General features: G+C 65.8%; 196 protein-coding genes, 1 tRNA gene and 10 pseudogenes (2 of these 207 only partly in view). 98 read left to right on the top strand and 109 right to left on the bottom strand.

Annotated elements, in window-relative coordinates:
• From QO058_RS02405 to QO058_RS31335, 10 genes and pseudogenes are all read left to right on the top strand, one after another.
• Positions 1-110: pseudogene (locus tag QO058_RS02405) on the top strand (methylmalonyl-CoA mutase family protein); its annotated part reaches 556 nt to the left of the window's first position; the annotation flags it as partial.
• 516 nt (positions 111-626) lie between these two features.
• Entirely contained in the window at positions 627-1,187 is a 561-nt protein-coding gene (locus QO058_RS02400; RefSeq protein ID WP_284170145.1) for a LacI family DNA-binding transcriptional regulator, read from the top strand.
• On the top strand, positions 1,184-1,705 hold the full coding sequence (locus tag QO058_RS02395; protein WP_284173076.1) for a LacI family DNA-binding transcriptional regulator: 522 nt from the start codon (positions 1,184-1,186) through the stop codon (positions 1,703-1,705). The genes QO058_RS02400 and QO058_RS02395 overlap by 4 nt, the downstream gene beginning before the upstream one ends.
• A gap of 51 nt (positions 1,706-1,756) precedes the next feature.
• Positions 1,757-3,040 (top strand): ABC transporter substrate-binding protein, encoded by a 1,284-nt coding sequence (locus tag QO058_RS02390; RefSeq protein ID WP_284170144.1) that lies wholly within the window; start codon positions 1,757-1,759, stop codon positions 3,038-3,040.
• A 13-nt stretch (positions 3,041-3,053) separates the two neighbouring features.
• Positions 3,054-3,998 carry a carbohydrate ABC transporter permease gene (locus QO058_RS02385; RefSeq protein ID WP_284170143.1) on the top strand — a complete coding sequence of 315 codons (945 nt, stop codon included), beginning with the start codon at positions 3,054-3,056 and terminating at the stop codon, positions 3,996-3,998.
• Between the two features lie 10 nt (positions 3,999-4,008).
• Positions 4,009-4,854 (top strand): carbohydrate ABC transporter permease, encoded by an 846-nt coding sequence (locus QO058_RS02380; RefSeq protein ID WP_284170142.1) that lies wholly within the window; start codon positions 4,009-4,011, stop codon positions 4,852-4,854.
• 57 nt (positions 4,855-4,911) lie between these two features.
• Positions 4,912-6,045, top strand: coding sequence for an alpha-galactosidase (gene melA, locus QO058_RS02375; RefSeq protein WP_284170141.1), 1,134 nt, complete (start codon positions 4,912-4,914; stop codon positions 6,043-6,045).
• A gap of 2 nt (positions 6,046-6,047) precedes the next feature.
• A complete protein-coding gene (locus tag QO058_RS02370; protein WP_284170140.1) occupies positions 6,048-6,209 on the top strand; it encodes a hypothetical protein in 162 nt (53 codons plus the stop codon).
• A 32-nt stretch (positions 6,210-6,241) separates the two neighbouring features.
• Positions 6,242-6,513, top strand: a pseudogene (locus tag QO058_RS02365) (Gfo/Idh/MocA family oxidoreductase); the annotation flags it as partial.
• Between the two features lie 18 nt (positions 6,514-6,531).
• A pseudogene (locus tag QO058_RS31335) lies at positions 6,532-6,824 on the top strand (MucR family transcriptional regulator); the annotation flags it as partial.
• Here the strand turns inward: QO058_RS31335 and QO058_RS02355 are convergent.
• Both QO058_RS02355 and QO058_RS02350 read right to left on the bottom strand, forming a co-directional pair.
• Positions 6,751-7,002, bottom strand: a complete 252-nt coding sequence (locus tag QO058_RS02355; protein WP_284170139.1) for a hypothetical protein — start codon at positions 7,000-7,002, stop codon at positions 6,751-6,753. The pseudogene QO058_RS31335 and the gene QO058_RS02355 overlap by 74 nt on opposite strands.
• Before the next feature lie 265 nt (positions 7,003-7,267).
• Positions 7,268-7,906, bottom strand: a complete 639-nt coding sequence (locus QO058_RS02350) for a TetR/AcrR family transcriptional regulator (protein WP_284173075.1) — start codon at positions 7,904-7,906, stop codon at positions 7,268-7,270.
• 96 nt (positions 7,907-8,002) lie between these two features.
• Here QO058_RS02350 and QO058_RS02345 point away from each other — a divergent pair, with 96 nt between their 5' ends.
• Positions 8,003-8,659, top strand: coding sequence for an O-methyltransferase (locus QO058_RS02345; protein WP_284170138.1), 657 nt, complete (start codon positions 8,003-8,005; stop codon positions 8,657-8,659).
• Positions 8,660-8,758: 99 nt separating this feature from the next.
• Here the strand turns inward: QO058_RS02345 and QO058_RS02340 are convergent, their stop codons facing one another.
• The 22 genes and pseudogenes from QO058_RS02340 to QO058_RS02235 form a co-directional block, all read right to left on the bottom strand.
• Positions 8,759-10,375 (bottom strand): isochorismatase family protein, encoded by a 1,617-nt coding sequence (locus QO058_RS02340; RefSeq protein ID WP_284170137.1) that lies wholly within the window; start codon positions 10,373-10,375, stop codon positions 8,759-8,761.
• Positions 10,376-10,389: 14 nt separating this feature from the next.
• Positions 10,390-11,238, bottom strand: a complete 849-nt coding sequence (locus QO058_RS02335; protein ID WP_284170136.1) for an MBL fold metallo-hydrolase — start codon at positions 11,236-11,238, stop codon at positions 10,390-10,392.
• A gap of 17 nt (positions 11,239-11,255) precedes the next feature.
• Complete coding sequence (locus QO058_RS02330) at positions 11,256-12,137, bottom strand: amidohydrolase family protein (RefSeq protein WP_284170135.1); 882 nt, start codon at positions 12,135-12,137, stop codon at positions 11,256-11,258.
• Positions 12,134-13,249, bottom strand: coding sequence for a vWA domain-containing protein (locus QO058_RS02325; RefSeq protein WP_284170134.1), 1,116 nt, complete (start codon positions 13,247-13,249; stop codon positions 12,134-12,136). Before QO058_RS02325 ends, QO058_RS02330 begins: the two co-directional genes overlap by 4 nt.
• A 309-nt stretch (positions 13,250-13,558) precedes the next feature.
• Positions 13,559-14,443: an AAA family ATPase gene (locus tag QO058_RS02320; RefSeq protein WP_284170133.1), complete on the bottom strand. Its 885-nt coding sequence runs from the start codon at positions 14,441-14,443 to the stop codon at positions 13,559-13,561.
• Between the two features lie 4 nt (positions 14,444-14,447).
• Complete coding sequence (locus tag QO058_RS02315) at positions 14,448-15,491, bottom strand: xanthine dehydrogenase family protein molybdopterin-binding subunit (protein ID WP_284170132.1); 1,044 nt, start codon at positions 15,489-15,491, stop codon at positions 14,448-14,450.
• 1 nt (position 15,492) lies between these two features.
• Positions 15,493-17,256: a xanthine dehydrogenase family protein molybdopterin-binding subunit gene (locus QO058_RS02310; protein WP_284170131.1), complete on the bottom strand. Its 1,764-nt coding sequence runs from the start codon at positions 17,254-17,256 to the stop codon at positions 15,493-15,495.
• A gap of 14 nt (positions 17,257-17,270) precedes the next feature.
• Positions 17,271-17,753 carry a (2Fe-2S)-binding protein gene (locus QO058_RS02305; RefSeq protein ID WP_284170130.1) on the bottom strand — a complete coding sequence of 161 codons (483 nt, stop codon included), beginning with the start codon at positions 17,751-17,753 and terminating at the stop codon, positions 17,271-17,273.
• Positions 17,754-17,764: 11 nt separating this feature from the next.
• A complete protein-coding gene (locus QO058_RS02300) occupies positions 17,765-18,586 on the bottom strand; it encodes an FAD binding domain-containing protein (protein WP_284170129.1) in 822 nt (273 codons plus the stop codon).
• A gap of 1 nt (position 18,587) precedes the next feature.
• The gene (locus tag QO058_RS02295) at positions 18,588-19,040 is read right to left on the bottom strand and encodes an SRPBCC family protein (RefSeq protein WP_284170128.1); all 453 of its coding nucleotides are present in this window, start codon (positions 19,038-19,040) and stop codon (positions 18,588-18,590) included.
• A 2-nt stretch (positions 19,041-19,042) separates the two neighbouring features.
• Complete coding sequence (locus tag QO058_RS02290) at positions 19,043-19,480, bottom strand: SRPBCC family protein (RefSeq protein ID WP_284170127.1); 438 nt, start codon at positions 19,478-19,480, stop codon at positions 19,043-19,045.
• Positions 19,481-19,491: 11 nt separating this feature from the next.
• A pseudogene (locus tag QO058_RS02285) lies at positions 19,492-22,247 on the bottom strand (flotillin family protein).
• A gap of 175 nt (positions 22,248-22,422) precedes the next feature.
• The gene (locus tag QO058_RS02280; RefSeq protein WP_284170126.1) at positions 22,423-23,304 is read right to left on the bottom strand and encodes a phosphoenolpyruvate hydrolase family protein; all 882 of its coding nucleotides are present in this window, start codon (positions 23,302-23,304) and stop codon (positions 22,423-22,425) included.
• Positions 23,301-25,544, bottom strand: coding sequence for an ABC transporter permease (locus QO058_RS02275; protein ID WP_284170125.1), 2,244 nt, complete (start codon positions 25,542-25,544; stop codon positions 23,301-23,303). The genes QO058_RS02280 and QO058_RS02275 overlap by 4 nt, the downstream gene beginning before the upstream one ends.
• A complete protein-coding gene (locus QO058_RS02270) occupies positions 25,537-26,325 on the bottom strand; it encodes an ABC transporter ATP-binding protein (protein WP_284170124.1) in 789 nt (262 codons plus the stop codon). The genes QO058_RS02275 and QO058_RS02270 overlap by 8 nt, the downstream gene beginning before the upstream one ends.
• The gene (locus QO058_RS02265) at positions 26,322-27,410 is read right to left on the bottom strand and encodes a branched-chain amino acid ABC transporter permease (RefSeq protein WP_284170123.1); all 1,089 of its coding nucleotides are present in this window, start codon (positions 27,408-27,410) and stop codon (positions 26,322-26,324) included. Before QO058_RS02265 ends, QO058_RS02270 begins: the two co-directional genes overlap by 4 nt.
• A 2-nt stretch (positions 27,411-27,412) precedes the next feature.
• Complete coding sequence (locus QO058_RS02260; RefSeq protein WP_284170122.1) at positions 27,413-28,426, bottom strand: branched-chain amino acid ABC transporter permease; 1,014 nt, start codon at positions 28,424-28,426, stop codon at positions 27,413-27,415.
• Positions 28,419-29,273 (bottom strand): AraC family transcriptional regulator, encoded by an 855-nt coding sequence (locus QO058_RS02255; RefSeq protein WP_284170121.1) that lies wholly within the window; start codon positions 29,271-29,273, stop codon positions 28,419-28,421. Before QO058_RS02255 ends, QO058_RS02260 begins: the two co-directional genes overlap by 8 nt.
• 170 nt (positions 29,274-29,443) lie before the next feature.
• A complete protein-coding gene (locus tag QO058_RS02250; protein WP_284170120.1) occupies positions 29,444-30,694 on the bottom strand; it encodes an ABC transporter substrate-binding protein in 1,251 nt (416 codons plus the stop codon).
• A gap of 235 nt (positions 30,695-30,929) precedes the next feature.
• Positions 30,930-32,102, bottom strand: a complete 1,173-nt coding sequence (locus QO058_RS02245) for an MFS transporter (RefSeq protein WP_284170119.1) — start codon at positions 32,100-32,102, stop codon at positions 30,930-30,932.
• A gap of 284 nt (positions 32,103-32,386) precedes the next feature.
• Entirely contained in the window at positions 32,387-33,064 is a 678-nt protein-coding gene (locus tag QO058_RS02240) for a TenA family protein (protein WP_284170118.1), read from the bottom strand.
• Positions 33,065-33,154: 90 nt separating this feature from the next.
• On the bottom strand, positions 33,155-34,075 hold the full coding sequence (locus tag QO058_RS02235) for a MerR family transcriptional regulator (RefSeq protein WP_284170117.1): 921 nt from the start codon (positions 34,073-34,075) through the stop codon (positions 33,155-33,157).
• Between the two features lie 306 nt (positions 34,076-34,381).
• Here QO058_RS02235 and QO058_RS02230 point away from each other — a divergent pair, with 306 nt between their 5' ends.
• The 5 genes from QO058_RS02230 (at position 34,382) to QO058_RS02210 (ending at position 40,748) form a co-directional block, all read left to right on the top strand.
• Positions 34,382-35,473 carry a GGDEF domain-containing protein gene (locus QO058_RS02230; protein ID WP_284170116.1) on the top strand — a complete coding sequence of 364 codons (1,092 nt, stop codon included), beginning with the start codon at positions 34,382-34,384 and terminating at the stop codon, positions 35,471-35,473.
• Between the two features lie 58 nt (positions 35,474-35,531).
• Positions 35,532-36,500 carry a Gfo/Idh/MocA family protein gene (locus tag QO058_RS02225; RefSeq protein WP_284170115.1) on the top strand — a complete coding sequence of 323 codons (969 nt, stop codon included), beginning with the start codon at positions 35,532-35,534 and terminating at the stop codon, positions 36,498-36,500.
• Positions 36,501-36,620: 120 nt separating this feature from the next.
• A complete protein-coding gene (locus tag QO058_RS02220; RefSeq protein WP_284170114.1) occupies positions 36,621-37,187 on the top strand; it encodes an ImmA/IrrE family metallo-endopeptidase in 567 nt (188 codons plus the stop codon).
• A 64-nt stretch (positions 37,188-37,251) separates the two neighbouring features.
• Complete coding sequence (locus QO058_RS02215) at positions 37,252-38,442, top strand: pyridoxal phosphate-dependent aminotransferase (protein WP_284170113.1); 1,191 nt, start codon at positions 37,252-37,254, stop codon at positions 38,440-38,442.
• A 113-nt stretch (positions 38,443-38,555) separates the two neighbouring features.
• On the top strand, positions 38,556-40,748 hold the full coding sequence (locus tag QO058_RS02210) for a mechanosensitive ion channel family protein (protein WP_284170112.1): 2,193 nt from the start codon (positions 38,556-38,558) through the stop codon (positions 40,746-40,748).
• 21 nt (positions 40,749-40,769) lie between these two features.
• On the opposite strand, the gene QO058_RS02205 is transcribed toward QO058_RS02210, so the two are convergent.
• Positions 40,770-41,144: a hypothetical protein gene (locus QO058_RS02205; protein WP_284170111.1), complete on the bottom strand. Its 375-nt coding sequence runs from the start codon at positions 41,142-41,144 to the stop codon at positions 40,770-40,772.
• A 54-nt stretch (positions 41,145-41,198) separates the two neighbouring features.
• Positions 41,199-43,937, bottom strand: a complete 2,739-nt coding sequence (locus tag QO058_RS02200) for an Rne/Rng family ribonuclease (protein ID WP_284170110.1) — start codon at positions 43,935-43,937, stop codon at positions 41,199-41,201.
• A gap of 674 nt (positions 43,938-44,611) precedes the next feature.
• Here QO058_RS02200 and QO058_RS02195 point away from each other — a divergent pair.
• The 5 genes from QO058_RS02195 to QO058_RS02175 all read left to right on the top strand — a co-directional run bounded on the left by QO058_RS02195 (position 44,612) and on the right by QO058_RS02175 (position 51,038).
• The gene (locus QO058_RS02195; RefSeq protein WP_284170109.1) at positions 44,612-45,844 is read left to right on the top strand and encodes an N-acetylmuramoyl-L-alanine amidase; all 1,233 of its coding nucleotides are present in this window, start codon (positions 44,612-44,614) and stop codon (positions 45,842-45,844) included.
• A 154-nt stretch (positions 45,845-45,998) separates the two neighbouring features.
• Positions 45,999-48,446, top strand: a complete 2,448-nt coding sequence (locus QO058_RS02190; RefSeq protein WP_129155339.1) for a penicillin-binding protein 1A — start codon at positions 45,999-46,001, stop codon at positions 48,444-48,446.
• A gap of 41 nt (positions 48,447-48,487) precedes the next feature.
• Positions 48,488-48,709, top strand: coding sequence for a hypothetical protein (locus QO058_RS02185; RefSeq protein ID WP_284170108.1), 222 nt, complete (start codon positions 48,488-48,490; stop codon positions 48,707-48,709).
• A 94-nt stretch (positions 48,710-48,803) separates the two neighbouring features.
• A protein-coding gene (gene prfB / locus QO058_RS02180) for a peptide chain release factor 2 (RefSeq protein ID WP_284170107.1) occupies positions 48,804-49,932 on the top strand; the annotation gives its coding sequence in 2 pieces (ribosomal slippage) (positions 48,804-48,872 and positions 48,874-49,932; 1,128 coding nt in all).
• Positions 49,929-51,038 carry an SGNH/GDSL hydrolase family protein gene (locus tag QO058_RS02175; RefSeq protein ID WP_284170106.1) on the top strand — a complete coding sequence of 370 codons (1,110 nt, stop codon included), beginning with the start codon at positions 49,929-49,931 and terminating at the stop codon, positions 51,036-51,038. Before prfB ends, QO058_RS02175 begins: the two co-directional genes overlap by 4 nt.
• Before the next feature lie 92 nt (positions 51,039-51,130).
• Here QO058_RS02175 and QO058_RS02170 read toward each other — a convergent pair whose 3' ends face one another.
• Together QO058_RS02170 and QO058_RS02165 are read right to left on the bottom strand one after the other, a co-directional pair.
• Positions 51,131-52,408 carry a M23 family metallopeptidase gene (locus QO058_RS02170; protein ID WP_284170105.1) on the bottom strand — a complete coding sequence of 426 codons (1,278 nt, stop codon included), beginning with the start codon at positions 52,406-52,408 and terminating at the stop codon, positions 51,131-51,133.
• Between the two features lie 149 nt (positions 52,409-52,557).
• Positions 52,558-53,022 carry a peroxiredoxin gene (locus QO058_RS02165; protein ID WP_284170104.1) on the bottom strand — a complete coding sequence of 155 codons (465 nt, stop codon included), beginning with the start codon at positions 53,020-53,022 and terminating at the stop codon, positions 52,558-52,560.
• 302 nt (positions 53,023-53,324) lie between these two features.
• Here QO058_RS02165 and QO058_RS02160 point away from each other — a divergent pair, with 302 nt between their 5' ends.
• Together QO058_RS02160 and QO058_RS02155 are read left to right on the top strand one after the other, a co-directional pair.
• Positions 53,325-55,355: an AsmA family protein gene (locus tag QO058_RS02160; RefSeq protein ID WP_284170103.1), complete on the top strand. Its 2,031-nt coding sequence runs from the start codon at positions 53,325-53,327 to the stop codon at positions 55,353-55,355.
• A complete protein-coding gene (locus tag QO058_RS02155; RefSeq protein ID WP_284170102.1) occupies positions 55,252-56,838 on the top strand; it encodes a hypothetical protein in 1,587 nt (528 codons plus the stop codon). Before QO058_RS02160 ends, QO058_RS02155 begins: the two co-directional genes overlap by 104 nt.
• Positions 56,839-56,908: 70 nt before the next feature.
• On the opposite strand, the gene tyrS is transcribed toward QO058_RS02155, so the two are convergent.
• Together tyrS and QO058_RS02145 are read right to left on the bottom strand one after the other, a co-directional pair.
• Positions 56,909-58,159 (bottom strand): tyrosine--tRNA ligase, encoded by a 1,251-nt coding sequence (gene tyrS / locus QO058_RS02150; protein WP_284170101.1) that lies wholly within the window; start codon positions 58,157-58,159, stop codon positions 56,909-56,911.
• A 94-nt stretch (positions 58,160-58,253) separates the two neighbouring features.
• Positions 58,254-58,481 (bottom strand): YjiS-like domain-containing protein, encoded by a 228-nt coding sequence (locus QO058_RS02145; protein WP_284170100.1) that lies wholly within the window; start codon positions 58,479-58,481, stop codon positions 58,254-58,256.
• 119 nt (positions 58,482-58,600) lie between these two features.
• Between QO058_RS02145 and gcvA the strand changes: the two genes are divergently transcribed.
• Positions 58,601-59,551 (top strand): transcriptional regulator GcvA, encoded by a 951-nt coding sequence (gene gcvA, locus QO058_RS02140; protein WP_284170099.1) that lies wholly within the window; start codon positions 58,601-58,603, stop codon positions 59,549-59,551.
• Positions 59,552-59,561: 10 nt separating this feature from the next.
• Here gcvA and QO058_RS02135 read toward each other — a convergent pair whose 3' ends face one another.
• Positions 59,562-60,233, bottom strand: a complete 672-nt coding sequence (locus QO058_RS02135) for an alpha/beta hydrolase (protein WP_284170098.1) — start codon at positions 60,231-60,233, stop codon at positions 59,562-59,564.
• 289 nt (positions 60,234-60,522) lie between these two features.
• Here QO058_RS02135 and QO058_RS02130 point away from each other — a divergent pair, with 289 nt between their 5' ends.
• The 7 genes from QO058_RS02130 to QO058_RS02100 all read left to right on the top strand — a co-directional run bounded on the left by QO058_RS02130 (position 60,523) and on the right by QO058_RS02100 (position 67,342).
• Positions 60,523-61,728, top strand: coding sequence for a cysteine desulfurase family protein (locus tag QO058_RS02130; RefSeq protein WP_284170097.1), 1,206 nt, complete (start codon positions 60,523-60,525; stop codon positions 61,726-61,728).
• A 60-nt stretch (positions 61,729-61,788) separates the two neighbouring features.
• The gene (gene sufB, locus QO058_RS02125) at positions 61,789-63,261 is read left to right on the top strand and encodes a Fe-S cluster assembly protein SufB (protein WP_284170096.1); all 1,473 of its coding nucleotides are present in this window, start codon (positions 61,789-61,791) and stop codon (positions 63,259-63,261) included.
• Positions 63,262-63,374: 113 nt separating this feature from the next.
• Positions 63,375-64,127 carry a Fe-S cluster assembly ATPase SufC gene (gene sufC / locus QO058_RS02120; RefSeq protein WP_126111140.1) on the top strand — a complete coding sequence of 251 codons (753 nt, stop codon included), beginning with the start codon at positions 63,375-63,377 and terminating at the stop codon, positions 64,125-64,127.
• Complete coding sequence (locus QO058_RS02115; RefSeq protein ID WP_284170095.1) at positions 64,127-65,476, top strand: SufB/SufD family protein; 1,350 nt, start codon at positions 64,127-64,129, stop codon at positions 65,474-65,476. The genes sufC and QO058_RS02115 overlap by 1 nt, the downstream gene beginning before the upstream one ends.
• A gap of 57 nt (positions 65,477-65,533) precedes the next feature.
• On the top strand, positions 65,534-65,686 hold the full coding sequence (locus QO058_RS02110; RefSeq protein WP_284173074.1) for a tautomerase family protein: 153 nt from the start codon (positions 65,534-65,536) through the stop codon (positions 65,684-65,686).
• A gap of 1 nt (position 65,687) precedes the next feature.
• Positions 65,688-66,926 carry a cysteine desulfurase gene (locus QO058_RS02105; protein ID WP_284170094.1) on the top strand — a complete coding sequence of 413 codons (1,239 nt, stop codon included), beginning with the start codon at positions 65,688-65,690 and terminating at the stop codon, positions 66,924-66,926.
• Between the two features lie 77 nt (positions 66,927-67,003).
• Entirely contained in the window at positions 67,004-67,342 is a 339-nt protein-coding gene (locus tag QO058_RS02100) for an SUF system Fe-S cluster assembly protein (RefSeq protein ID WP_284173073.1), read from the top strand.
• Between the two features lie 78 nt (positions 67,343-67,420).
• On the opposite strand, the gene QO058_RS02095 is transcribed toward QO058_RS02100, so the two are convergent.
• A complete protein-coding gene (locus tag QO058_RS02095) occupies positions 67,421-69,526 on the bottom strand; it encodes a caspase family protein (RefSeq protein ID WP_284170093.1) in 2,106 nt (701 codons plus the stop codon).
• Between the two features lie 428 nt (positions 69,527-69,954).
• Here QO058_RS02095 and QO058_RS02090 point away from each other — a divergent pair, with 428 nt between their 5' ends.
• The 4 genes from QO058_RS02090 (at position 69,955) to QO058_RS02075 (ending at position 75,181) form a co-directional block, all read left to right on the top strand.
• A complete protein-coding gene (locus QO058_RS02090; RefSeq protein ID WP_284170092.1) occupies positions 69,955-71,466 on the top strand; it encodes a caspase family protein in 1,512 nt (503 codons plus the stop codon).
• 123 nt (positions 71,467-71,589) lie between these two features.
• The gene (locus tag QO058_RS02085; protein WP_284170091.1) at positions 71,590-73,140 is read left to right on the top strand and encodes a methyltransferase domain-containing protein; all 1,551 of its coding nucleotides are present in this window, start codon (positions 71,590-71,592) and stop codon (positions 73,138-73,140) included.
• 58 nt (positions 73,141-73,198) lie between these two features.
• On the top strand, positions 73,199-74,788 hold the full coding sequence (locus QO058_RS31330) for a transglycosylase SLT domain-containing protein (RefSeq protein ID WP_432212001.1): 1,590 nt from the start codon (positions 73,199-73,201) through the stop codon (positions 74,786-74,788).
• 114 nt (positions 74,789-74,902) lie between these two features.
• Positions 74,903-75,181 carry a hypothetical protein gene (locus QO058_RS02075; RefSeq protein WP_284170090.1) on the top strand — a complete coding sequence of 93 codons (279 nt, stop codon included), beginning with the start codon at positions 74,903-74,905 and terminating at the stop codon, positions 75,179-75,181.
• A gap of 107 nt (positions 75,182-75,288) precedes the next feature.
• Here QO058_RS02075 and QO058_RS02070 read toward each other — a convergent pair whose 3' ends face one another.
• The 6 genes from QO058_RS02070 to tssK are packed head-to-tail and all read right to left on the bottom strand — an operon-like array spanning position 75,289 to position 85,284.
• Complete coding sequence (locus QO058_RS02070) at positions 75,289-77,232, bottom strand: serine/threonine-protein kinase (protein WP_284170089.1); 1,944 nt, start codon at positions 77,230-77,232, stop codon at positions 75,289-75,291.
• Positions 77,229-78,026, bottom strand: a complete 798-nt coding sequence (locus QO058_RS02065; RefSeq protein WP_284170088.1) for a PP2C family protein-serine/threonine phosphatase — start codon at positions 78,024-78,026, stop codon at positions 77,229-77,231. Before QO058_RS02065 ends, QO058_RS02070 begins: the two co-directional genes overlap by 4 nt.
• A complete protein-coding gene (tagF, locus tag QO058_RS02060; RefSeq protein WP_284170087.1) occupies positions 78,023-78,715 on the bottom strand; it encodes a type VI secretion system-associated protein TagF in 693 nt (230 codons plus the stop codon). The genes QO058_RS02065 and tagF overlap by 4 nt, the downstream gene beginning before the upstream one ends.
• Before the next feature lie 14 nt (positions 78,716-78,729).
• Positions 78,730-82,392: a type VI secretion system membrane subunit TssM gene (tssM, locus tag QO058_RS02055; protein WP_284170086.1), complete on the bottom strand. Its 3,663-nt coding sequence runs from the start codon at positions 82,390-82,392 to the stop codon at positions 78,730-78,732.
• Positions 82,393-82,423: 31 nt separating this feature from the next.
• Positions 82,424-83,950: a type IVB secretion system protein IcmH/DotU gene (icmH, locus tag QO058_RS02050; RefSeq protein WP_284170085.1), complete on the bottom strand. Its 1,527-nt coding sequence runs from the start codon at positions 83,948-83,950 to the stop codon at positions 82,424-82,426.
• Positions 83,947-85,284: a type VI secretion system baseplate subunit TssK gene (tssK, locus tag QO058_RS02045; RefSeq protein ID WP_284170084.1), complete on the bottom strand. Its 1,338-nt coding sequence runs from the start codon at positions 85,282-85,284 to the stop codon at positions 83,947-83,949. The genes icmH and tssK overlap by 4 nt, the downstream gene beginning before the upstream one ends.
• Before the next feature lie 190 nt (positions 85,285-85,474).
• Here tssK and QO058_RS02040 point away from each other — a divergent pair, with 190 nt between their 5' ends.
• From QO058_RS02040 to QO058_RS02030, 3 genes are all read left to right on the top strand, one after another.
• Positions 85,475-85,975, top strand: coding sequence for a PAAR domain-containing protein (locus tag QO058_RS02040; RefSeq protein ID WP_284170083.1), 501 nt, complete (start codon positions 85,475-85,477; stop codon positions 85,973-85,975).
• Between the two features lies 1 nt (position 85,976).
• Positions 85,977-86,759: a hypothetical protein gene (locus QO058_RS02035; RefSeq protein WP_284170082.1), complete on the top strand. Its 783-nt coding sequence runs from the start codon at positions 85,977-85,979 to the stop codon at positions 86,757-86,759.
• A gap of 93 nt (positions 86,760-86,852) precedes the next feature.
• On the top strand, positions 86,853-88,484 hold the full coding sequence (locus tag QO058_RS02030; RefSeq protein ID WP_284170081.1) for a PAS-domain containing protein: 1,632 nt from the start codon (positions 86,853-86,855) through the stop codon (positions 88,482-88,484).
• Between the two features lie 11 nt (positions 88,485-88,495).
• Here the strand turns inward: QO058_RS02030 and QO058_RS02025 are convergent, their stop codons facing one another.
• The gene (locus QO058_RS02025) at positions 88,496-89,401 is read right to left on the bottom strand and encodes a DMT family transporter (protein WP_284170080.1); all 906 of its coding nucleotides are present in this window, start codon (positions 89,399-89,401) and stop codon (positions 88,496-88,498) included.
• Positions 89,402-89,872: 471 nt separating this feature from the next.
• Here QO058_RS02025 and dnaE point away from each other — a divergent pair, with 471 nt between their 5' ends.
• The 3 genes from dnaE (at position 89,873) to pncA (ending at position 95,007) form a co-directional block, all read left to right on the top strand.
• Positions 89,873-93,340: a DNA polymerase III subunit alpha gene (gene dnaE / locus QO058_RS02020; protein WP_284170079.1), complete on the top strand. Its 3,468-nt coding sequence runs from the start codon at positions 89,873-89,875 to the stop codon at positions 93,338-93,340.
• A gap of 76 nt (positions 93,341-93,416) precedes the next feature.
• Positions 93,417-94,139, top strand: a complete 723-nt coding sequence (locus tag QO058_RS02015) for an FkbM family methyltransferase (protein WP_284170078.1) — start codon at positions 93,417-93,419, stop codon at positions 94,137-94,139.
• A gap of 142 nt (positions 94,140-94,281) precedes the next feature.
• On the top strand, positions 94,282-95,007 hold the full coding sequence (pncA, locus tag QO058_RS02010) for a bifunctional nicotinamidase/pyrazinamidase (RefSeq protein ID WP_284170077.1): 726 nt from the start codon (positions 94,282-94,284) through the stop codon (positions 95,005-95,007).
• 15 nt (positions 95,008-95,022) lie between these two features.
• Here pncA and QO058_RS02005 read toward each other — a convergent pair whose 3' ends face one another.
• Positions 95,023-96,189, bottom strand: a complete 1,167-nt coding sequence (locus tag QO058_RS02005; protein WP_284170076.1) for a GGDEF domain-containing protein — start codon at positions 96,187-96,189, stop codon at positions 95,023-95,025.
• Between the two features lie 57 nt (positions 96,190-96,246).
• Complete coding sequence (locus QO058_RS02000; protein ID WP_284170075.1) at positions 96,247-97,167, bottom strand: LysR substrate-binding domain-containing protein; 921 nt, start codon at positions 97,165-97,167, stop codon at positions 96,247-96,249.
• 136 nt (positions 97,168-97,303) lie between these two features.
• Between QO058_RS02000 and QO058_RS01995 the strand changes: the two genes are divergently transcribed.
• Positions 97,304-98,311: an ornithine cyclodeaminase family protein gene (locus QO058_RS01995; protein ID WP_284170074.1), complete on the top strand. Its 1,008-nt coding sequence runs from the start codon at positions 97,304-97,306 to the stop codon at positions 98,309-98,311.
• A 127-nt stretch (positions 98,312-98,438) separates the two neighbouring features.
• Positions 98,439-99,524 (top strand): branched-chain amino acid ABC transporter substrate-binding protein, encoded by a 1,086-nt coding sequence (locus QO058_RS01990; protein ID WP_284170073.1) that lies wholly within the window; start codon positions 98,439-98,441, stop codon positions 99,522-99,524.
• Between the two features lie 22 nt (positions 99,525-99,546).
• Here QO058_RS01990 and QO058_RS01985 read toward each other — a convergent pair whose 3' ends face one another.
• Positions 99,547-99,933 (bottom strand): RidA family protein, encoded by a 387-nt coding sequence (locus tag QO058_RS01985; protein WP_284170072.1) that lies wholly within the window; start codon positions 99,931-99,933, stop codon positions 99,547-99,549.
• 311 nt (positions 99,934-100,244) lie between these two features.
• Here QO058_RS01985 and QO058_RS01980 point away from each other — a divergent pair, with 311 nt between their 5' ends.
• From QO058_RS01980 to pyrH, 5 genes are all read left to right on the top strand, one after another.
• Positions 100,245-100,637 (top strand): pore-forming ESAT-6 family protein, encoded by a 393-nt coding sequence (locus QO058_RS01980; RefSeq protein WP_284170071.1) that lies wholly within the window; start codon positions 100,245-100,247, stop codon positions 100,635-100,637.
• 109 nt (positions 100,638-100,746) lie between these two features.
• Complete coding sequence (locus QO058_RS01975) at positions 100,747-101,058, top strand: antibiotic biosynthesis monooxygenase family protein (RefSeq protein WP_284170070.1); 312 nt, start codon at positions 100,747-100,749, stop codon at positions 101,056-101,058.
• A gap of 160 nt (positions 101,059-101,218) precedes the next feature.
• A complete protein-coding gene (locus QO058_RS01970) occupies positions 101,219-102,229 on the top strand; it encodes a 30S ribosomal protein S2 (RefSeq protein WP_284170069.1) in 1,011 nt (336 codons plus the stop codon).
• Between the two features lie 296 nt (positions 102,230-102,525).
• Positions 102,526-103,449 (top strand): translation elongation factor Ts, encoded by a 924-nt coding sequence (gene tsf / locus QO058_RS01965; RefSeq protein ID WP_284170068.1) that lies wholly within the window; start codon positions 102,526-102,528, stop codon positions 103,447-103,449.
• A gap of 108 nt (positions 103,450-103,557) precedes the next feature.
• Positions 103,558-104,265, top strand: a complete 708-nt coding sequence (gene pyrH, locus QO058_RS01960; RefSeq protein WP_129155375.1) for a UMP kinase — start codon at positions 103,558-103,560, stop codon at positions 104,263-104,265.
• 112 nt (positions 104,266-104,377) lie between these two features.
• Here pyrH and QO058_RS01955 read toward each other — a convergent pair whose 3' ends face one another.
• Positions 104,378-104,791: a VOC family protein gene (locus QO058_RS01955; protein WP_284170067.1), complete on the bottom strand. Its 414-nt coding sequence runs from the start codon at positions 104,789-104,791 to the stop codon at positions 104,378-104,380.
• A 245-nt stretch (positions 104,792-105,036) separates the two neighbouring features.
• Here QO058_RS01955 and frr point away from each other — a divergent pair, with 245 nt between their 5' ends.
• The 12 genes and pseudogenes from frr to QO058_RS01895 all read left to right on the top strand — a co-directional run bounded on the left by frr (position 105,037) and on the right by QO058_RS01895 (position 116,989).
• A complete protein-coding gene (gene frr / locus QO058_RS01950; protein WP_284170066.1) occupies positions 105,037-105,600 on the top strand; it encodes a ribosome recycling factor in 564 nt (187 codons plus the stop codon).
• 65 nt (positions 105,601-105,665) lie between these two features.
• Complete coding sequence (locus tag QO058_RS01945; protein ID WP_284170065.1) at positions 105,666-106,424, top strand: isoprenyl transferase; 759 nt, start codon at positions 105,666-105,668, stop codon at positions 106,422-106,424.
• Complete coding sequence (locus QO058_RS01940; protein ID WP_284170064.1) at positions 106,421-107,239, top strand: phosphatidate cytidylyltransferase; 819 nt, start codon at positions 106,421-106,423, stop codon at positions 107,237-107,239. Before QO058_RS01945 ends, QO058_RS01940 begins: the two co-directional genes overlap by 4 nt.
• 7 nt (positions 107,240-107,246) lie before the next feature.
• The gene (dxr, locus tag QO058_RS01935) at positions 107,247-108,425 is read left to right on the top strand and encodes a 1-deoxy-D-xylulose-5-phosphate reductoisomerase (protein WP_284170063.1); all 1,179 of its coding nucleotides are present in this window, start codon (positions 107,247-107,249) and stop codon (positions 108,423-108,425) included.
• A gap of 22 nt (positions 108,426-108,447) precedes the next feature.
• Positions 108,448-109,596: pseudogene (gene rseP / locus QO058_RS01930) on the top strand (RIP metalloprotease RseP).
• Between the two features lie 307 nt (positions 109,597-109,903).
• Entirely contained in the window at positions 109,904-112,441 is a 2,538-nt protein-coding gene (bamA, locus tag QO058_RS01925; protein WP_432212000.1) for an outer membrane protein assembly factor BamA, read from the top strand.
• Positions 112,442-112,477: 36 nt separating this feature from the next.
• On the top strand, positions 112,478-113,542 hold the full coding sequence (lpxD, locus tag QO058_RS01920) for a UDP-3-O-(3-hydroxymyristoyl)glucosamine N-acyltransferase (RefSeq protein ID WP_284170061.1): 1,065 nt from the start codon (positions 112,478-112,480) through the stop codon (positions 113,540-113,542).
• Positions 113,543-113,629: 87 nt separating this feature from the next.
• Complete coding sequence (gene fabZ / locus QO058_RS01915) at positions 113,630-114,088, top strand: 3-hydroxyacyl-ACP dehydratase FabZ (protein WP_284170060.1); 459 nt, start codon at positions 113,630-113,632, stop codon at positions 114,086-114,088.
• Between the two features lie 52 nt (positions 114,089-114,140).
• A complete protein-coding gene (lpxA, locus tag QO058_RS01910) occupies positions 114,141-114,950 on the top strand; it encodes an acyl-ACP--UDP-N-acetylglucosamine O-acyltransferase (protein WP_284170059.1) in 810 nt (269 codons plus the stop codon).
• Positions 114,947-115,816, top strand: a complete 870-nt coding sequence (locus QO058_RS01905; protein WP_284170058.1) for an LpxI family protein — start codon at positions 114,947-114,949, stop codon at positions 115,814-115,816. Before lpxA ends, QO058_RS01905 begins: the two co-directional genes overlap by 4 nt.
• Positions 115,813-116,574, top strand: coding sequence for a lipid-A-disaccharide synthase (locus QO058_RS01900; RefSeq protein WP_284170057.1), 762 nt, complete (start codon positions 115,813-115,815; stop codon positions 116,572-116,574). The genes QO058_RS01905 and QO058_RS01900 overlap by 4 nt, the downstream gene beginning before the upstream one ends.
• Positions 116,516-116,989: a glycosyltransferase family protein gene (locus tag QO058_RS01895; protein ID WP_284170056.1), complete on the top strand. Its 474-nt coding sequence runs from the start codon at positions 116,516-116,518 to the stop codon at positions 116,987-116,989. The genes QO058_RS01900 and QO058_RS01895 overlap by 59 nt, the downstream gene beginning before the upstream one ends.
• Before the next feature lie 8 nt (positions 116,990-116,997).
• Here the strand turns inward: QO058_RS01895 and QO058_RS01890 are convergent, their stop codons facing one another.
• The 3 genes and pseudogenes from QO058_RS01890 to gltX all read right to left on the bottom strand — a co-directional run bounded on the left by QO058_RS01890 (position 116,998) and on the right by gltX (position 121,111).
• The gene (locus tag QO058_RS01890; protein WP_284170055.1) at positions 116,998-117,993 is read right to left on the bottom strand and encodes a Bug family tripartite tricarboxylate transporter substrate binding protein; all 996 of its coding nucleotides are present in this window, start codon (positions 117,991-117,993) and stop codon (positions 116,998-117,000) included.
• Between the two features lie 142 nt (positions 117,994-118,135).
• A complete protein-coding gene (gene gltA, locus QO058_RS01885; RefSeq protein WP_284170054.1) occupies positions 118,136-119,425 on the bottom strand; it encodes a citrate synthase in 1,290 nt (429 codons plus the stop codon).
• Positions 119,426-119,693: 268 nt separating this feature from the next.
• A pseudogene (gene gltX / locus QO058_RS01880) lies at positions 119,694-121,111 on the bottom strand (glutamate--tRNA ligase).
• A 585-nt stretch (positions 121,112-121,696) separates the two neighbouring features.
• On the opposite strand from gltX, the gene QO058_RS01875 reads away from it, so the two are divergent.
• A complete protein-coding gene (locus QO058_RS01875) occupies positions 121,697-123,241 on the top strand; it encodes a ComEC/Rec2 family competence protein (RefSeq protein WP_284170053.1) in 1,545 nt (514 codons plus the stop codon).
• Between the two features lie 300 nt (positions 123,242-123,541).
• Here QO058_RS01875 and lexA read toward each other — a convergent pair whose 3' ends face one another.
• The 13 genes and pseudogenes from lexA to QO058_RS01810 all read right to left on the bottom strand — a co-directional run bounded on the left by lexA (position 123,542) and on the right by QO058_RS01810 (position 135,017).
• Positions 123,542-124,273 carry a transcriptional repressor LexA gene (gene lexA / locus QO058_RS01870; protein ID WP_284170052.1) on the bottom strand — a complete coding sequence of 244 codons (732 nt, stop codon included), beginning with the start codon at positions 124,271-124,273 and terminating at the stop codon, positions 123,542-123,544.
• 103 nt (positions 124,274-124,376) lie between these two features.
• A complete protein-coding gene (locus QO058_RS01865) occupies positions 124,377-125,588 on the bottom strand; it encodes a molybdopterin molybdotransferase MoeA (RefSeq protein ID WP_284170051.1) in 1,212 nt (403 codons plus the stop codon).
• On the bottom strand, positions 125,585-126,073 hold the full coding sequence (gene moaC / locus QO058_RS01860) for a cyclic pyranopterin monophosphate synthase MoaC (RefSeq protein WP_284170050.1): 489 nt from the start codon (positions 126,071-126,073) through the stop codon (positions 125,585-125,587). Before moaC ends, QO058_RS01865 begins: the two co-directional genes overlap by 4 nt.
• Positions 126,070-126,882 (bottom strand): indole-3-glycerol phosphate synthase TrpC, encoded by an 813-nt coding sequence (trpC, locus tag QO058_RS01855; protein ID WP_284170049.1) that lies wholly within the window; start codon positions 126,880-126,882, stop codon positions 126,070-126,072. The genes moaC and trpC overlap by 4 nt, the downstream gene beginning before the upstream one ends.
• A 9-nt stretch (positions 126,883-126,891) precedes the next feature.
• Positions 126,892-127,906, bottom strand: a pseudogene (gene trpD / locus QO058_RS01850) (anthranilate phosphoribosyltransferase).
• A gap of 14 nt (positions 127,907-127,920) precedes the next feature.
• Positions 127,921-128,538, bottom strand: a complete 618-nt coding sequence (locus tag QO058_RS01845; RefSeq protein WP_284170048.1) for an anthranilate synthase component II — start codon at positions 128,536-128,538, stop codon at positions 127,921-127,923.
• Between the two features lie 133 nt (positions 128,539-128,671).
• On the bottom strand, positions 128,672-129,208 hold the full coding sequence (locus QO058_RS01840; RefSeq protein ID WP_284170047.1) for a DUF1579 domain-containing protein: 537 nt from the start codon (positions 129,206-129,208) through the stop codon (positions 128,672-128,674).
• Between the two features lie 53 nt (positions 129,209-129,261).
• Positions 129,262-129,813, bottom strand: coding sequence for an SRPBCC family protein (locus QO058_RS01835; protein ID WP_284170046.1), 552 nt, complete (start codon positions 129,811-129,813; stop codon positions 129,262-129,264).
• A gap of 122 nt (positions 129,814-129,935) precedes the next feature.
• The gene (locus QO058_RS01830; RefSeq protein WP_284170045.1) at positions 129,936-130,712 is read right to left on the bottom strand and encodes a DUF899 domain-containing protein; all 777 of its coding nucleotides are present in this window, start codon (positions 130,710-130,712) and stop codon (positions 129,936-129,938) included.
• Positions 130,713-130,914: 202 nt separating this feature from the next.
• The gene (locus QO058_RS01825; protein WP_284170044.1) at positions 130,915-132,177 is read right to left on the bottom strand and encodes an RNA polymerase sigma factor; all 1,263 of its coding nucleotides are present in this window, start codon (positions 132,175-132,177) and stop codon (positions 130,915-130,917) included.
• A 2-nt stretch (positions 132,178-132,179) separates the two neighbouring features.
• Positions 132,180-132,545, bottom strand: a complete 366-nt coding sequence (locus tag QO058_RS01820) for a YciI family protein (protein WP_284170043.1) — start codon at positions 132,543-132,545, stop codon at positions 132,180-132,182.
• Between the two features lie 212 nt (positions 132,546-132,757).
• Entirely contained in the window at positions 132,758-133,792 is a 1,035-nt protein-coding gene (locus QO058_RS01815; RefSeq protein ID WP_284170042.1) for an aldo/keto reductase, read from the bottom strand.
• 37 nt (positions 133,793-133,829) lie between these two features.
• On the bottom strand, positions 133,830-135,017 hold the full coding sequence (locus QO058_RS01810; RefSeq protein ID WP_284170041.1) for an MFS transporter: 1,188 nt from the start codon (positions 135,015-135,017) through the stop codon (positions 133,830-133,832).
• A 107-nt stretch (positions 135,018-135,124) separates the two neighbouring features.
• Here QO058_RS01810 and QO058_RS01805 point away from each other — a divergent pair, with 107 nt between their 5' ends.
• Complete coding sequence (locus tag QO058_RS01805; protein WP_284170040.1) at positions 135,125-136,039, top strand: LysR family transcriptional regulator; 915 nt, start codon at positions 135,125-135,127, stop codon at positions 136,037-136,039.
• Between the two features lie 13 nt (positions 136,040-136,052).
• Here the strand turns inward: QO058_RS01805 and QO058_RS01800 are convergent, their stop codons facing one another.
• The 6 genes from QO058_RS01800 to QO058_RS01775 form a co-directional block, all read right to left on the bottom strand.
• Entirely contained in the window at positions 136,053-136,847 is a 795-nt protein-coding gene (locus QO058_RS01800) for an ABC transporter ATP-binding protein (protein WP_284170039.1), read from the bottom strand.
• Positions 136,844-137,767, bottom strand: coding sequence for an ABC transporter permease (locus tag QO058_RS01795; RefSeq protein ID WP_284170038.1), 924 nt, complete (start codon positions 137,765-137,767; stop codon positions 136,844-136,846). Before QO058_RS01795 ends, QO058_RS01800 begins: the two co-directional genes overlap by 4 nt.
• Before the next feature lie 74 nt (positions 137,768-137,841).
• Positions 137,842-138,816, bottom strand: a complete 975-nt coding sequence (locus QO058_RS01790; RefSeq protein WP_284170037.1) for an ABC transporter substrate-binding protein — start codon at positions 138,814-138,816, stop codon at positions 137,842-137,844.
• Positions 138,817-139,032: 216 nt separating this feature from the next.
• Complete coding sequence (trpE, locus tag QO058_RS01785) at positions 139,033-140,547, bottom strand: anthranilate synthase component I (RefSeq protein WP_284170036.1); 1,515 nt, start codon at positions 140,545-140,547, stop codon at positions 139,033-139,035.
• A gap of 10 nt (positions 140,548-140,557) precedes the next feature.
• Positions 140,558-140,683 carry a hypothetical protein gene (locus QO058_RS01780; protein WP_284170035.1) on the bottom strand — a complete coding sequence of 42 codons (126 nt, stop codon included), beginning with the start codon at positions 140,681-140,683 and terminating at the stop codon, positions 140,558-140,560.
• Positions 140,671-142,464 (bottom strand): SurA N-terminal domain-containing protein, encoded by a 1,794-nt coding sequence (locus QO058_RS01775; protein ID WP_284170034.1) that lies wholly within the window; start codon positions 142,462-142,464, stop codon positions 140,671-140,673. The genes QO058_RS01780 and QO058_RS01775 overlap by 13 nt, the downstream gene beginning before the upstream one ends.
• A 148-nt stretch (positions 142,465-142,612) precedes the next feature.
• Between QO058_RS01775 and tpiA the strand changes: the two genes are divergently transcribed.
• The 3 genes from tpiA to QO058_RS01760 all read left to right on the top strand — a co-directional run bounded on the left by tpiA (position 142,613) and on the right by QO058_RS01760 (position 145,646).
• Entirely contained in the window at positions 142,613-143,374 is a 762-nt protein-coding gene (tpiA, locus tag QO058_RS01770) for a triose-phosphate isomerase (protein ID WP_284170033.1), read from the top strand.
• Positions 143,375-143,492: 118 nt separating this feature from the next.
• Positions 143,493-143,897 carry a preprotein translocase subunit SecG gene (gene secG, locus QO058_RS01765; protein WP_284170032.1) on the top strand — a complete coding sequence of 135 codons (405 nt, stop codon included), beginning with the start codon at positions 143,493-143,495 and terminating at the stop codon, positions 143,895-143,897.
• Positions 143,898-144,017: 120 nt separating this feature from the next.
• Positions 144,018-145,646: a CTP synthase gene (locus tag QO058_RS01760; RefSeq protein ID WP_284170031.1), complete on the top strand. Its 1,629-nt coding sequence runs from the start codon at positions 144,018-144,020 to the stop codon at positions 145,644-145,646.
• Positions 145,647-145,656: 10 nt separating this feature from the next.
• Here the strand turns inward: QO058_RS01760 and QO058_RS01755 are convergent, their stop codons facing one another.
• Positions 145,657-146,037, bottom strand: a complete 381-nt coding sequence (locus QO058_RS01755; RefSeq protein WP_284170030.1) for a GFA family protein — start codon at positions 146,035-146,037, stop codon at positions 145,657-145,659.
• 121 nt (positions 146,038-146,158) lie between these two features.
• On the opposite strand from QO058_RS01755, the gene QO058_RS01750 reads away from it, so the two are divergent.
• From QO058_RS01750 to QO058_RS01735, 4 genes and pseudogenes are all read left to right on the top strand, one after another.
• Complete coding sequence (locus tag QO058_RS01750) at positions 146,159-146,560, top strand: DUF350 domain-containing protein (RefSeq protein WP_284170029.1); 402 nt, start codon at positions 146,159-146,161, stop codon at positions 146,558-146,560.
• A 10-nt stretch (positions 146,561-146,570) separates the two neighbouring features.
• Complete coding sequence (locus QO058_RS01745; RefSeq protein ID WP_284170028.1) at positions 146,571-147,203, top strand: DUF1190 domain-containing protein; 633 nt, start codon at positions 146,571-146,573, stop codon at positions 147,201-147,203.
• Between the two features lie 3 nt (positions 147,204-147,206).
• A pseudogene (locus tag QO058_RS31325) lies at positions 147,207-148,374 on the top strand (glutathionylspermidine synthase family protein).
• A gap of 23 nt (positions 148,375-148,397) precedes the next feature.
• Complete coding sequence (locus QO058_RS01735) at positions 148,398-149,273, top strand: VOC family protein (RefSeq protein WP_284170027.1); 876 nt, start codon at positions 148,398-148,400, stop codon at positions 149,271-149,273.
• Positions 149,274-149,326: 53 nt separating this feature from the next.
• Here QO058_RS01735 and QO058_RS01730 read toward each other — a convergent pair whose 3' ends face one another.
• From QO058_RS01730 to QO058_RS01720, 3 genes are read right to left on the bottom strand one after another with little or no spacing between them, the layout of a single operon-like run.
• Positions 149,327-149,689: a hypothetical protein gene (locus tag QO058_RS01730; protein ID WP_284170026.1), complete on the bottom strand. Its 363-nt coding sequence runs from the start codon at positions 149,687-149,689 to the stop codon at positions 149,327-149,329.
• Positions 149,661-151,817, bottom strand: coding sequence for a glucans biosynthesis glucosyltransferase MdoH (gene mdoH / locus QO058_RS01725; protein ID WP_284170025.1), 2,157 nt, complete (start codon positions 151,815-151,817; stop codon positions 149,661-149,663). The genes QO058_RS01730 and mdoH overlap by 29 nt, the downstream gene beginning before the upstream one ends.
• A 38-nt stretch (positions 151,818-151,855) precedes the next feature.
• Positions 151,856-153,418 (bottom strand): OpgD/OpgG family glucan biosynthesis protein, encoded by a 1,563-nt coding sequence (locus tag QO058_RS01720; protein WP_284170024.1) that lies wholly within the window; start codon positions 153,416-153,418, stop codon positions 151,856-151,858.
• 314 nt (positions 153,419-153,732) lie between these two features.
• Between QO058_RS01720 and glmU the strand changes: the two genes are divergently transcribed.
• Positions 153,733-155,133 carry a bifunctional UDP-N-acetylglucosamine diphosphorylase/glucosamine-1-phosphate N-acetyltransferase GlmU gene (gene glmU / locus QO058_RS01715; protein WP_284173072.1) on the top strand — a complete coding sequence of 467 codons (1,401 nt, stop codon included), beginning with the start codon at positions 153,733-153,735 and terminating at the stop codon, positions 155,131-155,133.
• A 64-nt stretch (positions 155,134-155,197) separates the two neighbouring features.
• Positions 155,198-157,024, top strand: a complete 1,827-nt coding sequence (gene glmS, locus QO058_RS01710) for a glutamine--fructose-6-phosphate transaminase (isomerizing) (RefSeq protein ID WP_284170023.1) — start codon at positions 155,198-155,200, stop codon at positions 157,022-157,024.
• On the opposite strand, the gene QO058_RS01705 is transcribed toward glmS, so the two are convergent.
• Positions 157,011-157,421, bottom strand: coding sequence for a YbaN family protein (locus tag QO058_RS01705; RefSeq protein WP_284170022.1), 411 nt, complete (start codon positions 157,419-157,421; stop codon positions 157,011-157,013). The genes glmS and QO058_RS01705 overlap by 14 nt on opposite strands.
• Before the next feature lie 114 nt (positions 157,422-157,535).
• Between QO058_RS01705 and QO058_RS01700 the strand changes: the two genes are divergently transcribed.
• A complete protein-coding gene (locus QO058_RS01700; RefSeq protein ID WP_284170021.1) occupies positions 157,536-158,240 on the top strand; it encodes a DUF502 domain-containing protein in 705 nt (234 codons plus the stop codon).
• A gap of 1 nt (position 158,241) precedes the next feature.
• On the opposite strand, the gene QO058_RS01695 is transcribed toward QO058_RS01700, so the two are convergent.
• On the bottom strand, positions 158,242-159,075 hold the full coding sequence (locus tag QO058_RS01695; RefSeq protein WP_284170020.1) for an AraC family transcriptional regulator: 834 nt from the start codon (positions 159,073-159,075) through the stop codon (positions 158,242-158,244).
• A 70-nt stretch (positions 159,076-159,145) separates the two neighbouring features.
• Positions 159,146-160,039, bottom strand: coding sequence for a LysR family transcriptional regulator (locus QO058_RS01690; protein WP_284170019.1), 894 nt, complete (start codon positions 160,037-160,039; stop codon positions 159,146-159,148).
• A 137-nt stretch (positions 160,040-160,176) separates the two neighbouring features.
• Between QO058_RS01690 and QO058_RS01685 the strand changes: the two genes are divergently transcribed.
• The gene (locus tag QO058_RS01685; protein WP_284170018.1) at positions 160,177-160,578 is read left to right on the top strand and encodes a RidA family protein; all 402 of its coding nucleotides are present in this window, start codon (positions 160,177-160,179) and stop codon (positions 160,576-160,578) included.
• A gap of 32 nt (positions 160,579-160,610) precedes the next feature.
• On the opposite strand, the gene recG is transcribed toward QO058_RS01685, so the two are convergent.
• Positions 160,611-162,713 (bottom strand): ATP-dependent DNA helicase RecG, encoded by a 2,103-nt coding sequence (recG, locus tag QO058_RS01680; RefSeq protein ID WP_432212089.1) that lies wholly within the window; start codon positions 162,711-162,713, stop codon positions 160,611-160,613.
• Positions 162,714-162,864: 151 nt separating this feature from the next.
• On the opposite strand from recG, the gene QO058_RS01675 reads away from it, so the two are divergent.
• Positions 162,865-163,161, top strand: a complete 297-nt coding sequence (locus QO058_RS01675) for an FAD assembly factor SdhE (protein ID WP_284170016.1) — start codon at positions 162,865-162,867, stop codon at positions 163,159-163,161.
• A 107-nt stretch (positions 163,162-163,268) separates the two neighbouring features.
• Entirely contained in the window at positions 163,269-166,817 is a 3,549-nt protein-coding gene (mfd, locus tag QO058_RS01670; protein WP_284170015.1) for a transcription-repair coupling factor, read from the top strand.
• A gap of 116 nt (positions 166,818-166,933) precedes the next feature.
• Here mfd and QO058_RS01665 read toward each other — a convergent pair whose 3' ends face one another.
• On the bottom strand, positions 166,934-167,962 hold the full coding sequence (locus tag QO058_RS01665; RefSeq protein WP_284170014.1) for an AMP-binding protein: 1,029 nt from the start codon (positions 167,960-167,962) through the stop codon (positions 166,934-166,936).
• Between the two features lie 14 nt (positions 167,963-167,976).
• Positions 167,977-169,827, bottom strand: a complete 1,851-nt coding sequence (locus QO058_RS01660; protein ID WP_284170013.1) for an extracellular solute-binding protein — start codon at positions 169,825-169,827, stop codon at positions 167,977-167,979.
• 240 nt (positions 169,828-170,067) lie between these two features.
• Between QO058_RS01660 and QO058_RS01655 the strand changes: the two genes are divergently transcribed.
• Positions 170,068-170,913 (top strand): invasion associated locus B family protein, encoded by an 846-nt coding sequence (locus QO058_RS01655; RefSeq protein WP_284170012.1) that lies wholly within the window; start codon positions 170,068-170,070, stop codon positions 170,911-170,913.
• 60 nt (positions 170,914-170,973) lie between these two features.
• Here the strand turns inward: QO058_RS01655 and mazG are convergent, their stop codons facing one another.
• A complete protein-coding gene (gene mazG / locus QO058_RS01650; RefSeq protein WP_284170011.1) occupies positions 170,974-171,810 on the bottom strand; it encodes a nucleoside triphosphate pyrophosphohydrolase in 837 nt (278 codons plus the stop codon).
• 37 nt (positions 171,811-171,847) lie between these two features.
• On the opposite strand from mazG, the gene arfB reads away from it, so the two are divergent.
• Both arfB and QO058_RS01640 read left to right on the top strand, forming a co-directional pair.
• The gene (gene arfB / locus QO058_RS01645; RefSeq protein WP_284170010.1) at positions 171,848-172,267 is read left to right on the top strand and encodes an alternative ribosome rescue aminoacyl-tRNA hydrolase ArfB; all 420 of its coding nucleotides are present in this window, start codon (positions 171,848-171,850) and stop codon (positions 172,265-172,267) included.
• 1 nt (position 172,268) lies between these two features.
• Positions 172,269-172,820 carry a regulatory protein RecX gene (locus tag QO058_RS01640; RefSeq protein WP_284170009.1) on the top strand — a complete coding sequence of 184 codons (552 nt, stop codon included), beginning with the start codon at positions 172,269-172,271 and terminating at the stop codon, positions 172,818-172,820.
• A gap of 12 nt (positions 172,821-172,832) precedes the next feature.
• On the opposite strand, the gene QO058_RS01635 is transcribed toward QO058_RS01640, so the two are convergent.
• From QO058_RS01635 to QO058_RS01600, 8 genes are all read right to left on the bottom strand, one after another.
• Positions 172,833-173,813, bottom strand: a complete 981-nt coding sequence (locus QO058_RS01635; protein WP_284170008.1) for a Bug family tripartite tricarboxylate transporter substrate binding protein — start codon at positions 173,811-173,813, stop codon at positions 172,833-172,835.
• Between the two features lie 316 nt (positions 173,814-174,129).
• Positions 174,130-174,927 (bottom strand): MBL fold metallo-hydrolase, encoded by a 798-nt coding sequence (locus QO058_RS01630; protein WP_284170007.1) that lies wholly within the window; start codon positions 174,925-174,927, stop codon positions 174,130-174,132.
• A 15-nt stretch (positions 174,928-174,942) separates the two neighbouring features.
• Positions 174,943-175,743 (bottom strand): TatD family hydrolase, encoded by an 801-nt coding sequence (locus QO058_RS01625; protein ID WP_284170006.1) that lies wholly within the window; start codon positions 175,741-175,743, stop codon positions 174,943-174,945.
• On the bottom strand, positions 175,743-177,302 hold the full coding sequence (gene metG, locus QO058_RS01620; protein WP_284170005.1) for a methionine--tRNA ligase: 1,560 nt from the start codon (positions 177,300-177,302) through the stop codon (positions 175,743-175,745). The genes QO058_RS01625 and metG overlap by 1 nt, the downstream gene beginning before the upstream one ends.
• 24 nt (positions 177,303-177,326) lie before the next feature.
• Positions 177,327-178,397, bottom strand: coding sequence for a DNA polymerase III subunit delta' (locus QO058_RS01615; protein ID WP_284170004.1), 1,071 nt, complete (start codon positions 178,395-178,397; stop codon positions 177,327-177,329).
• Positions 178,394-179,080: a dTMP kinase gene (tmk, locus tag QO058_RS01610; protein WP_284170003.1), complete on the bottom strand. Its 687-nt coding sequence runs from the start codon at positions 179,078-179,080 to the stop codon at positions 178,394-178,396. Before tmk ends, QO058_RS01615 begins: the two co-directional genes overlap by 4 nt.
• A gap of 2 nt (positions 179,081-179,082) precedes the next feature.
• On the bottom strand, positions 179,083-180,273 hold the full coding sequence (locus QO058_RS01605; RefSeq protein WP_284170002.1) for a D-alanyl-D-alanine carboxypeptidase family protein: 1,191 nt from the start codon (positions 180,271-180,273) through the stop codon (positions 179,083-179,085).
• 70 nt (positions 180,274-180,343) lie between these two features.
• Entirely contained in the window at positions 180,344-181,600 is a 1,257-nt protein-coding gene (locus tag QO058_RS01600; RefSeq protein WP_284170001.1) for a septal ring lytic transglycosylase RlpA family protein, read from the bottom strand.
• A 313-nt stretch (positions 181,601-181,913) separates the two neighbouring features.
• Between QO058_RS01600 and QO058_RS01595 the strand changes: the two genes are divergently transcribed.
• Both QO058_RS01595 and QO058_RS01590 read left to right on the top strand, forming a co-directional pair.
• Positions 181,914-182,003, top strand: a tRNA-Ser gene (locus QO058_RS01595).
• Positions 182,004-182,141: 138 nt separating this feature from the next.
• Positions 182,142-182,819, top strand: a complete 678-nt coding sequence (locus QO058_RS01590) for a hypothetical protein (RefSeq protein WP_284170000.1) — start codon at positions 182,142-182,144, stop codon at positions 182,817-182,819.
• A gap of 44 nt (positions 182,820-182,863) precedes the next feature.
• Here the strand turns inward: QO058_RS01590 and QO058_RS01585 are convergent, their stop codons facing one another.
• The 5 genes from QO058_RS01585 to QO058_RS01565 are packed head-to-tail and all read right to left on the bottom strand — an operon-like array spanning position 182,864 to position 184,797.
• The gene (locus QO058_RS01585; protein WP_284169999.1) at positions 182,864-183,037 is read right to left on the bottom strand and encodes a hypothetical protein; all 174 of its coding nucleotides are present in this window, start codon (positions 183,035-183,037) and stop codon (positions 182,864-182,866) included.
• A gap of 18 nt (positions 183,038-183,055) precedes the next feature.
• Positions 183,056-183,556: a hypothetical protein gene (locus tag QO058_RS01580; protein ID WP_284169998.1), complete on the bottom strand. Its 501-nt coding sequence runs from the start codon at positions 183,554-183,556 to the stop codon at positions 183,056-183,058.
• Positions 183,557-183,561: 5 nt separating this feature from the next.
• The gene (locus tag QO058_RS01575) at positions 183,562-184,080 is read right to left on the bottom strand and encodes a hypothetical protein (RefSeq protein WP_284169997.1); all 519 of its coding nucleotides are present in this window, start codon (positions 184,078-184,080) and stop codon (positions 183,562-183,564) included.
• Positions 184,077-184,598, bottom strand: coding sequence for an HK97 family phage prohead protease (locus tag QO058_RS01570; protein ID WP_284169996.1), 522 nt, complete (start codon positions 184,596-184,598; stop codon positions 184,077-184,079). The genes QO058_RS01575 and QO058_RS01570 overlap by 4 nt, the downstream gene beginning before the upstream one ends.
• Before the next feature lies 1 nt (position 184,599).
• Positions 184,600-184,797: a hypothetical protein gene (locus QO058_RS01565; protein WP_284169995.1), complete on the bottom strand. Its 198-nt coding sequence runs from the start codon at positions 184,795-184,797 to the stop codon at positions 184,600-184,602.
• 456 nt (positions 184,798-185,253) lie between these two features.
• Between QO058_RS01565 and QO058_RS01560 the strand changes: the two genes are divergently transcribed.
• A complete protein-coding gene (locus QO058_RS01560; protein ID WP_284169994.1) occupies positions 185,254-185,868 on the top strand; it encodes a DUF6680 family protein in 615 nt (204 codons plus the stop codon).
• Positions 185,869-186,402: 534 nt separating this feature from the next.
• On the opposite strand, the gene QO058_RS01555 is transcribed toward QO058_RS01560, so the two are convergent.
• The 7 genes from QO058_RS01555 to QO058_RS01525 all read right to left on the bottom strand — a co-directional run bounded on the left by QO058_RS01555 (position 186,403) and on the right by QO058_RS01525 (position 195,835).
• Positions 186,403-187,839, bottom strand: a complete 1,437-nt coding sequence (locus tag QO058_RS01555) for a DUF6883 domain-containing protein (protein ID WP_284169993.1) — start codon at positions 187,837-187,839, stop codon at positions 186,403-186,405.
• A 259-nt stretch (positions 187,840-188,098) separates the two neighbouring features.
• Positions 188,099-188,473 carry a hypothetical protein gene (locus tag QO058_RS01550; protein WP_284169992.1) on the bottom strand — a complete coding sequence of 125 codons (375 nt, stop codon included), beginning with the start codon at positions 188,471-188,473 and terminating at the stop codon, positions 188,099-188,101.
• Positions 188,470-190,050, bottom strand: a complete 1,581-nt coding sequence (locus QO058_RS01545; RefSeq protein WP_284169991.1) for a hypothetical protein — start codon at positions 190,048-190,050, stop codon at positions 188,470-188,472. Before QO058_RS01545 ends, QO058_RS01550 begins: the two co-directional genes overlap by 4 nt.
• 105 nt (positions 190,051-190,155) lie before the next feature.
• Entirely contained in the window at positions 190,156-190,608 is a 453-nt protein-coding gene (locus tag QO058_RS01540; RefSeq protein WP_284169990.1) for a hypothetical protein, read from the bottom strand.
• A 615-nt stretch (positions 190,609-191,223) separates the two neighbouring features.
• Entirely contained in the window at positions 191,224-193,986 is a 2,763-nt protein-coding gene (locus QO058_RS01535) for a hypothetical protein (RefSeq protein ID WP_284169989.1), read from the bottom strand.
• Between the two features lie 201 nt (positions 193,987-194,187).
• Positions 194,188-194,445, bottom strand: coding sequence for a helix-turn-helix transcriptional regulator (locus tag QO058_RS01530; protein WP_284169988.1), 258 nt, complete (start codon positions 194,443-194,445; stop codon positions 194,188-194,190).
• A 148-nt stretch (positions 194,446-194,593) separates the two neighbouring features.
• Complete coding sequence (locus QO058_RS01525; protein ID WP_284169987.1) at positions 194,594-195,835, bottom strand: tyrosine-type recombinase/integrase; 1,242 nt, start codon at positions 195,833-195,835, stop codon at positions 194,594-194,596.
• Positions 195,836-196,095: 260 nt separating this feature from the next.
• Between QO058_RS01525 and QO058_RS01520 the strand changes: the two genes are divergently transcribed.
• From QO058_RS01520 to QO058_RS01450, 16 genes are all read left to right on the top strand, one after another.
• Positions 196,096-197,766: a site-specific integrase gene (locus QO058_RS01520; RefSeq protein ID WP_284169986.1), complete on the top strand. Its 1,671-nt coding sequence runs from the start codon at positions 196,096-196,098 to the stop codon at positions 197,764-197,766.
• On the top strand, positions 197,763-198,716 hold the full coding sequence (locus QO058_RS01515; RefSeq protein ID WP_284169985.1) for a DUF4238 domain-containing protein: 954 nt from the start codon (positions 197,763-197,765) through the stop codon (positions 198,714-198,716). Before QO058_RS01520 ends, QO058_RS01515 begins: the two co-directional genes overlap by 4 nt.
• A gap of 72 nt (positions 198,717-198,788) precedes the next feature.
• Positions 198,789-199,241 carry an HNH endonuclease gene (locus QO058_RS31320; RefSeq protein ID WP_432211999.1) on the top strand — a complete coding sequence of 151 codons (453 nt, stop codon included), beginning with the start codon at positions 198,789-198,791 and terminating at the stop codon, positions 199,239-199,241.
• A complete protein-coding gene (locus tag QO058_RS01510) occupies positions 199,210-199,596 on the top strand; it encodes a hypothetical protein (RefSeq protein WP_284169984.1) in 387 nt (128 codons plus the stop codon). Before QO058_RS31320 ends, QO058_RS01510 begins: the two co-directional genes overlap by 32 nt.
• A 619-nt stretch (positions 199,597-200,215) precedes the next feature.
• Positions 200,216-200,743 (top strand): hypothetical protein, encoded by a 528-nt coding sequence (locus tag QO058_RS01505; protein WP_284169983.1) that lies wholly within the window; start codon positions 200,216-200,218, stop codon positions 200,741-200,743.
• 161 nt (positions 200,744-200,904) lie between these two features.
• Complete coding sequence (locus QO058_RS01500; RefSeq protein WP_284169982.1) at positions 200,905-201,456, top strand: recombinase family protein; 552 nt, start codon at positions 200,905-200,907, stop codon at positions 201,454-201,456.
• 224 nt (positions 201,457-201,680) lie between these two features.
• Positions 201,681-201,830, top strand: coding sequence for a hypothetical protein (locus QO058_RS01495; RefSeq protein ID WP_284169981.1), 150 nt, complete (start codon positions 201,681-201,683; stop codon positions 201,828-201,830).
• Positions 201,831-202,865: 1,035 nt separating this feature from the next.
• The gene (locus QO058_RS01490; protein ID WP_284169980.1) at positions 202,866-203,198 is read left to right on the top strand and encodes a hypothetical protein; all 333 of its coding nucleotides are present in this window, start codon (positions 202,866-202,868) and stop codon (positions 203,196-203,198) included.
• Positions 203,199-203,960: 762 nt separating this feature from the next.
• Positions 203,961-204,797, top strand: a complete 837-nt coding sequence (locus QO058_RS01485; RefSeq protein ID WP_284169979.1) for a hypothetical protein — start codon at positions 203,961-203,963, stop codon at positions 204,795-204,797.
• On the top strand, positions 204,790-205,305 hold the full coding sequence (locus QO058_RS01480; protein WP_284169978.1) for a ribonuclease H family protein: 516 nt from the start codon (positions 204,790-204,792) through the stop codon (positions 205,303-205,305). The genes QO058_RS01485 and QO058_RS01480 overlap by 8 nt, the downstream gene beginning before the upstream one ends.
• Before the next feature lie 1,061 nt (positions 205,306-206,366).
• On the top strand, positions 206,367-210,095 hold the full coding sequence (locus QO058_RS01475; protein WP_284169977.1) for a hypothetical protein: 3,729 nt from the start codon (positions 206,367-206,369) through the stop codon (positions 210,093-210,095).
• Positions 210,096-210,237: 142 nt separating this feature from the next.
• Positions 210,238-210,759 carry a hypothetical protein gene (locus QO058_RS01470; protein ID WP_284169976.1) on the top strand — a complete coding sequence of 174 codons (522 nt, stop codon included), beginning with the start codon at positions 210,238-210,240 and terminating at the stop codon, positions 210,757-210,759.
• A gap of 360 nt (positions 210,760-211,119) precedes the next feature.
• Complete coding sequence (locus QO058_RS01460) at positions 211,120-211,323, top strand: hypothetical protein (protein WP_284169974.1); 204 nt, start codon at positions 211,120-211,122, stop codon at positions 211,321-211,323.
• 113 nt (positions 211,324-211,436) lie between these two features.
• A complete protein-coding gene (locus QO058_RS01455; protein WP_284169973.1) occupies positions 211,437-211,784 on the top strand; it encodes a hypothetical protein in 348 nt (115 codons plus the stop codon).
• A gap of 795 nt (positions 211,785-212,579) precedes the next feature.
• Positions 212,580-213,305, top strand: a complete 726-nt coding sequence (locus QO058_RS31315) for an SH3 domain-containing protein (RefSeq protein ID WP_432211998.1) — start codon at positions 212,580-212,582, stop codon at positions 213,303-213,305.
• A 114-nt stretch (positions 213,306-213,419) separates the two neighbouring features.
• Positions 213,420-214,202, top strand: coding sequence for a hypothetical protein (locus QO058_RS01450; protein WP_284169972.1), 783 nt, complete (start codon positions 213,420-213,422; stop codon positions 214,200-214,202).
• A 446-nt stretch (positions 214,203-214,648) separates the two neighbouring features.
• On the opposite strand, the gene QO058_RS01445 is transcribed toward QO058_RS01450, so the two are convergent.
• The 10 genes and pseudogenes from QO058_RS01445 to QO058_RS30970 all read right to left on the bottom strand — a co-directional run bounded on the left by QO058_RS01445 (position 214,649) and on the right by QO058_RS30970 (position 224,933).
• Positions 214,649-215,719, bottom strand: coding sequence for an LLM class flavin-dependent oxidoreductase (locus QO058_RS01445; RefSeq protein ID WP_284169971.1), 1,071 nt, complete (start codon positions 215,717-215,719; stop codon positions 214,649-214,651).
• A 23-nt stretch (positions 215,720-215,742) separates the two neighbouring features.
• Positions 215,743-216,342 carry an alkylhydroperoxidase domain protein gene (locus tag QO058_RS01440; protein ID WP_284169970.1) on the bottom strand — a complete coding sequence of 200 codons (600 nt, stop codon included), beginning with the start codon at positions 216,340-216,342 and terminating at the stop codon, positions 215,743-215,745.
• Positions 216,343-216,367: 25 nt separating this feature from the next.
• Positions 216,368-216,970, bottom strand: coding sequence for a CMD domain protein (locus QO058_RS01435; RefSeq protein ID WP_284169969.1), 603 nt, complete (start codon positions 216,968-216,970; stop codon positions 216,368-216,370).
• An 8-nt stretch (positions 216,971-216,978) separates the two neighbouring features.
• Positions 216,979-218,040: a putative FMN-dependent luciferase-like monooxygenase gene (locus QO058_RS01430; protein WP_284169968.1), complete on the bottom strand. Its 1,062-nt coding sequence runs from the start codon at positions 218,038-218,040 to the stop codon at positions 216,979-216,981.
• Between the two features lie 13 nt (positions 218,041-218,053).
• Positions 218,054-218,788: a VOC family protein gene (locus QO058_RS01425; RefSeq protein ID WP_284169967.1), complete on the bottom strand. Its 735-nt coding sequence runs from the start codon at positions 218,786-218,788 to the stop codon at positions 218,054-218,056.
• A complete protein-coding gene (locus QO058_RS01420; RefSeq protein ID WP_284169966.1) occupies positions 218,785-219,522 on the bottom strand; it encodes an ABC transporter ATP-binding protein in 738 nt (245 codons plus the stop codon). The genes QO058_RS01425 and QO058_RS01420 overlap by 4 nt, the downstream gene beginning before the upstream one ends.
• Before the next feature lie 10 nt (positions 219,523-219,532).
• The gene (locus QO058_RS01415; RefSeq protein WP_284173071.1) at positions 219,533-220,438 is read right to left on the bottom strand and encodes an ABC transporter ATP-binding protein; all 906 of its coding nucleotides are present in this window, start codon (positions 220,436-220,438) and stop codon (positions 219,533-219,535) included.
• Between the two features lie 336 nt (positions 220,439-220,774).
• Positions 220,775-222,274 (bottom strand): annotated as a pseudogene (locus QO058_RS01405) (ABC transporter permease); the annotation flags it as partial.
• Positions 222,275-222,290: 16 nt separating this feature from the next.
• Positions 222,291-223,448 (bottom strand): ABC transporter substrate-binding protein, encoded by a 1,158-nt coding sequence (locus tag QO058_RS01400; protein WP_284169965.1) that lies wholly within the window; start codon positions 223,446-223,448, stop codon positions 222,291-222,293.
• A gap of 468 nt (positions 223,449-223,916) precedes the next feature.
• Positions 223,917-224,933, bottom strand: a complete 1,017-nt coding sequence (locus tag QO058_RS30970; protein WP_347975680.1) for a cupin domain-containing protein — start codon at positions 224,931-224,933, stop codon at positions 223,917-223,919.
• Between the two features lie 203 nt (positions 224,934-225,136).
• Between QO058_RS30970 and QO058_RS01385 the strand changes: the two are divergent.
• Positions 225,137-227,499 (top strand): annotated as a pseudogene (locus QO058_RS01385) (xanthine dehydrogenase family protein molybdopterin-binding subunit).
• Positions 227,500-227,593: 94 nt separating this feature from the next.
• Here QO058_RS01385 and QO058_RS01380 read toward each other — a convergent pair.
• The 3 genes in view from QO058_RS01380 to QO058_RS01370 are tightly spaced (at most 46 nt apart) and all read right to left on the bottom strand, a layout consistent with a single transcriptional unit that may run on beyond the window.
• The gene (locus QO058_RS01380) at positions 227,594-229,075 is read right to left on the bottom strand and encodes a M81 family metallopeptidase (RefSeq protein WP_284169964.1); all 1,482 of its coding nucleotides are present in this window, start codon (positions 229,073-229,075) and stop codon (positions 227,594-227,596) included.
• Positions 229,076-229,109: 34 nt separating this feature from the next.
• On the bottom strand, positions 229,110-229,907 hold the full coding sequence (locus QO058_RS01375; protein ID WP_284169963.1) for an ABC transporter permease: 798 nt from the start codon (positions 229,905-229,907) through the stop codon (positions 229,110-229,112).
• Positions 229,908-229,953: 46 nt separating this feature from the next.
• On the bottom strand, positions 229,954-230,686 hold the 3' portion of the coding sequence (locus tag QO058_RS01370; protein ID WP_284169962.1) for an ABC transporter permease. 200 nt of this gene lie beyond the right edge of the window; 733 of the gene's 933 nt are visible here — the last part of the coding sequence; its start codon lies beyond the right edge, outside the window — the gene reads right to left on this strand; it ends in the stop codon at positions 229,954-229,956.

Here is a 230,686-nt window from a genome sequence, read left to right as displayed (position 1 = left end):
GCGCCAGCGCGATCTTCCCACCCGGCACCGTCATCGCCGACGCCGCCGAGAAGCTGCTGGAAGAGCTCAACCAGCGCCTCGGCTACGCGCAGAAAAGCGCGGCGGAATAGCAAAGAGGCCGCAATTCATCGCGGGATGTTCGGTCCGGTTCCTGCGGTGCCATTCCTCGCAAGAACTCGCTGTCTTTTGCGACCAGCGTAAATGGCGCCGAGCTCGGAGGGCTCTTCGCGGTCAGCCCCCGTACGCCTCCGGCGGAGCTTTCAATTGCCCACAAGTTCGCGGCCGGTGCATCGATCTGCTCAAGGTCGTCCGGCATAGCCGCCACCCCGGACTAGTCGCCGCGCCGACGATCCAACCGAGGCATTCCGATCTGCTGATTGGCTAGCCTGATCCGGTAGATCGCTCCGTTCTTTAGGGGAGGGGGAGCCGTCGACGATACAGGCATTGATCGGGGCCAAACCTCCACCGATTTGATCGCGCACATCGAACAAGCTGCCCTGTAATGTGCGCCCTGGAATTCTCCGCAGCAGCGAAAGCGCCCATCCCGTAAGCCTTGACAGGAGGGTGAGTTCGCATCTAGCCTCTTCCTAAATCGTGTTAGATAGTAATCTATGGAGGGATGAGCTTTGGCGAAGCGCGCGCTTCCGCTCGAGCGAACCAGTCGCCGCGCCACCAGCGCGGAGGTGGCCAAGCTCGCCGGCGTCTCGCGGACCACTGTCTCCCTCGTTCTCAATGATCGCGGCGGCGAGCTCGGTATCTCGGCCGAGACGCGGGCGCGCGTCGCCGATGCAGCCGCCCGACTGAGCTATCAGCCGAGCCATGCTGCGCGTTCGCTGCGGCGTTGGCGCACCAACGTCATCGCGCTGCTGCTTTATACGCTGGACAGTTTCTACAATGCCGAGATCATCGGCGCCGCCCATGCTGCCGCGCTCGAGCGTGGCTACTCGCTGAACATCATGTCGGCGAAGTTCGACGAGGTGCAGCGGCGGGCCTATGCGCTGCTCTCCGGCGGGGTCGCCGACGGCGTGATCGTCGCTGCTCCCCCCGCCGACCTCGCTGCCGACCTGAAGAAGCTCGCCGACAACGGCATGCCGATCGTGGTCATGCAGCACCACAGCCCCGATCCGGCAATCCAGGCTGTGCGTGTCGACCTGGAGGGGGTGGCTATGTCGCGACTCGCCACCTGATCGATCTCGGCCATCTCCGCATCGCCCATATCGGCAGCACGTCACAGCGCCTGCTGAAGCGCCGCGAGCGCTCGGACGGTTATGCGCGGGCGCTGCAGGAAGCCGGTATCGCCGTGGACCCGCACCTGGTCGCGATGGCGGAGCCAAGTCTCGCCGGCGGTTTCTCGGCAATGGAAGAGCTGCTGGCACAGGACGAACGGCCGAGCGCCGTCTTCGTCTACAGCGACCAGATGGCGATCGGCGTGCTGCATGCGCTGCGCCAGCACGGCGTGCGCGTGCCGGAGGAGATGGCGGTCGTCGGCTTCGACGGCATCGCACTCGGTGGCTTCGTTACGCCGGAACTGACCACGGTCGACTATTCCCGCGCCGATATCGGCCGGCTCGCCGTCGAGGCGGTGATCGGCCGGCTGGAAGGCGAGGCCGAGCCGCCGCCCCGCGAGCAGGTGCTGCCGGTGCGCCTGCTGGTGCGCGAATCCTGCGGCGGCGCTCGCGCCGCTATCGACCGGGAAGGAGCCTGAAAGAGCCTACCGCGTTCCAACGATAAAAAAGACAAAAGGGAGATCGAAACCATGACGACCATCACCAAGCGCAGTTTCCTCAAAACCGGGCTGTGCGCCGGTATCGGCGCCGGGGCCGGCATGTACTGGGGCGCAGCGAGCGCCCAGAAGGCCGCGTCGCTGAGCATGACCTCCTGGGGGTCGCCCGCCGAGGTCGCCGCCTTCAATGCCCTGATCGAGCAGTACAAGGCCCGCAATCCCAACGTCGCCATCAAGCTCGAGGTCGTGCCCAGCGGCCAGTACTACCAGCAGCTCGACACCCGCTTCGCCGGCAAGCAGGCCCCGGACATCTTCCGCGCCCAGTATCAGCGGATCGGGCGCTACGGGCAGAGCGGCGCGGCGATCGACTTGTCGCAATATCTCGATGCCGGGTTCGGCCAGGACTTCCTGCCCTCGGTCTGGCGTGCCTCGACCTTCAAAGGCAAGCCCCACGCCTTGCCGCATCACACCGACACCTTCGCGCTGTTCTACAACGCCGAGATCTTCGAGAAGCTCGGCATCGAGGCGCCCAGGAGCCTCGACAAGAGCTGGAGCTGGCAGAAATTCATCAGCGCCGCCAAGCTGGTGAAGGAGAAGGCCGGCCTGAACTACGCCTTCGCGATGAACTGGCAGAACTCCAACGCCTATCGCTGGCTGATGTATCTCTACCAGCATGGCGGCCAGCTGCTCGACAACGAGCTCAAGGGTCCGCAGGTCAATACGAAGGAGGCGGCAGAGACCGTCGCCTGGACCCAGAGCTGGTTCAAGGATGGGCTCGTTCCGCCCAACACCTCGCTGAAGAGTTCCGAGCCGGTGCAGAACCTGTTCGCCACCGGCAAGATCGCCATGCTGCTGCATGGTGACTGGCAAATCCCCTTCATCCAGGACCAGGCCAAGTTCAAATGGGGCGTCACCTATCTGCCGCGCGATGTCGCGATGGCGGCTGATCTCGGTGGCAACGCCCTGGCGGTCTCGCGTGACAGCAAGAGCCCCGACGTGGCGGCCGACTTCGTCAAGTTCATGGTCGAAGAGGAGTCGATGCGCAGCTTCGTCACCAAGGCGCAGTTCCTGCCGGTGCGCAAATCGCTGAAGGACAAAGGCCTCGTCTATGACATCCGCAACGAGGAGATGAAGGTCTTCCTCGAGCAGTCGGCGACCGTCCCGGAACACCTCGTCAGCACCATCGTCAGGCCGACCTGGGACCGCTTCAACGCCAAGCTGGCCGACGAGCTCGAGCTCGCCTTCACCTCCGGCCAATCGCCCACAGCGACCGTCGCGAACATAGAAAAGCACGTGCGTTCCACGCTGCTGGTCTGACGGCATGGCGATGATGGCGATCGCAGAAAACCTGAGAGGGCCCGCCGCCGGCCGGCCCTCGGCCGCCGATGCTCGGCGCTATTGGCTGCAAGCCAAGCGCAACCAGCTGACGCCCTACATGTTCATCGCACCGAACATGGCGCTGTTCTCGGTCTTCGTCTTCTTCCCGCTGCTCTATGCGCTCTACATCAGCCTGCGAGAATGGAGCCTGATCGACACGCCGCGCTATATCGGGCTGGAGAACTACGTCCGACTGGCCAATGACGCGCTGTTCTGGCAGTCGCTGCGCAACACGCTGGTCTTCTCCGTCGCGACCGTGCCGATGAGCCTTGCGATTGGCCTCCTGCTGGCGGTGGCGCTGAACCGCGACCTCGTCGGCCGCACCCTGCTCCGTAGCATCTACTTCCTGCCGGTGGTGATCTCGAACGTCGCCACGGCGGTGATCGCAGCCTGGCTCTTCAACGACAATTACGGCGTCATCAACACGCTGCTGCAACGGATCGGCCTCGGCCCCGTCGCCTGGCTGTCCTCACCGCGTTGGGCGCTATTCTCGCTGATCGTCACCACGCTCTGGGTTCGCATCGGCTTTTGCATGGTGGTCTATCTCGCCGCGCTGCAATCGATCTCGCCGACCTATTACGACGCCGCCAAGATGGACGGCGCCACCCGCTGGCAGCAATTCCGCTACATCACCTGGCCGCTGCTCAGGCCGGCGACCTTCCTGCTGCTGATCCTCGGCGTGATCTACTCGTTCCAGGTCTTCGACCTGATCTACGTCATGACCGGTGGCGGCCCCGGTTTCTCGACGACGATGATCGTCCAGTACATCTACCAGGCCGCCTTCGTCAGTTCGGAGATGGGCTATGCCAGCGCCATGGGCATGGTTCTGTTCGTGATGATCCTGCTCTTCACCCTGATGCAATGGCGGGTGAACCGGCGGGTCGAGGACGTCGCATGAGGAGGCAGCCATGATAGCGGGATCGAGCGACCGCGCCTGGAGCCGACGCCTGGAGAGTTCCGGCATCTGGCTCCTGCTGGTGGCGGGAGCCGGGATCATGTTCTTCCCGGTCTACTGGATGTTCGCGACTGCGGTGCGGCCGAAGGACGAGGTCTTCAGCGGCGCTGCCGGGCTGATCCCGTCGAGCTTCGTCTGGCAGAACTTCGCCGACGCGATCGGGCGGGTGCCGTTCCTGAATTGGGCGGCGAACTCGTTGGTCATCACCGTGGTCGCGGTGGTGATCACCGTGACGATCAACCTGCTGTGCGGCTATGCCTTCGCCAAGTTCCGCTTCGCCGGCCGCGACATCCTCTTCCTTGCGGTGCTGTCGGCGCTGATGATCCCGTTCCAGGTCATCATCGTGCCGCTCTTCCTGGTGGTCTCCGAGCTTGGCCTGCTCAGCGACTACTGGGGCGTGATCCTGCCGCGCGCGGCCGAGGCCTTCGGCATCTTCATGGTGCGCCAGTTCATGGTCTCGATCCCCGATGAACTGCTCGAGGCGGCGCGTATCGACGGCGCCAGCGAGTTGAAGATATTCTTCAAGATCGTCGTGCCGCTCTCGAAGCCGATCATCGCCGTGCTGGTGATCTTTACCTTCATGTGGCGCTGGAACGACTTCGCCCTGCCGCTGGTGATAATGATGAAGCAGGAGATGTACACCGTGCAGCTCGGCCTCAACCTCCTGCGCGGCCAGTTCAACACCGAGTGGACGATGATCATGGCGATCGCACTGCTTTCGCTGGTGCCGATGCTGATCATCTTCACCTTCTTCCAGCGCTATTTCGTCCAGGGCATCTCTGGCTCGGGCCTCAAGTGACCGGCTCGCGCATGGGCGCGGGCCAACCAGCATCGACGTTTCGAAAGGGAAAGACCGGTGGTCAAGATTGCCATGATGGGCGCGGGCAGCGCCGTCTTCGTCAAGAACCTGTTGACCGACATCCTGAACTTCACCGAGCTCGGCCGCATCGTGATCTCGCTGCACGACATCGATCCCGAGCGGCTCGAGACCGGTGGCATGATGGCGCGCTGGACCGCCCAGCAATTCGGCGCCGATGCGGTGATCGAGGAGCATCTCGATCGCCGGCGCGCGCTCGAGGGCTGCGACTTTGTCATCAACATGGTCCAGATCGGCATGCACGAGGCGACTTTGCTCGACTTCGACATCCCGCGGAAATACGGGTTGAAGCAGACGATCGCCGACACGGTCGGCATAGGCGGCATCTTCCGGGGCCTGCGCACCATCCCCTTCATGCTCAACCTCGTCGCCGACATGCGCGAGCTCTGCCCCGACGCCGTCCTGCTGAACTACACCAACCCGATGAGCATCCTGACCTGGGCGGTCTACAAGGCCTATCCCGAGCAGCGGGTCGTCGGTCTTTGCCACAACGTCCAGCACACGGCGCGCGATCTTGCGAGCTATCTCGGCGTCGAGCAGTCGCGGCTGAGCTATGACTGTGCCGGCATCAACCACATGACCTGGTTCCTCAAGCTCCAGATTGATGGCAAGGACGCCTATCCGGCGCTACGCAAGGCGATGGCCGATCCGGAGATCTACGCCAGGGACAAGGTCCGCTTCGAGCTGATGCGGACGCTCGGCTGGTTCGTCAGCGAATCCAGCGAGCACAATGCCGAATACACCCCGTATTTCCTGCGCCGCGACGACCAGATCGCCGAATACGACGTGCCGGTCGATGAATATGTCCGCCGCAGCGTCCGCAATCTCGGCCGCTATACCGAGACGCGCCGCAAGCTCCTGGCCGGCGAAGCCTTCCCGCTGGAACGCAGCGACGAGTACGGCTCCCTGATCATCCGCGCCATGGTGACCGGCGAGCCGACCGTGATCTACGGCAATGTCGAGAACACCCGGCTGATCGACAACCTGCCCGAGGGTTGCTGCGTCGAGGTGCCGGTCATCGTCGATCGCAACGGCCTGCGCCCCTGCCATGCCGGCACGCTGCCGCCGGAGTTGGCGGCGCATTGCGCCCCCATGTCTTCGTCCAGGATCTGACGGTGCGCGCGGCGCTCGATGGCGACCGCGAGCGCGTCCACCGGGCCGCGGCGCTCGACCGCCATGCGGCGAGCGTGCTGTCGCTGCAGGAGACGCGGCGCATGGTCGACGAGCTCATCGCCGCCCATGGCGATGCCCTGCCGAAATGGAAGGATGCAGCCTGAGCTTCGCAGGCCGCCTCGTAGGTATCCAGCCGATGTCGCCAACCCGTCTCGCTATAGTCGGTCTGGGCAAGATCGCCCGCGATTAGCGTGTTCCGGCCATCGCGGCGACGGCCGGCATCGAACTGGCGGCGATCGCCAGTCGCAACGCCAGCCCCGAAGCGATCGCGCACTACGCGACGCTGGAGGAGTTGCTGGCGCAGGCGCCCGAGATCGACGCCTTCGCCTGTGCACGCCGCCCCTGCCGCGCCGGGGGCAAGGCCATGGCGGCCTCGCGGCGGGCAAGCATGTCCTTCTGGAGCGACCGCGCTTCCGGCTTGTGCCCGTGAGAAGGGCCTATGACATGTCGCCGGATCAATATCGTGCAGGTCGGAATCTGCCGGCTGACTATCCGATGATTGCGCCGCTTGTGCAGAGGCTCGCTCGACGTTGGCCAAGAAAATGGGCCTTGGCCAACAGCGGAGGAAGACGCCATCGCGCGCAAGGCGGCCAAGGCCAGCTGACCGTCATGTCCTACGAACAAACCGCGACGCTACAGAGGGCTTCATTCTGCGGCTACGACGCGAAGGGGCGTTCGATAGGGCTCGACGCGCAGAACCCCTTGAGCCTGCACACTGATCTTGCCCCACGGAGCTTGCTCAAGTTCGCCGTCCTTTGCTTTGCGAACCGCATAGCGCCAGACGGTCAGCGAACCACGCTCGCCCAGGGCCTTGCTGATTGCCGTGGCATCGGCCGTCAGCGAGGTATCTTCTTTTGTGAGCGCCACGACAGTCTCATCCTTCTCGGTCACGACCATGAAGAGCTTGGCGGCCTGCTCGGCTGCGAGCGCCGGGCCGCCAGCGACGACGAGAACGACTGCTGCGAGGGTGGCGTCGAGCGCACTTGCCGTGCTCGAATGCAGGGTGCGGGGTCTCTGGACGTTGTGGGGTGTTGCAGGTGCGATGTTGATCGGCGTAGCGGTGCTGGTCGGGTTGCCTGCCCGATAAGCGCGCCCATCATGACGATAGAGAATGACGGACTGCTCAAAACCGTAGGCGCGCTGCCCGTTCCGATCGCCGTGCTCATCCGCGGCCTTGCCCTAAATGGCGCAGATAGGCGCAAAACATGTCGGCGAGAGCGTCGGAATAGGCCTGGATTTCGGCATCGGTCCTCGCCGTTGCCGAGAACTGCTTGCCGACGGCGCTCAGCGTCATGGTGATCAGATCCTTGGCCAGCATGCGTTCCCCTGCCGACGCAGCTGGCAGCGCAGCTGTCATGAACGTCTCGAAAAGCCGGCTGCCAGCCGCGCGGGCCTCCTTCGCTTCAGGCGCGTCACGGTAGAGCGGGGCCGCATCGCTGAGCGCGACGCGCACTGTGGCCTCGTCGCATTCGGACCGGATGAAGGCATGGACCAGCATTCTCAGGCGGGCGAGCGGCGGCTTGGTGGCATCGCCGAGGATACCGGTCAGCATCGCGTTGGTCTGCCGCCATTCGTCGCTCTGCAGCCGGAACAGGATGGCCGCCTTGTTCGGGAAATACTGGTAGAGCGAGCCGACGCTGACGCCGGCCCTCTCGGCCACGCGGGCCGTGGTGAAGCGCTGAGCACCTTCCTGCGCCAGAACCTGAACAGCGGCTTCCAATATGGCCGAGACCAGCTCCGCTGAGCGCGTCTGTTTCGGCGTTTTTCGCGAGGAAATTCGGGAGGTTGGCTGATCGGCCACATCGTGCTCCGGCAATGCGAATAGGAAACGCGACGAATTATTCGTATTTTCTACTCCGAGACAAGAACCCACCGCCTTCCGATCGGAGCAAATCCCATGACGACCCTGGCAACGGCGCCGCTCGCGCCTCTTCTGGACCACCTTTTCGAGCAGGCGAGCGCGGCTCCCAGCCCTGCGCTTCCGGACTTCTCTCGCGAGGAACGCGAGCGCCTGATGCGCAGCAAGACCGAGTATCTCGACCTCTATGGCCGCCTGAAGGATCTCTGGCTTCCGGTTTCGCGGGAGACGGGCGTGTTGCTCTACATGCTGGCGCGCAGCAGCCGGGCCCGGACGATCGTCGAGTTCGGCACCTCCTTCGGCATCTCTACCCTGCACCTCGCCGCGGCCCTGCGGGACAATGGCGGCGGACGATTGATCACCACCGAGTTCGAGCCCGCCAAGGTGGCGCGGGCTCGCGAGCACCTCAACGCCGGCGGCCTCGCCGACCTCGTCGAGATCAGGCAGGGCGATGCGCTGAAGACGCTCGGTGCAGGTCTTCCTGAAACGATCGATCTGCTGCTGCTGGACGGCGCCAAGTCGCTTTACCCTGATGTCCTCGACCTGGTGGAGGGCGCCCTCCGTCCTGGTTCGCTCGTCGTCGCGGACAACGCCGATGACTGCCCGGAATACTTGCAGCGGGTGCGCGCACCCGGCAGCGGCTACCTGTCCGTCCCCTTTGCCGAGGACGTCGAATTGTCCATGCGCATCGGCTGATGCGCGAGGCCGGTCTTGTCCGATCGGTGCGGAGACCATGCCGGGCGCGCCATCACACGGCCCGAGTTCCGCACTGCCGGTCATGCGACGCTTGAGCGCTCACGCACCGGTCGCGGCGATGACGGCGTCGACATCGGTGACGACGCCGACATTCTGCAGCGCGTAGTTGACAGACGCGGTGTGCCATTCGGCGTTCATCGTCGAGCAGGCATCCTCCGGCACCACCATGAAATAGCCTTTGTCGGCGCCGGTGCGGGCGGTGTGCTCGATCGACATGTTGGTCCAGGCACCGGTGACGATGACGATGTCGCGGCCGCGCGCCTTGAGTACGGTTTCGAGCCGCGTGCCTTCCCAGGCGCTCATGCGCTGCTTCTCGACGATATGGTCGCCGCTCTGCGCCTCGAGGCCCGGCACGGGCGCTGCGCCCCAACTGCCGCGCACCAGCGCCTTGGCATCGGCCAGGCCTTCGAACAATGGCGCGTTCATGGTGACGCCGGGCGCGCCGGCCTCGACGACAAACCAGACATGGATCACCGGAATGCCGCGCGCCCGCGCCACCTGCGCCAGCCGCGCGCCATTGGCGATCGCGTTCTGCTGCCGGCAATGCTCCGGCGAGCCCGAGCTGGCAAAGGCGCCGCCCTCCATGACGACGTCGTTCTGCATGTCCTGGATGATCAGGGCGCAGCGCGACGGATCGAGCCGGTAGCCGGATGCGGCCTTCTTCGTGCCGTTTGCCGAGACGGAGGCAGCGGGGCTGGCGTCGGCGAGTGGGCGCTCCGCCGCGGCGCTGCGGCCCAGTTGCTGGGCGGCCGCCTTCATGTAGGGCTCACGGCGCGGCCCGACCTTGGTCTCGACAGCGTAGAGCGAATGGCTCGCGGTGAGGAAGAGCGTGCGCCAGTCCGCCCCGCCCCAGGTGAGGTTGCCGACGAGCTCGGGCACGCGCAGCTTGCCGATCAGCTCGCCCTTGATCGAATAGACCCAGACGCCGCCCGGTCCGGTGACCCAGATATTGCCCTGCGCATCGCATTTCATCCCGTCGGGGACGCCGGGCTCGGAGCCGACGATGCCGGAGGCGAAGATGCGGCCGGGGCCGAGCCGGCCATCCGGCTTGACGTCGAAGACGCGGATATTGTGCTGGACGGTGTCGTTGACGAAGAGCCGGTCCTCGCTCGGGCAGAAGCAGAGCCCGTTTGGCTGGTCGAAGAGATAGCGGTCGACCAGGGGCTGCGGCGCTCCACCCTCTGGCGGAACGCGGTAGACCCCCTGAAAGCCGAGCTGGCGCGGCCGCTCGACGCCAAAGACCGGCATGCGGCCATACCAGGGATCGGAAAAATAGATCGCCCCGTCCGACTTCACGACGACGTCGTTGGGGCTGTTGAGCTCCATGCCCTCGAAATGCGAGGCGATGGTCTCGTGCTGCCCGTCCGGCCGCTCGCGCACCAGCGCCGAGGTCGCGTGCTCGCAGACGATGAGGTCGAGCGCGGCGTCATAGGTCATGCCGTTGCACTTGTTCGCCGGCCGCCTGACCTCGCGGACGCCGCTTTTGTCCCAGCGGCGGCGGACATCGCCCGGCATGTCCGAGAACAGCAGGTGCTGCTCGTGCGGATGCCAGATTGGGCCCTCGCCGAACTCGAAGCCCGTGCCGAGCTGGCGCACCGGCGCCCAGAGGTCGATCAGGTCGGCGAAGCCGGGCTGGACGGCGAGATGCGTGGTCATGCTGGCGGGCCCCGTCAGGCCGCGAACCAGTTTCGCGCCGGCAGCGACTGCACCACCGGGCCGGGCACGGCCATGTCCATGCGGCCGACGACCTGGCCATGGGCGATCTTGGCCGGCTTGTCGTGCACCGGCAGCAGGAACGCACCGGCCGAGAGCAGCTTCTTGATCGCCGCCTTCTCCTCGCGCTTGGAGACACCGTGATTGCCGGTGGTGCGCGGCTCGTTGGCGTGGAGCTCGTGGAAGGGCGTGACGATCTGGTCGTTGAAGTCGTAGATCACGTCGCCGCAGATGATGGCGCGGCCCTCATTGGTGTCGACATGGACGTTCATCGAGCCTTCGGTGTGGGCGCCGGCGGCTTCGAGATAGCAGCCGGGGAAGAGCTCGATCATCCCCGAGAGTTCGAGATCCTCGAAGCGCAGCGCGTCGCGCGTATGGAGCCGGTCGATCAGGTGCTTGATGTCGGGCGCCGGATATTGCGGGTGCATCAGCCCGGAGACGGAGTATTCGAGCTCGCGCCGGTTGACGAGCACCGTGGTGTTCATCGGGAAGAGCTCGTCCTTGCCGGCATGGTCGATATGGAGATGGGTGTGCATGACATAGCGCACATCGCCCATCCGCACGCCGTGCCTCGAGAGCTGGTTCTCGATCATGTTTTCATGGAACTGGAGGCCGCGCATACCGAGGCTCTCCATGATCTGGTTGTGGCGGTAGCCGGTATCGACCACGACCGGCCAGGGACCGCCGAGGATCAGGAAGCCATAGGTCGGCACGCGCCTTGTGCGGCCGCAATCGCGGCCGAGAACGAGGAAGCTCGATTCCAGCTCGATATCGCCATAGTCGAGGATCTTGATTTCGAGGGCCATGAACGTCCTCCCCTTGATTATTGGTCGAGGCGGTAGACCCGCCTTGCAGTCTCATTGAACACGGCGGCCTGCGCCGTTTCGGGCACGGCGGCGCGATGCGCCTCGATCAGCTCGGCGTAGGTCGTCCAGAGCTTCTCGATCGGGAAATTGGAGCCGAACAGGCAGCGCGCGGCGCCGAACAGGCTGAGCGTCTCGCCGGCGATGAAGGCAATTGTCTCGGGATCGTTGCGGCGGAGGAAAGTGCCGAGACCCGACAGCTTGCTGGCGATGTTGGGCTGGCCTGCGAGCAGATTCATGCCCGCTTGCCAGGCGGCGATGCCTTCTGGGGAAAGGTTCTCCAGCATGCCGGCATGCTGGAGCACGAAGGTCACGCCCGGGCAGGCGGCGGCGAGCTCGGCGGCGCCCGCCATCTGACCGGCGAAGACCTGGAGGTCGAAGCTGAAGCCGTACTCCGCCAGCCGCCCGACATTGGCGATCAGCCGCGGATCGCGCGCGAGGTCAGGCCCGCTGGCGAAGCGGTAGAGCGTGTTCTCGTGCCAGTGCAATTGCATGCGCACGCCGCGCACACGGGCGTTGCGCGCAAGCTGGTCGAGCTGTGGGCGGACATCGCCGGCGAGCATGTCGGCATAGGCGACGATGGCGATCGGGAAACCGGCTTCCTCCGAGGCCTGCGAGACGTAAGTCACCTCGTCGAGATAGCGCTCGACCGCCCAATTGGCCTGGACATAGACGGCTTCGGTCACGCCTGCCGGGCGGCAATCGCCGAGATATTCGGTGATCGGGTAATCGCGCCGGATCGGCTCGTAAGGCCCGAAGATGCGCGGTTGCATCGGGCCGAGCAGCCAAGGCAGGTCGGCCTGCCGCCAGATGTGGAAATGGGAATCGATGATGCCGATCATGCGGCTAGCGAGCCTCCGAGTGACAGGATGTGCCGGCAAATCCGCGCCGTGCTGGCGCCATCCGAGAGGCTGGCGAGGCGCGGCGCGATCAGCCGAAGCGCTTCGGTCTCGGGCCGGTAGCCGGGATCGGCGGCGAGCGGCGTCAGCCAGTCGATGCGATGGGCGCGCTGTGCCAGCCGAGCGACGGCGCCGACCAGAGCCGATGGATCGCCGCGTTCGAGACCATCCGAAAGCACGACGACGACCGCGCCACGGGCGTAGGGCGCGAAGCGGGGCACGGCGAGGAAGGCCTGCAGCGCATCGCCGATGCGCGTGCCGCCATCCCAGTCGGCGACGAGGCCGGAGGCTTCGGCCAGCGCCTGCTCGCGCCGCTTGCGCCGCAGCGCCCGCGTGACGCGGGTGAGGCGGGTACCGAAGGTGAAGACCTCGACCCGCTGCGTCGCTTGCACGATCGTATGCGCCAGCGCGAGATTGGCGTCGCTGCGCTGCTTCATCGAGCCTGAGACATCGATCAGCAGCAGGATCGGTCGCGGCCGCGTCACCCGCCGGAGCCGCTTCAGGCTCATCACCTCGCCGTCATGACGGATCGCGTCCTTGAGGCTGCGGGCGAGGTCGACCATCGGTCCGCGCCGCGCCGTGCGATGACGATAGCCGCGGCGGCGGGGCAGGGCGGCCGGCAGCGCCCGGCCGAAACGGCGCAAGGTCTCGCTGTCGTCGAGCGTCTTCAGCTGCCGGATCGACAGGGCCTCGGCGCCGGTCGCGACCTGGCCGGTCTCGTTGGCTTCCTCGCCGATCAGCACCTCGCGCGAGCCGGTGTCCTCCTGGACGGAGATGTCCTCGTCAGGGGCGAAGTCGTCATCGCCTGGTTCGGCGAATGCGCCACCGAGGAAATGCATGTCGAACAGCGCGTCGAAGCGTTCGCGCTGTTCGGGATGGGGGCTAAGCGTCGCGATCGCCGCCTTGCGGATATCAGCGATGCTGCGCGGACCGAGCAGCTTGATCGCCATCAAAAAGCTGGTCGCCTGCTCTGGGGCAGCCGCGATACCGTGCTCGCGCAGCAGCGCCGGGAAGGCGACGAAGAGCCTGATGGCGGCGGGGAGTGGCGCGATCATGGCGCGTACCTCCTTTCTCCATTTGCGAAAGGCGGAGAGGCGCGGAGAACCCCTCCCCCTTGTGGGGAGGGGCAGGGGTGGGGGGCGGAAAGTCGGGGCAAATTCGCTGGGAAATAGACAGATCCGCTTTTACGAGTTGTCTTGTACCCGGTCGTTCGCCCCCATCCCTAACCCTTCCCCACAAGGGGGAAGGGAACGCGTTTGCAGCGTCCGTCATTGCGAGGCGCGAAGCGATGAAGCAATCCGGGGGCGGCAGGGCTCCACGTCCCCCTTGATTGCTTCGCTTCGCTCGCAATGACGTTGAAATCCTCATGCCGCCAGCCCCGGGATGAAGAGCGGCAGGCGCGGCCGCAGATGGACGAGGTCTTCCTCGTCCTTGATCGCGGCGCCGAGCGAGCGGCGGAAGGCCTCCGGCCAGGGTGCGCCGGTCTGCGCGAGCGCCGTCGCGGCCTCGGCCCAGTCGACTGCCTCGGCGACGCCCGGTGGCTTGGCGAGCGGCTCCTGCCGCAACAATCCGACGGCCTGGACGACGGCCCGCGCCGTGCTCTCGGCGACGGCGGAGGAGCGCAGCATGATGATCTGCGCCTCGCGCTCCGGCTCGGGATAGGCGATATAGTGGTAGACGCAGCGGCGCCTGAGCGCCTCGTGCAGCTCGCGCGTCCGGTTCGAGGTCAGGATCACGACCGGCCGCTCGGCGGCGCGCAACGTGCCGCGCTCGGGGATCGAGATCGAGAAATCCGAGAGGAATTCGAGCAGGAAGGCCTCGAATTCATGGTCGGAGCGGTCGATCTCGTCGATCAGCAGCACGGTCGATTCCGGCCGCCGTAGCGTCGTCAGCATCGGCCGCTCAATCAGGAAGTCGTCGCGGTAGATGTCGAGCTGCTCGCCTTCCTTCGCCTGGCGGATGGCGAGCATCTGGCGCGGATAGTTCCACTCATAGAGGGCAGCCGCCGCGTCGATGCCTTCGAAACACTGGAGACGAATGAGCTGGCGCCCGAGAATGCCGGCGAGCGCTTTCGCCGCCTCGGTCTTGCCGACGCCGGGCGCGCCTTCGAGCAGCAGCGGCTTGCCGAGCGCGAGCGAGAGGTAGCCGGCCGTGGCGATGCCGTCATCGGCGAGATACATCGCCGCCTGCAGGGCCTCGGCGAGGTCCTCCGGGCTCGAAATGCCAGCGACGGTCGTCCTCAGCGCCATGCCGTCACCGCCAGTTCACCGGGCCGCCGCGACGAGGCCCCGGTTTGACGCCGCCATTGGCCCGGATAGCCCGCAGGATCTTCTCCGGCGTGATCGGCAATTCGTCGACCCGGACGCCGATGGCGTTGTAGACGGCATTGGCGACCGCCGGCAGCACCGGATTGGCGCACATCTCGCCCGGGCCCTTGCCGCCAAACGGGCCGTCCGGCGCCGGTCGCTCCAGCACGGTGACGTGATAGGGCGCGATGTCGCCCGGTCCCGGCATCAAATATTCGTTGAAGTCGCGCGGGCCGTGCTCGGGATTGGGATAGTACGGCTCCGGCGTCTCATAGAGCGCGTGGCTGATCCCCATCCAGGCGCCGCCGACGAGCTGCTGCTCGACCATGCGCGGGTTGATGACGCGGCCGAGCTCGTAGGCGCTGGTCATCCTGAGCACCTCGACCTCGCCGGTCTCGTCATCGACGGCGACATCGGCGACGAGGCAGGCATGGGCGAAGGCGGTGTTCGGGTTCATCTCGCCGGTCTCGGCATCGACGGCCGAGAGCGGAATCAGGAAGATGCCGCGCCCGGCGATGGTCTTGCCCTGCTTGAACTGCGCCGCCTGCGCCGTCGCCTTGACCGTGATGCTGCGCGAGGGCGCGCCGCGGACATGGATGTTGCCGAGCCCGTCGGTGACGAGGTCGGCGGCGTTGACCTCGAGCTCCTCGGCTGCGGCTTCGAGCAGCACGCCGCGCGCCTCGCGGGCGGCGACGATGATGGCGTTGCCCATGCGATGGGTGCCGCGCGAGGCGAAGGAGCCCATGTCGTGCGGGCCGGTGTCGCTGTCGGCGGTGTCGACATAGACGTCCTCGACGGGAACGCCGAGCGTCTCGGCCGCGATCTGGCGCGAGACCTGCTTCATGCCCTGGCCGAGATCGATCGCCGAGAGCGCGACGGTGAATTTGCCGTCCGGGTTGGAGTGGATCAGGGCCTGGCTCGGATCGCCGCCGAGATTCATGCCGATCGGGTAGTTGACCGAGGCCATGCCCCTGCCTTCGTGACGGGCCATGTCAGCGCCTCCTCGTGCCGAAGACGGAAGAGAACCGCACCGCGCCGTGCTGCGTCTGCGCCGGCGCAGCCGGCGGCGGGGCAGCGGGAGCGGGCGGCGGCTGGTAGGCGGGCGGTGCCGGATGCGAACCGGCCGGCTGGTAGGATGGCGGCGGCGCTGGCTGATAGGGGGAAGGCGGTACCCCGGTCGCTGGCCGTGGCGGCTCGTAGCGCGGCACCTGCGTCGGCGTCGCGCGCCCGTCGCGAGCGCCTTCCATCACCGGCTGCTTGCTCGGCGCGATCCGGGTCGTGCCGGCGGGCAGAACCTGCGTCACGGGCCCGCTGCGCGTGTCGGGCCGGCCGATCTGGCCGCGGGCGTCGAGCTGGGTCGCCGGGATCTGCGCGCGCTCGCCGGCGCCGCCGCCGATCAGCGAGGACGCCCGCTTCGCCTGCTCGGATAGTGGCCAGTTCGCCTTCCCGGCCGCGACCTGCACGCATTCGACCAGCGCCGTGTTCTTGGCGGCGCGCCGATGCGGTTTCATATCGCCATCGCGATAGGCGTTGAGGATGCGCAGCTCCATCGGGTCCATGTTCGCGGCTTCGGCAAGGCGATCCATCTGGACCTCGAGCGCGAAATCGACCGCGGTGACGCCGAAGCCGCGCATGGCGGTAGACGGGCAGCGATTGGTATAGGCGACATAGATGTCGGAGGTGACGTTCGGGATCCAGTACGGTCCCGGCACATGCGCCGTGCATTTGATCGCCGCGTAGCTCGACAGGCGAGTATAGGCGCCGGCGTCGAAATAGCTGCGGATATGGCGGGCGACGATCCGCCCGTCGCGCATCAATCCGTCCTTGATGTAGATGCGCTCGGCGCCGCGCGGCGAGCCGTAGAGCATCTCCTCCTCGCGATCGAGGACGAAGCGCACCGGCCGGCCGGTCAGCATGGCGCCGAGCACGGCGAGCGGCTCGGTCAGGGAGTCGACCTTGCCGCCGAAGCCGCCACCAACGGTGCCGCCGATGAAATGCAGCTGGTTCGACTCGACATTGACGATCTTGGCAGTCGTTCCCAGCGCGAAGAACAGGCCCTGGGCGCAGGAGTGCACGACGAAGCGGCCATTCTGCTCGGGCGCGGCGATCGAGCCATTGGTCTCGGTCGGCGCATGCTCGATCGGGGACATCTGGTAGCGATGCTCCATCACGATGTCGGCGCCGGAAAAACCGCGCTCGACATCGCCGAAGCGCAGCTTCTGATGGTCGAAGCGCTCGTGATATTCGAAGTAGTTGCCGGGATAGGTCTCGTTGACCACCGGCGCGCCGGCTTTCAGAGTCTCCTCGACGTCGAACACCGCCGGCAGCGGATCGTAGTCGATCCGGACGAGTTTGCAGGCGGCCTGCGCCTGCGCCTCGCTGTCGGCGAGGATCGCCACGACCGGCTCGCCCTTGTAGCAGACCTTGTTCACCGCCAGCGAAGGCTCGTCGTCCTTGCCGAAATTGATCAGGCTGAGCAGCGTGTTCTTGTTCACGGGCACATCGGCGCCGCGCAGCACACGCTTGACGCCGGGTGCACGCTCGGCGGCCGAGACGTCGATCGAACGAATGCGGGCATGATGATGCGGGCTGCGTACCACCTTGAGATGCAGCATGCCGTCGAAGGCGTGGTCGTCGAAGAAGCGGGTGCGTGCCGTGACATGGCCGGGCATATCCTGGCGCTGCACGCCTTTGCCGACGACGTTGAGATTGTCGTCGCGCTCGTCGGCGAACAGGTCCTTGCGCATCTCGAGCATGGCGGGTTCCTTCTTCAGGCCCGGCGCGCGCCGGGCGCGTCCGCTGCGGCGAGAATGGCGGCGATGATCGGCTCGTAACCGGTGCAGCGACAGATGTTGCCGCTGATCGCCTCGACGACCTCGTCCCGGCTTGGATGCGGGTTCTTTGCCAGCAGCGCCCGCGCGGCGGTCAGCATGCCCGGCGTGCAGAAGCCGCATTGCGCGGCGAAATGGTCCATGAAGGCGGCCTGCAGCGGATGCAGCTCGGGGCCATCAGCCATCCCGGAGGTGGTCTCGATCTGGCGGCCCTCGCAGGAGGCCGCGAGCGTCAGGCAGGCGAGTTGCGGCTCGCCGTCGACCAGCACGGTGCAGACGCCGCAGGTGCCCTGGCCGCAGCCATATTTCGGGCCGAAGTCGCCGAGCCCGCGGCGGAGCGTATCGAGCAGATTGCTCGCCGGGTCGACGAAGGTGGCGCGATCGCTGCCATTGAGGCGGAACTGGACCGGGAGCTTGGCCATGGCGCGCCTCCTCAGCGGGGTTCGCCGGCCAGGAGCCGGCCGAGATGGACGGGGAGGATCTCGCGCCGGTACCACTCGCTCGCGATTGCGTCGGTCGCCGGCCGGCAGCCTTCGAGCGCCGCCTGCTTTGCCGCCTGGATCGCCGCCTGGTCGAGCGGCTTGCCGTCGAGGGCGCGCTCGACGCCGCGGGCGCGGATCGGGGTCGGCGCCATCGCGCCATAGGCGACGCGCGCCTGCGTGACGCGGCCACCCGAGAGCGGCAAATAGGCCGCGATCGAGAGCACCGAGATGCCCTTCGGCTTGACCCGGCTGATCTTGCGGAAGTGGAGCTCGGGCGGGTTCTGCGGCCTGGCGAACTGAACGGCGGTGACCAGGCCCTGGCCGCCGCGTTCGCGCGCGCTCAGGAAATCCTCCAGCGATACCGCCCGGCCCGAGCCATAGCCGGATTGCAGCACGACCTGCGCATCGAGCGCCAGCAGCGCCACGGTGAAGTCGCCATAGGGCGCAGCGGCGAAAAGATTGCCGCCGATCGTCGCCATCGTCCGGACCGCCGGCCCGCCGATGCCGCGTGCAGGCGCATGCAGACAGGCGAGCTCGCGGTTGGCCAGCACCATCGCCATGGTCACGCCGGCACCGAGCTCGACGCGGGCGCCGCCGGCGCTGATCTGGCGGAAGGCCGGATCAGTGACGCGCACGAGCGTGCCCTCGGTCAGCCGGCCCTCGTTGACCTCACGCATCACCAGGGTGCCGCCGCCGATCAGCAGCGCCTGGCGATCGCCGGAGACGATGCCGGCGGCTTCCGACAGGCTCGCGCAGGTTCTCAGATCGAGCATGTCAGACCTCCTCGCCGACGATCGCGGGCAGGCGGCGGACCGCCTCGATGCCGTTGGTGTAGACCTCGTCGCCGACGAGTCTGGCGAGTTCCGCCTCCCGCCCGGGTGGCGTGGTGAAGCGGCTTTCCCAGTGCCAGAAGCTGCGATTGCCGTCGGTCACCGGCAGCAGCCGGACATGGGCGACGTAGTTGAACAGCGGGATCGGCGTATCGAGCAGGCAGTAGCTGAAGGTCATCTCGAGATCGGAGAGCGTAAGCAGCTGCTCGCGCAATTCGCTGCCGTCGCGCAGGACGAAGCGCCTGACGCAGCCGACCCGGTCGGCCGGGTAGGCGCGTTCGATCTCGCTCCGCACCACGATGGGGTGCCATTTGTCGTGTCCGTTGAAGTCGCGCAGGACCGACCAGAGCCGGTCCGCCGGCGTATCGATGATCGTGCTGCGGACAACATGGGGCATGGCTATCCCCCAAAGGCGCGCTTGAGGGCGTCGAAACCGCCCTGGAAGACATTGGTGCCTATGCCGGCGACGAGCTCGGCCTCGCGCTCCGGCGCGCAGTCGAAATCGGCCGACCACTCGATGAAGGTCCGCTCCTGGTCGGTGATCGGCGTCAGCCTGAGCGTCGCGACGTAGTTCGTCAGCGGCATCGGCGAGTCGAGGATCGCATAGGTGCAGAACATATCGTAGTCGGAGAGGCCGAGCAGCTGCTCTCGCAGCCGGTCGCCGCTGCGCAGCGAGAAGGCGCGGATGCAGCCGACCTTGTCGGCCGGCTCGCCGTTCTCGATCCGGCTTTCGGCGATGCGGGGGTGCCAGTTCGGCAGGCCGTTGAAGTCGCGCACCCGGGCCCAGACCTTGACGGCGGGAGCGGCGATGACGCTGGAAACGTAGACGCGGGCCATCGGTCAGCGCCTCACGATTTCTTGCGGGGGCCGGAGCGACCGCCACCTTCGGGGGCAGGTTCACCGCCACTGTCCTTCGGCTTGGCCGGCTGCGCTTCCTTGGCGACGCGCTGCATGTCCGAGGCCTCGCGCATGAGCCCGCCCATCTTGGCGAGATTGCCGCCCTCGATGCCGATCTCCTTCAGCACCTGGTCGATCATCGGCGCCTGGACCCGGTAGCGCAGCGCCGACTCCATGACCTCGTCGGTGGGCGAGCGTGCGGCGCCACCGGCGCCGCTGGCCGCACCGGCGAGCCCATCGACATGAAGGATGCGGATGCCTTCGATCTTCTCCATCGGCTTGACGCTCTCGCGGACGATGCCCTCGATCTTGTCGAGCAGGCGCCGCCGGAACAGCCCGTAGCGGGCGCCGTCGCTGAGCACGTTCTCGGCCTCGTAGAGCAGCTTCTGCGCCTCGGCATCGACGGCGCGGCGCACCTTCTCGGCCTCGGACGCAATGCGGGATTCTTCGGCGGCCTTCTCGGCGAGCAGGATCTCGACGGTCTTGCGCCGCTGCGCGCTCTCCTCTCGCGGACGGTCTTGACCTTTTCCTCGGCCTCGACCGCCTTGGCGCGGGCAATCTCGGCACTGACCTGCGCCGCCGATTCCTCCAGCGACTTGGCGTAGAGCGCGATCGCCTTGTCCATGGCGGCCGCCTCGACCTCGCGTTCGCGCCCGATCTCGAGCTTGCGCAGCTCGCGCTGGCGACCGATACGGGCCTCGTCGAGGCCGCGATCGGAGGAGATACGCGCCCGCTCGACTTCCTCGTTCGAGACGATCTGCGCCTCCTGCAGCGCCTGATTGCGCGCGATTTCCAATTGCTCAAGCGCGCGGCGACGCTCGATCCGCACCGCTTCCAGCGCCTGCTCGCGGGCGATGTCGACGGTCTCGACATGCTGGCGCGCGGTGATCTCGGCCTGGCGCAGTGTCTTGTCGGCGTCGGCGCGTTCGACCTTCTTGGCGGCGAGCACGATAGCGCGCTCTTCCTCGGCGACCTCGACCGCCTTCTTCTGGGCGATCTGCAGCATCTCGCGGGTCTTGCTCGAATTGATCCGCTCTTCGTCGAGACCGAGCTCGGTTGCGATCCGCTGGCGCTCGACCGCGTCGCGGCGCTTCAGCTCGGCGGTGTCGAGCTCGGCATTGCGCTTGATCTCGAGCCCCTTAGTCGCGAGTTCGGCGGCGATGCGACCGGCCGCGACGGCTTTCTCCTGGCCGATGCGGGCGGCTTCGGTCGCTTCGCGGGCCGAGATTTCGGCGGTGTCGATCGCTTCGGTACGCCCGATCTCGAGCAGGCTCTTGCGCTGGTCTAGGGCGATCCGGTCGGCCGTGATCGCGTCCTCCTGGGCAATCCTTGCCTTCTCGACCGCTTCACGCGCGCTGATCTCAGCCTCGTCCAGCGCTCTGTTGCGGGCGATCTGGAGGGCGCGCACGCGCTCTTCCTGGCCGATGCGGGAGGTTTCGACCGCCTCGCGCGCCGCGATGTCTTCCTGGTCGAGCGTGCGGGTGCGCTCGATCTCGCGATTGCGGATCTCCTGCTCGCGGGTGATGCGCTCGGCACTCACCGCGGTTTCCTGCAGGATGCGCGCCTTCTCGGTCGACTCGCGCGCTTCGATCTCGGCTGCTTCCAGCACCCTGGTGCGCTCGATCTCCTGCTGCCTGATCTCGCGTTCGGAGGCGATGCGGACGGCATTGATCGTCTGCTCGTTGGCGATGCGCGCCTTCTCGACATGCTCGCGCGCGGCGATCTCCGCCTCCTCGACGGCCTGCGTCCGGGCGATCTCCTGCTGGCGGATGTCGCGCTCCGAAGCGATGCGTGCTTCGCTGATCCCGCGCTCATTGGCGATGCGTGATTTCTCGATCTCTTCGCGCGAGGTGATCTGGGCCTGCTCCGCCTCGGTGTCGCGGATGGCGCGCTCGCGGGCGACCTCGGTGCGCTGCATGGCGCGCTTGATCTCGATTTCGCGCTGCTGCTCGAGACGCGCCGTCTCGCTCTCGCGTTCGATGTCGAGCGCCTGGCGTTCGGCTTCGAGGTTGCGGGTGCGGATGCGGATCATCGAGTCCTGCTCGATGTCGTTGCGAAGCTTCCGCTTGTCCTCGATCTCCTCGATGATCCGCGTCAGACCGGCGGCGTCGAAGCGGTTGGACGGGTTGAAGTATTGCAGGTCGGTCTGGTCGAGATCGGTGAGCGCAACCGATTCCAGCAGGAGGCCGTTCTGGTCGAGCGCCTCGGCGGCGGCATCCTTGACGCGCTGGACATAGGCGCCGCGCTGCTCGTGCATCTCCTCCATCGTCATCTCGGAGGCGACCGTCCTGAGAGCGGAGATGAACTTGCCGGACAGGAGGGCATGGAGCTGGTCCGGCTGCAGGGTGCGCCGGCCGAGCGTGGCGGCTGCGATGGAGACCGACTGCCGCTCCGGCTTCACTCGGACATAGAATTCGGCGTCGATGTCGACGCGCATCCGGTCGCGGGTGATGAGCGCATCGTTGCTCGCCCGCGTCACCGCGAGCTGCAGCACGTTCATGTTGACCGGCGTGACGTCGTGGATGATCGGCAGCACGAAGGCGCCGCCATTGATCACCACCTTTTCGCCGAACAGGCCGGTGCGGACGAAGGAGACCTCCTTCGAGGACCGGCGGTAGAGCCAGTTCACCAGATAGACGACGATGGCGATGATGATCACCGCCACGATCAGCCAGAGGATCAGCGATCCGATCAGTTGCCCCGTCATGGTGATGTTCTCCCCGCCAGCGCCGCGTTCGCGCCTTCCCCTTCAGCCCTCATCCTGAGGAGCGCCGCAGGCGCGTCTCGAAGGATGCTCCAGATGGTTCCGGAGTCTCCTGGATCATCCTTCGAGACGCCGCTTCGCGGCTCCTCAGGATGAGGGCTGAGGGTGAGCCGAATGCTCATGGTTTCGTGCCTTTGTCGGGCTTGCGTGCCGGCTTGCTGGCTTTGGCTGCGCGGCCGATCTGCTTGAAGGCACGGGTCTGGTCGCGGATCGCGACCTCGACCGGCAGGCGCTCCATCGAGGACGCGCCGTAGAAGCCGTGGCAGTTGACCGTGTTCTTCATGATGAAGTCGGCGTCGGCCGGCTCGGCGACAGGCCCGCCATGGACGAGGATGATCGCATCCTTCTTCACGGCGAGCGCAGCCTTCGCCCAGCGCTCGACCAGCGCCGGGCAGTCCTTGAGCTTGAGCGCCGTTTCGGCGCCGATCGAGCCGCCGGTGGTGAGACCGAGATGGCAGACGATGATGTCGGCGCCGGCTTTTGCCATCGCGCGGGCGTCGTCCTCGCAGAAGACGTAAGGTGTGGTCAGCAGGCCCTTGGCGTTGGCAAGGGCGATCATCTCGACCTCCAACCCAAAGCCCATGCCGGTCTCTTCGAGATTGGCGCGGAAGGTGCCGTCGATCAGGCCAACGGTCGGGAAGTTCTGCACGCCGGCAAAGCCGATGCGCTTCACCTCGTCGAGAAAGACATCCATGCGCCGGAACGGATCGGTGCCGCAGACGCCGGCGATCACCGGCGTTGTCTTCACGACCGGCAGCACTTCGGCCGCCATCTCCATGACGATGGCGTTGGCGTCGCCATAGGGCATCAGCCCGGAGAGCGAGCCGCGGCCGGCCATGCGGTAGCGGCCGGAATTGTAGATCACGATCAGGTCGATCCCGCCGGCCTCTTCGCATTTGGCGGACAGGCCCGTGCCGGCGCCGCCGCCGACAATCGGCTCGCCCCTGGCGATCATCGCCCGGAAGCGTTTCAGCAGGGCCTTCTTGTCGAAGCTCGTCATGACCTGCCTCCGCCGGCCCGCTCGCGCCGCCTCCCGGCGTGCAGGGTGCGGAACTGCTGCACCAATGCCGAGGCGAAGGCGGGGTCGTTGATGTGGAGCGGCAGGCGGATGAGCTGCCGGTTCGAACTGGTGCGCACCGTCTGCTCCAGCGCCTGGAACAACGCCGCATCGGCGGACGGGTCGTGGAAAGGCTGGCCGGGTGCATCCAGGGCGGAGACGCCGAGCTCGGGGATCAGGAAGCGGACCGGCCCTTCCATCTGGTTCAGCCGCTCGCCGATCCAGCGGCCCATACGCGTGTTCTCCTCCGACGTGGTCCGCATCAGGGTGATCTGCGGGTTGTGCGGATAGAGGAGGCGGCCGCGATAGCGCTCGGGCACGCTCTCGGGCGCGGCGAAGTTCACCATGTCGAGCGCGCCGACCGAGCCGACATAGGGGATGCGGGTGCGGATGATCGCGCCGAAACGGTCCTCCGTCGCCGGCAGGATGCCGCCCATCAGCATGTCGCAGATCTCAGTGGTCGAGACGTCGATCACCGCGCTGACGAGCTCGGAATCGACCAGCTTCTCCAGCGAGCGGCCACCGGTGCCGGTGGCGTGGAAGACGAGCGGTTCCCATTCCGCGGCGAGGAGCCTGGAGACTTGCTGGACGCAAGGCGTGGTCACGCCGAACATGGTGAGCCCGACCAGCGGCTTCTCGGGCTCCCGGCGGCGCGGCCCTTCGGGCTTGAGCTCGGCGAGGCGGGCCTTGGCCATGGCGGCGATGGCGTGCGCACCATTGCCGAGCACGAGGCGCGAGACACGGTTGATGCCCTGCACATCGGTGACGGCGTGCAGCATCGCGATGTCGGTGGCGCCGACATAGGCGCGGACATCGCCCGACGCCATGGTCGAGATCATCAACTTGGGCAGGCCGACCGGCAGCGCCTGCATCGCCGGCGTTACCATCGCGGTGGCGCCCGAGCCGCCGGCCGAGATGATGCCGAGCAGGCCCTGCTGGCGCGGCAGCCAGGCTTTGAACGCCTCGGTCATCGCCGCGACCGCCGTGCCGCGATCGCCTGAGGAGATGCCGGCCGAGCCTTTCGGATGGGCGAGGGCGACCTCTTGCGGGGTGACGTCACCCCCGGCACTGCGGCCGGATGTCGACAGATCGACGAGACGGGTGCGCAACCCCTCGGCCCGGATCAGGTCGCGGATGAAACGCAGCTCCTCGCCCTTGGTGTCGAGCGTGCCGGCGACGACCACATAGGGCTCGCTGTTCGCCGCAGCCGCGAGCGGCCGGACCCCGCCGATCGGCTGGCCATCGCGGGTCGCCAGCGTCGGGCGCGAGATGGTGCGGGCCTGAGCCTCGATACGGGCGGCCGGCACGGCTTGTGACCAGCGGTTCGGGATAACCGGGTTCGAGACATAGACGCGGATCGGTCCGGTCGGGGCGGGGGAGGCGGCCTCTGCGGCCGTGCCGGGACGCGCGGTGTCCAAGGCCGCATCGGTATCGTCATGGCCGTGGCGGCCGACGCCGAGCAGGCGCTGCTGCAGCTCGCGGTCGCCGGCGAGCGTCGCCGAGGCGATGATGCGGTTGATCCGGCCGTTGACCATGATCGCGACGGGGTCGGACATCTGCGTGGCGACGCCGATGTTCTGCTCGATCACCAGGATCGCGACATCGCCCTGGTCGGCGAGCCGGACCAGCATCTCCTCGACATGGGCGACGATGACCGGCGCCAACCCCTCGGTCGGCTCGTCCATGACCAGCAAGCGGGGATTGAGCAGCAGCGCCCGGCTGATCGCCAGCATCTGCTGCTCGCCGCCGGAGAGCTGGCCGCCGCCATTGCTGCGGCGCTCGGCCAGGCGCGGGAAGACCTCGTAGATGCGCTCCGGCGTCCAGGCGCCGCGCTTGCCGCGCTGCATCAGCCGCAAATGCTCGTCGACCGTCAGCGAGCGCCAGAGCCGGCGGCCTTGCGGCACATAGCCGATGCCGAGTCGCGCCACCTCGGCCGGCGAGCGGCCGGCGATCTCCTCGCCGAAGAAGCGGATCGAGCCCGATGCGATCGGGACCAGCCCCATGATCGCCTTGCACATGGTCGTCTTGCCCATGCCATTGCGACCGACGACGGAGAGGACGCCGTGCTGCAGCGTGAGGTCGACACCCTGGACGGCGTGCGAGCGGCCGTAGAAGACATTCAAGCCCGCGATCTGCAGGATCGGAACGCCGGCGGCGGGTGGGGCTTTCAGGCGCTCAGCCATGACCGCCCCCGAGATAGAGTTCCTGCACTTCGGGATCGGACTCGATCTCGTCGGGCCGTCCTTCCTTGAAGATGCGGCCGTTGTGCATCATCGTCACGCTCTCGACGACGCGTAGCGCCACGTCCATGTCGTGCTCGATGATGATGTAGCCGATATGGGCCGGCAGCGAGGTCAGGATCCGGACGAGATCCTGCCGCTCGGTCGGCGACAGGCCCGCCGCCGGCTCGTCGAACAGGATGAAGCGCGGTGCGCCCGAGAGGGCGAGGGCGATCTCGAGCTGGCGCTGCTGGCCATAGGCAAGCTCTCCGACCAGCCTGTCCTTGACGGCCGTGAGATGGACGGCATCGACCAGGCTCTCGGCAGCATGCTGGAGCGTGTCGTCACGGCGCGGCCGCCGCAGCGAGAAACGGTTCCGCGAGACGCCGCGGCAGGCGAGGTAGACATTGTCGACCACCGTCAGCCCGGCGAAGAGCGACGAGATCTGGTAGGTGCGCCTGAGCCCGCGGCGGATGCGCTCATGCGGCGGGAATGTCGTAACATCCTCGCCGAAGAAGCGGATGACGCCGGAGCTCGGCGTGAAATCGCCGGTGACGCAGTTGAACAGCGTGGTCTTGCCGGCCCCGTTCGAGCCGAGCACGGCGCGCCGCTCGCCGGGCCGGACCGACAGCGTGACGTCGGACAGGGCCGCGAGCGCACCGAACAGGCGCGAGACGCCGCGCAGTTCGAGCGCATTGCCCGAGCTGGCAGTGCTCAGCCGCTCCAGGCTCGGCACGGCGCTCATGGCGAGCCTCCGCCGACGCGCATCTGTGCTGCCTGCGTCTCGCGGCCGCGACGATAGCGCTCGCGCAGGCGCTGCCAGATGCCGATCAGCCCGTCCGGCGAGAACAGCACGATGACGAGGAAGCCGAGGCCGATGAGCAGCTGATAGCGCTTGCCCTCGAACCCGACCGCTTCGAGCAGGTCGAGCGCGAAGGTCCGCAGCAGCACATAGACGAGCGCGCCGATGAACGGGCCGATCGGGCGGCTCAATCCACCGACCACGGCGATGATCAGCATGTCGACCACCGGCCCGACACCGCCCGTCCCGGGCGAGACCTGGCGCTGATACCAGACCAGCAGCACACCGGCGAACGCGGCGATCACCGAGGCAAAGGCATAGGCGGCGATGCGATGGGCGACGACGTCGAAGCCGAGCGCCGCCATGCGCCTGGGATTGTCGCGCGTGCCCTGCAAGGCAAGGCCGAAGGGCGCCCGCGAGACATAGACGACGACCGCATAAGCGAGGGCGGCGCAGCCGAGCGCAAGGTAATAGAACGGCACGGTGCTGCCCCAGTCGACCCCGAGGAAGACCGGAGGAAGAACCCCGTTGAAGCCGCTGAAACCATTGAAGATCGTGTAGTTCTGCAGCGTCAGGTAGTAGAATGCCGAGCCGATCGCGAGCGTGATCATGATCGTGTAGATGCCCTCGGTCCTGACCGAGAGTGCGCCGCCCAGCGTGCCGAACAAAGTGGCGAGCAGGATCGCGACCGGCACCGCCGTCCACCACGGCCATTTCAGGCTGATCTGGGTGATGGCGCTGTCGCCGAAGATGGCGACGAGATAGGCGGCGAAGGCCGCGACCGTCATCTGGATCAGGCTGACGATGCCGCCATAGCCGGCAAGGAACATCAGGCTGAGCGCGATCATGCCGAGGATCATCGCGTAGGCGAGGATCTGGACGAGCCAGAACGGGTTCGCGATCAGCGGCATCATCAGCAGCAGGGCTGCGACAATCCAGAAGGCCGTGCCCTGCCGGGCGATCACCTCGCTGAGCCCTTCGCGCTGGCGCGGAGTCGCAATTGCGAGGCGGGGTTCTGCGAGCGCCATCTTTAGCGCCTCACCGCTGCCAGGCCTTGCGGCCGGATCGCCAGCACCACGACCATGATGACGAAGGTCAGCATCACCGCATAGGTCGGCATGTAGACCGAGCCGAACTGCTCGGCGAGGCCGACGATGAGCGCACCCATCGCCGCGCCTGGGATCGAGCCCATGCCGCCGACGATGACGACGACGAGCGAGGACAGCAGAATCTTGGTATCCTCGCCGGGCTGGAGCGACTGGAAGGTGCCGCCGACGACGCCGGCGAGACCGGCGAGCCCGGCCCCGAAGGCGAAGACCATGATGAAGACGAGCTGCACGCGCACGCCGGTGGCGGAGAGCATGTCGCGGTCGTCGACGCCGGCGCGCACCAGCATGCCGATGCGGGTGCGGTTGAGCACGAGCCACATCGCGACGCCAAGGATGATCGCGCCGATCAGGATCGCGATGCGGACCAGCGGGTACATCATCATCACCGCCTCGCCATTGCTGCGCAGCGCGACGACGAAAGGCAGCTGGATCGGTCCGGAGAGCCAGTCCGGCGTCGTCACCTGGAAGGTGTCGCCGCCATAGCTCCAGAGCAGAAGGTCGGCGACGATGATCGAGAGGCCGATCGTGACCAGCGTCTGGCGCAGGTCCTGGCCTTCCATCCAGCGGAAGAGCAGCACCTGCATCAGCATGCCGGCCAAAGCGACGATGACGAAGGCGCCGATGAGCGCGGCGAACCAGGAGCCGGTCAGGTTGCCGATGCTGTAGCCGACATAGCCGCCGAACAGATAAAGCGAGCCATGCGCCAGATTGACGTTGCGCATCAGGCCGAAGATCAGCGTGAAGCCGCTGGCGACGAGGAAATAGAGCCCGCCGAGCGTGATGCCGTTGAAGAGCGCGCTCAGGAAGACGCGCTTCCTGCCGAAGGTCAGCTCCATCCACGGCGTCCAGACCGCGAAGACCAGGAAGGCGAGGAGGGCGATCGCGATCAGGATGACCAGCGACCAGATCGGGCGGCGGCCGATGAAATCAGACATGGCTCGCCTGCGATTGCGGCAGGCCCACCGTCCGCAGCACCCGCCGGTAGTCGCGTGGCGCCATGCCCATATGGGCGGTGAAGAAGCGCGTGAACACGCTCTGGCCGGAGAAGCCGAGGCTGTGGCTGATGCTGGTCACCGGATCGTTCGAGAGAACGATCCGGTCGAGCGCCGCATCGAGCCGGACCGTATTGGCGAAGATCGTCGGGGTGACGCCGACCTGCTCGCGGAAGAGCTTGAAGAAATGGGCGCGCGACAGCCCGGCCTCGCGCGCCACGCGGACAAGTGCGCCCTCATGGGAGGGATACTGTTCCAACAGCCGGCGGGCGCGCAGCACGCGCCGGTCGAGTGCGGACTCCGACGTGAGATGCAGCAGCGAGGAGGCGAGATGGGACTCGATCGGTTCGCTCGACGCCAGCGCCAGCGCCATGAGCACCGGGGCGAGGTTGAGCTCGCTATGCCGGGACAGCAGCATGTCGATGGCCTGATCGCGCCAGGCCTCGAGCTCGCGGGTCACGACCAGTTCGGAGGACGGAAAAACCAGCGAGCCGGGCGCCGACATGGTCTGCTTGGCCAGCCATTCCGGCTTGAGATAGACGACGAGGAATAGGCCGAACGAGCCGGGTTGTTCCGGCTGGAAATTGTGCGGTTCCCAGGGGTTGACGGCAACGCCCATGAAAGGGTCGACGCGCACGGTCTGGTCGTTGACCGTAACCAGGCCCTGTGAGCCCTCGAGGAAGAAGATCAGATGCGCTTCGCGATGCGCATGCACCACCATCGGGCGATCGAGATCGTAGATCGATACCCGTCCGAACGGACCGTGGCAGACCGCGACTGCGCGACTCATGGCTCCTCGCGTAGCAATGCCCGGTGGCGCAAGGCGGCCTCATCAGGTGAGCCTTCGCCCGACGGCGCAGGCGGATCGCGCGCGACGTCGTTGACCGGAGCGGGACGGTAGGCGGGAAGGGGCGCGTTTCCTGTTGCGTCCCTTCCCGGAGAGTCAGTCAGTGGAAGCGATCAGGGCTTGCATTCCGGATTGGTCCGGGACGGAAGCCCGACGGCCTTGAACGCCTCGGCGGAGAGGCCGAGCGTCTGCGAGACGTTCGGCACCGTCTTGACGAACTTGTTGGTGAGGTCGCCATTGGCCGCCTCGACGACTTCGGTGATGAATGTCGTGGCGATCGCCTGCCGGTTGTCGTCGAGCTTGATCGGGCCGTTCGGGGCATCAAGCTCGACCTTGGCGAGTTCGGCCCGAAGCTTGGTCCCGCCATCGGAGAGGTCGGCGTTGACCTTCTCAAGGCCTGTCGCCATGCCGTTGAAGGCATTGTAATAATTGGTCGCGAACAGGGACGGGCTGGCAAAGCGCTTATCCGCCGGGAATGCGTCTTGGTAGGCCTTGACCCAGGCCTTCCATTTCGGATCGTCCCAGGCATCGGCGACGCCGCCCGAGGAGGGCGTGCCGACGAGCAGGCGCTTGGCGTTACCGCGCGACGACAGCACGGTCTGGTCGACCATGATCGAGCCGCCGACGAACTTCGCCTTGCCGCCGGTCTGACCGTACTGGTTGAGGAAGTTGACGGAGTCGCCGCCGCCGAGCGCGAGGAAGACGGCGTCGACGTCATCGGGGATATTGGCGATCACCGAGCCAAAATCCTTGGTGCCGAGCGGCACCCACTGACGCTGCACGATCTGGCCGCCGGCCTTGCAGTAGCCGAGCGCGAAGCCGAAGACCTGCGTATAGGGGAAGGAGTAGTCCTCGCCGATGACCGCAAGCTTCTTGTAGCCCTTGTCCTTGAATACGTAGTCGCCGAGACCTGCCATCCACATGGCGCCGTTGCTGTTGAAGCGGAAATAGTTCGGCGATGGATTGACGTAGGTGGTCTCGAGCGCTCCCGACGATGCGTCGACGACAGTGACGTTAGGAACCGTCTTCGAGTAGTCGCGCATCGCGATGCCCTCGGAGCCCGAAAGTGGGCCGAGGATGAGCTGGACCTTGTCCTGCTCGACGAGCTTGCGCGCGGCCCGAAGCGCAGAGTCCGGGCTGGCGTCGGTCGCTGCGATGATGAACTCGACCTCGCGGCCGGCGATCTTGCCGCCACGCTGCTTCAGGGCGACCTGAGCACCGCGTACACCGTCCTCGCCACCCGACGTCAGCGCGCCCGAAAGCGTCGCCAGCATGCCGATCTTGAGCTTTTCCTGAGCCTGGCCGGTCCCACCGGCCGCAATCAAAGCGCCGACCGCAACGGCGGCCATAAGTGCCTTCCGCATTGCATTCACCTCCCTGCGTGGCCGACCGCGCCGAAGGTTTCCAACGGCGGAGCCGATGGCGGATTTTTGTTCCGCTCTAAATCTAGGCTAGCACAGGCCGGTCTACTGCCAAGGTCGTAGATATTGCCGAGGGTCTGCTTTTCGCTGGCGAAAGGCTCCCGCTCGGGAAGCTACCGAACCTTAGCCGTCGGAATCGCGTGGACTATCCCGGGGCGTACCGGGCGCGATGCGCCTCTCATCGATGCGATCGGGAGACGAACCGCCCGATGACGAGAGCGAACGCCCCGAAGGCGATTAGCTGACCAGCGACAAGAACGAAGGGCCAGGTGAAGCTTCCGGTCTTGCTGGCAATCATGGCGAACACCAACGGTCCGCAGATCGAGCCGATGAAGCCGAACATGCTGGCGCTCGACGTCACATCGCCAATGATCGCAAGCGGCGAAACCCTCGCGAGCTCGGCCATGTGAACCCCGTTCCAGCCCATCGATGTCGCCCCGACCAGCGCCATGCAGCCATAGACCAGCCAGGGGCTTGCCGTTGCCGACCACACCAGCAGCAGGATTGCGCTGCCCGCGGCCAGCGCCAGGACCGACAGGAGCAGAAGGCCCGATCCCAACCGGTCCGCCAGCCATCCGAAGACGATGCGTGCGACCGTGCTCGTCGCAAGCAGCACCGACATATAGAGCCCGGCCTGGGCCAGGCTCGCGCCATGCTGGACGACCATGTAGGTCGCGGTGAAGGCCGTGATGCAGGCTTGCGTGATCGAGAACGAAATCCCGATCGCGGTGAGCATCGGCAACCCCGGATGGGCGTTGATGATGCGGGCTGCTCTCGTCAGCGACGATGGCGACAGGAACAGGCGTGGCCAGCCCCGGTTTCGGGGGCCCCGTTCCGTATCGAGCCGCGGCTGAAAGGCCTGGACCAGCACGGTGCAGGCAAGCACGACGGCGATGATGGTCGAAACCGCGCCGATGAAGCCGAACGCCAGGACCAAAGGCGCGACTGTAATGCCGGCGATCGCCCCTCCGAGCGGCACGCCCGCCTGCTTGATCGAGAAGATCAGCGTGCGATGTCCGGCCGGCGCGGTGCGCATCAGGACCTGGCTACCGGCGGGTGTGTTAGGCGCCAGCCCCAGACCCACGAGCAGCGCTCCGGCGAGCCCGAGCGAAATGGCCGGCTGCGACAGGAGCGCCAGGCCCGCGACGACGAAGATCAGGCCGAGTTGCAACGTGCGGATGGGGCCGTGGTGATCGAGCATCGGGCCGCCACAGGCCAGAAACCAGCAGATCCCGACCGAGACGACGGCCGAAACATAGCCGATGTTTTCAGGCGCCAGGCCCCAACGCAGCGTCAGGATCGGCCCAAGCAGCGGGATCGCGGCAGCGGCGAACGAACTCACGACTTGCACAAGGAGAGTCGCGCTCAGGGCGCTCCCCCATAACGGCAGCTTCAAACCAGGTCCCCCAGCCTCGTCGACGTGTCTATGCCCTTTGGCATCCGAACAGACGGAGCCAAGGGATCGCGGCGTTGGACTGGTCTTCCGGCAATGCAGGACAGCCGTCGAGGCCGGCGATGGGCTGACGGGCCTGCATCGGGCGCATGGGGCAGTTGGTCTTATTGCCCTTTGATCTCGTTCGAGTTTGGCTGCAAGGCGGGCTGGAACGTGGGCGGCCGCCGTATAGACCTTCGCCGCTACCTCGCAGCCAGGGCGACCGCCTCCAGTCCCATCTGCCAGAAATCGGCCTCCAGTCTTGAGGCCAGGCCGAACAATGCCGCGAGCTCGCTGAAGCGCGCTTCGGTCATGGCCCGCGCGGCGAGGGCATCGAGATGTCGGCGGGCGTCGCGGGCGACCTGCTGGTAAGGCGCGCCGGCATATTCGCCGATCCAGTCGCGATAGGGATGGGTCGCTAGCGCCGGTCCCAGCCCGGCGGCGAGGCGGGCACCGATCTCGGCATAGCCGACGACGCAGGGCGCGAGCGCTACGTGAAGGTCGAGCAGGTCGCCAGCCTGCCCGCAATCGAGCACGAAGCGGGTATAGGCGACCGTCGCCTGATGTTCGGGCGCAGCTTCCAGCTGTTCCGGCGAGAGGCCCCAGCGGCCGCAGAGCCGGACGTGCAGGTCCATCTCGAGGTCGAGGATGGCGGAGAGGCCGGCCTTGGCGGCACGCATGTCGGCGAGATTGCGGCTCTTATAGGTCGCCAGCGCATAGGCGCGGGCGAACTGGATGAGGAAGAGATAGTCCTGGACGAGATAGGTCCGGAACGCGGCCTCGGGGAGCGAGCCGTCGCCCATCTGCCGCACGAAATCATGCTCGACATAGGACGCCCAAGCGGGTGCGGCAGCGGTTTTCAACCTGTCGAAGATGTCCACGGCCTTCCTCTCGCGACTCAGCTCGGCGGCTGCAGTCTTAGCGCAGCGAAGGCCGAGCGGAAGCCGGGTCGGGTGCGCGGCGATCTGCTGTCACAGCACGAGCGCTTTCATCGCCTCGTTGATCCACCACCATTCACGGCCGGGCGCGTCCTCGCCCCGCAGGGTCGCGAGCAGCTGCTGATAGCGCAGCGAGCGGTCATGGTGCCGGCGGTGCTGATCGAGATGCCAAGCGCGGAAACTCTCGTCAGGTTCGCGCTTCATCGCTGTGGCCGAGGCATCGAGCCAGTCCTGGGCGATGGCACGGCCCGCTTGCGAGTCAGGAGCTTCTCCGGCCGCCATCGCCTCGCCAACTTGAGCGAAGATGCGTTCGGCGGCGGCATGATAGGCGGCGGGGTCGAACTCAGGCGTCCACATCGCGGCGGCATCGGCCTTGGCGCTGGCGATCACCGCTTCGTCGCTCAGCATCGCTCTGAGCTCGGCGAAGGCGTCGATCTGCTCCGGCGTCGGATCATCGGGCAGCTCGGGCGCGCCGGCCTCGATCGCCTTCTGCCGCCAATCCGGGTTCATCCTGTCGCCGGTGACCTCGTCGTAGAAGCGCTCGGTCAAAGCGCGCATGTCGGCATTGGACAGATTGGTCATGGTCCATAATCTCCTGATGTCGTCAGTGGTGGGTTCGGGATTGCGCAAGGCGGCCCGCAGGGTCGCGGCGATACGGCGCTTGCCGGCGATCTCGGCCTCGAGCGCCGAGAGGCGCAGCGCCAACAGCTCGGCGAGTGAGCCCTTTCGGGCGAGGATGCCCTGGATCGCGGCGAGGCTCGTGCCCATCGCACGCAGCGCCTGGATCAGGTCGAGGCGCGCCGCGTCGGCGTCGGAGTAGACGCGGTAGTTCGCCATGGTGCGGGTCGCCGGCGGCAGCAGCCCCTTGTCGGAATAGAAGCGGATGCGGCGCACGGGCACGCCGCAGAGGCGGGCGAGCTCGCCGATGGTGTAGCGCTGGTCGGTCGTGGTCATGGAACCGTCCTAGCGTCTCCACCTGATGGAGGGTCAAGCGCCCCTACGGCCGTGGGCTGATTCAAATGCACTGGATTCCAAACAGGGATGCGAAACCCTGTGCGGCGAAAGCTGTGTGTCGCGGGTGATGCGTCAAAGCGAAATTAGTGTGTCGCAGCCATCTTCCTGCGCGTGCACGCCCTACGCCACGATCCGATCTCCAGGCACGCCGAACCGGCGAGCGAAGCGCCGAGCAGCGCGGCGCCAGCGCGTCGTTTCGACGGCCTCTGTTTCGAGCCGACGCTGGAACGTGAGTATCGGCAGCACATGCGCGCCGGCCAGCGCAGCAGCACGCTGGTCTGCCTGATCACGGCGCTCGGCATCTGGCTGACCTTCATCGGGCTCGACCTGACGCGGCTGGACGATCTCGCCACGATAGCAAGCGGAGACGGTTCGGTCGTGATCGGCATCGCGCTCCGGCTCGGTACGCTCGCCGTGATCCTGCGGCTGGTCTGGATCGTGCGCCGCAACCGGCAAGCGCGCTCCTTTCACCATCTCACCATGCTGGCGCTGGCGCTGATCGGCGTAACCTGCGCCTTCATCGCCAACATGTACAAGCTGCGCGGCCTGCCGCAGGCGGACATCGCCCAGCTCGTGATCATCGCCGCGGTGTTCTTGCCCGTCGGGCTGACCTTCCTGCAGAGCCTCGGCGTTGCCTTGCTGATCGCCATGTTCACCGCCGCGCTCGGCTTCGTCATGCTCGAGCCGTTGCAACTGGCCGAACATGGCCGGCTGTCGATCCTGCTGTTCTTCGCTGTCTTCGTCAGCGCGGTCGGCGCCTGGTTGCGAGAACGGGCAGAGCGCGACCAGTTCCTGCTGCGCCGCATGCTGCACAGCCGGGCGATGTCGGATGCGCTGACCGGAATCGCCAACCGGCGCGGCTTCGAGGAGCATGTCGCCATGGCGCTCCTGCAGGCGCGGCGCGACCGCGTGCCGGTTGTCTTCGCGGTGCTCGATGTCGACCATTTCAAGCGCTACAATGACCGTTACGGACATCAGGCCGGCGACATCGCGCTGGCGCTGATCGCCCGCGCCGTCGACGGCACGCTGCGCCGGCCGATGGATATGGTCGGGCGGCTGGGCGGCGAGGAATTCGGCCTGTTCCTCTACGACACCACGCCGGAGAAGGCGCAGGAGCGGCTGGAGCAGGTGGCGCAGGCGATCGCCGAGCTCAGGATCGAGCACGCGGCCTCGCCGACGGCGCAATACATCACCGTCAGCATGGGGGCCGTCGGCTTCGACGGGAAGGAGACGGCCGTCGATCTCTATCGGCGTGCCGATGCGGCGCTCTACGCCGGCAAGGCCTCGGGCCGGAACCGGGTCGAGTTAGGCGAGAGCGGCGAGCGTCTGGCGGGCTAGCCGCGTCCGCCGGTGAGCTGCTATGCGGCACTCCGTCCTTCGCGATGAGAGAACTTCCATGTCCGAACCCGTTTCCATCGGCCTGATCGGCGCCGGCATCATGGGTGAGCGCATGCTGCGCGCGATCCTGGCGCAATCGCCCGAGCTCGTGCGCGCCACCGGGATCTGGGACCCATCAGGGCAGGCCATGGCCCGCATCGCGCAGGAGCTGCCGCAGGTCGCGCGATTGGCCGACGCCGCCGCGGTGATCGCGGCGAGCGACTGCGTCTATATAGCCTCGCCGCCGGCTTCGCATCTCGGCCATGCGCGCGCCTCGCTCGCGGCCGGCAGAACAATCTTCTGCGAGAAGCCGCTCGCGATCGACGTCGCCGATTCCCGCGCTTTCGTCGCCGAGGCGGGAGCGCGCGGCGCAGTCAATTTCCCCTTCGCCTCGTCGCCTGCGATTGCGCAATTGCAGGATTGGATCGAGGCCGGGGTTGTCGACAAAAATCGTCGGATTTCGATCGAGGTCGCCTTCGCGACCTGGCCGCGCTCCTGGCAGGCCGATGCGGCCGGCTGGCTCGACCGGCGCGAGCAGGGCGGTTTCACCCGCGAGGTCGTCTCGCACTTCCTCTTCCTGAGCCGCCGGCTCGGCGGGGCGCTGCATGGCCTGCAGGCGAGCGCCTCCTTCCCGGAGGCGGGCAAGTCGGAGCGCCGGATCGAGGCGCGCCTGATGGCCGGCGATATCCCGGTGACGCTCACCGGCAACGTCGGCACAACCCAGAAGGACGATCACAACATCTGGATGCTGGAAGGCGCGGGCGGAGCGGTCCGGCTGTGTGACTGGTCGCTGGCCGAGCAGCGCCAGCCGGACGGGGCCTGGCAGCGCGCTCCCGATGCGTTGACACAGCTTGAGGCACGGCCGGTCGCGCTGAAGCGGCAGCTTGAAGGCGTGGCGAAGCTTGCGCGCGGAGAGGCGCATCAGCTGGCGACGCTGGAAGAGGCGCTCAACGTGCAGGAGATCGTCGAGGCGATCCTGGCGAGCTGACGTCTCCTGATTGGCGCGGCTCCTTGTCGTTCAACCAACCCGTCTGAACGCAAGGCGCGCTGCCTTCATTGAGGCGACATGGCAGGAGGGCTATGATCGGTGGGCTCAGGAGGCCTGCCGATGCGCCATGCCTTCCTCACCGACGCCCAGATCGACGCCCGCGCCCTGGCGCATCGGCGCGGACTCGGCTTTTCTGACGATCAGGCCGTCGATGCCATGACGCTGCTGGCCAGGCTAAAGGCGCGCTACCCGGAGTTCTCCTACGAGCAGGTGCCCGATGGTTCGCTTGGCGAGGCCGAGGCGCAGTGGGATTCGCTGGGGAAGCGCCTGCTGATCCCGGAAAGCGTGCTCCAGGCCGCCGATCGCGGCGGGGGCAGGGCGCTGATGACGGTCGCACACGAGGTCGGCCACGCACTGCTCGGCCATGACGGCAATCTCAACCGTGCACCGGCTGGCGGACGAGCCGAGCGGGTTTCGGCGCGGCTCCGGTCGATGGAATATCAGGCGCGGCGCTATGCGGCGGCGTTCCTGATTCCGGATACGCCGGTGGTACGTGAGCTCGACGCGACCGCGCTGAGCGAGCGCTACCGGGTCAGCATGAGCGCCGCGATCGTGCGTCATAGCGAGCTGAGATCCGGCGAGAGCGCACGGGCCCTGCCTTTGCGACAAGCTGGTCTCGATCTCTAGCGGCTTGCGGTCGGCGTGCTCGCGGGGCATGGCTCAGGAAATGCGATTGCGACCCGAGGATGCCATGACCATCGCCGCTTCCGGCCTGCCGCCGGCGCCGAAGCCTGCCCAGCGGGCGCAGGCCGTTTCGCCCTTCATCGTCATGGACGTGATGAACGCAGCCGAGGCGATCGAGCAGCGCGGCGGCTCTGTCATCCATATGGAGGTTGGCCAGCCTTCAGCGGCGACGCCGGACAGTATCCGGGCGGCCGCGGCACGGGCGCTGGAGGATGGCCGCATCGGCTATACCCAGGCACTCGGCATCGGCTCGCTCCGGGCTCGGATCGCCCGGCATTATCGCGAGCGCTATGGCGTCGAGGTGCCGGCCGAGCGCGTCGTCGTCACGACCGGCTCCTCCGGCGGCTTCATCCTGAGCTTCCTTGCCTGTTTCGAACCGGGAGCGCGCATCGCCATCACTGCGCCGGGCTATCCGGCCTATCGCAACATCCTGATCGCGCTTGGCCTGGAGCCGGTCGCGATCCCGGTCGGGCCGGAGACGCGCTATGCGTTGACGCCGGAGCTGATCGCCGGCGCGCATGCCGAGAAGCCGCTCGCCGGCGTGCTGACGATGAGCCCGGCCAATCCGACAAGCGTGGTGATGGCCCCCGAGGCGATTGCCTCGGTCGCGGCCGAATGCCGGCGGCTCGGACTCTGGTACATCTCCGACGAGATCTATCACGGCCTGACCTATGAGCGGCCGGCGACGACGGCGCTCGCCGCCGACCCGGACACGATCGTCGTCAGTTCCTTCTCCAAGTACTATTGCATGACCGGCTGGCGGGTCGGCTGGCTGGTGGTGCCGGAGCGGCTGGTGCGTACGATCGAGCGGCTGCAGCAGAATTTCTCGATCTCGGTGCCGATGCTGAGCCAGGTCGCGGGCGAGGCCGCTTTCGATGCGACCGCGGAATGTGAGGCGATCAAGACTGGCTACGCCGAGAACCGGGCCTACTTGCTCAAGGCGCTGCCGGAGATCGGGCTCGGCGACTTCCTCCCCGTCGACGGGGCCTTCTACATTTATCTGGACATCGGGCGATATTCGAATGATTCCATGAGCTTCTGCCGCGATGCTCTGGAGAATGCCGGCGTCGCGATCACGCCCGGGCTCGATTTCGACGAGGAGCGCGGGGCGCGGACCGTCAGGCTTTCCTTCGCCGGCTCTCTGGCCGAATGCGAGGAGGCGGTGGCGCGCCTGGGGCGCTGGCTGAAGACGCGCTGAAGCGAGTGCTTGCCAAGGCGACGCGGCGGACTCAATCTGATCCGGCTTGGGGGCAGGACATGGTCGCAATGCGGAATTGGCTGAGAGCCATGGCGCTGTGCGGGGCGGCGTTGTTGGCTGGCGTTGCCCCGCGCCCGGTGGCGGCACAGCATGCCAAGGCGGATTCATCACCCGTGCTGACCTTGCGCGGCGATGAGACACCTGAAACCGTGCGCAAGCTTGTCGATGCCCTGTCGACTGGCGGACGCAAGGTCGAAATCCGGATCGCCGGCAAGGGCGAAGCAGCTTCCGCTCCTGCGGCACCGGCATCTGCAGTGGCAGGTGCGGCGACGCCGGCATCGTCGAGCAGCCCTCCGGCAGAGGATGAAACCCCGGCCGAGGCATTCTGGGATCATTTCGTCGATGGCGTGTCGCAAGGCCTCGCCGCAGTGCCGCGCCTTGCCCAGACACCGGACGCCTGGCGCACCGCCTGGGCGCAGAATCGCAATGGTTCGGCCGGCTGGTGGCTTGCAGTAGGCCTTGTACTCGCGTTTGCCGTGGCCGGGCTGTTCCGATTCGCGACCAAAAGTTGGTTCACACGCCGGCTGCGGCCGGAAGGGCCGGAGTTCACCCCGCGCCTGATCGCGTCCTCCTGGGGCTTGCTGCAGGATCTGGCGACGCTCGGGCTCTGGCTCGCAGTGCTGCATGCGGTGCGCAGATTCTGGCTGCCGGAGCCCGACCTCGCCCACATGGTGCTGCGCACGATCGCCAACGGCCTCACCATTGGCGCCGGATACCTGGTCCTCGGACGCTTCCTGCTCGCTCCCGGCGCCCCGGAACGTCGGGTCATGCCGCTGCCGCGGGCCGAGCGGGCCTTCAAATTCCTGATCTTCTTCGGCATTCTCACGCCCGTCCTGCTGACGGCGACGGTGTCGATCCAGCATGCCACCGGCCCCGGAGCCGTCGTCGGGCTGTTCGCTTTGGTCGGCATTGTCTCGACCTTGTTCAAGGTCTGGTGGTTCATCGATGCGCGGCACGACCTCGCGGCATTGATTCTCCATTCCGCGCATGAACCTCGGCCGGCGCGCCGCGTGATCGCCCTGACGACGGGTTGGCTCTATGCCGCGCTCGCCGTGCTGATCTGGATGGTCGGCAATGCATCCTCGATGATGGAGGGTGGGGCGCGCTGGGCGGAAGCTGCCGCACTGACGCAGTTCATCATCGTGCTGGCGCCGATCCTGGCGGTTGGCGTCACCAGCTTGATGGCCTGCCGGCAGGCGCATGCGGCGGCGATGGGCGAGATCGCGCCGCTCTCGCTCGCGATCGGCCATGCCCTGCGAGCTGCTGCCGGCGGCGCGATCTGGGCCGGCGGCTTCTACCTGCTGGCGCGGCTCTGGGCCGGCTTTCTGTTCGGCGTCAGCTCCGACCAGTTCGCCGTGTTGATGCGCCAGGCTGGCGGGGTCGCGGTGCTCGCCTTCGGCGGCTGGGTGGCTATCGTCTTCCTGCGCAGCTTCTTCGACGCCTATGCGCCGCGCCCGGCCGCAGCAGGTCCGGCCGATGAGGATGCGGTTCCGCACGACCATGTGCCGTCACGACTGGCGACCGTGATGCCGATCCTGCGCGGCGTGGTTCTCACCGCCGTGTTCGGCCTGACCGGGCTCGTCCTGCTATCGCGCCTCGGCGTCGACATCGGCCCGCTGCTGGCGGCCTTCAGCATCCTCGGCCTCGCTGTTTCCTTCGGTTCGCAGGCGCTGGTCCGCGACATCGTCTCCGGCTTCTTCTTCATGCTCGAGGATGCCTTCCGTGTCGGCGAATATGTCGACACCGGCCGGCTCAAGGGTACGGTCGAGAAGATCTCGCTGCGTTCGATGCAGCTACGCCACCAGAGCGGACAGATCCACACCGTCCCGTTCGGCCAGGTCCAGTCGCTGACCAATGCCAGCCGCGACTGGGCGACGGTCAAGTTCAACGTTCGCCTCGACCATTCCGCCGATATCGAGAAGGCGCGCAAGACGATCAAGAAGATCGGACTGGCGTTGCTGGAGGATCCCGAGTTCGGGTCGCATTTCATCACCCAACTCAAGATGCAGGGCGTCGCCGACATCACCGATTCAGCGGTCGTGATCCGGTTGAAGTTCACCGGCAAGCCGAACCAGGCCTCGATGCTGCAGCGCGAGGCGCTGAAGCGGGTCTATCGCGGACTGAACGAGGCGGAGGTGCCGTTTGCCTCCAATGCGGTCACGGTCAAGGAGGGGGCCGGCAAGAGCGCCGCCGCGGCGATCGCGGCCGTGCCGCCGCCGACCCCGCTCGCGCCGGCGGCGGAGTAAAACTCGACCGGACCAAGTGGCTCACCCGGGCTGGTGGCCGAAATCCAGCATGAAGAAGAAGCCGAAGCCGACCAGCGCAAGCAGGGCACCGATGCCGGCGGCGAGACGGGCGGCAGAGAGCTGGCCCGCCCATTCATGGCGCTGGCCGGCGCGTTCGACTTCATGCTCGCGGCCATGCTTGTGGAACTGGCTGGCATAGAGGTCGGGCGTCATCTGCGGGCCGACCGGCAGGTTGCCTTCCAACTCGTAGCGCACCGCGACGAAGAGGGTGAACAGGCCGAGCAGGCCGACGCCGAGCCAGCCGATCGTCTGCTGGGCGAGCCAGGCAAGACTGAGCAGGCCAATGCAGGCGATCGTCCTCACCACCAGGCGCTCACGGCTTCGCGGCGGCCGCATCCTTCCTCCCCAACATGAAAAAGGCCGCCGCGATCGCTCGCGACGGCCCCGATTCTACTTGCGCCCGGCCAGCTTGTTCCACCAGCCGCCGCGCTTGGGCCGGTCCGGATCCGGTTGCGTCAGCACGACTGCGACCGGCTCCTCGACTATGCGTGGTGCAGGCGGGGCGGGCTGCTCCTCGGCAACAGGCTCCGGCTGAGGGGCTGCGGCTTTGGTCGGCTTGGGGGCGGCTGACGGTTCGGCAGGAACGGCAGCGATGCCGTCCTCGGTGATCGGCACGACCTTCTTGCGCGAGCGGCTGCGCTTCGGCTTCTCGGCCGGTTCGGTGACGCTCTCGTCCGTGCTTTCGACTGCCTTTGCAGCTTCCTTGGGGGCTTCGACGGTCTCAGCCTCCGCTTCGGCCTTCTTGGCACGACCGCGGCGCGCGCGCTTCGGCTTGGCCTCGGATTCCGAAGCAGGCGCTTCGGTCACGGCCGGGCTTGCCTCCTCGGTGGCAACCGTGACGGGAGCCGGAGCAGCGCCCTCGTCCGAGTCGTCATCGTCGCCCTCGGCCTGGTCGCTGCCCTCGGCAGCGCCCTGTGGATCCTGCCCGTCGCGCTCGCCACCACGCCGCCGACGCCGCCGCCGACGCCGCCGACGACCGTCGCGGCTCTCCTGGCTTTCGCCCTCGGCAGCAGCGCGCGGCTCGGCCGCGGTCTCGCCTTCGACCTCGCTCGCAACCTCAGCTTCAACCTCGACATCGGCCTCAGCCTCGACGATATCGTCGTCCTCCGGCTCGTCGATGATCGCCTCGGCGCGCATGCTCGATCCCGGCACGACGCGGTTCTCGTTGCCGACGAACTCGCCGCGCTCGACCTCGAAGTAGCGGGTGCCGAGCAGAGCCGCGTCGGCCGAGACGATGATGGCGATGTTGAAACGCTCCTCCAGGTCGCGCAGATGGGCGCGCTTCTGGTTGAGCACGTAGAGCGCGACCTCCGGCCGGGTGCGGACCTCGAGGTTATGCGAGGCGCTCTTGATCAGCGCCTCCTCGAGCGCGCGCAGGATCTGCAGCGCGATCGAGGATGTCGAGCGGACGAGGCCGGCGCCGGCGCAGTGCGCGCAGGGCACCGAGGAACTCTCGAGCACGCCGGTGCGGATGCGCTGGCGCGACATCTCCAATAGGCCGAAAGCCGAGATGCGGCCGACCTGGATGCGGGCGCGGTCGTTCTTCAGGCAGTCCTTGAGCTTCTTCTCGACGGCGCGATTGTTGCGGTTCTCCTCCATGTCGATGAAGTCGATCACGATGAGGCCGGCAAGGTCGCGCAGGCGCAGCTGGCGGGAGATTTCCTCCGCCGCTTCGATATTGGTCTTGAGGGCGGTATCCTCGATGTTGTGCTCGCGGGTCGAACGCCCGGAGTTGATGTCGATCGCGACCAGCGCCTCGGTCTGGTTGATGACGATGTAACCGCCCGACTTCAGCGTCACCGTGTTCGAGAACATCGCGTCGAGCTGGCTCTCGACGCCGAAGGCGGCAAAGAGCGGGGTCTGGTCGCGATAGGGCTTCACGCTCTTGGCATGGCTCGGCATGAGCATGCGCATGAAGTCCTTCGCCTCGCGATAGGCGCTCTCGCCGGCGACGTGAACCTCGTCGATATCCTTGTTGTAGAGGTCGCGGATCGAGCGCTTGACGAGGTTGCCCTCCTCATAGACCAGCGCCGGGGCGACCGAGCCGAGGGTGAGCTCCCTGACGCTCTCCCACATCCGCATCAGATATTCGTAGTCGCGCCTGATCTCCGGCTTGGTGCGGGAGGCGCCGGCGGTACGCAGGATGATGCCCATCCCCTCCGGCACCTCGAGCTCCTGGGCGATCTCCTTCAGGCGCTTGCGGTCTTCGGCATTGGTGATCTTGCGCGAGATGCCGCCGCCCTTGCCGGTGTTCGGCATCAGCACGGAATAGCGGCCGGCGAGCGACAGATAGGTGGTTAGCGCCGCGCCCTTGTTGCCCCGCTCTTCCTTGACGACCTGGACCAGGATGATCTGGCGGCGCTTGATCACCTCCTGGATCTTGTACTGGCGACGCGAATGGCGATGCGGCCGTTCGGCAACGTCGTCGAGGGCGTCGCCGCCGCCGAGCTGCTCAGGCTCCTCCTGGGCGTCCTCGCCGCTATTCTCGTCGTCGCCGCTCTCGTCGTCATGCGACGGGCGACGGGCCTGCACCTCTTCGCCACCGTCTTCCGAAGCGGAAGACTCAACGGTCTCGAAGGTCAGCGGCGCGGCGTTCTCGACGACGTTCTCGCTGTCGGATTCGGCGACGGCAGGCGCAAAGGACTGGCCGAAGGCGGGCGCACCTTCATTGACCATGGCGGCTTCCTTGCCGTCGGTCTCGACAGTTCCGTTGGGAGCCTCGACCTCGGCGCTGACCGTCTCGCCGGCCTCGGCGGTGCGCTTGGGGCGATTGTCGCGGTCGCGTCGACCCCGGCGGCCGCGGCGCTCGCGCTTTTCCTCGTCATGCTCTTCCTCGCGCTCGGCGCGGGCATCCTCGGCGAGCAGCGCCTGCCGGTCGGCGATCGGGATCTGATAGTAGTCCGGATGGATTTCGGAGAAGGCGAGGAAGCCGTGGCGGTTGCCGCCATATTCGACGAAGGCGGCCTGGAGCGAGGGCTCCACGCGCGTCACCTTCGCCAGGTAGATATTGCCGCGGAGCGGCTTGCGGCTGGCAGATTCGAAATCGAATTCTTCAATGCGCGAGCCGCGGGACACCACGACCCGGGTCTCTTCCGGGTGGGTGGCATCGATAAGCATCTTGTTGGCCATGGGACAAATCCATTGGCGCGGCGGCCTTGGCAATCCGCCGGGCTGCGGATGCGAATCCGCGGCCGCGGGCAGGGGCACCGCGCGTAAGCCGGCTGAGGCCGGCATGTTGCAGGGGAAGGAATTCGATCAAGAGACGACGACGGGAGCGAGCGGCGGGGCGGGCAAAAAGCCCGTCGCCACCTGAAAGGTCTCGACGAAACACCGAAAGGGAAAGCGGCGTCGTTTGCCCCGACATCTGACCTTTGACCTACAGTGCACCTCTGGAACGAGGGACACCGCGTTTGACACGCTCGCGGACAAGAAGACCGGCGCCGATTGCTGCCTGGCGCAGGCTCGTCCGCGGACGATTCCGTTGTTGGCTGCCTCCGCGCCGGCGCGGATCGGTTTTACCGATCCGGTCGTTCGGCCAATTCGCAGGGCGCGGGCGGGCCAATAGCCCAGCTTGTGCGCTGCGGTAGCCTTCGCGTTGCAACCATCTCCATTACAGACAGGCGATGCATTTTTGCAAGCGCGTTAACAGTGGCCAAGTTTTGGCGGGCGGTTCCCGGCGCTGCACCCGCATGGTAACGGGTTGTCAACGAATGGCGGCGCTATGGTTAACCTTCGTTAAGCGTCGAGCGAGCGAATCGAGGAGCTTTCTCCTGCTGCACGGGCTTCGCCTTTCCGTGGCGCGCATGGGCCGAATCGCCATGCTGGCCCGGCGTTTCGTTTTGCCGGCGGCGCTAGGCTGCCTGCTTGCGACCGCGGTGGCGGCGAACAGCGGCCGCGGCGCTAGCGATTCTCCCGTCGCCACCGATGCGCGGATCGAAGCTCAGGGCGATACGGTCCGGTTGACGTTGACATTATCGCGACCGGTGACCGCGAGCGCGACCGTGATGGCCGGCCCGGATCGCGTCATCGTCGACCTGCCGTCGATCAATTTCCAGATCGAGCCGAAGCAGGGACGCAAATCGGCCGGCTTCGTCTCCGGTTTCCGCTATGGCCTGTTCATGGCCGACCGCGCCCGCATCATCCTCGATCTGGCGCAGCCGGCCGCGGTGGAGAGCGTCTCGGTCAAACCGCTACGCGGCGGCTTCGGCGAACTCACTATCGAGCTGAAGCGCACGAGCCGCGAGGAGTTCGCCGCTCTCGCTCGAGAAGAAGCCGCCAAGGCGCAACTGCCGAGCATTCCGGTCGAACGCAAGGCCGAGGGCGATTTACGCCGCATCGTGGTGATCGACCCCGGTCATGGCGGCATCGATCCGGGCACGCAGGTTGCCGCGATCGCAGAGAAAGCGGTCGTGCTCGCCTTCGGGCTGAAGCTGAAAGAGCAGCTCGAGGCGCAGGGGCGCTATCGGGTGATCATGACCCGCTCGGATGACACCTTCATCTCGCTCGGCGATCGTGTCCGTATTGCGCGCGGCGTCGAGGCCAGCCTGTTCATCTCGATCCATGCCGATTCGCTGACGCAGGCGCAGGATGTGCGCGGCGCCACCATCTATACAGGCTCGGAGCGCGCGAGCGACGCCGAGGCGGCACGACTGGCGGCGAAGGAAAACCAGGCCGATGCCGTCGCCGGGCTCGATTCGAGTGAGGACGTGCATGACGTCGCCGGCATTCTGATGGATCTCGCCAAGCGCGAGACCCGCAGCTTCTCGACGATCTTCGCGCGAAATCTGGTCGAGCGGCTCGGCGGCTCGGTCAAGATGCACAAGGTTCCGTTGCGTTCCGCAGGGTTTCGCGTATTGACCGCTCCCGATGTGCCGTCGGTTCTGATCGAGCTTGGCTACATGTCGAGCCCCAAGGATGCCGAGCTGTTGAATTCCGAGGGCTGGCGCAACCAGGCCGCGGCGGCTGTCCAACAGGCGGTCGATCAGTATTTCGAACGCCTGCAAACACCGGGCAAGGCCGCGCAGAGCAAGCCTTGACGGCGGAGTGGTCGAAGATGGCGATTTGTGGTCGTAAAGCCACGGTTCCGCCATGTCCGCCATGATATAGAGACGAGTTCAAGATCAGCCGGGCACGGTGCGACGCCAAAGGGGAGGGCGCCGCCGCTGCCGCTAGCCGAGGTCAAATTTCTCGATGCGGTTCATATTGCGCCTTTTCGGATGGGCGTTCGCCGCCGGTACGATCCTGTTCGTCATCGGTGTCGCAGGCGCTGCCGGCGTGATCTGGCACTACTCCAAGGACCTGCCCGATTCGGCGCAGCTGCGGAATTACGAGCCGCCGGTGATGAGCCGCGTCCATGCCGGCGACGGCAGCCTGATCGCCGAGTTCGCCAGGGAGCGCCGGCTTTACCTGCCGATTCAGGCAGTGCCGAAGCTGATCATCGACGCCTTCCTCTCGGCCGAGGACAAGAACTTCTACAAGCATTTCGGCGTCGATCCCGAGGGCCTCGCCCGCGCCGCGATCTCGAACTTCCGCAATCGTGCCTCCGGCCGCCGCCCGCAGGGCGCTTCGACCATCACCCAGCAGGTGGCGAAGAACTTCCTGGTCGGCTCCGAGCAGAGCATCGAGCGCAAGATCCGCGAGGCGCTGATCGCGCTGCGAATCGAGTCGACCTATTCCAAGGACAAGATCCTCGAGCTCTATTTGAACGAAATCTATCTCGGTGCGCCGGCGCCGGGGCAGGGCAGCTACGGTGTCGCTGCGGCAGCGCTGAACTATTTCGGCAAGTCGGTGCACGAGTTGAACGCGCAGGAAGCGGCCTATCTCGCGGCTCTGCCGAAGGCGCCGACCGATCTGCACCCGTTCCGCAACCGCGAGCGCGCGATCGAGCGGCGCAATTACGTGCTCGACCGCATGGCCGAGAACGGCTTCCTCAAGCGGCCCGATGCCGAGGCTGCCAAGAAGCAGCCGCTCGGCGTCAATCCGCGCACGGTCTCGCCGAACCAGATCGCCGCAGGTTACTTCGCCGAGGAGATCCGGCGCGAGCTGCAGGATCGCTATGGCGAGAAGAAGCTGCTCGAGGGCGGGCTCTCGGTGCGTGCGACGGTCGATCCGAAGATGCAGCTGATGGCGCGCAAGGCGCTGGTCGATGGTCTCGTGCGCTTCGACGAGGCGCGCGGCTGGCGTGGCGCGATCCAGAAGATCGATGCGTCGAGCCGCGAATGGGGCCTCGCCATCGCCGAATTGCCGGTGCTGGGCGACGTCAAGCCCTGGCGCCTCGCCGTCGTGCTCGACGTTGCCGGCGACAGCGCCCGCCTCGGCTTGCAGCCGGTTCGCGAGACATCGGGCCAGCTCCGGCCGGAGCGCGAGACGGTGACGCTCGGCCCGGACGGCATCCGCTGGACGCGGCGTACTCGCGTTTCGCAGGCCGTCTCGGCGGGCGACGTCGTCTATGTCGAGCCGCTCGACGGCAAGCCCGGCCAGGTCCGCCTGCGCCAGATGCCCGAGGTCAATGGCGCGATCACCGTGATGGACCCGTTCTCGGGCCGCGTGCTCGCCATGGTCGGCGGCTTCTCGCATGACCAGTCGGAATTCAACCGGTCGACGCAGGCGCTGCGCCAGCCGGGTTCGTCGTTCAAGCCCTTCGTCTATGCGACGGCGCTCGACAATGGCTACACCCCGTCCAGCATCGTGCTCGACGCGCCGATCGAGGTCGACCAGGGCGGTGGCCTCGGCATGTGGACGCCGAGCAACTATGACGGCAAGTTCACCGGCCCGCGGACGCTGCGCTACGGCATCCAGTTCTCGAAGAACCTGATGACGGTGCGTCTCGCCAAGGATGTCGGCATGCCGCTGATCGCGGAATATGCCCGCCGCTTCGGCATCTATGACGACATGCTGCCGGTTCTCTCGATGTCGCTCGGCGCCGGCGAGACCACGGTGATGCGGATGACCGCGGCCTATTCGATGCTCGCCAATGGCGGCAAGCGCATCCGGCCGACCCTGATCGACCGCATTCAGGATCGCTGGGGCGCGACGATCTATAAGCACGACCAGCGCACCTGCGAGGGCTGCGAGGCCGATAAGTGGGCGAACCAGCGCGAGCCGCGCCTGGTCGACAATCGCGAGCAGGTGCTCGACCCGCTGACCGCCTACCAGATGGTCTCGATGCTGGAAGGCGTCGTCAATGCTGGCACCGCGACTGTGGTGAAGTCGGTCGGCAAGCCGCTCGCCGGCAAGACCGGAACCACCAACGACGCCAAGGACGTCTGGTTCGTCGGCTTCTCGCCGGATCTCGCCGTCGGCGTCTATATGGGCTTCGACAAGCCGAAGTCGCTCGGCAACTCGGCGACCGCCGGCCAGTACGCCGCACCGATCTTCCGCGACTTCATGACCGTCGCGCTGAAGGACAAGCCGGCGACCCCGTTCCGCGTGCCACCCGGTATCAAGCTGATCCGGGTGGATCCACGTACCGGCATGCGCGCCGGCGGCGAGGGCGGCATCCTGGAAGCGTTCAAGCCGGGCACGGCGCCGCCGGACAGCTATTCGGTGATCGGCGCGTCCGATGGCACGGGCGGGGCGATGAGCGTTGCCCCGGCGGGCGGTCGCTCGGTCGGCTCCGGCACGGGCGGGCTCTACTGAGCCCTCCCATTCCCGCCAAGGCAGCGGCGCTCGCCGCGCCTTTGCGGGATATCCTGCGGGCCGAACTGGCACGGGGCAACCGGATCGCGGAGATCGCCGACTGGCCTCCGCATTGCGATCTGCTGGTGATCCTCCAACGGCCCTTTTGCAAGCGCTACACGCTGACGGCGGGGCTCGACTACCAGGACATCAACGACCCGCATTACTGGAAGGCCGAATATCGCCACGATGGCGGGCGCCATTGCCTCGCCTGCGGCTTCTGAACGCCGGCCACGCAAGGCCGGGCATTTACAGCGCGGCGCATCCTTTCTATGCCAGCGCCGAACAGCACTCTGCACAGGACTTCGATCCCGCATCATGCGCCCAGAGATTCAGACGCAGCTCGACAACGCCAAGCAGTCGATTGGACTGCTGAGGAGGCATCTTTGACTGGGATGTCGCACAACGACGCCTGGCGGAGCTGAACGCGCTTTCCGAAGGTCCGGATTTCTGGAACGACGCCGAGAACGCGCAGAAGCTGATGCGCGAGCGGACCTCGCTCGAAGACCAGATCAACGGCATAGCCAAGCTCGAGCGCGATCTCGACGATGCGCTGACGCTGATCGAGCTCGGCGAGATGGAAGACGACGAGGCGACCGTCTCCGAGGGCGAGGCGGCGATCAAGGCGGTCGAGGTCGAGGCGGCGCGGCGGCAGGTCGAGACCCTGCTGTCGGGCGAAGCCGACATGCTCGACACCTATGTCGAGATCCATCCCGGCGCCGGCGGCACCGAGAGCCAGGACTGGGCCGAGATGCTGCTGCGCATGTACCGGCGCTGGGGCGAGCGGCGGAAGTTCAAGGTCGAGACGCTCGACTATCAGGACGGCGACCAGGCCGGCATCAAGTCGGCAACCCTGCAGTTCAAGGGGCATAATGCCTATGGCTGGCTGAAGACCGAATCCGGCGTGCACCGGCTGGTGCGGATTTCGCCGTTCGATTCGAACGCCAGGAGACAGACCTCCTTTGCCTCGGTCTGGGTCTATCCAGTGGTCGACGACCGTATCGTCATCGACGTCAAGGAGTCCGACTGCCGGATCGACACCTATCGGGCCCAGGGTGCCGGCGGCCAGCACATCAACACCACCGATTCGGCGGTGCGCATCACCCATATCCCGACCGGGATCGCCGTGACCTGCCAGCAGGAGCGCTCGCAGCACAAGAACCGGGCCAAGGCCTGGGACATGCTGCGCGCCCGCCTCTACGAGGTCGAGCTCAAGAAACGCGAAGACAAGGCGAACGCAGAGCAAGCCTCCAAGACCGATATCGGCTGGGGCCACCAGATCCGCTCCTATGTGCTGCAGCCCTATCAGCTGGTGAAGGATCTGCGCACGGGCGTCGCCTCGACGGCACCGGCCGACGTGCTCGATGGCGAACTCGATCCGTTCATGGAGGCGTCGCTGGCGCAGCGCGTCTATGGCACGACCGTCGAAGTCGAGGACCTCGATTGAGCGAGGCCAAACGCTCCCGCGGCCGCGAGATCCTGATCAATCTCGCGGTCTCGGTCGGCAGCATCGTCGTCTTCCTGCTGTTCTGCGAGCTGGTGCTGTTCCGCTTCGTGCTGCCGGCGAGCGACGTGCCGCGCAACGTCTTCGTCAACGAAGTCGTGCGCTACCAGCCGGGACAGAGCGGCGTCTGGCGCGTGCGCGACGAGATCGCCGCACCGTTCAAGATCAACGCGCAGGGCTGGAACTCGCCGCTGCCGGATTATCCGGTCGAGCGCAAACCCGGTGTCGCCCGCATCGCCTTCGTCGGCGACAGCTTCGTCGAGGCGCTGCAGGTGCCGCTCGACAAGAGCTTTGCCGAAGCGGTTGGCGCCAAGCTTGCTGCCGTGGGGCCGGTCGAGATTCAGCGCTTCGGGGTCGCCGGCGCTCCGCTCAGCCAGTATCTGCAGATGATCGAGCGCGAAGTCGTGCAGCGGCGGCCCGACCGGATCGTGGTCAACCTGGTCCACAACGACTTCGACGAGAGCTTCGTCTTCAAGCCGGGGCGCTACACCTCGAGCTTCCTCAAGCTGAAAATCGAAGGCGGCAAGGTCGTCGGTGAGGTCGCACCCGAGCCCTGGCGTGCCGGTTGGCTCGAATTCGTTCGCCAGAGCGCGACGGCGCGCTTCCTGCTCTATCGCTGGCAGGTCAGGCCACAGGCGCTGGTCGACGCGATCCTCGGGCCCGCCAGGGCCGCGGGCGAGGGCGGCTATGCCGCCAATATCGACGTGGCGAGTGTGCTCGCGCAGGAGGCCGATATCCGCGTCGCCACGGATTACCTGTTCAGCCGGCTGAAGGCGCGCGCCGACACGATCGGGGCAAAGCTCCAACTCGTCATGGATGGCGATCGCGAGGCGATCTATGCCGGCCGGGCCGACAGCCCGGCGCTGAAGCTCAACCGGATCGCCGCCGAGATGGCCGGCAAGCACGGTATCGCCTTCCTTGACCTGCATCCGGTTTTCGCCGCCGAATGGGCCAAGGCCGGCAAACGCTTCGAGTTCCAGGCCGATGCTCACTGGAACGAGTATGGCCATCAGGTGGCAGCCGCCGCTATTGCCGAAGCCTTGCGCTGATTGATTATCGAATCAAAACAGATCGCTGTGCGTGAATATTACAGCGATCTGTGAAGCTGTCGTGGCCACTGGAGCGCCTGAAGGCGCAGGCCTCAAACCCGCCCGGCGAGCTTGTTGCCGGCCCGCAGGAAACGGTTCGGATCGATAGGATCGCCGTCGAGGCGGGTTTCGTAGTGCAGATGCGGCCCGGTCGAGCGGCCGGTCGAGCCGACGCGGCCGATGAGGGTCCCGCTGGTCACCGTCTGGCCCAGGCTGACCAGGATCGCCGACATATGAGCGTAGCGTGTGGTGAGGCCGTTCGCGTGCTCGATCTCGACCATGTTGCCGTAGCCACCCGAATATTCGGCGGTCACGACTTTTCCCGGGCCGGTGGCGCGCACCGGCGCGCCGTGCTCGGCACGCAGATCCATCCCGGTGTGCAGGGCGGCCCCACGCGTAAAGGGGTCGGCGCGGTAGCCATAGTTGGAGCTCAGCTCGAGTTCTCCGTCGAGCGGCCTGTTCAGCGGCAACCGCTCGACGAGGCCGCGCAAGCCAAACACAGCCGCTATGCGCGGCTGCAACGAGCTTAGCGTAGCCTCGAAGGGACCCGCCGCAGGGTCGATGTTGAGGGGAACGAGCGGCCCGCCGACGCCCTTTGTGACGGAGTTCGCGGCCGCGAGCTTGTCGGTGTCGAGCCTGGTTTCCGCGAGCGCGCCGCGCAGCGTCTTCTGGGTCTCGCCGAGGGTCTGGTCGATGTCGCGCAGGGCTGCAAGCTGGGCGGCCGAGCTGCGCTCGATCGATTGATCGAGCTGGATCAGCGCTCCGGCGACACGCTTGGCCGGCGGCACCGGCTCCTCGGCCTCGCCCGATTGCCAGGGGGCAGGGCGGTCGTCGGCGCCGCGCAACGGCAAGGTCTCCGGAGCCGGTGTCGGCTTGCCGGATGCGAAAGGCGCGAAGCTGGTGACGCCGGAGGCACGGATCGGCTCCTCGGGCTTGATCATGCGCTGGCGAAGCGGGTTCTTCGCCGCTTGCGACACCCCGATGCCGGCCGATTGCAGGCTCTCGGCGACGGCGTTGACCAGGGACTGCCGCGATTCGAGTTCGGCCTGGCGCGTGGCGATCTCGCCGACACGGGCCTCGACCCCGTCCTGATCAAGCAAGGCACGGCTGGCGAGCCGGTCGACATCGGCACGCAACACCGCGATCCGGTCCTCATAGGCGTATTGGCGCGAGGTTTCACGGCTGATCAGCCGCGCGGCGAGATCGTCCTTGCGCAGGATGTACCAGCTCGTCGCACCGCTCCAAGCGGTGGTCAGCGCCAGCAGGCTCAGGCCGAACAATGCGGTGGAGCGGCTGATCGTGAAGTTGCGGCGGGACAGGACACCCGTCACGGGAAGTGCGGGGCCGGGAGCTTGGGCACGAGAATCCGAGGGAATCATACGCAAAACCGAGTTAACGCTGCGATGGTTCGATTAGACCCCGTTAGGGTTAATCAATCGCAAACCGTGGCCGATTTCGCAGGGTTTCGGCCTCATAAGCGTCAGAGCGCCCGGGCAGCGGCGAGCACCTCCTCGGCATGGCCCTTGACCCGGACCTTGGCCCAGACGCGAGCGATGTTGCCCGTCGCATCGATCAGGAAGGTGCTGCGCTCGACACCCATATACTGACGTCCATACATCTGCTTCTGGACCCAGAGGCCATAAGCTTCGATCGCTGCCCGCTCCTCGTCCGAAACGAGAGTGAGTCGCAGCCCGTATTTCTGTTTGAACTTGTCGTGGCGCTTCACCGAATCCGGCGAGATGCCGATCACGGTCGCGCCCGCGGCGGCGAATTCCTCGCGCAGTGCGTCGAAGGAGAGGGCCTCATTGGTGCAGCTTTGCGTGTCGTCCTGCGGGTAGGCGTAGAGCGCGACCGTGCCGCCACGCAGGCTGGAGAGCGTCAGGGTTCCGCCGCCATCCGTCGGCAAGGTGAAGTCTGGGGCCGCAATGCCTTCGTCCAACGCCATCTTCGCCTTCCTTTGGTCTCGATCACGTGCAACGGCCGGGCAAGCCGCCAGAAACAACCCGGCTCAGACCACTAACCAGAACCGCCGGGAACGAATCAGCTAGCTTGCCGTTGCTGTACCGCTCCCCGGATCAGGCGCATCATGAGGACAGCATGGCGGCCCGGCTGCCGGAGCCGTTACATCGATCCGCACGATTCGAGCAGCAAGACAAGAAGCGTTTCCGTTTGACCGAGAACAGCAAGATCAGCGCGACTTCCGCACCTGGCGCGACCCCCGCGGCGGAATGCCAGGAGGTGGCCGCCGTGGCGAAACGCGCCTGGCGCGGCATCGTCACCATCTTGACCGAGAACAGCAAGATCAGCGCGACTTCCGCACCTGGCGCGACCCCCGCGGCGGAATGCCAGGAGGTGGCCGCCGTGGCGAAACGCGCCTGGCGCGGCATCGTCACCATTGCAGTGGCGGTGTGCGTCGCGGTGGTGACCCTCGGTTTTGTCTCGGCCGCCTTGCTGGTCAGCGGCTTCATCCCCCTTTCAGGGCTGGAGGGCCGCATCTCCACGGCCATCGAGGAGCGGCTCGGGCCGAACTGGACGGTCACGGCCGAGCAGGCCGAGCTCGATCGTGTCGACGGTCGTTCGCGCTTGCGGGTTCGCGAGGTCTCGTTCCGGCATGCCGGCGGGGCTTCGTTCCGGGCGCCGGAGGCGGTCCTCGGTTACGACGCGATGGCGCTGCTCCGCGGCAATATCCGCCTGGTCTCGCTCGACCTGCGCGGCGTCAACATCCGGCTCGGCGTCAGGCAGGATGGCTCGCTGCTGCTCGAGCAGGATGCCCAGCCGGAGCAGGCATCGAAGACGCCCGTGGCCGGCGATCCGGTCGATTGGGACGCCTTCGCCGGTGCCATGAATGCGATCGGTGCGCTGGCCTCGAACGAGGGTCTGCTCGGCTCGCTCGAAGTCGCCGGCATTGGCGGGGCTCGAGTCACGCTGATCGATCCGGCCGGGCGGCAACGATCCGGCCTGGAGGACGTCGATATCAGATTGGAGCGGTTCGGCGACGGGCAGGCCCGTCTGTCGATGAAGGGGCGGATTGGTCCGCGCTGGAAGGAGCTGGCCATCGATCTGTCGAGCGCTCCTGACGGTACGCGCACCGCCACAGTCGATATTCAACGTTTCGAGCCGGCCGAGGCGGTGGCGCTCGCCTTCGGCAACGCCACCGTGGCGCTCGATGGCCTGGCGCTCAGCGGCAAAATCTCACTGACCCAGACGGGGAACGGCGAGCGCAGGATCGCGGCGGGGCTGTCCGTCGCTCCGGGCGTGGTCAAGGTCAATAATGCCGGGCTAGACCCGATCCAGGTCCAGGGGGCGAAGCTCGATTTCACCAGCGAGGACGGCCTCAAGACGGTTCGGATCGCAACCGCGGAAATCCAGGCCGGTGAGACGAAGCTTGCCGGCAGCGGTCAGGCGCGGAACGAGGGTGGCATCTGGCGGCTGGCCCTGGATGGAGCCGGGCAGGTCGCCGGCATCGGCAAGGACGCGGCCGTCGCGATCTCGGCGCTGCGAACGCAGGTCGATGTCGATGCTGGCGCGGGCGAGATCCGGCTCGAGCAGCTTTCGATCAAGGGGCCACTGATCAACGCCGAAGGCTCCGGCATCGCGCGCCGGCGCGACGACCAGAATTCGCATCAGTTCCAGATCAGGGCGGTCGACACCGATATGCGGACCGCGCTTGCGATCTGGCCCGCGGTGACCTCGCCGGACCTGCACGGCGCGCTCGTGGCGATGGTGCAGAGCGGCCGGGTCGAAGAGATCGACGTCAAGGTGACGATGTCGCCGGAAGCGAACATGCGGCTCGCGAGCGGCAAGGGCATGGACAATGACGCCGTTGCCGTGAAGCTGAAGGCCTCGCAGGTCAGCTTCCTGCCCAATCCGGGCCTGCCGCTCCTCACCGATGCGCGCGTCGTGGGCTCTACGACCGGCCGCACTGTCGACCTCGTCATTCCGCAAGCCACGGCCGAGCTCGGCGACGGTCGCAAGCTGACATTGAGCGAAGGTACCTTCGCGATGTCCGACACTTGGGCGTCCCGGCCGCAGGCCCAGATGAGCTTCAAGTCGACGGGCTCCGCCGATGCGCTGGTCGCTCTCCTCAACTTCCCATCCCTGCGCGAGTTCTCGCCGCTCAAGATCGAGCCGGGGGGCGCTGCGAGGTGCTGTCGATCTGACCAGCCAGCTCTCCTTGCCGCTCGTCAACGACCTGCAGTTCCCCGACGTCGTGATCCGCAGCAGCGGCGCCCTGTCCAATGTCGCCTCCGACAATCTGCTCGGCGGCGAGAAGCTTGAAGGCGCCAATCTGGCGCTGACCTATGATCGCGGTCAGCTCTCAATCAAGGGCGACGGCAAGGTCGGCGGCGACAAGGCGCCGATCGAGCTCAAGCAGAACGCCAAGGGGCAGGGCGAGGCGACCGTCTCGCTCGCGCTCGACAACGCCGCACTCAAGCGGCGAGGCTTTGGCCCCGAGACCGGCATCAGCGGACCGGTGCAGATCAAGGTGATCAAGCCGCTGGGCAAGAGCCCGGAGGCGCCGCCGCGGGTCGAGGTCGACTTGACCAAGGCCGCGATCGATTCAGGCGTACCAGGCGTGAGCAAGCCTGCGGGCCGGGCCGGCAAGGCGGCTTTCACCTATGTCGTCGACGACGATGGCCCGGATCTCGAAGACCTGACGATCGAGAGCGCGCCGCTGCTGGCCAAGGGGCGTATCTCGCTGACCAAGCAGAACACGTTCGAGAGCGCCAGCTTCTCGCAACTGCGCCTGTCGCCCGGCGACAGCCTGACCAAGGTCGAGATTGGCCGCGACGGCGGCGTGACCAAGCTCTCGGTGCGCGGGCAGGTGCTCGATGCCCGCCCATTCATTCGCGATCTGTTCGATGCGCCAGCAGCTCCGACGCGCGGCGCGCGGGGTGGCCAGAGCGCCGCGTCGGGCCCCGACTTCGATCTAGATCTCGAGGTGCCGATCATGACCGGCTTCAACAATGAAGCGCTCGGCAATTCCCAACTCAAGCTCTCGCGCCGGAACGGGGCCATTCGCTCGGTCGCCTATCAGGGCCGCATCGGCAAGGCCGATCTCTCGATCAAGCAAGCGAGGCAGGGCGAGAGCGCCGGCCAGTTGGTCATGCAGTCGGAAAACGGCGGGGCGACCCTGCGCTTCCTCGACCTCTATCGCCGCGCCTATGGTGGCGACCTGATCCTGCAGCTCGGGGCCGGCGAAGGGCGCCAGCCTGGCGAGCTGCTCCTGCGCAATTTCACCGTGCGAGACGAGCCGGCCTTGCGCCGCGTCGTCGGCCCACCGGGCTCCCAGGCGCCGAATGCGCTCGACAGTACCGGAGCGCCGGCTCCGCGCATCGATGCGAGCGATGTCGCCTTCACCAAGCTGAAGGCCGAGTTCGTGCGCAGCGCCAGCCGGATCGACGTCAGCGACGCGGTGCTGTGGGGCCGCGAAGTCGGCTTCACTATCCAGGGCAGCGTCGATTATGGCCGCGACCGCGTCGACATCGGTGGCACCTTCGTGCCGGGCTATGCGTTCAACAACGCTTTCGCGCAGGTGCCGGTGGTCGGCATGATCCTCGGCGGCGGGCAGTATGGCGGCCTGTTCGCGGTGAATTTCCGGGTCTCGGGTTCGGCCAGCCAGCCGACGATGACGGTGAACCCGCTCTCGGCGATCGCTCCCGGCATTCTGCGCCGCTTCGTCGACCCGCTTGGCGGTGGCCCGCTGGAGCAGACTCGCCCCGGTGCCAGATTGCCCGCGCCGGGTGCCGCAGAGCGCTAAATCCAAATGCGCTCCGCTCGCGGTGTGCAAGCTGAGCGCTCAAACCATCTCTTGCTGGCGATCGCGGCCGTCAGACCGGCCGCAACAGGACGTGCTTCTTCTTGCCAAAGGAGAGCTTGACGGCGCCGTCGACCAGATCGGCCGGCGACAGTGTTGCGCGCTCATCGCTGACCTGAGCATCGTTGACGCGCAGGCCGCCGGCCTTGATCTGCCTGCGGGCCTCGCCGGTCGATGGCACGAGACCGGCGGTGACGAAGGCATTGAGCACGCCGACCCCGGCCTTGAGCTCGACTGCCGGCACCTCGACGCTCGGCAGATCGTGCGCTGTCGTACCTTCCTCGAAGGTCTTGCGGGCGGTCTCGGCTGCGGCCTCGGCCGCCTCACGGCCATGCAGCAGCGCCGTCGCCTCAGTGGCCAGCACCTTCTTAGCCTCGTTGGCCTCCGAGCCGCCGAGCGCCGCGAGCTTGGCGATCTCGGCCAGCGGCAGGCGGGTGAACACCTTGAGGAAACGGCCGACATCGGCATCCTCGGTGTTGCGGAAATACTGCCAGAACTCATAGGGGCTGAAGAGATCGCCGTTGAGCCAGACGGCGCCGCTGGCAGTCTTGCCCATCTTGGCGCCGGATGACGTCGTCAGCAGCGGCGTCGTCAGCGCGAAGAGCTGCTTCCCGTCCATGCGGTGCGCGAGGTCGACGCCGTTGATGATGTTGCCCCACTGATCGGAGCCGCCCATCTGCAGGCGGCAACCATAGCGGCGGTTGAGCTCGACGAAGTCGTAGCCCTGCATGATCATGTAGTTGAACTCGAGGAAGGACAGCGACTGCTCGCGATCGAGCCGCAGCTTCACCGAGTCGAAGGATAGCATCCGGTTGACCGAGAAATGCCGGCCGACCTCGCGCAGGAACTCGACATAGTTGAGCTTGAGCAGCCAGTCGGCGTTGTTCACCATCAACGCATCGGTCGGGCCGTCGCCATAGCGCAGGATGCGCGAATAGACCTTCTTGATGCTCTCGATATTGGCGTTGATCTCCTCGATCGAGAGCAGCTTGCGCTGGTCGTCGCGGAAGGACGGGTCGCCGACCATCGAGGTGCCGCCACCCATCAGCGTGATCGGCCGATGCCCGGTCTCCTGGAACCAGTAGAGCATGGTGACCGAGATCAGGTTGCCGATGTGCAGGCTGGTTGCGGTCGCGTCATAGCCGACATAGGCGGTCTGTGGCCCCTGTCGGCAGAGCGTGTCCAGCTCCTCCGGGTTGGAGACCTGATGGATGAGGCCGCGCTCGTCGAGCGCACGCAGGAAGTCCGATTTGAAGGTGGTCATGGCGGCTTGCGATCTGATCTTTGTCGTCCCGCCGTCGTCTAGAGCATGTTCCGCTAAAGTGGAAACCGCTTTTGCGGCGGAACCGCCGCGGGCCTCATCCGGGAATGCGATCGAGCCATAGCCCGGCGCGGATGCTGCGGTGCGGTGGCTCCAGGACTTCGCGTGTGAGCCCAAGGTCGCGGAGCGCGCGATCGTCCAGCGTCGCGAGAGGGTAACGCGTGGGAGCGGCGCTCGAGTGGCGCTGCCAGAGCGCCAGCAGGCCGTGCAGGAGGGAAGCGCCGCTGCGTGGGGCGAGCGGCGCCGTTTGCGAAAGGCAGGTCATGATCCGATCCTCGGAGAGGCAGGCGGCAGCGCCCGCTGATGAGATGAATCTGGGCCTGACAGGGCGGGGTGACAAAGCGGAAGATTGTCACCTGCCATAAAGAGAGCTTATGCTTTGGCATGCCCGCGCCTTCGCCGCCGCCCAAGCTTCCGCCTCTCGCCGCGGTCCGCGTCTTCGAGGCTGCGGCGCGCCACCAGAATTTCACCCGCGCCGCCGAGGAACTCGGCATGACCCAGGCTGCCGTGAGCTATCAGATCCGGCTGCTGGAGGATCGCGTCGGGGCTGCCTTGTTCGTGCGCCAGCCGCGCCAGGTCGTGTTGACGGCGATCGGCCAACGGCTCGCAGGGCCGGTAGGCAAGGCGCTCGCCGATATCGGGACGGTGTTCCGCGACATCTGCGAGGCAAACCAGACGGTCCTGACGATCTCGTCGCTGCAGACAATGGCAATCACCTGGCTGTCACCGCGGTTGGCCCAGTTCCAGATCGAGAACCCGCAGTTCGCCGTGCGCGTCAGGACTTCGCAGCATCTCGTCGATTTCGCCACCGAGGCTGTCGATCTCGCCGTGCGCTATGGGCCGGGCTCATGGCCAGGCGTCGCGGCGGAGAAGCTGTTCGCCTGCCATTATGCGCCGCTCTGTTCCCCCGAACTGCGCGAACGGTTGCAACTGCGCGAGGCGGCCGATCTGCTGCGCGCGCCGTTGCTCAGTCCCGACGAGACGTCTTGGAAGGTCTGGTTCGCCGATCTCGGCCTCGACCAGCCTCAGCAGGGCGGCCGGGCGATGTCGCTGGAGATGCAGGCGATGAATGTCCAGGCCGCGATGCGCGGGCACGGCGTCGCGATGGCCGTGCCCGAACTCTTCGCCTACGATATCGCGGCCGGGCGGCTCGTCTTCGCGGTGGAGCACGCCATACGCGACCAGTGGGCCTACTGGGTGGTCTATCCGGCGGAACGCCAGCGCGAGCGCAAGCTCAGGTTGTTCCGGGACTGGATACTGGCGGAGGCGCGGGCAGCGGAGATGACGCTGCCGTTCATGGCCTCGAGCCGGGGCTTGATCCACCCATCAACGTGAGCCAGGCGGCTCAGACCTTTTCCTGCTCGCTCTTGAGGATCTCGGGGCCGACCTTGCGGTCGAGATAGGCGCTGACCTGTTCCATCAGCTGGTCGACGCGGCCGTCGAAGAAGTGGTTGGCGCCTTCGACCACGGCGTGCTCGATCTGGATGCCCTTCTGGGTCTTCACCTTCTCGATCACAGCCATGACCTCCTTGACCGGCGCGACGCGATCTTCCGAACCGTGCACGAACAGGCCCGACGAGGGGCAGGGAGCGAGGAAGGAGAAGTCGTAGCGGTTCGCCATCGCCGCGATCGACATGAAGCCTTCGATCTCGGGACGGCGCATCAGAAGCTGCATGCCGATCCATGCGCCGAAGGAGACGCCGGTGATCCAGCAGCTCTTGGCCTCCGGGTTCAGCGCCTGCATCCAGTCAAGCGCAGCTGCGGCATCCGAGAGCTCGCCGGCGCCGTGGTCGAACTGGCCCTGGCTGCGGCCGACGCCGCGGAAATTGAAGCGCAGGGCCGAGAAGCCGCGATTCACGAAGGTGTAGAACAGGTTATAGACGATCTGGTTGTTCATCGTCCCGCCGAATTGCGGGTGCGGGTGCAGGATGATCGCCAGCGGCGCGCCACGCTTCTTGGCGGGCTGGTACCGGCCCTCGATCCGGCCGGCCGGTCCGTTGAAAATCACCTCTGGCATCGCATCTCGCCTTTTTCGGGTGAGGCACGCGGGCGGCCGGCTGAAAAGCGGCGTTTCTGCCGCTGAAAAGCCTGCTCACCCTTGACGGCCCCGCCGCTCGCGCCCTACATGAAGCGCTTAGAATGGTTCTAACAGCCGTGAACAGAACTGGAACATGCGAGCGAGAGCTGCTTGCGGTTCCGGTCCATCGCGGCTCGGACGGGCGGCTATAGCACGGCGCAGGGGTGCGATTTCAAGCATTTCGTGCCGCGTCTTCGGGCAAGCCCTCCGGAGCGGAGCAAAAGCGCAGGTGTTTGCGACGACCCGCAGCTATCTCGACCACAACGCCACGACGCCGGTGCGGCCGGCTGTGGCGGAGGCGATGCTGCGGGCCTTGCAGATGCCGGGCAATCCGTCCTCCGTCCATAATGAGGGCCGGGCGGCTCGCGGTGCTATCGAGCAGGCGCGCCAGCAGGTTGCGTCGCTCGTCGGCGCCAAGGCGAGCAATGTCGTCTTCACCAGTGGCGGCACCGAGGCCAATGCGACGATCCTGTCGCCGGGCCTCAGCGATTGCAGTGGCGCGCGCGATTGCGTGCGGGCGCCGGTGACGCTGCTGTTGCACAGCGTCAGCGAGCACCCTTGCGTGCGCGACGGTCATCGCTTCCCTGCGGATCAGGCTGAAGTGATCCCTGTTGATAGTGAGGGGCTCGTCGATCTCGGCTGGCTCGATGAGCGGCTTTCGAGGTTTGCGGCAGAGCAGCCGGATGAGCGCGCACTGATATCGGTGCACCTTGCAAACAACGAAACGGGCGTGTTGCAGCCGATCGCCGAGATCGTCACCATCGCCAGGCACTATAGCGCGCTCGTGCATTCCGACGCCGTCCAGGCCGCCGGCAAGATCGCGATCGATATCAATGCCTTGGGCCTCGATGCTCTGACATTGTCGGCCCACAAGATCGGCGGCCCCAAGGGCATCGGTGCGATCGTCTTCCGGACCGGAGCGCTCGAACTCGCCGACAAGCCCCTGCGCGGCGGTGGCCAGGAACGCGGCTGGCGCGCCGGCACCGAGAACCTGCCGGGCATCGTCGGCTTCGGCGTTGCAGCGGAAGAGGCGGGCAAGGCGCTTGCCACCGAGGCGACCCGGCTGGCTGCGCTGCGCGACCAGTTGGAGACGCGGCTCATGGCGCTCGCGCCCGATACGGCGATCTTCGGTGCCAGGGCTTCGCGCCTGCCCAACACCTCCGCCTTCGCGACGCCCGGCATCAAGGCCGAGACGGCGCTGATCATGCTCGATCTTTCCGGCGTCGCCCTGTCCTCGGGCTCGGCCTGCTCGTCCGGCAAGGTCAGGCGCTCGCACGTCCTGACAGCCATGGGTGTTGACCCTGTCATGAGCGAAGGGGCCTTGCGCGCCTCGCTCGGATGGACCACCTGCGAGGCAGACATCGACCAATTCATCGCGGCCTATGCGAAGGCGCTGACCGCGAACCCGAACCGGAAGGTTCAGGCAGCCGCCTGAGGCCTTCCGCAAGAGCAAGACCGAACCGGCGGGCCTTGAACCCGCGACAGGAGAGTAGAGATGGCAGCGGTCCAGGAGACCATCGACCAGGTCAAGTCGATCGACGTGACCGAGTACAAATACGGTTTCGTCACCGAGATCGAGATGGACAAGCCCGCCAAGGGCCTGACCGAAGACACGGTGCGCTATATCTCGGCCCGCAAGAACGAGCCGGAATGGATGCTGGAATGGCGGCTCGACGCCTTCCGGCGCTGGAAGACGATGACCGAGCCGACCTGGTCGCGCGTCAACTATCCGCCGATCAACTATCAGGATATCTACTATTACGCCGCGCCGAAGAAGGGTGCCGATCCGAAGTCGCTCGACGAGGTCGATCCGGCGATCCTGAAACCTACAAGAAGCTCGGTATCCCGCTGCGCGAGCAGGAAATCCCTGGCCGGCGTCGCGCCGGAGAATCGCGTCGCGGTCGACGCCGTATTCGACTCGGTCTCGGTCGTCACCACCTTCAAGAAGGAGCTGGCGCAGGCTGGCGTGATCTTCTGCTCGATCTCGGATGCGATCAAGGAGCACCCCGAGCTGGTGAAGAAGTACCTCGCCACGGTCGTGCCGGTGACCGACAACTATTTCGCGACGCTGAACTGCGCCGTCTTCACAGACGGCTCCTTCGTCTACATCCCCAAGGGCGTGCGCTGCCCGATGGAGCTGTCGACCTATTTCCGCATCAACGAGCAGAATACCGGCCAGTTCGAGCGCACGCTGATCATCGCCGATGAGGGCTCCTATGTGAGCTATCTCGAAGGCTGCACCGCGCCCAAGCGTGACGAGAACCAGCTGCATGCGGCGGTGGTCGAGCTGATCGCGCTCGACGATGCCGAGATCAAATACTCGACCGTGCAGAACTGGTATCCGGGCGACGCCGAGGGCAAGGGCGGCATCTACAACTTCGTGACCAAGCGCGGCGATTGCCGCGGCAGGAACTCGAAGATCTCGTGGACGCAGGTCGAGACCGGCTCGGCGATCACCTGGAAGTACCCGTCCTGCATCCTGCGCGGCGACGGCTCGCGCGGCGAGTTCTATTCGATCGCGGTCTCGAACGGCGCGCAGCAGGTCGATAGCGGCACCAAGATGCTGCATCTCGGCAAGAACACGACGTCGAAGATCATCGCCAAGGGCATCGCGGCCGGAAAGTCCGACTCGACTTATCGCGGCATGGTTTCGGCCCATCGCAAGGCGACAAACGCGCGCAACTTCACCAACTGCGACTCGCTGCTGATCGGCGACCAGTGCGGCGCCCACACCATCCCCTACATCGAGGCCAAGACCTCGACGGCCGTGTTCGAGCACGAGGCAACCACGTCGAAGATCGGCGAGGACCAGATGTTCTACTGCCAGCAGCGCGGCCTCTCCGAGGAGGAGGCGGTGGCGCTGATCGTCAACGGCTTCGTCAAGGAGGTGCTGCAGCAGCTCCCGATGGAGTTCGCCGTCGAGGCGCAGAAGCTGATCACAATCTCGCTCGAGGGCTCCGTCGGCTGAGCCGGTCAGTGTCGGGCCTGTCCCGACCCTCCACGCCTTTTCTTTGAAGCGCTTACGTCGCGGAGGCTCGGCACAAGGCCGGGCATGACGCGGCAGGAAATCGGAACTGAACGATGCTCGAAATTCGCAATCTCACCGTCAAGATCGCCGACGAGGACAAGCAGATCCTCAACGGCCTCAACCTAACCGTGAACGCCGGCGAGGTCGCCGCGATCATGGGGCCGAACGGCTCCGGCAAGTCGACGCTGTCCTATGTCATCGCCGGCAAGGAGGACTATGAGGTCCTTGATGGCGAGATCCTGCTCAACGGCGAGAACCTGCTGGAGATGGAGGCCGACGCCCGCGCCGCCGCCGGCATCTTCCTCGCCTTCCAGTATCCGCTGGAGATCCCCGGCGTCGCCACCATGACCTTCCTCAAGGCGGCGATGAACGCGCAGCGCAAGGCGCGCGGCGAGGCCGAGTTGCTGACGCCGGACTTCATCAAGCGGGTCAACGGCGCCGCCGACAAGCTCGGCATCGACCGCGAGATGCTGCGCCGGCCGCTCAATGTCGGTTTCTCCGGGGGCGAGAAGAAGCGCATGGAAATCCTGCAGATGGCGCTGCTGTCGCCGTCGATGTGCATCCTCGACGAGACCGACTCCGGCCTCGACATCGATGCGCTGCGCATCGTTGCCGAGGGGGTGAACGCCCTGCGGGCCCAGAACCGCGGCTTCCTGGTGATCACCCACTATCAGCGCCTGCTCGATCATATCGTGCCCGACACCGTGCACGTCATGTCGAAGGGCAGGATCGTCAGGACCGGCGGCAAGGAGCTGGCGCTCGAGCTCGAGAAGAGCGGCTATGCCTCCTATGGCGAGGCCGCGTAATGGCGCTCATCACCCCGCTCAAGACCGCAGCCGAGCAGCAGCTCGCCGAGCAGTTCGCCAACATCAAGGCTGAGCTGCCGGGCGCCGGCGCGATGCGCAAGCTGCGCGAGGATGCCTTCGCCGGGTTCGAAACCAAGGGCCTGCCGCATCGTCGGCTCGAATCCTGGCGCTATACCGACCTGCGCAACCTGGTTCGGGAGGCGATGCCTTTGGCGCGTCGCCCGGCACGGCCGCAGGCGATCACCGACCGGCTGGCGCTGCAGACCATCGCCGGCCGGCGCTTCGTCACCATCGACGGCATCTTCAGCGCGGCTGATTCCGACTTGCAAGGCCTGCCCACCGGCATCACCGCACGCAGCCTCGCCGAGGCGCTGACCGAGGCGCCGGATGAGATCGCGGCCGCCTTCGCCGTGCCGGAGGTGGCGCGCGACGACGGCGCCCTGATGCTCAATTCCGCCTTCGCTCAGGACGGTGTCGTGATCGAGATCGCTGATGGCACGGAGCTCGACCAGCCGCTGGTGCTGCTAGCCCTCGGCTCCGGCGAGAGCGAGGCGTCAATTGTCTCGCGCTCGCTGGTCAAGATCGGAGCCGGCGCCAAGGTCACGATCGTCGAGCTGCACGAGAACGTTGGCCCGGCGCCGGTGCAGATCAACCACGCGACCGCCTTCGTCATCGGCGACGGCGCCGAGGTCGAGCATGTGCGCATGGTCACCCGCCAGCGCGCCGAGACCGTGCAGGTGCAGTCGCTGCTCGCCGAGCTCGGCGCGCATGTCTCGTTCGACTCGGTCGCGGTTGCGGTGAATTGCGGCGTGCTGCGCCAGCAGAGCTTCCTGCGCTATGGCGGCGAGCATACCCGTGCGGCGCTGCGCGGCATCAACCTCTTGCGCAAGCAGGAGCATTCCGATGTCACGCTGGTGATGGACCACGCGGCGGCTCATGGCGAGAGCCGCGAGCTGTTCAAGACCATCATCGAAGGCGAGGGCACCGGCGTCTTCCAGGGCAAGGTCATCGTCCGCCAGCATTCGCAGAAGGTCGACGGCAGCATGAAGAGCCATGCGCTGCTGCTGAACGATGGCGCGACCATGTTCAACAAGCCGGAGCTCGAGATCTTCGCCGACGACGTGGTCTGCGGCCACGGCGCGACCGTGGCGCAGATGGACAGCGATCAGCTCTTCTACCTGATGGCTCGCGGCCTGCCGCGGCCGCAGGCCGAGGCGCTGGTGCTCGCCGCCTTCGTCGGCGAGGTCTCGGACATGGTCGGCGACGAGGGTGTTCGCGAGATCGTCGGCCGCGAGATCGACTGCTGGCTCGGCCAGCGCGATGGTGCCCCCAAGCCCGGAGCTGTCTGATGCCTTACGTCAACCTGCAGATCACCAAGGGGCGCGACGCGCGAGCAGAAGGCCGAGATCGTCAAGGAGTTCACGCAGACGCTCGCGCGCGTGCTCGGCAAGAACCCGCAGAATACCCATATCGTGATCCAGGAGATCGAGCGCGAGGATTGGGGGCATGCCGGCACGCTCGTCGCTGACCGGCCCGCCCAGCCTTCCGGAAAGGCCTGAGATGAACGCGATCGCGAAGCCCTACGACGTCGAGACGATCCGCAAGGACTTCGCGATCCTCTCGCGCGAGGTCTACGGCAAGCCGCTGGTCTATCTCGACAACGCCGCCTCAGCGCAGAAGCCGGAAGCGGTGATCGAGGCGATGACGCGGCTGATGCGCGAGGACTATGCCAACGTCCATCGCGGCCTGCATTACCTCGCCAACGCCTCGACCGAAGCCTATGAGGCGGCCCGTGAGAGCGCCCGGCGCTTCCTCAACGCCGCCCATACCGAGGAGGTGCTATTCACCCGCTCCTCGACCGGGGCGCTGAACACGGTTGCCTCCTCGCTCGGCCAGTATCTCAAGATCCAGGACGGCGACGAGATCATCCTCTCGATCCTGGAGCACCATTCCAACATCGTGCCCTGGCACTATTGGCGCGAGCGCTATGGCGCCGTGATCAAATGGGCGCCGGTCGACGAGGATGGCAATTTCCTCATCGAGGAGTTCGAGAAGCTGATCACGCCACGCACCAAGGTGGTGGCGCTGACGCATATGTCGAACGCGATCGGCACCATCGTCCCGATCGCCGAGGTCGCGAAGATCTGCCAGGCCTATCGCATCCCGCTGGTCGTCGATGGCTCGCAAAGCGCCGTGCATCTGCCGGTCGACGTCCAGGCCCTGGGCTGCGATTTCTACGCCTTCACCGGTCACAAAACCTATGGGCCGACCGGCTCCGGCATCCTCTGGGGCAAGCGCGAATGGCTCGAGAAGCTGCCGCCTTACGAGGGCGGCGGCGAGATGATCGCGACGGTCAGCGAGGATGCGATCACCTATAACGATCCGCCGCACCGCTTCGAGGCCGGTACTCCCGCGATCGTCGAGGCGGTCGGCCTGGGTGCGGCGCTCGACTACATGATGGCGCTCGGGCGCGAGAACATCGCGGCGCATGAGGCCAGACTCAACGCCTATGCCATGCAGCGGCTCGGCGAAATGAATTCGATCCGCATCTTCGGCAAGGCTAGGGAGAAGGGCGCGATCATCGCCTTCGAGCTCGCCGGCGCCCATGCCCATGACGTCGCGACGGTGATCGACCGGGCCGGCGTCGCGGTCAGGGCCGGCACGCATTGCGCCATGCCGCTGCTGGCCCGCTATGGCGTGACCTCGACCTGCCGTGCGTCCTTCGGCCTCTACAATACGCTGGAGGAAGTCGATATATTGGTGGAAGCCCTGCGCAAGGCGGAAGAGCTGTTCTCGTGACGCTCCGCCTCGTGCCGACCGGAAGTTTAGCGATGACCGAGACCGTTGTTGAAGACTTCAAGCCGAACGCGCCGACCATGGGCGCGAGCTCGGGCCTGCCGCCGGAGGAGATCGACCGGCTGACCGACGACATCGTCGCGGCGCTGAAGACCGTCTACGATCCGGAGATCCCGTCCGACATCTACGAGCTCGGCCTGATCTATCGCGTCGACATCGCCGACGACCGGCAGGTCGCGATCGACATGACGCTGACCGCGCCGGGCTGCCCGGTCGCTGGCGAGATGCCGGGCTGGGTCGAGAACGCGGTCGGCGCCGTGCCGGGTATCTCGGGCGTGACCGTCAACATGACCTTCGATCCGCCCTGGGACCAGTCGCGCATGTCGGACGAGGCCAGGGTCGCGCTCGACATGTGGTGAGCGCGGAAGCTTCACCATTTTCGCAAACAGGAAAGGCCGCTGCGATGCAGCGGCCTTTTTTCGTTGTCGTGATGTCCGTCAGAAGCCGAAATTGAAGCCGGCCTTGACGATATCGCCTGCCGTGCGCATCCGCATGGTCGCGTATTGGCCCGGCGCCAGCCCGGTGAAGTCCTGCAGCAGCATCTGCTTCTGGCCGAGCTCGTAATGGGTATAATCGAGCCGGATCGTCATTCTGGGAGCGATTGCATACTCGACGCCGCCACCCAGCGCCCAACCGTGGAAGATGCCCGAGCGCGAGCCGCTGGCGGCCGAAGTCGTTTGCAGATTGTCGGGCAAAATCGAGCCCTTCTGTTCGACGAGGCCGTAGGCATAGCCGCCGGTGCCGTAGACCAGGAAATCACCGAGCACGACGCCGGCGCGCGCGCGGACGGTGCCCAGCATCGAGAGCTCGTTGCTGGAGCGCGTGGTGAATTGCGTACCGGGATTGGCGGAGACGCTCTGCGAGCCGCCCAGGCGCGTGGCGGAAAGATCGGATTCGGCGCCGATCACGACTGCGCCGATCTGGTAGTTGAAGCCGAACTGGGCGCCCCCAACGGCGCCCGCTCCATCCGGCGTTAGGCTGCGTGGGACCGCCGCCGGGTTGATCGCCCAGGGAGCGAGCGCTGGCACGCCGAGGGCTGTGACGGCCGTGGTGTTTGTCGTCGTCGTGATAGTCGTTCCGGGAATCGGGCTCGTGACCGTCGTGGCTGTCGTCGTGGTGGTCGTCGTGGTCGTGGTTGTCGCCGGTGTGGCGAGAGGGCTGCCGAAGGGGCCTTCCACTGTGGTACGCCCGCTCTGCTGCCCGCCGCCAAGCGAGCCGCCGACATAGAAGCCGGTCCAGCGCGGCTGGTCTGGCAGGATGGCCGGCAGGGCCGGGGCATAGATCGGAGGTGGGGGTGGCGGTGCGCTCTGCGGCTGCCGCGGCGCACCGGGGCCGCCGGGCGAACGTGGCGTATAGTCGGCGCGGCGGACACGTGGCTGCTGCACGGCCGGACAGATCGGGCAGGTCTGGGCGACCTGGACGCGGTTGCGGCTGGGCGCGGTGGCGGCCAGGCGCAGCGCCTCGTTCTCATGCTGCGAGCCGGGATAGAGGCGGGCGAAAAGCTTCAGGGACTCGGCGTCGCCGGCGAGCACGGTCTCAGCCCAGGCAGTTTCCTCGGTACGCTGGGACAGGATGCGGTGCAGCCTCAGCGCGCTCTGGTCATCGGGGTTGGTGTCGAGCGCGGTGCGATAGATGTCGCGGCGATCCCAGGCGATGGCGGTGCGAGAGGCGTCGGCCGGCGACATTGAGCGCAGCGCCGCAGTTGTCGGGCGGGTTGCGAGCGGGACGGCACCGGCGATCGCCGGCTGCGCCTGAGGCGCCCCCGGCGGACGCTGGAAGAAGCTGACATCGGTGATAAGCGAGGAGGTGTCCCAGGGAATCTGGACGCCGCTGGTGGCATCGTAGACGGCCAGGCGAATGCGGCGGAAGACCTGCTCCACCGGCAGGCCGGGCTCGCGCGCCTCCCGCAAGAAGGCGGTGGTGAAGGGGCTGTTGGGGCCAGTGCCGTCGGCTGCGGTCGATCCCGGCGAGGTCGCGAAGGCGACGAAGGTGCCGCTGTTGGAGTCGATGCGAGCGAGGCCGGCTTCGCTGCGAATGCCTTCGTTCGCGCCATCGACCATCTGCAATGCCAGCCCGCGGGAGAGTTCGCGCGCGGCGAAGGGATTGTTGCGGCAGGCGTCGAGGATCGCGATCTTCGATCTGGCGCCGGCTGCATCGAGCTTACGCAGGATCTCGGTCAGCGAGAGCGACTGGTTCGGGATATTGCCCGAAGTTTCCGGCCGCACATCTGTCGGCAGGATGTAATTCGCGCCATCGAGCTGGACGGCATGGCCGGCATAGTAGACGAGCGCGGTCGAACCGGTGCCACCCTGCTTGACCTTGTCGACGAAGACATCGAGGGCGCTGCGCAAGCCTGCGAGCGAGAGATCGGTCGCGGCGGTGACGTCGAATCCTGCCTCCTGCAGCATGGCCCGCGTCGCATTGGCGTCGTTCAAGGCGTTCGGCAGCTTGGCTATGTTCTGGTAGGCGCCGTTGCCCATGACGAAGGCGAAGCGCCTTTGCTGGGCTGCTGCCGGCGACGTGATCAGGGTGAGAGTGGCCATAATGGCGCCTAGCGCCAGCAGGACACAGATGGGTAGCCGCAGGCCAATACGCATGGCGCCTCCTCGGCAGCCCAGCTGGAACTGGGGCCGCAACCGATTCGTGTCGTACCGTCAGCAGCGTCAGACTAGCGGTGACCATGCCGCCATGTGAACAAGATTATGCCGCGAAACTGACGCAAGACGACACTGTGTGCGTTTGGCCACGGCCGGCGACCGGCAAGGCGCTGCTGCCCCGGGGCTGCGGAGCAGTCCTGGCGAGAACCGCTGTAACCGGCACAAGGCTTGGGCGATCCTCCCGATCTACGCTCTTCTTCGAGCGGCACGGTTATCTTCGGACGGGGAGGTTCGAGCTATCCGCCTGTCGCCATAGGCGGATACAACTGGATTTTCGGGGTCACTTTCCTTAGGGTGACGCAGGGAATGGTGCCATGACCGCAGCCGTCAGATTTTGCGCACTGATCGCTCTTCTCGCGCATTTTGTCGCGCTGCCGGCGCTTGCCCAGACCCAGGAGCGTCGCGTCGCACTGGTGATCGGCAACTCCGCCTATAAGAACGCGCCCGCCCTGCCCAATACCCCGAATGATGCGCGTGACACCGCCGAGGCGCTGCGCAAGGTCGGTTTCGAGGTGGTCGACGGCATCGATCTCGACAAGCGCGGCATGGATGCCGCCGTGTCCCGCTTCGCGCGCCTCGCCCAGGATGCCGATGCGGTGATGTTCTACTACGCCGGCCACGGCTTCCAGTTCAACGGCGAGAACTTCCTCGTGCCGGTCGAGGCCAAGATCGATGACGAGGTCTCGGTCCAGTACGAGACGGTCAAGCTCAGCGAAGTGACCACCGCGCTGGGCTTCGCCAAGGGCGTCAAGATCATGGTGCTCGACGCCTGCCGCAACAATCCCTTCCTCGCCCAATTGTCGAAGAAGTCGACGACGCGCAGCATGTCGGTCGGCGCCGGCCTCGCGCCGATCGTGAAGGCGCAGGGCATGGTCACCGCCTATGCGACGCAGGCGAACGATGTCGCTGCCGACGGCGCCGGTCGCAACAGCCCGTTCACGGCGGCGCTGGTGCAGGAGATCAAGCAGCCCGGCCTCGAGATTGCGACCATGTTCCGCCGGGTGCAGAAGGCGGTCTACGATTCCACCGGCGGCAAGCAGACGCCGGAGCTTTCGCTCTCCCTGCTCGGCGATTTCTACCTCAATCGCGAAGAGACCGACGCCGACATCTGGAAGCAGCTGCGCAGCAGCGACAACGCTGCCGAGATCAAGGCCTTCATCCAGCGCTTCCCGACGAGCTTCTTTGCTGTCGACGCCAAGACGCGGCTCGACCTGATCGAGCGGCGCAGTGCCTCGCCTGATCGCGAGAAGAGGGAGCAGGAATTCGCGGCCCGCGAAAAGGAGCTGCTCGATCGCGTCCAGAAGGCCGAGAAGGACCGGCAGCAGGCTGCGGTCGATCTTGCCGGCCGCGATGCCGGCAAGGGCGATGGCGAGCGTTCCGTGCCGAAGCCGGGCGAGGCCCCGGCGGCAAAGCCCACCGATGCGAGCGAGCGCGACCGTCTCGCCAAGGAACTCGCCAAGCGCGAGCAGGAGCTGGCGGCGCTCGAAACCGAGAAGGCGAAGCTGATCCAGGAGCGCCAGGATCGCGAGAAGGCAGTGGCGACGCGCAATGACGCCGGCGGCGCGACCGAGTTGCCGGCGCCCCAGAAGCCGCTGCTGCCCAGCACGAGCGCCCGCCCGCAGCGGCAGGAGCCGCGCGAGCTCAAGCCGCAGCAGCGTGTGGTGGTCGATCGCAAGTCGACAGGAATCCTGACCGGTGGCGTCGAAGCCGAGCCGGAGCCGCGCAATGCCCGTGGTCGCAAGCCGAGCAAGCCGGCCGCCGTCGCAAACGATTGCGCCGACGCCCTGCGGGCCCAGATCGGCGGCAGCGCTAACAACTGCCGCTGAGACCGTCTCGCGCCGACAGTGGCAGGGGCAAAGGGCTGGAGGGCTGGCGATCGTTCGCGAGCTCAGGCCGTCTCAAGAATGACCGAAATTGCAGTCCAACGCATGCGATAGGCGGATTTCTCGATGAACGATATGGCGACGAATCCTTACGACGCGGTCGCCTATCCCGGGCATGCCTTCGCGCAGACCCACCCTGCGCATCTGGCGACGATCGCGCATGTGCACGGCATGACACCGACCCCCACGACGGCGATGCGCGTCCTCGAGCTCGGCTGCGGCCGCGGCGGCAACCTGATCCCGATGGCGCTGCAATGTCCGGGGGCGGAACTGGTCGGCATCGACCTGAGCGGGCGGGCGATCGCGCACGCCAGGGCGGACGCCGCCGAGCTCGGTGCCACCAATGTCAGCTTCCACCATCTCGACATCATGGCCGCGTCGGCTGCGCTCGGCCGTTTCGACTACATTCTCGTGCACGGGGTCTATTCCTGGGTGCCGCAGATGGTGCGCGAGCGGATCCTCGGGCTATTCGGCGAATTGCTGACGCCGCAGGGCATCGCTTATGTCAGCTACAACGCTCTGCCGGGCTGCCGGCTGCGCGATCTTGCCCGCGACGTCATGCTGTTCGAGACGCGCGACATCGACGATCCGATCGAGAAGGTCCGGGCGGCGCGGGCGGCGATCAAGCGTTTCGCCGAGGCAACCGATGGCGACACCTTCTATGGCGCGGCCTTGCGCGAGCGCATGAAGCAGATCGAGACGATTCCCGACAACGTCCTTTATCACGACGATCTCAACCCCGGTGCGCGCGCCTTTGCGCTGCACGAGGTGCTGGCGGCGGCGGAGCCTCATGGGCTGCAATTCCTGGCCGAGGCGTCGTTCCCGAACAATTTCGGCGGCGCCCAAGGGCCGGCGCAGCGGGTGCTCAACGAGATCCCGATCACGGATCCCTTGCGGCAGGAACAATCGCTCGATCTGCTGATCGGCCGCTGCTTCCGCCAGACCTTGCTCTGCCGCGCCGATGTCGCGCTGCATCGCGGCTTCTCGCGCTTCAGCCTGGAGCCCTATCATCTCGCGGCGAGCGTCAACGAACTCGAGGAAAAGGACGAGAAGCGGCCGGGCGCCGTGAGTTTTCTGTTCGCGGAAGGCGTGCGTCTCGCCGTCGACCTGCCGGCAGCCATTGCTGCGCTGCGGGCGCTCGGAAAGGCCTGGCCAGGCAGCATCAGCCATGACGAGCTCGCCGCGCTGGCCTTGGACGAGGCGCAGGACAGCCTCGGCTCCGACCGTGCGCGCGAGATCGGCCGCCTCAACGAAGCGTTGACCGCGATCTACCGTGCCGGCCTGCTCGAGATCAATCTGGAGCCGCATCGGCTGACCACGCGCATCAGCGAGCGGCCGCTCGCGAGCCGGCTGGCGCGGCGCCAGGCGCTGACCAGCCAGGAGGTCACCGACCTGCGCCATCGCGCGGTCGCGCTTGATGGCGTTGTCGTGCGCAAGTTCGTCACCCTGTTGGATGGGACGCGGACGCCGGCGATGCTGCTCGACGAGGTCAACGCCTTCCTGACGGACGCGCACGCCTCCGGTGGTGATACCTCGGCCCTGCCGAAAATGGCTACGGCAGCGGAGGTCGACATGCATTTGAAGGATGTCGCGCGGCTGGCCTTGCTGGCAGGCTGAGCTTGCTGTGGTCGGACCGCCTGCGTATTGCGGAGCGCGGCAGCAGCGGTAGCGAGGGATGAGTCAGCGCTTCAAGCAGTTTCAGGCCGCATTCCAGGAGGATGCCTGCCTCGAAACCATCATGCAGGCGCGACAGGGCGGCATCACGCTGGCCTGCTCCGCTTGCGGGAAGACGTCGGCCTTCGCGCCGCGGGTGAAAATGCGCGCCTATGCCTGTCCGCATTGCGGTTTCCTGGTCTCGCCCTGCAAGGGGACTCCGCTGGAGAGCCGGCGCACGTCGCTGCAGCTCTGGTTCTTCGCGCTCAAAGCGTTGACCGAGCAGGGCCCGCGCGGCGCGGCCACGACGCTGGAACGCGAGGCGAATATCCCGGCCCAGCAGGCGCGCCGCATGATCGCCGAACTGCAGGAGGCGGCCAGCAAGGACGGCAAGGGGCCGGACTGGCTCGTGGCGGCGCAAAGGACAGTGATCGGGAGTGCCAACGCCACGAACCTTGCCGCCGGTGTCCCGTTCGCTGCAGCAGATGGCAGCTCCCGACTCCGACTCGCCTCCTATATCGGTGGAGGAGCACTGGTTCTGGCTATCGTCGGCGGTGTCGCGGTCGCGACCCTGAGGCCGGGATCGACCGAACTGAGCGGCGGCTTCGAGCCGATGGAAAGCGTCGAGGCGCCGTCGCTCAGGGCGCCGACCCGACCGTCGCTGATCCTGTCCTCGGTTGAAGGCGATCTCGAAGCAGCGCGACAGGCGACGCAGTTCGCCCTGAACGCCGATCCGTCGCTCGCGGCGATCAAGGAACAGATTGCAGCCGAGACGCCCAATCAGCCGGCGATGCCGATACCGGTCATGCCGCCCTCGAATATCATCCTCGTTCCGCCCAGCCTGCCGGGCAAGCCCGGCACCCCTACGGCCGCGGCGCGCGCGCAACTGCCGCAGGCGCCGATCAATTACAACGGCGACCCCAATCAGGTCCTGACCTTCGGGCCGATCAAGATTCGCCGGCATCTGGTCGAGATGATCGTCAGGGCAGGGCGCGTCGTCGGCGCCGACCCGACCCTGCTGATGGCGGTCGCCGACAAGGAGTCCTCCTTCTCGACAGCAGTGCAGGCGAAGACCTCCTCGGCGACCGGGCTGTACCAGTTCATCGAGCAGACCTGGCTCGGCGTGATTTTCGAGTTCGGCCGCAAGCACGGTCTTAATGCCGAAGCGGCGCTGGTCACCCGCAACGGCCGGCAGTTCGTCATCGCCGACGCGAACGAGCGCCAGCGCATCCTCGATCTCAGGCGCGAGCCCTATCTCTCGGCTTTGCTGGCGGGCGAGATGCTGAAGCGCGACACGCTCAGGCTTGAGAAGGCGATGGGGCGCCATCTCACCGGCGGCGAGATCTACCTGATCCATTTCCTCGGGCCGGATGCGGCGCAGACCTTCATCGAGACGATGGAGGAAACGCCCGGCGCCAGCGCCGCGGCGCTTCTGCCGCGCCCGGCAGAGGCCAACCGCCCGATCTTCTATGCCCAGTCCGGCGGCGAGACCAAGACGCTCTCGGTCTCCGAGGTGCACAAGAAGTTCGACGAGATGATCAAGGTCAGGCTCGACCGCTACAAGATCGTGCGTGGCCCTGCGGCCGGACCGGCGCGGCCGCCACAGAAATAGGCGCCGGAGGCGAATACCGGCCAGGCCGGGCCAAAGCGATCGCGGGCACAACGAATTTGCCGCGAAGGTGGCGATGGCCCATCATCAACCAGTCGCAGAGGCGAGGAGACGACGATGGCGAAGAACCGGTTCGAGCAGGTCGACGAGCCGCAGCCCGATGCCATCACGCTGAGCCTCGGCCAGCGCCATGGCAAGAGCTTCATCCGCATTGCCTGCCCGGCGGAGCTGGCTGGCGGCCATCTCGCCAACGACTTCGTCAGCGACGAGCTCGATCCGATCGAGGGGTTCCGCTCGGCCGTCCGCCTCGCCAACGAGATCAAGGCCCCGATCGTCGTCGAAGACAACGAAGGCCTCTGGCAGGCGGAATGGGGCGAGCTGTTCCGGGAGGATTGAAGGCAGCCGTCATGCTTGGGCTTGCCCGAGCATCTTGGAAGCCAGTTCCTTCTGGTCCTGAGATTCTCGGGTCTGCGCTTCGCTCCGCCCGAGAATGACGCCTGCTTTCACTCGATCCGGAAATACTTGATGCCGATGCCGACCTTGCCGCCGGCGCGGGCGATGTCCTGGTGCAGGCCGGGGAAGATGTCACCGGCCGGAGCCGGGTTGGGGCCAGTCAGCGTCGGCAGCGGCGCCTGGCTGACGAGGGCCAGCACGGTTTGCGGCCGCACCGGGGCGCCCGAAGCGGCCGTCGATTCCAGTTTCAGACTGAAGCTCGCCTTACCACCCTCGCGACGGGTGTAATTCGCGAGATTGTAGACCAGGCCGTCATCGCCGATGAGCAGGATGTCGAGATGCCGGTTCGGGTCACTCTCGACCGTGCCCGAGAGCGCGTCGCCGCTCTTGATGGTGAAGGCGCCGATCTGCATCACCGGGCTGCGGTCGATGCCGCGACCGAGCTGGCGCAGGAAGTCGACCATCGGGCATTGGGCAGTGGTGATCGTACGCAGGCTGATCTGCGCCTCGTAGCCCTGCGCCTTCTTGAAAGCTCCGTCGAAGCTGACGAAAGGCTCGGCTGAACTGCCGAAGCCTTCGATCGTGGTGCGCTTGTCGGCGATCGCCGTCGGCCACAGGAAGAAGCAGGAACCACCATCATAATCCGCGACATAGCGCGCCGTCCGTTCGGCAGCCGTGCGCGGCTCGGGTTCCGGACCGGACGGTGTCGGCGGTGGAACGGTTGGTGTCGGCTTCGGGCCGGTCGTCGATGCCGGGCTCGGTGGCGGTGACGTCGACGTCGGATTCAGCTCTGGCGGAGCTGCAGCAGGCGGCAGTGGCGGCGCAGTCGGACCGGGAGCCGCCGGCGGCTGCAAGGTGGGTGGCTCGTTCTGGCTCGCGGGCTGCGGCGACGGTCCCGGTGTGGCCGGCGGAGTCGGATTCGCGGGGATGAGTTCGGGCGGCGGGCTGCTCGACCCCGCGCCCGAGGGAGGCAGCGGACGATCATCGCTCAAGGGCGGCGGCGACGTGTTCATTGCCTGTTGTGTCGGGCTCGCACGGCCCAATATTTGCCAGGCGACGAAGCCACCGCCGGCGAGTAGCGCGAGCGCCGCGACCCCCGCGACCAACGGCCAAGGGAAGGCACGCTTGCCGCTGGGCCCCGCGCTGCCCTTGGCCTGCCAGGCAGCGACTTCGGCCATGTCGGCCTGGCGATCCTTCGGATCGGGGGCGAGCATGCGCGCGAGCAGCGGGCGGATGCGCTTGTCGATGGCCGAGAGATCGGGAACGCGGCGGCGCTTCTCGAGGATCTGCATCTGCGTTCCGCCCATGTCGAGCGGGCGACCGCCGAGCGCTTCGGCGAGCACGAGGCCGAGGCTGTAGATGTCGGACTTGCCGGTGACCTCGGCGCCGTAGAGGCCGAGCTGCTCGGGCGAGACGTAGTTGTACTTGCCGGCAAAGCCCGAGCCGATCACGGTCTTCTCGGCCAGCTTCGACTTGGCGATGCCGAAATCGATGATCTTGGCGCGGGTGACCTGGCCGCCGGGCAGGATGATGTTGTCGGGCGACATATCGCGATGGGTGATGCCGAGCATATGGGCGGCATGCAGGCCGGACGCGATGCGCCGGCGCAGCAGATCAACCTCCTCGAAGGGCAACGGCCCTTGCTTCAGCCGATCTGACAGCGGCTGGCCGTCGACGAACTCCATGGCGAGATAGGTCGCCTGCGTCGCCGGGTCGACGGTGAAGACGTAATAGCGGACGATCGCCTCATTATAGAGGTTGTGCAGCGCCGACGCCTCGTTACGGAACAGGGCGATGACATTGGCGTCTTGCGCCATGTCGGAACGAACGATCTTGATCGCGACCGCGTCGCCGGTCTGGATGGCGCGGCCCTGATAGACCTCGCCCATGCCGCCGGTCGCGATCAGGCGCTCGATTTCGTAGATGCCGTTCAGCCGGACGCCCGGCGCCAGGCCCGTGCGCGGCAGGAAGACGGTGCGGTCGGGGTCGTTCATGGCGCATCGCTCCGGCGCTGGCGCATGTTCGGCACCCAGCGCGTCTTCTCGGTTCCGCCATCGTGATGATAGCGCACCACGATCACGGTGACATTGTCGGTGGCGCCGCGCTCCAGGGTCAGCGCCAGCAGCGCGTCGCTGGCGGCCTGCGCACCGCCGGAGGAAGCCGCTCGCAGGATCTCCTCGTCGCGGACATGGTCGGTCAACCCGTCCGAGCAGAGCACGAAGACGTCGCCGCCTTCGAGTTCGCCATGATCGATTTCGAGCTCGGGGCGATCATGGACACCGATGGCGCGGGTGATGACATGCCGCCTCGGCCAGGTCCGCGCCTCCTCGGCGGTCAGCAGGCCGCGCTCGATCATATCCTGCGCCTCGGTGTGATCGCGCGAGACCTGGGTGATGTGGCCCCCGCGGACGAGATAGACGCGGCTGTCGCCGCACCAGACGCAGGCGAAATGGCGGCCATGGGCGAGCAGCACGGCAAGCGTCGCACCCATGGTGGCGCCGTCATGCTCGCGGATCATCCGGCGCAGTTCCGTATTGGCCTCGATCACGCCGCGCTCGAGCCGGTCGAGCAATTCGGCGGCCGAGGCAGCTGGGCCGATGGCGGAAAGGCTCGCCGCTACTGTCGCGCTCGCCATGGCGCCGTTCTGATGGCCGCCCATGCCGTCCGCGACGGCCCACAGGCCATGCTCGGGCCGGACGACCAGATTGTCTTCGTTATGGCTGCGCACGCGCCCGGCATGGCTGACTGCGCCCGTCTCGAAGGAGGCGCCGGGGCTGTGCTCGTTCATGCTGTCGATCCCGCACCGAGGAAGGCGTCGAAGCGTCCGGTCAGAAGGCCGGTGAAGAGATAGGGGCTTGGCAAGCCCTGGCCGACAAGGGCGAGCGGTTCGAAATCGTCGCCGCCGACCGTCCAGAGATAGCTGGCATGGGCGTAGGAGTGGGTATGGTCCTCGACCCGCAAAGCGGTGAGCCTTGCCGGGAAGGTGGCGGAATCAAGCGCGCTGACGATCGTGCCGTCGGAGAGCCTGACCATATCGGTGGGCGGGGCGGCCATGAGGTCGTCACTCGGCATTGTGAGCCCGCCCAGCGCCTGCGAAACCGTCTCATAGCTCGCCTCGGGCTCGAGCGCGTGCAGCAGGAAGTCCTCGGCCTGCGCGAACCAGGCGTCCTGCGGGTCGAGTTCCGGCGGCGGGATCGCGGCGCCAGGGCCGGCGAGCGCGAAGACCGTCAGCGGGAAATAGCGACCGATGCCGTCGACCGATGGCATGAAGGCGCCGGCGACGGTGGTGCCGCAGAAGGCGCTGCCGAACCAGAAGCGCCAGATCGGGGCGTTCAGGAAGGCATTCTGCCAGCCTGTGCCGAGCTCGACCCGGCTGGCTGTAAGCCCGCCCTGGAGCCAGGGCTCATAGGCCGAGAGAAAAGCCGTGGGCGCATTCAGCGCGATGAAGTCCCGCTTGCCCGGAAGCTTCCCGAACAATCCGCAGCCCATTCTCAAATCCCCGCCGGACAACGGATTTCGCGCAGCGCCGGCAGCACCAGCGGGTTCTTCAGCGAGCCGACGCCGAACTGGTAGCCGACCTGGCGGCCACTGGCGGCGAGGGTGAAGACGACGTTGTCGCCCTGGCGCAGCACCGAGCCGGCATCGAGCAGGCGGAAGAAGGACCAGTCGCCGTCGCGCTCGAACATCTTGACCTCGCTCGGCGCGGCCGGGGTCGGGCTGTTGGAGAAGAAGCCGCCGCCGAAGATGCCGCCGGCATTGTTGTTGGCAGCAGCGCCACCGATCGCCAGGATGATCGAGGTCTTCTTCAGCCCCGCGCCCGGCCACATCACCGGCGTCGGCGTGTTGACGCCCTGCTGGCTGGCGACGGTGAAGCCGTTGATCTCGAGCTTGGCGCTCTGCGCATCCGAGGAGATGGTGGTCGGCACGACGACCATCTGGAAGTTGGGCAGGTTGCCGCCGGTCGGGAAGAAGGCCTCGCGGATGTCGCTGGCGCGCTGGAATTCGCGCAACGTCGTCGGCGAGAGGGCGCGGGCGACCCGGCTGTCCTGACGCCAGTTCCAATTCTGGCCGGACTTGTCGATATAGGGGTCGAGCCGCTCCTTCATGAACTTGTCCATGGTGCCGCCGGGAGCGAACATGCTGGCGAAGGCGGTGAGCGGAATGTCGCGCGTCGAGGCCTTCACGAAGGGATAGCGGTTGGTCAGGATCTCGGCGCACTGGCGCGCGACGTCGCTGGCGAGCGCTTGCCGCAGCAGCGAGACGGTCGCGCCGGTGGCATCGCCCTCGAAATCGTTGACCGCTGCGACGATCATCGCGTCGAACGGAGCCGGATAACGCGAGGAATTGCCGCGCAGCGAGGCGATCAGCGGCACGAGCGCCGCATTGGCGGCGGCAGCCTGCGCCGGCGTGGTCGCGGCGATGGCGAGGTTCTGGTTGATCTCGGCGAAGATCTGCAGCGCCTGATCGACCGGCCGCTTGCCGCCATCGCCTTCGACCAGGACGTGGAAGGCCTTGAACTGCGCCTCGATATTGGCGCCGAGCGCCTCGCCGCCACCACCGCCCCCGAGGACGCGGTCGACGCCGGGCGCGCTGAGCGGCAGGCTGGTGCCGAGGCGGCTGAGCGAATAATTGGCGCGCTCCTCCAGGGTTTTGGCGGCCTTGTCGGCGACTTGCCCCGCCATCTTCTCGGCCGCTTGCGCCCCAGCCGGCCGCTTCGCCGCCGCCCGCTCTTTCGTCAATTGCGTCTCGTCGCGGATCGATTCGAGCAATTGCTTGAAGGGCGAGGTCGGGGCGGCGATCGCCGAGAGCGCGATGTATTTCGGCTTGTCGGCGTTGAGGGGACGCAGTTTCAGCCGGCGCAGCGTCCGCTGCCAGGACGCGGTGAAATCGCGCGCGTAGAGCTTGAGCAGATCCTGGAACAGGCTGGCATATTGCGAGGTGATCGCCGCCTGGTCGGCATTGTCGCCGAGCACCCAGCGTTCCTTCTCGATGCGCTCGCCGATATCGCCGAGCCGGTCGACGAAGGCGCTCTGGAAGCCGTCATAGGTGTAGAAATAGGGCACCCGGATCGAATCGAGATCCTCGCCGGAGACGCCCTCGAAGACCAGCCGTGCATCCGAGCCGCCGCGGATCGCCGCGACCCAATCGCGACCGGCATTGCGTCCCTGAGTGCGCAGCAGCTCATAGGCGCGCTCGGCGATGCTAAGCCGGCGCAGCGTGCGCTGGCTGCTCTCGATGAGCGGCTGGTTGAGCTTGACCACGGGCTCGCTGCCGTCGTCGAGGTCGAGTAGTGCGAGGAGATGCTCCTCCAGTGCCTCGCGCCCCTTGGCGTTGGCGGCGCCGGGGAAGAGGTTCTCGGCCCAGTCGAGCCGCATCCAGGCGAGCACGAGGTCGCGGTCGAGCGGAGCGCGGCCGCCGACCATCAGATAGACCTTGAGCGCCTCGTAGATGAAGCCGGGGTTGTTGACGTTGGCCTCGAGCTGCTCCTCGAGCCGGAAGATGATGCGCGAGCGCAGCAGCCGCTCCAGCGCCTGATGGTAGCTCTCCTGCGCCGCCGATTGCAGGCGCTCGCGCTGGCTCAGGCCGAAGGTGGCGGCAACCGGCGTTGGCTCGTCCTTGTCGGCGTAGCCGGCCGGCATGTGGCGCAGCTTGTGCAGCAGCGGCAGGACACGGCTGAAATTGCGCTCGGAGAGGGTGGTCTCCTGCAGCACCGGCGCGGCGCTGGAGCGATAGTCGGCGAGGCCGTAATTGCTCTGGTTGATCAGGTCGCTGTTGCGGGCATAGCTCGTCCACCACATGCCGCCGAGCGCCACCGAGACCAGCGCGACCGCGGCGAAGCCGGCGATGCGCAGCAAGGTCGAGCGGCGAGCGGCGCGCAAATCGGTCGAGACCCAGCCGGATTCGCCGATGATCACCTTCTGGATCAGGTCGGTGAGGAAGAAGCTCTTGCCGCGGCCGGAATAGCTGCCGGAATCGGCGTGCTCGCTGCCGAAATTGCGCGAGAGCGCACCGATCAGCTGGTCGATCGGCGTGCCTTCCTGGGTGCCGGAGGTGAAGTAGAAGCCGCGCAGCGTCGCGCTCGACTGGTAGCGCGTCGGCTCGAAGACCCGGCCGAGAAAATCGTTCACGATCGGCTTCAGTGCGGCCATCTGGCTCGGCAGGCCAAAGAGCTTGGCGCGCGAGGTCGGGTTATGCTCGTCCTGCAGGCGGTCGGAGAGGCGCTCGTTCAGGCGCTCGATCAGCGCGTCGAATTCCGGCAGCACGTCACCGATCATGTTGCGGGTCTTGTCGACGGTCTGGAAGGTGTGGCCCCAGACCATGCGCCGCTGCGGCTCGGAGAGCGCGGCGAAGAACTCGTTGAAGCCGGCGATCAGGTCGGTCTTGGTGAAGACGGCATAGACCGGGAAGTCGACCTTCAGCCGCTCGTTGAGCTCGAGCAGGCGGGCGCGGATCGCCTCGGCATGGGCGGTGATCTCCTCCTGCGAGGAGGTCAGCAGGTCCTCGACGCTGATCGCGACCATGACGCCGTTGATCGGCTGGCGCGGCCGGTTCGACTTGAGCAGGTCGAGGAAGGAGAGCCAGCTTGTCCGTTCAGCCTTGCTGTCGGTGTCCTGCGTGGTGTAGCGGCCGGCAGTGTCGATCAGCACCGCTTCTTCGGCAAACCACCAGTCGCAATAGCGGGTGCCGCCATTGCCGGCGACCGCCGCCGGCGCCTGGCCGCCGCGGGCGAGGGGGAACTTCAGCCCCGAATTGACCAGCGCGGTCGTCTTGCCGGCGCCGGGCGGGCCGATGATCACGTACCAGGGCAGGTCGTAGAGATAGTCGCCGCCATCCTTGCCGCGGGTGCGCCTGAGCGTCGCCAGCGCATCGCGCATGCCGGCGCCGAGCGCGGCACCGTCGCCGGTTTGCGACTCCTCCTTGGCCATCGCGTCGGAGAGCGCGGCGACGGCTCTGCGCCGGCTGATCACGATCCAGGCGATCCAGCCGAGCGCGCCGAGCATAAGAATCAGCGCGATCGGCAGCCTGACCCAGACCGATTCGAACGGACGCACTTCGCCGAAAGCGACGAAGGGGCCGCCGAACCAGATCAGCAGCGTCAGCGCGAGTGCGCCGACAAAGATGGCTGCGATCCTGAGCCACGTCGCGAGATTCATCGTCTGCCCGTCTCCTGCATCGTCGCCCGCCCTAGCCGTTCCGCTGGATCAGGATTTCGACGCGTCGGTTCTTAGCCTTGCCGGCTGCGGTTGCGTTGGTGTCGATCGGCGCGTCCTGGCCCTTGCCATCGGTGCTGATGCGGTCCGGCTGCTTCAGCTTGCTCTTCAAGAGGTCGCCGACCGCTATGGCGCGAGCCTTCGATAATTCGAGATTGGAGGGGAAGCGGGCCGTGCGGATGGGGTCGGAGTCGGAGTGGCCGACGACCTTGATCGCGCCGCCTTCCTCGTTGAGCACGGCGGAAATCCGCTCGATCAGCGGGCGGAATTCGTTGCGCACCACGGCCTGGCCCGGATCGAACAGGGTGATGTCCATCAGGCGCACGATGATCAGGTTCGGTGTGACCTGGCAGGTGATCGGCGGCTGCACCGTGGCGCAGACCTTGGGCTGCTGCGCCGGAGGCGGCAATGGCGGCGGCGGCCTTGCGGCGACCTTGCGGATGATCTCGATATCGCCCTTGGGATGGACCGAAAGCAGGGCGGCGGCCGAGGCCTCGGCATTGCCGCCGAGCAAGGCGCGGAAGATGAAATAGAGGCCGAGCACGGCGACCGCCGCCACGGCAGCGACCGACCATACCGGTATCTTGAAGCGCGCCAGCCGCCCGACCAGAGCCTGGCCCTGCCAGCGTGGCGACAATTCGGGATCGGGCTGCTTCACACGCCTCAGCGTCTCGAACAGGCTGCGCTGGATCATCTGCAAGTTGGCGGCGCCACCGGCCGAGGTGCGGTGCACGCCCTCGAAGCCGAGCGACAGGCAGGCATGCATCAGTTCGAGCAGGTCGTAATTGACGCTCGGATCCCGCTTGGCGCGATCCAACTCCTCGAAAAATCGCACACCGCCAGTCCGCTCGCCGAAGAAGCGCGAGAGCATGCTGTACTGCGTCCAGACATGGCGCTCGTCGCCAGGGATGTTCTGGACGATGTCGTCGGCAAAGGCGCAGATGATGTATTTCGCCGTGCGCGTCTGCTCGGCGGTGAAGCCGGCGGCGCGAACCTCATGGTCGAAGGCCTCGATGGTCTCGCCGACCTGGCCGATCATCTGCGTCGCCGGCGCGCTGGAGAGATTGGCGCGCAGGCGCCCGAGCAGCAGCAGCAGCGGGCCGGCGGCCTTGAGCAGCGGATTGACGTTGGGCGTGAGCATCTGCTCGCGCTTCGGCAAAGCCTGCGGCACATAGCCCTGCGGGGGCGGTGGCGCGCTTTGCCGCGGCTGCGGCTGAGACATCCACTCCTCGCCGCCGGGCACGCCGGGCGAGGGGGCTCCTTGCGGGTACTGCGGCGCACCGGAGGGCCCATAGGGCGAGGCCTGCGGTGGATAGCCGGCGGGCGGCTGCGGCGGATAGGGCGCGTTTGGCGGCGGATAAGGCTGGCCCTGCGGCGGATATCCCGGAGCTGCGTCCGGCGCCGGGCGCGAGGGTGGCGGCACGCGCCGACCCGCCGGGTTCGGCCGGATGAATGTCCGGTCGGAGCGGCCAAACGGATCGGACGGGCCGTCGTTGCTCATCGCCTGCCCTCGAGCACGGCCCAGAGCTCCATTTCGAGATCGGGCCAGTCACCGGAGAAGTGCATGCCGATCGAACTCGCCGTGCTGAACTCCGGCCAGAGCGGCGAGGTGCGGTCGAGATAGAAATAGACATGGTCGGTCAGTGCCCGGATCTGGGGCGGCGGCGTCGGCAAATGAACGAGATTGATGCCCGGCAGATGGGCATGGACGATCTCGTTCATCTTGGTGTTGGGGCCGATCTTGAACAGATGCGGAAACTGCGACTGGATCTCGGTGAGGGGCCGGCGCGCGGCCACTTCCAGGACCAGCGTCGCGTTGCGCATAAGGGCGCGGTCGCGGATCGTGGACATGAAGGCGTTCTGCGCGCGCTCGACGATCTCGAGCCGGATGGCGCGGCGGCCGAGCTGGGCCGAGAGGAAGTCCTGGATATCGCGCACCACCGGGGTGAAGCAGCCTTCCAGGTCGTCATGGTCGTATGCCGGGTAGTCGCGGGCGCGGCGCTCGGCAGTGGTGAAAGTGGCTAGCTCCCCAGCGATGGAAAGCAGCGTGATGAACAGGCGTTCCGGGTGGACGAAACGCGAACCGCGCATGTGTTTCAGCACCGGGATGTGCCGGTTGAGCAATTGCAGGATGAAGTAGTCGGCGCTTTGCAAGCCGCCGCCGGCGGTCGGATCGGCGGCGTAGCGGGCGAGCTCTTCGAGCTTGTTGTCGATCCAGCCGATGACGCGATCCATCCAGCCGTCGACCACCGGATGGGCCGAGCAAAGCAGCACCGGCGGCGCGAACTTCTCGTCGAACAAGATGGCGCGGTCACGCACTTCGAGGATGCGCCCGAGCGCGAGGCCGACATAGCCGGGCTTGCTGGTCTTGCGCAGCTCGAGGCCGAAGCGCGGATGGGCGATGTCGATCTCTTCGTCGACCCGCAGCGAGGCGGTCGAATCGATCAGCATCTCGGTCGCCGGATAAAAGCGGCTGGCCGAGCCGCTCAAACTGTCCTCGACTTCGCGCGTGTTGGAGGCCGCGAGCGGCAGCGAGAGCCAGGCCATCTGGCCGGAGGCGTTTTCCGGCACCTCGATCGCCGGCGGCAGCGGTGAATTGTCCGGCATGGCGAAGGGCGTGCCGTCCGGCATCACGCCAACGGCGCGCCTGAGCCCGATGCGGCTCTGCTGTGCCAGGTCGCGGTCGATCTCGAGCACCGAGAACCCCCACGGATAAGGCGTGACCTGCCGGACGCGATTCTCCAGCAGATTCTCGAGATAACGATCGTTCTGCTGCAGATGATGCGGCCGCAGGAACAAGCCTTCGGACCAGACGACCTTACTATACCACGACATCCGGTTCTCGCTATCTCAAGGCCTTGCCGGGAGCATATACAGCTCGTTCCGGAGCGTCACCATTCGTATGGACGATGGCAAGACCGGCTCTGCCTGCCACAAGGCGGTCTTCGCCAGGGCGAACCGCCTCGTTGACTTGCCCGGCCGGCCGGAGCGAAGCTCCGGACCGAGCGATCCATGAAGGTGTCCCATGCCGAAAGGCCCAGCCGCGCGCATTCTCGATCCCACCATCCATCCCTTGCCCGGCGTGCTGCAGCCAGGTCCCGGAAGCGTTAATGTGATCATCGGAGGCAAACTCGCCTGGCGCGGGGTTCCGGCCGGCGCCGCGGCGGCGATCCAGGGGGCCAAGGCTACCTCTGACGCGGCGATCCAGGTGGCCGAGGCGGCGACGCTCGCGGCGGCGGGCACACCAGGCGCGCCGGCCGCCAAGGTCGCGGAAGAAACCGCGAAGGCGACCGCTGCCGCCAGCATGGGCTCGATGATCACCGGCGCCGCCGGGGGAGCCGACATCCATATCTGCGCGACGCCGCTGCCGATCCCGCCGCATGGGCCGGGCGTGGTGATCGACGGCTCGCAGACCGTGCTGATCAACGGACTGCCAGCGTGCCGCGTGGGCGACACCATCATCGAAGCGGTCGGGCCGCCGAACAAGATCGCCATGGGCATGCCGACCGTCATTATCGGCGGCTGAGATGGGACGTCGTCGTTCTCCCGATCGCGCCGTCTCGGCCCAGGAGCGCTTCCGCCTGCTGCGAGTCCAGCGCTTTTCCTCCGATAATGAAAAGGCGATCTGGCACGGCCATTCGCGCAATGCGCGCGTCGCCAAGGTGCTGGTCTACATGGCGGCGATCCGGATGCCGGGCCAGGGAGGGCTGCCGCTGACGCCCAATCCAAGCGTGACCTGCAAAGGTGCCGAGCAGCAGTTCTTCAGCGCCTCCGGCGAGAATCAGGCCGCGCATCTGCTGCCCGGCCAGATCCTGATCGACAACGCCTATCCCTGGCTCTTCCTCCAGGGCGAGCCGGCGCGGCTGCTGCAGAACGAATTCGCCTATGTCGACCCGATCCACGCCAACTACAACGCGGCCGACCGGCTGGCCGAGCGCAACGGCATGGTCGATACGTTCGCTGCCGCCTGCCGCGCTATATTGACCAGCGCTGGCGAGCCCGAGCGGGACGTCTCCAACGCTTATCATCGCGTCTGGGTTACCGGGGCTTTGGCGGCGATCGCCGCGGCGGAACACGAATTGCGCTCCGAGCCGCTACCGCCGCCGCTGGTCTCCGGCGAGCCCGGCACCGAGGATTACGGCATGATTCTCAATCTCGAGGAGCGCGGCCAGGCGATGAACGACGAGGAGATCTGGAACAATTTCGAGCAGCTCAGCATGCTCGACTATTATCGCGCCGCGTTCGACGAGACGCCATCCGAGATCGAGCCGCGTGCGATCGTTGCGCTGCTCTCGGGCCTGGTCCGGTAGCTTCTCCCGCAAACTGCGGGCACCGCGGCTGCGAAACCTGACCTTAAGGAATTCGCGTGCAGCACTGGCCTCCTTCAAGTGGAGGTCGCTGACATGGTGCAGCGCCATATCCTCGATCGTCTGCGGGCCGTCAGCCTGCGCCATCAGGTCTATGCTGCGAGCTGCGCCTTCTTCGTCATGATCTGCGCGCTGGTGGCGGTGGCGCTCCTATCCTTCCGGCAGCAGGCGGAATACCAGGACAAGCTCAGCCTTTCGTCGCGCTCGGCCGCCTATGTCGAGCGGGCGAACGGCTTGATCTACGCTGTCGTGATGGAATCGCGCGGCATCTACATGTCGAGCGATTCCGCGACGGTGGCGCGCTACGGCGAAAACCTGCTGAAACGCAATCGCGACCTCGCCGATGTGGTCGATGCCTGGGAGAAGATCGTCCGAAACGACGATGCCGAGCTCTTTGCCGCGTTCAAGCCGCGCATCGGTGACTTCATCCGTTTCCGCGCCGAACTGGTGCGCCGCGCAAATGTCGTCAGCCAGGCGGCCGGGCGGGCTTGGGGTGACAACGAAGCAAACCGCACCGCCAGGGCTGCGCTCAATGCAGATCTGGAAGCGCTCGGGCAGATCTATGCGCGGCGAGCCGATGAGGTCGTCATCCTGAATCAGCGTGCCTGGTTCACCACCTGGCTCATCGTTCTGCTCGGCCTCGCGGTGCTCGCTCTTGCTGCTTACGTTGGCGCGTTGATCCGCCGCTCGCTGATCGCCCCGTTGCACGAGATCACCGAAACCGCCGACCACATCGCGGCCGGCAAGGTGGTCGTCACTGTGCCGCACAGCGAGCGTCTCGACGAAGTCGGCAAGCTCGGACAGGCCGTGCAGCAGCTTCAGGACACGCTGATCCGCAACAAGGAATTGCGGACGCTTGAACGGACGAGCTCGCGGCAGCGCGACAATCTCGAAATTCAGCTCCAGGAGAACAAGCGCCATCTGCTGGCAGCGATCAACAGCATGATGCCGGGCCTGATGATGCTGGACCCGGAGGGCAAGATCATCCTAATGAACGCGTCCTACCGGAAGATCTATCGGCTTCCGCAGGACATGCCGCAATCGGGCCTGACGATCCGCGATATCCTTCGGCGCCGGATCGAGATTGGTACCTTCGCCGGCGACGTCGAGAGCTATGTCGAGGCCATCCTTGCGCGGATCGAGCAGGGCAGGCCCGCCGTCAAGCATGTCGACCTCAAGGACGGACGGGTCATCCGTATCGTCGAGCGGCCGATGACCGGCGGCGTCGGCTGGGTGTCGACGCATGAGGATTTCACCGAGCAACGGCATCTGCAGCGCTCGCTCGAGCGCACCGAGCATCTGCTCGCAGCGATCATGGAGAACATCGGCGTGGCCATCGTCGCCAAGGACGCGGCGACGCTCCGCTACCTATTCGTCAATCGCGCGGCAGAGGTCCTGTTCGGCGTCAGCCGTGCCGAGATGATCGGCGGGACGGCGCGCGATGTCTTCGATGCCGAGACCGCTGACTGGATCGAGCACGAGGAGCGCCAGCTCCAGCGGGCGGAGGCCGGCGCCACAATGACGGTACGCGCGATCGAGACACCTGGGAACGGCCGCCGCCTGATCGGTATCAGGCGTGTGCTCATCGCGAGCCATGACGGCGAGTCGCGCGTGCTGCTGAGCCTGATCGAGGAGCGGACCGAGCAGGCGACGCAGGCTGCCGGCTGAGGCGCGCTGCCTCAGCTCTTGCGGCGCGCGGGTGAAGTGGTCGCAACGATCAGCCCGGCGACGACAATCACGGCGATTCCGGCACAGGTTATCGGCGAAGGCAGGTCGCCGAACACGACAAAGCCGAGCGCGGTCGCGCCGATCAGCTCGAGATAGACCAAGGGCGAGAGCGTCTGCACCTGCGCCAGGCGGAAGGCGCTGATCGTCATCAGGTTGCTGATCGTGGCGACCAGGCCCATCAGCAGGATCAGCAGCAGCTCTTCGCGCGTCGGCGTCGTCCATTGCAGCAGGGCGAACGGCATCAGCATCAGGATGCCGAGCACGAGCTGGATCGTCAGCGTCGCCACCGGTGGCCGGTCCTGCGCGGTGGCGCGGGTCAGCACCAGATAGCAGGCCATGCAGAAGCCGGAGGCGAGCGCGATCAGCGTGTCGGTGCTGGTCTCGGTACCCGGGCGCACGACGAGGATGGCGCCGACGAAGCCGAGGGCGACTGCGAGCAGCTTTCGCCGGTCGAGCCGCTCGCGCAGCGCGATTGAGGCGAGCAGGGTCGCCACGATCGGGGCGATGAAATAGGCGCCGAGCGCATCGGCTAGCGGAATCCGCACGATCGCCACGAAATAGAGTGTCATCGCCGCGACGAGGAAGGCCGTGCGCAGGATTTGCGACAGCCAGTAGCGGCCCGAGGATGCCGAGGCCGTTGCCGTCATGCGCCCGCGCTGGAGCAGGGCGACCGGGAGGATGAAACCGAGCGCCGCGACATAGCGTATCCAGCTCAGGAAGACCGGTGAGTGAGCGCTGCTGAGATATTTGGCGATGGCGTCGGAGGTCGGGATGATCAGCATCGACACCGCCATCAGCACGACGCCGAGCGTCTCGTTGCGGAGCCGAGGGCGGGGCTGATCAGGGGAGGAGGTCATGCGGCCGAGCCTTACACGATTCCGCCGGGCGGGCAGGTGTCGCCGTTAACCCCCTTTCAGCTTCGGTAAATGCTCGTTAACCGCCTGCGACGTCAGCAGCCTAGCAGCGCCGTTGCGACATTGACGCGAACAAACAGAAAACTAATATGAACATATAGAGAACATTGGAGGTCGGACATGCTGGTTGCCCGTAAGCTGATGGCCGGAGCCGTGGAGTTCCTCGCGCTCGCGCTCTTCGTGGGAATGATCTGGGTTTGGGCGGCGCTCGCCTCGGGGCCGCACGTCTGACAGCCTTACGGACGGAGGCTGGAGATGCTTTGGCGACGTGTCCACAGCCTCGCATCCCGGCCCGCTCGACCGAGATGGGGTGGCGCGCCATAACCGGTTCGGAGCATGCTCCCAGGATCAAGAATCGGCGCAAGTCCTCCCGCTCGGCCCACTGGCTGAACGGATGGCGCGCCGGAGGGCGCGATGACCGACCGCAAAGACGACGCACTGGTTCAGGACGAGGTCGGCTTCGTCCATCTGCATGTTCATTCGAGCTATTCGCTGCTCGAGGGCGCGATCCAGGTCGGCACGCTCGCCAAGCTCGCCGCCGGCGACGGCCAGCCGGCCATGGCGCTGACCGACACCAACAATCTGTTCGGCGCGCTCGAATTCTCCGAGAAGCTGGCGAGCTCCGGTGTCCAGCCGATCGCGGGCGTCCAGCTCTCCGTCGACTTCGCCGATGAGGACACGGGCGGACGCAAGCCGATCCAGAGCGTGACGCCACATCTCGTCCTGCTGGCGACGAGCGAGGCCGGCTACAGCAATCTGATGAAGCTGGTGACGCAGGCCTGCCTGGTGGCCGGGGCTGGCGCGCCGGTCGCGGCGATCGACCATGTCGCCGAATGCGCCCATGATCTGATTGCGCTGACCGGCGGCTTCGGTGGGCCGCTTGACGCGGCGCTGCGTGCCGGCCAGCCGGCCCAGGCGGAAACGCGGCTGAAGCGACTGCGGGCGATCTTCGGCGACCGGCTCTACGTCGAGCTTCAGCGCCATGATCGCGAGGACGGAGCGGCGATCGAGGCCGGGCTGCTGCGGCTCGCCTATGACAATGATCTGCCGATCGTCGCCACCAACGAACCTTATTTTGGCAAGCCGGCCGATTTCGAGGCGCATGACGCACTGCTTGCGGTCGCGGCCGGCCGGCTGGTCTCCGACAATGAACGCCGACGCGTCACGCCGGAGCATTATTTCGCCAGCCGGGCAGAGATGAAGCGGCGCTTCGCCGACCTGCCGGAAGCGTTGGCGTCGACCGTCGAGATCGCCCGGCGCTGCTCCTGGCGCGTCGGCCTGCGCAAGCCGATCCTGCCGCGCTTCGGCGAGGAGGGTCGCGACGAAGCAGAAGAGCTGGAGAGCCAGGCGAAGGCGGGGCTCGAAGCACGGTTGGCCAAGCATGGACCGGCTGGGGCCTTCACGGTCGAGGACTACGAAAAACGGCTCGCCTTCGAGCTCTCAATTATCACCCGGATGAAATTCCCGGGCTATTTCCTGATCGTTGCCGACTTCATCAAATGGGCCAAGGATCACGACATCCCGGTCGGGCCGGGGCGCGGTTCGGGCGCAGGCTCGCTCGTCGCCTATGCCTTGACCATCACCGACGTCGACCCGCTGCGCTTCGGCCTGCTGTTCGAGCGCTTCCTCAACCCCGACCGCGTCTCGATGCCGGACTTCGACATCGACTTCTGCCAGTACCGGCGTGAAGAGGTGATCGACTACGTCAAGCATCGCTATGGCGAGCAGCGGGTCGCCCAGATCATCACCTTCGGCACTTTGCAGGCGCGCGGCGTGCTGCGCGACGTCGGCCGCGTGCTGGAAATGCCCTACGGCCAGGTCGACAAGCTGACCAAGCTGGTGCCGCAGAACCCGGCCAAGCCGATCACCTTGCCCGAAGCCATCGCCGGCGAGCCGAAGCTGCAGGAGGCGGCGGCCGAGGAGCCGGTCGTCGCGCGTCTGCTCGAGATCGCCCAGAAGCTCGAGGGGCTGCACCGCCACGCCTCGACCCACGCCGCCGGCGTCGTCATCGGCGACCGGCCGCTGGAAGAGCTGGTCGCGCTCTCGGTCGACCCGCGCACCGGCATGCGCGTCACCCAGTTCAACATGAAATGGGTCGAGCAGGCAGGGCTGGTGAAGTTCGACTTCCTCGGCTTGAAGACGCTGACCACGCTGACCATCGCGGTCAAGCTGATCGCCCAGCGCGGGATCGCGGTCGACCTGGCGCAGCTGCCCTTCGACGATCCGAAGACCTACGAGATGCTGTCGCGCGGCGAGACGGTCGGCGTGTTCCAGGTGGAATCGGTCGGCATGCGCAAGGCGCTGGTCGAAATGAAGGCCGACCGGATCGAGGACCTGATCGCGCTGGTGGCGCTCTACCGCCCCGGCCCTATGGACAACATCCCGACCTATTGCCGCCGCAAGCTCGGGCTCGAGGAGCCGACCTATCTGCATCCTGGCATGGAGCCGTTCCTATCCGAGACGCATGGCATCATCGTCTACCAGGAACAGGTGATGCAGGTGGCGCAGGCGCTGTCGGGCTATTCGCTCGGCGAAGCCGACCTGCTGCGCCGCGCCATGGGCAAGAAGATCAAGGCCGAGATGGACGCCCAGCGCGACCGTTTCGTGAAGGGCGCGATCGAATCCGGGCTGAAGAAGGATCTGGCTTCCGAGATCTTCGACCTGCTGGCGAAGTTCGCCGACTACGGCTTCAACAAGAGCCATGCGGCGGCCTATGCCGTGGTCGCCTTCCAGACCGCCTACCTCAAGGCGAACTTTCCCGTCGAGTTCCTCGCAGCGTCGATGACGCTCGATATCGGCAATACCGACAAGCTCTCGGAGTTCCGTCGCGATGCGGAGCGGCTCGGTATCAGGGTCGAGCCGCCCTCGATCAACCGCTCCGGTGTCGATTTCGACGTCGCCGACGAAGCGATCCGCTATGCTCTCGGCGCGATCAAGGGCGTCGGCCGGGTGGCGGTCGAATCGATCGTCGCGGCGCGGGCCAAGCAGGGCCCGTTCCGCGACCTCGCCGATTTCGCCCGCAGGATCGACACGCGCCTGGTCAACCGGCGCACGATCGAGGCGCTGATCTCGGCCGGCACGCTCGATGAGATCGAGCCGGAGCGGGCCAAGGCGATGGCGGCTGTCGATGGCATGCTCGCGCTCTCGAACCGCACGCGCGATGCCGCCGAGGGTGGCCAGTCCGAACTCTTCGGTGGCGGCGGGGTGGCGGAAGCCTTCCGCATCCCGCCCTTCGAGCCCTGGGCGCCGGCCGAGCGACTGCAGCGCGAGCACGATGCGGTCGGATTCTTCCTGTCGGGGCATCCACTCGACGACTACGAGCATGTGCTCAAGCGCCTGCGCGTGCAGAGCTATGCCGATTTCGCCCGCAATGTCCGCGCCAGCGGCACCTCGATCGCCAAGGTCGCCGCCTCCGTCATCGACAGGTCGGAACGCCGGACCAAATCCGGCAACAAGATGGGTATCGTGCAGCTGTCCGATCCCAGCGGCCAGTTCGAGGCGATCCTGTTCTCGGAGGGCCTGCAGCGCTATCGCGAGCTGCTCGAGCCCGGTGCGGCATTAGTCCTGAGACTCTCGGCCGTGCTCGACGGCGAGGAGGTGCGCCCGCGCATCGAGGATTGCGAGCGGCTCGACGATCTCGCCAACCGGCAGAAGCAGGACCTCTGCATCTTCCTGCGCGATGACAAGGCGCTGTCCTCGATCGCCGAGCGGGTGAAGCCGCGCGACGGCGTGCGCGCCGACGGCAAGATCTCGCTGGTGATGATCCTCGACGACGGCGCCCAGGAGGTCGAGATCGAATTGCCCGGGCGCTATCCGGTCAACCAGCAGGTCGCCAACGCGGTGCGCGCCGCGCCCGGTGTGGTGAACGTCGAGCTGCGCTGAAGCCTGCCCGGCCTTGCGCCGTCGGCGGCCAAGGCTTCAGAGTGTGCGCAGACAACGATGATGTCCGGGGGACTGAATGAAGCAGTATGTCGCGCGTATCCCGATGAGCCTCGCCGTGCCCGAGGCGATGCATTGGGCGATCAAGGACGTGCTAGAAGGCGAATACGAAGCCGGCTTCGATGGCGTCGGCCTCGACATCCTCGATATCGGCGCCAATGTCGGCTCCTTCGCGCTCTGGGCGAGCGCGCGCTGGCCGGGCAGCACCGTGACCTCCTACGAGCCGCATCCCGGCACTTTCGAGCTCTTGAAGCGCAACACGCATCAGCGCCGCGACATTGTCACGGTCAATGCCGCGCTGTTCCCGGGCGGCCAGAAGACGGCGACCTTCCTCAGCCGCTTTGCCGGCGACGGTGAATCGGGGCTCGCGTCCTATGCCGGCGACACCTTCGTGGCCGGCGCCATGGTCGAGCGCTACGAAGTTGCGGTGGTCGATCCTTCGAGCCTGCCCTCAGCCGATATCGTCAAGATTGACATCGAAGGCGGGGAGGGCGACGTGCTCGATCATCTCGACCTGTCGAAGACCTCGCTGGTGCTGCTCGAATACCAGAACCGCAAGAACCGCCTGCAGCTCGAGGCGCGCCTCGCGGCCGATTTCGAGCTGATCGACACGGTGGAGCACATCTGGGATCCGTTGCTCGAACAGCGCTGCTATCGGCCCGATCTCGCCGGCGACGTCTATGGCCGCATGTTCGCCGCTCGCAGGGGCATCACGCGGATGACGCGGGCGGCGGGAGAATGATCGGCGGCCTGCGCCCGGCTGTCGTCATTGTCCGCGCGCGAAGGCATATCGTCGCGCTCTGGTTGGCGGTAACATGGTGCGCTTCGGTTCCGGCTCCGCACCTCCGGCCGCCGAGACGCCGATAGCAGCTCGGGAGGCGAGGATGCAGGATGGCTTCGAGATCGACCGGCGCAGCCTGGTCGCGGGCGCGACGGTGCTCGTCGCATCCGCCGCGGCGTCACCGCTGAAGGCACAGGAGAAATCGGTGATCGATGCAAGGACCGCCCTCATCGTCGTCGATGTGCAGAACGATTTCTGCCCGGGCGGCAGCCTGGCGGTGGGCAAGGGCGACGAAGTCGTCGCCGTCATCAACGCCTTGGGTAAGCGCTTCGCCAATGTCGTCATGACGCAGGATTGGCACCCGGCCGGCCATTCCTCCTTCGCCAGCAGCCATCCCGGCAAGAAGCCGTTTGAGATGATGCAGATGCCCTATGGCCCGCAGGTGCTCTGGCCCGACCACTGCATCCAGGGCAGCAAGGGCGCCGAGTTCCGCGCCGATCTCGACCTCACCATGGCGCAGACCATCGTGCGCAAGGGCTATCGCCGCGAGGTCGACAGCTATTCCGGCTTCGTCGAGGCCGACCGCAAGACGCCGACGGGCCTCGGCGGCTATCTCAGAGAACGCGGCGTCGCCCGCGCCGTCGTCGTCGGCCTCGCCACCGATTTCTGCGTCGGCTGGACAGCGCAGGATGCGGCGCGCAACGGGCTGGAGACCCTCGTCGTCGAGGAGGCGTGCCGGGCGATCGACCTCAACGGTTCGCTCGATAAGGCCTGGGCCGACATGGCGGCGCTCGGCGTGAAACGGGCGCGGCTTGCGGATCTGATCTGACGAATTGAGGCACGCTCACTTCGCCAGAGCGCGAATCTGCACCTGGACCCGATCGCGGCCGAGCCGCTTCGAGCGGTAGAGCGCCTCGTCCGCGTGCTGAAGCAAGGCCTCCAGCCGATCGCTCGCGGCGTTGCCTTCGGCGACGCCCACGCTCAGCGTCGGCTGGAGCGGAACGCCATCCCAGTCGGCGAGAGCCCGCCCGAAGGCAGCCCGGATGCGGTTTGCAACGTGTACCGCCTCCCTGGTGGTCATGTGCGGAAGGGCGACGACGAACTCGTCGCCGCCATGGCGCGCCAGGATATCGCTGGCGCGCAATTCGCTGCGCGCCGCTTCGGCGAAGAGCTGAAGGATACGATCGCCGGCGGCGTGGCCATGCGTATCGTTGAGGTTCTTGAAATGATCGATGTCGATCAGGAGCAGCGCCACACGGGTAGGCCGCTTGCCGGCATCGGCGGCCAGTTGGCTCATGGCGCGCTCCAGGCCGCTGCGGTTCATCGCGCCGGTGAGAGGATCGTGCTGCGCGAGCGTGACCAGCGTGTTGCGGCTGCGTTCGGCGGCGAGCAGTAGCAGTGCGCTGCTCCGTAGAAGCACGAAGGTGGTGCCAGTCGCGGCGAACCATGGATTGGAGTTTTCGGCAGGAAACAGCTCGGCGCCGAGCTCTCCGATTGCGGCGAGCCAGGCACGTAGTGCGAAGAGCACGACCGTCGGCGCGAACAGGGCGGCCAGGATCGCGCCGGAGACCAGCCGCTCGCGCCGCCACAAAAGCAGGCCTTCCCGGACAAGAAGCGCATCGCAGACCATGACCAGGATGGAAACCAGGACGACCCGGCGGACGAAGCCGTCCGGCTCGTTCCACAAGAACAGCGGGACGGCGGCCGCTGCGGCCGCCAGGATGTAGAGCGGCAGGCGAGCCGGCCGACCAGCAAAGCTTCGGACCCCGAACAGGACGAGCAGATAGCCGATCCAGCTGACGGTGTTGGCGAGCGGGATCGAGACGATGTCGGGAATGACGTCCCGCAATCCTACACCGATCAGGCCGAGGCCGATCAGCAGGTTGCTGACCCCCCACCAGAGCGGCCAGCGCTCGAAGCGGCCGGTGGCATAGGCGAACAACTGCACGAATCCGAGAATCATGCAGGTGATCGCCCCTGCCAGATAGATTGTCCTCAGATCGAGCAGCACGCCAGGCCATCCAAATCGACTCGTAAGGACGTTAGCAGCATGGCGTGAACGGAGCGTTCACAGGGCGGCTGCGTCGCCTTGGCCTGTCCTCGTTTCCGCCAGCATGTCCATGAGCCAGCTGCGGAACAGCCTGGCCTTGCGCGGCAGCTCGGTTCCGGCTGGGTAGTTGAGGAAATAATCCGCCCCGATATGGACCTTGACCGAAAACGGCTGCGCCAGCCGGCCCTGCGCGAGGTCGTCCTCGATCAGCTCGGCGAAGAACAACGCGACGCCGTGCCCGTCGCAGGCGACGCGGCGCAGCGCATGCGAATCGCTGAGTCTTAGACCCTCGCCCAACACGGCATCGGCACTGCCGGCGGCCTGTGCCCAGGCACGCCAGTGACCAAGATCGAATTCGTAGAAGAGCGGCAACCGCAGCAAGACCGCAGGGTCGGCGAGCGGCCCGGTCTCGTCCAGGAGCGCAGGTGCCAGCACCGCAGTGAGCGAGCCGTCGAGAACCTTCTCGGCGCGTACGCCGGGCCAGGCGCCGCTGCCCCAGTTGATGCCGAGGTCGATACCTTCGCGGCGATGGTCGGCCGGGTGGTAGGAATGATGCAGCCGCAGGTCGATTTCGGGGTGGCGCCTGACGAAAGACATCAGGCGCGGCGTGAGCCAGGCGGCCGAGAAGTAGGGCGCGACGCTGACATTGAGGATCTCCCGGGCGCCGCTGCCGGTAACCTGCTCGACGGCCTGCTCGATCGTTTCGAAGGCGGCATAGACCCCGGCGAACAGGATTTCGCCCGCATCCGTCAGCCGGTTGCCGGCCGGCTCGCGGTGGAGCAGGCGCACCGACAAACTCTCCTCCAGCAGCCTGATCTGCCGGCTGACCGCCGCCTGCGTCACTCCCAGTTCGTCCGCCGCCCGGGTGAAGCTCAAGGTCCGCGCCACGGCCTCGAAGGCCCGCATCGCGGTCAGGGAGGTCATCCGTTTGCGGCGCATCGGCATAATCTCAAGTTATAGGGTTCTTCAAAAACTCATTTTTCCTCAAATCCGCGCTGCGTCAAACATAACCCGAGTGATCCGCGGGCCGCCCTTGAGAGGTCAGGCCGGCGCAGTTTCGAACGCGAGGATATCGATGACTTTCGCCGCCACAATCGCGCCGAGGCGCAGCCCTGCCGAGATCGGGAAAGGCGCCTTGCCGGTGCTGCATCTGAGCGAGGCCGATGTCGTGCGCCTGCTCGATCCGGCACAGCTGCTCGACGGGCTCGCCGACGGGTTCAGGGCGATGGCGCGCGGCGAGGTCCAGGCGCCGGATCGGCCCGAGATCACGGTTCCCGGCAAGGGCTTCTCGCTCGCGATGCCAGCCTGGACGGCGGGGATGAATCTCACGGTGAAGATCGTCAACGTCTTCGAGGCCAATCTCGATATCGACCTGCCAAACCATCTTGCCGTGATCATGCTGTTCGATCCGCAGACCGGCGCGCCCGTCTGCATCATGGACGGCACCCACATCACCGCGATCCGCACCGCAGCGTCGGCCGTCCTCTCGGTCCGGGCCCTCGCACGGCCGGACGCCCGGATCGCGACCCTGATCGGTGCTGGAGTACAGGGGCGCGAACATCTGCGGCTCCTGCCGCTGGTGCGCGAATTCGATGAGATCCGTGTCGCTTCGCTGCATTACGAGGATGCCGAGAAGCTCGCCGCCAGCTGTCCACGGGCGCGGCCCGTGCGTGATGTCGAGGCGGCGGTGCGCGGCTCGGACGTCGTCTGCCTGGCGAGCCATGCCTATGAGCCGGTTATCGCGAGCGAGTGGGTCCGGCCTGGCACGCATGTGTCCTCGGTCGGTTACGCTCCGCCGCGGGGCGAGCTGCCGGTCGAGCTTCTCAGCAGGGCGCAGCTCTTTGTCGAAAGCGACGAGGCGTTCAGGCCACCGCCGGTCGGCTGCGCCGAGCTTTCCGGACGCGATCCGGCCAGCGCGACTACGCTCGGCGACCTGTTCTGCGGCGCCAGGCCAGGCAGGGCGGGCGCCGAGCAGATCACGCTCTACAAAGCGATGGGCATCGCCATGGAGGACATGGTCGCAGCCGACATCGTCTATCGGCGCGCGCTCGCCGAAGGAAACGCCCAGCACATCACGCTCTGATCGCGAGAGCCCATCGGGCCCGGCCAGGCGCGCTGCCCTCCGGCGCCGCCCGCGCTCGCGCCTGCCACCCAGCCGGCCCGGTCGGCAGCAACGGAGATATCCCATGCACAGGATCATAGGTCCGCTCATGCTTTCATGGCTTTCGGCGGTCGTGTCCGTGCCGGCCTTCGCGCAGGTGCGGATCGCCCTGGCGGGGCCGATGACCGGTGCGAATGCGAGCTTCGGCGATCAGCTGCGGGCGGGAGCCGAAGCAGCGGTCGCGCAGATCAACGCCAAGGGCGGCGTGCGTGGCGAAAAGCTTGAACTCGTCGTCGCCGACGATGCCTGCGATCCGCGTCAGGCGGTCTCGGTCGCCAACAAGCTGACAGGTGACGGCGTGCGCTTCATCGCAGGTCATTTCTGCTCCGGCTCGACCCTGCCGGCGAGCGAGGTCTATGCGGAGGCGGGCGCCGTCGTCATCACCGTCTCGACCAATCCCAAGATCACCGAGCGCGGCATGAAAGCGCTGTTCCGCATCGGCGGGCGCGACGATCAGCAGGGTCCAACCGCGGCCGAGTTCATCGTCAAGAGTTTCGCCGGCCGTCGCATCGCGATCGTGCATGACAAGAGCTCGTTCGGAGCAGGCCTGGCGGGCGAGGTCCGCAACCGGCTCGCTGCCGCGGGGCAACGGATTGCGTTCGATACCGGCATCAATGCCGGCGAGAAGGATCACAGCGCCCTGATCTCGCGGCTCAAGGCAGCCCGCGCCGAAGTCCTCTTCTTCGGCGGCTATCATACCGAAGCTGGATTGATCATGCGCCAGGCGGCCGATCAGGGGCTGAAGCTCGACATGGTCGGCGGCGATCCGCTCGCTTCGAGCGAATTTGCTGCGGTGGCCGGAGACGCGGCCAACGGGGTTCATTTCACCTTCGCGCCGGATCCGCGCAAGAACCCGGCTTCGAACGAGGCGGTGCAGGCAATGCGCGCGCGCAATCTCGAGCCGGAAGGCTGGGCGCTCTACTCCTATGCCACCGTCCAGATCTTCGCCGAGGCGATCGCGCAGGCGAACTCCACCGAGCCGCGTGCGGTTGCGCAGGCTGTTGCCGGTGCGCGCTTCACGACTGCGGTCGGCGAGGTCCGTTTCGACGCGAAGGGCGACAACCAGCAGCCTGGCTTCGTCGTCTATCGCTGGCAGGGCGGCAAATCCGACTACGCTGCCGGCCAGGCAAAGTGACGATGCGGCTGGCCGGCCCGCCTCAAGCCGCCGCGATGATCTCGATCTCGACGAGCCAGTCCTCGCGCAGGGTCTGCGCCACGATCGCGGTGGTCGGGATCGCGCGGCCGCCGAGAGCGGCGAGACGAGCGTTCTGGTTGGCCTCGACGAAGCTGGCATCGCGCAGATAGCTGGTCAGGCGCACGATGTTGTCGACGCCCATGCTCGCCGAGGCGAGGATTGTGCGCAGGTTGTTCCAGATCAGCGCAAGCTGCTCGTCGAGGGTGGCGCCGGGCTTGCCGGCTTCGTCCAGCCCCATGGTGCCGCTGACGAAGAGCAGGCGCTGTGGCGCCACCACCTCCATCGCATGGGCATAGTCCGAGGTCGCCGGGTAGACGCCGTGGCTCGGGTTATGGGCGATCAGCTGCATGGTATCCTCCTCGCCGTCGTTGGGCTGAACGTTGTCTGGCGAGGGAGTGTTATGGCTGGAGGAGGTTCCTGCAGTAGCGGAATAGCGAAAGCCGGGCGAAATACAGATGGCATTCCGCTTCGGTCGTCTGTGCGGCGGGGAGGTGGCGCTTTCGGCGAAACGGTATCAGGCCTTCACAAGGAGCGGCTCGCTTTCGCAGCACGCCCGAAGCCTCTTGTCGCGCCCTTGTCGCACCCGGCAGGGAAGCTATTCTGGCGCTGGGGAAGCGGGGCTTGCATCTTTCGGATGCGTTCAACTTGAGAGAGATTGATATGCTGCTTTCCTTCAAGCGTTTCAGCGCGCTCGCCGCTTTTGCGGCTCTGTCCAGCGGCCAGGCTTTTGCCCAGAGCCAGGCCGATCAGCTCGCGATGGCCTATCAGGCCGGCCGCAACCAGCTCGGAATCCTGAGCTATTGCGCCGAGAAAGGCCATGTCAGCGCCGATGTCGTCGCGATCCAGGCCAAGGTACTGGCGCTGATTCCGCCGCCGGCCGACAAGAGCGCCGGCGATACCGCAGAAGCCGCCGGCAAGAAGGGCACGATCGCGATGATGGGCGTGACCCAGGATCTCGAGACGATTGCCAAGGCGCAGGGCGGCACCGCCGCGGCCTACTGCAAGCAGATCGGCGACGTCGTGCAGAAGGCGGCGGCATCGCTGCCCAAGTGAGCTCTGCAACGCCCGCTCCTGCCAGGGGCTGGCAGGGTGTGGCTTGACCTCAACCAAGGTTGAGGCCGTATCGACCCGGCTCCTATCTTCTGTGCCGAAGGAGCCGGGCATGTCAGACAAGCCGATCGTCAACATCAGCATCATCACTCCGAAGCCGGAATGCTTCGCCGAGTTCATGGAACTGCAGCTCGCCCAGCACCGCAGCTTGCGCGGCAAGGTCGACGGGCTGATCGGCGGCAGGCTGTTCCGCTCGCGGCAGGACCGCGACGTGGTGCTGGTGACGATGTTCGAATCCGAGGAGGCGGCGCTACGCTTTGCTCGCGACGAGCGCTTCACCAGCCATATGGCGCGTATTAGCCCCTTGCTCGAAGGCGCCGTGCCAGGGGGCTATCGGGTCGCTTACGAGGTTGGCTCGCTCTGACGACAAGCCTCCAGGTCTTGCATTCCGGCGCCACGGCGTGTAAGGCGCGCCCTATCCCACATGGGGAGCATCACCTCGACACCGAGGCGTTCCGGTGACTGGTCAGCTTATGGCCGGCTCATTCGCTCCCCAGAGGCTCAACCGGAAGGACAAGAATACCATGGCTCTGCCAGATTTCTCCATGCGTCAGCTGCTCGAGGCCGGCGCCCATTTCGGCCACCAGTCGCATCGCTGGAACCCGAAGATGTCGCCGTTCATCTACGGGACGCGCAACAACATCCACATTCTCGACCTGTCGCAGTCGGTGCCGATGCTGTCGCGCGCCCTGCAGGCGGTCAGCGACACCGTCGCCCGCGGCGGCCGCGTCCTCTTCGTCGGCACCAAGCGCCAGGCGCAGGACGCCATCGCCGACGCGGCCAAGCGCTCGGCCCAGTACTATGTCAACTCCCGCTGGCTCGGCGGCATGCTGACCAACTGGAAGACCATCTCGGCTTCGATCCAGCGCCTGCGCAAGGTCGACGAGCTGCTGAGCGGCGCCAGCACCGGCCTGACCAAGAAGGAGCGCCTGATGCTGGCGCGCGAGCGCGACAAGCTCGAGAAGGCGCTCGGCGGCATCAAGGACATGGGCGGCACGCCCGACATGATCTTCGTGATCGACACCAACAAGGAAGCGCTCGCGATCAAGGAGGCCCAGCGCCTCGGCATCCCGGTCGCGGCCATCATCGACTCCAACAGCGATCCGGATGGCATCACCTTCCCGGTTCCGGCCAATGACGACGCCGGCCGCGCCATCGCGCTCTATTGCGATCTCGTCGCGCGCTCTGCCATCGACGGCATCTCGCGCGCTTCGGGCGACCACGGCGTCGACCTCGGCGCTGCCGAGGCCCCGATCGTCGAGCCGGTGATTGCCGAGCCGGTTGCAGTCGAGGGGCAGGCTCAGGCTTTCGAGCTGCTGACCGGGCCGCGCGGCGCGCCGGACGACTTCATGAAGCTCTCGGGCATGGGTCCGGAGATCGTGCAGAAGCTCAATGATGGCGGCATCTTCCACTTCTGGCAGCTCGCTGCCATGACGCCGGCAGAAGTCACCAAGGTCGATCATGACCTGAAGCTCGCCGGCCGCATCGAGCGCGACGGCTGGGTTGCCCAGGCGCGCGATCTCGCCGACGCCTGATCTCCCGGATTGCGACGCGTCATCGGCGCGTCGCACTTCGATACCTGACTAGAGCAGGATGCGAAAAAGTGGGAACCGGTTTTTCGCATTGATCCTGCTCTAACTCTTTGATGAGAGACGGATTCAGCCTTCAGATGGAAGCGCTTCGCGATTCCATCTGAAGGCATCCGGCTCTAGAGCCGAAGCAGCGCCGACGACCGGAAACGGAGCGTCGGCGTTTGCCAATCCAGGCTTCCGCTTTTCGACAGTGCGGTACGCCACCGGGCGAAGGCCGCGAGACAGCAAGGACGACGCAAATGGCTGCGATCACCGCCAGCATGGTGAAGGAACTCCGCGACAAGACCGGCGCGGGCATGATGGATTGCAAGACCGCGCTTTCCGCCGTCGACGGCAACATGGAGGCGGCGATCGACTGGCTGCGCGCCAAGGGTCTGTCCAAGGCCGCCAAGAAGGCCGGCCGTGTCGCCGCCGAGGGCCTCGTCGCGGTTGTCGTGCGCGGCCATAGCGGCGTCGTGGTCGAGGTCAACTCCGAGACCGACTTCGTCGCCCGCAATCTCGAGTTCCAGGCGCTGGCTCGCACCATCGCCGATGTCGCGCTCGAGCGTGGCGGCGATGTCGAGGCGCTGGCCGCCCACCACTATCCGGGCGGCGGCTCCGTCGCCGACGCGATTGCCAACGCCATCGCCACCATCGGCGAGAACATGACGCTGCGCCGCGTCGGTTCGGTCTCGGTTTCGGCCGGCGTGATCGGTTCCTATGTCCACGGCGCGGTCGCCGACGGGCTCGGCAAGATCGGCGTCATCGTCGGCCTGGAAACCGCCGGCAAGGGCGACGAGCTCGGCTCGCTCGGCCGCCAGCTCGCCATGCACATCGCCGCCACCAATCCGGTGGCGCTCGACCTTGCTTCGGTCGATCCGGCTGTGCTGGAGCGCGAGAAGGCGATCCTGGCCGAGAAGAACGCCGGCAAGCCCGAGCACGTGCTCGCCAAAATCGTCGAGAGCGGCATGAAGAGCTATGCCAAGGAATACTGCCTGCTCGAGCAAGGCTATATCCATGACGGCTCGAAATCGGTTGCCCAGGTGCTGAAGGAGGCCGAAGGCAAGGTCGGCGGTCCGATCAAGCTCACCGGCTTCGCCCGTTTCGCGCTCGGCGAGGGCATCGAGAAGGAAGAGACCGACTTCGCTGCCGAGGTCGCGGCCGCCGGTGGCACGACGGGCTGACAAGCTCGTTGATAGAGATGAGAAAGGCCGCGCCTGGCGCGGCCTTTTTGTAACAAGGGGCGGGGTCGATTCGGCCTGCCTGATGCGATGCAACCAAGGAGAGCCCCGATGAGACCTAAACGTGTTCTCGTGAAGCTCTCCGGCGAAGCCCTTGCAGGAACTGCAGGAAACGGCCTCGACGGCGCCACGCTGACAGCGCTTGCCGCCGACATTGCCCATGCCTCGCACGAGGGTGTCGAGATCGGCATCGTCGTCGGCGGCGGCAACTTCTTCCGCGGCGTGCAGGGCCTCAACAAAGGCCTCGACCGGACGACCGCCGATTCGATCGGCATGCTCGGCACCGTGATGAACGCGCTCGCCCTCGAACATGCCATCGAGGCGGCCGGCGCCCCGGCGCGCGCCATGTCGGCGGTGCCGATGCCCTCGCTCTGCGAGAGCTATGCCCGCAAGCGGGCCCTCGACCATCTCAGCCACGGCAAGGTCGTCATCCTCGGCGGCGGCACCGGCAATCCCTATTTCACCACCGATACCGGCGCGGCGCTGCGCGCGGCCGAACTCGACTGCAGCCATCTGCTCAAGGCGACGCAGGTCGATGGCGTCTACTCGGCCGATCCAAAAAAGGATCCGAGCGCGACCCGCTTCGACACATTGACCCATGAGGATGCGATCAGGCGCGACCTCAAGGTGATGGACACTGCTGCTTTCGCACTGGCGCGCGATGCGAGCCTGACGATCGTGGTCTTCTCGATCGCGGAAAAGGGTGCGCTTGCGGCCGTGCTGCGCGGTGAGGGCAGGGCGACCTACGTCACGCCATAGATCGCCGCGCGTCCTGTCGGACGTGATAACGGTGATCTATCTAATTGGTATCGCATCGGATTTTTCCGAAAAGTGCATTCCACTTTTCGGTCCGATGCTAGGGGCAGCCGCATCAGAAATTCGGCCAGAGGCCGGGCGTCGCCAGTTCGAGCAGATGCCCGTCGGGATCGCGGAAATAAAGGCTTGTCCCACCGCGATTCCAGCTCATCCGCCCTTCGATCGCGATGCCATGCTGGGCCAACCGCTCCTCCCAGGCTGGCAGCTCGGCTGCATCGACGGCGAAGGCGATGTGCAGCGGGCCCCCGCCGTCATGCGGCGGAATGCTGCCGTTCTCTGAAGCCTGCGTCTCCGCGGAGGCGCCACGCAGGAAGAGCAGCAGCACGTTCTGCCCGCCAACATCATAGGCGATGAGCGTCCTGGTCTTGAGCATGGGCATGAGCCCGAGCTTCGCCTCGTAGAACTCCGCCGCGCGGTCGAGACCGTCGACATAAAGCGCGGTTTCGACGATGCGGTTCAGCCGGGGCATGCGAATCTCCTCGAGACGGCGGCCGTTCGCATGGCCGCAAGATTGACCTAGGCATTGCTCCTGGTCTTAGCCAGCGCGGCAGCCGGTCTATTGGCCATGCGCAAGCGGTCGAGATCTGATTCCCCTTGCAGACCTGTTGGGGAAAATGCTGTTGACGCATAAATCCTTGACCCTGGAGCGGGTGCTCGCCATGGTCGCGCCATTTCCGGCTCTATCCGGCCGGTTTCGACAAGGTTTTGAAGACGATGGCCCAAACCACTTTCGATCTCGCCGATCTCAACCGTCGCATGGACGGCGGTGTGCAGTCGTTCAAGAGCGACCTGGCCTCACTTCGCACTGGCCGCGCTTCGACCAATGTGCTCGATCCGATCACGGTCGAGGCCTATGGCGCACGCACGCCGTTGAGCCAGCTCGCTACGGTCAGCGTGCCCGAGCCGCGCCTGCTCTCGGTTCAGGTCTGGGACCGCAGCATGGTCCAGGCGGTCGAGAAAGCGATCCGAGAATCCGATCTCGGCCTAAACCCCCAGACCGAGGGGCAGGTGCTGCGCATCCGCATTCCGGAGCTCAACGAGCAGCGCCGCAAGGAGATGGTCAAGGTCGCGCATAAATATGCCGAGGAGGCGAAGATCGCCGTCCGGCATGTTCGCCGCGACGGCATGGACCTGATCAAGAAGCTGGAAAAAGACGGGCATATGCCCAAGGACGACGTCACCAAGCAGACCGACCTGGTCCAGAAGGCGACGGACAAGCATATCGGCGAGATCGATCAGGCGCTCGCCAGCAAGGAAAAGGAAATCCTGCACGTCTAAAGTGCGTGGCGCGGCGCCGTCCTGTATCATCGACGCATGGGCTGTTGCCCTGAAGAGGCTTCTAGATGTCAGACGGCCCGCGCCCGGCAGCGCCTGATCCAGCACCAGCCCATGTCGCGATCATCATGGATGGCAATGGCCGCTGGGCGCAGATGCGTGGCCTGCCGCGCCAAGAGGGACACCGGCGCGGCCTCGAAGCCTTGCGGCGGACAGTCCGCAACGCCGGCGATCTCGGTATCAAGGTCCTGACACTCTACTCGTTCTCGACCGAGAACTGGAGCCGGCCGATGGCCGAGGTCTCCTTCCTGCTCGGGCTGCTGCGCCGCTTCGTCGAGAACGATCTGGCGGAGCTGAACGAGGCCGGCGTGCGCGTACGCATCATCGGGAGCCGCGAGGATCTGGCGCCCGACCTGCGTGGGCTCGTCGAACGCGCCGAGACGGTGACACGTGACAATACGGGGCTGACCCTGGTTGTCGCTTTCAATTACGGTTCGCGTGACGAGATCGCCCGCGTCGCGCGTGGTCTTGCGCGGGATGTCGCCGCTGGGCGGCTCCTTCCAGACGCGATCGACGAGAAGATGCTGTCTTCGCGTCTCGATACCGCTCAGCTGCCGGATCCTGACCTGGTGATCCGTACCTCCGGCGAAACGCGCATCTCGAATTTCCTGCTCTGGCAGGCGGCTTATGCCGAGTTCGTCTTCACGCCGGTGCTCTGGCCGGATTTCGATCGCAAGGCGCTTGAAGAGGCACTGGCCGAATTCCACCGCCGCGAGCGCCGCTATGGCGGCGTCCAGCCGGCCGAAGCGAAGGTCGGGGTCGCGTGAATGAGGGGAGCGCCGGCACTGGCGCCTCCGAGCTTCGTCTGCGGGTCGTCTCAGCGCTGGTGCTCGCCGTGGTCGTCCTCGGTGTCACCTTGCTCGGAGGCTGGCCCTTCCGCCTGATCTGGACGGTCGTCGCCGGCGTCGTCGCCTATGAATGGCTCGCCATCGTCAGCCGCAGGAACGCGGTCGCCGGCGGGATCGGCGTTGGGCTCGCCGGGCTCGCGCTCGGCTTCCTGCCTCTGGGCGGCCCGGCGCTCGCCGGCGCCGCGGCGCTCGCCGGCCTGATCGGGGCGATCGTGACGACGCGGGCAACCAGCCAACGCCTGCTCGAAGCTTGCGGCGTCGCCTATGCGCTCTGCTTTGCGCTGGTGACCCCAGCGCTGCGCGATGCGCCGGGAATCGGGCTCGCGCTGATCATCTGGACCTTCGCGGTGGTCTGGCTCACCGACATCGCCGCCTATTTCACCGGGCGGGCATTGGGTGGGCCGAAGCTGATGCCGAGCGTCAGCCCGAAAAAGACATGGTCGGGCGCGCTCGGCGGCGCCTTGGCAGGTATCCTCGGCGGCACCGCCGTCTGGGCGTTCTTCTTCCCCGGCTTGCCATCGGGCGTCTGGCCAGTGCTCGCGGTCTCACTCGCGGCTTCCGCCGCCAGCCAGGCGGGCGATCTGTTCGAATCGGCGATCAAGCGGCGCTACGGGACCAAGGATTCGAGCCATCTGATTCCCGGTCATGGCGGCTTCCTCGACCGGCTCGACGGTTATTGGGCCGTGCTGGTCTTCGCCGGCCTGCTGCTTTATCTGGCGCGGCTGGGACACTGACCAACTGATGCGTCGCACCGTCACCATCCTGGGAGCCACCGGCTCCATCGGCCGCTCGACGCGCGCCGTCATCGCCGAGAACCCGCAACGGCTGCAGATTGCAGCCGTCGTCGCCGGGCGGGATGCGGTCGGGCTGGCGCGGATCGCCCGCGAGACAGGCGCAAGCTTCGCGGCGATCGCGGACGACGGGCAAAGCGGGGAGCTTGCTGCGGCGCTGGCCGGCAGCGGTATCCGCCACGGCGCGGGCCGGGAGGCCGTGCTCGAGGCGGTGGCGCGCGACAGCGACATCGTGGTCAGCGCCATCTCCGGGGCGGCCGGGCTGGAGGCAACCTTCGCGGCACTCACGCCCGGCCGTGTCGTCGCACTCGCCAACAAGGAGAGCCTGGTCTGCGCCGGAGCTGCGGTGATGGAGCGGGCGAGGGCGGTCGGCACCCGCATCGTGCCGCTCGATTCCGAGCATAACGCCTTGTTCCAGGTGCTGGGAGCCGAGCCGATCGAGGCGGTCCGCACCATGACATTGACCGCCTCCGGCGGCCCGTTCTGGACCTGGTCGACCGAACGCATTGCAGATGCGACCCCCGAGCAGGCGCTGGCCCATCCGAACTATGCGATGGGCGCCAAGATCACGATCGACTCGGCCAGCATGATGAACAAGGGACTCGAGCTGATCGAGGCCTCGTTCCTGTTCGGGCTCGCCGCCGAGCAGCTTGAGGTGCTGGTCCATCCGCAGCAGATCGTTCACGGCCTCGTCACCTTCCGCGATGGCTCGGTCAGCGCCGGCATGGCGGTGCCGGACATGCGCGTGGCGGCCGCCCATTGCCTCGGAATCGACGGCCGGCTCGATGCGCCGCCGAGCCGCTTCCTCGATCTGGTTGCCGCCGGGCCGCTCGCCTTCGAACGGCCCGATCTTGCCCGTTTCCCGGCGCTGCGCCTCGCCATGGCGGCGTTGGCGGACGGCGGTGTGGCGTCGGTCGTGCTGAACGCCGCCAACGAGGTGGCCGTCGAGGCGTTCTTGAGCCGGCGGATCGGCTTTCCGGCGATTCCGGCGCTGGTCGAGGCCGTCTGCGCGCAGGCAGGACCCGCGTCGCAGCCCCCCGCCGATGTCGCCGAAGCCCTTGCCGTTGACCAAGATGCGAGAAGCCGGACCCGCGCGCTCTTGTCCGGAGGCCGCTTCACTGTCACCTAGTGACTGAAGCCGGGAGAGTTTTATGGATATCGTCGGATCGGTCTGGCACGCGGGCAGCTTTCTGCTGGGCTATCTGCTGCCGTTCCTGTTCGTCCTCACCCTCGTCGTATTCGTGCACGAGCTCGGCCATTTCCTGGTCGGGCGCTGGTGCGGCGTCGATGTGAAGACGTTCTCGATCGGTTTCGGCCGCGAGCTGTTCGGCTTCAACGACCGGCACGGCACGCGCTGGCGCTTTGCGCTGATTCCGCTCGGCGGCTACGTCAAGTTCTCGGGCGATGCCGATGCTACCAGCTCGACCACGTCCGATTCGGTCACCGGCATGAGCCGCGAGGAGCACGAGCGGTCCTTCCCTGCTCAATCCATCGGAGAGCGAGCGGCGATCGTTGCCGCGGGGCCGATCGCGAATTTCCTGCTCGCCATCCTGATCTTCGGTGGGACGGCCTATTTCATGGGCAAGCCGACCCTGGCTCCGCGCGTCGACAGTGTGACTGTCGGCGGGGCGGCGGCCCGCGCCGGTTTGCAGTCCGGGGATCTGGTCCGCCAGGTCGATGGGCGCGCGATCAGGAGCTTCAGCGATCTCCAGCGCGCGATCTCGATCCGTCCCGGTGAGACCTTGCCCCTGACGGTCGATCGCGGGGGGCCTCGGTCGTCCTTTCGGTGACGCCCGATCTGGTCGAAACCTCGTCTCCCCTCGGCAAGCAGAGATTGGGGATCATCGGCGTGCAGGCGTCGGCGAAGCCCGAGGACTGGTCGACCCAGCATTTCAGCCTGAGCGAATCCGTGGTGCTCGGCATGAGCGAGACCTGGTTCGTGGTCGAGCGGACCTATGATTACATCGCCAAGCTGATCAAGGGGAAGGAATCGACCGACCAGTTGTCGGGGCCGATCCGCATCGCCCAAGTCTCGGGCATGGTCGCTTCCAGTGGCGGTCTTTTTGGCGCTGATCAACCTCGCGGCGCTGCTGTCGGTTTCGATCGGGCTGATGAATCTGTTCCCGGTGCCGATGCTCGATGGCGGCCACCTGCTGTTCTATGCGATCGAGGCGCTGCGCGGAAAACCATTGAGCGAACGAGCGCAGGAGATCGGCTTCCGACTCGGCTTGGGACTGGTCCTGATGCTGATGCTCTTCGTGACCTGGAATGATCTCGTTCACGTCCGGTCGCTGCTTTAACGCCGCGGCCCTTGTTGGCGCTGCAAACTAGCTTGCACCGGGCTGACAGATTTATAGCCAAGGCCGGCCTGCACGGGTGGATTGTGGCTTTTTATGGCCCTTTTCCGTTGAATGGCCGGGTTTTCTTGGCCCTGCGCGTGACCTCCCAGCAACGACTCCCGCAAAAATCTTTTGTTAACGACAATGGCGGTTTGCACCCCGCGGGAAACTTTGTAGAAGCGTTTGGTCTTCAATGTCGCCAGGCCTCGCCAGTAGCGGGGTCCCCCTTTCTCGGGGTGGCGACCCAAAGAATGGAATAGGCGACCCGATGACGTCGACGCTTCAGAGCCGGTCCTTGCGCATGCGGCTCTCTCGATCAGTCGGACTTGCGGCCATCATGGTGGCTGTCAGCGGGAGCGCGGTGTTCGCGCAGTCCGTGCTTGTCCAAGGCAACCGTCGTGTCGATGCGGAGACGATCCGCTCCTATGTGGGGCAGGGTTCGGGAAATCCGCAGGAGATTCGCCAGAATCTCATGGCGACCGGCCTGTTCTCCAACGTTCAGGTCAGCCGCCGCGGCGCGCAGACCGTCGTTTCCGTCCAGGAGAACGATACGATCAATCGCGTTGCCTTCGAGGGCAACCGCCGGCTGAAGGGTGACGTCCTGCTCGGCCAGGTCCAGTCCAAGGCCCGCGGCCCGCTGAGCCAGCAGCTCATCGATGCCGACGTCGAGCGCCTCAAGGACGTCTATCGCCGCGCCGGCTACGGCCTGGCGACGATCAGCGGCCGTATCCAGCCGCTGCCGAACGGCCGCTCGGACGTCGTCTTCACCGTCGTGGAGAGTGGCAAGACTGGCATCAAGTCGATCAACTTCTCCGGCAACGGCGCCTATTCCTCGTCGCGCCTTCGCGGCTTGATGAGCTCGACCGAGTCGAACTTCCTGAGCTGGATCAAGACCTCCGACGTCTACGATCCTGATCGGATCAACTCCGACCTCGAGCTGGTTCGCCGCTATTACCTGAAGAACGGCTATGCCGACTTCCGGATCGTCTCGAGCGATGCCCGCTTCGACGATGCGGCCGGTGGTTGGGTCGTCGATGTCTCGGTCGACGAAGGGCCGCAGTACAAGGTCGGCAATGTCTCGGTCGATTCCCGTCTGCGCGACGTCGATCCGGCTGCTCTGCAGTCGCTGGTCAACACCTCTGCAGGCGATACCTACAATGCCGAGGCGGTCGAGCGCTCGCTGGTCACCTTGACCACCGAGGTGGCGAAGCGCGGCTACGCCTTCGCCCAGGTCCGTCCGCGCGGTGAGCGCGACGCGGCCGGCCAGCAGATCGGCATCACCTATGTGGTCGAGGAAGGGCCGCGGGTCTATGTCGAGCGCATCAATGTGCGCGGCAACACCCGCACCCGCGATTATGTCGTCCGCCGCGAGCTCGATCTCGGTGAAGGCGATGCCTACAACAAGGTCTTCGTCGACCGCGCCGAGCGCCGCCTGAACAATCTCGGCTTCTTCAACAAGGTCCGCATCACCAACGAGCCGGGCAGCGCGCCCGATCGCGTGGTCGTCAACATCGACGTCGAGGACAAGGCGACCGGCTCGTTCTCGATCGCCGGCGGCTACTCGACTTCGGATGGCGTCATCGGCGAGGTCTCCCTGTCGGAGTCGAACTTCCTTGGCCGCGGTCAGTATGTCCGCATCGCCGGGACGATGGGCCAGCGCACCCAGGGCATCGATTTCTCGTTCACCGAGCCTTATTTCCTCGGCCATCGTATCGCGGCCGGCTTCGATCTGTTTTCGAAGTTCAACGACAACACCAATGTTGGCTATTTCGAAAGCCGCGTGACCGGTGGTCAGGTGCGCTTCTCCTTCCCGATCACGGAAGAGTTCTCAATCACGCCGCGCTATTCGATCTATACGACCGAGATCAAGATCCCGAACACCTACTCCAAGCCTTATAACGACTGTAGCTTCCCGATCGACGGCATCACGCCCGGGAGCCCGGGCGGTTCGGATGCGACCACTGCCTTCAACTGCTTGACCAACGGCGAAGCGACGGTCGCGGTCAAGGAAGCGCGCGGGACGACACTGACCTCACTGGTAGGCCTGAACTTCAACTACAACTCGCTCGACAACTACCAGAGCCCGCGCAACGGCTTCATCGCCGAGATCAAGCCGGAGTTCGCGGGCGTCGGCGGCGACTCGAAGTTCCTGCGCGTCAGTGCGGATGCGCGCTACTACAAGGAGTTCTTCGAGGACTTCGTCAGCATTGCGCGCGTTCAGGCCGGTCACGTGCAGTCGACCGGCGGTGGCGATCTGCGCATGATCGACCACTACTTCCTTGGACCGACACTGGTGCGCGGCTTTGCGCCGTCCGGTATCGGTCCGCGCGATGCGCTCAACGATCCGACGGGTAACGCGCTCGGCGGCACCACCTATTTCGGCGGCTCGCTCGAAGTGCAGTTCCCGATCTTCGGCTTGCCGCGCGATCTTGGCCTGAAGGGCGCGGTCTTCGCAGACGCTGGTACGCTGTTCAACTATGACGGCGGTTCCAAGTCGGTCACCAACCCCGGCTTCGGCGCCTGCCCGGCTGGTACGGAAGCGCGCCAGTTCAACGTTGCGATCGTCTCGGGCTATCAGAGCAACGTGGCCTGCGTGCGCGACAAGAACGTCATCCGCTCGTCGGTCGGCGTGAGCTTGCTCTGGCAGTCGCCGCTCGGTCCGATCCGCTTCGACTACGCCTACGCCCTGTCCAAGGACGATGGCCAGTTCGGCACGGCGGTTCTGCCGAACGGCCAGACCATCTCCGGCAAGTTCGGCGGCGACCGGACGCAGGCCTTCCGGTTCTCGGGCGGCGCCCGCTTCTGACCGGCGGGGCGCACGCGCCCCGCAACGGATCATCTTATGGCAGATCCCAGCTTCTTTCCGATCGCGACCTCGCTGTCCTTCAGCGAGGTCGCTTCCTTGTCGGGTACCACCTTGCCCGAAGGCGCCGATCCGGACCGCCGGATCGAGGGCGTGGCGCCGCTCGAGACGGCGGGCGGCAGCGATGCGGCCTATATGGACAATCCGAAATATATCGCGGCGCTGGCCGCGACATCGGCCGCGCTCTGCTTCGTCTCACCGCGCTTTGCCGCACGCGTGCCGGCCGTGACGGTCGCCCTCGTCACGCCGGCGCCCTACCATGTTTTCGCCAAGCTGCTCTCGGTCTTCCATCCGCAGGCATTGCGGCCAGGCTCGATGTTCGGCTCGGCCGGCGTTGCACCAGGCGCCTTCGTGCATGCGACGGCAAAGCTCGAGGCTGATGTTACGGTCGATCCAGGTGCGGTTATCGGCCCCGGCGCTGAGATCGGCGCCGGCACGGTGATCGGACCGCATGCTGTGATTGGCCCACAGGTCCGGATCGGACGGCAATGTGCTGTTGGAGCCGGCTCGACGCTGCAGGCGGCGCTGATCGGCAATCGCGTGATCATCCATCCGGGCGCACGGATCGGTCAGGACGGCTTCGGCTTCGCCATGGGGCCGAAGGGCCACATGAAGGTCCCGCAAGTCGGCCGAGTCATCATCCAGGACGATGTCGAGATCGGCGCCAACACGACGATCGATCGCGGCGCCAGCCGTGACACGGTGATCGGCGAAGGCACCAAGATCGATAATCTCGTGCAGATCGGGCACAACTGCGTCATCGGACGGCATTGCGTCATCGTCTCGCAAGTCGGCATCGCCGGCTCCACCACGCTCGAGGACTTCGTCGTGCTGGGCGGGCAGGTCGGATTGGCGGGGCATCTGACAATCGGCATGGGTGCGCAGATCGCGGCGCAGAGCGGCGTTGCCGGCGACGTTCCGCGCGGCGCGCGGTATGGCGGCTATCCTGCGCAGCCGGCATTGAGCTGGGCGCGCGAAGCGGCGCTGCTCAAGCAATTGGTCGCCAAGCGTGGCAAGGGCCCCAGTGGCGGCGAAAACGCTTGATCTCACGCCGACTTCCGGCAAAAGCAGCTTTTCAGGATAAATGACGTGCGCTGGCGCGGGGCGCGGGGCGTTCGAGGAGACGATACGATGACGGATGCGACCAAAGCGCTCGGCGTGGCCGATATCCAGAAGATCATGGCCTGCATCCCGCATCGCTACCCGTTCTTGCTGGTCGACAAGGTCGTCGAGATTGATGGCGATGCGTCGTGCGTCGGCATCAAGAACGTCACCTTCAACGAGCCGCAGTTCACCGGGCACTTCCCGGGTCGGCCGGTCTTCCCCGGCGTGCTGATGATCGAGGCGATGGCGCAGACAGCGGGCGTGCTCGTCGTTAGCGCGCGCGGCAGTGACGAGCTCGCGGTCACCACCGTGCTGTTTACCACGATCGACAAGGCAAAGTTCCGCAAGCCGGTCGTCCCGGGCGACACGCTGCGCTTCCACCTCACCAAGCTGGCGCGGAAGCGCAATATCTGGTTCTACCGCGGCGAAGCCAAGGTCGATGGCGTGCTCGTCGCCGAGGCCGAACTGTCGGCGATGGTCGTGTGAGCGGGGAATCGTGATGCACGCTCCCGTTGCCGATCAGTTGCAGGATACTGCCATGAGCACCTCGATCCATCCGATGGCGATCATCGGCCCGTCTGCCAAGCTGGGGGCAGGCGTCACGGTCGGTCCATTCTGTACCGTCGGCCCTGATGTCATCCTTGGCGACGGCGTCGAGCTGATCAGCCATGTCTCTATCGCCGGCCGCACCACGGTCGGCCCGCGCACCAAGATCTACCCCTTCGCTTCGATCGGTCATCCGCCGCAGGATCTGAAGTACAAGGGTGAGCTCTCGACGCTGACGATCGGCGCCGATTGCGTGATCCGCGAAGGCGTGACGATGAATCCGGGCACCGAGGGCGGCGGCATGAAGACCGTTGTCGGCGATCGCTGCCTGTTCCTGGCCAATTCGCATGTCGGCCATGACAGCGTCATCGGGAACAACGTCATCTTCTCCAACAATGTGATGTGCGCCGGCCACGTGACCGTCGGCGATTTCGTCATCGTCAGCGGCGGGACCGGCCTACAGCAATTCGTCCGGATCGGCGATCACGCCTTCATCGGCGGCGGTGCCGGCGTCCTGCTCGACGTCATTCCGTTCGGGATGGTACGCGACAATCCGGCCCATCTCGCCGGGCTCAACCTCGTCGGCCTCAAGCGGCGCGGCTTCTCGCGTGAGCAGATCCACGAGTTGCGCCGCGCCTACCGCCTGCTGTTCGCCGACGAGGGCACGCTTTCGGAGCGGGTCGAGGACGTCGCCGGCGAGTTCGCCGAGCATCCGCTGATCCACGAGATCCTCGACTTCATCCGTGCCGGCGGTGACCGGGGCATCTGCGTGCCGCGTGACGTGAACGCGCCCGAGCGGTGAGTAAAGGGCCGGCCAACGCAACTGGCCGGCCGCAAGGCCGGCGCATCGCCGTCCTGGCCGGCCGTGGCGAATATCCCTTGCGGGTTGCAAGTGCGGCCGCAGCGCAGGGGGCGAGCGTCTATATCGCCGTGCTTTCCGGTGCAGGGGATCCAGCCGATTACGCTGCCTACGACGCCGGAGAGTATCGCCTGGGCCAGCTTGGCCGCTTTCTTGACGAGATCAAGCGCCGCGAGATCGGCGAGATCGTCATGGTCGGTGCGCTGCCGCGGCCGAGCTTCGGTGCGCTGGCGCCGGAACTGTCGACACTGAAATACCTGCCGCATTTCGCCCGTGCCTTTCAGGGCGGTGACGATCATCTGCTGCGCGGCGTCGTCACCTTTTTCGAGGGGCAGGGGCTGCGTGTGCTCGGACCGGCCGAACTGGCCCCGGATCTCGTCGCGCCAATAGGGGCGCTGGGTCGTCACAAACCGTCGCCGGTCGCGCGCGAGGCGATCGCGACCGGCTTCAATCTGCTCGCGACGCTCTCACCATTCGATATCGGACAGGCGGCGATCATCGCGGACCATCGTGTCGTCGCCGTCGAAGCGGCCGAAGGCACCGACGCGATGATCGAGCGCGTCGCCGGGCTCGTCCAGGCCGGGCGCCTCAAGCCCGGCAAAGGCGATGGCGTCCTCATCAAGATGCCGAAGCTCGGGCAGGACCTGCGGGTCGACATGCCGGCGATAGGCCCGGACACGGTGGCGCGCGTGGCGGCGGCCGGTCTCGCGGGCATCGCGATCAAGGCAGGCAGCGTTATGATCGGTGACAGGGTCCGGCTGGCGGCGCTCGCGGACGCGTCAGGCCTGTTCATCGAGGGCGTGGCTTGACCCGCCCGTTCAAGCTTTTCGTCCTTGCCGGCGAAGCGTCGGGCGATGCGCTCGGCGCGCGCTTCGTGGCGCGGTTGCGCGAGGTGCTGGGCGAGCGGCCGCTCGAGCTGTCGGGTGTGGGGGGCGAGGCGTTGATCGCGGAGGGGCTGCACAGTGCCTTCCCGCAGGAGGATATCGCCGTGATGGGCTTTGGCCCAGTGGTCGCGCGCCTGCCCTTGCTGCTGCGCCGGATGTCGGATGCGGCGCGCGCAGCTGTGGCCTTCAAGCCCGATCTGATGCTCACCATCGACGCGCCCGATTTCAGCTTGCGCGTCGCAAAGAAGGTGAGGCAGCTCGCCCCCGCAGTGCCGATCGCACATTGGGTCTGCCCGAGTGTCTGGGCCTGGCGGCAGGGGCGGGCAAAGCGCATGCGCCCGCATGTCGACCGGATTCTGGCGCTGCTGCCCTTCGAGCCGGCCGCATTGGCGCGCCTCGGCGGGCCGGAGACCGTCTATGTCGGCCATCCGCTGATCGAGCGGCTGGAGGCTTACCGGCCCGGTCCGGATGAGGCTGCGCAGCGTAATGATGCGGCGGCGCCGACGATCCTGGTTCTGCCCGGCAGCCGACGCTCGGAGATCCGACATTTGATGCCGCCCTTCGGTGAAGCGGTCGCACTGGTCGCCGCGCAACTGCCGCAGGCGCGCTTCGTCCTCCCCCGCCGTGCCACGCCTGATCGAGGAGATCGCCGCGCTCAGCGCCGACTGGCGCATCAAGCCTGAGATCGTCACTGGCGAAACGGAAAAGCTGGCGGCATTTCGACAAGCCCGAGCGGCGCTGGCCGCCTCGGGAACCGTGACGCTCGAACTCGCCTTGGCGCAGGTGCCGACGGTCGCAGCCTATCGAGGAGCCGGCTGGGAGGCTGTAGTGGCACGGCGCCTGATCAAACTGCCGACAGTGATCCTGCCGAACCTGATCATCGGCGAAAGCGTGGTGCCGGAGTTCATCCAGGACGAAGCGTCGCCTCAGGCCCTTGCCTCTGCGCTGCTCGCGGCATTAGCGGAGGGGCCCGCACGCCGGCGCCAGCTCGACGGCTTCGCGACCGTCGAGCAGAACATGCGCAGCGCCGGGCCGAGACCGGCAGCGAACGCCGTCAGCGCGGCGCTCGCCCTCGTTCGGGAGCCGACGGGCCGCTAACCGACCTGTTACTCGACGACCGCGCCGGACGCCTTGGCGATTGGAGCCCATTTCGCCAGCTCGGCCTTGACGTGCTCGCCCAGCGCTTCCGGGGTCGAGCCGACGATGACGGCGCTGATATCCTCCAGGCGCTGCTTCACATGTGCGTCCTTCACGGCCGCATTGGCGGTCGCGTTGAGCTTGTCGACGATCGGGCGCGGCAAATTGGCCGGGCCGAACAGCGCGTTCCAAGTATAGGTCTCGTAGCCGGCAAGCCCGCCCTCGGCGATGGTCGGCAGGTCCGGGAAGGAGGAGACGCGTTCCTTGGTGGTGACGCCGATGGCGCGCAATTGGCCGCTGCGGATGAACTGGGCCGAGGAAGGCAGGTTGTCGAACATGATCGGTACGGCGCCGGAAACGACATCGTTCAGCGCCGGGCCAGCGCCGCGATAGGGCACGTGGTTCATGCTGACGCCGCCGAGCGACTTGAACAGCTCGCCGGACAGGTGCAGCGGCGTGCCGACGCCGGACGAGGCGTAGGAATACTTGCCCGGGTTGTCCTTCAGCAGCTTGATCACCTCCGGCACGGTCTTCGCCGGAAAGCTCGGGTGCACGACCATGACGTTGGGCACGACGGCCAGCAGCGAGATCGGGGTAAAGTCCTTGACCGCGTCGAAGGTCACGGTCTTCAGGATCGCCGGGTTGAGCGCATGGGTCGCGATCGTGCCCATCAGAATCGTATAGCCGTCGGGCGTGGCACGGGCGACCGCCGTCGAGCCGATATTGCCGCCGGCGCCGGCGCGATTGTCGATCACGAAGGACTGGCCGAGCAGCTCGCCCATCTTCTGGCCGACGAGCCGCGCGACGATGTCGGTCGAGCCGCCGGCTGCGAAGGGCACGATCAGCGAGATCGGCCGCGTCGGGAACTGCGCCTGGGCGGAAACAGAACCGGACGCGCCCACGAAGGGCAGGACGGAGGCGCCGGCGAGAAATCCGCGGCGGCTGAGACCTTCGGTTGACGACATGAGCGATGAACCTCTTTTGTGGGTCGGCGACTGTAGCGTACCAAACGCAACCGTCATCTGCGTCAGATGCATCAATAAGTTGAAACAATAAAGGCCGCGACGGTCTTCCGTCGCGGCCCTGCCTGCATCAGTTTCGAGCCGTTCAGCGGCGACCGATCGGCGTATAATCGCGCTTCGGCGCGCCGGTGTAGAGCTGCCGCGGACGCCCGATACGCTGGGACGGATCCTCGATCATCTCCTTCCACTGCGCGATCCAGCCAATGCTGCGCGCGAGAGCGAACAGCGCGGTAAACATCGAGGTCGGGAAGCCCATCGCCTTGAGGGTGATGCCCGAATAGAAGTCGATGTTCGGATAGAGCTTCTTCTCGATGAAGTACTCGTCGTGCAGGGCAATGCGCTCGAGCTCCATGGCGACGTCGAGCAGCGGATCGTCTTTGATGCCGAGTTCGGCCAGGACCTCATGCGTCGTCTTCTGCATGATCTTGGCGCGCGGATCATAGTTCTTGTAGACGCGGTGGCCGAAGCCCATCAGGCGGAACGGATCGTTCTTGTCCTTGGCCTTGGCGATGTATTTGGGGATGTTGTCGACGCAGCCGATCTCCTCGAGCATCTTCAGCGCCGCCTCGTTGGCGCCGCCATGCGCCGGGCCCCACAGGCAGGCGACACCGGCCGCGATGCAGGCGAAGGGATTGGCGCCCGACGAGCCGGCGAGCCGGACCGTCGAGGTCGAGGCGTTCTGCTCATGGTCGGCGTGCAGGATGAAGATCCGGTCAAGCGCCCGCGAGAGCACCGGATTGACCTTGTACTCCTCGGCCGGCACGGCAAAGCACATGCGCAGGAAGTTCGAGGTGTAGTCGAGCGAGTTGAGCGGATACACGAAGGGCTGGCCGATCGTGTACTTGTACGCCATCGCCGCCAGCGTCGGCATCTTGGCGATCATCCGCATCGAGGCAATCATGCGCTGCTGCGGATCGGAGATGTCGGTCGAGTCGTGATAGAAGGCCGACATGGCGCCGACCGAGGCGACCAGCACCGCCATCGGGTGCGCGTCGCGGCGGAAACCCTGGAAGAAGCGGGCCATCTGCTCGTGCACCATGGTGTGGCGCGTGACGCGATAGTCGAAATCCGCTTTCTGCGCCGCCGTCGGCAGTTCGCCGTAGAGCAGGAGATAGCAGGTCTCGAGGAAGTCGCCGTGCTCGGCGAGCTGCTCGATCGGATAGCCGCGGTAGAGCAGGACGCCCTCATCGCCGTCGATATAGGTGATCTGCGACTCGCAGCTCGCGGTCGAGGTGAAGCCGGGGTCGTAGGTGAACATCCCGGTCTGGCCGTAGAGCTTGCCGATGTCGATGACGGAAGGCCCGATCGAACCCGTTTTGACCGGCATGTCGACGGCCTTGCCCTCGACAGTCAACTGACTGGTAGTTCCGCTCATGGATCCGATCCTTTCAGGCTCGTTCTTCAGTCATATTCCTGCGGACGGAGGCACCGGTCGCTTGTCGCGTTCCGGCGTCATCCGAACGTCCCACGATGACGGCTCCATGACGGGAATGTCGGGGCGGGCAGGCGGGAAGGGGTACATCAGACTGATTTTGAAGCATTTTTGTGCCGGGCCGGCAGCGGGAGCAGCCGGTCCGCAGGGCGTTGCTAGACCAATTTCGCGAGGCGTTCAACCGAGCGGTCATTAGCCTTTCTGCCGGTCTTCAGGCGGCGTCGGCGAGGCGCGCCAGCACCTCGTCTCGGCCGAGCACTGCCATGACGTCGAACAGGCCCGGCGAGGTGGTCTTGCCGGTCAGCGCGGCGCGCAAGGGCTGTGCCACCTGACCAAGCTTGACGCCGCTTTCCTCGGCGAAATCGCGGATCGCACTCTCCAGCGGCGGCGGAGCCCAGTCCGCAATGGCTGAGAGTTTCTCCGCCAGCTTCGGCAGGCGTAGGCGTGCCGCGTCGTCGAGCAGGGCGGCTGCCTTCGGCTCGAGCGCCAGTGGCCGCTTGGCGTAGAGGTAGGAGGCGCTGTCGATCAGCTCGATCAGCGTCTTGGCGCGATCCTTCAGACCAGGCATGGCCGACATCAGCTTGGCTTCCAGCTCCGGGGTCGGCTCGGTGCCGATGCCGCGCGGCGGGCCGATCTCAGACCAGATCGCCTTCAGCGCTGTCATCAGCTCATGATCCTCCGACTGGCGCATATAGAGGCCGTTGAGGCTCTCGAGCTTGGCGTAGTCGAAACGCGCCGGCGAGCGGCCGATCGAGGAGAGATTGAACAGCGAGATCATCTCTTCGGGGGAGAATATCTCCTGATCGCCATGGCTCCAGCCGAGGCGCAGCAGATAATTGCGCAACGCCACCGGCAGGTAGCCCATCGAGCGATAGGCATCGATGCCGAGTGCGCCGTGCCGCTTCGACAGCTTGGCGCCGTCAGCCCCATGGATCAGAGGGATGTGCGACATGCTCGGCACGCTCCAGCCGAGCGCCTGGTAGATCTGGGTCTGGCGCGCGGCATTGGTGAGGTGGTCGTCGCCGCGGATGATGTGGGTGATCCCCATGTCGTGATCGTCGACGACGACAGCGAGCATATAGGTCGGATTGCCGTCGGAACGCAGCAGCACGAGGTCGTCGAGATTCTCGTTCTGCCAGACGACGCGGCCCTGACCTCGTCCTCGACCACCGTCTCGCCGGTCTGCTCGGCGCGCAATCGGATCACGGGCTTGACGCCATCGGGCGCCGTCGCCGGATCGCGGTCGCGCCAGCGCCCGTCATAACGCAGCGGCTTGCCCTCCGCGCGCGCTCTCTCGCGCATCTCCTCGAGTTCCTGCGGCGTCGCGTAGCAATAATAGGCCTTGCCGGCCGCGAGCATCTGCTCGGCGATCTCGCGATGGCGGGCGGCGCGCTGGAACTGGTAGACTGTCTGCCCGTCCCAATCGAGGCCGAGCCAGGCGAGGCCGTCGAGGATTGCTGCGATCGCACCCTCGGTCGAGCGCTCGCGATCGGTATCCTCGATGCGCAGCAGCATCTTGCCGCCATGGCGACGGGCATAGAGCCAGTTGAACAGTGCGGTGCGGGCACCGCCAATGTGCAGGAATCCGGTTGGCGACGGCGCAAAGCGCGTGACGACCGTATCGCTCATGAAAACAGGCTCCGGGGGAACGGGCGGGCAAAAAAGGCGAGGGCGGGCTGTAATGCGGGCCTCGGCCGGGGCTGACATCCGGCGCCGCCGCTGTAACATGGCTTGCCAGCCGCCGTTAAGAGCCTCCTGCGGGGAGGGGGCTCAGCATTCGCGCGATGGCGATGGGGGGACGGATGCTCTCCTACGGGCCAGACGAGCGCCGTAGCAGGGTGCGTGCCAGCGTGCTGGCTCTGCCGGCGCGCCTGCGACGCGTCGGTGGCTTCGCTTGGCCTGCATCCTTGCCGTTGTACGACTGGGGCGGTCGCATCCGCCAGGCACTCGACATCGAGGTCGAGCGGCGACGCCTGTTCAACTGGCTGCCGGTCTGCATGGGAGCTGGCGTACTGCTCTATTTCCTGGCGGATCGCGAGCCGGACCTTGGCGCGCCCCTGGCCGGACTGGCGCTATGTACGCTCGCCGCTTGGCTGACGCGGCGCCGCCATGCCGTCATGGCGGTGTGCATAGCGGCCGCAGCTGTCTTCGCCGGTTTCGCGGCGGCAGCCTGGCGAACTGCCGGCATCGCCGCGCCCGCGCTCGCGCGGAACCATGTCGGCAAGCTCACCCGGATTCGTCGAGGCGCTGGAGCAGCGCGACAAGGGCGTGCGGATCGTCGTGCAGGTCACGGACCTGCCGGGCATCCAGCTTGCACAGAGGCCGCGGCGGGTGCGCGTCACCACGCCGGTGACGACATTGAGGCCCGGTGACCATATCAGCACGACGGCGCGCCTGTTGCCGCCGCCCGGCCCGGCGCGCCCTGGCGGCTATGACTTTGCCCGCGACGCCTTCTTCCAGGGAATTGGCGCCGTCGGCAGCATCGCCGGCAAGATCGCGCTCACGCCGCCGCCGAGCCCGATGCCGCGCCGGCTTGCTCTGGCGGTCGCAATCGACCAGGCCCGCAACGCGCTGACCGAACGCATCGCGACGAGCGGCGGCGGGCAGGCCGGGGCTATGGCGGCGGCACTGGTCACCGGAAAGCGCGGGCTGATCAACGAAGCGACCAACAACGACCTGCGCGCCGCCGGCATCTACCACATCGTCTCGATCTCCGGCCTCCATATGGTGCTCGCCGCCGGAACGATCTTCTGGCTGGCGCGGGCGCTGCTCGCGCTGTCGCAGACGGCAGCGCTCCATTGGCCGGTGAAGAAGCTCGCGGCGCTCGCCGCCATGGCTGGCGCCACCGGTTACTGCGTCTTCTCGGGCGCCGAGGTCGCGACGGTGCGCTCGCTGATCATGACGCTGGTGATGCTGGGGGCGATCCTGGTCGACCGGCCGGCGCTCTCGATGCGCAATCTCGCGCTCGCTGCGATCATCGTGCTGCTGCGCGAACCCGAGGCAGTGCTTGGCCCAAGCTTCCAGATGTCGTTCGGGGCGGTCGCGGCGTTGATCGCCTTCGCCGAGCGTTGGCAAGAGCGCCCGCCCGACGCGGCGGCCGCGTCCTGGCCCTGGCCACTGCGGCCGCTCTGGCTCTCGGCTGTGGGTATCGTGACCACGACCATGGTCGCGACAGCGGCGACGGCGCCCTTTGGCGTCTTCCACTTCCAGACCTTCAATCCGTTCGGCCTGCTCGGCAATGCGCTGGCGCTGCCCTTCGTCTCGCTGATCGTGATGCCGGCGGCCGTCTTCGGCGTGCTGGCCTATCCGTTCGGGCTCGACTGGCCGGCCTGGGCGTTGATGGGCTGGGCGTCCGGCCTCGTGCTCCAGGTTGCCCATTGGGTCGCCGGCATCGACCGCTCCACCGTCGTGCTGCCGGCCTTCGACTCTCTTGCTCTGATCCTGTTCTCGCTGTCGCTGCTGTGGCTGACACTATGGACGACGGCGCTGCGCTTCCTCGCCGCGCTGCCGCTGGTCGGCGGCCTTGCGCTGGCCTCGGCACCGTCGCGGCCGGACATCCTGATCGAGCGCGACGGCTCGGGCGTGCTGGTGCGTGGGCCGGAGGGGAAGATGGTGCTGGCGGGCAAGCCGAGCCGCTTCGTGCTGACGCAATGGCTGCATGCCGACGGCGATTCCCGGTCGCCCGACGATGCCGACTTGCGCGAGGGGGGCCGCCTGCGATGCGCGCGGCTGCGTCATCCGCCTGCCGGATGGCCGTAGCGTCACCTATACGCGCGACCGCACCGCTTTGGTCGAGGACTGCCAGCGAGCCGATCTTGTGGTGACGTCGCTCTATTGGAGCGCGCCTTGCGCTGCCCGATTGATCGACCGCAGCGCGCTCATGCGCGACGGCGCGACCGCCTATCATGCGGCCCGCGGCGGCTGGCGCGCGCTAACGGCCGACGAGGCGACCCGCCTGCGTCCGTGGACCCGTGCGCGGCCGGAAACGAGGCCAGCACCCGAGCCCACTGCTGTGCCGGTACCCGCGGCTGCGGAGCCCGCACAGGATGCCGAGGTATTTCAGTAACGTCGCATCAGGTTGACGAGGCGGCCCTGGATCTTGACCCGGTCCGGCCCGAGCACGCGCGTCTCGTAGGCGGGATTGGCGGCTTCGAGCGCGATCGAGGAGCCGCGCTTGCGCAAGCGCTTCAGCGTCGCTTCCTCGTCGTCGATCAGGGCGACGATGATGTCGCCTGTATTGGCGCTGTCCTGCTTGCGGATCACGACCGTGTCGCCGTCGAGGATACCGGCCTCGATCATCGAATCGCCGCGAACTTCGAGCGCATAATGCTCGCCGCCGCCCAGCATATCGGCTGGCATAGAGACGCTATGGCTGCGGTCCTGGATCGCCGAGATCGGCGTGCCGGCGGCGATGCGGCCCATGACGGGGATCGAGACGGTGGAGCGTCCGCTCTCCTCGGCGCCCGCGGGGCGCGGCTTCGCCAAGGTGGCTGCCGGTGCCGGCGGGGTCTGGCCGAGCCCGCCCTGGACGATTGAGGGGCTGAAGCGGGCGCGCTGCGCCTGCTGGCCGCCGATGCCGTCCGGCATCTTGATGACTTCGAGTGCCCGCGCCCGGTTGGGGAGCCGGCGAATGAAGCCGCGCTCTTCCAGCGCCATGATCAGCCGGTGGATGCCGGATTTGGAGCGCAGGTCGAGCGCGTCCTTCATTTCGTCGAAGGAGGGCGGTACGCCGGATTCGCGCAGGCGCTCGTGGATGAAGCGGAGCAGTTCGAACTGTTTGCGTGTCAGCATGGTCGCGCCGCTCGCCTCTCGGGCTAGAATCGAAACAAAGCACGAACACCATACCTGTTCGCTTTGTGTTCCGCAAGGCACGCCTTGTCGTAACGCGACCCAGTCAGCGCAGTCGAATGATCCGGCAGGGATCGCCCGCTGTGGCTGCCTCGGCGAAGACCTGGCGGATCACCAGGGCCTCGGCGCGCGACAGGTTCGCCAGCATCGACGAATCCTGCTTGGCAAAGGGCCTGACGCGCCGCTCGCCATCGACGGTTTCGAAAGTGGCGCGCAGATAGTCTTGGCGCTCGTCATTGGCCGGCAGATCGGCGGCGAGGATGGCGGGCTCGCTGCGGTCGCGCTCGGGATCATCGATGCCGAGCAGGGCCTCGACCAGCGGGATGGCAAAGAGATGCCCGCAGACGATCGAGGAGACCGGGTTGCCCGGCAGGCCGAGCGCGACCATGGCGCCGAGGCGGCCCATCATCATCGGCTTGCCCGGGCGCATCGCGATCTTCCAGAAGCCGAGCGCCATGCCCTGCGCCTTCAGCGCCGCCTGGACGAGATCGTGCTCGCCGACCGAGGCGCCGCCGAGTGTGATCAGGACATCGGCCCCGGCCTTGCGGGCCGCCTCGATCTTGCCGGCGAGGTCGGGATGGTTGTCGCGGGCGATGCCGAGATCGAGCGCCGTGCCGCCGGCCTGCTCGACGAGCGCGGCGAGGGCGAAGCTGTTGGAGGCGACGATCTGGTCGGGGCCGACCGGCTCGCCGGGCAGGACGAGCTCGTCGCCGGTGGCGAGAATCGCAACCAGCGGCTTGCGGCGGACGGCGAGCGTCGGATGCCCGGCGGCCGCGGCGAGGCCGAGCGCGGCGCTGTCGAGCCGGCGACCGGCTTTCAGCAGGACCTCGCCGGTCCTGAAGTCGAGCCCCGCTAGCCGGACGAATTGGCCCTGATCGGTGGGTTTGGTGACACGGATCACCGGGCCGCCCACACCCTCTGCATGTTCCTGAATGAGGATCGTGTCCGCGCCCGCGGGCAGCGGTGCTCCGGTAAATATTCGTACCGTCTCGCCAAGAGAAATCTTGCCGGGGAAGCCGCGGCCAGCGGCGGATTCGCCGATGACGCGAAGCTGCGCGCCCCGGGCCAAGTCCTCGCCGCGCACGGCATAGCCGTCCATCGCCGAATTGGCGAAGGGCGGCTGGGTCCTGAGCGCGGCGACATCCTCGGCCAGGACGCGGCCGGCGCATTGCGCCAGCGGCAGCGTCTCGGCAGGCGTCGGGCCGGGCACGCTGTCGAGCAGCGCCTTGAGTGCGACGGGGACGGGGGTGAGGCTCATGCCGATCGCCCTGCGAGCTCATAGGTTCCGGACTTGCCGCCGGATTTGTGCACGAGCTGGATGCCTTCGATATGCATGGCGCGATCAACCGCCTTCACCATGTCGTAGACGGTGAGGCAGGCGACGCTGACGGCGGTCAGCGCCTCCATCTCGACGCCGGTCTTGCCGGTGAGCTTGACTTCGGCGCGGACGCGCACGCCTGGCAGCGCCTCATCGATCGTGAGGTCGACCGCGATCTTCGAGAGCAGTAGTGGGTGGCAGAGCGGGATCAGTTCATGTGCTCGCTTGGCCGCCATGATGCCGGCAAGGCGGGCGGTGCCGAGCACGTCGCCCTTCTTGGCCTCGCCGTCGCGGACGATGGCGAGCGTCTCGGCTTGCATCACCACATGGCCTTCGGCGACCGCGACGCGGACGGTCTCGGCCTTGTCGCCGACATCGACCATATGGGCCGCGCCCTTCTGATCGAGATGGGTGAGCCGGCTCACGCCGCCGCCTCAGTGGTCTTGCCAGTCAGAAGCTCGCGCGTTGCAGCCGCCACGTCCGCTTGGCGCATCAGGCTCTCGCCAACGAGGAAGGTGTTGACGCCACAGCCTTGAAGGCGGGCGATGTCGGCATGGCTGAAGATGCCGCTCTCGCCGACGAGCAGGCGGTCCTTCGGCACGCGCGGCGCCAATCGCTCTGTCACGGCGAGGTTGAGTTCGAAGCTGCGCAGATCCCGATTGTTGATGCCGACCAGCCTGGTGTCGAGCTTCAACGCCCGCTCCAGCTCGGCCTCGTCATGGACCTCGGCGAGCGCGGCCATGCCCAGCGCCTTGGCCGTGGCAGTGAGTTCGTGCGCCGCGGCATCATCGAGCGAGGCCATGATGATCAGGATGCAGTCGGCGCCCCAGCTCCGCGCCTCGAAGACCTGATAGGGCTCGAACATGAAATCCTTGCGCAGGCCGGGCAGGCCGGAAGCGGCACGCGCCTGTGCAAGGTATTCCGGCCGGCCCTGGAAGGAGGGCGTGTCGGTCAGCACCGAAAGGCAGGCCGCGCCGCCTTCGGCATAGGCCTTGGCCAGCGCCGGCGGGTCGAAGTCCGGCCGGATCAGCCCCTTGGAGGGGGAGGCCTTCTTGATCTCGGCGATCAGGGCCGGGCCGCCGGCGCGATGCTTGGCTTCGAGCGCGCCGATGAAGTCGCGCGGCGCCGGCATCGCCGCAGCACGCTTCTCGATCTCGGCTTGCGGCACGGCAGCACGCGCCGCCGCGATTTCCTCGCGCTTATAGGCCTCGATCCGCTTCAGGATGTCGGACATGGGGCAGCCTCACGCATTGGAGCTGGCGACGAGGGTCGCGAGCGCAGCCTTGGCCTTGCCATTGTCCAGCACTGCGTAGGCCTGCGCCAGTCCCTCGCCGAGCGTGGCCGCCTTGCCGGCGACGACGAGCGCCGCGGCCGCGTTGAAGGCGGCGATATCGCGGAAGGCGCTCCTGGCTCCGCGGAGCACATCCTGCAGGGCCTGTGCATTTTGCGCCGGCTCGCCGCCGCGCAGATCCTCGGGCCGGGCACGGGCGATGCCGACGTCCTCCGGAGCGATCGAGAAGCTCTCGATCTTGCCGTCCTTCAGCGCGATCACGCGGGTCGGGCCGGTGGTGGTGATCTCGTCGAGCCCGTCGGAGCCGTGCACGGCCCAGACCGTCGTGGAGCCGAGCGATTGCAGCACCTTGACCATCGGCTCGAGCCAGGTCTCGGAAAAAGGCGCCGATCAGCTGCTTCTTGACGCCGGCCGGGTTCGACAGCGGGCCGACCAGGTTGAAGATGGTGCGGGTGCCGAGCTCGGTACGTACCGGTCCGACATGACGCATCGAGGCGTGGTGGGTCGGCGCGAACATGAAGCCGACGCCGGCCTCTGCAATGCAGCGCTCGGTGCCGGCCGGCTCCAACCCGACCTTGACGCCGAGCGCGGTCAGCACGTCGGCGGCGCCGGAGCGCGAGGAAGCGGCGCGGTTGCCGTGCTTGGCAACCGGCACGCCGCAGGCGGCGACGATGATCGAGGCCAGCGTCGAGACGTTGTAGGAGCCGGAGGCATCGCCGCCGGTGCCGACGATGTCGATCGCGTCGGCCGGGGCCTCGACGGTGAGCATGCGGGCGCGCATGGCGGTGACGGCGCCAGCGATTTCCTCGGTGGTCTCGCCGCGCACGCGCAGCGCCATCAGGAAGGCGGCGGCCTGCGCATTGGTGACCTCGCCGGAGAGCATGGCCTCGAAGGCGTCACGGGCCTCCTCGCGCGACAGCGAGGCACCGGTCGCGACCTTGGCGATGAAGGGTTTGAAGTCGTCCATGGGAACTCGATCGATCAGGCGGTCGCGGAAAGGGCGGCTTTGGTATTCAGGCGCGACCATCGCTCGGCGAGATCGAGGAAATTGCGCAGGATCGTCGCCCCATGCTCCGAGGCAATGCTCTCGGGGTGGAACTGCACGCCATGCACCGGCAAATCGCGATGTGACAGCGCCATGATCATCCCGTCGCCGGATTCGGCTTCGATCGAGAGTTCTGCCGGGCAGCTCTCGCGCCGGATGACGAGCGAGTGATAGCGCGTCGCCTCGAGCGAGCCGTTGATACCGTGGAACAGGCCGCGCGCCCGGTGGGTGATGGTCGAGACCTTGCCATGCATCGGCAGGGGCGCCCGCACCACCTCGCCGCCGAAGACCTGGCCGATCGCCTGAAGACCAAGGCAGACGCCGAAGATAGGCTTCCTGTCGGCGCCTTCGCGGACGAGGTCGAGGCAGATGCCGGCTTCGTTCGGCGTGCAGGGGCCGGGCGAGAGCACGATTGCGTCATGCTCGCCGGAGAGGGCTTCGCCGACGGAGAGCGTGTCGTTACGGCGCACGTCCACACTCGCACCCAGTCCGCCGATCAGGTGGACCAGGTTCCAGGTGAAGCTGTCGTAATTGTCGATCAGCAGGATGCGCATCGCTTCGGGGCCGTCCCCACCCAGTTTCTTGGGTTTTGCACATGCCCCCGAACGCGCGTGCCGGTCAAGCGCGAGGGCGCGAAGCAGGTTGCTCCGCGCCCTCGATCATGGTCATCCGTGCCAGCGAAAGCCGTCACTTCACCCGGCGATAATGCGCCGTCATGAACTGGACCCATTCGCCATTCTCGCCCTTGCCGCGCGAGGACAGGATGTGGTGGTCGGGACCCTTGATCTCGACGATGTCCTGATAGGCCGCCGTCTTGCCCGGCTTCGTGAAGTCGGGGCCCTCCGTGTCGAGGGTCAGCACTGTGCCGGCGGCGTCGCGTGTGCCGGTATAGACCCATTGATTGCCCATCATCGAGCCGACGAAGGAGCCGACATAGCACTCCTTCTGCGGGTCGTAGCCGAGCGTGATCCGGGTCGTCGCCGGGCTGCCGTCCGGCATGGTGCCGGTGCCGTCGCCGACGAGCCAGAGCCCGCCGATGGACGAGTAGGACTGCGTGCCTGAAGACTTCATCGGCGGCTGGTCCGGACCCATCATGCATTCGGTCTCATAGGTCCATTCGCCGACGAGCCGGAGGAGCCATTCATGCTCCGCCTGGGGCTTGGCCGGCATGCAGCCGGACAGATCACCTGCTTGCGGCTTGTCGAGTTCTGCTGCGTTGCTCATGGTTCTTCCTCCTTGGCTTTGCTTCTTTGGGTAGACAGTCGAATGCGCCGTAGTCAGGCGGCGGCAGCAACCAGTTGCGGCCGTTCCGTCGCCTGCTTGAGGGCAGCGAGGCCCTTCTCGAAATCGCCGCCGACCATGCGGTCCATGTTGAAGATCGTGCCCATGACCTTGCCGATGAACGGGCAGGCGCCCTGCATGTGCCAGGTCACCAGCGTACCGCCTTCAGCCGGGGTGAGCGTGAAGGTGATCAGGTTGTGGCAGGCCATGGGCTTGGTCATGTCGAGGGTGACGGCGAGCTTCACCGGCGCCTGGACCTCGACGATGGCGAGCTCGCCGGTGCCGGCCTGCTTGTTGCCGTCGAAGGCGTAGACGGCGCCGACGCCGGAGGTCGCGCCCTTGAAGCTGCGCTTCATCGCCGGATCCTTCTTCTCATAGGGCGACCAGACGCCCCATTCCTGGAAGTCCGCGAGCAAAGCGAAGATGCGCTCGGGCGTCGCCCGGATCGTCGCGGAACGGCTGACCTCGAAGATATCGGGCTTGCGTGCGGCGACAATGAGGACGCCGGCGACGAAAGCGAGCACGGCGATGACGATATAGGTGAGCATGGTTTCCTCCTGTTTACAGGCGTTGCGGGGCCGATATTTCCGCCCATCTCCTGCTAGGACGCTGGCGCCTCGGCCGATCCGACAGGGTGCGCAAAAAAATCTTCGCGCCGGCGCCCCTCGTCTCAGCCCGCAGCAGGAACGTGGCAGCAGGCCGCTGCCGGTTCCTCGCGCCAGCGTCCGGTCATGTCGGTCTTGCCCGGTACGTCATAGCGATCATGCGGGCGGACCCAGTCGGTCAGGTTGCCCGCAGGGCCGGTCTCGTTGCGGCCCTTCGGCGTCAGGTCGAGATACATGTAGGTGCCGAGCACCTCTTCGGCACCGCGGCCGAAGGTCGAATAGGTCTGGTAGATCGCGCCATCGCCATCCTTCTCGAAGACGGTATGGCCGGACAGATCCTCCAGCGGCGAAGCGATCGTCTCGAAATTGTAGAAGGCGTTGGCGAGCTGCTCCGGTGTGTAGGAGACGTCGAAATCGTAGTTGAAGTCGCTGCCATGGGACGAGACCCAGTGGAAGCTCCAGCCCATGCGGTTCTTATAGGTTTCGATCTCGGCGAGCGGCGCGCGCGCCACCGCGACATAGGCGACGTCGTGCCGTTCGAGATGCTTCAGCACGCCGTCGACATGGTCGGCCTCGAAGGAGCAGCCGACGCAGCCTTCATGCTGGCCGGGCGCCAGCATGAAGTGCTTGACGATGAGCTGGGAGCGGCCGCGGAACAGGTCTGATAGCGTCTGCTTTCCGGCCGGCGTGTCGAAGACATAAGTCTTCTCGATCCGGATGCGCGGCAAAGCGCGCCGCTCGGCGGCGATCGCATCGCGCCGGCGGGTCAGCTCCTTCTCCTTGACGAGCAGGGCCCTGCGGGCGGCGATCCAGTCTTCCTTGCTGACGGTGGTCTGCGCCATGGTCGGTCTCCCGCTGCAAAAGCCGCTTCCGATCCCGGGGCTTGAGGATTCCGAAGCAAGCGGTTGTCATCGACGAGTTTTCGGCTCTGGCCTGGCTCGGCCGGTGCCATCCGCTCGTCACCCCTTTGGAGCAAGGACGAACAAGCGGACGCGATGCCGACATCGCGCCGGAAGAATTTTCGGCAGCGATGTTTTGCCGGCCTCAGCCAGCTGCGGCCTGTTCGCCCTCGCGCATCAGCCGGTCGATGTGCTGGCGGATATGGGCGGCTTCGCTGGCCGAACCGGCGAGCCCGATGGCACGGTCGAAGGCGGCGCGCGCCTCGCGGCTGCGGCCGAGCTGCATCAGCAGCCAGCCCTTGAACCCGAAGAAGTAGAAATAACCCGAGAGCTGCTGTTCCAGCGGCTCGATCGTGGCGAGCGCCGCCTCCGGCCCGCGCAACTTGGCGATGGCGACGGCACGGTTGAGCGTGATCACCGGCGAAGGCTGGATATGCTCCAGTGTGGCGTAGAGCACGTCGATCTGGGCCCAGTCGGTCTCGCCCGGCTGCGCCGCGCGGCTATGAACGCCTGCGATCGCCGCCTGGAGTTGATAGGGGCCGGGCCTGCGATGACGCATCGCCTTGTCGACCAGAGCGAGCCCCTCGGCGATCATCTCGCGGTCCCAGAGCGAGCGATCCTGATCCTCGAGCAGGATGATCTGGCCGCCGGCATCGAGCCTTGCCGGGGCGCGGGCGTGCTGGAGCAGCATCAGCGCCAACAGGCCCATGATCTCCGGCTCTGTCGGGAAGAGCCGCAGCAGCAGCCGCATCAGCCGGATCGCCTCCTCGCTGAAGGGGCGGCGGCGGTCGCTCTCGGCGCCGCTGGCCGAATAGCCCTCGTTGAAGACGAGGTAGAGCATCGCCGCCACTGCCGCGAGCCGCTCGGCGCGCTCGACCGGGCCGGGCGCCTCGAACGGCACGTTGGCAGCGGCGACCCGTGCCTTGGCGCGGGTGATGCGCTGCTCCATCGCGCTTTCGCCGACCAGGAAGGCGCGGGCGATCTGCTTGACGGTGAGCCCTGAGACGATGCGCAGCGCCAGCGCGACCTGTTGTGTCGATGGCAGGTCGGGATGGCAGCAGATGAACAGCAGCCGCAGGATGTCGTCGCGGTAATGCGCCCCGTCGAGCCGCTCGGCGACCTCGGTCTCGGCATCGTCGAGATCGGAAAGCTGGTCGTCTTCCGGCAGGGCCGTCTGCTTCTTCTGCCGCCGGACCTGGTCGAGTGCGACATTGCGGCCGACGAAGATCAGCCAGGCGGCCGGATCGCGCGGCGGGCCGTTCTGCGGCCAGGTCTTGAGCGCCCTGAGGCAGGCCTCCTGATAGGCCTCCTCGGCGACGTCGAGATCGCGGAAATAGCGGAGCAGGGCGCTGATCGCCTGAGGGCGCGCCGAGGTCAGCGCCGCATGGATCCAGGCGATTTCGGCCATGATCAGACTCCGGCCGGATAGTAGACGGCGAGCGGGCGAACCTCGAAGGCGCCGCCCGGATTGGCCTCGCCGAGCTCGCGCGCGATGCCGAGCGCCTCGTCGAGATCGGCGACGTCGACGATGTAGAAGCCGAGGAACTGCTCCTTGGTCTCGGCGAAGGGACCGTCGAGGATAAGCGGCGGGTCGCGGTCCTTGCGCAGGGTCGTTGCGGCGGTGGTCGGCAGCAGCCGCGCGACCGGGCCGAGCTTGCCTTCCTTGGCAATGCGCTGGCGGATTTTTTCGAGGCGGCCCATGACCTCGTCGTTCTGCTCCTTCGTCCAGGCCATGACGACCTCTTCGGAATGATAGCAAAGGATGGCGTAGTGCATGCGCGGCGCTCCGGTTCAGGCCAAGGACGATTGGCCAGGCCGGCAGCCGACAGGGCCGGGCAGAAAAAATCAAGCTGCGTTCAAGCCGAGTCGTCCCGGGCGACCGCAGGGAGACCCGGGACCCATGCCTGAGCCTATCCGAAGAAGGTTCAGGCATGGGTCCCGGATCTCCACTTCGCTGCGTCCGGGACGACTAGGAGGATTGAAGTGCGCTAAACGATAGGCGGGTTGAGCCGGGCGAAGCCTTCCTGGCGATGATAGGGGAAGGCCGGGTAGGGCGGAACGGTCGCACTTGCGGTGTCGAGCCGGGCGATCTGCTCGGGCGCCAGGGCCCAGCCGACGGCGCCGAGATTGTCGCGCAGTTGCTGCTCGTTGCGGGCGCCGATAATCACGGAGGCGACGGTCGGGCGCTGCAGCAGCCAGTTGATCGCGATCTGCGGGATCGTCTTGCCCGTCTCCTTGGCGAGCGCGTCGAGCACATCGACGATGTCGTAGAGCTTCCCGTCATCGACTGGCGGGCCGAAATCGGCCGTCTGATGCAGGCGGCTGCCTTCGGGCAGAGGCTGGCCGCGGCGGATCTTGCCGGTAAGGCGGCCCCAGCCGAGCGGGCTCCAGACCAGGGCGCCGACGCCCTGATCGAGGCCGAGCGGCATCAGGTCGAACTCGTAGTCGCGGCCGACCAGCGAATAGTAGACCTGGTGCGCGACATAGCGCGGGAAGCCGTGCTTCTCGGCAATGGCGAGCGACTTCATCAACTGCCAGCCGGCGAAGTTTGAGACGCCGACCTGGCGGATCTTGCCGGCGCGGACGAGCGCGTCGAGCGTCGACAGCACTTCCTCGATCGGCGTGAAGGCGTCGAAGGCGTGGAGCTGGAGCAGGTCGATATGGTCGGTGCCGAGCCGGCGGAGCGCGGCCTCGGTGCCGTCGATCAGGCGGCTGCGCGAGGAGCCGGCGTCGTTCGGGCCATCGCCCATAGGCAGCGTCATCTTGGTCGAGATCAGGACCTTGTCGCGCCGGCCTTTGATCGCGGCGCCGAGGATCTCCTCGGAGGCGCCGTTCGAATAGACATCGGCGGTGTCGAACAGGTTGAGCCCGGCTTCAAGGCAGATGTCGACGAGGCGGGTCGCCTCCTTGGCGTCGCTGGTGCCCCAGGCGCTGAAGAGCGGGCCCTGGCCGCCGAAGGTGCCGGCGCCGAAGCTGAGGGCGGGAACCTTGAGGCCGGAGCGGCCGAGATATCTGTAGTCCATGGTCGAATTCCTTATGCGAAGCTTTTGAAAACAGAGATTATTGGCAGGAGGCGGGAGCAGTTTGCAGTGCCACTCGCTCGCGCTTGTCGAGACGCAGGCTGATCACGGCCAGCACCAGGCTCGCCAGCGGGACGAGGGCGGCGACCCAGGTCACGGCCGCCAGTCCCGGCCCATGGTCGATGGTGACGCCGCCGAGCCAGGCGCCGAAGGCATTGCCGAGGTTGAAGGCGGCGATGTTGAGGCTGGAGGCGAGATTACGCCCGGCAGGCCCGGCCTTGTCCAGCACGCGCATCTGCAAGGGGGCGACGGTGGCGAAGGCGGCGGCGCCGATCAGCCCGACGAAGATCGTGACCGCGATCGGGTTATGCAGTGCCGCCGTCATGGCGAAGAGCACGATGGCGAGCGTCGCCGTGGTCGCGAGCAGGGCGATCGGCAGGTTGCGGTCAGCGAACTTGCCGCCGAGCATGTTGCCGACGATCAGGCCGAGGCCGAAGAGCAAGAGGATTGGCGAGACCGCCTCCTGGGAGAAGCCGGTGATCTCGACCAGGATCGGCTGGATATAGGTGAAGACCGCGAAGACACCGCCGAAGCCGAGTACGGTCATGGCGAGGCCGAGCAGCACCTGCGGCTCGGCCAGCACGGCGAGTTCCTGGCGCAGCGGCGCGACCTCGACCTTGCCCTTGTCGGCCGGAACCAGGCGGGCGAGTACCAGCATGGCGACGACGCCGATCGCGGCGATTGTCCAGAACGTGGCGCGCCAGCCGAAGTTTAGGCCGAGCCAGGCGCCGGCGGGGACGCCGAGCAGGGTCGCGATGGTGAGGCCGGTGAACATCACGGCTATGGCCGAGGCCTTCTTGTCTTCGGGAACGAGGCTTGTCGCCACGACCGAGCCGACGCCGAAGAAGGTGCCATGCGCCAGCGAGGTGATGATGCGCGCGACCATCAGCAGGCCGTAGCTCGGCGCGATCGCACAGGCGATGTTGCCGAGGGTGAAGATCGCCATCAGCAGGATCAGCACCTGCTTGCGCGGCAACTTGCGCGTGGCCAGCGTCAGGATCGGCGCGCCGACAAAGACGCCGAGCGCATAGCCGGAGATCAGCAGGCCGGCCATCGAGACAGAGACGCCGAGATCGGTCGCGACCTGCAGCAATAGGCCCATGATCACGAATTCGGTGGTGCCGATGCCGAAGGCTCCGGCGGTGAGGGCATAGACGGCAATGGGCATGGCAGGCTCCGCGCAGGGCGCATGGGAACGATCCCCAAGCAGATGGCGCGGAGCAATTAATGGAACTAGGATGCCGCCCGTAACATCACTTGTGACTTGAGTTCATCATGGCAGCTCTGCTCAGCAACCGCTCCGGCGAGATGGAAGTGTTCTCTGCCGTGGTCGAGCGCGGCGGCTTCTCTGCTGCCGCCAAGGTCTTCGGCATGACGCCGTCGGCCATCAGCAAGCTGGTCACAAGGCTGGAGGCCCGGCTCGGCGCCAGATTGGTCAATCGCTCGACGCGCAAGCTGCAACTGACTGCGGAAGGGCAAGCCTTCCACCAGCGCTGCATCACCATCCTCTCCGACATCGCCGAGGCCGAGTGCGAGGCGGCAGCCGGGCGGGCGCCGCGCGGGCGGGTGCGCGTCAACGCGAATATCGCCTTCGGCAATCATGTGCTGCTGCCACTGGTGCCGACCTTCCTCGCCGAGCATCCCGAGCTCTCGCTCGATCTCGTCTTCACCGACCAGGTCGTCGACCTGATCGAGGAGCGGGCCGACATCGCGATTCGCGTTGCGCCGGGGCCCTTGCGCGGCAACCAGTTGATGGCGCGCAAGATCGGCGAGAGCGGCGTCGCCGTCGTCGCCTCGCCCGATTACCTCGCCCGCCATGGCGAGCCGAAGACGCCGACCGAGCTTGAGAAGCACAACCTGATCGGCTTCAACTTCGCCCGCTCGGTCGAGGGCTGGCCGTTTCGTGTTGATGGCGAGCTGATTTCGATCGCGGCGGTCGGCAGTACGATGGTCGGCGATGGCGAGACGGCGCGCCAGCTCGCCGTCGCTGGCATCGGCCTCGCGCGGCTCGGGCGCTTCCATACGCAGGCCGAGATCGCCGCGGGGCGGCTCGTCACGGTGCTGGAGGATTTCAACGCCGGCGACATCGAGGTGATCCACGCCGTCTATCTCGGGCAGGGCGGCTTCGTGCCGGCGCGGATGCGCGCCTTCATCGATTTCCTGGCGCGGAATGTCAGGATACGGACCTAGCCAGCCTCCTTGGTCAGCTCAGCAGCAGGCTGTCGTCGGCGAGTTCCTCGCCGCGCACCTGTTTGAACAGTTGCAGGAGGTCCGGCACGTCCATCGTCTTGCGGCGCTCGCCGGCAATGTCGAAGGCGACCTTGCCTTCATGCAGCATCACGGTGCGGCTGCCATGGTCGAGCGCATCGCGCATCGAATGCGTGACCATCAGGGCGGTCAGTTTCTGGTCCTCGACGATGCGCCGGGTCAGGTCGAGTACGAAGGCGGCGGTGCGCGGATCGAGCGCGGCGGTGTGCTCGTCGAGCAGCAGGGTCTTGGTTCCCGCCAATGTCGACATCAACAGGCTGACCGCCTGGCGCTGCCCGCCCGACAGCAGCCCCATCGAATCGCCGAGCCGGTTCTCCAGTCCGAGGCCGAGCATGGCCAGCTTGTCGCGGAACAGCGCCCGGCGCGGCTTGTCGAGCGCCGGGCCGAGGCCACGGGTTCGACCACGCGCCTGGGCCAACGCCATGTTCTCCTCGATCGTCAGCCGTTCGCAGGTCCCGGCCATCGGGTCTTGGAAGACTCGGGCGATCAGGCCGGCCCGTCTTGCTGTCGGCCAGCGCGTCACGTCGACGCCGTCGACCTCGACCGTGCCGCTTTCGGCCCGGGCATCGCCGCTCAGGACATTGAGGAGCGTCGACTTGCCGGCGCCGTTTGAGCCGATGACGGTGATGAACTCGCCATCCGACACTGTCAGGTCGAGCCCGCGCAGCGCCCGGTTCTCCAGCGGCGTGCCGCGCCCGAAGGTGACATGGACATCCCGGACGGAGATCATGGCGCGCTCCGCTTGAACAGGCCGCGCAGCGGATTGGCGACACCGGGCAGCATCAGGGCGATACCGACCAGCACCGCGGTGACGAGATTGAGATCGGAGGCGCGCAGGCCGAGCCAGCCGGCATTCAGCGCGAGCGCGATCGCGAGCCGGTAGGCGATGGCACCGATCAGGCAGGAGAACACCGCGACGACGATGGATCGGCTGCGGAAAATCGTCTCGCCGAGAATCACGGCGGCAAGGCCGGCGATGATGGTGCCGGTGCCGATGCTGACATCGGCGAAACCCGCGGTCTGCGCGAACAGGGCGCCGGCCAGAGCGACGAGGCCGTTGGAAAGGGCGACGCCGACATAGATGTACATGTCGGTGCGGATGCCCTGCGCCCGCGCCATGCGCGGATTGGCGCCGGTGGCGCGCATGGCGAGCCCGAACTCGGTCTTCAGGAAGCGGGCGAGCAAAGCTGCGATCACGGTGACGATGATCAGCAAGGCGAGAACGCGCAGAGTTGGGCGGGCGGGCAGCCCGAGGATGGCGATGAACGGGTTCAGCCAGGTGAAGAAGTCGATCACCGTCGGCCGATTCATAAGCGGGATGTTGGGCACGCCCATCACCCGCAGGTTGATCGAGAACAGCGCGCTCATCGTCAGGATGCCGGCGAGCAGATGCAGGATCGCGAAGCGGATGTTGAGCCAGGCGGTGACGGTGCCGGCGAGGCAGCCGGCGACGATCGCCGCCAATGTGGCGAACACCGGATTGACGCCGCCCGCGATCATCGCCGCTGCGACGGCGGCGCCGAGCGGCAAGGTGCCGTCGACCGTCAGATCCGGAAAGTCGAGGACGCGGAAGGTGATGTAGACGCCGAGCGCCACCAGAGCGAACACCAGTCCGATCTCGATGGCGCCCAGGGTGGCGATGAGACTCATCGGTCGCCCTGCTTGTTCTGTTCTGGAATGAGTGAGCGGCCGGTCGCGGCGGCGCAGAACGCCGCCGCCTCGGATCAGTTGATCACCTGCTTGGCGCGCGCCTGCACGGCCGGCGGGATGGTCACGCCCATGGCGGCAGCGGCCTTGGTGTTGATGACCAGGTTGCTGCCGCTGGCATTCTTGACCGGGATGGAGCCGGGCTTCTCGCCCTTGAGGACGCGCACGACCACGGCACCCGTCTCGACGCCGACCTGGAAGTAGTCGAAGCCGATCGAGGCGACCGAGCCCTTCTGGACCGACTCGGTGTCGCCGGTGAAGACCGGCAGCTTGTTGTCGGCGCCAACGTTCAGAACCGTGCCGAGCGCCGAGATGATCGTGTTGTCGGTCGGCAGGTAGATCGCGTCGACCTTGCCGACGAGGTTCTGCGCTGCGCCGGAGACATCGGCCGTGCGGCCGGCCGAGGCTTCGACGATCTGGAGGCTGCGGGCCGGCGCCAAAGCCTTGACCGCGTTGAGGAGCGCGACGCTGTTGGCCTCGCCCGGATTGTAGACGACGCCGATCCGCTTGGCCGTCGGGACCAGTTCCTTGATCAGGTCGAACTGGGCTTCCAGCGGCGAGAAGTCGGAAATGCCGGTGACGTTGCCGCCCGGAGCCTGCCGATCCTTGACGATCTGGGCCGCGACCGGGTCGGTCACCGCGGTGAACACCACCGGAATCGTCTGCGTCGCCGTGACCATCGCCTGGGCGGAGGGGGTCGCGATCGCGACGATCACGGTCGGGTTCTCGCCGGCGAATTTCTGGGCGATCTGCGCCGCCGTCGCCGGCGAGCCCTGCGCCGATTCATAGCGGAAGGTGAGGTTGGCGCCGTCCTTGTAGCCGGCATCCTCCAGCGCCTTCTTGACGCCGTCGCGGGCAGCATCGAGCGCCGGATGCTCGACGATGGCGGTAACGGCGACCGTCACCTTCTGGGCCTGCTGCGCGACTGCGGCCGTTCCGGCCAGAAGCGCCAGAGCGAGACCGCTGCCGATCATGGTTGCGCGCAAACGCATGGTTTCCTCTCCATTTGTTGTCGAGCCGGTCCGCTCCACGCATCTGCGGCGGTTGGCAGGGCCCTCGAGATTAGTGAGTGCGCCGTTCTAGCAACCTGGCGGCTAGGGAGCGGCACCCTCGATTACCGGCAATATGAGCGGGCAAAAATGCGCCGCGCAAGTGAGCAGGCTGCATGCGCCTCCGGGGCGCACGCATGTACAACGAGCGCCGTCCGATCATTGCCCTCGCCGGCTGCGCGCGGCGAAGCGCACGGCTTCCTCGGCCGCCTTGAACAGGGCTTTCGCCTTGTTGATGCATTCGAGCTGTTCGGAAGCCGGGTTCGAATCATAGACGATGCCGGCGCCGGCCTGGACCTGCATGCGGCCATCCTGGACGACCGCGGTGCGCAGGACGATGCAGGTGTCCATCTCGCCATTGGCACCGAAATAGCCGATGCAGCCGCCATAGGCGCCGCGCCCGTCCTTCTCGAGCTCGTCGATGATCTCCATGGCGCGGACCTTGGGTGCGCCGGAGACGGTGCCGGCCGGGAAACCGGCGGCGAGCGCCGAGAGCGCGTCGTGCTCCCCGGAGACGCGTCCCTCGACGTTCGAGACGATGTGCATCACCTGGCTGTAGCGCTCGATGAAGAAGGAATCGGTGACGCTGACGCTGCCGATCTCCGCGACCCGGCCGACATCGTTGCGGCCAAGATCGAGCAGCATCAGATGCTCGGCCCGCTCCTTCGGATCGGCCAGCAATTCGTCGGCGAGCGCCTCGTCGGCCGCCGGCGTTGCGCCGCGTGGCCGCGTGCCGGCGATCGGGCGGATCGTCACCTTGCCGTCGCGCAGCCGGACCAGGATCTCGGGGCTGGAGCAGACGATCTGGAAGCGTTCGAAGTCGAGATAGCAGAGGAAGGGCGCCGGATTGACCCGCCGCAGCGCGCGATAGAGCGCGAAGGGCGGCAATTCGAACGGCGCCTCGAAGCGCTGCGACAGCACGACCTGGAAGATGTCGCCGGCGCGGACATATTCCTGCGCTGTCGCGACCATCGCGTGGAACTCGGCCTCGCTGGTGTTCGAGACGGATTCGGGATGGGGAATCGCGGCGATATCGATGCCGGCCTCGGCGGGCAGGGGCCCTTCGAGGGCCCGCACCACAGCGTCGAGCCGCTCCTGTGCCCGTTCATGGGCGACGCGGGCCGAGACGGCCGCCTGCGGCCGGACAGGTGTGACCACCGTGATCTCGTCGCGGATCGAATCGAACACCACCATCAGCGTCGGCCGCGTCAGGATGGCATCGGGCACGTCCGGCCCGGTCTCCTTCGGCTGCGGCAGGCGCTCCATCAGGCGCACCATGTCGTAGCCGAGATAGCCGAAGACGCCCGCAGCCATCGGCGGCAGGCCGTCGCGATCAGGGATCGCGCTCTCGGCGAGCAAGGCGCGGAGGCTGTCGAAGGCAGGGCGCGGATCGGAAACGAACTCCTCGCCCTGCGCAGGGTGACAAAGCGAGGCCTGCCCGCGATGACAGCGCCAGATCAGATCCGGGTCGAGCCCGATCATCGAATAGCGGCCACGCACGGCGCCGCCCTCGACGGATTCCAGCAGGAAGGCGGGGCCTTTATGGGCCTGCCGCAGCTTGAGGAAGGCGGCGACCGGCGTCTCGCAATCACCGACCAGCGACAGGGTCAGCAATTGCGCTTCGCCTGCCGCATATGCGGTGGCGAAGCGGGCGAAGTCGGCGGCCGGACCCATGCGACCGGCTTCAGTTCTGGCCGCCGGTGGCGTTGCGCAGCGCCGCCTGGTTGACCTGGACGCCGAGATCGTTCTGCAGCTTGCCGACATATTGGGCGAGGATGTCCTCGCTGATGCTTGAGGTCAGCAGGCGCACGAAGTTCTCGGCTTCCTCGGCGGTGCGAACATAAGGGGGACCGTCGCCGCCTTGACCTGGAAGACGACGCGGCCGGCATTGTCGACCGCGGCCGAGCCAGCCTTGCCGGCAGGCGTGCCGAAGACCAGCGAGACGACGTTGCGCGGCAGGGCGTCGCTCTGGTCCTGGCGGCCGAGCGTCGTTTCCTCGAATGCGAACCCTTGAGCGAAGGCGATCGCGTCGAGCTTCTCGCCGGCGTCCAGCTTCTGCACGATTTCGCGCGCCCTGGCCGAGAGCCGGGAGGCGACCTCGTCGGCGCGCCATTGCTTTTCGACCTCGGCCTTGACCTCGTCGAAGCTGCGCTCGCGCGGCGGGTCGATCCTGCTGACATCGAACCAGACATAGCCGCCATTGTTCGGCAAGCGGGTCGCCTCGTTGTCGACGCCGATATCGGAGCGGAAGATCGCCTGCTGTGTCGCGTCGCCGCCGGGGAGGGCGGTCTCCTGCGTGCCGTCGGCCTTGCCGAGGCGGGAATCGGCCGGGCCGAATGAGCGCAGTGCCAGGCCAAACTCCTTGGCGATCTCGGCCAGCGGCTTCGCCGAAGCGCGCTGGTCCTCGATCTTGTCGTGCAGCTCGGTCATCTGCTCGGCAGCGCGCGAGGGGGCAACGTCACGGCGGACCTCGTCGGCGACCTCCTCGAAGCTCTTGAGGCGAGCGGCTTCGATCGTCGGCACGCGCAGCAGCACGACGCCGAATCCGCCCTGCACGGGCTCGCTGACCGCGCCCTGCGCCAGCGCGAAGGCGGCGTCGCGCACGGCCGGGTCGAACAGGCCCTCGCGGGTGAAGGTGCCGAGAGTCAGGTCGGCCTCAGCGATGTTGCGGCTGGCGCCGACCGCCTCGAAGGTCTCGCCGGCATCGATCTTCGCCTTGGCTGCCTTGGCCTCCTCCACGGACGGGAAGCCGATCTGCTGGACAATGCGGCGCTCGGCCGAGCCGAAGCGCTGCGCCTTGATCTGCTCGTAGCGGGCGCGGGCGTCGGCCTCGCTGACCTTGCTCGGGTCGGCGAGGTTGGCGGCCGTCAGGACGAGCACACTGGCGGTGCGGTATTCGGGGGCGCGGAAGGCGGCCTTGCGCTCGTCGAAATATTTGCGCAACGCGTCCTCCGCCGGAGCGGGGATTTCGCCAGCGGCGCTGTCGGGCAAGGTGACGTAGGCGATCTCACGCTTCTCGTGGCGCAGGCGATGGCCGAGTTCCTGCAGCGCGCCCGGGGCCGTGACGGCGCCGACCACCATCTCGGCGAGTTCCTGGCGCATCGTCACGGCGCGCTGCTCGCGCACGAAGCCCTGCTCGTTCACCCCCATCGCACGCAGCAGCTCGTTGAAGCGGTTGGGGTCGAACTGGCCGGCGGCATTCTTCAGATTCGGATCGTTGAAGAGGCTGTTGCGAACGGTTTCGTCAGAAACGGCGAGGCCCAATTTCGTGGCGGTCTGGTCCAGCGTCGCGTCGGTGACAAGGCGCGAGAGCGCTTGCTGGTCGAGGCCGAGCGCCCGCGCCAGCTCCGGGCTGATCTGGCGACGCTGCTGACGCATCAACCGCTGAAGGTCGTTCTGATAGGCCGTGCGCAGCTGCTCGATGCTGATCTCGGTCTTGCCGACGACGGCGACGGCGTTGCGACCATAGCCGCGGAAGATGTCGCCGATGCCCCAGATCGCGAAGGAGATGATCAGAAAGCCGAACATCACGGCGATGATGAGCTTGCCGATCAGGCTCTGCCCCGCCTTGCGGATGCCCTGCATCATCATGGTCTTGTCTTCCCAATCCTCTCGCGGCCGTGCCGCTGCGCGCCGCTTATAGGAAGAGCAACGCCTTCCGGCAATCGCTCTGGATCGCCTCGATTGCGATCAGGAGGCAGCATTGCTAGAGCCGATGGACAGGAATTGGAGAGCAGCCGTGACGCGAACGATCAAGCCGCTGGTGGCGGGCAACTGGAAGATGAACGGGGTGAAGGCGGATCTCGCCATCGCCGCCGAGGTCGCCAAGGGCCATGACGCCGAGCTGCGGCGCGCCGTCGATCTCGCCATCTGCCCGCCCGCGACGCTGCTCTTCACGCTGACGGCTTCGCTGATCGGTTCGCGCATCGCGACCGGCGGGCAGGATTGCAGCGCCCATGCGAGCGGCGCCTACACCGGCGAGGTTTCGGCGCCGATGCTGGTCGATGCCGGAGCGACCTACGCGATCGTCGGTCATTCCGAGCGCCGCACCCTGCATGGCGAAGGCAATGCGCAGGTGAAGGCCAAGGCCGAGGCGGCGCTGGCGGCGGGGCTGACACCGATCGTCTGCGTCGGCGAGACCAAGGACGAGCGCGAGGCCGGCAAGGCACTTGCCGTAGTGAAGAAGCAGCTGCGCGGTTCGGTGCCCGAGGGCACGACAGCGGCCTCCCTCGTCGTCGCCTATGAGCCGGTCTGGGCGATCGGCACCGGCTTGACGCCGACGGCGGCGGATGTCGCCGAGATGCATGAAGCGATCCGCTCCGAGCTCGGACGCATCCTCGGCAAGGCGACAGCGGCAGGCGTCAGGTTGCTTTATGGCGGCTCGGTCAAGCCGAGCAATGCAGTCGAACTCATGAACGTCGCCAATGTCGACGGCGCGCTCGTGGGCGGCGCCAGCCTCAAGGCCGAAGACTTCCTGGCGATCGCGCGCGCCTGCGCCTGATCCCGGGGGAGATTAAAATCGCGGGTGGCATGGGCGGGAAGCCCATGCTATGGCCAGCGCCGACCCGCGGGATGCCGCCATCTTGGCAGGCGCCCGCGCCATACCCATTTCGTGAGCCATGCAGAACGTTCTCATCGTCATTCACCTGCTGATCGTGATCGCGCTCGTCGGCGTCGTGCTGCTCCAGCGTTCCGAAGGCGGCGGCCTCGGCATGGGCTCCGGCGGTGGCGGCGGTGTCGGTGGCTTCATGACCGGCCGCGGCCAAGCCAATGCGCTGACCCGCGCCACGGCGATCCTGGCCGGCCTGTTCTTCATCACCTCGCTGGTGCTGGCAGTCATGGCGACGCACGGCCGGACGCAGCGCTCGATCATCGATGGCGCCCCGGCTCCGACCGGCACGACCGCGCCGGCGGCTCCGAGCGGGCCTTCCGCGCCGAATGCCGGTGGCGTGCTCGACCAGCTCAGGCAGATGCAGAACCAAGGCGGATCACAACCGCCGCAACCAGGCGCACCGACACGGTGAGCTGGACAGGGCAGGGGCCGGGAAACCGGCCCTTCTCTTTGTGGACAAGCGTGCGGCGCGGATCGGACCCGCAAAGGCTCGCTTAGCGAATCGAATTCTTAGCGTTAAAGGTGACCTCCCATGACGCGGTATGTTTTTATCACCGGCGGCGTGGTGTCCTCGCTTGGCAAAGGCCTGGCGGCGGCGGCTCTGGCTGCTCTCCTGCAGGCGCGTGGCCATACGGTCCGCCTGCGCAAGCTCGACCCCTATCTCAACGTCGATCCGGGCACGATGAGCCCGTATCAGCACGGCGAGGTCTTCGTCACCGACGACGGCGCCGAGACCGACCTCGACCTCGGCCATTACGAGCGTTTCACCGGCCGGCCCTGCAACAAGGGCGACAACATCACCACCGGCCGCATCTACATGGACATCCTGACGCGCGAGCGCCGGGGCGACTATCTCGGCGCCACGATCCAGGTGATCCCGCACGTCACCAACGCCATCAAGGAATTCGTCCTCTCCGGCAATGACGGCTACGACTTCGTGCTGGTCGAGATCGGCGGCACGGTCGGCGATATCGAGAGCTTGCCCTTCCTGGAGGCCATCCGCCAGACCGGCCAGCAATTGCCACGCGGCCAGTGCATCTTCGTGCACCTGACGCTGCTGCCCTATATCCCGACCGCCGGCGAATTGAAGACCAAGCCGACGCAGCATTCGGTCGCCGAACTGCGCTCGATCGGCATCCAGCCCGACATCCTGCTCTGCCGCACCGATCGCGAGATCCCGGTGGAGGAGCGGCGCAAGCTCGCGCTGTTCTGCAATGTCCGCGAGACGGCGGTGATCGAGGCGCGCGACGTCGCCTCGATCTACGACGTGCCGCTGTCCTATCACGCCGAAGGGCTCGACACCGAGGTGCTGGCGGCGTTCGGCATGGACGACAACGCCGCGCCCGACATCAGCAATTGGCGGCGCATCTCCGAGCGGATCAAGAACCCGGAGGGCGAGGTCACCATCGCCATCGTCGGCAAGTACACCGGGATGAAGGACGCCTATAAGTCGCTGATCGAGGCGCTGACCCATGGCGGCATCGCCAACCGGGTCAAGGTCAATCTCGACTGGATCGAGTCGGAGGTCTTCGAGAAGGAGGACCCGGCGCCCTTCCTCGAGCATGTCCACGGCATCCTGGTGCCCGGCGGCTTCGGTCATCGCGGCGCCGAGGGCAAGATCAAGGCAGCGAGCTTCGCCAGGCAGCGCAAGGTACCCTATTTCGGCATCTGCTTCGGCATGCAGATGGCGGTGATCGAGGCGGCGCGTTCGCTCGCCGGGATCAAGGACGCCAACTCGACCGAGTTCGGCCCGACCAACCAGCCCGTCGTCGGCCTGATGACAGAATGGATGCGGGGCAACGAGCTGGAACAGCGGTTTTCCGGCGGCGATCTCGGCGGCACGATGCGACTCGGCGCTTACCAGTCGAAGCTCTCGGCCGACACCAAGATCGCGCAGATTTATGGCTCGACCGAGATTTCGGAGCGGCACCGTCACCGCTACGAAGTCAATATGGGCTATCGTGAGCAGCTTGAGGCCAAAGGCCTGCGCTTCAGCGGCGTCTCGCCCGACGGCCTGCTGCCCGAGACGGTCGAATATGCCGACCATCCCTGGTTCATCGGCGTGCAGTACCATCCCGAGCTGAAGTCGCGCCCGTTCGAGCCACACCCGCTGTTCGCCAGCTTCATCGAGGCGGCGGTGGTGCAGAGCCGCCTGGTCTGAGCCTTCCAGCCTAGTCGATCGGCACCGCGACCCAAGGGTGGCGGTGTTGCGTATAGACCTGCTTGCCGGGCGCCGGAAAATCCCGGTCGGCGAAGGCGCCGACGGCGACTGCGATCATTTCCGGCTTGCGCAACGGCTCCCAATAAACCGTGCTGCCGCAACGCGGACAGAAGTGCTGCGTGACCTCGAAGCCGCTATCGGCTTCGCGGCGATAGGCAGTTGCCTCGCCGCTGATCGCGACCTCCGAGCGCGGAAAGAAGGCGGCGATGCCATAGGTGCTGCCGGTGCGGCGCTGGCATTCGCGGCAATGGCAGAGCGAGACGAGCGCCGGCTCGCCGCGGCAGATCAGGCTCAGAGACCCGCAAGAGCAGCTGGCATGTCTTTCCTTCATGGAGCCTCTCCGTGACGCGCTCATCTGCGTGCCCGCGATGCCAGCCTCGGCAGTCTGGCGCAGCGGCGCTGCTGACGTATAGTGAGCGCCTTGACCATCATGGCATGCAAGGGGCGGCAGCATGACGATCTCGATGGCCGGGTTGCCGGCGTTCCTTCTCTACTTTTGTGTCGGCTTCGCGCTGATCGCCGGTTTTGCCGCGGTCTATATGCGACTGACCGCCCATGATGAGGTCGCGCTGATTCGAGGCGGCAATCTCTCGGCCGCGGTCGCCTTCGGCGGCAATCTCATTGGCTTCTCGGTGCCGCTGGAGAAGGCGATCGAGCAGGCGGCCAGCGTTCCCGACCTGGTGATCTGGGCGGTGATCGCGATGGTCATCCAGTTCGGCGCCTATGGCTTCGCCCGCATCGTCATCCCCGACCTCTCGCGCAAAATCGAGGAGGACCGGATCCCCTCGGCCGCGATGCTGGCGGTGATCGCCATTCTCAGCGGGACGCTCGCGGCCGCCAGCATGACCGAGTGAGGAGGCGTCCATGAAGCGCTCGACCCAGATCGGGCTTGCCGCCGCTGGCGTGGTGCTGGTCGCGACCTACTGGTCGCTCTCCGGCGGCGAGACCGACGATTCGCTGGTTTACAACAACGTCGCCGAGTGCTGGGCCGCCAACCAGCTCAGCGCCAGCCAATGCGAGCAGCGCTTCAACGAGGCGTCCGCCAACCATTTGCGCGACGCCAAGAAATTCACCAGCAGCGCCTCCTGCGAGCAGGAATTCGGCTCCAGCGGCTGCCAGAGTGCGACCTGGAATAATGCCCAGGTCTTCATCCCGGCGCTCGCCGGCATCATGCTGGCTCGGCAGTTCATGTCCGGCGGCGGTGCGGCCCAGCCGCTGTTGCCGCCGACCAGCGCAGCCTGTCCACCCGGGTCCCGCCAGCCCGGCTCCGGCCGGCCGGAATGCGAGCAGCCCACCCGGACCTCGTCCTCGTCATCGTCAAGCGGCGGCTATTATGGCGGCAGCAGCAGCCGCTCCCGGGCGTATACGACCAGCTCGGGCCAGGCGATGGTCGCTCGCAACATTTCCTCAACGGGAATGGCGAGCACGCCGAGCGTCGCCTCGCGTGGCGGTTTCGGCTCGACCTCGCGCTCCTTCTCCTCCTCGTCATCATCCTGATCGATGCAACGGCTTCGTGTAACGCCTCGCAAAAACTGGCAGGTGGAGGTCGAGCGCCTCGGCTTCGCCTATCACACGCTCAACGGGGAAACCTATTGGGACGAGAGCGTCGCCTATTCCTTCTCGCTGAAAGAGATCGAGAACGACATCGAGGCGCCGACCAGCGAGATCGAAGGGCTATGCTTCGCCTTCGTCGAGCGCGCTCTCAAGGATGAGGAAATCCTGCGCCGGCTCGCGATTCCCGAGCCACAATGGACGCTGATCCGCGATAGCTGGCAGCGTGGTGACCGCAATCTCTATGGTCGACTAGACCTCGCCTATGACGGCAAAGGGCCAGCCAAGCTGCTGGAGTACAACGCCGATACGCCGACCTCCCTGTTCGAGGCGGCCGTCGTGCAATGGGACTGGCTCGAGCAGGCGATGGCGCAGGGCCTGATCTCGCGCGGCTGTGACCAGTTCAATTCGCTGCACGAACGCCTGATCGCGGCTTTCGGGGGAGCTTCGCAATCCGAAGCCGGAGCGCATGCACTTCACCTGCGTGCAGGGCAGCTTCGAGGACAGGGGCACGGTCGACTATCTGATCGATTGCGCGAGCCAGGCCGGGATCGACGCCCGCTTCACCTTCGTCGAGGAGATGGGCCTGCTCGCCGATGGGCGCTTCTGCGACGGCGCCAGCCTGCCGATCGAGCTGCTGTTCAAGCTCTATCCCTGGGAATGGCTGTTCCGCGAGCAATACGCCTCGGCGCTCGCTGGCTCGCGCTGTCAGTTCGTCGAGCCGCCCTGGAAGGCACTGATATCGAGCAAGGGGCTCCTGCCGTATCTCTGGGAGATGGCGCCGGGCCATCCCAATCTGCTGCCGGCCTATTTCGAGGACGACCCGCGCTGTTCGGAACTCGGAGCGAACCATGTCCGCAAGCCGCTTTACTCGCGCGAAGGCGCCAATGTGACGCTGGTCGAGGGCGGGGCGGTCCGGGACAGCGATGACGGACCCTATGGTGCCGAGGGTTTCATCTTGCAGGCGACCGCCATGCTGCCGAATCTCGACGGCAATTATCCGGTGCTCGGCTCCTGGCTCGTCGCTTCGCAGCCTTGCGGTCTCGGCATCCGTGAGGATACGACTCCGATCACCAAAAACACCTCGCGCTTCGTGCCGCATTTCATCGAGCCGTAGTGCTGCCAGCTTACGGTTTGCCCATGCCTGAAACGACCCAAGCGCGCGGCCTTGATCATCTCGTCATCGGCGTCGCCGATCTCGATACCGCCGGCACTTTCTATGAGCGGCTCGGCTTCCGTGTCGGCGCACGCAACCGCCATCCCTGGGGCACCGAGAACCGGATCGTCCAGTTCCCCGGCGCCTTCCTCGAATTGATCACGATCGGCGACGTAACCCTGATCCCGCCGCACGCCCCCCGGCATTTCTCCTTCGGAGCCTTCGTGCGTGACGCGCTGGCGCGCGGTGAGGGCATGTCGATGCTGGCGCTGGAGAGCCGGGACGCGGTCGGCGATGCGAATGGCTTCCGCGCCGCCGGCATCGGCGACTTCGAGCCCTTCTTCTTCGAGCGGCAGGCGCGCCGGCCGGATGGCAGCGAAGTCCGCGTTGCGTTCTCGCTCGCGTTTGCAGAGAATCAGGCGGCCTCAGACTGCGGTTTCTTCGTTTGCCAGCAGCACGAGCCGCAGAATTTCTGGAACCCGGCCTTCCAGCAGCACGAGAACGGCGCGAGCGGGCTTTCCGCCGTGTTCATGGTGACAGAGGAACCGGCCGCGCAGGTCAGCCTCCTCGGCTCCTTCTCGGGAGCAGAGAGCTTTGGGACGCCGGAGGGTGGCCTGCGCCTGCCGCTGCCGCGCGGGCGCCTGGAGGTGCTGACGCCCGAGGCGGCTGCCGCAACGCTCGATGGCGACAGCGGACGGACGCGGCCCTATTTCGCCGGCTTCGCGGTCACCGTGCCGAATCTCGAGCCTATCCGTGCTCGGCTTGTCGGAGGCGACGTGGCGCATCATCGGGACGGTGCGCGCCTCGTCGTTTCGGCGGATGCCGCCTTCGGCTGCGTCATCGCCTTCGAGCAGGGCTGAGCGCCAGAGACGGCTGGCACAGCTTAAGCCATGCAGTCGCCGGCGAACCCGGATCAGCGCCGGCCCGGCCGCCCCCTGCGACCCCAGGCCCGCGCTCTGGCGACCCGCATGCGCCACCAGCCGCCGGCTCGGCGGCGGTGGGTCAACCGACCGACCAGCAGCGAATAGTCTGCGCTGGTTTCGGCCAATGCCTGCTCAAGATCGAGCGGAAGAGCACCGGCCTGCACGGAGGTCGGCGTGGCAGCAAATGTCAGCCCTCCGGCCGAAAGACCGATCAGACCCAGAAGAAACCCGCGACGTTGCATGACATTCTCCTCGTTGGAATGGCGAGGAGAATGCAAGAGGCCGTCGGGCCCGTCGTCCGTTAAACCAATGAGCGGCGAGCCACTAGCGACCAGGCGGCTCGGCACCGGCATGCGCCGGTCCATCCGGCAGGTTCGCCAGCAGACCGAGCAGGGCGCGGTCGTGCAGCACGACCATGCGCTCTTTTGATTTCAACCAGATCACCGCATCGCCAACGGTCTCGGCGTCGATCAGCTTGGCCTGCGCCACGGCGCGGTCGGGCTCGATCTCCCCGCGGCGGCGCGGTTGGACCTGGGGTAGCATCGCTTCGTGGGTCGCACGCAGCATTGGGTCGGCATGGAGGGCGGCAAGCCCGTCGGAGTCATCGTGCCCAGCTTGCGCGAATTCGGCCTGGAGCGCATTGGCCCGCGTCGCGATCGCCGGCGGGTCGCCTTCCTCCGGCGTGATCAGGAGACCGCGCCGCTTCAGCCAGAGGCCGAGCGCAAGGTTGCCGGACGCCCATGAGAGCGGAATCGCCAGGAGCAGGCCGACGATGGTGGGGGACATCCAGGCGAACAGCGAGGTCGCGATCATGAAGGCCGAGAGGCCGGCGACCAGGCCGAGCAGCGTATGGGTGCGATGCCGGCGGACGATGTCCTTGTACGGGATCGAGCCGTCGTCGCGCCGCTGCGGGTTCCAGCCGGTGTCGCGCCCGACCAGGATCTGGAAGACCGAGCCGGACTGGATCACCATCATGATCGGCGCGAAGAAGGCCGAGAACAGGATCTCGAGTAAAGCCGAGAGCGTGAGGCGGATGCCGCCGCCGCAGGCGCGCCGGAGCTTGCCGTCAAACAGCGTCAGCAGAAGGCCAAACAGTTTTGGCGCCAGCAGGATCGCCATGGTCAGCCCGAACAGGTTGAGCGCGCGCTCGGGGTCGAAGCGCGGCCAGATCGGGAAGAGCCTGAACTCCTCGGTGAAGTACTCCGGCCGGGCGTAATTGACCTGCAGCACGATCAGGATGCCGACCACCAGCTGCATCAGCCAGAAGGGCGAGGCGAGATAGGCCATCATGCCGGTGGCAAAGTGCTGGCGGGTCGCCGTCACCAGACCCTTGGCGCCGATGATGCGCGAATGCTGCAGATTGCCCTGGCACCAGCGCCGGTCGCGGGTGGCGATGTCGATCAGCGAGGGCGGACTCTCCTCATAGGAACCCGTCAGGTCAGGCAGCATGTAGACCGACCAACCGGCCCTGCGCATCAGCGCAGCCTCGACGAAGTCGTGGCTGAGGACATGGCCGCCGAAGGGCGGCTTGCCCTTGAGATCGGGCAGGCCACAGTGATCGGCGAAGGCCTTCGTCCGGATGATCGCGTTGTGGCCCCAGTAATTGCCGTCGCGGCCGGACCAGATCGCGAGCCCGGTCGCGATCACCGGACCGTAGACGCGCGCTGCGAACTGCTGCAGCCGCGCGAAGAAGGTGTTGCGGTTGATGATCAGCGGCAGCGACTGGATGATGCCGGCGTCGGGATCGGCCTCCATCGCGGCGGCGAGACGCACGACGCAGGTGCCGGTCATCAGGCTGTCGGCGTCGAGCACGACCATATGCTCGTAATGCCCGCCCCAGCGCGTGACGAAATCGGCGATGTTGCCGGCCTTGCGATGATGGTTCTTCGGTCGGTGCCGGTAGTAGATGCGGGCATCCGATCCGAGCCGCTGGCGCAAGGCCAGGAAGGCGCGCTCCTCCGCCACCCAGATGTCGGGATTGGTGGTGTCGGAGACGATGAAATAGTCGAAATGGGCGCCGAGCCCTGTCGCCTCGATCGATTCGCGGATCGCAGCCACTGCAGCGAAGGTCCGTGCCGTCGATTCGTTGTAGATCGGCATGACCACGACGGTCTTCTGCGTCAGCGTCTCGGCGCGGGGGCTCTTCATAAGACGCAGGAGCAGGGCGGAGAAACCGAGGACGGCGCTGGTGAAGGCGAGCGCGATCCAGGAGAAATTCACCGTGAAGAGGACGAGCAACACGTACTGCAGGAAGGTCGTGCGGCTGACCGACACGACATGGTACATTTCCCAGGCACCATAGGCAGTCACCAACCAGGCGCCGCCGAAGACGAAGGCTCGCGCCAGCCAGGGCGTGCGCCAGGCGTTCGGCGCTGCAGGCTTGCGGGCTTCGGAGGCCTTCCAGCTGCGGAAGGACTGCACCGGCATCTCCAACCGGTTCTCGGGCGGTGTCGCCTCGACCGGCGCCGGGCAACTGGTCATGGGCTCGGTATCGCCCCGACGGGCAAGTGCGTCCACGGTCACCAGGTCCACCGGTTCAACAAGGTTTCCGAAGCCGGCTGGCCGCCGGCATCGAGCACAAGACGCAGCTCCGAGAGCGTTTCGCTGCCTGGATCGACTTCGAAGGCGACGCGCATGGTTCGGCGCTCCGGATAAGGCCAGAGACGCAGGTTCTGGATCGTGCCTGGAGTCGCCGTGACATTGGCGCGGATCGCGGCGACGAGTGCCGGGTCGCCTAGCTTGTCGCCGCTGAAATCGACGAGAAACCGGCGCCGGCGCGCCTGCGAGCCGCGGCCTTGCCTGATACGGGTCGCTATGGCGAGCGGCGGCCGCTCCGGCGGCTGCCAGCACCAGGCCTGGCGATAGGCGATCGTAGTCTCGCTGCCGGCGGCGATCGGCTGGCGCGGCCGCCAATAGCTGATGATGTTGTCGTTGAGCTCGGACTCGCTTGGAATCTCGATGAGCTGCACCGAGCCCGGCCCCCACTCGCCGAGCGGCTCCATCCAGACGCTTGGTCGGAGCTCGAAGCGCTGATCGTCGTCGACAAAGGCGTTCGGGTCGCGCTCGCGCTGGACCAGGCCGAAGCCGCGCGGGTTGGAGTCCTGGAAGGAGGAGACCTGCAGGTTGGCGGGATTGCTGACGGGCCGGTAGATCCATTCGCCGTTGCCGGTGAACATCTGGACGCCAGAAACTTCGTGGACTGCTGGCCGCAGATCATCGAAGCCGCGCCGGCTTTGCGGACCGGACAGGTAAGTGCCCATCACGCAGCCGAAGCCGACATGGTCGAGATTTGCACGGGCGAACAGCGTCATCTCGACATCGACCAAGGTGATGTCGCCAGGCCGCAATGTCATCCGCACCGCGCCGGTGACGCTTTCGGAATCGAGTAGCGCATGGATGATCAGCACGCCGGCCGCCGGGCTCGGCCGCTCGATCCAGTAGGCGCGGAAGAACGGGATCTCCTCGCCACGCTGTTCGCCCGGCCGCAGGATCAGGGCACGAGCCATCGCGCCGAAATTCTGGCCACGCGCCAGCGAACGGAAGAAGGTGGCGCCCTGGAAGAGCGCGAGCTCGTAAGGGCGCTCGAGCCCGGCCGAGACCCGGAAGCCCGAGAACTGCAGGTCCGCGCCCGCGGGTGGTGGGGCCACCCGGCCATAATTGAACTTGCCGGGATCGAAGGCGACGCGTCTGACGACATCGTCCTCGACCGTGAACAGGCTGACCGGTGAGGAGAAAACGTAGCCGCGATGAAGCGGCTCGACGGTGAAGCCACGATTCTCGCCGGCCCAGATCATGCCGGAGGGCTGTGCCCGGATGCCGACATACTGATCGAAGGGCAGGGTGGCGTAGCCTTCCGGCAAATCGGTCGCGAGAAGCGGCACCATCGGCCGGCGCGAGAGCACGCGGGCGGCCTCGACCACGAGAGCGGGATCGAAGCGCTGTCCCTCGGCGATCACCGACTGCACCAGCCCGGCCCAACTCGTCGGGGCTTGGGCCGCCGCAGTGCCGACGGCAAACCGCTGCGCGATGGCGCCGGTCGCAGCGAGGCTCAAAAATCGACGGCGATTCAAGGATTTCGACATCAGGTCCAACTTGGGCCGGCAAAGCTCTGCCGCCATGCGCTTCTAGAGCATTTCGCGCCGGGCTGAAAAGCGTGGCGCAAGGCCAAAGGCGAAAAAAGGGACGCCTTGCATGCAGGAATGCCATGCCGAAAACGAAGCCGCGCCAAATGGTCCGCTCAGAACCGGTGTGACGGCGCATCGTCCGCTGGATTTTGCCAAATCCGCTCGCTATCGGCTATCCACCGCCGGTACGGCATTCGCCTGCGCCCGGGACGACAGCCGGTCGTGGCCGCGTTTCCTCTCGAAGAGCATGTGACAGGACGATCATGACGGAAATGCAGCCCGCCCGGACCTGTCTCGCCATCGTGTTGGCGGCGGGTGAGGGGACCCGGATGAAATCGGCGCGGCCCAAGGTGCTGCACGAGGTGGCCGGCCGCTCGTTGCTCGGTCACGCTTTGGCCGCCGTTACGGCTGCCGGCGCCGACGCGCTCGCCGTCGTGATTGGACCCGATCGGCCCGATGTCGCGGCCGAGGTGAAGAAGCACGCCCCGCATGCCGCCGTCTTTATCCAGACCGAGCGCAAGGGCACGGCACATGCGGTGCTCGCGGCCCGCGACAGTCTGACGGGCAACCATGACGACGTCCTGGTCGCTTTCGCCGACACGCCGCTGGTGCGACCCGAGACGTTCTCCGACCTGCGCCAGCCCTTGCGTGCCGGCGTCGCCGTTGTCGCCCTCGGCTTCGAGGCGCGCGATCCGACCGGCTATGGCCGCTTCGTGACGCAGGCTGGCGAGCTGCAGGCAATCGTCGAGCACAAGGATGCCGACGAGGCGACGCGCGCCATCACGCTCTGCAATGCCGGCCTGATGGCGCTCGATGGCAGGCAGGCGCTCTCAATCCTTGACGCGATCGGCAGCGACAATGCGCAGAACGAATTTTATCTGACCGATGCCGTCGCGGTGGCGCGTGCGCAGGGCTTGAAGGCCGTTGCCAGGGTCGCGCCGGAGGCCGAAGTGCAGGGCGTCAACGATCGCGCCCAGCTGGCAGCGGTCGAAGCCGACTTCCAGCGCCGCAAGCGGTTGGAGGTGATGCTGGCCGGCGCCACGCTGTTCGCGCCCGAGACAGTCTTCTTCAGTCACGACACCGTCGTTGGCCGCGATGTCGTGATCGAGCCCAATGTCGTCTTCGGCAAGGGCGTCAGGATCGCGGACAATGCCGTCATCCACGCCTTCTCGCATCTTGAGGGGGCGAGTGTCGGGCCGAGCGCCTCGATCGGCCCCTATGCCCGCCTGCGGCCGGGCGCGGAGCTGGCGAAGGGCGCCAGGGTCGGCAACTTCGTCGAGATCAAGGCGGCAACGATCGGCGAGGGCGCCAAGATCAACCACCTGACCTATATCGGCGATGCCGAGATCGGCGCGAACGCCAATATCGGTGCCGGCACGATCACCTGCAATTACGACGGCTTCTTCAAGGCGAAGACGATCGTCGGGGAGGGCGCCTTCATTGGCTCAAACTCCGCGCTGGTTGCTCCCGTTACGATCGGCGCCGGCGCCTACATCGGCTCGGGCTCGGTCATCACCCGCGACGTCAAGCCGGATGCGCTCGCGGTCGCGCGCGGCCGGCAGATGGAGCGTGAGGGCTGGGCGGCGGCGTTCAGAGCGGCGGCTCAGGCCAGAAAAAGCCAGGCAATAGGCGATTTGCGGGGCATTTCGTTCACAGTTCGACATTCAACGTGATTTCGCATTAGCCGCAGTGGGCATTATGGCGATGCACATCGATATCAACGGATGAGGCACGCGCATGTGCGGGATCGTGGGCATTCTCGGCAAGCAGGCCGTCGCCGGCCAGGTCGTCGAGGCGCTGCGGCGGCTCGAATACCGCGGCTATGATTCAGCCGGCGTCGCGACGCTCGAAGGCGGCAAGCTCAGCCGCCGCCGCGCCGAGGGCAAGCTCAAGAATCTCGAAGTGCGCCTTTCCAACGAGCCGCTCGAGGGCCTGATCGGCATCGGCCACACGCGCTGGGCGACGCATGGCAAGCCGACCGAGACTAACGCCCATCCGCACGCCACCGAGAAGCTCGCGGTGGTCCATAACGGCATCATCGAGAACTTTCGCGAGCTCAAGGCCGAGCTCGAGGCGGACGGCCATGTCTTTTCGAGCGAAACCGACACCGAAGTCATCGCCCATCTGGTGACCCGCGAGCTCGACCGCGGCAAGGATCCGGTCGCGGCGGTCGGAGCGGCACTGCCGCATCTGCGCGGCGCCTTTGCGCTCGCCTTCCTGTTCGAAGGGCAGGAGGATCTGCTGATCGGCGCCCGCAAGGGCTCGCCGCTGGCGGTCGGCATCGGCGACGGCGAGATGTATCTCGGCTCGGACGCGCTGGCATTGGCGCCTTTCACGAACCTGATCGCCTATCTCGACGAGGGCGACTGGGTTGTGCTGAACCGCAAGGGCGCGACCTTCTACGACGCGGATGGCCAGCAGGTCGATCGCCGCGCCCAGCGCGTCGCCGCCGGCGCCTTCCTGGTCGAGAAGGGCAATTACCACCACTTCATGGCCAAGGAGATCCATGAGCAGCCGGAGGTCGTCGGTCACACGCTGACGCATTATGTCGACATGGCGAACGGCAAGACGCGCTTGCCCTTCGAAGTGCCTTTCGACTGGAAGAGCCTGTCGCGCCTCTCCGTTTCGGCTTGCGGTACCGCCTATTATGCCGGCCTCACCGCCAAGTACTGGTTCGAGAAGCTGGCGCGCCTGCCGGTCGAGATCGATGTGGCCTCGGAGTTTCGCTACCGCGAGGCGCCGCTGCCGGCGAACGGGCTTGCGCTCTTCGTCTCGCAATCGGGCGAGACGGCCGACACGCTCGCCTGCCTGCGCTATGCCCGCCAGGAAGGCCAGCACATCATGTCGGTCGTCAACGTGCCGACCTCGACGATCGCGCGCGAGAGCGATGTCGTTGCCCCGACGCTGGCCGGTCCCGAGATTGGCGTCGCCTCGACCAAGGCCTTCACCTGCCAATTGACCGCGCTCGCCGGCCTCGCCATCGCCGCCGCCCGCGCTCGCGGCACACTCTCGGCCGAGCAGGAAGCGCGCTACGTTCAGGAGTTGATCGCGCTGCCAGGTCTGATGGCCCAGGCGCTGACGCTCGAACCCGAGATCGAGAAGCTCGCCCGCAAGCTCTCCAGGGCACGCGACGTGCTCTATCTCGGCCGCGGCACCGCCTTCCCGCTAGCGCTGGAAGGCGCGCTGAAGCTCAAGGAAATCAGCTATATCCACGCCGAAGGTTATCCGGCGGGCGAGCTCAAGCACGGCCCGATCGCGCTGATCGACGAGGACATGCCGGTCATCGTCATCGCCCCGCACGATGCGCTCTTCGAGAAGACCGCTTCGAACATGCAGGAGGTTGCGGCGCGTGGCGGGCGGATCATCCTGATCACCGACGCCAAGGGCGCGGCGGAAGCGGGGATCGTGCCTGAAGCGACCATCATCATGCCGGAGATGGACCCGCTGTTCGCGCCGATTGTCTACGCAGTGCCGATCCAGATGATCGCCTACCAGACGGCGGTCTTCATGGGCAAGGACGTCGACCAGCCGCGCAATCTGGCGAAATCCGTCACCGTCGAGTGATCTCGTCCTCGGGCGGCTCCGGCCGGCTCGCGACATAGGTGGCGGCCGCGATCAGGCCGGCGCCGCTCAGCCAGAGCGCGATCGGCGGCGCGTCGGTCGCCGCCACGATGATAAAACTGAGCAGCATCGAGCCGCAGGCGACGTATTTCGCCCTGCGGGCGATTGCGCCCGTTTCCCGCCAGCGCACGACCTGCGGTCCCAGCCGGGGATGATTGACCAGCCAGCTTTCGAAGCGCGGCGAGGAGCGCGAGAAGCACCAGGCGGCCGCAATCAGGAAGACCGTGCCGGGCATGACCGGCAGGATCAGCCCGATGATGCCGAGAACCGTGCAGAGCCAGCCGGCGGCAAGGTAGAGCGGCCGGTGCCAGCGGCGCTGTGGTCTGGAAGGTTCGGACACGAAACTCGTCGATCCCGGCGAATCGGGGGTGGCCAGCGCCGCGCGCTCGGCTATCGTCTGATAGTGCGGCGCAATGTAGCCGAGCCGCAAGAGTGATGGAGTCCTGGATCGCCGATGAACGCCCGCACGCCCGATCCGCGCCTCGTCGTTCAGACGGATCTGCTGCGGCCGACCTTCGGCACCAGGCTCAGGCGCTATTTCCTGACCGGGCTCGTACTCGCAGCACCGCTTGCCATCACCGCCTCGGTGACCTGGTGGTTCATCAATCTGGTCGACGGCTTGGTGAAGCCGCTGGTGCCGGCCCAATTCTGGCCCGAAAACCATTTGCCGTTCCCGCTGCCGGGCTTCGGGTTGATCATCGCCCTGATCGGCTTGACGGTGATCGGGTTCTTCGCCGCGAACCTGGTCGGACGCACGCTGATCGGCGCCGGGGAGTCGATCCTTGACCGCATGCCGGTGGTGCGAGGCTTGTACAAGGGCGTAAAGCAGGTCTTCGAGACGATCTTCTCCCAATCCGGCACCTCGTTCCGCAAGGTCGGGATGGTGCAGTTCCCGCAGCCGGGGATGTGGTCGATCGTCTTCATCGCGCAGGAGGCGGCGCCGGATATCGCCGGCAAGCTGCCCGATGGCGAGGAACAGATCGGCGTTTTCCTGCCCTGTACTCCAAATCCGACCACGGGCTTCTTCTTCTACCTCCCTCGCAAGGAGGTGATCGAGCTTTCAATCTCGGTCGAGGATGGGGCCAAGCTGATCATGTCCGCCGGGCTGATCCAGCCCGGCGAGGCAGCATCGCGCAGCGGCGTCGAGGCGGGCAAATAGCTCAGCCCTTCAGCGGCACCCAGATCTCGACGATGCCATTGCCGGTCGCCCCGTCGAAGCGCTGGTCCATGCGCTCGAGCGTCACGCCCATGGCCGGCTCGCGGCCCGATTTCGGCAGCCAGTCGCGCCAGATCGCCTCATAGGTCTGCTTGATGCCGGTGATGTGGCCGCTGTGCTCGAAGACCGCGCAGCGCTGCTCGGGCACGCTCAGTCGCGCGAACTCGTCGGGCAGTTCGCTGAACGACGCAACCTCGGCGCCAGCGATGTAGTCGAAGGCGCCGACGTCGTCGCAATTATAGCTCGCGCCATAAGCGACATAGCCCTTCTGGCCGGGGATATGGCCGAAATGCGGAACGATCCTCTGCCACAGCAGCGGGATGCCTTGCGTATTGTCGACCGAGAAATGACCGCTGAAGCCGGCGATCAGCATGGGCTTGCCGGTGACGATACGCGGCTCGGCGAGGGGAGTGCGGTTTGCAGCGTGCATGGATAGAGGCTCCACGAGAGCAAGGGATGAGAGGTCGCGCCTTGAACGCAGCTCTTCCGGCGTGAGGCCGAACTGCTCGCGGAAGGCGCGGGTGAAGGCCTCGTGAGAGCCATAGCCCCAGTCGAGCGCGACCTGGAGGATGTCGGGCGCCCCAGCAGCCAGCTGGCGCGCCGCTTCCGAGAGCCGGCGCTCGCGAACATAGCGCATCACCGAACGGCCGGTCGCCACGCCGAAGGCGCGGCTGAGATGGAAGCGCGAGACGCCGCTGACCTCCGCGATCTCGTCGAGCGAGAGCTCGGAGGCGAAGCGGCTCTCGATGCACCAGAGGGCTTTCTTGATTGGGTCCATGGGCTCACTCACGAAACGCCGGCACCATGGCGGAGGCGAGGCGGGTCCGCTTGATCGGGATTGCTGCCGCTTACGATCGCGAGGCCTTGACGACATCGAGGAAGGCCCGCAGCGCCGGCGGCACGGCTCGGTGTCCGGGATAATAGACCGCGATCCGTTCGGGAGCGGGCGTCCACGTGGTGAGAACTTGGCGCAGGTGCCCGCGCGCCAGGGCGATCTCGGCTGCCGGGCTGGCGACATAGGCGATTCCCAAGTCCTTGATCGCGGCATCCACCATCAGTTCCTCGTCGTCGAGGATGATCGAGCCGGCTGCCTCGATCGTCAGCGCCTGTCCGGCCCGCTCGAACTCCCAGCGATAGAGCTTGCCGTTGGGGACGCGGTGGCCGATGCAGCGATGGCGCGCCAGTTCGTCGGGTGTGGCCGGCTCGCCGAAACGTTCGAGATAGGCCGGTGACGCCACGCAGATGAAGCTGACCTCGCCGGCGAACGGCACGGCGATCATGTCCTTCGGAATCGAGTCGACAAGGCGCACGCCGGCATCGAAACCGGCCGATACGATGTCGATCAGCTTCCCCTCGACGACGAGATCGATGATCACATCGGGAAAGCGCTCCGCCATGACATGAAGAACGTCGCGGACGAGAAGCGAAGCCCCCAGTCGCGGTGCATTGATCCGGACGGTTCCGGCGAGACTGCCGCGAAAGGTGGCGATGCTGTCGAGCGCCTCATCCAGCGTGGCAAGCGCCGGCTGAAGCCGGCCGAGCAGTTCGAAGCCCGCTTCGGTCGGCGAGACGCTGCGCGTCGTGCGGTTGAGCAGTCGCACGCCCATACGCTCCTCGAGGGCGCGCATCGCATGGCTCAAGGTCGAGGGCGCCGTGCCGAGCTCATCCGCTGCGCGGCGGAAGCTGCGACGCGTCGCGACGGTGACAAAGGCTGTGAGGTCGTTGAGGGATGGACGGATCATTGCTGGTCAATCTGCATCAGCCTGTGCCGATTTCAACGGCTAATCCGAACAGTGCCTCCGCTCTATCTCCGGTCTGCAAGAACGAAACAGCGCGGCCTCGTCCGCCTGCATTTCGAAAACCCGAGACAGGAGCCAACATGTCCAAACGTGACGCGATTTTCCCCGCCAACCGCCACGCGCTCTACGACGTTCATCAATATTCGGCCGCCATCCGCTCCGGCGACCTGCTCTTCATCTCGGGGCAGGTCGGCAGCCGCGAGGACGGTTCGTCCGAACCGGTGTTCGAGGACCAGGTCCGGCGCGCCTTCGCCAATCTGCGTGCCGTGCTGGCGGCAGCAGGCGCCAGCTTCGATGACGTGATCGACGTCATCTCCTTCCACACTGATCCGCAGACGCAATTCGAGAAGATGATGGCGATCCGGGCCGAAGAGATCGGTGAGCCGCCCTATCCGAGTTGGACCGCCGTCGGCGTGACCTGGCTCGCCGGCTTCGACTTCGAGCTCAAGGTGATCGCCCGCATCCCGTCCGCAGCGGCCTAAAACGCTCCGGAGGCGCAGGGCTGAACGTCGCCTCAGCCGGCCCGCAGCAGACGGATCGCGACGTCGCGCTCGAACAGATAGAGCAATGTCCTGACCGCCTGCCCACGCTCCGTCTCCAGATGCGGGTCGCGCTCGATCAGGAGGCGGGCATCGTCGCGCGCCGCCGCGAGCAGATCACCGTCGATCTCCGGCCTGGCGATGCGCCAGTCCGGAGAGCCGGATTGCTTGGTGCCGAGCACCTCGCCTTCACCGCGCAGGCGCAAATCCTCCTCGGCGATGCGGAAACCGTCCTCGGTCTCGCGCATGATGCTGAGACGCGCTTCCGCCACTGGCCCGAGCGGGCCCTTGTAGAGCAGGAGGCAGGTCGAGGCGGCAGAACCCCGCCCGATTCGCCCACGCAACTGGTGGAGCTGGGCGAGGCCGAAGCGCTCGGCATGCTCGATCACCATGACTGATGCATTGGGTACGTCGACGCCGACCTCGATCACCGTGGTCGAAACCAGCAGGCGCGTCTGGCCGCCGGAGAAGGCGGCCATCGCCGCGTCCTTGTCGCGCCCCGGCATCTGGCCGTGCAGTAGCCCGACCTTGTCGCCGAACTCTTCCTGCAGTGCCTCGAAGCGCTGTTGCGCGGCCGCAACGTCGAGCGTGTCGGATTCCTGCACCAGCGGGCAGACCCAGTAGACCTGCGCACCGGCACCGATCGCGCGGCCGACCGCGCCGACGACTTCATCATGGCGCTCGGAGGAAATCGCTTTGGTGGCGATCGGCTTGCGGCCGGCCGGCTTCTCGGCGAGGACCGAAATGTCCATGTCGCCGAACCAGGTCAGCGACAGCGTGCGCGGGATCGGCGTCGCCGTCATCACCAGGATGTCGACCGCTTCGCCCTTGGCACCGAGCAGCAGGCGCTGATGCACGCCGAAACGGTGCTGCTCGTCGACGACGGCGAGCGCCAGGTCACGGAAGGCGACACCCTCCTGGAACAAAGCGTGGGTGCCGACCGCGATGTCGATCTCGCCATTCACCAAGCCTTCCAGCACCTGCCGGCGGCCGGCGCCCTTCTCTCGGCCGGTCAGCAAGGCGAGCTTAAGCCCGGCCTTGTCCGCCAAGGGAGCCAGTCGCTCGGCGTGCTGGCGGGCGAGGATCTCGGTCGGCGCCATCAGCACCGATTGCCGCCTGGCCTCGGCGGCGGCGGCCATCGCCATCAGCGCGACGACGGTCTTGCCGGAGCCGACATCACCCTGGAGCAGGCGCAGCATGCGCTCCGGTTTTTCCATGTCGTCATGAATGTCGGCGATCGCCTTGCGCTGCCCTTCGGTCAGCGTGAAGGGCAGGGTGGTCTCGATGGCTCGGCGCAAGACGCCGTCACCGGCCGTGGCACGACCGGCTGATTTCTTCTGCTGGCGGCGGACGAGGGCAAGCGCGATCTGGCTCGCCAGCAATTCGTCATAGGCGATGCGCCGGCGCGCGACCGTGTCGCCCTGCGCAGCCTTGAGGTCGACAGGGTGGTGGAGAGCATGAATGGCATCGCGGAAGGGCGCGAAGTCGTTGCGCGCAAGGAATGCGCCGTCCTGCCATTCCGGCAGCTCCGGGCAGCGCTCGGCAGCGCCTGCGGCGATGCGCGCCATGACGCGCCCGCCAATGCCCTCGGTCAGCCCGTAGACCGGCTCGACCGAGGGCATGGTCGCGGCGAGCTTGGGGTCGAGGATGCGGTCGGGGTGCACCATCTGGCGCATGCCGTCCCAGAGTTCGAGCTTGCCCGAGATGATACGGTAGGCGCCGACCGGCAGGGTCTGCAGGAGATGGCGGACATCGGCGTGGAAGAAGACCAGCGTCACGTCGCCGGTCTCATCTTCGACGATGATGCGATAGGGCGCCTTGGCCTTGGTCGGCGGGGCAGGGCGATGCTCGGTCACGCGGGCTGAGAAGGTCGCGATCTCACCGATCGGCGCCTCGATGATGCTCTCGCTCGGCCGCCGGTCGATCGCGCCGGTCGGCAGATGGAAGAGCAGATCGATGACGCGGGTGGCATGCGTCTCGTCGCCCAGCAGCTTGTCGAGCGCCTTGGCGAGCTTGGGGCCGACACCGGAAAGGGCTGTGGCCGGGGCGAAGAGCGGATCGAGAGCGGAGGGGCGCAATGGGCTCACGGCATGTCAGGAGTGCGGAGCCTGCGGCACGAATACCGCTGACTTCGCGATGGGGCATAGCTATATCGCTAAACAGCCAGATAGCTATCCGAGGCAGGCTCCGCGACGGGGCCGGCCCTATTTTCATTTTGCGAGGCCGATGATGAGTGGCTCGACCCGTAGCAGCGAAGGTCTCGACCCGCGCCGGCGCAAGATCCTGTTCCGCGCCTGGCATCGCGGCATGCGCGAGACCGATCTGATCATGGGCCGCTTCGCCGATGCGCAGATCGGCGCGCTGAGCGAGGCCGAGCTCGACGAGTTCGAACGGCTGATCGAGGTGCTCGACCGCGACCTGCTGAGCTGGATCACCGGCGAGGCGCAGGTGCCGTCGAACTACGACAGCGACGTGTTCCGGCGGCTGAAGGCGTTTCACCAGCACGACAAGCCGATCCACGTTTGAGCTGCCGTCATGGTCGGGCCAGGCCCGACCATCTCGGAAACCAGCGCTCTCTGGTCCTGAGTTTCTCAGGACAAGCCCGAGAATGACGCCTTGAGATTGATTGCCCGATGAGCATTCCGCCTCCCGCCCAGATCGCCAAGCCGCAGCTCGAGCGCGTTCTCGATGCGCTGAATCGTGGCGACAAGCCGACGCTCGCCGGCGTTCCCGACGGCTTCGACGCGGTCATCCTCGCCGACCTCACCCGCGCCCGCGCGAAGAAGTCGGAAGGGCCGGCGCTGATCGTCTTCGTCGCCCGCGACGGCCAGCGCCTGCAGGTGCTGGAGAACGCGCTGCAGTTCGTCGCGCCCGATCTCGAGGTGATGAGCTTCCCGGCCTGGGATTGCCAGCCCTATGACCGCGTCTCGCCGGCGCCGTCGATCGTCGCGCATCGGATGACGACGCTGTCACGGCTCGCCCGGACCAAGTCCGGCGACAAGCCGCGCCTGCTGCTGACCACGGTCAATGCCGCGCTCCAGCGCGTGCCGGGCTTCGGCAAGGTCGCCTCCGAGAGTTTCTCGGCCGCGCCGGGCAACATGGTCGATACCGAGGAGCTGGCGCGCTGGCTCGACATCAACGGTTACATGCGCACCTCGACGGTGCGCGAGACGGGCGAGTTCGCCGTGCGCGGCGGGATCGTCGATCTCTTCCCGCCGGGCATGCCGGCGCCGATCCGGCTCGATTTCTTCGGCGATACGCTGGAATCGATCCGGACCTTCGATCCGGAGACGCAGCGCACGACCGGGCAATTGCGCGGGCTCGACCTCGTGCCGATGTCCGAAGCGCAGATGACCAGCGACAGCATTCGCCGCTTCCGCCAGTCCTATATCGCGACCTTCGGCACGCCTGGCCGCGACGACACGCTTTATGAAGCGGTGAGCGAGGGCAGGCGCCCGGCCGGGCTGGAGCATTGGCTGCCGCTGCTGGCGGAAAAGCTCGACACGCTCTTCACCTATCTGCCCGATGTCCCGATCGTGCTCGACCATCAGGCCGAGGATGCCGTCGGCGAACGCATCAGCCTGATCAAGGACTATTACGACGCCCGCAAGAGCGCGCTCGGCCAGCCTTCGCCCGGCTCGATACCCTACAAGCCGCTGCCACCGGAGGCGCTCTATCTCTCGCCGGCCGACTGGCGCGGCATCATCGGCGAGGCCGGCGTCGCCTCGCTGACGCCGTTCCAGCTGCCGGAGAGCGAAGGCAAGCTCGTCGTCGATCTCGCCGGCAAGCAGGGCCGCAGCTTCGCGGCCGAGCGTGCCGACAATGCCGGCAGCGTCTTCGATGCTGCGGTTGCGCATGTGAAAGCATTGGAGGCGGACGGACGCCGCGTCATCCTCGCCGCCTGGTCGGAGGGCTCGCGCGAGCGCCTTGCCCATGTGTTGGCCGATCACGGGCTCAAGACCGTGCAGATGACCGGCTCATTGCGAGCTGCGTTCGATCTCAAGCCCGGCACGACTGCCCTCGCTGTCTGGGGCTTCGAGACCGGTTTCGAGGCCGGCAAGCTCGCCGTCATCGGCGAGCAGGACATTTTGGGCGACCGCCTGGTGCGGCCGCGCCGCAAGACGCGCCGGCCGCAGGACTTCATCAACGAGCTGTCATCGCTGACGCCTGGCGATATCGTCGTCCATGTCGACCACGGTATCGGCCGCTTTGTCGGCCTGCAGACGATCACGGCCGCCGGCGCGCCGCATGACTGTCTCGAAATCCATTATGCCGGCGACGCCAAGCTGTTCCTGCCGGCGGAGAATATCGAGCTGCTCTCGCGCTACGGCTCGGAGGACACCGAGGTCGTGCTCGACCGGCTCGGCGGTGGTGGCTGGCAGGCGCGCAAGGCCAAGCTGAAGCAGCGCATCCGCGAGATGGCAGGCAAGCTGATCCAGATCGCCGCTGCCCGCGCCCTCAAGGAAGCGCCGCGTCTCGTGCCGCAAGACGGGCTCTATGACGAGTTCTGCGCACGCTTCCCCTATGAGGAAACCGAGGACCAGCAGAACACGATTGACGCCGTGCTCGACGATCTCGCGGCCGGCCGCCCGATGGACCGGCTGGTCTGCGGCGATGTCGGCTTCGGCAAGACGGAAGTTGCTCTGCGTGCCGCCTTCACGACTGCGCTCGCCGGCAAGCAGGTTGCGGTCGTCGTGCCGACGACGCTGCTGGCGCGCCAGCACTATCGCAATTTCGCCGAGCGCTTCGCCGGTCTGCCGGTCAAGGTCGGCCAGGCCTCGCGCTTCGTCTCGGCGCCAGACCTCAAGGCGGTGAAGCAGGGCATTTCCGACGGCACCATGGACATCACCGTTGGCACCCATGCGTTGCTGGGCAAGGGCATCGATTTCAAGGATCTCGGCCTCGTCATCGTCGACGAGGAGCAGCATTTCGGCGTCGCCCACAAGGAGCGGCTGAAGGAGATGCGCGCCGAGGTCCACATGCTGACGCTGACCGCGACGCCGATCCCACGCACGCTCCAGCTCGCCATGACCGGCGTGCGCGAGCTCTCGATCATCGCGACGCCGCCGGTCGATCGCCTTGCCGTGCGCACCTTCGTCACGCCGTTCGATCCGTTGATCGTGCGCGAGGCGCTGCTGCGCGAGCGCTATCGGGGAGGGCGCTCGTTTTATGTCGTGCCGCGCATCGAGGACATCGCCGAGGTCAAGGACTTCCTCGACAAGCAGGTGCCGGAGGCCAAGGTCGGCATCGCCCATGGCCAGATGGCGGCAGGCACGCTGGAAGACGTGATGACCGCCTTCTACGAGGGCCAGTACGACATCCTGCTTTCGACCACGATCGTCGAATCCGGGCTCGACATTCCGACCGCCAACACGCTGATCGTGCATCGCGCCGACATGTTCGGCCTGGCGCAGCTCTATCAGCTGCGCGGACGCGTCGGCCGCTCGAAGGTCCGTGCCTATGCGCTCTTCACCGTGCCGGCCAATCGCAAGCTGACCGACCAGGCCGACAAGCGCCTGAAGGTGCTGCAGTCGCTCGATACGCTGGGGGCTGGTTTCCAGCTCGCCAGCCACGACCTCGACATCAGAGGCGCCGGCAACCTGCTCGGCGACGAGCAGTCCGGCCATATCAAGGAGGTCGGCTACGAACTCTACCAGCAGATGCTGGAGGAGGCGGTGGCGGCGCTCAAGGCCGGCATCGAGATCGAGAGCGATGCGCAGTGGTCGCCGACGATCCAGATCGGTGCGCCGGTGATGATCCCCGAGCACTATATCGGCGACCTGACGCTGCGGCTGACGCTCTACAAGCGCCTCTCGACCATGGACGACGACGGCGAGCTGCAGTCCTTCGGTGCCGAGCTGGTGGACCGCTTCGGCCCACTGCCGGAGGAGGTGAAGCAGCTCCTCGAGATCGTCGCGATCAAGGCTTTGTGCAAGCGCGCCAATGTCGAGAAGGTCGAGGCTGGGCCGAAGGGCATCATCGTCGCCTTCCGCGACAACGAGTTCGCCAATCCGGAGGGGCTCGTCTCCTACGTCGCGAAGATCGGCACGCTGGCCAAGGTCCGCCCCGACATGCGCGTCGTCTTCATCGACGATCTGGAGAGCGCCGAGCAGCGGCTGACGGGCACGCGCAGGCTTCTGACGGATCTGGCGCGCATCGCCGAGCGGAAGAAGGCAGCGTAGGCCGGGCAAGCCGTCATTCTCGGGCAAAGCGCAGCGCAGACCCGAGAATCTCAGGACAAGAAGACGCCCCTTCCAGCCTGAGATGCTCGGGTCAAGCCCGAGCATGACGATGAGGCTCAGTCCGGATTGCGTCGCCTGACCTCGACACGTTCCGGCGCGTGCGTAACGACATCGACGATGGCGAGATCAGGCCGGTCGAGCTGCGGCAGACCGTCATCCTCACCGGCACGGCGGGTGACGACGAGGCTGGCCAGCGCCTTGTGGCCGCCGAGCTTCGAGCGCGCCAAAGCTGGCTCCATCGCCGCGGGAATGACGAGATGGACCGGGCGTCCGCCTTCCAGGCAGGCGCGCAGGTCGTCGAGCACGAACAGGCCGAGCGGCAGCAGCTCGACGCCGGTCAGGAGCGCGATCCCAGGGCCGGTCGCGAGCGCGGCAAGGTCGCCCCCGACCAGGGTGGTGATCAGCCGCGACGAGGTGAGCGGTTTCAGAACCCGCGAGATTTCGAGCGCCTTGACCAACACCTCCTTCTCGCTGACGGCATACGGGCCGGCGAGGCTGTGGCCATCGACGACCCGGATCGGCGCACGCACGGCAGCTGGCGCCAGCGTCGTCGGCGTGGCGCCATGACCGAGCAGCGGATCGAGCGCCGCGACGCCATCCGGCACGCGCGCCCCGAAGCCACCGATGAAGCGCATGCCGAAGGAGCGCGCCGCAACATCGCGCAGCAAATGCAGGGGCTGCAGATCGCCGATCCTGGGCACGCCGAGCGCCATCACCGCGCCGGCGCGCTCGATGATCGGAAGCAGCTCAGCCTCCTTGGCATGGGCCGGCAGGAGCATCGGAGACAGGCCTGCCCGCAGGCTTGCGAGAATCGAGATCAAGGCCTCTGGACCGAGCGGCGCCAGGATCGCAACGCAGGCGCCGGGCTGGGGCCTGGCCAGCAGCAGCAGATTGGCAAGCCGATCGACGCGACTGTCGAGCTCGGCGAAGCCGAAGGCGTTGGGCGCAAAATCGCTCCAGTCGCGCCGGCCCGGCGGATCGCGAAAGGCCGGCTCATAGCCGCGGCGGGCGGCAAGCGCCTTGAGCAGGCTGTCGAAATCGAGCCCCTCGACCAGCGCGCCGATGGAGATTTCGTCAGAGCCCATCCGCATCGGCCGGCCTAGTTGGCGGGCGCCGGCGGGGCAGGCAGCCGCGCCAGCGTCTCGGTGGAGAAGAAGTAGGTCGGACGCCGCTGGGGCAGGGTAATCTCGCGCGAGCGCGCCAGCCAGGTCTCGGGCAGGTAGTAGAGCGGCACTGCGTAGAAGCCGGAGAGCAGCAGCCGGTCGAGCGTGCGTACAGCCGCAACAAAGCCTTCGCGCGAGCGCGCCGCCAGCAGCGCCTGCAGCGTCGCGTCGATCGCCGGCGAACCCACGCCGGCATAGTTCAGCGCGCCCTTGCGCTCGGCATTGGCCGAACCCCAGCGGCCGATCTGTTCGTTGCCGGGCGAGGCCGAGGCCGGCCAGGTCCACTGGATCATGTCGAAATCGAAGGTCGAAAGCCTGCGCCAGTATTGGACATCATCGATCAATCTGACCGAGACCGCGATGCCGAGCCGGGCGAGCGAGGTCGCATAGTTCAGTGCCAGCCGCTCCTGCGGCCGGTTGGTGACGGTGATCTCGAAGCTGAAGACTTCGCCATTCTCGCCCTTGCGCAGCTCTCCGTCGCGCATTCGGTAGCCGGCGGCCTCCAGCAGGTCGAGCGCCCGGCGGGCCTGATCACGATCACGGCCGGAGCCATCGGTTGCGGCCGGAGCCCATGTGCCCGCAAGGATGTCGTCGCGTACGGAGCCCGGGAAAGTGGCGAGAAACGCCTTCTCGTGCTGATCGGCCGCTACACCGAGCGCCGAGAGCTCACTATCGGCGAAGAAGCTGCCGGCGCGGCGGTAGACGCCGTGAAAGAGGTTGCGGTTGGCCCATTCGAAGTCGAACAGCATGGCCAGCGCCTCGCGGACGCGAATATCGGCGAACTGCGCCCGGCGCGTATTGAAGACCAGGCCCGTCATGCCCTTCGGCGTTTGGAAGCGCATCGTATCGCGAACGATCCGGCCATCGCGCACCGCAGGGACGTCGTAGCCGGTCATCCAGCGCGTCGGGTCGCTTTCGAGGCGGACCTCATAAAGCCCTGCCTTGAAAGCTTCGAACAATGCATTGGAATCGCGGTAGAAATCGTACCGGATCTCCTCGGCGTTGAAGAGCCCGCGGGTGAGGGGATGCTCCTCCGCCCAGAAATCCTTGCGGCGTTTCAGGCGCAGCATCTCGCCGGGCTTGACCTCCTCGACGAAATAAGGACCGGAGCCCAGCGCCGGCTTAAAGCTGGTATCGCCGAATTTCTCGGCGTCGGTGGCGTGCTTGGCGAAGATCGGCATGGCGCCGATGACCAGTGGCAATTCACGGTTGGAGCCGTCGCCGAGCTCGAAGACGACACGGTCGGGCGAGGGCGCTTCGGCTCTGGTCACCCGCGACAGGCTCGAGCGGTGGAAAGGCTTGCCCTTGGTCTTCAGCATCTCGAAGGTGAAGATCACGTCCTGCGCCGTCACCGGCTTGCCGTCGGAGAAGCGGGCGCGCGGATCGATCTGGAAGGCGAGGCGGGTCCGTTCCGGGTTGAGCTCGACCTTGCTCGCGAGCAGGCCATAGGCCGTGAACGGTTCGTCGGCTGAGCGAAAGAGCAGGCTCTGCTGGACATAACGCGGCACAGCGTCCGGTGCGACCCCGAGCACGACCAGCGGATTGAGGCTGTCGAAGGTGCCCTGCTGGCCGAAGATGATTCGCCCGCCTTTGGGCGCCTTGGGATCGGCATAGGGCAGGTGGTCGAAGCCCTTGGGCAGGGCAGGTTCGCCGTGCATGGCGATGGCATTGTCGTTCTCGGCCGCAGTCGCGCGCGCTCCGCCCACGAGGCCGAACGCCGCGAGGCTCGCGAGGACGAGCCCGAAAATCCAAGCCGGGCGCGCCGAGGCGCGGATACGTCGATACATGCTCAAACCTGATTCCCTGACGCAGGATAACATGCGATCAAACTTGTCGCTCCGCCCTCTTCGGGCTGGAAACCCGCGAGAGAACTCGCTAAACGCAGGTCCGGGCGTCATTCAAACGCCTCAATCGCGCTTGATGTGCTCACGCCACCACCGGCTCAGCACCTCGTCGGTTGAGCGCTTGGGTGATGTACGCCGCCGGATGCGGCAGCCGAACAAGTTTCGATGGTCAAGGAACCGCAGATGTCAGCTTCGACCCGCCTGTCCCAGAGCCAGGGCGCCACCGCGAAGAGCACGGTCCGCGGCCTCGCGCTCGTGCTCGGCGCCGCCGTCGCTTTTGCCCCGTTCGCATCGTTCGCGCAGCAGGCCCAGCCGCAGCGCCCGGCGAGCCGCCCGGCGCAGCCCGCTCCTGCTCCGGCGCAGCCGCCGGCCCAGGGTCAGGCGGCGCAGACCGGCCCGACCGTCGTTCAGGTCAAGCCCGAGCCTTCCCAGACGACCTGGACCAAGGTCTGCGGCAAGGACCAGGCCGCCAACAAGGAAATCTGCTACACCACGCGCGACTTCGTCTCGGATCAGGGCCAGCCGGTGCTCGCCGTCGCGATCTATGACGTGAAGGGCGATCCCAACAAGATCGTGCGGTTCCTGATGCCGCTCGGCCTGCTGCTGCAGCCCGGCATCCGCTTCGGTGTCGATACTGCACAGCCGACCCCGGGTCGCTATGCCATCTGCTTCCCGAACGGCTGCTTCGCCGAGGCGCAGGTCAAGGACGACTTCATCAACGCGATGAAGAAGGGCACCAACCTCAACATCAGCGTCCAGAACCAGGCGGCGCGCGAGGTTTCCTTCAGCATCCCGCTTTCGGACTTCGCCAAGGGCTTCGACGGCGCGCCGATCGATCCGAAGGTGCTGGAAGAGCAGCAGAAGGCGCTGCAGGACGAACTCGCCAAGCGTCAGGAAGAGCTGCGCAAGCGCCTTGGCGGCGGCGCGGCCGACGCCACGCCCGGCACGACGCCGGCTCCCGGAACGCTGCCGGGCCCTGGTCTTGCTCCGCTTCCGGGCGCGACGCCTGCGCCGGCTCCGAAGCCCTGATCTGCCGATCATTCGAAACGACTATCGACGCCGGGCCTCGCGCCCGGCGTTTTCATATGGTCACGAGGCAGAGCGTTCGGCGCGTTTGACCTGCTGCCAGAGCGCCTCCAGCTCCTCGAGCGAGGCCTGCTGCGGCTCGCGCCCCTGGCCATCCAGCGCTGCCTCGATGCCGGCGAAGCGTCGCTCGAACTTGGCGTTGGCCGCGGTGAGGCAAGCCTCCGGATCGGCGTCGACATGGCGGGCGAGGTTGGCGATCACGAAGAGCAGATCGCCGATCTCCTCCTTGATCGCAGCCTTGTCGCCACTGGCGAGCGCCTCGTCGACCTCGGCGGTCTCCTCGCGGATTTTGTCCAGCACCAGCCGGGCATCGTTCCAGTCGAAGCCGACGGTCGAGGCCTTGGCCTGGAGCTTCCAGGCGCGGGTGAGCGAGGGCAGGGTGGTCGGAACGCCGGTGAGCACGCCCTTGGCGCCCGCCTGCTCCGGCAGGCCGGCGGCGGCCCTCGCGCGGGCCTTGTCCGCCTTTTCCTGTGCCTTGATCTGTCCCCACAGGGCCTTGACCTCGGCGGGTGACAGATCGCGGGCCTCGCCGAAGACATGCGGATGCCGGCGAATCAGCTTGGTGGTGATTGCCTCGACCACGTCGGGGAAAGCAAAGGAGCCCTGCTCCTGCGCCATGCGGGTGTGGAAAACGACCTGCAGCAGGAGATCGCCGAGCTCGTCCTTGAGGTCGACCAGATCGCCCCGCGCGATCGCGTCGGCGACCTCATAGGCTTCTTCGATGGTGTAGGGCGCGATCGAGGCGAAGTCCTGCTCGAGATCCCAGGGGCAGCCCGTGCCGGGGGTGCGCAGGGCCGCCATGATCTCAAGCAGTCCGGCAATGTCACGCGAAGGCTTCATCGCTGCAATTCTCTTCGGGTTGGGCTAGCCTCCTCCCATGATTCAAGTGACCCCGTCCATTGCGATCGACGAAAGCGAGATCGAGGAGAGCTTCGTGCGCGCCTCGGGGCCGGGCGGGCAGAACGTCAACAAGGTGTCGAGCGCGGTCGAGCTCCGATTCGATGTCCGCCGCTCGGCGTCGCTGCCGAACGACGTTGCGATTCGCCTGATGAAACTCGCCGGTAGCCGGCTGACGCAGGATGGCGTCATCGTCATCTCGGCACAGGAGCATCGCAGCCAGAGCCGCAACCGCGAGGAAGCACTGGCGCGGCTGCTGGACATGATCCGAAAGGCCGAGGTGCGGCCCAAGGTGCGCAGGGTGACCAAGCCGACCAAGGCCTCGAAGGAGCGGCGCCTGGCCTCGAAGGAGCGGCGCTCCTCGGTCAAGTCGGGCCGAGGCAAGCCGAGTTTCGATTAGCGTGGCTTGGAAGCGGGATGGGGAGCCACCACAGGCGGGGCGGCCGGCGCCAAGGCGGGTCGATGCGGCCTATCTGAGGCGCGCCGCTCTCTACTATCTTGAACGCTATTCGGTGCCTGAGGCGCAATTGCGCCGCGTCCTGCAGCGCAAGATCGACCGAAGCTGCCGGCATCATGATCTCGATCCGCGGGAGTTCTCGGCGGCGGTGGACGAGATCGTCGGTGCTTGCGTCGCCTCCGGCCTCGTTGACGACCGCCGATTCGCGGAGGCGAGGGCGCAGAGCCTGCGTCGCAAGGGGCGCTCGGCGCGTGCCGTCGCGGCTGGGCTTGCCGCCAAGGGCGTCGGGCGCGAGCTCGTCGCCGAGACGGTCGTCGTGGACGAGGACGTCGAGCTGGCGGCGGCGCAAGTCGCTGCCCGGCGCAAGCGCCTGGGACCATGGAGCCGCGGCGACCGGGCCGCGCAACGCCAGAACCATATCGCGACGCTGGCGCGCGCCGGCTTCAGCCTGACGATCGCCCGCACCGTGATCGACGGCGCGGGCGAGGGCGCGTGACCACCCGTTCGTTCAGTCGGGCTTGACGTTGGCCTCGGCCACGACCTTGCCCCAGCGCGCCACCTCCAACTTGACGAAGTCGCCGAAGGCCGGTCCGTAAAGGTTCGGAATCTCCGAGCCGTTTCTCTTCCAGGCTTCCGTCACCATCGGTGTCGCCAGCGCCTTTTGCAGTTCGGCCGTCATCCTGGCGACGATCTCGGGCGGCGTGTTCTTCGGCGCCCACATCGCGTACCAGGTCGAGACCTCGTAGCCCGGCACGCCCGCTTCGGCGGTGGTCGGCACGTCCGGGAACGCGCTGGCGCGCTTCGGCGCAGCGACGGCGAGCGCCCGCAGCGTGCCGCTGGAGATCTGCGCGGCGGACGAGCCAAGACCGTCGAAGGCGAGGTCGACCTGCCCGGCGACGAGATCCTGCATCAGCGGGCCGGCGCCGCGATAGGGGACATGCGTCAGGTTCACCTTGGTGGTGAGCTTGAACAGCTCGCCGGCGAGGTGGTGGGTGGTGCCGTTGCCGGCCGAGCCGTAGTTCAGCTTGTCGGGGTTCTTCTTGGCGTAGTTGATCAGGTCGGCCAGCGTCTTGGCCTGGACCTTGCCCGGGTGGACGACCACGACCTGCGGCGGCTGAGCGATCACCCCGATTGGGATGAAGTCGGTCTGGATATTGTAGTCGAGCTTGGGATAAAGCGCCGGCGCGATGGCGTGGTGCGCGGCGCCGATGAAGAAGGTGTAGCCGTCGGGCGCAGCCTTCGAGGCCGCCGACGCGCCGACCGTGCCGCCGGCACCGCCGCGATTGTCGATCAGGATGCGCTGGCCCAGTTGCTGTTCGAGCTGGGCAGCGAGCGGGCGGGCGAAGGCGTCGGTGCCACCACCAGCCGGGAACGGCACGATGAAGCTGACCGGCTTCTGCGGCCAGGATTGAGCCGTCGCCGGGGCAGCCGGGACAAGCTGAGCAAAGGTGGCGAGCGCAAGCGCGCCGAGCCAGCCGGACTTCAACATCGAACAGACCTCCCTTGAGATTTCCCGGGCTCTTCAAGGCCCTTGCGCTTGCGCCTCGTGCGATTGCCGAGCGTTGCGGCGATTAGCGCATCGCCATATCGAAATGGCAACCCGACGAAAGCAGGGTAGCAAGGCTGCGGTCCAGCTGCGCCGAGATCGCCACGAGAATGTCGAAGAGCTTCGTCGGAGCCGAGGAGGCCGGTCAATCAGCCGGTGCCAGGGAAGCTCGCGAAACCGAGGCAGGTTTGATTCGCATAAGACATATTATGGAACTTAAATTGATGCCCGGATAATGTCGTATGGGCGTGATCGGCGCTTAGATGTCGATCATCATGCCGTCAAAGGCCGGTTCAATGTTGCCCGGCAAGCGCTTGGACAGGCTGGCATAATCGAGATCGACATGGAGATTCGTCAGAATCGCGCGGCGCGGCTTCAGCTGCGCGATCGCCTCCAGCGACTGCTCCAGATTGAAGTGGCTCGGATGCGGCGCCTCGCGCAGCGCGTCGAGGATCAGCACGTCGAGCCCGCTCATCGCCGCCATCGTTTCCGGCGGGATCGCGCTGACATCCGGCGCATAGCCGAGCCCGCCAAAGCGGAAGCCGAGCGCGTCATAGTTCGGGCCATGCTCGAGCCGGAACGGCAGCGTCTCGATCGCGCCGCCGGGGCCATCGATCGCCAGCGGCTCGCCGGCCGCGAGCGGCGCAAGATCGAGGATCGGCGGATAGAGGCTGCCGGGCGGCGTCTCGAACAAATAGGCGAAGCGCTCTCGCAGCGTTGCTCCGGTCACCGCGTCGGCATGGACCGGAATGCGCTTGCGCATGTGCAGGACGAGTGCGCGCAGATCGTCGATGCCGTGGGTATGGTCGGCATGGTCGTGGCTGAACAATGTCGCATCGAGCCGAGTGATGTCGGCCGACAGCAATTGCTCGCGCAAATCCGGCGTGGTGTCGATCAAAACGCTGGTTGTGCCGCCGGGGCCGCGACGCTCGACCAGAAGCGAGCAGCGGCGGCGCCGGTTCTTGGGATTGTTCGGATCGCAGGCGCCCCAGCCGGAGCCCGGCCGCGGCACGCCGCCGGATGAGCCGCAGCCGAGGATGGTGACGGTCAGGCTCATGCGGCGGCGCAAGCCTCAGGCGACCTGCGCCACGGGCGCAGCGTGATCCATCTTCCAGTAGCAACGCCGGGCGTTTTCCGTCGTGATCCGCGCGATCTCGTCGAAGGACACGCCTTTGACATCGGCAAGAACCTTCGCGGTTTCAACAACATAGGACGGTTCGTTGCGCTTGCCGCGATACGGTGTCGGGGCAAGATAGGGCGCGTCGGTCTCGACCAACAGATGCTCCAGCGGGATGTCGCGGGCGATCGCGCGCAGCGCCTCGGAGGTCTTGAAGGTCAGGATGCCCGAGAAGGAGATGTAGCAGCCGAGTTCGACACCGGTACGGGCGAGCATTTCACCGGCGGTGAAGCAGTGCAGGATGGCAGGGAAGGCGCCCTTCCCCATTTCTTCCCGCAGGATCGACGCCATGTCCTCGTCAGCCTCACGCGAATGGATCACCAGTGGCAGCTGCGTCTCACGTGCCGCGGCGATGTGCGTGCGCAAGCCCTGCTCCTGCGCCGCGCGTGGGCTCTTGTCGTAGTGATAGTCGAGCCCGGCTTCGCCGATGGCAACGCAGCGCGGATGGCGCGACAGCTCGATCAGTCGCTCGACCGTGACGTCGAGTTCCTCATGGGCGCCATGCGGATGCGTGCCGACCGTGCACCAGACCGAGGGGAAACGCTCGGCCAGCGTCGCATAGGTCGCAAAGCGCGCGACGCGGGTCGAGATCGTCACCATCCGGCCGACGCCAGCCGCTTCGGCGCGGGCAATGTAAGATCCGATATCCTCGGCGAAATCCGGGAAATCGAGATGGCAATGGGTGTCGATCAGCATCAGGCCGCCTCGCCGCCTTCAGGCTCGACATAGCGCGGGAAGACCGCGCTCGGCGCCGGCAGCGCCGTATCCGAGGTCAGGCGGCCGGCCTCGCCGAGCGACGCGAAATTGCGCGCCTCCGCGGGAACCGCCAGCAGGTCGAGCAGCTTCGCCATGGCCTCAGGCATCACCGGCTGGACCAGGATCGCAACCTGCCGGATCGCCTCGATCGTGACGTAGAGCACCGTATCGCGCCGGGCCGGGTCGCTCTTGGAGAGCTTCCACGGCTCGTTGTTGGCGAAATAGCGATTGGCCTCGGCGACCACGGCCCAGATGTCGGCGAGCACGACATGCAGGGCGAAATCCTGCATGGCGGCGCGCGTCTTCGCGAGCAGCCCGTCGGCCTGGGCCAGCATGGCGCGATCGCCTTCCGTCAGCGTGCCGGCCGGCGGCACCCTGCCCTCGCAGTTCTTGGCGATCATCGACAGCGATCGCTGCGCCAGATTGCCGAGATCATTGGCAAGGTCGGCGTTGATGCGCCCGACGATCGCCTCGTGGCTGTAATTGCCGTCCTGGCCGAAGGAGACCTCGCGCAGGAAGAAATAGCGCAACTGGTCGACGCCATAGGCGTCGGCGAGCGCGAACGGGTCGACGACGTTGCCGACCGACTTCGACATCTTGGCGCCCTTGTTCAGCAGGAAGCCGTGGCCGAAGACGCGCTTCGGCAACGGCAGTCCCGCCGACATCAGGAAGGCCGGCCAGTAGACCGTGTGGAAGCGCACGATGTCCTTGCCGATGATGTGGACATCGGCCGGCCAGTAGTGCCAGCGCGGATCGCTCTCGTCCGGGAAGCCGCAGCCGGTGACGTAGTTGTTGAGCGCGTCGACCCAGACATACATCACATGCTTCGGATCGCCCGGGACCGGCAGCCCCCAGTCGAAGGTGGTGCGGCTGATCGAAAGATCCTCGAGCCCGCCCTGGACGAAGGAGACGATCTCGTTGCGGCGCGTCTCCGGCGAGACGAAGTCCGGCACGTCGCGATAGAGCGCGAGCAGCTTGTCCTGGTAGGACTTCAGGCGGAAGAAATAGCTCTCCTCCTCGACCCATTCGACCGGCGTGCCCTGCCCGCCGAGGCGCGTGCCGTCGGGCTGGAGGGTCGTTTCCTCCTCGCCGTAGAAGGCCTCGTCCCGGACCGAGTACCAGCCGGAATATTTGGCGAGGTAGATGTCGCCACTGGCCTCCATCCGGCGCCAGAGTTCCTGCGTCGACGGCAGATGGTCGGCGTCGGTGGTGCGGATGAAGCGGTCGAACGAACAGCCGAGCCGCTGCTCCATCTCCTCGAAGCGCACGGCGATCCCATCGACGAAGTCCTTCGGCGAGACCCCGTTCTGCGCGGCGGTGCGCTGCACCTTCTGGCCGTGCTCATCGGTGCCGGTCATGGCGAAGACGTCGTAGCCGTCGAGGCGCTTGAAGCGGGCGATCGCGTCCGCCGACACCATCTCATAGGCGTGGCCGATATGCGGCGGGCCGTTGGTGTAGTGGATCGCGGTCGTCAGATAGAACTTCGGGGCCGAGGCCATGGTCTGTCCGGTTTCGTGTCGTTGTCAGGCCGCGCGCGAACGGGAAACCGCCTCCGACAGATCGTGAAACAGCGACATGACGAGGGGGCGGCGATCGAGATTGTAGGTTTCGACCTCGTTCGCGGCGCGTGCAAGTCTCTCCCACACCTCCGCGAGAGGCGCAAGCCGGGCCGGGCCGGCGCCGGCATGCGCATGCAGATGGGCGCCGAGCCAGCCCTGCACCGTCTCGATCATGACGGCGAAATCGGCTTCGCCCGCCCTGCCCGCGACATCCTCGCCCAGCGCCAGCAGCGCCGTGAGGTCGATCGAAGGCAATGCATCGAGCCGCGCCCTCACCGCCTCGACCAGCGCCAGCGTCTCCGGATCGACATAGGTCAGCGCCCGCTTGACCGAGCCTTCGGACAAGGATGCGGCCCGCTCGAGCGCCGAGACGTCGTAAGGCAGACGCATGCGCGTGAGCGCGATTTCGCCTGCCTGCGCAACGTCGCTTTCCCCCAGCGGCTCGAAGGCGAGCAACCGGCAGCGCGAGCGGATCGTCGGCAGCACGCGGCCGGGCGCATGGGTGACGATCAGGAAGAGGCAGCGCGGCGGCGGCTCCTCGAGCAGCTTCAGCAGGGCGTTGGCGCCCGGCCGGTCGAGGTCCTCGGCTGAATCGACGATTGCCACGCGCCAGCCGCCCTCGCCTGCGCTGGAACCGAAGCGGTCGATGATCCGGCGCACCAGGTCGACCGGGATATTGCTAGTGAAGCTCTTGCCGTCGGGCTTGGCAATGCGGCGCAGGAGATGCAGGTCCGGATGGGACTGCGCCACGATCTTGCGGGTGGCGCTGTCCGTTTCCGGCATTGCGAGGTCACGGGCAGCTTCCGCGCGACGCACGGGATCGCCTTCGCCGAGCATGAAGCGGGCGGCGCGATAGGCGAAGCTCGCCTTGCCGACGCCTTCCGGGCCGCCGAGCAGCCAGCCATGGTGCATGCGGCCGGAGCGCAGCGCCGTCAGGAAAGCCTTTTCCTGGCGGTGGTGGCCGATGAGCGCCAGCGTCTCGCGCGGATGCGGCGCGTTCGGCAGGCGGTCGGGGTCGTTGCTTGATTCGATCATGCCGGCGCAATCTGCGGCAAGGGCAGCCGGCTGGAAAGCGCCTCCCAGGCCTTCTCCGCCAGCATCTCCGGCATGAGGCTGGCATCGAGCACGACGCATCGCTGCGGCTCCGCCGCAGCGATGTCGAGAAAGCCCTGACGTAGGTGGCGATGGAAGGCGATCGTTTCGCTCTCGAAACGGTCCGTGGCTTCGCCCGGCTTGCGGCGCCGAGCAGCGCGGGCCAGACCAGTCTCGGGCGCGAGGTCGAGGATGAAGGTCAGCTCCGGCATCAGCCCGGCGATGGCGACAGTCTCCAGCGCCGAAAGCTTGTCCCTGGCGATCTCTCCGAGCGTGCCCTGGTAGACACGGGTCGAATCGATGAAGCGGTCGCAGATCACCCAGGCGCCGCGCGCCATGGCCGGCCTGATGCGGCTGTCGACATGGTCTATGCGGGCGGCCTGGAACATCAGTGCTTCGGCGAAGGCGCCATAGGGCTTGATCTTGCCGGCGAGCAGAGTCTCGCGAATGCGCTCGGCCTTGGGCGAGCCGCCGGGCTCGCGGGTCAACTCGACGGTGAGCCCGTGCGCCTCCAGCCGGGCCGCGAGCGCCTTGGCCAGGGTCGACTTGCCGGCCCCCTCCCCGCCTTCGAGCGTGATGAAATGCCCCGCGGGCCGCGCTTTCGCCCTTGTCCTGGTCTTGGCCACGCTCAGCTCCGCTTGAAGGCCTTGCGGACCCAACCGGTCGCGGCCTCCATCAGCGCGTCGAGGGCACGCCGTTGCAAGCTGCCGACCGCGACCGTCTCGGCGGCATAGAGCGGGATTTCGAGCGTCTTGATCTCGCCGCGCGTGACCACCAGGCGGCCGATCTCGGCGCCTTCCGCCACGGGGGCCTGCAGAGGGCCGCGATAGACGATGCGGGCAGCGAGGCGCTCGCTGCTGCCGCGCGGCACCAGAAGGCTCACAGGGCCCTTCGCGCGCAGCGCGATACGGCCCTTCTCGCCGCCGAAGACGCTGGCCTCGCCGACCGTCTCGCCCTCGGCGAAGACCTGCTTCTGCTCGAAGGAGCGGAAGCCCCATTCGAGCAGCTTACGGGCCTCGCTGGCGCGGTCGCGCGCATTCTTAAGCCCGTTGACGACGACGATCAGCCGCTGGCCCTTCTGCACCGCCGAGCCGACGAGGCCATAGCCGGTCTCGTCGATATTGCCGGTTTTCAGGCCGTCGGCGCCGATGTCCATGGCGAGCAGCGGATTGCGGTTGCTCTGCTTGATCTTGTTCCAGGTGAAGTCGCGCTGGCCGAAAATCCTGTAGAGCTCCGGATAGGTCTTGATGATGTGATCGGAGAGGAAGGCGAGCTCGCGCGACGTCACCTTCTGCTGCGGATCGGCCATGCCGGTCGCGTTGCGGAACTGCGACTTGGTCAGGCCGAGCGCATGCACGCGCTCGGTCATGATCTTCGCAAAGCTGGCCTCATCGCCCGCCACGGCCTCGGCCAGCGCGATCGCGGCGTCATTGCCGGAGTGCACGATCAGCCCCTGCAGGATGTCACCGAGCTTCACCCGGCTGTGGACGATGGCGAACATGGTCGAGCCGCCGGAGACGCCGCCGCCCTTGCGCCAGGCGTTCTCCGAGATCGAGATCTCGGTCTCCAGCGTCATTTTGCCGGCAGCGATCTCCTGGAAGGCGACGAGCGCGGTCGCGAGCTTGGCCAGGCTCGCCGGCACCATCAGCTCGTCAGCAGCCTTCTCGTAGAGCACCGCGCCGCTCGCAGAATCGAGCAGGAGCGCATAGGGAGCAGCTGACTGGAACACCTGTGCGCGGGCGAAACCCGGTGCCAGCACCAGCAGGGCCACGCAGACGGCAAGAACCTTGCTCCAAACCGGAAAGTAGGCGCGCGCCATCCCTGATCGACCTTGCGTCATATCGAGATCAGATGATGCGCCGGTCCGGGCGGTCAAGCCCGGAGCAGAGTCAATTCCGCGCCAGTGGCTGCGACTGTTGCTTCACGCCGGTGGACAGCGGGTGGCCCTTGGCAAGGCGAAGGGGCGGCGCCTTCTCGAGAGCGGCAGACGGGCTGGCCGTGCGTGGCACCGGCATTGGCGTCGTCACGACGTTCGGACGTAAGCCCAGGACTGGCTTGCCGGCATGGGCGACGGCACCGAGATCGAAGGGCCGGGACGGCGGCAGACGAACGCCGCTGACTGAAACGCCATCACCGGACGAAGCCGCGGCGCTGGCGACAATCGGGCTCTGCAGTGCGATCGAACGCGGCTGCTCGGGGGCATAGGCCTGCGCGACGGGCTGGGGCTGGACCGGGGTGGGTTCGGCCCGGACAGGCGCAGGAGCTGGCCTTGCGGGTTCCTCGTCGAGATCCGGTCCGGCGGAGCGGCCGAGATCGACTTGCGACGCGGCGCTGGCGATCATGGTGCGGCTGCTCTGGCCCGGGATCGAAGCGGGCGAACCGTCGGTGCGCAGCGAGGCGAGCAGCATGTTGTCGTCGGAGCCGGCGAGCGAGGCTTGGCCGAGATATTCGATCTTGACGCGCGCCGTGCCGAGATGGCGGAAGGCGAGCGCATCGGCTGTCTTCTGCGAGACGTCCATGACGCGGCCGCCATGGAACGGGCCGCGATCGTTGACGCGCACGATGATCGAGCGGCTATTGGTGACGTTGGTGACGCGGGCATAGGCCGGCAGCGGCATGGTCGGATGCGCCGCGCTGATGCTCATGCGATCATAGACTTCGCCGTTGGCGGTGCGACGGCCATGGAAGGCTTCGCCGTACCAGGACGCGGTCCCGACTGCGGTGAAGCCGACAGGCTTCTCATAGGGCGTGTAGCGCTTGCCGGCGACGGTGTAGCTGCGGCCGATCAGCTCGCGGCCGCCACCTTTCGGCACCGGCTGCCCGTCCTCCACCACGCGTGCGCTGGCGGGGCCGTATTTCGATGACGGAAAGGCGCCGATTTCTTTCGATTTGCCGCGGCGCGCGACCTGGTCATTGGCGCAGTTCGCGAGGAAGAGGCCGGCCAGCACGACACAGCTGAGGCGGGTCGCCGTGGAGAAGGAGGAAGAAGCGCGCGGGGCGTCGTCGCAATTGGCTGCGGGGGGAACCACCGCCGGTGCCGAAGTGCTCGCGCCTCGCATCATGCCGCATTCCCGTTCGTCGCGCCGAAAACGCTGCGCCGCCCCAGCCACCAACGTGGCAAGGTCGCAGTTTTCGACCAGTTCCATTAAGGGATCGTTAAGCGGCGGAAGCGCGTACGCGCCACCGTCAACGGAAGCCCAGCCCGGCCTTTGGGCGAGCATAAAGGTGTCGGAAATGCGGCAACTGTCAATCCATCACCTTCCCGGCGCCATTTTTCAGGGGAGCGTGACAGCTGCGCCACGCCCGAGCTCACCTGTCAGCACGGCCCGGTGCTAAAGAAATCGAAGCGAGGCAAGTTATTGAAACTTTGTATCTTTTTGTGATTTCCAATGCAGATGTCCGTATTCAAACCAGCTGCGGCTTGCAAAAATCGATCGGGAGCGGCAATGACAAGCCGTTGGAAGGGTGGCCGAGTGGTTTAAGGCAGCGGTCTTGAAAACCGCCGTGGGTGCAAGCCCACCGTGGGTTCGAATCCCACCCCTTCCGCCAAATATCGCACATAAAGCGTTGATTTTGCTAAGTTTTCTGATTCCATGGATATCCACGCCCCCATTTCTGCCCCCTAGGCCATTTGGGGCGAACAGATCGATGCTTTGCCTCGCCGGCGTCGAAGGCTAACGTTCGGTAATGGCTGATCGCAGATACCCATGGCTAGATGTCGAGCCGACAGACGATCCGCGCATCGTTCTGTTGCGTTTCAAGCCTCAGATGGACTTCATTCCACCGCCAGCGCTGACCCTCAATGATGCAGTGTCATATGCGCTTGCCGCCATGCATGGCGGTCCGTCAAGTGACCTCGATCGAGCGCTGGATATGCTCCACCACGAAGGCGGGATCGGCTACCGCAAGGTGTTAGAGGCTGCGGTAGAGTGCGGGCATGTGCATACGGATTTTCGCTTTGCGTTTCATTCAAATTGGTCGGTTCATTCGTTTCGGCATCGGGCCAACATCCCAAATGACGACCTAATCATCCGCGCGCTGCGCCGGGTGTTCCCTCCCTACAGCGGTGAGACACTAATTCTGTTTCGCGGGGAGCGAGCCAGCGAGCTAGAGGCCGGTCGCATTGGCCTCAACTGGTCGACGAACAGAGCAGTCGCAGAAATGTTCGCGTCGGGCCTTTGCAGGTGCGATGGCGGCGAAAGTGTCTTGCTCACAGCGACCGCGACGCCTTCTGCCATCATTACCGGCCCGAACGATGAAATTCCAAAATCTGTTGAGGAAAGGGAGCACATCGTCGATCCCCGCATGCTGGTTGGCATCACTGAAATCGAGAGGCTGCCCGCCGATCTGCGGCCCCGCTTCTAATCAGCGGCTTGCCGAAGGCTGCCTGAGCAGCCCCAACAGCGGCGCTAGGCGCTGCCGCCGGGGGAAGCAGGGGCCAAGGGCTGCCGGGCGGTGGCGGGCTTCTGTGCGGCCTCACCGGATCGAGCAGGAATAGCAGAGTTCACGGCTACATTGGCGAGCGCGATTTGCACCTTGAGAAGCTCTTGTTCGTGCTCGGTCTGAGACAGGGCGTCGGTCATGTCCACAGCCATCCGCCCCTAATGAAGCCCGCTGCCTGCGATGGCCCGCGCCCGTGCCATCCCATACGCGATCGCCTGCCTGACGTCGGCCGGATCGGCGCCCCAGTAATGCGCCCAGAAATCGCCGGGTTGGGGGCATCTCACCCCATCGAGCGCGGCGTCGAATGCATGGCCGGCCCAGAACGGCTTGTTAATCAGAAATCTCTTCAGGCAAGGAAGCAGCCGCAGGAACTCCATGCGCTCCGCCATCGCGATTTCCGCGAGGCTGTTGCGCGGGAAAATTCGCATCAGCTTGGCCAGCGAGAATTCGGCATAAGGCGCGCCGCATCGCCGCGCGGCGAGCGCGACCCCTATGCCGATCGCGGCCTTTTCCTGCGCAGCCCACTTCGCGGGGCAGGCGTGGGCTGCGGAGTAGGCGAGATACATGTCGCGGATTTGTGGATTCGCCGCGCCGAGGACGACATCCACGTGGGCGCCGCGCAGGTCGGTTATGGTCAGCGTAACGGTCTGTTCGGTCATTGGCTTCAGCCCTGTTGATTAAGGCGATCAGGCGGCCTTGCGGGCCAGGGTGGCGAGTCGCTCCAACTCAGCCAGCGGCAGATCGCGCAGCGCATGCATGAGATAGGCGCGGCGGCGCATTTCGGCCGGGAGCTGGGCGCTAGTTGAAGGCGCAGGGAGGGTCTCGCCACGCTTGGTGGGCGCGCCGCCATGGGCGAGGTGCGCCCGAAGATCAGCCTTTGCGCCTGCGGCAGATCGCCTTCGTCAGAAAGGAACGCCTCGTATGCGGCGCGGTCGATGCCGATCGCGGCGGGCAGATCGCACATCTGCTTCATCCGGGCCGGGTCGCTCAGCATGGCGCGCAGCGCGAAGTCGGCAAACCAGTTTTCGAGCTTCGCCATGCAGGCAGGGTCGAGAGCGATGTTGATATCTGCGAAGTCGAAAAGGGTATCGCGATTGGCGCCGACCCGATGGGCGAGCGCCCGCAGATCGGGCCTGGAAAGGTTGGCGATAGCGCTTCGCATGCGATCGAATGGGCGGGTCATGACTGGCTGGCCTCGTATTTGATGACGGGGATAAAGCTGCGTTTGGCGGCTGCTGCGACGGCCCGGTCCTGTTCGTCCAAAGTCTCTTGCAAATCAGCGGGCCAGAGCTTGGCCGGCGCGCTGTCGAAGACCAGCTGGCAGTCGGTATTCCGGGGATATGCGGTGAGGCTGACCTCGCGAAGGTCCGCCGTCCGGATCAAAAGCGTGCCATCCACCTGACGGCGAAAGCGGTGCTTGAAGCCGCCGACGCTGAAGCCGTGCTTCTTCTCGCGGCGCAGAAGCGCGATGCGGGCGGCGACGCCGGGGCGCGCAGGGTCGAGGATTGCCTCGATCCAAAGCCGGCCCCCCATCGTCTCAAGCCGGGTAATGCGGCCGGCCGGCATGCCCCAGTCGTGATCCAGCAACAATGCGATGCCCGCGAGGCCGCGCTTCGCAATGGCAAGGTCGAACGCACCCGCAGCGAGGATGCTGTTGTTCTGGTCCAGCCGTGTCGTTGAGGCCCAGCCTTTGACCAGCATGTCAGCCTCGAAAGAAGATGTCCGGGGTGGTGTTCTTCTTGATGAACTCGACAATCTCGTTGGCCCGCGCGCGGGTTTCCGCATCGAGCTTTGCATCGCGCCGGATAGCTGCGACCAAGGCCCGGCGCCGATCCTTCGTCATGATCGCGTCCCAGCCGGGCGAACCGGAAATGCCGACCGCGCGCTTCAGCTCGCGCACGGCGTCATCGAGACGTCGAAGTTTTTCGATGTTGAGAGGCATGAATTCAGCTCTGTGCGAGTAATAATCGCTGCAAGAGCGTAGAATTTCATGAGGGCGCCGCCGGGGCGATAGCGCCATGAGCGGCGCTATAGGCTCATCACGCGCATGGACGCGCGCGTGCCGCAAGCGAAATATTCCCTCTGGATCAATCTATTTTTAGAACTTAGTTCGGCGGCGAGTGAAACCTTCAAATATATGTCCTTTTTCTTCGACAGAGCCCCACGCGACCCCGCGCTCGTCGACTGCCACCGCATGCTTAGCGTGACGAAGAACTAGGCCCCGACGCACGAAAGCTCCTCGGCACCGTATCAAGCGGCTATAGGAAAAGAGGCGCCTGAAAGGAGTCTGTGGAAGGCGCCGGCGCGGCATGTTGCGGTTGTTTGCCGCGTGTTACTTTCCGGCATGCTTACGGACATGAAGACTTCAGACTGGATCATCGCCTTCGCCACGATCGCTGGCCCGATCCTTGCGGTGCAGGCGCAAAAGTATCTTGAGCGTTGGCAATCGCGACGCCAGCAGAAGATAGAGATATTTTATGCGCTGATGGGGACAAGGGCGACGCGGCTCGCAGTGGCTCACGTCCAGGCGCTCAACCGTATCGAGCTTGAATTCCGCCCGCGTCGACTCGACTGGCTATTTTATAAGCGGGCGGCAAAGGACAAAAATGTAATCGAGGCTTGGCGCATATATGCCCGGCACCTGAACACTTCGTCCGACGAAAACAACGCGGTGGCATGGGCACGCGATGGGATGGGCCACTTTTACGAACTTCTGTTCAAAATCTCGCAGGCCCTGGGTTACGATTATCAGAAATCGGAACTTATGCAGGGAGCATACCATCCTCAGGGACACGGCGAGACGGAGCAACTTCAGCACGAGCTGTTGGCGAATGCCGTGAAAGTTGTGAAGGGCGAAACTTCACTGGCGATGCGCGTCACGCAGTTTCCGTTTGAAGTTGAGCCACCGGCCAAGCCGAGCGACGACCAAATATTGAGCGCCCTCATGACCCCGCCCCGCAAGGGTGGATAATCCGATCTACCAGTCGACCTGATGACGAATAGGCCGGGAACGGTATTTCGTTCAAATCCAGTGGCTTGAGACTTTTTTGGACGCATGCCAACGCGTCCCCATGCGACCGAAAATCGACATCCTCCGAGAACTCATGGCCTCCGGCGAATGGCGCGCCGCCCTGCGATTGGCTGCCTCATGGCCCGACGCGACGGCCGAAGTCAGAAAGGCATGGGAAGGCTGCGTCCGACCAGAATTCCAAAGGCAGCTTGGCCGCGATCCCGAGGCGCTTATCGAGGCTGGCAAGGCGGCGCTGAAGGCTCGGTATCTTTAGTGGTGAGGATGATGCACAGGACGTGCGACGAATGGCAGGCGCCTACACATCTCAGATATTGCGGCACGGTCGGCGACACTTCTGCTCTTGGCCGAAACTAGCGGCAGCAGCTTTAGCTGGGATAAGTCTTAAACTCCGCAAGTATATTATTCAGCCGAAGAACTAACGTGACAGAGCGGGCCCAGGCGGTGGCACGATCAAGTGATTGCGTAGGAATGGGACTAAATACAACCACTCCCCCCACAGTCGTCCCTTTTACCCGGCCCATGCTGCAAGAGCCAGCGCGCAAAGCCGGTCTGCGCGGGAGCAACACGTACAGTTGCTGTTCCAATCTCGCCCTCCGAGAACGGTTCGTAGCCGACGACGAACATCGGGGTCGGCACTACTGTTCCGGCCGCGCTCGCGCCAGCGCGATTTGCCCAGTTCCAGAGTTGCATCCAATCTGCGTTGGTTCCTGTGCCCGGACGCAAGATCGGCGGATCGCCAGGCTCTACTGCCTCTGAGTTGCGAGCGCCGGGAAATGCCGTCGATAGTGAAGGCAGCTTCCCGGGATTCATGTTCCAGCCCGTTACAACGACCGCCTTGCTTCCAGAGCGGCTTCGGACCCGCATCGTCACGTCGAACCGAGCACCATATCCCGTGTCCCAATGATTCAGCTTCACAGCCTCGGGTCGCGCCATCAGAAGGCCACTATAGAATTGCGCTGCGAGATAGCGCCAATCCTCAGGTTCGATACCGAGTTCGTCGATGAGGAAGGCGGCTTTGGAGCGACCGTCTTTGTGTTCGCGGTCGAAGAGATATTTGGTGAATTTGCCCTCCGGCATGATCGCCTGGAGCACGTCGCTTGGCTCTCCGATGGATTGAAACTCGAAAATCTTTCCATCGCCCTTTTCGAAGAAAACGCTTGCGATCTCTTCGATTACACGTGTTTCGACAGTGTGTACTTGCTTCTGAACGATGTTAGCTGCCGCCCTTAATCCTCGCTCGGAGAGGTGGACTTTCGGCAGCCCCTTTGGTCCTTTCGATGCTAGCCAGCCGTACTCCTTCCATAACAGACCTTTAGGCCTGAATTCCGTGGCGCCTGCCAGCGGCCAGTCCTCGTCTCCTTCGAAGCTGCGCTCCTGAACAACGCCTCCACCCACCGCTGCTGCGGCATATATCAAGACATCAAAGAATGCGGTCCGATGTACTGGGTTGCCGGGATCGATTGCGAAACTACCAATATAACCGGGAACCGTCTTGAGAGCAGCATTTATGGTATCGCGAATGCTATCGTGAAGCGCCGACAGAGCGATGCATTCCCCAGTGTGACGGCGGAATATTTCGTGGCCTTGTTCCCGATTAAGACTGGACCATCCTTGATCGAGCGAGTCTAGCCAGTCCCAGATCGTGTATTTGTAGACATCTTTATCGTGCGAGAGTGTGCGCCCGCTTCCCCTCACAAATCCGCGGACAGCACTCGTGCGCTCGGCGAACTTCGATAGCAAGGGCATCCCCACGCGGATTTGTGCTCGAGTTCGGCCGGCAGGATCGGCGTTGGATAATGCCGCTAGGACCGCGGCGGTGAAAAAAGGCAGCTGCGGATCCGGTAGGCCATCAATGCTGCCGTCAAACAGAAATGCGTATGGCCCCGCTGAATTCTGCTCGTCGATGCCCAAATTGAACTCCTGCCGCGAGTATGGTTGCCGCGGCGGACGCACAACTCGTTGCATCAGTACGGCATGCCTAAGATATCGCCGTACTTGCTTGGAAGTCGACAGCTTCAGGTTCGATCGACTTGGGCCCGGATTAGCCCGTCAAAGCGCGCGCGAGCTGGCGTTGCGGTAGCTTTGCGGATCGACCGCATTCCGCCCGTCTTGGAAGGTTTGCGATTGTTAGCTCACGACCCATGCGGCTTTCACCGTGACGTTTCCTGCGTCAGATACTCATGGGGTTTCTAGGCTGCCATCTAGCGGCGGCGGGCAGCGACGGCGCGCTATGGCCGAGCGGGCGCGGCTTATTATCGCGCGGTGCGATCGCGGCCGGGTCATATCTGCTCCCGGCTGCCATGGCATGGCCGGGCCTCAGGCTCGCGCGGGTCTTCTCGTTTTCCGCCCTTCTGTCGCGCGCGGCCCGAAGCCCGCGCAGCCGGGCTTCCGCTGCCGCCTTGCGGATGGTCGCAAAGAAAGCCGCCATCGGGTGCGGCCGGCGCATGGCCAGGATTTTGCCGCAGTGGGCGATTGTGCCCTCCTCCGCCGCGATCCGGGCATCGGCATTAGGGGCCGGATCGAAAATGGCGCTGAGCCAACTCATTGCGCGCGCTCCGTGGTCTGGCCGTAGCGGGCCTCGAATTCGGCGTCAGTCATTGTCTGCGAAGGGCGGCGGGTTCCAAAGTGGAAGCCATCGCGCCCGAAGCCGAAGCGGAGGATGCCGCCGGATAGGTCCGTGGGCTCGGCCGCCGCCGCTACCAGAGCGCCGGCTGCGGCGTTGGCTAGATCGTCATGGGCGCCAGGTGGATGATCGACAGAGTCCCGGCCGGATCGGCTGGTTCGGCGCTCAAGCGATGTCAGCTGAGTTTGCAGCTTGGGCAGGTCGAGCAAGCGGATCGATTGGCTGTTTATCTGTGGGAGCAGCTCTAGGTAAATCTCGCTGCGGGATCTGGTGGTGTGCTCGTATGTGACGCCGTTGGCTGCGAAGGCGCTGACGACCCATTGCGCTGCATAGCGGTCGCCTGTGACGGTGTGCAGGCCATAGGACTTGATCGTGTTGCAGAACTCCGCCGTAGCCTGGGCGGGATCGAATGGCGGCCTGATCTCGCGGGCAAGGTCGAGAACGGTTTGGTTGGTGATCAGGTCGCGATGGGCGATGCCGAGCGTCATGGAGTCGTTGCTGCCACCGGATGGGTCCGCGAAGGCGAAGTATTGAACCCGGCTGCCGGGAATGCCGGGTATCGATGGGATCGGCGGGCGCTCGCGGACATTGCGGTCGGTGCAGGCGGCGACGGCATCGAAATCGAGGAAGCCGGCGACATCGCTGCGGAATTCCGCGCCATATTCGGCTGCTGCGGCTTGGGGGTCATCGCGATAAGCTGCGGCGATGACGCCTTTTTCGCGATGCAGGGTTGGGTTCATCCGCCAAGTCGGCGCCTTGACGATCAGGATGTCGGGCTCGCCGGGCTCGGGAAGGTCGCCGTGGTGCCGGCGGAATTTCTTCCAAAGCAGGCCGCGCCGGGCATATGGGGAAGAGATGCCGATCAGCATGGCGCCGGGGATCGTGGCCATGGCGGGCGTCAGGGCGTCGTAGACGGCGCTGTCCGGGTTGACGCTGTTGCCCTCATCGCTCATCCAAAAGGCGACTTCGTCGAGGACGGCGGCGACAACGGTTCGGCCTCGGACGCGGCGCCTGTCGTTCGTGGTGATCTCGATGGCTAGGCCGTTCGTCAGCTCGATGCCGTCCGGCATCTCCTTTTCAACCATCGATGCGAGGAGCGGCTGCTTCATCATGGCGCGGAGGTAGCCGAGGCAGACCTGAGCCTGGTTGCGATCGACGGCGAGAAGCTGAACGACGCCGCGCTCGCCGGGCGTCAAATACTTCTGGAAGTTGAGGAAGTGGGCGCCGATCGTCGCAATGTAGGCGATGATTGATGCGGCCTTGACGTCTTTGCCGCTGCGTCGGCCGGCGATCAGCCAGGCCTCTGTCACCGGCTTTTGCGGCGCCTCGGCGCGGCCGGTCAGCTCTTGGAAGATCGCAAGCTCGTCAGGATTGAGGGCCTCGCCGAATATCGCCTTGTCGAGGACGCGCCAACATTCCCAGGAGTCGGCGGCGAACCATGGGCCAAATAGCGCCGGGTCGCGGCAGGCGGCGGCATAGCTGCGATCAGGCGGGATCATCGGCTGCCCCTTGCGAATGGCACACGCGGCGGAGGCGCCGGCCGGCGGCCCTATGCCGCGCCGGGATGGCCGGCCCCTGCCCTGCGCGCGGCGCTGCCAAGGCCATCAGCCCACCAGCCAGCCCGATAGCTCGCGGCCGTCAGGAGCCACGGCCTTCGCGACATCGTTTCCGACCTTCCCGGCGAGGTATGACGCGAGATCGCTCGCGACCTTCGCCCTGCGCTCTAGGCCAAGCTCTTTCAGCAGCCGCAGCAGCATGGTGGTGTTTTTGGTGTACTCGTCCGGCAGGCCGCCTGTCGTGAAAAACCGGCTATCGACAACCTCGCACCAAACCTGAAGCACCACGATCCGCTCTAGCAGCGCCGCCTTGGCTTCGCTCAGATCAGCGCCGAGGTCCTTTTTGTAGAGGAGCACGAGACGCTTGCCGCGCATTTCTTCCCAAGTCGGCTGGGGGATGCCAAAGCAGAACTCAGGATCGAGGCGAAGCAGGTTCCACTCGTCGGGCGGCAGCCGGGGCGAAGGGCAGCGCGCGATCTCGGTATCAATGTCGATTTGCATCGCGAATTCCTCGCGGATCGGGGGCCAATTAGGGGGCTGCATGCGATAGGAATGCGATATCGCCATTCCTATATAGCATCTAGGCGGATGATGCTTCCGCCGCTGCGGAAAGGCAACCGATTTCACCGCCTTCGAGCCGCCTGATCGGGCGAGCCCAGGAGGGATACCGGTGCCATTGGCAACGGGCGCCGTGCTTCTCTGGTGGTGTTGAGAGGAGTGCTGGCTGCGCATCCAAGTGGCGAAGATTCGCCACCAAGGATGGAGGCCGAACTCTGCGCCGTCAGCCCTTACGCGTGCGCGGGCACTCGGACGGGTGCGCGGAGGGCGAGTTCGTATGGCTGAAAACAAGGGTCGAGCAAAAAGAGTTGGAAACTGATCGGTATGGGTCTTCGGGGGATTGGCGGATGGCCGGGGGAGAAGGCTTGTCCCCCGCGTTAGGCCCTTTGTTGAAGGGGTTTTCGAGGGTTGGGGGACAGGGGGATAAGACCCCCTATATCTCGCCAATTTTTACATAGAGGGAGACCCCAAAAACCTGTCCCCCAATCCCCCGACCCTGATAATTTTTCCGGCCAGCCCCAATCCTGTAACCACATGCCAACCCATTCTTCCGCCCTATCACTCCCCAACCATCTTGAATTTCAATGCACCTTTTTCCCCCGCCGACTTCTCCAACTGGCCACCTCGAACCATCATCTCAAGCGCCTTCAGCAACAGCTCATCTGAGCCCTTATTCCGCTCTTTGAACGCATTGTTGTTCTGAGCCCGATCCTTCAGCCACCAGAATGGAACCCATCCATCCTGGATGACGCGCTTCCCGTGCTTGATCTCTCTGGATTTCTTGCTGCGCTCGAACCACTCGGAGATTGCGCTTTCCCGCGTCCCATCAGTGGCATCGCCGCTATCGCCCCGATCAAATGACGCAGCGAGAGAAACGAAACAGTCGAGCGCGAAGGCCAGCCCCCAGGCAATATCCGCCTCGCCAATCAGTGGCCTTTCCCGATCGCGCAGCACCGCGCTGATGAGGGCGAGGCGCTTTGCCGACATCACCACGCGGCCGAACATCGCATAATGGGCAGGAAGGCGTTTGCCGTTGACCTCTCGCATCAGGGCGGCGACAGCCTGATCCAGCCGCCAAGCCGCAGCCTTCGCCGCGACATCATACTTCACGCTGACGGTCAGCGCGGCGGCGCGTTTGGCTTCTCTTTCGGCCTCATCGAAATCAGGCGCGGAAGCGTCATCTGTGGGATACTCCGCGTTGCTGGCCTTAAAGTATGCGGTATCGAGATCGTTGATGTCATCGAGCAGCCGCGAGAGCCATTTCCGAATATCATCCGGCAGCCGCGTCTCGACTTCATCATCCGGGATCGGGTCGCCGCCATGCGCGTCATGGAACGAGATCAGAAAGCGTTGCCCGCCGCCCGAGGCCAGGAACTCGCTCGAATAAACCGATGTGAAGATCGTCGGGGTCGTTGACCAAATTGCACAGAATTGGGCGGCCTTAATTGGCCTATCGCCGCGCTTCCTGCCCGATATTGATGACGGCGGAAACATCGCGGGCTCGCCAAGGCCTGAGGCGTCATAGAACTCATAAATCCGGTCGCGCAGCTCCTCGGCCTTGGTGCTCATCGGCTTCGCGATAGCTTTGAGATCGCTGCCGGCATCGGCCCGATAATGGATCGTCGTTCCCGTGTGCTGCACATCACCATGTAGCGCCTCAGGTGAGGAGATCGAGCCATTTATGACGTGGCCCTTCCGCATGCGGCGGGGGTTCCGGGCCGCTCTGAATTTCTTCGGCCAATAGCCGAGCGCTAGGCCCTTGCCTGTCCCAGATGGCGCGACCAGTACGAAGCTCTGCGCCGCCGATAGCCCGCACTCGGTCTTGTACTTCCTGCCGAGGAGCCCGCCCATGAACGCGATAGTCGACAGGAGCGCAAACTTCCGAAAGGGCAGCTTCATGGCCTCGCAATTGGCGTCGACTAGGCGCGACATCCATGGCGAGCTTTCCGGGCTTGAGGACGACACGCATGCGAGCAGCCTGCGCCTGATCTCCCGCAATCGGGCGCCGCCTTGGAGCTGCTGCGGCGCATCCTCCCCCTCCTCAACCTCGACCGCGCCTCCTGCCTGCATGGCCTCCAGCAGGCGCAGGGCCGCCGCCGCTTCGGGGCCAAGCCCGGCGCAGCGATCATCCGCCGGCACAGCATCGGGCAACGGGCGGCTGTCCCAGCCGCTAAGATCGACTGCTTGATCGAGGGCGCGGGCTTCCGCTGCCTTCGCGGCGCGATATGCATCATAGCCGGCGCGCTTCGAGCGGAGGATGCCCGGAAGAAGCCGCAAGCACTTTTGCGCCCGGCTTTCGCGGGAGCCGGGCGGGGGCGGATGCCTGGCGATAGCGCTCGCCATGACGATGCGCTCGATCTGCGCTGGATTGCCGGATATGCGATCAAGAATGCTGATCGCATGTGTCAGCGCCATCGAGGCGCTTGGCGTTCCCCTCGGCGTCGGCACGAGCTTGCCACCGGCCAAGATCGCATAGCAATCATGCTCGCTCTTATCCCGAAGCTTGGCCTGCGCGATCACCTCATCATCTGAGAGGTCAAGCTGGCGGCCATAATCGGTGCTCGACCCGACTTCGAATTTCGCACCGCTTTCGTCCGTTCCAGCGGCGCTCTTCGACTGCGCAAAGTCGCCGCTTGCTTTCAGCCCCTCGAAAATCTCTGTGAAAGTCTCCGTAAGGTCGGGAAGCGTGTCCTCGGCGCCAAAGCGCCTCGTGGGATATTGCTCGCCGGTGATATAGACATAGCCGGAGTGGGCGATCAGCTGGCCGCAGAACGCAAACTTGCCGTTGTGGAGATATTTGCAATCCGGAAGCGTGATCCGAAAGAAAATATGCGCGCCCCGGCCTGACTGCGACAGCATGACAAGCGCGCCGGCCTCGCGAAAAGTCTTCACGATGAGCAGGTTGCACTTAAGCTGCTTGTCGCGTTTTGCCTGAAGCTCCGGTTCAGGCTCTTTGCCAAGCGCTAAGCGCCTTTGATACTCCTTCTCCGGGTCATCCAGATCCAGCGCAACGAAACCGAACTCTGCCCGCATTGCCACCGCAAGGCCGAGAATCAGATCAGGATGTTTGTCCAGCTCAGCCATGGCGTCCTCGAATGACACCAGATTTTCCACGTCATCGTTTCCAACCGGTCGCGTTCTGCCTATCTGCGCGAGCAGCTTCAGGTTCTGCGGCTTCTTATCCTTGTCGTAGCCGGCATACATGCTGGTAGCATGAAAATCTTTTGGAAGTTCGGACAGCCAAAGCTTTCGATTTAGCGTTATGAATTCAATTCGCTCGTCGGATGCGGAGCGTCTGTGCGCATTAGCTACGGCAGACATAGCAATTAATCCCTGAGCATGATTTTATATTGATAGCCGCCAAGGATAGCTATAGTATCCGCCTGCTGATGATGGATAATATTGCTGCGCTGACGGGGCCTCGCGATCATCGCGGGGCCTTTTCATTTATTCAGGCTGTGAAGGCAGCGTTATATACTGAGGAGAGATCAGGATGAGTTGCCCCGCCCGGTGCATCGCTCATCACGCCACCTCGGTAAAAGCCGCAGGCGACCTGACTTCGAGGCCGAGCGGCGAAACTTCCCGCGAGGCCATCCAGGCTTGAACGGCGCTTTCTCGCCAAGCGACGGCCTTCGGGCCGAGCACCAGCGGACGGGGGAAGATGCCACTGTTGATGTAGCGGTAAAGGGTTGAGGTCCCGAGGCCAGTCATGGCCTCGACATCGGGGCGACGGAGGAAACGATCTCCTGTCGGCGCTAGGGTATTGTGAGAACGAGTCACGGCCACGCTCCATCACCCGCATCTTTGGCGGGGCAGGCCGGCAGCCCCCTTGCGGCGGCGGGCCTAGGTGAGTGTGGTGACTCCAATTTTGGTGTTAGGGATCGCGCCGAATCATTGCAAGCCCTCAAAAGCGCTTGGGAATGATAATTCAGACCGCTCCGCCCCGGATCGCATGGACATTGCCGCCCGCTGCGCGCGCGGGCTGCGCGCAATAGCCGGCCCAGGCATCCATCAGCTTGCGCCGCTTCGCTAGGGCATCGCCGCGCCGATAGGCCGCCTCCACGCCCTTCAGCGAATGGGCGAGTGCCGCCTCGATGACCTCGCGCGGGAAGTTGCTCATGTCGCCGGCCCAGTCGCGGAAGGATGAGCGGAAGCCATGCACGGTCAGATCAGCGCAGCCATCTATGCCTTGCAGGAGGGCCAGCATTGCCATGTTTGATAGGCCCCTTCCCTTGCGGGCGCCGCTAAACAGGAAGGGGCTGCCCTTTTCGCGTGGGACCGTTTTTAGAATTTCGAGGGCGCGGGGGCAAAGCGGAACCTGATGCTCTTTGCCACCTTTCATGCGTTCCGCCGGGATCGTCCAGGCGCCGGCCTTCATATCAATTTCTCCCTCGGTGGCTCCTATGATCTCGCCCGTTCGCGCTGCAGTTAGAATAGCGAACTCAAGGGCTCGCGCGCTGATGCTGTCGTTGTTTCGCAGCCGAGCCATGAAGTCCGGCATGTCGGCGTATGGCAGGGCTTCGCGATGCTTGACCCTCGCCACCTTGGATCGAGCAGGAAACGATTTATCGAGGTGGCCTTTCCATCGGGCCGGATTTTCGCCCGCGCGGAAGCCGCGAACCTTCGCCCAGTCGAGGACCTGCTCCATGCGGCCGCGAAGGCGCACTGCGGTCTCTGTCTTCTCGGTCCAAATCGGATCAAGAACTTGAATGATATGGGCGGTTTCGACCTTATCGACAGGCAAGCTTCCTATCAGCGGATAAGCATAGGTCATCAGGGTCGCCGTCCATTGCGCTGCATGCTTGCCGCTCTTCCACCCCGCCTCATTCGCCTTGATGAAGCGCTCGGCAGCCTCCTTGAAGCAGAGGGATTTGGCGGCATCGGCGCGCAGGGCGGCCTTGGCGGCGTTGCGCTCCTCGATAGGGTCAATCCCGGCATGCACCTTCTGTCGGGCTGCATGCGCCTTCTCCCGCGCCTCCTTCAGGCTGAAGAGATCGGCGCTCCCGAGCCCCATCTCCCGCGACCGGCCAGCTAGCATGAAGCAGAAGAGCCACGACTTGCTTCCCGACGACCCAACGCGGAGATAAAGCCCCTGACCATCGAGGTAAGCGCCGGGCTTGGTCTCCTTCGCCACCGCCTGCGCGCTCAGTCGATTTATTGATCTTGCCATCCCAGCCCCCTATCTAGCCCCCAAATTAGATTGCCAATCTATGGGAACAAATGGGAACGAGCAAGGAGAATAACTCCATTTGATTTCAATTGCTTAGGCTGATTTAGGATACGCTTGGGAACGTGTGGGAACCACGGCGGATAGCCACCCCTTCCGCCATCACACCGCTAACTCGTTGGTTTTGCTCTAAGTATATGGCGTCTCAGGGAAAAAATCCCTCAACTGCTACACCGGACTGCTACACCGGGGGCGGAGACGAGATGCCAGAGCGCCTCCTGAAGCGAGAAGCGACGTACTATTTTCGAGCCAAGTACCCCGCTGATTTGCAGCACCTCTTCAAGGCCGGGGACCGCTGGAAATCACTCGGCACGAAGGAGCTTGCTGATGCAAAGCTCAAGGTGCGGGTGGAAAGCGTGCGATTTGATGCCGAGATGGCAGAGCTGCGGAAGCGACTCAGCGAACCGCCGAAGGCCAGCCTTACCCGTAGCGAAATAGACGGGATTGCAGCGGCGTACTTCCACGAACTGATGGCAGAGGACGAGGAGCACCGCAGCCAACAGCTCTCTGATCGGGAGTTTGAGGCGAAGGAGCAATCGTTCGACATCGTATCGCCCGAAGCCCGCAAGAATGCTGCCCGTGGGAATGTCGAGCCGTTCCGCGATGAGTTTGACGATTGGCTGGTGAGCAATGGTCACAAGCTCGACCATCAGGCTCCGGTCTATCGCGAGGTGCTCAACAGGATGCTGCGGGAGTTCGTCAGGCACCTTGACGCCGTCGCTCAGCGGCAAGCCGGGGACCCGGTAGACACGCCCCCTGCCCCCACCCCTGCGGATACCGGCCCGACCCTACGGGAACTCATCAAAGCGTACCTGAGCGATCCGGCAGCAAGCCGGAACTCCAAGACGCTCATGACCTACACCATCGTTTTCGACGCCCTCGCGGAGATCGTTGGCGAGAGCAAGCCGGCTCGCGACATCACGCGGGCGGACTGCGAGCGGGTGCGTGATGTCCTTCAAATGCTCCCGAGCAACGCCCGCAAGAAATACCCGGACACGCCTTTGCTGATGGCCGTAGAGTTGGGAGCGAAAGACGGTGCGCCCGTGCTGGGTCCAGGCACCGTGAACAACTACCTCAACAATCTCGCAGCCCTCTTTAACTGGGGACAGGAGACGTGGCGGATCGAGCGGAACCCTGCAAAGGGACTGTCGGTCCACGACCCGGTCCCTGCCGGAAAGAAGCGAGACTCGTTTCCGGCCGACGCTCTGCCGAAACTCTTTCAGTCGCCTCTATACACAGGCTGCAAAGACGACGAGAGCGGCTACGCCAAGCCCGGCCCGAACCGTCCGAGGCGCGGGCGCTTTTGGGTCCCGCTTCTCTCGCTATTCCATGGTCTCCGACTCAGCGAGGCTTGCCAGCTTCACGTGGCGGACGTGCAGGTTATCGAAGGTGTCAGCGTCCTGCTGCTTAGCGACGAGCTGCCAACCGATATGGACACCGCCGACCGCAAGAGGATCAAGACGGCGGCAGGCCGGCGCTATGTCCCGTTACACCTTGAGCTGAAGCGCATCGGCTTTCTGGAGTTCGTGGAGGACGCCCGGAAGGCCAAGCGGACCCGGCTGTTCCCCGAAATCGCTAAGGATGCCCACGGCTACTACTCGCAGTTCTCCAAGTGGTTCGCGCGGTTCCTCGACAAGGCTGGCGTGAAGACCACGAAGATCACTTTCCACTCCTTCAGGCACTCCTACAGGGATGCTCTGAGGCGCGCGAAGACGCCTCGGGATGTCGTGCAGGCGCTTGGTGGTTGGGCGAGTCAGGGAACTGACGACGACTACGGGAGCGGATTGGAGCCGCCGTACCTCGCAGAGTATGTGGGGAAGGTCGAGTTCGCAGACTTGAGCTTGCGGCACCTTCATGCCGAGAAATCGAAATGACCGGACCGAAATCCGACAATCCTCCTATCAAGCATCACTACATCCCTGCCTTTTACCTGAGCCGGTGGAAGGGCCCCGATGGGAGGCTCTGTGAATACTCTCGGCCGCACATCGAGATAGCGGTAAAAAGGCGCGCGCCCGATGCCACCGGTTTTGAGAAGCGGCTTTACGAGCTTGAAGGTTACGAGCCTGCGCTCGCCCAGCAGGTGGAGGAGAAGTTCTTTAAGCCCGTTGATGGCTGGGCTGCGGACTCCCTCGACCTGCTTGAGCGTTACGGGCATCGCGCCCCGTGGGATAGCCACTCGCGGTCAGCGTGGACACGGTTCGTGCTGTCGCTGCTGCTTCGATGCCCTGAAGACATCGCGGGCTTTCGGGAGTGGTGGCGCGAAGACTTCGGCCGTACAGACGATGCCTTGGAAGCGCAATACCGGGCGCAGCGATCATCGGATGCTCCGGAGACATTCTCGCAGTATCTCGCAGCGCGGCCGATCTCTCAGATCGAGCGCCATCAGTTTGAAATCCTCTACTCGCTCGTGGACAACGCGGGCGCGGGGGGCAAGATCAACGACATGCACTGGCGGGTACTTGAAGGTTCGGACGATGGCCCGACCTTCCTGACTTCTGACCGCCCAGTCATTCGGACAAACGGGCTTGCACAACGCGGCGGGCATCTGGCTCTGCCGATTAGCCCACGCCTGCTCTTTATCGCCTCTCATGATGCTGCGCTTCTCGAGCATTTGTTGCGCGCGCCCCGCATCGTGCTGGTCAAGGAGGTCAACAGACATGTTGTTCAGTCGGCGGTTCGTTTCGTTTACGGCGTGGACGACAGTCAACTTCGATTTGTCCGGAACCGCTTCGGCAGGGTTCCCCAGCCACGGCTCATGGAGAGCGTCATTCGCCGGCGTCGCGAGGCTGTGCCCTTAGTATCAGGCGCGTCTTCGGATGTTTGATTTAGAAGCCCGAAGCGGCTTTCCTAGTTGCGCGCGTGCTCCGCGCCCTAGTGAATGCTCTAGAGAGTTAGGATGACGGTCGTCACTCGCCCCTCAACTCGTATGAGTCGGCACCACCGCTATGCTCCAGTCGGAACTTGCATCTACTGCGGCACCACTGCGGGGCGGCTGACCGACGAGCACATCATCCCCGAGAGCTTCGGCGGAGCTCTCCTGCTACCCACAGCGAGCTGTGATGATTGTGCGCGAGAAACGCATGCTTTCGAAGGTCGTTGTGCCGGCCAGCTCTTCCGTCCGGCGAGACGCGCGCTCAGGCTTCCACAGCGAAATCGAAATGCTAAGGCCAAGGTCCCCGAAACCTTCGATGCGGACATAGACGAGAAGCCAGTCAAGGTTGCGGTGGCGGATTTTCCGCCGCTACTCATCACCTTCGCGTTTGATCCTCCCGGGATCATTGTGAACCAGCCGCCGAACGAAAGCTTTTCCGGAAGGGGTGGTCATCAGCCAGCTTCCCGAGTTTTCTGAGCGGTTAGGACGCCTCTCAAAAAAGCACGCGGCGCAGAAGGGAGTATCGCTTCGCACCCCAGGCGATAGCGCCGATCTCGGCAGGATGCTGGCCAAAATCGCCCACGGCTATGCGGTCGCGGAACTCGGCTATGGCAACTTCGAACCTTACCTACTGAACATCATCCTCGGGAAACCGCCGATGCATCTCGGTCACTATGTCGGCGGCCTCTTTGGTGACGCCCCCAAAGGTGCTGATCTTCACGAGATCCGCCTTTCTGACTTTTGGGGAAGCCAGCACGTCGCGGTCGAAATCCACATGTTCGCTGATAGGTCGCTTCCGAAATACCTCGTCATTGCTGGCAAGGCGTCCTGATAACGAAAGGCCCCGACGCGGGGCCAGGGCCTTCAATCTGGTGGGGCGGCTACTCTCGACAAGACGACAGTGTTTCGCTTTGGCCTAAAACAGACGATGTTACTTCAACCCTTTAGGGTCCCCAGAGCCGTGAAGAAATCATAGCCGAGATAGACGACTGCGCTCATGGAAACCTCCGCGTGAAAATCGATGTGAACCGAGAGACAAACGAAGACCCCGAGATGAAGCAACAGCGCCGTTCCAGCTCCGCCGCGAATGAAAGCCGCCATTTCTGCCGAGCTGCATTCCCCGCCACAGTAGCTCCCGCACTCCTTCGCGGTCAACGGTGACCGACCTCTACTCGGCATCGTGGGCGAACGCCCAACCGTGCCCTTGGCGAGTCTAAGGTTAGCGTCGGTAGAGTGCGATTGAACTCGCGGATAATCGGCCGCCAAAATCTCAAAGCCCTCCCCTCTCCGGCCGCTTCCCGATTTCCCCCGTGGTCCCCTCGCGTTACCTGTAGGCCGCCATCACGGAGCCTGCCGGCGTCCTACGGGGCTGTTTTGTTTTGTGCCCTGTTCTGATGCGAGCTTTTCGATTTAGATTGTCCCAACAGACTTCAGCAATTGGGGCCGTTCTGGTGGACTGGACAAGATCAGAGATCGCTGCCTACGCCGCCCTCGCAGTTTCGTTGGGCAGCTTTGCTATTGCAGGCTTGGCGCTTTGGCGTGGGATTGACGCATCACGGCCGAAAGCGTGGCTCGAACTGCTGCCAACAGCCAGCCCGCACGTTTGGCAAGCCACGATCTATCTCCGCAATTTGTCACTGATACCCATTCGGCTCGTCTCGGTATCCGTTGACGTTGTCGAAGTGCCGGCTGGAAAGAAGCAAGACCTGTTGCTGGACGCCCCTACACTCGATGAGGCCGGGCCGGCCACAGGTGGAAACATGAAGATGCCTATCCCGACTACGGTTGCAGCTATTTTGCCGGGGGAGACAGGCTCGTACTCGTTTTTATATAAGCGCGCGCTCCTCCGTAATGCGCGTTCAGTTACTCTTTCGGTCGGCGTGAAGTCGTTACATAGCCAGCCGCGTCACGCCCGCATCAACGTGCGACAGGACATTCCGGGCGGCGGGATCACGATTGGCATCGCGTCGTCTGCTTGACGCGAAGTGGCCCTCGGCATTCATCGAAACTGATACATCAGGGTACACCCTGCCGTGACTCCCACATGTTACGCCCAGCGCGTCACATCAGGGTTGACATCAGCCATTTGTTACGTCAAGCGTCACACGTCTAGACCATGATGTTACATAAAGGCCCTACCATGACGAAGATCGGATACGCCCGCGTCTCGACCACGGACCAAGACTATGAGGGGCAGGTTGAACGGCTGAAAGCCGAAGGCTGCACGACCATCCGCAAAGAGAAGGTCAGTGCCGCAAGCCGGGATGGCCGTGACGAGCTTGCCGCCATCCTCGACTTCCTCCGCCCCGGCGATGAACTGATGGTCACGCGGCTCGACAGGCTCGGCCGCTCAACTCGGGATGTCCTAAACATCGTCCATGAGTGCGACCTGAAGGGTGCCAGCCTCACCGTCCTGGAGCCCCACGTGTCCACCAAAGGCGACACCGGCAGGATCGTGCTCACGGTCCTCGGGATGGTCGCAGAGATGGAGCGGGGCTTCATCAAAGCCCGCCAGCGGGACGGTATCGCCAAAGCGAAGGAGGCCGGGGTCTACACAGGCGGGAAGCGCAGGATTGACGCAGACAAGGTGCGGAGCCTGAAGACGGCCGGCAAGGGTCCTACGGAGATTGCGAAGGAGCTTGGGGTAAGCCGGATGCAGGTCCATCGCATCTTAAACGCTGGGTCCGTTTAAACGCGAGCATGACGCAACGGCGTCGAACTGTGGATAAGGCGGCCCAAAACCATAAAAAAAATCAGCACAGCGGCCAACGGTTTCAGACGCTTAGAATAGTTCACCCGTCGCATGCTCTAAGCGGCGGCGCGGCGCCGAGATTGACAACCCCCTTAGAAACCGGCCTGCTTAGATTGCTGCCTTCGGGTTCCTCATCGCTTTTTCTTGCTGAGAGGACCGCCCCAATGCCCAGCCCCCGAAAACAGGAAAGCCCGCATCGGCTGAGCTTCAGGCTCGGCCCTTGGTTTGAAGCGCAAGGCTCTGGCTACGGCGTGCTCGCCATCTTCCTCGGCATCGTCGGCTACGGCATCGGCCGTGCGGCGGGCTTCTGGTAGGCTCGCCGCGTCCGCAGGAACCGGCCGAATACCGCAAGGTGTCCGAGCGCCCCGCTGCCGGCCCCCCGAAGGTCTGCCTTCTAGCCCCTTCACGGAAACCCCGGCAAACTCGGCAGGTTTCCCTAGGGCGCCCTGCCCGGCCACATGCCGTTTCCCGCTACACGCCTCCGGGGCTGGAGCTCCTGCACACCCCTGCCCGCTACCATCGTACCCGGAAGACCCTGCCAGCCGTCCTGCCTGAGGAGTTACCCACTCCCGGACACATCACAGAAATGACTCGATGGTGTCTGATCGAGTCAAAAAACTGATTAGACCGGAAGCGGACAAGGACTCATGAAAGTGTAGCCATAAGGCTGCCTTTCCGGGGACCGACCGTGACAACCTCTAGCAACAGCATCTCTTTCTCTCAGTATCTCTGCATTCCTTGCGTCGGAGAAGCGTATGCCTCGCGAGAGGATACCCGACGTTATTGGCTCCCGTTCTTCCATCTCGACATCCACCGGGAAGGCGACACTTGCGAAGACGGGCAAGAGGTCAAAGGCGATGGCCCCATCCGCGCTTTTTGCCTTCGCGCCGGACGCCTGTTTGTCACCGTGGATCGTCCCCGCGTGGATAACAGCGGGTGCGGCGAGGACCCGCTGATATGGAACCAGACCGCGTGGCTGACCCTCGCGGTCCCTACCCTGATCCTCGCGACGGTTTCCGCATGTGCCTTCGGAGGTGTCTTCAAGTCCCTCATCGCGAAGCCCTTGGGTTGGGTTCCGGAGCGCAGCCGAGCCCTCCTCCCCGAACTCTGAAGTCACTTCACTTTTCGGATGCCTACACGGCCGGGGCGGAGCAATCCACTCCGGCCTTCCTGTCTCTGTTCCCACCGCAGGGAGCCACTCAAATGCCCGCCATCACCTTCGTCCTCGGGGTCCTCGTCGTGCTGATCTACTCCCCCAGCCAAAAGGACACGATCCGACATGCCATGAGCCTTTGCGGCCCTGACCAACCGGAGGGGAGCCGGCCGAGCTACTGCCAGAAGAACTGCCCATGACGACGCATTCCCCCAGGACGAAACCTGCCCGCGCCCTCCCGCCCCTCGCCCGGCTCCTTCAGGTCCTCCAGCGGCTCAACCAAATCCACGACCGATGGGAGATGAGGTCGGCCGCAGCGTTCGTGCTGGTCGCCTGCCGGGGAGAGATAGCGAAGCCGGAGCTGGAGAAGGCGCTGACGATGGGAGCCGGCAGCGGCTATCGGAACATCGTACTCATGGAGGATGCGCTGTTGGTCCGGACCCGGAAGGAGAAGGGCGTGCTTGTGGTGAGCCTGACGGAGTACGGCAGGGGCGTTGCAGCGGAGATTGAGGTGCTATTGGGTAATTAGGGGCCACCTTTAGCCTATGCGGCAGGTCGATTGGGTTGCACCCTTAGCTACGTCCGCCTTCCCGCTGCCCGCCGCGCCGTCGCTTCAGGTCGATTAGGTTGCGCCTATAGCTAATACGGCGCGGTCCTCGCGGCCCACTTAGCCGATTAGGGGCCACCATAACCTATACGGAGCCAAAAGTGGAGTGACTTCACTTGTGAAGCTCCGCTCCACCTTTCTCTCATCCGTCGCTTTAGCCTCATACACAACTACAGGAGACCCATGCCGATGCCTTACGAGGCCCTCCGGCCACCCGACACAACCACTGATGACCGAACCGGACAGCTCTTCCTCCGCGTTCCCCTCGCGAACTCTGACAGGCTCGCCCGCATCTCACCTCAAGACCATGAGCGGGTGCTTGCCGCAGGCTTCTCCCCAAATTGGTATCTCCACCTCGGATACGTCACGACCTATGCAAAAGCTCGCGGCCATGCCCGAGTTGCCCGTATCATCCTCGGGCTCACGTCCCCACAGGATCGCTCAGTGCGCGTCTCATATGTCAGCGGCGACCACACCGACCTTCGCCGCCTGAACCTGACCACCCGCAAAGTCTCAGAGACCAAGCCCCGCTACGGCAGAGACGACAGACGCCCGCAGGCCCGCTCGGGAGCCGGCTGGCGAACCTAGCCGACTTAGCTGACCCAACCTGAAGTCACTTCACCGACCCGCCCTCAGTGGCGGGTTTTCTCATTCTCAGGGCCTCCGGCCCATTGGAGACCGACCATGCAATACCAGCAAGAGGTCCTCGACCGCGCCACCGGCCGGCTAGAGACCAAGTCCATCGGAGAGTGGATCACGACCACCGAACTCGGCGAACGGTACGGGGTCGGTCCCAAGACCACCCGTCTCATTCTTCATCACATGGGCATCCTCGCTAAGGAGGGCGTCCGCTTCCGACTTCCCCGAAGCCTCGTAGAGGCGGGGGTTGGCCTCCGCCATGACAAGCCCAAGTCCGGATACCCCTTCGACGTGTTCAGCCCCCATGGGCAAGCCGTCATCAACCAAGGATGGCACGAAGCAAGAGCCGACTATGAGAAGGAGTGTCGGAAGGATGATGAGGTCGGCGACGTCAGGAGCGCCCTCACCGCCTTCAAGGCGACCCGTCAGGAGCCGCTCGATACCCGACAGCTCACCTGTTGGGTGCTCGACCACTACCCGCAACTGATGCTCAAGACCGTAGCGACCATCCTTGAGGTCACACCTGCATTGGTCACGCGGTACAGCAAAGCCCGCAAAGCACAGCGAGCGGCTTGCCAGCGTCGGAAAGAGCGGCCGCTATATTGGGCAAAGCGGATGGTCGGGGACAGAGTCCCACCTCGGGGTCGAAGCTGCACCGCGCCTGTCGAAGCCATCAAGTGGTCAGACAGTGAGGTCCTGCCTGATGGATACATTACTCAAGCACTTTACACCCCGGATTTCAGTCGGCGCTGGGTGAAGCCGACTGATCCGAACTTCACCATTGTTGAGCTTCTCAGGTACGCCCCAACTCTTCATCGGATGTCGCCAGCTCAAAGGCACCACCGAGTGTGGATCCTTCCGAAGGACGAGAACGATGAGTGAGTTACTCGCCCAAATCGATGAGCAATCACCAACTGGCTCTGAAGCCCTGCCTCATCGAGAAATCACCGTCCACTTCGACGGCTCCTGTCTCGGCAATCCCGGCCCAGGCGGATATGCAGCGATCCTCGTCAACACCCTGACAGGCTCCCGCAAAATCCTGAAAGGCCCCCTGCCCGACACGACGAACAACCGCGCGGAACTCACAGCCGCCATCAAGGCCCTTGAAGCCATCCGGCCGGGAGCCTTCGTCACGATGGTCGGGGACTCTCAGCTTGTCATCAAGGGCATGACGGAGTGGCGCTTCGGCTGGAAACGGAACGGCTGGCGCGGGTCGGACAATAAGCAGGTCAAGAACCTCGACCTTTGGCTTCAGCTCGTGGAGCTGTCGGAGAAGCCCGCCAAGCTCAAGTGGGTTTGGACCAGGGGCCACGCAGGTAACATCCAAAATGAAGAGGTCGATGGGCTGGCGAAGTCAGAAGCCAAGAAGGCCGCACTCAAGGTCGTTTAGGACCATGCGAGGGATAAAGCTGTATCCGGCTTAGAAATGCACTTCTTGAAGTGCTGCCCATCCGAGCCAATGCCCTCTCTAAAGTGCATCACGTGTGGATTGCCTGCTGTATCGACGTAAGCGAGCGCCATCTCGAACTCGTCAACAAATCCTCGCACTTCCAACGTCCAATCGACCGGGTCGCGCTCCTTGATCACTCTGATGTAGTTGTTGTAGCCCCCACAAGACAGGCCGTACGCCAGTCTCCGTTGTTGAGTCCAGAGAGGTCTAGCTGATCGCCTATTGAAGGTGACCGGCCTCTGAATATCGCTCGATACCTCGCTAGTTCGGAAGAGACCTTCTCATAGTCCGGCTCACCTTGGCCCGTCCACTGACTGCCTAACCTCGCCGGAATAAGGCCCGCCACGACAATCAACAGCCCAACAGCCACAACGGCTGACAGTGCTGTCGCTAAACTCGAAATCCAACGCAAAATGGCGGCGTCCTCTCCCGATGCGGGGGGCGATCGTACGCAGCAACACAGCTCGTCAGCAATTCTGAAATCACTTCACCTTTCCAACTGTTGTCCACACCCGCCCGGCTCCCCAGCTCGGCGGGCTTTTTCATTCCCCCAACCCCGAAAGACCCCTTGTCCCAACACCTCTACTCCGACCTGACCGCTGCGATGGAAGCCGACCCCGTGGAAGGCTTCCTGATCGGCAGAAACCCCAAAGACTTGACGGTTTCCGAGCTTCGAACCTTCGGCCATGAGCCTAGGCCCATCCTGAGGACGATCCGCGAAAAGTGCCTAGATTGCAGCGGCGGAAGCCGTTCCGAAGCCCGGCGTTGCACGGCCGTCGCCTGCCCCCTCTGGCCCTTCCGAATGGGCTCAAACCCTTCTACGGACACCAGCAGGAAATCCCGGAACCTGAGCCGGTTTCGGCCTAGTCCCAGCCGGCAGGGGCTTCGCCCCGTCTTCACTCACCATCCCGTCAAACCTGCCGAGTTTCCGGCAGTTCTCCGGCTAACGCCCGCTTCAGCGGCCCAAGCCAACATCCCCTCACAGAAAGCCTCAAGCCAACATGGCAGACACCACAACACCCCAGCGCATCGCGCCGGGCGAAGACGCATTGCTTGACGAGCTGGACGCTCTCGAAGCCTCCGGCCAATCGCTCATCGCCCCTCCCCCCACTCAAGAGTCCCCTGCCGCGCGATATAAGCCGGGAGACGACCCGCTCGTTGACGAGCTGTTGGCCCTCGAAAGCTCCGGCCAGTCACTCATCGCTCCCGCAGAGCCCTCCAGCGGTCCCCTCGCCACAGCCGGCAAGGTCGCCAAGGATATCGGCGGGGGCATCCTCGAAATCCCCGGACAGGTAAACCGGGGCGTCGCTTCGGCGATCAACGAAACCTCCGGGGCCATGTACGGCCTCGTGACGCAGCCCGCCGTGAAGTGGGTGCACGAGAACCTCTTTGACATGTCGGGCATCGCGCCCGGCATCGTCAGCGGAGCAGCGAACCCGCTGGCCCTCCCGCTGGATACCGCAGTCACCCCGAAGGCCACCACCGTCACCGGAGGTCTCGTCAAAGAGGTCACTCAGTTCGCTTCCGCCTACTACACGGGCGGGCGCTTCCTGAAGGCGGCCGGCATGGTCGCGGCCCCGACTGTCGGCGGCGCGGTCGCTCAAGGTGCGGGCCGTGGCGCTCTGGTCGATATGCTCTCCTTCGACCCCTATGAGGAGCGCCTGTCGAACCTGATCGAGACGCACACCAACCTCCGCGATCCGGTCACTCAGTTCCTCGCCGCCCGGCCGGATGACACCCAAGCCATCGGCCGACTGAAGAACGCGGCTGAAGGTCTCGGCATTGGCATGGCGGCGGAGGGCTTGATCCACGTCGTCAAGGGCATCAAGGCAATGCGGGCGGGCGACCGAGAGGGGGCGGTCAAGGCGTTCGATGACTTGGAGCAGTCAGGCTTCAAGCCGGAGGAGCCGGACCTTTCGAAGGACCGCGCTCCAGAGCCGGAGGAGGCCGCTGCAAAGCCTGTCAACGACAACAAGGCCGACCCCAACGCCAACCCTGAAGCGCCCGCCAAGGAGGCCCCCAAGGACTCTGCAGAGGCATCCGCGAAGGTCACCGAAGAGGCAGGTCCGAAGCCCTTGAACGACAACGTCACGGCTCCCGAAGCGCCGATCAAGGTGGACGAGAAGGCCCTGCGCGAGAGCGTGGAGCTGACGATCACCGAACAGGCTTGGGGCCAAGGCCGGAACCTCTCAGGCATCCGCACGGACCTGATCGAGAACGGCGACGACCTTAACGCCGTCATGTCGGCGACGCAGCGAATGTACGCCGATGCGATTGCCAAGCAGCGCGGCGGGGCCGATGTCCTTACCAACGACATGCTCAAGGCTCAGGCCGACGAGCTGGCGGACATCGTCGGGACCAACTCAACGGCCCTGATGCAGCAGATCGGGAAGACGGCAGGGGAGCTTCAGAACCTCCCGGCCACCATGCTCATGTATCGGGACGTGCTCACCACGGCCTATACGAAGCTCACCGACATCGCCGCGATCTATCACGATCCTCTCGGCGGCGTCGGCCCCTACAAGAACCGGCAGGAGGTCACCGAGGCGTTCATCAAGAACTACGAGGTGGCCGCCAACATCCAAGCCTACTACCGGGGCCAGCAGACGCAGATCGCGCGTTCGCTGAATGCGATGAAGATCACCGCGAAGAACCGTGCAGGGGCACTTGCAGACCTCGATATGGAGAGCCTGCGGGGAGCCGGCGAGGATCGCTTGAGGGCGATGGCAGGGGACATCGCAGCGGCTGGGAAGAACGCTGACGGGTCGCTCAACACCAAGGCCGTCTCGACCATCATCCGTGGCGGGTTCGCCGAGAACCTCGTCAACGCAGTCATCTCCTTCCGCACCAACGGCATGCTCTCCGCCCTCACGACGCAGACGGTCAATCTCGTGTCCTCTACGATGACCGCTGCGCTCCGCCCGGCCGAGAAGTTCCTTGCTGGGGCGACCCGCTACTCCACTCCGGAGGGCCGGGCTCAGATGGCGGAAGCTGCGATCCAGTACGGGACTATGGTGGCGTCCGTGAAGGACGGCATCAGCATGGCGGCCAAGGCGTTCCGTCTCAACGCCCCGCAGCTCGACCCCGGCCGTTCTCGAGTTATGGAGAACATGAGCTACAAGCGCCCGCCTTCAGAAGCCTTTAACATCCAGAACTCGACCGTCGCCATGGTCGCGGATGCCCTCGGAACGCTGGTGAACTTGCCCGGCCGCTCGATGATGTCGATGGACGAGTTCGTGAAGCAGATCAGCTATCGCGGCGAGGTTCGGGCTCAGGCGTACCGCGAGGCCATGCAGGAAGGCTCGTGGAAATCCGGCGACTTCACCACCTTCGGACAGATCGTATCGAAGCGCCTGGACGAAAGCGTTGACGATGTCGGCCGGGCTATGAACCCGGACGCTCTGGAGTACGCCCGCGAGAGCACCTTCACGAAGGACCTGAAGGCGGCGACTTGGTTCAACAAGCCGACCATCGGCGAGGACCTCCAGAAGTTCGCGGGCAACCACCCGTCTATGCGGGTCATCATGCCGTTCATCAGGACCCCGACGAACCTCCTGCGGTTCGCTTGGGATCGCACGCCGGTCCTGAACTTGGGCCGCAAGGAATACTACGACGCTCTTTCAGGAGCCCGTGGTGTCCAAGCGCAGGCCGACGCGAAGGCGAAGATGGCGATGGGTGGCATGCTTTGGGGCGGCGCGGTTGCGCTGGCGACTGAAGGCTCCCTCACCGGGGCCGGCCCGCAGGACCCGAAGCAGCGCAAGTTGCTGGAGGCCACCGGCTGGCGTCCGTATTCGATGCGGGTTCAGAAGGACGACGGCTCGACCGCCTATGTCAGCTTCGCCCGTATGGACCCTTTCGCGGGGTTCCTCGGGATGGCTGCGGATTACACCGAGTTGGCTGGCGGCATGTCGAACGATGACATGTGGGAGACGGCCGGCAAGGCCATGGTGGTCACGTTGAAGCAGCTCAGCTCCAAGTCCTACCTTCAGGGTCTTACGGAGTTCCTCGACGCCCTGACGAGTCCCGACAGGAACGCGGAGAAGCTCGGCAAGAGCCTTGCGGCTTCGTTCGCGCCGAACGCCATCGCCAAGATGAACGACGACCCGTATTTGCGGGAGGCGCGGTCAGCCATAGACGCGGTGCGGCGCAAGGTCCCCGGCTTCTCTCAAGACCTCGACCCCGTGCGAAACATCCTCGGCGAGCCGGTCACTCCGCCCCCGACCTACGGGCCGGGCTGGCTGTCACCCATCGTCGCTGGCGTCCACACCGGGAAGGAACAGCCGACCACCAAAGAGTGGAAGGCGAGTCCCCGCGAGGACGTGAAGGACGAGATGGCGCGGCTGGCGCTCATTGGCGACAAGGGGTTCACGCACCCGCCGACCACCCACGAGGGCGTTGACCTCCTCGACTACCGTAGCCCGATCACTGGCAAGACAGCTTACGACCGCTACTTGGAACTGACCGGGGAGGTGAAGATGGGCGGCATGAACGTCCATGAGATGCTCGCCGCTGAGATCGCCAGCCGCGCCTATCAGGACATGATGACGGACGGCGATGAGGAAGAGGACCTCGACGGGTCCCGTATAGGGCACCTGAAGATCGTCCTTGGGGGCTTCCGCATGATGGCGATGGAGGCTCTGAAGAAGGAGATGCCTGACCTCGCTCAGGAAATCACCAAGGGCCAGATCGCGAGGGCTCGGGCGCTCGTGCAGCAGCCCAAGCAAAACTGAAGTCACTTCACATTCATCTAAACGGCCCTACTCGGATCACTCCGGGTGGGGCCTCTTTTTCAGCGGCCACGTCGAAAGGCATGCTCGCGCCTTTGGAGGGAGCGCGATGGCTTGGAGCTTGCGACTGATCGGAGTATGCGCGGTGCTGTTCGCCACCTCCGGCACGGATGCTCAGGAGGACCATAAGCGCAGCTGGCTAAAGCAACAGTTCGGCGGATGGACGGGCCTAGCTTTTCATTGCGAGATCGCGGGAAATAGCGACAGAACCGCAGAAAACCTCTGCTCGTGGGCGACACAGCGAGTGCGCATTTTGGCGAGGCAATCTGGCGCACCACTGACTGTGGCCTCGTCCGACCCCTTCCAGCGCGTGCTGGACAAGCGGAAGGTGTCCGGCAACCCGCTCGATTTGGTGCTCTATCTGTCTACGACGATCCCGAAGTCTGGCGGCGTCACCGCTGTGTACGTCGCGGTTAGAGCTTCGCCGCATGTTAGCTTGCCGCGCGATGACAAAGGCGTAGGGCCTAGGTCGGGAACTCTTGTAATGTGGGAAACGCACACGATCGGGACCGGGATGGCGGGCCCCGAGTTCGAAGTGGCGCTCCAGCAACCCATCGAGCAGAACTTGATGAAGTTCCTCAACGATTACGCCGATGGTCAGCATTGACCGTCGAGCGTCGGCTTTCGACGCGGGCTATCGTCCTTACCAAGTCGGTCACCACACATAGGCGGCAACGTCAGCCGGTACTTCCCCATACTGGACGAGAATGACCGCCGCTTCAAAGTCGCCCAAGTCCGGATCGCCCGTTCGGGAGAACGCAACCGCTCCCTCATGCGCGGTGGCGAGTCGGGCCGCTCGGCTCCTCGCGATTAGCTCTGATTGAGCCTCTACGGCTTCCCCCGCGCAGAGATTGCCGTCTTCATCTCGGCCAAACGGTAACGCCACGAAATAGGTCACGCTTCCCATTGCCATCTCTCCGATATGAGAACATACCTAGAACACCAGATCGCAAGCAGGAGTCAAGCGATGGCAGGAGAGGAGCCGGCAGCGGCGGTTGAGGAGACCACCGAAGCGGAGATTGACGCGGTCCTGTACGAGTTCAAGGGCAACCCGAGGGACGCGATAAGTGCCCTGCTACATGACCTGAAGGTGCTTGCCCAGGACAGCAATCGGAAGGTGTCCAAGGGATACGTGAAGGGACAGCTATGGAGCGTGAGGAAGTTCGGGTAGCGTGACTGCTTCCGATCCCTTACAGACACTAGCGGCGCGGCATGCGTTAGGCGATCATCTGAGATGCGCGTAGCTGCAATCTAGGATTTTCAGCCTGAGCAGCGGAGAGCCGCTTGAGACTTGGCATCAATCTGCGCGGCGACCTCGCGAAACTCCAGAATGATGAACTCGCTTCTCATTTCGAGAAGTGCCTCACCTACCGGGAATGGCTCGCATCGCACGCAGGCGACCGGGCAAACCGTTGGCTTTACAAGAGCGGGCTCGCGATGCCCTTTGGCAGAGGCCCTTTGCACGCCCGCATCTGCTATCGGATTATGGGCCTAGCTTATGGAGGCTCTTGGAACGGTTTGAACGGTCGCTCTTTGGGTGACCTTTTCGTCCTAGATTGTGAGATCAAGGACGTTGTGGACGAAATAAAGCGCCGTGAGCATGCCGCGCAGCGGCACCGCACGAGACGCTGAGCAATGCCGCTTCCGACCCGTTGCGGACGATAGCGAGATGGCGCCTGATAAATGCGGACACTACTTAGGGAAGTTCACTATTAATAATAGACTTGCCACGAGAGCGACAAAGCCAACACCGTTATGCCCATTCATCGCATACGCGAAGCTTGCGAATGGGATACTCAACGCAATGATCAGCGCAAACGTGTGACGACTCTTGCCTCTAGGCCCCAAGAACAGCGCAGGCACCCAAATGAGAAACGAGAAACCTACAATCGCCAAGGCAAGGAGGAGTAAAACCTCCATCATTGCTCCCGCGCTCCTTCGAGAAACGCCAAGCTGCGCTATGCGCTGGGCGTAGATGCGGAAGCCTACCATGGCATTTCACGGAAGTAAGCAACGTCAGCTTTCCACCCATTGCGGAAGTTGAAGAATGAGCTCCCTCCTCCTTCAAACATGCCATACTCGCTACAGGTCCCCCTACAGACCCGCTCGCCGCTTCAGGCTACCGTAGGGCTCCTGAAGGTTCCCGGTCGCTGGATGAGGCAAGGCATGGAAAAGAGTCACTCCCCTGCCCGCATTTCGCCCGCCTACACCGCCGAGGATTTCATCCACCCCATAGCCAACCTCCGGGAAGCCGCGAAGGCAGGAGGCTACGCGGGGCTCGCCTACTTCCTCGACATGTGCCTAACCGAGGCTACTATCCAAGCGGACGCAGATGCCCGGAAGGTCTCAACCAGCACGGCGCACCGACCAACTTGAGGTTGCTCAGACGATGACCTAGCGTCCGTCCAAGGAGTCCGAGAACGGGCGATGGGGCGGAAACTAGGCGGGTGGCTAGTCATCGGAGCGTGCGTGTTCGCCCTCGCGAAGTGCGGGGAGACGAAATCGCCTGCGCCTGTCTCGCAGGCAGCTCGACAAACTCCTACGGCTGTCACCCATGAATTGCCTGTAAGACCGGCTGCGACTACGCCGAGCACCCCTCCTCCTGCATCAGCCCGAAGCCTCTTCTCTGAGCCGCTCACAGATCGCTTCGTCCCGAAAACTGAAGCCACTCAGCGGCCCATCAAACGGAGCCTCTATGTCGCCGGAAAGGAAGTGCCTCTCCGCGCGGCCCCTGACGGCAAGGCGAAGATATTGGACAGGCTACCGACAGGGATGGAGGTCGGGGAACTGGCGAGGCGTGAAGGATGGGTTGAGGTCCGCCACCCGGTCAGCGCCGTTGAGGGATGGATGAGCACGCGGCGGCTCACGACGAAGCGCCCCTCACCCGGCGACGAGGTGGAAGAGAAGCCGACACCAAAGCCGCCTCCCAAGATCGACGTGCTGACAGATGCAGCGATCATCGCGAGGCTCATTGCTCTCGATGTCGCTTCCTACTCTGGAAACTGCCGCTGCCCTGAGAATACGGACAGAGCCGGGAGGCGATGCGGTGCCCGAAGCGCCCATTCGCGGGCGGGGGGCCGAGCGCCGCTCTGCTACCCAAGTGACGTGAGTCCGGGAGCGATAGCGGCCTTTCGGGCCAACGGTAGTCGATGAGCTGCGGCAGTTTGGCTCTCCGTCATATGGGTGTCCAAGGGCGCTCAGGGACAGCTATAGAAGGCGAGCAAGTTCGGCTAACCTGTCGTTTACTCCAGTTTGCGGAGAACGCTTATGCACGACGGCGAGTATCTGAGCCGCACTGTCAATCGCCGGACGTACGAAACTGCGGAACTTGTGAGAGCGGCAATTGACGGCGTGATGCGCAAGGCTTCCGCAGCAGGCATGCTGGGTAGCGGAAATACCTTGATGTCGTTCCGGCAGGAGACACTACGGGTATTTGGCGAACAGTTCCGGGAAGCTGCTCAATTTGTCTACAACCTCACAGAGCGGAATGAAGGAGAGCCGGCAAACGTCCTCGGTTTTTACGCAGAGCGGACTTCCGGTCTGATCATGCAGCATATCCGCGATGCGAGTATGAGGTTAGGCATGCCCGAGCATTCAGTTGCTGGTGAGGTCGCACGTATTGAAACCCTGCTTCAAGAGCTACGCTCGCAGCTCCTAGATGACTTCGCGCACGGTATGATGGGAAGCAGCAAAATGAAGAAGGACCCCGTCGTTAGCATCGCGCTCAATCAAGCTCATAGCCCCGGTGCCGTACAACAGGTGGGGTTCGGCACGTTTTCTCAATCAGCTTTTACGAAGCAGCATCACATGCTGGTCGAGGCACTGGACGCCGCGCTGCGCTCGGATGAGTTCAGCGCACTGGCTGAGCAGGACAAGGATGCCTACAAGGATGTCGCCGATGTTTTGAGAGACGAGGCATCTAAGACACAGCCCGACGACGCTAAGTTGAAGCGGTGGGGAGAGCGGCTTGTTCAACTAGGTAAAGAAATCGGCATCCCAGCGGCGACCGCAGCCATTCGGGCAGTCTTGAAGGACATATTCGGGGCATAGGAAAGGCAATCTGGCGCTTGCGATTGCCACACCCAACTGCTACACCGGCAACAGTCTGAGACGTCAAATTACTTAGCAAAATCAAAAGCGTGGCGGATGGCGGACCCTGTCCCACCCCTTCCGCCAGAAGATGCCCCATTAAATGAGCCACTTCGGAGGCGCGGTGGGGGCGCCTTAAGAAAGCACTCCCTCTCCTAGCTTCTGTGGGCGATAATGACGGCGACCTTCTGGATTGCAGCGGGCATGCGACCATGCAGAGCCGCATCGTCCCCGCCCCTCTGGTGCTCGTCAGCGAACTTGGCCGAAGCACGTATCTGATCCCGCCCAGCTCCCTTAGGGCTGCGAAGCGCTTCAAGCCCATGAATGGAGCGGGGCGACATCCGTGCCCGCCACCGGCTCCTGACGGGCCATCGAGCGGCGCCGAAAAAGGCGCCGCCTACACGGTCTCAGTTGCGCAGCAAGGGCAGCAGCTGGTCGCCCTGCCGCCTGATCTCGGGCAGGTAGGGTGTGTCGGAGAGGACAAACTGGCTGATGCCGAGGTCGCGGTATTTGCGCAGCGAGCGGGTGACGTCCTCGGCCGAGCCGACCAGCCAGGTGGTGCCGGCCCCGCCTCCGCCGAACTTGCCGGGCGTGGTGTAGAGGTTGTCGTCGAGCACCTCGCCCTGCGCGTGCAAGTCGAGCAGGCGCTGCTGTCCCACGGCAGTGGTGCGCTGACGGTCGTTCCAGCCGGCGCCCTTGCCCTTGGCCATCTCGGCGACCTTGGCCTCGGCTTCAGCCCAGGCCTGCTCGGTGGTGTCGCGGATGAAGGTCGTGATCCGAAGCCCGAATTCGAGCGGCGGCAGGTCGCGATCGAGATCGCGGCTCAGCGCCTTCAGCCGCTCGATCCGTTCGCGGACGCCATCGAGCGGTTCGCCCCAGAAGAGCTGGACATCGGCCTCGGTCGCAGCCACCCGCTCCGCCGCCTCGGAAGCGCCGCCAAAGTACAGTTTCGGATGCCGGCGCTCACCCCGGACCTCGATACGCGGCACGACGGTCGATCCATCGACGCGAAAATGCTCGCCGGCGAACGCGACATTCTCTTCAGTCCAGAGCTTACGCACGAGCCGCATGAACTCCCTGGTGCGGCCATAGCGATGCGCCTGGTCGCCCTCGCTGTCGCCATAGGCGGCGAGATTGTCCTTGCCTGAGACGATGTTGATGCGCACGCGGCCGCCGGTCAGGTGGTCGAGCGTGGCTGCGGCTGAGGCGAAATTCGCCGGCCGCCAATAGCCCGGGCGGATCGCGATCAGCGGCTCGAAGGTGGTGGTGCGGGCGGCGAGCGAGGCTGCGACGGTGAAGGTGTCGGGGCGGCCCCAGCCGGTCCCGATCAACGCACCCTTCCAGCCATGCTCTTCCAGCGCCTTTGCCTGGCTGGTCAGCGTCTCAAGGCTGTTATGGCCCTCGACCGCGGCGTCACCGCGATGGCCGGGCTCGACGACATTTGGAATGTACCAGAGATATTCGGATTCAAGGCTCATATCGTCGTTTCACAATCAGATGGTCAGCGGGTTTCCGGCTCGCCGAGGGAGAGCATCAGCCGGTTGGCCCAGTTGAAGAACGAGGCCGCATGGATCAGGTCGGCGATGGAGAGATCGTCGAGGCCAAGTCTCCGCAGCTTGGCGACATGCTCCGCGCCAAATGCGATCGGCGTCGCCGTCAGCGCCACGGAAGCCTCGATCACCGCGTTCCAGAGCGGGTCGATGTCGACGCCGACACCTTCGTCGAGCAAGCGCTGGACATCGTCGCGGCGCTTCGAGTGCGTCGTCGCAAAGCGGGCATGAACCGAGGCGCAATAGATGCAACCATTGCTGCGCGAGACCGCCGCCGCCGCAAGCTCGCGCTCGGCACGCGGCAGGCCCGAGCGGGTGTTGTAGAAGATGTCCTTGTCGGCCAGCGTCCGGGCGCGAAGGATGTCCGGATCATGCGCGAGCAGCCGGAAATACGGGCTCTTGGCGCGGGCGATGTCGACCAGCCCTTCCTTCTGGCGTTCGGTCAGGGCCTCTTCGGGAACGGGGTCGAGCCAGGCGTTCCAGCCGAGTTCGTCCTGGGTGAAGGCGGCCGGGATCGCCGCCTTCGGATGGTCGAGCGTCGTAGCGGTCATCAGGTCGCTCCGTTGTCGAATGGCATCAGGAACCGAGAACGCGCAGGCCATGCGCGGCGCGTATCTGGAAGGCGAGGAAGGCGACGATCTGCGACAGGGTGACGATCGCGGGCGTGCTCCAGCCGGCTTGCTGCAGGAGCGCGAGATGCGATCCTTGCGCATCCCGCAGGTGGAAGACCAGCAGGTGGACATGGTCGAGCGCAGCCGAGAGGCGCTCGCCCAGCACTGCACGATCCGACGGCTCGGTGCGGAAGGTCGGCCCGGCGAGGTTCTCGCGCGAGAGCGGCCCGCTCGGATAGGCGCCGTAAGGGCCCGCGGTCGCAGCTTTTTTTGCCTGGCTGCGCAACACTTTAACGAGGCCGACGCCCTCGGGCCGTTGTTCGAGCAACTGCAGATAGTGGTTTGCGGCCGGACCGTCGGCATCGTGCAGCAGCGCGACGAAAGCTGCGACCGCATAGCGCTCGGTCGCCGTGATCTCCGCCTCGTCACGGATCTCGAAGAGAGCATCGTAGCTCGCCTGGACGTTGCGGCGCGTCTCCGGCCGCTCGTGCCGGACGACGTCGAGCGCGGAGCCGGCGCTGACCCCGGCGAGACGGTCGAGGATATCCGGTGTTGCGTGATCGGTCATGACAAGCCTCAGGGTTGAAGGGCGGCGGCGTCCGCACGCTGCCGGGACAATTGCGATTCCGCCTTTCGCGGCGGCAAGCGCCAGCCGAGCGCCGGCGCGACCTCGGCTGCGGTGAGCTCGATCGAGCGCAGGATCGCCGGATGCGGTGGGTCGACCGAGTGGACCTGGAAGACGATGTCGGTGACGCGCGGCAGCACGCTGTCGGCCGCCAGCGAGGCGACCACGTCGTCGGCCGCGCCGACATGGGTGTCGAGCGTCCTGATCAGCGCCGGCAGGCTGCGGTCGGGAATGACGTGGCCGCTGGCGACAAAGCGGTCGAGCACGCGGTTGAGGCCGATCTCGGCCAGCTTCAGCGCCTCGGCGCGACTGTCGGCGACGAAGAGCGAGCGCGAGGCCATGATGCGCGGCGCGACCCCTGCTGGCAGGTTGGCAAGATACGCATCGACGATCGGGTGCTGGATTTCCGGTAGCGTCGCGTTCGGCTTGTCACGGCTGCGCGGCTGGGTGCGCGACAGCATCAGCCCGGCGCCGGCCCGGCCGATCCGCTCGGCGCCGGCAACCGAGAAGGTCGCATGCCAGACCCTGTCCGCCAGGGTTCCCGCCTCGGGATAGAGCCGGTTTTTGTCATGGCCGAGGGCATCGCCCTTCCAGGCTGCGAGCAGCCTGTCGAGATTGCGCGCGAAGATCTCGGTGCGCTCATCCTTGTCGAGACCGAAGGCGAGGAAGGTCTCGGGCGTGGCGCCGGTACCGAGGCCGACCTCGATCCGGCCGCCGGACAGAAGGTCGACCACCACCGTGTCCTCGGCGGTCCGGACCGGGTCCTCCATCGGCAGGATGATAATGCCGGTGCCGAGCCTGATCCGGCTCGTCCGCGCCGCGACATAGGCCAGGAACGGCAAGGGCGAGGGCAAGCCGCCCTCGTCGCGGTGGAAATGGTGCTGGGCGACCCAGGCGCTGTCGAAACCGTGGCGCTCGGCGTGGACGATCTGCTCCGCCGCCAGCCGATAGCGCTCGCCGGCGGGCGCGTCATCGAGCAGACGGGTGAAGAAGCCGAGGCGTTTTGCGCTCATGGGCCGGTATCCTTCAAATCTCAGCTGTCTCGACGCCGGCAAAGGACAGGGCGAAAGGCCCCTCGCTGCGCCGGCGCAGATGCTCCGCAACCTTTCCGTGGCCGATTCGCTCCGGCGCGAGCAGGGTGATCCGCGTCGTCCCGAGGTCGAGAAAGGCCGCGGCGGCATCGAGGCCGGGCAAGATGCCGGCGATGATCGTCTCCGCGCCGGTCAGCGCCTGCCAGCGCCGTGCCGAGGCATCGAGGTCGCCGACGGCGATGCTGATGCCGGAGATCCCGGTGGCGCCATTCGAGTGCTGCGGCGCCGCGGGAACGCGCAGGTCGCGCGGGGTGACGTCGGAGCAGAAGAACGGCAGGTCGGTCGCCTCGGGCCGTGCCGTGCGCCAGACCAGCGTCTCGCCATCGGGGCGCTTGCGGCCGCCATCCTGCGGCGGGCCGTAGCCCAGTCCCGCGGCCCCGGCCTGCGACAGCACGGCGTCGAGATCCCCGGGCAGCAGCGCGAGGTCGATCGGGCCCGGACCATCGCCCTGCAGCACCCGCCACCAGAAGAAGTCCGGCTGCGGCACGGGAAAGGCGATGATCTCGATATAGGCGCCGTCGGCAAAGGAGATCAGCGCGTTGACGCTGCCGCGCGGATGCGTGCCGCCCGGCTCGACCGTGAAGCCACGGGCGCGCCAGTCGGCGATCGCCGCGTCGAGATTGTTGGTGACGATGACCGCGTGGTCGATCCGGAAATCCTGCTTGCTCATGCTGCCTCCGCGCCGCCGAGATAGGCGTCCCTGATCCTGGCATCGACCAGAAGGTCCGCGGCCCTGCCTTCGAGCACGATCCGCCCTGTCTGCAGCACATAGCCGCGATGGGCGATCTGGAGCGCGAGGCTGGCATTCTGCTCGACCATGAAGATGCTGACGCCCTGGCCGTTGATCTCGCGGATCAGCGTGAGCACACGGTCGACCCAGAGCGGCGACAGACCCATGGTCGGCTCGTCCATGATGACGATGCGCGGCCGGCCCATCAGGGCCCGTGCCATCGCGACCATCTGCTGCTCGCCGCCGGACAGCGTGCCGGCCTGCTGCGAAAGCCGCTGCGCGACGCGCGGGAACAGCGCCAGCACCCGGTCGAGATCGGCCGCGATCGCGGCCTTGTCGTCGCGGGTGAAGGCACCCATCAGCAGGTTCTCGCGCACGCTCATCGCGCCGAAGAGACGTCTCGCCTCGGGCACGGTACCGACGCCGAGCCGCACGATCTGCGGCGTCTTCAGCTTGAGCGTCGAGACGCCGTCGATCAGCACGTCGCCGGCCGCCGGCTTCACCAGCCCGAGGATGACCTTCATCGTCGTCGACTTGCCGCTGGCATTGCCGCCGAGCAGGCAGACGATCTCGCCCCTGCCGACCTGGAGCGACAGGCCGAAATGGGCCTGCACCGGGCCGTAGAAGGTGTCGATGGCCCTGAGCTCCAGGATCGGGCGCGCGTTTTCGCTCATGCCTGCCCCCTCACGTGGTCGCCGCGACCGGCGGGACCAGGGATTCAGCCTTTGCCGCCGGCTTGTTACCGCCGACGCTGCCATGGCCGAGATAGGCCTCGATCACCGCCGGGTCGTTGCGCACGGCGAGCGGCAAGCCCTCGGCGATCTTGCGGCCGTCATCGAACACGACGACGCGATCGGAAAGCCGCATCACCATGTCGAGCTTGTGCTCGATCAGGAGGATCGCCTGCCCGCGCGCCTTGAGGCCGGCGATGATCTCCAGCATCTCGGCCGTCTCGGTCGGGTTCATGCCGGCGGTCGGCTCGTCGAGCAGCAGCAGCCTCGGCCTTGCAGCGAGTGCACGGGCGATCTCGAGGCGCCGCCGATTGGCGTAGGACAGGCTGTAGGCTGGCTGGTCGATCCGCGGCAGCAGCCGCTCGCCGAAGATCGCCAGGATCTCGCGCACTTCGGTGCGCAAGGCGGCCTCCTCGGCCTTGACCGAAGGCGGGCGGATCAGCGCCAGCGCAAGCTCGGCCAGCGGGCCGATCACCGGCCAACTCGGGCGCACCCCACGCAGCCGGCGATGCGCCCCGACCAGCACATTGTCGGCGACGCTGAGATTGGCGAAGACGCGGCCGTGCTGGAAGGTGCGGGCGAGGCCGGCGGCGGCAACTGCCTCGGGGGGCTTGCCGGTGATGTCGGCGCCGTCGAAGCGGATCGTGCCTTCGTCCGGCCTATCGAGGCCGCTGATCAGGTTGAAGGCAGTGGTCTTGCCGGCGCCATTGGGCCCGATGACGCTGACGAGCTCGCCCTCGCTGATCGAAAGATCGACACCGGCGACGACGGTGAGGCCGCCGAAGCGGCGAACCAGCCCGCGCACCTCCAGCAGCGGGCGGGCCGGCTCTACGGACGGAAGCGGAAAGGGAGCAGTCATAGCGCTTCTCCTCAGACCGTACCGAGCAGGCCCTGCGGCCGGAAGCGGACGAGCAGCAGGAGCGCGATGCCGTAGAGCAGGATGCGGTACTCGGCCGCGACCCGGAACACCTCGGGCAAGCCGATCAGCGCGAGGGAACCGAGGATCGCGCCGCCGACATTGCCCATGCCGCCGAGGATCGCGATGGTCAGCGCCAGCACCGAGATCTGCGTGTTGAAGGTCTCGTGGTTGATGAACGAGTACATATGCGCGGTGAAGGCGCCACTGGTGCCGGCGAAAAAAGCCGCCAAAGGCGAAGGCGAGGCCCTTGTAGCGGTTGAGGCCGATGCCGAAGGAGCGCGCCGCGACGTCGTCATCGCGCACCGCCCGGAGCGTACGACCGAGATGGGAGCCGAGCAGCCGGAGCTGCAGCAGCGCCAGGCCAGTCATCAGCGCGAAGGCGAACCAGTAGATCGCATTGGTGTCGTAGAGCGGATAGCCGAACAGCTCGAGCGGCGGGATGCCGGCGACGCCGATCGGCCCATGCGTCACGCTCTCCCAGTTCAGGATGACGAGCGCGACGATCTCGCCGATGCCGAGCGTCGCGATCGAGACGTAATGGCCGCGCAGCCGGAAGGCGGGCGAGACTAGCAGCGTGCCGAGCCCTGCCGCCATCAGGCCGCCGCAGAGCAGCGTCAGCCAGACCGGCCAGCCGAAATCGGACGCCAGCAGCGCCGAGGTATAGCCGCCGATGGCGAGCAATGCGGCGTGGCCGAGCGAGACCTGCCCGCTCGTGCCGGCGACGAGCGTGAGGCTCAGGCCCAGCAGCGCATAGAGCCAGGCATTGGTCAGCGTCTGGATCAGGTAGCCATTGTCGATCAGCAGCGGCAGCGCGATGAAGAAGATAGCGGCTGCAACGACGAACGGGATCGGCAGCGCGACCGGCTTGCTCGGTGCGACGAAGGTCCCGGTCATCGGCTCGGGCGGGAGCTGCCGGCGGCTGGCGAACAGGCCGTTCGGCCGCAGCACCAGGATTGCGATCAAGAGGATGAAGGCGAAGAGGTTGCGATAGCTGGTGCCGAGCAAGGCGACGCCATAGCTCTCGATCACGCCGAGCAGCAGCGAGCCGACGATCGCGCCGGGCACATTGCCGACGCCGCCGACGACCTCGGCGACGATGCCCTTAAGCGTCGCCTCGAAGCCCATCGTCGGGGTGATGACATTGTAGTACATGCCGACCAGGACACCGCCGACGCCGCCCAGCGCCGAGGCGATGGCGAAGACGATCATGTTGACCTTGTCGACGTCGACGCCCATGGCGCGGGCCGCGTCACGGTCGAGCGCCGTGGCGCGCACCGCCCAGCCCCATTTCGTCAACTTGAGAAAGGCGAAGAGCGCCGCCGCCGCACTGATACCAATGCCGCCGATCAGCAGGTCGAGCAGGCCGATCGAGCCGCCGCCGATCTCGATGCGCCAGTTCGGCAGCTGCATCGGCACTGCGCGCGGATCGGGGCTGAACAGGATCTGCACGGTCTGGTCGAGCACGAAGCTGAGGCCGATGGTTGCCAGCAGCGGGGCGATGCGCGGGGCGTCCGCCAGCGGGCGGATGCCAAAGCGCTCGATCACGATGCCGAGTCCGGCGGTGAGCATGACCACCAACGCCAGCGTCACCGGGAACGGCGTATGCAGCACGGAGACTGCGACCCAGCCGACATAAGCGCCGACGACATAGACCGAACCATGCGCAAAGTTGATCAGGCGGCTGACGCCGAAGATCAGCGCGAGGCCGACCGCCAGCAACGCGTAGATGTTGCCGATGATCAGGCCGTTGACGGTGTGGTCGAACCAGGAGGTCATCGGTCGGCCTGACGCGTCAGTTCGTCTTCACCCCATCCCACAGCGTGAAGCGTCCGTTACGCACGACGAGCTGGGCGCTCTGGGCGCCCAGGATACGGCGCGTCTCGGTGTTGAAGGTGGCCTTGCCATAGACCACGCTCGGCACGTCCTTCACCTTGGCCAGCGTGTCCCGGATCGTGGTGCGGTCCAGGTTCGGCGCCTCGCGCAGCACCTGGCCGAAGAGAACCACGGTGTCGTAGGCATAGGCGTTGAAGGCGTCGGGCTCCTTGCCGTACTTGGCCTGGAACGCGGTGACGAAGGTCTGAACCTCGGGGCGCGGATCCTCCGGGAAGAAGCGCGCATTGGTGAAGACGCCTTCCGAGGCCTCGGCGCCGAGTTCGATGAACTTCGGCGAATAGATCGAGCTCGACGCGGCGATCGGAACGGTGACGCCGGTCTGGCGGGCCTGGCGGACGATGAGGGCACCATCGGCATAATAGGAAACCAGGAAAAGCCCGTCTGGCTTGGCGTCGCGCACACGCACCAGCGTTGAGCGGAAGTCCTTCTCGTCGGGCTGGTAGCCTTCGGCGGCGACGACCTCGGCGCCCAGCTCCTTGGCCGTAGCGGCGAAATGGTCCTTGCTGGTGCGGCCCCAGTCGGTGTTCAGGAACAGGATCGCGATTCGCTTCAAGCCGACCTTGTTGACGACGTAGGTCGCATTCAACGGCTGCTCGTCGGCCTGGCTGACCGAATTGCTCCAGATGAAGTCGCCCATCTTGGTGAAGTTCGGATGCGAATTGGTAAAGCCGAACTGGACCAAGCCGGCGCGCTGATAGATCGGTGACGCCGCCATCGAGGCCGGGCTGGCGAAATCACCGAGCTCGGCGACGATGCGCTTGTCGGCGACGAATTTCTGGGCGACCGCGACGGTCTGCTTCGGGTCGCTCTGTGTGTCCTCGAAGACGTAGCGCAGCGGCCGGCCCTTGATTCCGCCGGCGCCGTTGATCTGGTCGAGCGCGAGGTCGAAGCCCTGCTTCCACTGCGCTCCGTATTGCGCGTTCGGCCCGGTCAGGGGTCCGCTGACACCGAGCAGGATCGGCTCACCGGTTGGCTCTGCGGCGAAAAGCGCGCCCGGAACAGACGCCAGAATGAGGATGGTAACCACGGAGCGCGTGAGCGCGCGACGGCTGATCATGATGCTGCTCCGGTGCTCTGGCCGCCTTTCAGCGGCATTTGCTATCCTCCTTAGAGTGCTCCAGCGCTCGCGGTCGGGTCAATGAAACGTTCTTTCAAAAGAACATCCCAGATGGAACGTGAATCTCTCCATTCGTTGCGGAAGAGAAAAACCATCCTCGAATGCCGTGCCCTTGGGCATACAGCAGAGAGATCTAGCTGACATTGTGGGCTTCGTCAGCGCCGATGATATTGGCCGCCTGCGGAATGTTCTTTATTAAGAACCCTGCGCGACAATCGATGCCTTACATCCAGGGCGCGGGCCTTGTCAGATCGCTCCGGGTTTGCAGGCCGATAAGGCGCGATTTTCACGCGCCGTTCGCGAATGGCGAGCGGCTCGGATTTGCTTAGCTTGCCGCCTCGCATCTTCCGTTTGTACTGAAAAAGAGGCCCGAGTGCCGAGCAATCCGAGCGAGAGGGGAAATCCGTCCTATTGAGAGGTGGCGGTTACCGTGCCGATCTCGAGCACGACGACTTCGCAGACCTCTTCGAGTGCGGTCGGACAACGTTCGACGCCGTGCGGCACGACGATGAACTCCCCTTCCCCGATGATCTCGTCGCGGTCACGGAACTTCATCACCAGCCGGCCCTTGTGAACGAAGAAGACCTCGTCCTCGCGGCTGTTGAAATGCCAGCCGGCCTCGCCCTCGAATTTCGCGAGCTTGATCTGCAGATTGTTGACAGATGCGGCAAGCCGAGGGGGCCAGCTGTCGGAAAATCGTCCGAAAGCGCTCTCCAAATTCTCCTTGCGGAACGGCGAGATGTGCCGGTTGAGCAACGCGACGTCACGGATGATCGTCTTCAGCTGGCTTGGCACATCGCTGCCATCGGCCGGATACTTTCCATCGAGTGCGGCCGTGCCAATGGTGAAACCGGCCGCCCCGGCCTGCTTCAAGGCTTCGATGCGGCCAGGGGTGTCGATCGATCCGGCGACATAGACCGGTTTCGATACCGCCGAGCAGACGGCTTCGATAAGCGCCGGGACGTTCTCGTGCGAGCGGTAGGCCAGGAGATCGAGGCCGTGCACCCCGTCGCGTGCGGCCATGGCCTGCGCGCTGGCGACGATTTCGCCGATGCTGCCCTCCAGCACACTCGGATGTCCGGAGATCGTGCCCGGGAAGGGGCAGTACTGGATCGTGGTGCCGGCAATGATCGGCAGCACGTCGTCGACCCTCGTCCCGCCAAGGAGAATGTCGATGCCGATCTCGACCGCAGCTCTTGCCGATGCGATCTCGCTGTCGCGATCGAGCGAAACGACCTCGAGATAGGACGTCGCGCCGCCAGCCCTGATGGCTGAGTTGAGCGCTTTCAGCGTGTCGAGCGGCAGGCCGATGTCCTTGAAGCCGATATGCCGGACTCCCAGAGCCAGAGCCGTCCGAAGCTGCTCCATCGCATCGCCGACCGTCCGGTCGTTGCGGGTGAGCATGAAGATGAAGCGAAGGCCCATCAGGACACCTGTTCCGTTCCGTTCGTCCGGTCTGCGCAGCAACGAGCCGCCATGCGCTGACGACTATGCAGGCTCAGTCAGCGCGTTTCGCAACCGCTGGGCGCTGGGCGGGGCTGCAGTCGGCGCTCTTTCAGCGGATCGGACTGCCGCCCTATCAAGGTGATCCTGATGTCCCTGTCTTGTTTGCCCACGGCCGGTCCTCGATGAACCATAGCGATTCCCGTGACAGCGATCTCATGGCCTCGGTCGGGATCGGTCAACCTGTGCCGCGCCGAGAGGATGCGATCCTCGTGCAGGGGCACGGGCGCTACACCGACGATCTCAGCGTCGAGCGGCAGCTCTTCGCCGCCTTCGTCCGCAGCCCTCATGCGCATGGCCATCTGCGTGGCCTCGATATGTCAGAGGCCCACGCGATGAAGGGCGTCGTCGCGATCTACACCGCGGCCGACCTCGACGGCCACGGTTACAACGCGATCGCGACGCCGATCGCGGTGCCAGGCCGCGATGGCGCGCCGATGAAAAGGCCCCAGCGGGCGGCGCTCGCGGCCGACAAGGTCCGCTTCGTCGGCGACCCCGTCGCGATGGTGGTCGCCCGCACCGCCGATCAGGCCCGCAACGCTGCGGAGGCGATCAGGCTCGACATCGATGTCCTGCCTGCCGTCACCGATGCGGAGCAGGCGCTCCGGGCCGACGCCCCGCAACTCTATGACGATGTCGCTGGCAATCTGATCGTCGATTTCCAGTCCGGCGACGGCGAGAAGGTCGCTGCGGCCTTCGCCGAAGCCGCGCACATCGCCCGGGTGCGGATCGTCAACAACCGCGTCGTGGTCAATCCGATCGAGCCGCGCAGCGCCATTGCGAGCTTCGATGGCAAGTCGAAGCGCTACACGCTGCACGCGCCGAGCCAGGGCGCCTTCGGCATGCGCAACAATCTGGCCGCGGCCATGGGGGTGAAGCCTGCGGAGCTGCGCCTGGTCACAGGTCATGTCGGCGGCTCGTTCGGCATGAAGGCCTCCGTGTTCCCCGAATATGTCACGCTCCTCCACGCAGCCCGCATGTTGAAGCGGCCGGTCAAATGGACCGATCAACGATCGGAGAGCTTTGTCTCGGACCATCATGGGCGCGACATGGTTTTCGAGGCCGAGCTGGCCCTCGACGCCCGCGGCCGTTTCCTTGCGACGCGCTTCACCGGCGTCGCCAACATGGGCGCCTATCTCACTCCGGTCGGCGCCATGATGCCGACGGCGAATATCGGGAAGAACTCCGTCGGGATGTACCGGACACCGCTCGTCGAGGTCCGGACGCGGTGTGCGGTGACAAATACCCCGCCAATCGGCGCCTATCGCGGCGCGGGTCGTCCGGAGGGCAACTATTTCATGGAGCGCCTGATCGATACGGCGGCCCGCGACATGGGCATCGACAGCGCGAGCCTGCGGCGGCGCAACCTGATCCCGCCTGCCAAGCTGCCCTGGGCCACGCCGGTGGGGACGATCTACGACAGCGGCGATTTCCCGGCCCTGTTCGAACGGGCCCTCGAAGCGTCGGACTGGAAGGGATATGCCGGGCGACTGCGGGCGAGCCGGAAGGCGGGCTTGCTGCGCGGGCGCGGTATCGGCTGCTATCTTGAGGTGACGGCGCCACCGACGAACGAAATGGGCGGAATCCATTTCGAGCCGGACGGCAGCGTGAGCATCGTCACCGGCACGCTCGATTACGGCCAGGGACATTGGACGCCCTTCGCCCAGCTCCTCACCAGCCAGCTTGGCGTCCCCTTCGAGGCAATCAGGCTCGTACAGGGCGACAGCGACCGGCTGATCGCCGGGGAGGCACGGGCGGCTCGAAATCGCTGATGGCGAGCGGCTCGGCGGTCATCGAGGCGAGCGAGCTCGTCATCGAAAAGGGCAAGCTGCTCGCCGGTCATTTCCTCGAGACCAATGCCGCCGATATCGAGTTCGCGAATGGCCGGTTCACCGTCATCGGTACCGACCGCTCGGTCGCGATCATGGACATCGCGGCCAGGCTGCGTGGTGGCACCGCGGTGCCGCCCGACCTGCCACAGTCGCTCGACGTGGATCATGTCTTCAAGGCAGCGCCTTCGGCCTATCCCAATGGCTGTCACATCGCCGAGGTCGAGATCGATCCCGAGACCGGACATGTCGAGGTCGCGCGCTATGTCATGATCAATGACTTCGGAACCGTGGTGAACCCGATGATCGTCGAAGGGCAGCTCCATGGCGGCGTTGTCCAGGGGATCGGCCAGGCACTGTTCGAGCGGACGGTCTATGATGACAGCGGCCAGCTCCTCACGGGGTCCTATATGGACTACGCTTTGCCTCGGGCGGCGGACGTCCCCTTCTTCTCATTCGTGAGCCGGGGTGTGCCGACCCAGAATAATCGGGTCGGCGCCAAAGGGTGCGGCGAAGCCGGTTGCGCCGGCTCGCTGCCTTCGGTCATGAACGCAGTCGTCGACGCCCTGGCGCCGTATGGCATCAAGCATCTGGACATGCCTGCGACACCTCAGGCGGTCTGGCGGGCGGTTCAGTCGGGGATCGAATCCGTGACCTAAGCCCGTGGACTGCCGCTTCCTGAAGCGGCAGAGCCGGCGCAGAAACCCGTCAACACTATGCGCCTATGGACTGGAGTGGTCGGCTGTCCCGTCGTCATCTGTCGAGCGGGAAGATCGGACGCCTGGCCCGTCGATAGGGCAGCTTGCTAAGGTCCGGCGTGCAGAGCGCCCCGCTGTCGCAGACGATCACCTTGCCGGCGATCGGCTCGAAGGCGGCCCGGAAATGCTGCATCGACTTCAGGCCGACCACCCGCTTGGCGGCCGGATCGATGCCGAAGGCGCGGAACTGCTGCAGGTCGTTCATCTGGGCGCGAAGGGTGGTGACGAGGATCTCGATCCCGCCGACGCGGAGCACCGCGCACGGTCCCCAGCTGGCATGCAGGCCTCCTAGCATCGGGCCATCGCCGACATAGTCGCCGTCGCTGACGCTGACGAGCGTGCCCGTGAGCGAAAGCGGGCCGCCGCCGATCTCCGGATCGACCTTGCCGCCGAGCCTGACCGAGATCGTCGTGCCGGGCTTGCCGCGACGTAGCTCGGCCGCCGCTTCCGGATCGACGATCGGTCCGAAGCAGGCGTCGTCGAGATCGGCCGCGATCATGCCGCGCAGCAATTCGGTCGCGTCGCCATAGCCGCCGCCGCCGGGGTTGTCGGCATAGTCGGCGATGATCAGCGGCCCCGAACTCCCGGTGTAGGACGCGGCCTCCGCGACAGCGTCCTCGACCGACAGGAAGGGCGTGATCACCTCGAAGCGGCGCTGCCACATATCCTCGGCGAGCGCGTCGGCGAAGGCGCGATGGCGCTCGTGATCCCCCTGGCAGGTGACGAGCACGGTCGGGCCGACCTCGGCGATATCGGCATTTCCGAAGCCGCCATTGACGCTGACGGCGAAGACGTCCGGCTCCTTCTCATAGGCCTTGGCCTTGGCGATGCGCTCGACCATCGGGCCGATATCCGTGCGCCCGCCATTGACCTCTTCCAGCATCGGCCGATCGACGCGCAGTGTCACCGGTCTGATCTCGCCGGCGAGCGTGCGCTGCATGATGCCGGCGGCGAGGCGGCCGGTCTCGCGGATATCGACATGCGGATAGGTCTTGTAAGAGACGACGATGTCGGCGAGATCGGTCATCTTGCGGGTGACGTTGGCATGCGGGTCGAGCGTGATCCCGATCGGCACGTCCGTGCCGAGGACGGTGCGCAGCCGCTCCAGGAGCTCGCCTTCGCCGTCCTCGCAGAACTCGGTGACCATGGCGCCGTGCAGGCCGAGCAGGACACCGTCGATCGATCCGGCGTGAGCCTTCGCCGCCTCCACGATCACGCCGGCAATGCGGTCATAGGCGTCGCGCGTCACTGGGCCCGATGGCTGGGCGGAGGCGCTGATCGCATGGATCACCCGCCAGCCGGCTGGGCGGCCGATATCGAGAAATCCGGCGATCGACGTGTTGGCCTCCCCGCGCGCCGCGATCGCGGCCTCGCCCAGGGCGAAGCCGCGGTCCTGGAAGGCGGCGTAGTCGGCCGGGCAACGGCTGAAGGTGTTGCTCTCATGCGCGAACTCGGCGGTCAGCACGGTGAAGCTCATGGCGTTCCTCTCAGCAATTCTCGGACACGGGTGATCAGCCGTCACGCAGCGGCCTGCGGATATCGAGGGCCTCGATCAGCGCATCGCCGAACAGGTTGATGGCGATCACGGTGGTCGCGATGACGAGGCCGGGAAAGATGATGATCCAGGGCGCGATGAAGATCTGGGCCGTGCCCGAACTCATCATCGCGCCCCAGGACGGGGTCGGCGGCTGGGCACCGAGGCCGAAGAAGCCGAGCGTCGCTTCGAGCACGATGGCATCGCCGGTCGCCAGCATCCCGGCGACGATGACCGGGGTCATCGCGTTGGGTAGGAGATGCAGGAAGAGGATGCGCGCCGGGCCTGCGCCAGCCGTCACTGCGGCGTCGACGAAGAGCTCGCCCCTGAGCGCCATCACCTGCGCCCGGGTCAACCGGGTGAACTGGGCGAGATAGGCGATGGCGATCGCGATCGCGGTCGAATGCAGCCCTGGCCCGAGGATCGCGATCAGGATCAGCGCCAGCAGGATCTCGGGGAAGGACCAGGTCAGGTCGACGATAACGGTGACGACGCGGTCGAAGATCCCGCCGAAATAGCCGGCGGCGGCGCCGAGCGTCGCGCCGGCGAGCATCGAGATTGCGATCGAGAGCACGCTGACGCTCAGCGAGGTGCGAGCGCCCTGGATGATGCGCGAGAGCAGGTCGCGCCCGAATTCGTCGGTGCCGAGCCAGTGCGCCGCCGAGGGCCGGGTGTTGGCCAGGCTGAGCTTCTGGGCCGCATAGTCATAAGGCGCGATCCAGGGCGCGAAGAGCGCGCAGAAGACGAGCGCGACCAGAAACAGGGCGCAGAGCACGCCGCGCGGCGCGAGCGCGCTAGGCGGACGGCGAGCGAGGAGCGGCTCATCTTGCCCCCATGGTTTCGCGCAGCCGCGGATCGAGTGCCGCCTGGGCGAGGTCGCCGAGAAGCGTGCCGAGCATGACGGCGATGGCGAGCATGAGCAGGCAGCCCTGCACCAGCGGATAGTCGCGCTGGCCGAGCGCGGTGATCAGCAGCGAACCGAGCCCCGGCCGGGCGAAGACGTATTCGACAGTGACTGCTCCGCCGAGGATCCAGCCGATGCGCAGGCCGAGGATGGTCATCACCGGCAGCATCGCCTGCTGCAGGACGTGGCGGAGCTGGATGCGCCAGAAGGACAGGCCCTTGGCTTGGAGCACGCGGACGAAATCGCGCCCGGCGATCTCGATCATGGCAGCGCGGGTAACGCGGGCGATCAGTGCCGTGCCGCCGATGCCGATGGTCAGGGCCGGCAGCACCAGCGCATCCCAGCTGCGCGCGCCCGAGACCGGGAACCATTCGAACTGCACCGCGAAGGCGAGGATCATCAGCAGGGCCAGCCAGAAGCTCGGCAGCGTCGAACCGAGCAGGATGAAACCCATCACCACCCGGTCGAACAGGCTGTCGCGAAAGGAGGCTGCGAGCACACCGGTGACGATCCCGACCGTGGTGGAGAAGATCAGCGCCGCGCCGCCGAGCGCGAGGCTGTGCGGCAGATTCTCCGCGATCAACCGCGCCACCGGCTGGCGCATCACGATGGCGTCGCCGAGATCGCCGCCGACGACCTTGGCCAGCCAG

The sequence above is a fragment of the Bosea vestrisii genome (genome assembly GCF_030144325.1).
Classification (GTDB): Bacteria; Pseudomonadota; Alphaproteobacteria; order Rhizobiales; family Beijerinckiaceae; genus Allobosea; species Allobosea vestrisii_A.
The sequence above is the reverse complement of the archived record's forward strand: the minus strand, read 5'-3'. Positions and strand labels throughout refer to the sequence as shown.

Bases quoted from the DNA above. Each gene is read 5' to 3' on its own strand.
- QO058_RS01890 (WP_284170055.1), bottom strand. From the start codon at position 117,993: ATGTCGTCAACCGAAGGTCTCAGCCGCCGCGGATTTCTCGCCGGCGCC.
- QO058_RS31330 (WP_432212001.1), top strand. From the start codon at position 73,199: ATGAGTCAGCGCTTCAAGCAGTTTCAGGCCGCATTCCAGGAGGATGCC.
- QO058_RS02335 (WP_284170136.1), bottom strand. From the start codon at position 11,238: ATGGCCCTCGAAATCAAGATCCTCGACTATGGCGATATCGAGCTGGAA.
- QO058_RS01440 (WP_284169970.1), bottom strand. From the start codon at position 216,342: ATGACCGCTACGACGCTCGACCATCCGAAGGCGGCGATCCCGGCCGCC.
- QO058_RS01790 (WP_284170037.1), bottom strand. From the start codon at position 138,816: ATGCGTTTGCGCGCAACCATGATCGGCAGCGGTCTCGCTCTGGCGCTT.
- trpE (WP_284170036.1), bottom strand. From the start codon at position 140,547: ATGGGTCCGGCCGCCGACTTCGCCCGCTTCGCCACCGCATATGCGGCA.
- QO058_RS02200 (WP_284170110.1), bottom strand. From the start codon at position 43,937: ATGGCCAACAAGATGCTTATCGATGCCACCCACCCGGAAGAGACCCGG.
- QO058_RS02075 (WP_284170090.1), top strand. From the start codon at position 74,903: ATGGCGAAGAACCGGTTCGAGCAGGTCGACGAGCCGCAGCCCGATGCC.
- QO058_RS02275 (WP_284170125.1), bottom strand. From the start codon at position 25,544: ATGGCTGAGCGCCTGAAAGCCCCACCCGCCGCCGGCGTTCCGATCCTG.
- QO058_RS01635 (WP_284170008.1), bottom strand. From the start codon at position 173,813: ATGTTGAAGTCCGGCTGGCTCGGCGCGCTTGCGCTCGCCACCTTTGCT.
- QO058_RS01540 (WP_284169990.1), bottom strand. From the start codon at position 190,608: ATGCAAATCGACATTGATACCGAGATCGCGCGCTGCCCTTCGCCCCGG.
- QO058_RS02090 (WP_284170092.1), top strand. From the start codon at position 69,955: ATGACCGCAGCCGTCAGATTTTGCGCACTGATCGCTCTTCTCGCGCAT.
- QO058_RS02070 (WP_284170089.1), bottom strand. From the start codon at position 77,232: ATGAACGACCCCGACCGCACCGTCTTCCTGCCGCGCACGGGCCTGGCG.
- QO058_RS01590 (WP_284170000.1), top strand. From the start codon at position 182,142: ATGGCTGATCGCAGATACCCATGGCTAGATGTCGAGCCGACAGACGAT.
- QO058_RS01980 (WP_284170071.1), top strand. From the start codon at position 100,245: ATGCTGCTTTCCTTCAAGCGTTTCAGCGCGCTCGCCGCTTTTGCGGCT.
- QO058_RS01600 (WP_284170001.1), bottom strand. From the start codon at position 181,600: ATGGAACTGGTCGAAAACTGCGACCTTGCCACGTTGGTGGCTGGGGCG.
- mazG (WP_284170011.1), bottom strand. From the start codon at position 171,810: ATGAAGCCTTCGCGTGACATTGCCGGACTGCTTGAGATCATGGCGGCC.
- dxr (WP_284170063.1), top strand. From the start codon at position 107,247: ATGCGTCGCACCGTCACCATCCTGGGAGCCACCGGCTCCATCGGCCGC.
- QO058_RS01490 (WP_284169980.1), top strand. From the start codon at position 202,866: ATGACGACGCATTCCCCCAGGACGAAACCTGCCCGCGCCCTCCCGCCC.
- QO058_RS02355 (WP_284170139.1), bottom strand. From the start codon at position 7,002: ATGGTCGTGACCGAGAAGGATGAGACTGTCGTGGCGCTCACAAAAGAA.
- QO058_RS01545 (WP_284169991.1), bottom strand. From the start codon at position 190,050: ATGATCCCGCCTGATCGCAGCTATGCCGCCGCCTGCCGCGACCCGGCG.
- QO058_RS02330 (WP_284170135.1), bottom strand. From the start codon at position 12,137: ATGATCGGCATCATCGATTCCCATTTCCACATCTGGCGGCAGGCCGAC.
- QO058_RS02270 (WP_284170124.1), bottom strand. From the start codon at position 26,325: ATGAGCGCCGTGCCGAGCCTGGAGCGGCTGAGCACTGCCAGCTCGGGC.
- QO058_RS02095 (WP_284170093.1), bottom strand. From the start codon at position 69,526: ATGGCCACTCTCACCCTGATCACGTCGCCGGCAGCAGCCCAGCAAAGG.
- QO058_RS01525 (WP_284169987.1), bottom strand. From the start codon at position 195,835: ATGGCAAGATCAATAAATCGACTGAGCGCGCAGGCGGTGGCGAAGGAG.
- QO058_RS01495 (WP_284169981.1), top strand. From the start codon at position 201,681: ATGCCCAGCCCCCGAAAACAGGAAAGCCCGCATCGGCTGAGCTTCAGG.
- QO058_RS02100 (WP_284173073.1), top strand. From the start codon at position 67,004: ATGGGCGCGAGCTCGGGCCTGCCGCCGGAGGAGATCGACCGGCTGACC.
- QO058_RS30970 (WP_347975680.1), bottom strand. From the start codon at position 224,933: ATGGGCCTTCGCTTCATCTTCATGCTCACCCGCAACGACCGGACGGTC.
- QO058_RS01460 (WP_284169974.1), top strand. From the start codon at position 211,120: ATGGCAGGAGAGGAGCCGGCAGCGGCGGTTGAGGAGACCACCGAAGCG.
- trpC (WP_284170049.1), bottom strand. From the start codon at position 126,882: ATGTCCGACATCCTGAAGCGGATCGAGGCCTATAAGCGCGAGGAAATC.
- QO058_RS01560 (WP_284169994.1), top strand. From the start codon at position 185,254: ATGAAGACTTCAGACTGGATCATCGCCTTCGCCACGATCGCTGGCCCG.
- QO058_RS01760 (WP_284170031.1), top strand. From the start codon at position 144,018: ATGACGCGGTATGTTTTTATCACCGGCGGCGTGGTGTCCTCGCTTGGC.
- QO058_RS02390 (WP_284170144.1), top strand. From the start codon at position 1,757: ATGACGACCATCACCAAGCGCAGTTTCCTCAAAACCGGGCTGTGCGCC.
- QO058_RS31320 (WP_432211999.1), top strand. From the start codon at position 198,789: ATGACGGTCGTCACTCGCCCCTCAACTCGTATGAGTCGGCACCACCGC.
- QO058_RS01985 (WP_284170072.1), bottom strand. From the start codon at position 99,933: ATGCAGCTGATCGCCCATAACCCGAGCCACGGCGTCTACCCGGCGACC.
- QO058_RS01580 (WP_284169998.1), bottom strand. From the start codon at position 183,556: ATGACCGAACAGACCGTTACGCTGACCATAACCGACCTGCGCGGCGCC.
- QO058_RS01665 (WP_284170014.1), bottom strand. From the start codon at position 167,962: ATGGGCTCTGACGAAATCTCCATCGGCGCGCTGGTCGAGGGGCTCGAT.
- QO058_RS02040 (WP_284170083.1), top strand. From the start codon at position 85,475: ATGCCGAAAGGCCCAGCCGCGCGCATTCTCGATCCCACCATCCATCCC.
- QO058_RS01475 (WP_284169977.1), top strand. From the start codon at position 206,367: ATGGCAGACACCACAACACCCCAGCGCATCGCGCCGGGCGAAGACGCA.
- QO058_RS01685 (WP_284170018.1), top strand. From the start codon at position 160,177: ATGTCCAAACGTGACGCGATTTTCCCCGCCAACCGCCACGCGCTCTAC.
- QO058_RS02325 (WP_284170134.1), bottom strand. From the start codon at position 13,249: ATGATCGCGCCACTCCCCGCCGCCATCAGGCTCTTCGTCGCCTTCCCG.
- QO058_RS01630 (WP_284170007.1), bottom strand. From the start codon at position 174,927: ATGAGCCTGACCGTCACCATCCTCGGCTGCGGCTCATCCGGCGGCGTG.
- QO058_RS02085 (WP_284170091.1), top strand. From the start codon at position 71,590: ATGAACGATATGGCGACGAATCCTTACGACGCGGTCGCCTATCCCGGG.
- QO058_RS02280 (WP_284170126.1), bottom strand. From the start codon at position 23,304: ATGACGAGCTTCGACAAGAAGGCCCTGCTGAAACGCTTCCGGGCGATG.
- QO058_RS01380 (WP_284169964.1), bottom strand. From the start codon at position 229,075: ATGAGCTTCACCGTGCTGACCGCCGAGTTCGCGCATGAGAGCAACACC.
- QO058_RS02320 (WP_284170133.1), bottom strand. From the start codon at position 14,443: ATGGCGCTGAGGACGACCGTCGCTGGCATTTCGAGCCCGGAGGACCTC.
- QO058_RS02195 (WP_284170109.1), top strand. From the start codon at position 44,612: ATGGGCCGAATCGCCATGCTGGCCCGGCGTTTCGTTTTGCCGGCGGCG.
- QO058_RS01585 (WP_284169999.1), bottom strand. From the start codon at position 183,037: ATGACCGACGCCCTGTCTCAGACCGAGCACGAACAAGAGCTTCTCAAG.
- QO058_RS02295 (WP_284170128.1), bottom strand. From the start codon at position 19,040: ATGCCCCATGTTGTCCGCAGCACGATCATCGATACGCCGGCGGACCGG.
- QO058_RS01420 (WP_284169966.1), bottom strand. From the start codon at position 219,522: ATGAGCGAAAACGCGCGCCCGATCCTGGAGCTCAGGGCCATCGACACC.
- QO058_RS02290 (WP_284170127.1), bottom strand. From the start codon at position 19,480: ATGGCCCGCGTCTACGTTTCCAGCGTCATCGCCGCTCCCGCCGTCAAG.
- QO058_RS01450 (WP_284169972.1), top strand. From the start codon at position 213,420: ATGCACGACGGCGAGTATCTGAGCCGCACTGTCAATCGCCGGACGTAC.
- tsf (WP_284170068.1), top strand. From the start codon at position 102,526: ATGGCTGCGATCACCGCCAGCATGGTGAAGGAACTCCGCGACAAGACC.
- QO058_RS01810 (WP_284170041.1), bottom strand. From the start codon at position 135,017: ATGCCCATTGCCGTCTATGCCCTCACCGCCGGAGCCTTCGGCATCGGC.
- frr (WP_284170066.1), top strand. From the start codon at position 105,037: ATGGCCCAAACCACTTTCGATCTCGCCGATCTCAACCGTCGCATGGAC.
- mdoH (WP_284170025.1), bottom strand. From the start codon at position 151,817: ATGACCAGTTGCCCGGCGCCGGTCGAGGCGACACCGCCCGAGAACCGG.
- QO058_RS02385 (WP_284170143.1), top strand. From the start codon at position 3,054: ATGGCGATCGCAGAAAACCTGAGAGGGCCCGCCGCCGGCCGGCCCTCG.
- QO058_RS01735 (WP_284170027.1), top strand. From the start codon at position 148,398: ATGCCTGAAACGACCCAAGCGCGCGGCCTTGATCATCTCGTCATCGGC.
- QO058_RS01615 (WP_284170004.1), bottom strand. From the start codon at position 178,397: ATGATCGAATCAAGCAACGACCCCGACCGCCTGCCGAACGCGCCGCAT.
- QO058_RS02015 (WP_284170078.1), top strand. From the start codon at position 93,417: ATGAAGCAGTATGTCGCGCGTATCCCGATGAGCCTCGCCGTGCCCGAG.
- tyrS (WP_284170101.1), bottom strand. From the start codon at position 58,159: ATGACCACCTTCAAATCGGACTTCCTGCGTGCGCTCGACGAGCGCGGC.
- QO058_RS01445 (WP_284169971.1), bottom strand. From the start codon at position 215,719: ATGAGCCTTGAATCCGAATATCTCTGGTACATTCCAAATGTCGTCGAG.
- QO058_RS02235 (WP_284170117.1), bottom strand. From the start codon at position 34,075: ATGACCACGACCGACCAGCGCTACACCATCGGCGAGCTCGCCCGCCTC.
- QO058_RS01700 (WP_284170021.1), top strand. From the start codon at position 157,536: ATGAACGCCCGCACGCCCGATCCGCGCCTCGTCGTTCAGACGGATCTG.
- QO058_RS01755 (WP_284170030.1), bottom strand. From the start codon at position 146,037: ATGAAGGAAAGACATGCCAGCTGCTCTTGCGGGTCTCTGAGCCTGATC.
- QO058_RS02260 (WP_284170122.1), bottom strand. From the start codon at position 28,426: ATGTCTGATTTCATCGGCCGCCGCCCGATCTGGTCGCTGGTCATCCTG.
- QO058_RS01485 (WP_284169979.1), top strand. From the start codon at position 203,961: ATGCAATACCAGCAAGAGGTCCTCGACCGCGCCACCGGCCGGCTAGAG.
- QO058_RS02380 (WP_284170142.1), top strand. From the start codon at position 4,009: ATGATAGCGGGATCGAGCGACCGCGCCTGGAGCCGACGCCTGGAGAGT.
- glmU (WP_284173072.1), top strand. From the start codon at position 153,733: ATGCAGCCCGCCCGGACCTGTCTCGCCATCGTGTTGGCGGCGGGTGAG.
- QO058_RS02035 (WP_284170082.1), top strand. From the start codon at position 85,977: ATGGGACGTCGTCGTTCTCCCGATCGCGCCGTCTCGGCCCAGGAGCGC.
- QO058_RS02255 (WP_284170121.1), bottom strand. From the start codon at position 29,273: ATGAGTCGCGCAGTCGCGGTCTGCCACGGTCCGTTCGGACGGGTATCG.
- QO058_RS01835 (WP_284170046.1), bottom strand. From the start codon at position 129,813: ATGCTCACCTATATCGTCATCGCCGTGCTCGCTTTCGTCGCCGGCGTC.
- QO058_RS02225 (WP_284170115.1), top strand. From the start codon at position 35,532: ATGTCCGAACCCGTTTCCATCGGCCTGATCGGCGCCGGCATCATGGGT.
- QO058_RS01550 (WP_284169992.1), bottom strand. From the start codon at position 188,473: ATGAGTTGGCTCAGCGCCATTTTCGATCCGGCCCCTAATGCCGATGCC.
- fabZ (WP_284170060.1), top strand. From the start codon at position 113,630: ATGACGGATGCGACCAAAGCGCTCGGCGTGGCCGATATCCAGAAGATC.
- QO058_RS31315 (WP_432211998.1), top strand. From the start codon at position 212,580: ATGGGGCGGAAACTAGGCGGGTGGCTAGTCATCGGAGCGTGCGTGTTC.
- QO058_RS01955 (WP_284170067.1), bottom strand. From the start codon at position 104,791: ATGCCCCGGCTGAACCGCATCGTCGAAACCGCGCTTTATGTCGACGGT.
- QO058_RS01660 (WP_284170013.1), bottom strand. From the start codon at position 169,827: ATGTATCGACGTATCCGCGCCTCGGCGCGCCCGGCTTGGATTTTCGGG.
- QO058_RS01690 (WP_284170019.1), bottom strand. From the start codon at position 160,039: ATGATCCGTCCATCCCTCAACGACCTCACAGCCTTTGTCACCGTCGCG.
- QO058_RS02230 (WP_284170116.1), top strand. From the start codon at position 34,382: ATGCGCGCCGGCCAGCGCAGCAGCACGCTGGTCTGCCTGATCACGGCG.
- QO058_RS01575 (WP_284169997.1), bottom strand. From the start codon at position 184,080: ATGACCCGCCCATTCGATCGCATGCGAAGCGCTATCGCCAACCTTTCC.
- QO058_RS01605 (WP_284170002.1), bottom strand. From the start codon at position 180,273: ATGGCGCGCGCCTACTTTCCGGTTTGGAGCAAGGTTCTTGCCGTCTGC.
- QO058_RS02065 (WP_284170088.1), bottom strand. From the start codon at position 78,026: ATGAACGAGCACAGCCCCGGCGCCTCCTTCGAGACGGGCGCAGTCAGC.
- QO058_RS01480 (WP_284169978.1), top strand. From the start codon at position 204,790: ATGAGTGAGTTACTCGCCCAAATCGATGAGCAATCACCAACTGGCTCT.
- QO058_RS02145 (WP_284170100.1), bottom strand. From the start codon at position 58,481: ATGACCTGCCTTTCGCAAACGGCGCCGCTCGCCCCACGCAGCGGCGCT.
- mfd (WP_284170015.1), top strand. From the start codon at position 163,269: ATGAGCATTCCGCCTCCCGCCCAGATCGCCAAGCCGCAGCTCGAGCGC.
- QO058_RS01695 (WP_284170020.1), bottom strand. From the start codon at position 159,075: ATGGACCCAATCAAGAAAGCCCTCTGGTGCATCGAGAGCCGCTTCGCC.
- QO058_RS01825 (WP_284170044.1), bottom strand. From the start codon at position 132,177: ATGGCCGAAATCGCCTGGATCCATGCGGCGCTGACCTCGGCGCGCCCT.
- bamA (WP_432212000.1), top strand. From the start codon at position 109,904: ATGACGTCGACGCTTCAGAGCCGGTCCTTGCGCATGCGGCTCTCTCGA.
- tssM (WP_284170086.1), bottom strand. From the start codon at position 82,392: ATGAATCTCGCGACGTGGCTCAGGATCGCAGCCATCTTTGTCGGCGCA.
- QO058_RS02345 (WP_284170138.1), top strand. From the start codon at position 8,003: ATGACGACCCTGGCAACGGCGCCGCTCGCGCCTCTTCTGGACCACCTT.
- gcvA (WP_284170099.1), top strand. From the start codon at position 58,601: ATGCCCGCGCCTTCGCCGCCGCCCAAGCTTCCGCCTCTCGCCGCGGTC.
- QO058_RS01945 (WP_284170065.1), top strand. From the start codon at position 105,666: ATGTCAGACGGCCCGCGCCCGGCAGCGCCTGATCCAGCACCAGCCCAT.
- QO058_RS02215 (WP_284170113.1), top strand. From the start codon at position 37,252: ATGACCATCGCCGCTTCCGGCCTGCCGCCGGCGCCGAAGCCTGCCCAG.
- QO058_RS02220 (WP_284170114.1), top strand. From the start codon at position 36,621: ATGCGCCATGCCTTCCTCACCGACGCCCAGATCGACGCCCGCGCCCTG.
- gltA (WP_284170054.1), bottom strand. From the start codon at position 119,425: ATGAGCGGAACTACCAGTCAGTTGACTGTCGAGGGCAAGGCCGTCGAC.
- QO058_RS01400 (WP_284169965.1), bottom strand. From the start codon at position 223,448: ATGATCAGCCGTCGCGCGCTCACGCGCTCCGTGGTTACCATCCTCATT.
- QO058_RS02115 (WP_284170095.1), top strand. From the start codon at position 64,127: ATGGCGCTCATCACCCCGCTCAAGACCGCAGCCGAGCAGCAGCTCGCC.
- QO058_RS01840 (WP_284170047.1), bottom strand. From the start codon at position 129,208: ATGAGCAACGCAGCAGAACTCGACAAGCCGCAAGCAGGTGATCTGTCC.
- lpxD (WP_284170061.1), top strand. From the start codon at position 112,478: ATGGCAGATCCCAGCTTCTTTCCGATCGCGACCTCGCTGTCCTTCAGC.
- QO058_RS01415 (WP_284173071.1), bottom strand. From the start codon at position 220,438: ATGACTGCTCCCTTTCCGCTTCCGTCCGTAGAGCCGGCCCGCCCGCTG.
- QO058_RS01535 (WP_284169989.1), bottom strand. From the start codon at position 193,986: ATGTCTGCCGTAGCTAATGCGCACAGACGCTCCGCATCCGACGAGCGA.
- QO058_RS02135 (WP_284170098.1), bottom strand. From the start codon at position 60,233: ATGCCAGAGGTGATTTTCAACGGACCGGCCGGCCGGATCGAGGGCCGG.
- QO058_RS01745 (WP_284170028.1), top strand. From the start codon at position 146,571: ATGAAGCGCTCGACCCAGATCGGGCTTGCCGCCGCTGGCGTGGTGCTG.
- QO058_RS01675 (WP_284170016.1), top strand. From the start codon at position 162,865: ATGAGTGGCTCGACCCGTAGCAGCGAAGGTCTCGACCCGCGCCGGCGC.
- QO058_RS02165 (WP_284170104.1), bottom strand. From the start codon at position 53,022: ATGGCGTTGGACGAAGGCATTGCGGCCCCAGACTTCACCTTGCCGACG.
- QO058_RS01795 (WP_284170038.1), bottom strand. From the start codon at position 137,767: ATGAGTCTCATCGCCACCCTGGGCGCCATCGAGATCGGACTGGTGTTC.
- QO058_RS01830 (WP_284170045.1), bottom strand. From the start codon at position 130,712: ATGGCGCAGACCACCGTCAGCAAGGAAGACTGGATCGCCGCCCGCAGG.
- lpxA (WP_284170059.1), top strand. From the start codon at position 114,141: ATGAGCACCTCGATCCATCCGATGGCGATCATCGGCCCGTCTGCCAAG.
- secG (WP_284170032.1), top strand. From the start codon at position 143,493: ATGCAGAACGTTCTCATCGTCATTCACCTGCTGATCGTGATCGCGCTC.
- metG (WP_284170005.1), bottom strand. From the start codon at position 177,302: ATGGCCTCGGCCCCGAAGTTCTATCTGACGACCGCGATCCACTACACC.
- QO058_RS01435 (WP_284169969.1), bottom strand. From the start codon at position 216,970: ATGACCGATCACGCAACACCGGATATCCTCGACCGTCTCGCCGGGGTC.
- QO058_RS01430 (WP_284169968.1), bottom strand. From the start codon at position 218,040: ATGAGCGCAAAACGCCTCGGCTTCTTCACCCGTCTGCTCGATGACGCG.
- QO058_RS01500 (WP_284169982.1), top strand. From the start codon at position 200,905: ATGACGAAGATCGGATACGCCCGCGTCTCGACCACGGACCAAGACTAT.
- arfB (WP_284170010.1), top strand. From the start codon at position 171,848: ATGATTCAAGTGACCCCGTCCATTGCGATCGACGAAAGCGAGATCGAG.
- QO058_RS01520 (WP_284169986.1), top strand. From the start codon at position 196,096: ATGCCAGAGCGCCTCCTGAAGCGAGAAGCGACGTACTATTTTCGAGCC.
- QO058_RS02265 (WP_284170123.1), bottom strand. From the start codon at position 27,410: ATGGCGCTCGCAGAACCCCGCCTCGCAATTGCGACTCCGCGCCAGCGC.
- QO058_RS02250 (WP_284170120.1), bottom strand. From the start codon at position 30,694: ATGCGGAAGGCACTTATGGCCGCCGTTGCGGTCGGCGCTTTGATTGCG.
- QO058_RS01800 (WP_284170039.1), bottom strand. From the start codon at position 136,847: ATGATCTCCGTCCGGGATGTCCATGTCACCTTCGGGCGCGGCACGCCG.
- QO058_RS01655 (WP_284170012.1), top strand. From the start codon at position 170,068: ATGTCAGCTTCGACCCGCCTGTCCCAGAGCCAGGGCGCCACCGCGAAG.
- pyrH (WP_129155375.1), top strand. From the start codon at position 103,558: ATGAGACCTAAACGTGTTCTCGTGAAGCTCTCCGGCGAAGCCCTTGCA.
- QO058_RS01720 (WP_284170024.1), bottom strand. From the start codon at position 153,418: ATGTCGAAATCCTTGAATCGCCGTCGATTTTTGAGCCTCGCTGCGACC.
- QO058_RS01865 (WP_284170051.1), bottom strand. From the start codon at position 125,588: ATGAGCCTCACCCCCGTCCCCGTCGCACTCAAGGCGCTGCTCGACAGC.
- tssK (WP_284170084.1), bottom strand. From the start codon at position 85,284: ATGTCGTGGTATAGTAAGGTCGTCTGGTCCGAAGGCTTGTTCCTGCGG.
- QO058_RS01875 (WP_284170053.1), top strand. From the start codon at position 121,697: ATGTCGGCAAGCTCACCCGGATTCGTCGAGGCGCTGGAGCAGCGCGAC.
- QO058_RS02300 (WP_284170129.1), bottom strand. From the start codon at position 18,586: ATGCTCGATCTGAGAACCTGCGCGAGCCTGTCGGAAGCCGCCGGCATC.
- QO058_RS01425 (WP_284169967.1), bottom strand. From the start codon at position 218,788: ATGAGCAAGCAGGATTTCCGGATCGACCACGCGGTCATCGTCACCAAC.
- QO058_RS02205 (WP_284170111.1), bottom strand. From the start codon at position 41,144: ATGCGGCCGCCGCGAAGCCGTGAGCGCCTGGTGGTGAGGACGATCGCC.
- QO058_RS01750 (WP_284170029.1), top strand. From the start codon at position 146,159: ATGACGATCTCGATGGCCGGGTTGCCGGCGTTCCTTCTCTACTTTTGT.
- QO058_RS02315 (WP_284170132.1), bottom strand. From the start codon at position 15,491: ATGGCCCGTCACGAAGGCAGGGGCATGGCCTCGGTCAACTACCCGATC.
- sufB (WP_284170096.1), top strand. From the start codon at position 61,789: ATGGCAGCGGTCCAGGAGACCATCGACCAGGTCAAGTCGATCGACGTG.
- QO058_RS02000 (WP_284170075.1), bottom strand. From the start codon at position 97,167: ATGCGCCGCAAACGGATGACCTCCCTGACCGCGATGCGGGCCTTCGAG.
- QO058_RS01820 (WP_284170043.1), bottom strand. From the start codon at position 132,545: ATGCACTACGCCATCCTTTGCTATCATTCCGAAGAGGTCGTCATGGCC.
- pncA (WP_284170077.1), top strand. From the start codon at position 94,282: ATGCAGGATGGCTTCGAGATCGACCGGCGCAGCCTGGTCGCGGGCGCG.
- QO058_RS01625 (WP_284170006.1), bottom strand. From the start codon at position 175,743: ATGCTGATCGACACCCATTGCCATCTCGATTTCCCGGATTTCGCCGAG.
- QO058_RS02305 (WP_284170130.1), bottom strand. From the start codon at position 17,753: ATGGCCAAGCTCCCGGTCCAGTTCCGCCTCAATGGCAGCGATCGCGCC.
- QO058_RS02030 (WP_284170081.1), top strand. From the start codon at position 86,853: ATGGTGCAGCGCCATATCCTCGATCGTCTGCGGGCCGTCAGCCTGCGC.
- QO058_RS01570 (WP_284169996.1), bottom strand. From the start codon at position 184,598: ATGCTGGTCAAAGGCTGGGCCTCAACGACACGGCTGGACCAGAACAAC.
- QO058_RS02025 (WP_284170080.1), bottom strand. From the start codon at position 89,401: ATGACCTCCTCCCCTGATCAGCCCCGCCCTCGGCTCCGCAACGAGACG.
- dnaE (WP_284170079.1), top strand. From the start codon at position 89,873: ATGACCGACCGCAAAGACGACGCACTGGTTCAGGACGAGGTCGGCTTC.
- QO058_RS02340 (WP_284170137.1), bottom strand. From the start codon at position 10,375: ATGACCACGCATCTCGCCGTCCAGCCCGGCTTCGCCGACCTGATCGAC.
- QO058_RS01515 (WP_284169985.1), top strand. From the start codon at position 197,763: ATGACCGGACCGAAATCCGACAATCCTCCTATCAAGCATCACTACATC.
- QO058_RS01995 (WP_284170074.1), top strand. From the start codon at position 97,304: ATGACTTTCGCCGCCACAATCGCGCCGAGGCGCAGCCCTGCCGAGATC.
- QO058_RS01845 (WP_284170048.1), bottom strand. From the start codon at position 128,538: ATGCGCATCCTGCTGATCGACAATTACGACAGCTTCACCTGGAACCTG.
- QO058_RS01970 (WP_284170069.1), top strand. From the start codon at position 101,219: ATGGCTCTGCCAGATTTCTCCATGCGTCAGCTGCTCGAGGCCGGCGCC.
- glmS (WP_284170023.1), top strand. From the start codon at position 155,198: ATGTGCGGGATCGTGGGCATTCTCGGCAAGCAGGCCGTCGCCGGCCAG.
- QO058_RS01775 (WP_284170034.1), bottom strand. From the start codon at position 142,464: ATGATGATGCAGGGCATCCGCAAGGCGGGGCAGAGCCTGATCGGCAAG.
- QO058_RS02190 (WP_129155339.1), top strand. From the start codon at position 45,999: ATGCGGTTCATATTGCGCCTTTTCGGATGGGCGTTCGCCGCCGGTACG.
- sufC (WP_126111140.1), top strand. From the start codon at position 63,375: ATGCTCGAAATTCGCAATCTCACCGTCAAGATCGCCGACGAGGACAAG.
- lexA (WP_284170052.1), bottom strand. From the start codon at position 124,273: ATGCTGACACGCAAACAGTTCGAACTGCTCCGCTTCATCCACGAGCGC.
- QO058_RS01990 (WP_284170073.1), top strand. From the start codon at position 98,439: ATGCTTTCATGGCTTTCGGCGGTCGTGTCCGTGCCGGCCTTCGCGCAG.
- icmH (WP_284170085.1), bottom strand. From the start codon at position 83,950: ATGAGCAACGACGGCCCGTCCGATCCGTTTGGCCGCTCCGACCGGACA.
- QO058_RS01730 (WP_284170026.1), bottom strand. From the start codon at position 149,689: ATGCCGGTGCCGAGCCGCCTGGTCGCTAGTGGCTCGCCGCTCATTGGT.
- QO058_RS02310 (WP_284170131.1), bottom strand. From the start codon at position 17,256: ATGCTCGAGATGCGCAAGGACCTGTTCGCCGACGAGCGCGACGACAAT.
- QO058_RS01805 (WP_284170040.1), top strand. From the start codon at position 135,125: ATGGCAGCTCTGCTCAGCAACCGCTCCGGCGAGATGGAAGTGTTCTCT.
- QO058_RS01815 (WP_284170042.1), bottom strand. From the start codon at position 133,792: ATGGACTACAGATATCTCGGCCGCTCCGGCCTCAAGGTTCCCGCCCTC.
- QO058_RS01975 (WP_284170070.1), top strand. From the start codon at position 100,747: ATGTCAGACAAGCCGATCGTCAACATCAGCATCATCACTCCGAAGCCG.
- QO058_RS02105 (WP_284170094.1), top strand. From the start codon at position 65,688: ATGAACGCGATCGCGAAGCCCTACGACGTCGAGACGATCCGCAAGGAC.